The sequence below is a fragment of the Brachybacterium saurashtrense genome (genome assembly GCF_003355475.1).
In the GTDB taxonomy this organism is placed as follows: domain Bacteria; phylum Actinomycetota; class Actinomycetes; order Actinomycetales; family Dermabacteraceae; genus Brachybacterium; species Brachybacterium saurashtrense.
Window position 1 is genome coordinate 170,602 of record NZ_CP031356.1, and the last position, 224,331, is coordinate 394,932.

The window sequence follows — 224,331 nt, forward strand, 5'->3', positions numbered from 1 at the left end:
CGGCCGCGCCGCCGTGTGCTCGCCGCTGGCCGCGCGGCACTTCGGCCTCGAGATCCTCGCCGAGGGCATCGAGGACTTCGACGGCGCGATCACCCGCTTCGTGCTCGTGACCCGGGAGGGCCGGATCCCCGCCCGCACGGGGGCGGACAAGACCACGATCGCGATCCAGCTGCCGCACAACCGCTCCGGCGCCCTGCTCGAGGCGCTCGAGATCCTGGGCTCCAACGGGGTGAACATGTCCCGCATCGAGTCCCGCCCCATCGGCGACTTCCTGGGCCGGTACTCCTTCTCCCTCGACCTCGAGGGCCACCTCGAGGACCGGCGGGTCGCCGCCGCGCTGCGCTCCCTGCACCGGCTGTGCCCGGTGGTGCAGTACCTGGGCTCCTACCCGCGTGCGGACGGGCAGCGCCCCGAGGTGCGCGAGGACTTCGCCGACCACGCCTACGACGACGCCCGGGAGTGGCTGGAGCACCTGGGCACCATGATCACCCCGACGGTCCACGCCCCCACCCCGGCGACTGCCGCCCCGACCGCCCCGAGCACGGAGAGCTGAGATGAGCCCGACGACGAGCGCCACGATCACCGGCCGCGCCGCGGTGCGCGCGATCGACGAGCGGCTGCTGGTGCCGCTGCCGGAGGAGGCCAGCGCCCAGCTGCCCTCCCGGGGACAGGTCGCGGCGCAGGCCGTCCTGAACGGTCACGAGCTGCGCACCGTCATCGAGCCCGACGGCCGCAAGGGGCACTGGCTGCGCATCGACGACGCGCTGCAGCAGGCCCTCGATCTCCAGGAGGGCAGCGCCGTGGAGTTCGCCCTCACCCCCACGAAGGCCTGGCCGGAGCCGGAGATCCCCGCCGACCTCGGCGCCGCGCTCGCCGAGGCCGACGACCTCGACGAGACCTGGGCGTCGATCACGCCGATGGCTCGCTGGGAGTGGGTGCGCTGGGTGGGCGCCACCCGCAGCGAGACCACCCGCGCCCGCCGCGTGGAGGTCTCGATCGACAAACTCCGCCACGGCTCGCGCCGCCCCTGCTGCTTCGACCTCTCCTCCTGCACCGATCCGGAGCTGGCGCGCAGCGGCAAGCTGCGGGAGTGAGGGCAGCGGCGGTCAGGCCGTCGGCTCCTCGAGCACCTCGCCCACGTCGTACCGGAGCCACACGCTGTCGTCCTCGAGCACGTCCACGCTCCTCAGCGAGAAGGCCACGGGGGCCGGCGGCGCGAACCTCTCGTTCGCCTCGAACAGCGAGTAGGTGTGGTTCTCCGCGTCCGCGGTGGGCATGAGCACCAGACTGATCTCGTCGCACAGGCCCGCGCGGAGCATCGACCAGTTCACGGTCCCGCCGCCGCCGAGGATCAGCTCGTCCACGCCGAAGATCTCGCCGATCTTCCGCACCGCCTCGTCCATGTCCAGCTCGTCGTCCCCGGCCAGCAGGTAGGAGACGCCGGTGGCGCGCAGGTGCGCCTTCAGGGCATCGCTCGCCGACCTCGGCAGCAGCTCCACGATGTGGGCGGTGACGTCGAAGTACTCGAAGGAGCTGCGGTCCCAGGCCAGCCGTGCCGAGCCGTCGACCGCGAAGTAGAACATCTCCGCCTCGGGCTCGGCGAGGTGGTCACCCGGAGGGACCGGTGCGGAGGGGCGGGGGAGCTCCACGTCCCGCCTGCCGCCCATGATCGCGTCGCTGGTGCCGCTGCCCGAGAGCCAGCCGCGATGACCGGTGAAGGCGCGCTCCTTCCCCAGGAACAGGTCGAAGTACAGCTTCTGGGAGCGCATCCCCACCGCGGTGGGGTTCGCGATCCCGTCGATCTTCCCGTTGAGCAGGGTGTGCATGTGGCAGATGATGCGAGGTCGGGTCATGGCCGGCACCGTAGGCGCGACCTGCGCGCCGAGGGAGTCCCTGGCAGGGCACCCCGGCCCTTTGGTCCCTGGGGTCGGGGCGCTGGGCGGCGTAGTCTCGAGGGTGACGAGGACGCACTGCACCGCGGGGCGGCGCCCTCGGCACCGACGGCAGCCCCGCACAGGAGGAGCCATGACCACCCAGGCACACACCGCACAGCGGGAGCTCGGCGTCGTCGCCGGCTTCGACGGATCGCCGCACTCCGAGGGCGCGCTGCGGCGCGCCGCCGAGATCGCCGCCCGTCGGGACCTGCCCCTGACCGTCGTCACCGCCTACCGGGCACGCACCCAGTTCTACGCCACCTACGCCGCGCTGCCGGCGGAGCCGGAGGCGGAGGTGAAGCGGCGCCAGGCCGAGGAGCTGGTGCACAGCGCCTCCACCCTGCTGGACGAGCTGCCCCACGGGCCGGGCACGCTCACCGTCGTCGAGGGCGACTCCGTGGGAGCGCTCGCGGAGATGTCCCGCCGGGCCGAGCTGATGGTGCTCGGCTCCCGGGGCGTCGGTGGCTTCCTGGGCCGGATCATCGGCTCGGTGGCCGACGCCCTGCCCGCCCACGCGCACTGCCCCACCCTGGTGGTGCCCAGCCGGGAGGTCCCGGCCGACGGGCCGGTGGTGGTGGGCACGGACTTCTCGCCCACGGGCCGGCGCGCGGTGGAGATCGCCGCGCAGGAGGCCGTGGAGCGCGGCGTCCCCCTGAAGATCGTGGTGGCGCTTCCCCGCCCGGACAGCGGGGAGTACTGGTACCCGACGCTCTCCGAGGGCGCGGCCGAGCTGATCCGGCTGCGGCGCGGCGAGCTGGAGCAGGAGCTCGACGAGAAGCTGGTCGCCCTGCGCGAGAGCGTCCCCGGCCTCGAGGTCACCGGCGAGGTGACCGTGGGCGTCCCGGCGCTGGTGCTCAAGCAGGCCGCACGGGATGCGCAGCTCACCGTGGTGGGCTCCCGAGGCCGCGGCGCGGTGGCCAGCGCCCTGCTCGGCTCGGTCTCCCGCGCGGTGCTGCACGGCGCCGACGGGCCGGTGCTGGTGGTTCCGGCCGAGGAGGCCGAGGACACCGGAGAGGAGCAGGCGGGCGAGGCCTGACCGGCGGGCCCTCCGGCTCAGCGCGTCCCGGCGCGCGTGCCGGAGGGCACTCTCAGGCGCAGCACGCCGGGATCCACGGTGGCCACGAGATGGGTGGCCTCGACGTCGGTGTCGCCGTCGAGCTGCACCGGCTGCGGCTTCGTGGTCGTCACCCGGATCCCGGTGGTGAGGTAGCGCTCCATGGTGGAGAGCTTCGCGCCGATCCGGGGCCGCAGGCGCGGATTCACCACCTGCGCCGCAACCTGGCTGAACCCGGCCGCGCCGCGCCACCCGGCCACCACCACCTCGAGCTGGCCGTTGTCGATCGTGGCATCCGGCATCAGCACCAGGCCGCCGGGCAGGCGGCCCACGTTGCCCAGCAGCACGGTGCGGGCCTTGAGCGCGTACCGGCTCTCGTCCGGCAGCTGCACCACCACGTCCACCGAACGGCCCAGCACGGTGCGGATCCCGCCGAACACGTACGCGATCCAGCCGATGCGCTTCTTCATCCGCGGGTCGGTGTAGCCGATCATCTCCGCGTCGGCGCCGAACCCGGCGATCACCAGGAAGATCTGTCGCTCCGCGGCGCGGACGGCCCGCACCGAGTCGCCCACCCGCAGCCAGCCCACGTCCACCCACCGGTCCTCGCCGGTCAGCGCCGCGACCACCGCGGCCGACGGGTCCTCCAGCGGCACGTCCACGTTGCGGGCCAGCAGGTTCCCGGTGCCGGCGGGGATGATGCCCATCCGGGTGTCGGTGCCGGCGAGCACCGAGGCGACCATGCGCACCGTCCCGTCGCCGCCCGCGGCGAGCACCAGATCCGCGCCCTCGGCCACCGCCTGCTCCGTCTGCCCCCGGCCCGGATCGTCGATCGAGGTCTCGTAGAACACCGTCTCGGCGTCCTCGAGACGCTCCACCGCCTCGGTGACGGTGCGGCGGAACGCGTCGGTGCGGGCGAACTTCGAGGGGTTCAGCACCACCGCGACCCGGCCGATGGCGTCCGAGGTGCCGGCCTCCGCGACGTCCCCGTCGGGCCCGGCGGCGTCGGCCGTGGACGCGCCGCCGCCCGCGGCGTCGCCCGAGGCGGCGGGACCCGGGCGGCCGTCGAGCCGCTCGGTGGTGGCCTTCAGGGCGGCGAGCTCGCGGCGGTGGCGGCCCAGGTGCCGCAGCACCACCACCAGCAGTGCGGCGGTGACCGCGGCGATGACCACCGAGGCGATGCTCAGCAGCAGCAGGGTGAGGTCCATGGCGAAAGGGTACTGGCACCTCGCGGTCGGGCCGTGGGGGTGCGGGTGCGGCCCGGCCGCGGGGGCGCGGGTACCCTGGGGCAATGATCGATCTGCGGCACCTGCGCGAGAACCCCGAAGCCGTCCGCGACGCCCAGCGGGCGCGTCGCCGAGACCCCGCCACCGTCGACGCCGTGCTCAGCGCGGACGTGCGCTGGCGGGAGACCACCGCGGCCTTCGAGTCCGCGCGCGCGGAGCAGAAGTCCTTCGGCAAGAAGGTGGCGCAGGCCGCGGGGGAGGAGAAGCAGGCGCTGCTGGCCGAGGTCAAGCAGCTCGCCGCGGACGTGAAGCGGCTCGAGGCCGAGGCCGGCGAGGCGCTCACCGCGCGCGACGCCGCGCTGCGGGAGATCCCGAACCTCGCCGAGGGCGCCCCCGAGGGCCTTGAGGAGGACTTCGTCGTCCGCGAGACGATCGGGGAGATCCCCTCCTTCGACCACCAGGTCAAGGACCATCTCGAGATCGCCGAGGGCTTGAAGGCGATCGACATGGCCCGCGGTGCGAAGGTCTCCGGCGCCCGCTTCTACTTCCTGCGCGGCATCGGCGCGCAGCTGGAGCTCGCGATCCTGAACTCCGCGATCGACCAGGCCACGCGGGCCGGGTTCACCCCGATGATCACCCCCACCCTGGTGCTGCCCGAGTCGATGGAGGGCACCGGCTTCCTCGGCGAGCACGCCGACGAGGTGTACCACCTGGACAAGGGGGACGATCTCTACCTGGTGGGCACCAGCGAGGTGGCGCTGGCCGGGTACCACAAGGACGAGGTCATCGACCTCTCGGACGGTCCGCTGCGCTACGCGGGATGGAGCGCCTGCTACCGCCGCGAGGCCGGCAGCTACGGCAAGGACACCCGCGGCATCATCCGCGTGCACCAGTTCCACAAGGTCGAGATGTTCTCCTACTGCCGGATCGAGGACTCCTACGAGGAGCACGAGCGGCTGCTGGACTGGGAGCGGCAGATGATGGCCCGGATCGACGTGCCCTACCGCATCATCGACACCGCGGCCGGGGACCTGGGAACCTCCGCCGCCCGCAAGTTCGACTGCGAGGCCTGGATGCCCAGCCAGAACACCTACCGCGAGCTCACCTCCACCTCGAACACCACCCAGTTCCAGGCGCGCCGGCTCAACATCCGCGAGCGCACGGAGGACGGCCTCCGCCCCGTCGCCACGCTGAACGGCACCCTGGGCACCACCCGCTTCCTCGCCGCGATCCTCGAGAACCACCAGCTCCCCGACGGCTCGGTGGTGGTGCCCGAGGGGTTGCGCCCGTACCTGGGCGGGCGCGAGGTCTTCGAGCCCGTGGCCTGAGATGCCGCTGCCCCGCCCCCTGCGCCGCCTGCGCGAGCGCCGTCGTCACCGCCGGTTCACCCGTTCGTCGGGTGGCGATGCCACACTGCCCGGCATGACCGCCGCCGCCACCGCCACCACCCGCGAGCGCCTCGAGGCGCACCTCTCCGCGCTCTCCGGCACCCCGCTGCTGATCGGCCTCGACGTGGACGGCACGCTCGTCGACCACGACGGCGTGATGTCCCCGCCCATGCATCGGGCGCTGCAGCGCGCCGCGGAGGAGCACACGGTGGTGATCGCCACCGGTCGCTCCCTCGGCGCGACCCTGCCGATCGTCGCCGCCGCCGGCATCACCCGCGGCTACGCGGTGTGCTCCAACGGTGCGGTCACCATCGAGATGGACCCGGAGGCCGAGGGCGGGCACCGCCTCGTCGACACCCGCGCCTTCCAGCCGGGCCGCGCCCTGCGCAGCCTGCGCGAGGTGGCCCCCGACGCGCACTACGCGGTGGAGATGTCCGACGGGACGTTCCGCTCCACCGCCGGCTTCCAGGACGCCAGCTTCGGGGTGGAGGCGATCGAGAGCGATCTGGACGAGCTCATGGATCTCGAGGCCGTGCGCGTGGTGGTGCACGTCCCGGACCTCTCCCCGCAGGAGTTCTCCCGCGTGGTCGCCGAGTCCGGGGTGCACGGGGTGGAGTACTCGATCGGGTGGACGGCGTGGCTGGACATGGCCGCGCCCGGCATCTCCAAGGCCAGCGCCCTGGAGACGCTGCGCGAGCAGCTCGGGATCGATCCCGCGCACACGGTCGCCGTGGGCGACGGCTTCAACGACCTGGAGATGCTCACCTGGGCCGGGGTGGGCGTGGCGATGGGGCAGGCCCCGCAGGGGGTCAAGGACGTCGCCGACGTGGTCACCGACACGATCTACGAGGACGGGACCGTGCTGGTGCTGGAGCGCATTCAGCGCTGATCAGCCCGCGTGCTCCGGGGCCGCGACCTCCAGGATCACCTTGCCCAGGTGGCCGCCGGTGCGCAGGATCTCGTGCGCGCGGGCGGCCTCCGCGAGCGGGAGGCGGTCGTGGATCGGGACCCGCAGCTCCCCGGAGGCCAGCAGCGGCCAGGCCAGCTCCCGGGCGGCCGCGAGGATCTCCCGCTTGCCCTCGGCGGGCCGTGAGCGCAGCGTCGTGCCGATCACCCGGGCCCGCTTGCCCATCAGCATCCCGATCGGCAGCTCGCCGCTCGCCCCGCCGAGGGTCCCGATGATCACCAGTCGCCCGTGCTCGCGCAGCATCCGCACGTGATCCCCGAGGGCGGAGCCGCCCACCACGTCGAGGATCACGTCCGCCCCGCCGGCCTCGCGCACCGCGGCGAGCAGATCGGTGGTGTGCCGGTTCCAGGCGTCGTCGGCGCCCAGCGCACGCGCCGTCTCGCAGGCGCCGTCGGAGCCGACGGTGGTGAGCACCCGGGCGCCCAGGTGCCTCGCGAGCTGGAGCGCGACGGTGCCGATCCCGCCGGTGCCGCCCTCGATGAGCACCGTCTCGGCCTCCGCCAGGCGCGCCTCGAGCACCAGGTTGGAGACCACGGTGGCGACCACCTCGACCACCCCGGCCGCGTCGACCAGGTCGAGACCGGCGGGGACGGGCAGCAGCTGGCCCTCGGGGACGGCGACCACCTCGGCGTAGCCGCCGCCCGCGAGCAGGGCCACCACCTCCTCGCCGGTGTCGCGCCGACGCCCGGAGACCTCCAGCCCCGGGAGCGCGGAGGCGCCGGGCGGCGGCGGGTATCGGCCTGCGGCCTGGGCGAGATCGGCGCGGTTCACGCCCGCGGCGACCACGTCGACCAGCACCTCGCCCGGGGCGGGCACGGGCTCGGGCACCTCGGCGAGCTCGAGCCGGTGCTCCTCGGTGATCGTGATCGCGCGCATGGTCACTGGTCCACCTCGACGACGGTGCGGCCCCGCACCTGCCCGGCCAGCAGCGGTGCGGCGTGGTCGATCACCTCCGACAGGCCGATGCCCGTGGTCATCGAGTCCAGCAGGTCCAGGTCCAGCTCGCGGGCCAGGGCGTCCCATGCCCGCTCCCGCAGAGGCAGCGGGCACTCGACCGAGTTGATGCCCGCCAGGGTCACGCCGCGCAGGATGAACGGCAGCACGGTGGTGGGCAGGTCCGGCCCCTGCGCCAGCCCGTAGGCGGCGACCGTCCCGCCCCAGACCGTCTGCGCGAGGACGTTCGCGAGCGTCGTCGAACCCACCCCGTCGATCGCGGCGGCGAAGCGCTGGGACTGCAGGGGCCGGCCCGGCTCCTCCGAGAGCTCACGACGGTCCAGCACCCCCGCCGCGCCCAGGTCCCGCAGGTACTCGCCGTGGGCCTCGACCCGGCCCGTGGAGGCCAGCACCCGGTGGCCGCGCCCGGCCAGCAGCGCGATCGCGATCGATCCCGCACCGCCCGAGGCGCCGGTGACGAGCACGTCGCCGTCGTCCGGGGTGAGCCCCGCGTCCTCCAGCCGCTGCACGGCGAGCATCGCGGTGAACCCGGCGGTGCCGATCGCGGCGGCGCGATCGGGGGAGAGGCTCGCGGGCAGGCGCACAAGGGCGTCGGGGCGCACCCGGGCGCGGGTCGCGAAGCCGCCGTGACGGGACTCGCCGATCCCGTCGCCGTTGAGGATCACCAGGTCTCCGGCGGAGAAGCGGTCATCGCCCGACTCGGTGACGCGCCCCACCAGGTCGATGCCGGGGATCAGCGGATGGGTGCGGGGGATGCCCTTGCCGGCCAGGGCCATCGCGTCCTTGTAGTTCAGTCCGGAGGCCAGGACGTCGAGGCCGATCTCCCCCTCCAGCAGGGACTCGTCGGCATCGGGCAGCAGGCGCGGGGCGGCGCCCTCGGAGTCGATCAGCACGGCACGCATGGGGTGCTCCTCTCGGTCGGGGCGGTCGTGACCAGCGTAGGCCCGGAGAGCGGTGAGGTGCTGCGGGAGCGATGTCCTTCCGCCCCTCTTGACGCCCCGCGGGTTCTATGGTTCATTAGTGGAGTAACGAACCAATGAGCCGCGGTCGCGGCGCCGACACCGGAGGTCCTCGTGCTCGATGAGTCGAAGCCGCTCTTCCTCGCCGTGGCGGATCAGATCGAGGACGGCGTCCTCGACGGCACCTACCCGGAGGAGACCCCCGTGCCCTCGACCAACGAGCTCGCCGCGTTCCTGCGGATCAACCCCGCCACCGCGGGCAAGGGCCTGAACCGCCTCGCCGACGCCGGCGTGCTGGTCAAGCGGCGCGGGGTGGGGATGTTCGTGGCCCCCGGCGCCACCGACCTGGTGCGGCGCCGCCGGCGCGAGGACTTCCTCCAGGGCTACATCGCCCCGCTGCTGCGCGAGGCGGACCACCTGGGGCTCACCACCCAGGAGCTCATCACCATGCTCACCGAGGAGGACGCCCGATGACCGCCGTCGAGACCCGATCCCTGTCCAAGCGCTTCCGCGACGTCACCGCCGTCGACGGGATCGACCTCGCCCTCGACGAGGGCCGCATCCACGGCCTGCTGGGCCGCAACGGCGCCGGCAAGACCACGCTGATGAAGCTCCTCACCGGCCAGGTCTTCGCCACCGGCGGGCAGATGCGGGTGCTGGGCGAGAACCCGGTGGAGAACCCCGCGGTGCTGGCACGGACCTGCTTCATCCAGGAGAGCCAGAAGTACCCCGACGGCTTCCGGGCGAAGGACGTGCTGCGGATCGCCGAAGGGCTCTACCCCGAGTGGGACCAGGTCTTCGCCCGCGAGCTGGTCGGCGAGTTCCGACTGCCCGAGACGCGGGCGATCTCCAAGCTCTCCCGGGGCCAGCTCTCCGCCGTCGGCATCATCCTGGGCCTCGCCTCCCGCGCACCGCTGACCTTCTTCGACGAGCCCTACCTGGGGCTCGACGCGGTCGCGCGGCGGATGTTCTTCGACCGGCTGCTGGCCGACTTCACCGAGCACCCCCGCACCGTCGTCCTGTCCACGCACCACATCGACGAGGTCTCCACCCTCCTCGAGCACGTGGTGCTGCTGGACGAGGGGCGGATCGCGATCGACGAGGAGGCCGAAACGCTGCAGACCGCGGCGATCGAGGTGTCCGGTCGCGCCCAGGAGGTCCGCGAGTTCGTCGGCGACGCCGACCTGCTGCACTTCCAGGAGCTCGGCGCTCTCGCCAGCGCCGCCGTCCATGCGGACAGGGGCCGCGCCGAGCGGGCCCGCGCCGCCGGGCTGCAGGTCGCCCCGGTGTCCCTGCAGAACTACATCGTCCATCGCACCACCTCCGCCGTGCTGGGCGCGGCGGTCTCCTGAAAGGATCCGCCGTGCGTCTTCGCAGCGTCATCGCCATGCACACCGTCCATCGCATGCAGGCCTTCGGATGGCCGCTCATCGTCGGCGCGCTCTCCCTCGCCGTGGTGCTCGCCGTCGGGGCCATCGTCGGCAGCCAGGGGCCGCAGGCCCAGGCCGGCCTGCGCGAGGGGATGGTCTGGAGCGGGGCGATCTTCGCCCTGATCGGCCCGATGATCGGGTACGGCTTCACCTCGATGGGCCAGTACTTCCCCCTCGCCCTCGGCCTGGGCCTGACCCGTCGCGAGTTCGGGGCGGGCGTCACGGTGGTGTTCCTGGCCAACGCGGCCTTCTACGCCGTGCTGATCACCCTCGGCAAGATCATCGAGGTCGCCACCGACGGCTTCGGGCTGCACATCCGCTTCTTCGACGTCGTCTACACCGGCACCGGACCGGCCTGGCAGACCCTCGTCCAGACCTTCCTGCTGATCCTGGCGGTGCTGTTCCTGGGAGCGGCGATCACCGCCGCCCACCTGCGGTTCGGACAGTCGTTCCTGTGGAGCGCCGGCGCGCTGCTCGCCGTGCTCGGCGTGGCGATCCTCGCCGGGGTGATCTACGTGGACGGCTTCGGGAGCGCGCTGCTGGAGCTGCTGACCATGGGCTGGGGCGCGTGGATGGTGGTGGTCGCCGCGATCGGTGCCGCCGCCGCCTCGGCCTGGCTGGTGCTGGTGCGCCGCACCCAGGTGCGCTGATCCCCGGTACACTCCCGGGGTGCCTCCGGGCACCGGGAGGGTTGTCAGAGCGGCCGAATGAGATGGTCTTGAAAACCATTGTGCAGTGACCCTGTACCGCGGGTTCGAATCCCGCACCCTCCGCCGATCGTCGTGGTCAGTCCCGCGCCCGCGTGACCTCCTCCCGAGCCCAGTCCGTGACCTCCCGCGCCAGGTCGCGGTCCAGCGCCGCCTCGGAGCGGCGCAGGAGGGTGGGGCGGCCGCGGAGGGCGCCGCGTCCGTCGGGCCCGATGTACGAGCCGGGCGGCAGCGGCTGCGTCGCCGCCAGCAGCACCGGGGCGGCGCCCTGCACGGTCGGCATCGCCAGCGGGCGCGAGGCCGCGGTGACCATCGCATCCAGCCGGGCGGAGCCCGTCGCGTTCTGCAGGTTCGTCAGCACCCAGCCGGGATGGACGAGCTGCAGGTCCACCCCGGTGCCGGACTCGTGCAGCTGCGCGGCGAGCTCGCGCCCCCACAGCATCGTCACCAGCTTCGAGCGGCCGTAGCCGGCGCGCAGCGACCAGCCGCCGCGGCGGAAGTGCGGATCGTCACGGACGAACCGGCCGAAGGTGTGGGCGTGCGAGGTGACCACCACCACCCGCTCCCGCACCGCGGGCAGCAGCAGATCCGTGAGCAGCAGCGGCGCCAGGGCGTTCACCCCCAGCATCCGCTCGAAGCCGTCGGCCGTCTCCTCGCGGCGCCGCGTGACCAGGCCCGCCCCGTGGAGCAGCAGGTCGATCCCCGTGGGCGCGCAGCGGCGCAGGATCTCCTCGGCCCCGGCGCGCACGGAGGAGAGGTCGTCGAGGTCCAGGTCCACCAGCTGGGCGGCGTCCTCCCGCCCGGTCTCCGCGACCAGGCGTGCACGCACCGTCTCGCCCTTGGTGCGGGTGCGCACGGCCAGCACCAGCTCGGCGCCCCAGCGGGCCAGCTGCAGGGCCGCCTCCCGGCCCAGGCCGTCGCTCGCCCCCGTCATCACGATCCGCCGCCCGCGCAGATCCGGCGCGGGCAGGTGCTCCCAGCCCAGCGGAGGCGCCGCTGCGGGCGCCGCCGCGGGCGTGCGGGGTCCGTGCCGTGCGCGGGGTCGGTCCATGAGCTCTCCGCCTTCCACCGGGGGCCTCGGCACGGACGCTACCCGATCCGCCGGTCGCCCCCGGAGGCGGGGACGTGCGGCCGTCCGCCCCGACCAGGGGCCGCGTAGCATGTTCGCGACCAGGAGCACCCGGCCGAACCGAGGAGATGACGACGATGGCGCAGTACACAGGTGTGGCAGTGAGCCCCGGACGGGTGATCGGCAGGATCCGGTCGATGGCGCCGCCGGTCGCCGAGCCCGCCGCCGACGAGCTGCTCCCGGAGGGTGCCGACCGCACCGCCGAGTCCGAGCGGATCCCCGCCGCGGCCGCCGCGGTGCAGGCCGCCCTCACCCGTCTCGCCGAGCGCGCCACCGGCGACGGGAAGAAGATCCTCGAGGCCACCGCGCAGATGGCGGCCGATCCCTCCCTCACCCAGACCGCGCAGGGCTTCGTGGTCTCCGGCGGGAAGAGCCCCGCCCGCGCCGTCTGGGAGGCCGGCGACCAGGTGGCCACCATGCTCGAGGGGCTCGGCGGCTACATGGCCGAGCGCGCCACCGATGTGCGCGACGTGCGCGCCCGCATCGTCGCGGAGCTGCGCGGCGAGCAGGCTCCCGGCATCCCCGACGCGGAGGAGCCGTTCGTGCTCACGGCGATCGACCTCGCCCCCGCCGATACCGCCACCCTCGACCCCACCCGGGTGATCGCGCTGATCACCTCCGACGGCGGCCCGCAGTCCCACACCGCGATCCTCGCCCGCCAGCTGGGCCTGCCCGCGATCGTGGCCGCCAAGAGCATCCACGAGTTCGGCGACGGCACCGAGGTGTTCGTCGACGCCGGCCTGGGCACGATCACCGACGAGGTCACCGAGGAGCACCACCGCTTCGCGGCGGCGTGGGCCGAGCTGCAGGCGAACCCGCTCACCTACGAGGGCGGGGGAGGGGTGCTGGCCGACGGCACCCGCGTGCAGCTGCTGGCCAACATCGGCGGCGCCAAGGATGCCGAGAAGGCGGCGGCCGCGCACGCCGACGGGGTGGGCCTGTTCCGCACCGAGTTCCTGTTCCTGGACCGCGAGGACGAGCCGACGGTCGAGGAGCAGACCGCCGCCTACCGGGAGGTGTTCGCCCACTTCCCCGGCAAGAAGGTGGTGGTGCGCACGATCGACGCAGGCGCCGACAAGCCGCTGCCCTTCCTCACCGACGCCGACGAGCCGAACCCGGCGCTGGGCGTGCGCGCCTACCGCACCTCCTGGGAGAAGCGCTCGGTGCTCACCAACCAGCTCGACGCGATCGCCGCCGCCGCGACGGACTCCGAGGCGACGCCCTGGGTGATGGCGCCGATGATCGCCACCGTCACGGAGACCGAGGACTTCGCCGCCCTGTGCCGCGAGCGGGGACTGGAGCCCGCCGGCATCATGGTGGAGACCCCGGCCGCCGCGCTCACCGCGGACCGCCACCTGGCCGCCTGCGACTTCGCCTCGATCGGCACCAACGACCTCACCCAGTACACGATGGCCGCGGACCGCCAGCTCGGCTCCCTCGCCCATCTCAACAACCCCTGGCAGCCTTCCGTGCTCGCCCTGGTGGGGGCGACCTGCACCGGTGCCCGCGCCGCGGGCGGCGACCCCGAGGCCTTCGGGGAGCGCGCGAACCGGCCGGTGGGCGTGTGCGGCGAGGCCGCCGGCGATCCGGGCCTGGCCGTGGTGCTGGTGGGCCTGGGCGTGAACAGCCTGTCGATGACCCCGCGCTCCCTGCCGGCGGTCGCGAAGGTGCTCTCCACGGTCACCCTCGAGCAGGCGAAGGACCTCGCGGCGAAGGCGGTCGCCGCCCGCACCGCCGAGGACGCCATCAGCGCCGTGCGCGCCGAGCTGCCGATCCTGGGGGAGCTGGGCCTGTGACCGCGCGGCGCCGAGCCCGCCGGCGCCACGGACGCGAAGGGCGCCCCACTGCTCGGTGGGGCGCCCCTCGCGCGTCGGTGCCGGGGGCTCACTCCTCGGCGTCGAGATCCTTCTCCAGGAGGGTGGCCAGTGCAGCCACCGACTCCTCGGCGCCCTCGCCCTCGGCGCGCAGGGTGACCTCGTCGCCGTGCCCGGCGCCGAGGGTCATCAGCATCAGCATGCTAGAGGCCTGCACCGCGTTGCCGCCGGCCTTCTCGATGGTGACGGTCGCGGGCTGCTCGGCCGCGGCCTGGGCGAAGATCCCTGCCGGGCGGGCGTGGAGCCCGGAGGCGCTGGCGATCGTGACGGTGCGCTCTGCCATGGTGTGTGCCTTTCGATCAGTCTCGGGGTGTGCCCGGAATATACCGTGCGTCGCTGGACGCCCGGGCGCCTGCTCAGGCGGCGGTGCGGGCGGCGATCAGCGCCCGCACCTCCGCGTACAGCGGATGGGAGGCGTCCAGCCCGGTGATCTCCGCGGTCGCGGCGTCGGCGTCGGCCGTGCGCAGCAGCTCCTGCAGGCGGTCCACCTCCTCGTCGCCCGCAGGGGTGAAGGCGAGCGCCGCGCCCAGCGCGGTGAGCAGGCCGTCGTGCCCCAGGCCCCGCTCGGCGAGCGCGGCGGCGGGGCCGATGATCCGGTCGTGGCGCGAGAGCTTGCGCAGCGGCGAGCGTCCCACCCGCTCCACCGGATCCGGCAGGGCCGTGTTCGCGAAGCGGCCCAGCACCTTCGCCCGGTAGGAGGCCATCTCCTCCGCGTCGAAGCCGTACTCGGCGATCAGCAGGGCGGAGGTCTCCCCGAGCACGGTCTCCACCTCGACGGCGACGGCGGGGTCGCGGATCGCCTCGGCGATGGTGGCGTGCCCGGCCGCCCAGCCGTGCCACGCGGTGGTGGCGTGGCCGGTGTTGACCGTGAACAGCTTCCGCTCGATGTACGGGCCGAGGTCGTCCACCCAGGTGATCCCCGGGACGCCCGGCTCGTGGCCGTCGAAGGGGCCGCGCTCCACGGCCCATTCGTGGAAGTCCTCGACGGTGACGTCCAGCCCCGCGCCCTCGGCCTGGACGGGCACGATCCGATCCACCGCGGTGTTGGCGAACAGGGCCTTCTCGTCGAGATCCTCGCCCTGGTACGCGGCGCGGATCTCCTGCTCCAGCAGATCCGTCGCGTTGATGGCGTTCTCGCAGGCCAGCACCGCCAGCGGCGGGGCGCCGGCGGGGCGGGCCGCGATCCCGGCGGCGATGTTCGGCGCCACGAAGCGCAGGATGTGCGCGCCCACGGCCGTGGTGACCATCTCCGCCGAGGCGATCTCCTCGGTGAGCGCCTCCGGCTGCTGCGCGGAGTTCAGCGCCCGGAAGCCGTCCACCACCGTGGTGGTGGGGTGCTGGCCGACGGTGGAGACGGTGTACGACTCCGCCTGCTGCAGCGACTCGACCAGCGGCGCGGCGACGTCGGAGAACACCACCTCGTAGCCGGCCTCGTGGAGCAGCAGCCCCACGAAGCCGCGGCCGATGTTCCCGGCGCCGAAGTGCACTGCCTTCATCGTGCTCATTCCTCCTCGTCCCCGAGGATCTCGAGGATCTCGTCGGTGGTGGTGGCCTGCTCGAGCCGCGCCACCTGGGCGGGGTCGGAGAAGGTCATGGCGACCTTCTGCAGCAGGGCGAGGTGCTCGTTCCCCACGCCGGCGATGCCGATCACGAAGGTGGTCGGGTTGCCGTTCCAGTCGATCCCGCCGGGGTAGCGCACGAAGGACATCGCCGAGCGGGAGATCGAGGACTTCGCCTCGTTGGTGCCGTGCGGGATCGCCAGGCCGTTGCCCATGAAGGTGGACACCGTCGCCTCGCGGTCGTGCATGGCCCGCACGTAGCCCTCGTCCACCGCGCCGGCGGCGACCAGCAGGGCGCCGGCCTCGTCGATGCCGGAGGCGGCGTCCCTCGCGGTGCCGTCCAGGACGATGCTGGAGGGGGCGAGGATCGGGGTCGACCCTGCGGCGTCGGCGGGACGGTCGGCGGCGTGGCGACCGCGCGGTGCGCCGTCGGGCGCGGCGGCGGCATTCGCCCCGGCGGTCGCGGCCGCACCGGCGCCGACGGCCGCAGCGGCCCCGTCTGCCTCCGGTGCGGGGGCGCCGCTGTTGCGCTGCTGCACCAGCTCCACCACCTCGTCGTAGCGGGGCGAGTTCATGAACTGGTCCACGCTGACGTGCACGGCCGAGCCGGTGCGCTGGCGCGCCCGGTCGGTGAGCTCCTTCTGGGTGACCACCAGGTCCCACTCGTCGTTCAGGGACGAGATGGCCTTGTTGGTGACCTCGACGTCCTCGAAGCCGGCGGCGCGCACCTTCTTGCGCAGCACCGTCGCGCCCATCGCGGAGGAGCCCATGCCCGCGTCGCAGGCGAACACGATCTTCTGGATGGGGCCGGTGTGGGCGGAGGCGTCGGCCGCGGCGGCCGCCCCGGCGCCCGCGGCACTTGCGCCGGTGAGGGCGCCCGCCACGGAGGATTTCTTGCCCTTCATCTGCTCCATCTTGGCGGTGGCGGCGGCGATGTCGCCGTCGTCCTGCTTGCCGATCTTCAGGAACAGTGCGGAGAGCAGGAAGCTGACCGTCGCGGCGCCGAGCACAGAGAGCGCGATGCCCAGGTAGGAGTCACGGGCGGCGACGCCGAAGATCGCGAAGATCGAGCCGGGGGAGGCTGGGGCGATCAGGCCCGTGTCGAAGGCGACGTTGATCGCCACGCCTGTCATGCCGCCGCCGATCGCGGCGAGGATGAGGATCGGCTTCATCAGCACGTAGGGGAAGTAGATCTCGTGGATGCCGCCGAAGAACTGGATGATCGCGGCACCGGGCGCGGAGGCCCGCGCCGCGCCGCGGCCGAAGAAGGTGTACGCCAGCAGGATGCCCACGCCGGGGCCGGGGTTGGCCTCGAGCAGGAACAGGACGGACTTGCCGTTCTCGGCGGCCTCGGAGATGCCCAGCGGAGTGAGCACGCCGTGGTTGATGGCGTTGTTGAGGAAGAACACCTTCGCCGGCTCGATGAGGATCGAGACCAGCGGCAGCAGGCCCGCGTTGACCAGCGCCGCCACCCCGTTGGACAGCAGCGTCATCAGGCCGTTCACCAGCGGGGCGAGGCCGAAGAAGCCCGCCGCCAGGGCGATGAAGCCGAAGATGCCGGCGGAGAACATGTTCACGAGCATCTCGAAGCCGGCCGGGATGTGGTCCTGCCACAGCCGGTCCAGCTTCTTCATGACCCAGGCCGCCAGCGGCGCCATGATCATCGCGCCGATGAACATGTGCACCTGGCCCAGGGCGGAGAAGTCCGCCTCGGCGTTGCCGCCGGCGAGCCACTCCTCGAGCAGGCGCGCGTTCTCCTGGGCGATCAGCCAGTCGGAGCCGGCGATCACGCCCATGGTGGCGATCACGCCCACCACGGCGCCGCGCGCCTCGTAGACCATGCGACCGCCGGTGTTCGCGATGAGCAGCGGCAGCAGGTAGTGGATCATCGGGCCCACCACGCTCGCCAGCGGCTCGTTCGGGGTCCAGCCGTCCGGGATGAAGAACGCGGTGAGCAGGCCCCACGCGATGAGCGCGGGGATGTTCGGCATCACCATGTTGGACAGGGAGGTGCCGACCTTCTGCAGGACGACTCGCGGGCTGACCCCGCTCTTGGTCTCGGTGGTGGTGGTCATGGGCCATCCTCACGGGAGTGCGGGACCACGGGCCTGGTCCTCGGTGGGCGACGGCACGGGCCGGGCGGCCCGCTGCGGCCGGTCGGGGCTGCGCCCTCTCGAGGAACTGCGGTGGGCCTGCTCCGTCGGCGTGCCCGCAGTCTAGTCCTGCACGGGTGCGTGGAGAGGGGTCTCCTCTCCGGCCGCGCGCGATGAGCCTCCGGGACGGAGAGCACTCAGGCCTCGACCGGGGCCGACGAGGCGCGGCGCGTGACCCGCCAGCGCCGGTAGGACACGACCGTCAGCACGATCACCACGAGCCAGGAGACGCCCACCAGCGCGCCATAGGGCACGCCGGGCTCCGCGAGGAAGGCGCCGATCGCGATCAGGGAGACCTGGCCGGGCAGCGCGGCGAGCACTGTCGCCAGCAGGTATTCGCGCGAGCGGATCCCGAGAGCGCCGCTGCCGTAGTTCACCGGCCAGTAGGGGATCCCCGGCATCAGGCGCAGCGTGCACACCGCGTAGAACCCGCCGCCCTCCAGCCGCTCCTCGATCACGCCGCGGTGGGAGCCCAGTGCACGCAGCACCGTCTCGCGTCCCAGGGCGCGGGCCAGCCAGTACGCGCCCAGGCATCCGGCCGTCACCCCCAGCATCGCCAGGATCGTGCCGAGCCCCGGCCCGAACAGCATCCCGCCCGCGACCGCCATGATCGTCACCGGGATCGGGGTCAGCGCCACGACGGCGTAGAGCGCGATGAACGCCAGCGGCCCCCACGCACCGAGCCCGTCGATGTCCGTGCGCACCTCACCCGGTGCGGGCAGGCGCACGTGCAGCGCGAGCCACACCATCACCAGCACCATCGCCACGAGCGCGACGTTGCGCGCGATCGAGCCCCAGGGCGTGCGGTCCCGCTCCGCCCCGGGGCTCGCGTGCTCGACCCTGCTCAGAGCGCGCCCTGGGACTCCGTGCCGGCGGGGATCGGGGTCATGCGGGTGACGGTCGCCGGGCCCTCGATGAGATCGGCGATGTCCGCGCGGAGGATCTTCACCTGGTCGCTGTCGCCGTGGACGTCGAGGTCCTCCACCGTCGTCCACTTCTCGATCATGGTCACGGTGCCGTCCTCGGCGTCATGGATCGCGTAGAGCTCGCAGCCCTTCTCGGTGTGCACGGCCTCGATCCCGCGGCGCATCGCCTCCGCGAGCTCCTTCTGCTTGCCGGGCTTGGGCTGGAAGACGGCGGTGACGACGACGGTCATGGGGGACTCCTCGGAACGGGGTGACGGGTCGGTGGTCCATCCTGCCTGCGCCCGTGGCCGCGGCGCCACCACGTCCCACGCGGTCGCGTAGTCGCGCCGTTCAGTCGCGCCGCATCGAGACGTCCCCGGAGCTCTCGAGGAAGGTCGCCAGCAGTGCGGCGAGCTCGCCCTGCTGGGTGCGGGTGAGGTGGGCATCGAGCAGGTCCTGCTCCGTACGCATGTGCTCGACCACGACCTCGTCCACCCGTGCGCGGCCATCGTCGGTCAGTCGCACATGCACACGGCGCCGGTTCTCCGGATCGGTCGCGCGCACGAGCAGACCCTTGTCCTCGAGCCGCTGGAGGCGGTTCGTCATCGCGGCGCCCGTGACCATCGAGGAGGCGGCGAGCTCACCCGGTGTGAGGGTGAACGGCGAGCCGGCACGGCGGAGCGTGGCGAGGGTGTCGAACTCCCCGGAGGTCAGTCCGTGCGCGGTGAAGGTGCGGCTCAGCGCGCGTCCCGTGATCTCCGAGACGCGGGAGAGCCTCCCGATCACACCCATAGGGCTCACGTCGAGATCGGGACGCTCCCGCTCCCACTGGGCCAGGAAGTCGCTGACGCGATCGGCCACGACCGCCTCCTTTCGACGTCGAACTGTTTGACGCCACGGTAGCGCATGCATAGGCTGTTCGACATGAAACAGTTAGATATCGAAGTGCCACCGACGGTCGCGCCGTCCGTCGACGGCGCCCCGTCGCCGCTTCTCACCCCGTTGCTCACCGCTGTCGCCCCGTTGGCCTGGGGCACCACCTATGTCGTCACCACCGAACTGCTCCCGGCCGGCCATCCTCTGTGGTCCGCCGTGTTGCGTGCCCTGCCGGCCGGACTGATCGCGCTCGCTCTCACCCGGCGGCTCCCGTGCGGGCACTGGTGGTGGCGCGCCCTGCTGCTCGGCGTGCTCAACATCGGGGCGTTCTTCCCGCTGCTCTTCCTCGCGGCCTACCTGCTGCCCGGCGGTGTCGCCGGAATCTTCGGTGCCGCCGGGCCGCTGCTGGTCGCGGTGCTCGCGGCCCTGTTCCTCGGCGAGCGTCCCGCGGCGCATCGGATCCTCTGGGGGATCCTCGCGCTGCTCGGTGTCGCCGGGATGATCCTCGGGCCAGAGCACTCGCTCGCTCCGCTCGGCGTGCTCGCGGGGCTCGGCGGCGCCACGTCGATGGCGCTCGGGACGGTGTTCGCCAAGCGCTGGCAACCGTCCGTCGGCCCCCTCGCGTACGCGGGATGGCAGCTCACCGCCGGTGGTGCAGCGCTCCTCCCGCTCGCGCTGATGGTGGAGGGAGCGCCGCCCGCGCTCGACGAACGCGCAGTGCTGGGCTACCTCTGGCTCGCGCTGATCGGGACGCTGCTCGCCTACACCCTCTGGTTCCGCGGACTCGGACGAATGCCGGCAGGGGTCGCCGCGTTCCTGCCCGTGCTCTCGCCTCTGGTCGCCGTCCTCCTCGGGCTCCTCGTGCTCGGCGAGACGCTCACCGTCGTGCAGGCCGTCGGCTTCGCGCTCGCGCTGACCGCGGTCGTCGCCGCGCAGCGGCCGGGTCGTGCGGTCCGAGGAGGGGGAGCAGCATGAGGGTCCTCGTCGTCGGCGGCACCGGTGCGGCCGGATCCAGGATCGTCGGGGAGGCGCTGCGGCGCGGCCACGACGTCATCAGCGCCGCGCGGACGCCACGGTCGCACCCGTCCGGGCCCGCCGAGGTCAGGGGGTGCGAGGAGCTCGCACGACTGGAGGCGAGCGACCCCGCTGCGATTGCGGCGCTCGCCGCGCACGTCGACGTCCTCATCTGCGCCACCCGCCCGCCGCACGGAGTAGATGCGGCAGCACGGGTCGAGGCCGTCGCCGGAGCGATGGCCGCGGCGGCCCGGTCCGTCGGGCGGCGCCTGCTCGTCGTCGGCGGTGCCGCCCCGCTGCGCGTCCCCGGATCCGGCCGCCCCGCGCTGGAGGATCCGCGGTGGGTGCCGCCGGAGATCCGCCCGATCGCCGCGGCCAGCCTGCGCCAGCTCGAGGCGCTCGCCGCGGCCGATCCGCCGTCCGGGTGGACGTATCTGGCCCCCGCCGCGGACTTCGCCCCGGGTCTCTCGCGGGGGAGCTATCGACGGGCGGAGGGTGTCGGTGCTCAAGGGGTGCCCGAGCTCGTCGTCTCCGCCGACGGCGCTTCCCGGATCTCCATGGAGGACTTCGCGCTCGCCGTGTGTGACGAGGCGGAGCGGCCGCCGGGCCGCAGTCGTGTGGTGGCCATCGGCTGGTGACCCGCACCGTCCGATGGGTCACACCGGTCGCGGTCAGCTCCTGCGATGCCGTAGGCTCGACCACGTCGCTCGCACGACGGCGCCTCCCGGCGCGGACGGCGAGGACATGCACGGCGCAGGATGCCTCCTCGGAGGCGACCGACGACGGTCGCGCAGACACTCCGAGAAGACAAGGCCCCCATCACCTCCTCCGCCCCGGCCGCGCAGGCCCCCACAGTCCGATCGCACCGGCGACGTCCCGTCGTCGGCCGCGGTCCGTGCCGCCCTCGGGCGGCACACCTGAACGGGTCACGGACAGTGACTCACGACAACGAAGGAAACACCGCCATGGCTACTGGCATCGTCAGCTGGTTCAACTCCGACAAGGGCTACGGCTTCATCGCCCCCGAGGACGGCTCCGCCGATGTGTTCGCGCACTTCAGCGCGATCGTCGGCACCGGTCGTCGCGACCTGGTCGAGAACCAGCGCGTGGAGTTCGACGTCGAGCAGGGCCCCAAGGGTCTGCAGGCGACGAACATCCGCGGCATCTGAGCTTCCGCACCACGCGGCGCCCGTCGTCCCGGCTTTTGCCGGGGCGGCGGGCGCCGTCGTTCCCGGGGGGGCGCCCTGCTCGAGCGCCGCGCTCGGGCGCCGCGCGGCCATCCTGCGACCCCGCTTGCCAGATCTATCGAAGAACGAGAGAATTCTGTCGTCGATCGAGAGATAGGGGCGTCATGAGCGCTGTCAGCATCCAGATACTGCGGGTGATCATCGTGATCGCCCTGCTCGGGTCCCTCATGGTCCAGGTGCTCCTCGTGCCCTCGGGCTGGCGGGAGCTGACCGGGCCCGGCGGGGGAGGGCCGCTCTCCTACGCCCTCGCCGTGATCGCCGTGCTCGGCGTGGCCGCGCTGCAGGTGATCGGCGTGAGCATCCTGCGCCTGCTGGTGCTGGTGCGCCGCGGGCGGGTGTTCTCCCCGCGCGCCTTCCGCTGGGTGGACCTCATCATCGGCGCGGTCGCCGCCGAGGCCGTGCTCGTGTTCGCCGTCGCCGTCACCGCGGCGATCGCCAACCGCACCCATCCCGGGGACGAGCTCGCCCCCGGCGCGATCGGGATGATCTGCGGCCTCGCCCTGGTGGTCGCCGGGGTGGCCCTGGTGATCACCGTGCAGCGCCAGCTGCTGGTCCAGGCCGTCGAGGCCCGCGACCGGGCGGCGACCCTGCAGTCCGAGCTGGACGAGGTGATCTGAGTGCCGATCGTGGTGGACATCGACGTGATGCTCGCGCGGCGCCGGATGGGCGTGGGCGAGCTCGCCGAGAAGGTGGGCATCACCCCTGCGAATCTCGCGGTGCTGAAGAACGGGCGCGCCCGCGCCGTGCGCTTCACGACCCTCGAGGCGCTGTGCGAGGTGCTCGAGTGCCAGGTGGGGGACCTGCTGCGCTGGGAGCCGGGCGACGGGTCCGGCGACGGTCCCGGCGGCGAGGACGCCCGCGGTGGGAGCGGTCGCGCCGGCTGAGCCGCGGCGTGCGCCACCGGTGACGCCCTCGACACGCGCGGCGGCCACCGCACGCTCCCAGGGCGCTCCGGGATCCGGGTGCCACGATGGCCCGATGGACATCGGCGAGATTCTCGACGCGCTCGTGCGGCGCCTCGCGCCCGGCCCCGTCCCCGCCGACGGGCCCTGGCTCTGGCTCGCCCTGGGCCTGGCCGCGCTCGCCGTGGTGCTCCCGCCCCTGTGGCACCTGCTGCGCCCGGCGGTGACGATCGTGCACGAGCTGGGCCACGCACTGGTGGGGATCCTGATGGGTCGCCGCTTCACCGGCTTCGTGGTCAGCGCGGACATGTCCGGCCACGCCGTCACCGTCGGCCCGCGCCGCGGGATCGGCCGGATCCTCTCCACCTGGGCCGGGTACCCGGCCCCTGCCGTCGTCGGTGCCGTCCTGGTGCAGATCGCCCTGCACGGCTGGGCCCGCGCCGCCCTGTTCACGGCACTGTGCGTGCTGGTGGTCTCTCTGGTGTTCACCCGCTCCGGGCACACCGTCCTCGCCGTGCTCGCCAGCGCCGCCGCCGTGGGCGCGCTGTGGTGGTGGGGGAGCGCGGCGCTCACCGCCCTGCTCACCCTCGCCGCCGGGATCTTCCTGCTGCTGGGTGCCTGGCGCCACCTGCTCACCGTCGCGCTGAGCGGCGGGCGGCAGGACGACCCCGGCCAGCTCGCCCGCCTCACCCCGGTGCCGTCCGCCCTGTGGACCGCGAGCTTCGCGCTCGTGATCGCGCTCGGCACCTGGTGGGCGGGTGCGACGCTGTGGCCGCTGCTGCGGTGAGGATCAGCGCCCGGCCGAGAAATCCCTCGCCCGAGGCGCCCGCCCCCGCTACGGTGGCGCCCATGGGCATCATGACCATGTCGATCTTCGTCCGGATCCGCCGTCGCTGACGGCGCGGATCCGCACCTCGACCCCTTCCAGGCTCCGCGTCGCCCCCGGTCCACCGCCGGGCGGCGCTCCGTGCTGCCCGGCTCCCGCACGCCCGAGGAGCCCCCATGCCCCGCACCCTGCACCATCCCCGTCCCGGCGCCCATGAGCTGGGCCAGAACTACCTGCGCGACCCCCGCATGGTCCGTCGCGTCGTCGAGCTCGCCGGCCGCACCTGCGGCCCTCTCGTCGAGTGGGGCGCCGGCGACGGCTCCCTGACCCTCCCGCTCGCCGCCCTCGGCCGTCCGCTGGAGGCCGTCGAGATCGACGAGCGCAACGTCGCCCGGCTGTCCCGCCGGGTCCCCGCACACGTCACCGTGCGCTGCGCGGACATCCTCCGCCACGCCCCGTCCGCGGGCTCGACGCTCGTGGCGAACCTGCCCTTCCATCTCACCACCCCGGCCGTCAAGCACCTGCTGCGCTCGCGCGGCTGGGTCGACGCGCTGCTGATCACCCAGTGGGAGGTGGCGCGCAAGCGGTCCGGCGTCGGCGGTGCGACGATGCTCACCGCGCAGTGGGCGCCGTGGTTCGAGTCCCGCCTCGAGGGACGGATCCCGGCGGACTCGTTCCGGCCCCGGCCCACCGTCGATGCCGGGCTGCTCGTGCTGCACCGGCGCGAGCACCCCCTGCTGCCCGCTCGTCGCCGCCCCGTGCACCACGACCTCGTGCGGCGGGTGTTCACCGGCCCCGGACGAGGCCTCGAGCAGATCCTCCGTCGCGCCGAGGTCCCGGCCCCGGTCATCTCCTCGTTCCTCGACCGTCACGGCTACGACCGTCGCGCACTCCCGCGCGACGTGGACCCCGCGCACTGGACGGAGCTGCTCGCCCCGGAACGGGGCCGGGCCGATGGCGCGCGCAGGCGGCGGGGGTGAGAATCGGAGGGCACCCGAGCCGCGGAGGTGACGCGCATGGACTGGACGAGCTGGCTGCCCCTGCTGGACGCCCCGGACTCGTGGGTCGCGCGCGAGATCGTGCAGCGCGGCGTCGCGGCGGTGTTCGTGCTCGCCTTCCTCTCGTCGTTCCACCAGTTCCCGGTGCTGCTCGGAGAGCGGGGGCTGCTGCCCGTGCCCGCCTACCTCGCGCGCGCCGGCGGCCGGGCCGGGCCCACCCTGTTCCGTCGCGTCCCCTACAGCGACCGCCTGCTGCGCGGCATGTGCCTGCTGGGGATGGGGCTCGGCCTCGCGGTGGTGCTCGGACTGCCGCAGCAGGGCCCGGCCTGGACCGTGCTCGCCGTGTTCGGGGTGATGTGGGGGATGTACCTCTCGATCGTCTCGGTGGGCCAGGTCTTCTACGGCTTCGGCTGGGAGTCGATGCTGCTGGAGTGCGGGGCGCTGGTGGGGCTGCTGGGCTCCCATGCGGTCCCGCCGCCGCAGCTGATGATCGTGTTCCTGTGGTGGCTGCTGATCCGCCTCGAGTTCGGCGCAGGGATGATCAAGATGCGCGGCGACCGCTCCTGGCGCGACCTCACCGCGATGGACCATCACCACCAGACCCAGCCGATGCCCGGCCCGCTCAGCCGCGCCGCCCACCTCATGCCGCGGTGGTGGCACCGGCTCGAGGTGCTCGGCAGCCATGCGGTGCAGCTCGGGCTGGTCTGGCTCGTGCTCGCCCCGCAGCCGCTCGCCTCCGTCGCCGCCTTCGCGGTGATCGCCACCCAGCTGTTCCTGGTCGTGACGGGGAACTACGCCTGGCTGAACTGGCTGACGATCCTCGTGGCCTGCGCCGCGATCTCCGATCCGGTCTGGCGCTGGCTCGCCGGAGGGCCGTTGCCGGGCTGGAGCTGGCTGGGGATCCCGCTCGGGGCAGACGGCGGCGGCGCGGCCCCCGGCGCCACCTCGCCCCTGTGGTGGACGGTGCTGGTCCTCGCCGCGTTCGCGGGACTCGCCGTGCGCTCCCGCAGACCGCTGGTGAACCTGTTCTCCCCGCACCAGCTGATGAACGCGAGCTTCGACCGCTTCCACCTCGTCAACGCCTACGGGGCGTTCGGCACGATGACGCAGCGGCGGTACGAGGTGCTCATCGAGGGGACGGAAGATCCTGCCGGCCCTGACGCCGAGGAGAGCTCCTGGCGGCCCTACGAGTTCCGCGGCAAGCCCGGTGACGTGCACCGTCGTGGGCGACAGGTCGCGCCGTACCACCTGCGACTGGACTGGCAGATGTGGTTCCTGGCGCTGCGTCCCGGGGCCGAGCCCTGGTTCGTGGCCCTCCTGGAGCGGCTGCGCGAGGGTGATCCGGGGGTGCGGCGCCTGCTGCGCACCGACCCCTTCGACGGCCGGGCGCCGACGGGTCTGCGTGTGCGGTACCTCGAGTACCGGTTCACCGACCGGCGCGAACGGCGGCAGACGGGGGCGTGGTGGCATCGGGAGGACCTGGGCGTGATCGCGCGGCGGTGAGCGGACCCGGTCCGCGCGGCCCGTAGGCTGTGCCCCGTCGTATCCCCGCCCCCCGAGGAGTCCCATGTCCGCGCTCGCCGTCCCGGCCCGCCGCCCCGTCCTGGCCGACGTCCTGGCCCCGCATCGCACCCTGGCGCAGAACATCGCGCTGGTAGGTGCCGGAGCCGGCGTCGTCGCCCTCCTCGCCCAGGCCACGATCCCGCTGCCGCTGGTGCCGATCACCGGGCAGACCCTCGGCGTGCTGCTGGTGGGCGCCGCGCTGGGCTCCCGCCGCGGCGCCGCGGCACTGCTCACCTACCTGCTGGTGGGCCTCGCCGGCGCGCCGGTGTTCGCCGAGTTCACCGGCGGCCCCGCGTCGGTGCTCTCGCCCAGCTTCGGCTTCATCCTGGGCTTCGTGCCCGCCGCCTTCGTGGCCGGCTGGTGCGCCGAGCGCGCCTGGGACCGCCGCCCCGTGCGCGCCATGGCCGGCTTCGCCCTCGCGAGCGCGGTGCCCTTCCTCGTCGGCGTGCCCTACCTGGCCATGATCCTCAACGCCGTGATGGGCGCCGAGATGGGCCTCGGCGGCGTCCTCGCCGCGGGCCTGTGGCCCTTCATCCCCGGCGGCCTGGTCAAGGCCGCGCTCGCCGCGCTGCTGATCCCCGCCGCCTGGCGCGCCGTGCGCGCCCTCGACGAGCGCGAGCGCGACTGAGCGATCCCGGGGCGGCGGCGCGGCGCCGCCCCGGCATCCCGGCTGCCCCTCGAACGGTCGGTGCGCCGTGTCGCGCCGGTGCCGGTTCCTACACTGGACCCATGAGCACCGACGACGGCGCAGCGCACCGCGCGGAGCAGGACTCCGCCGGGGGCGACCGTGCGGGCGATCATGGCGCGGCGCGCTACGACCGCGGGGACGAGTCCGCGGCCGAGCGGCTAGACCGCAACTGGAACGAGCTGCTCCAGGAGATCCGCGTGCTGCAGACCGGTTCGCAGATCCTCGCCGGGTTCCTGGTGGTGTTGCCCTTCCAGTCTCGTTTCGAGGACCTGGACCGGCTGCAGATCGGCTGGTACCTGGGCCTGCTGCTGCTCGCCCTGGTGATCGTCGCGCTGCTGCTCACCCCGGTGGGCATGCACCGGCGGCTGTTCCGCCAGCGCGTGAAGGACGAGATGGTGGTCGTGGCCAACACCCTGCTGCGCGCCGCGATCCTGCTGCTCGGCCTGCTGCTCACCGGGGTCGCGGGCTTCGTGGTGGACGTGGTGCTGACCCGCCCTGCGGCAGCCGTGACGCTCCTGGTGATGCTCGCGATGATGGCGCTGCTCCTGGTCACGCTCCCTGCGAGGATCGCGCGCCGGGCCGATCGCTGACGCGGGAGCGGCCGACGGGGCGGGCGGCCCCGGCCCGCCGGTGCCGTGCCCGTCGGCCCCTCCCGCGCCGTCGGCCCCGCGGCGTCAGATCCTCGCCGGGGCGGCCGCGAAGGGGGCGAGGTGCCGGCCGATGTGGGCGGCCACGATGTCGCTGTGCTCGGCCTGGTGCCCGGCGACGGTCGCGAGGAAGCGGTCGTGGATCGAGGCGCCCGAGGCGTCCGTGCCGTTCAGGGAGTCGCCGTAGCCCACGTGCAGGATCTGACGGGCATCGGCCGAGCGGATCAGCTCGCGCAGGTCCACGCCTTCCAGGGAGGTGGGGGTGCGGTCCTCATGGGCGGAGACCTGGTAGCTCGCACGCGCCTTCACGTAGGAGGCGCGGGAGATGTCCCAGATCGTGGCGAACAGCTCCGGATCATGGGCGGCCACCACCTCCACCCCGCACAGGTAGCTGGTGCCGGAGGTCTTCAGGTGCACCAGCCCCTCGGTGGCCTCCACGCACAGCGGGTAGATCGAGAACTTGTCCGAGCCGGAGTGCAGCGAGATCTTGTAGCCGCCGAACTGCTCGGCGATCGCGTGGTGCGCCTCGAGGTTGGTGCGCAGCTCCTCCGCGTCGCCCAGGAAGTCCAGGCCCTTCTCGAAGCCGTCCACGTAGCGCGGGGCGAAGCTGAACCAGGAGGCGCCCAGGCGGGTGAGCTCCGAGGCCAGGTAGTGGTGCTCGAAGAAGCTGGTCTGCCAGGCGGTCTCGTCCACGGCGAACTCGATCTCCACCTCGTGCTGCGCGGCGTCGATCAGATGGCGGTACAGGCGCATCGCGTCCACCACCGCGCGGCCGTACTTCACCGCGGCGGTGAGCACGTCCTGCTCGGTGACGCGGATCTGCGAGTGCCCCACGTCCAGGGTGGTGCCCGCGTAGCGCCGGAGCAGATCCGGCAGGGTGTCCTCGAGCCGGTCCCAGGGCAGGGCCTCGGCATCGGCCCGCGTGACACCGGAGGTGACGTCGGCGACGTGGTCCCCGGGATCCAGGGTGAACATCACGAAGCCGGCCTCGAGCCCGCGGTCGATGCCCTCGGTGGTCTTGATGTGGTCGCAGTCCGCGCCGAAGCCGCCCTCCCAGCCCGCCTCGACCAGGCCGAAGACGGCCTCGTCCATGACGGTGCGGGCGCTGCGGCCCAGGCGGTCCATCTCGCGGATCGACTGCTGGGCGAGCACGGGCATCACGGCGCCGCCCTCGGCGGCGAAGGCGCGGGCCTGCCCGGGGGTGGCCAGGCCGATCCGGTCGCCGGTGCCCACGGAGGTGCGGTGCCCGCCGATCCGTGCCGGGCGCAGGGCGGGGAAGGCCGCCTGCAGCGCCGTGGCGTTCGCGGTGGACAGCGGGCCGGTGAGCACATGGCCGTCGCCGGCGGCGGAGGCGGTCCCCTCGAAGGCGGCGAGGGCCTGGGCCGTGGGCGCGTCCAGCCGCAGGGCTCGGGCGGAGCCCTCGTAGGTGATGCTCGCCGCGAGGGTGTCGGTGCGCAGGGTCATCGTGGTCTCCGTTCCGGACAAGGGGGAGGGCGCGGGCGGTCCCGGACGCCGCTCCTGAGGCTTGCGGTAAACGATTGCACAGATTCAGCCTGCGGGGAAGCGTTTCCCCGGGAGATGTTTGCTAGAGTGCATGCAACATTTGCAGATCGTGCGGGGAGGGACCTGCGCGGACCGGCCCGAGGGAGGGCGCGATGGCGGTGACGCTCAAGGACGTGGCGCGGCGGGCAGGGGTGTCGGTGGCGACGGCCTCCCGCGCGTTCCAGCGGCCCGAGATGCTGGGGGAGGCCACCCTTCAGACCGTGCGCACCGCCGCGGAGGAGCTCGGCTACGTCCCCAATCGCACCGCCCGCGCGCTCATCACCGGCCGCAGCGGCGTGTACGGCGTGATCGTGCCCGATCTGGAGAACCCGTTCTTCCCCGCCGTGCTCAAAGGGGCGCAGGCGCGCGCCCAGCAGCTCGGCGCCCAGCTGCTGATCACCGACGCGGGGGAGTCGCCGGAGGGCGAGCTGCCGCTGGTGCGCACCCTCGCGCCCCAGGTGGACGGGATCCTGCTGTGCTCGAGCCGCATGGACGAGGACTCGCTGCGCGAGGCCGCCTCGCTCACGCCGCTGAGCCTGGTCAACCGTGTCTCCCCGGACCTGCCCGGCGTGTTCGCCGATCCCGAGCCCGGCATCCCCTCCGCCCTCCGCCACCTGCGCCGGATGGGCCATCGCCGGATCGGCTACGTGGGCGGCCCCCGGATCAGCCGCTCCGACAAGGTGCGTCGGCGCGTCATCGCCCGCCTCTGCGAGGAGTCCGGGCTCGAGTGGATCGAGATCGGCGCCTTCGCCCCCACGGCCGAGGGTGGCCACGACGGGGCCGAGGCCGTGCTGCAGACCGACGCCACCGCCGTGCTGGTCTACAACGACCTCATGGCGCTCGCCCTCATGGAGCGGCTGCGCAGCTACGGCATCGACGTCCCCGGCCAGGTCAGCCTGGTGGGATGGGACGACATCGCCTTCGCCACGATGGCCGCCCCGGGCCTGGCCACCGTGCAGGTGCCGCGGTACGACATGGGCGTCACCGGCATCTCGCTGCTGCACGAGAGGGTCTTCGGCCTCTCCCGGGAGCCGGGTCGCAGCGCCCGCATCGGCCTGCCCACCCGTTTCCTCCCCCGTGGATCGATCGCCCGCGTCGCCGGGGAGGAGACGGTCCCGGCGGGCTCCGGTACCCTCCGGGCATGAGCGATCTCACCGCCGGGATCGGGGAGGTCCCCGGGGTCGGCGCCCCCGCCGCCCGCGCCCTCGCCGCGGAGGGCCTCCACCGTGTGGGCGACCTCGCGGGGCGGGACTGGGCGCAGCTGCGATCCCTGCACGGCGTGGGCCCCGCCGCCGGGCGCCGCCTGCAGGCCGTGCTCGCGGCGCACGGCGAGTCGCTCCGGAACCCGCCCGCCCCACGGGATCACGGCGCCGTCCTCACCCGGGGCGCCACCGGCACCGGCGCGAAGGACCTGCGCACCCACGCGACCGACGTCGACCCCGCCCGCTACGTGGACGGGCTCGCGGGCCGCCGCCGCGGGGAGGGCGCCGCGCTGCTGGAGCTGTTCAGGGAGGCCACCGGGGAGCGGCCCGTCATGTGGGGGCCCAGCATGATCGGCTACGGCGCCGTGCACTACCGGTACGCCACCGGCCGCGAGGGGGACACCTTCCAGCTGGGCTTCAGCCCGCGGACGGCCGATCTCGCTCTCTACGGGCTGCAGGGCTTCCCCCGCAGCGACGAGCTGCTGGAGCGCATGGGCCCGCACCGGCGCGGCGCCGGCTGCGTGTGGGTGCGCTCGCTGGCCGCGATCGACACCGCCGTGCTCGCCGAGCTGGTGGCCCACGCCTGGGCCCACGGGCCGTCGACCACCTGCTGAGGGGAGCGGCCGGGTGACTCTCCGCTCACGTGGTGGTGTCGCCGGTGCCCGCACCGCGATAGCGTCCTACTCTGCAGCGGGCGCACCGGTTCCGGACTCCGGGGCGCAGGTCTCGGACGGAGAGGACGGCGATGGGCCACACGGCAGGTGAGCGCCGGCTCGCGGACAAGCTCCCGCTGGCCGGTCGTCGCTCCAAGGCGGGCGTGGTGATCCTCGGCGTGGGCGCCGTGATGGTCGCGCTCTACTCGGTGATCTTCTCCCTGCTGATGGCGCATGAAGGGGCCGATCACTCCTGGGCCGCCTCCATCTACTGGACCATCACCACCATGTCCACCCTCGGCTACGGCGACATCACCTTCGAGTCGGACCTGGGCCGCCTGTTCTCGCTGTGGGTGCTGCTCAGCGGCGTGGTGTACATGCTGGTGCTGCTGCCCTTCTTCGTGATCCAGTACGTGGTCACCCCCTGGCTGGACCGCCGCCGCGCCGCGCGCACCCCGCGGAAGGTGCCGCCCACGCTGCGCGACCACGTGCTGCTGGTCGGCTCCGACGCCGTCACCCAGGCCTTCGCCGCCCGCGCCGAGCGCTCCCGGGTGCCCGCCGTGGTGGTCCTCGAGGACGTGGTGCGCGCGGGCGAGCTCCACGACCAGGGCCGCCAGGTGGTCGTCGGCCCGCTCGACTCCGCCGCCACCTACCGCAACGCCGGCGCCTCCCGGGCCCGCCTGGTGGTCTCGACCCTCTCCGACACCGCCAACACCAACGTCGCCTTCACCGCCCGCCAGGCGGCGGCCCGGGTGCCGGTGGCGGTCACCGCCTCCAAGCCCGTCTCCGTGGACGTGCTGGACCTCGCCGGTGCGGACCACGTGCTCGAGCTGGGCCAGGTGCTGGGGCGGGAGATGGCCTCGCGCGTGCTCGGCTCCACCGGCCGCTACCACGCGATCGGCAGCTTCGGCGACACGCTCATCGCCGAGGCCGCGGCGCGCGGCACCTGCCTGGTGGGCCTCACCCTCGGCGAGGCGCTCCAGAGCCTCCGCTCGCGGGTGCGGGTGCTCGCGATCATGCGCAAGGGCCGGCTGCGGAAGATGACTCCCGATCTGCGGATCACCGACGCCACCGTGCTGGTGCTCGCCGGCACCGCGGAGGACCTCGACGAGTACGACGCGCAGTTCCAGACCATCGGCTGCTCCGAGGACCCGGTGGTGATCCTCGGCGGCGGCCGGGTGGGTCGCGCCGCCTCCCGCGCCCTGAGCGACGAGGGCGTGCCCAACACCATCGTGGAGCTCGAGCCCGGCCGGGTCGAGAACTCCTACTCGGTGCTGGAGGGGACGGCGAGCTACGCCGTGGTGCACGGCGACGCCGCCGATCAGCGCATCCTGCGCCGTGCCGGCCTCGAGCACGCCTCGGGGGTGCTCGTGACCCCGCGCGACGACGACCTCAACGTCTACCTCACCCTGTTCTGCCGCAGGCTCCGGCCCGAGCTGCAGATCGTCTCCCGCGCCACCTACGAGCGCAACGTCGCCACGCTCTACCGCGCCGGCGCCGACGGCGTGCTCTCCTACGCCACCATCGGCGCCACCGAGCTGTGGAACCACGCCGGGCTCAGCCACCGCGTGCTGGTGGCGGAGGGCAACGAGCTGTTCCTGGTGCCGCGCCCCGCCTCCCTCGCCCGCCGCTCGGTGCGCGACGACGCGGTGCGCCGCCGCACCGGCTGCCACATCGTCGCCGTGCTCGACGAGGACGGCACCCTCGCCTACGACACCGAGTCGATCCCCTCTGCCCCCGGCCAGCTGCTGCTGCTGGGCGATCGGCACGCCGAGCGCCGCTTCCGGGAGACCTACCTGGGGCGCCGCCGGCGACTTCGCCGCTCGGGGCCGACAGACCTCGGCGCGCGCGGATAGGCTGGTCGGGCCCCGTTCCCGCTCTCAGGAGTCCCATGTCCCCCGCGCCCGTCAAGCTCGCCGTCGGCGACCCCGCCCCCGCGTTCGACCTCCCCATCGCCGGTGGCGGTCGGGTGGACCTCGCCGCCCTGCGCGGCACCCCGGTGCTGCTGTGGTTCTACCCGGCGGCGAACACCTCGCTGTGCACGAAGCAGGCCTGCGACCTGCGCGACAACCATCAGATGTTCCTCGACGCCGGGTACCGGGTGATCGGCGTCTCGCCGGATCCTCTGCCCGAGCTGGAGCGATTCGTCGCCGAGCAGGAGCTGCCCTACGACCTCGCCTCCGACGAGTCCCACCAGGTCATGGAGGCGTACGGCGCCTGGGGCGAGAAGAACATGTACGGCAGGCTCGTGGAGGGCACGATCCGCTCCACGTTCGCGATCGACGCCGAGGGCCGGCTGAGCTTCGTGAAGTACCGCGTGGGCACGCCGAAGCACATCGCCCTGCTGCAGGAGAAGCTGGGGCTGTGACCCCGCGGGCGGGGAGCCGGCCGCAGATGTGACGTGATCTGCTCTCCCTCGCTTTGGCGCACTCCGCCCGCTCCCGTATGCTGTATCGGCGTGCCGGGTGCAGCCCGGCGCCAGGAGACGTGGCAGAGCGGCCGAATGCGCTCCCCTGCTAAGGGAGTAGGCGACTACAATCGCCTCGGAGGTTCAAATCCTCTCGTCTCCGCCGCACGGACGGGCCGTCGACCAGGTGAAGAACCTGGTCGGCGGCCCGTTCCGCGTGCGGGTCACTCCTCGCCGAGGGTGGTCCACTCGGGGCCGTCGGACTCCAGCAGGTCCGGGTCGCGCACCAGCTCCTGATGGGTCTCGCCGCTGCGCAGTCGGCCGGCGAGCTCCTTGAGGGTCTCGCGCAGCACCGCGCGGGCACGGGAGTCGTCCCCGGCGTCCAGCGCATCCAGCAGGCGTGCGTTCGCCTCGGTGAGATCCGCGCGCACGCCGTAGCCCAGCGGATCCGAGAAGCTGCCCATCCGGGTGAGGATCACGATGGTGTTCATCGAGGAGATCAGGAAGCGGTTGCGGGTGATCTCGGCGATCTGCAGGTGCAGGTCGAGATCCGCGTTGCCGGCCTCGATCACCTCTTCGGCCTCCAGGGCCCGACGGGTGCGCTCGAGCGTCTCGCGCAGCGGTGCCAGGAGCGCCGCCACGCCTGCGTCGTCGCCCCCGGCGCGCAGGCCCGCGACCCGATCGGCGACGATCGAGGCGGACTGCATCTCGATGCCCAGGCGGTAGTCGATGAAGTCCGACATCGTGCGGGCGTCCATCGTGGTGACGAACAGGCCGCGCCCGGGGATCTGCGTGAGCAGGCCGTCGCGCACCAGGCGCTGGCACGCCTCGCGCAGCGAGGAGCGGGAGATCCCCATCTGCTTGGAGACCTGCACCTCGGGGATCGTGTCCCCGGGGCGCAGGTCGCCCACGTAGATCGCGTTGCGCAGCTCCAGCTCGGCCTGGTCGATGATCGAGGGCCGGCGCAGAGGCTGCATCATCGGCAGCCGGACCGCTTCCTGGCGGGGGCTCATGGGGATCCTCCTGGGCTCGGGCGCGCACGCGCGGGGCGACGACCCATCATCCCTTGTCGCGGGGCCGATGCCGGGGGTCGTCGGGAGTCATCGCGCTCACATTCTGCCCCCGCGGGGCGTCGGAGGCGAGGCCCGGCCGTGCCGTAAAGGGCCGCGCGCGGGCCCGTCGCAGGTGGCCCGGGCGGATCACGACCCCATCACGAACTGCCTGCGAACCCGTCACCGCGGGGGCGGAGTCGCTAGCGTGGGCCGTGATCAGATCCGCAGATCGTCGGATTGTCCGACACGTGTAGTGTCATGGGGCACGTTCGCGATTGCAGACACCGACGCCAAGGGAGCATCTTCCATGCAGAACCGCCGCAGCTTCATCCGAGGAAGCGGACTCGTCCTCTCGGCCGCCGCGCTGGGCGGCCTCGCCGCCTGCAGCCGCACGAGCACCGGCGGTGGTGACGGCGGCTCCGGCGGCAGCGACGGCGGCGGCGGGGGCGATCTCCTCAGCCAGCTGCAGGAGGCCGGCACCATCACCGTCGGCTTCGCCGGCGAGGCGCCCTACAGCTTCGAGGACGGCGGTGAGCTCACCGGCGCCACCGTCGCCATGCACCGCGAGATCTTCGGCGAGCTGGGCATCGACACCGTCGAGGGCATGCTCACCGACTGGGGCTCGCTGATCCCGGGCCTGAACGCGGGCCAGTTCGATGCGATCAGCGCCGGCATGTCGATCCTCCCGGATCGCTGCGCCCAGGCCGCGTTCAGCAATCCCGAGTTCCAGTACACGACCGCGCTGATGGTGCCCGAGGGCAACCCGGAGGGCCTGGAGAACATGCAGTCCTTCGTGGACTCCGGGCTCACCGTCGCCACCATGTCCGGCGCGGTCGAGGCCGGCTACGTCGAGTCCCTGGGCCTGGACGGCATCGAGGTGGGCGGCCCGCAGGACGGTGTGGACGCCCTGAAGGCCGGCAACGCCGACGCCTTCGCCCTCACCGCCATCTCGCTGAACTGGCTCGCGGACAACACCGTCGACGGCGTCGAGGTGACCGAGAGCTTCGTCGCGGACATCGACGGCGTGAAGCAGTACGGCGCCGGCGGCACCGTGTTCCGCCAGGAGGACACCTCCCTCCTGGACGCCTACAACGAGAAGCTCGACGAGATCATCGCCGATCCCGACCGCTACCTCTCCATCGTCGGCGACTTCGGCTTCACCGAGGGCGAGCTGCCCCCGGCGGAGATGACCACCGAGATCCTCTGCTCCGGTGATCTCTCCTCCCTGCAGTGACCCTCGCTCCCATCGATAATGCTCCGGCGCACCCCGTCACGGGGTGCGCCGGAGTGCCGAGCGCTCGAGAGGTGATGTCCCGATGGACGGAGTGATCGGCTTCGTCGAGGATCTGGGCCCGAACCTCCAGCTGGTGCTGGAGCGGATGCCGATGATCGTCGACGGCGTGATCACCACGATGCAGGCCACCGTGCTCGGTGCGCTGCTGGCGCTGGTGATCGCCTTCGTGTTCGGCCTCGCCCAGATCTCGAAACTCCTGGTGGTGCGGGTCGTCGCCCGCGTGTTCGTGGAGTTCTTCCGCGGCACGTCCCTGGTGGTGCAGCTGTTCTGGCTCGCCTTCGTGATGCCGCAGCTGCCCTACCCGCTCGGCTTCCAGCTGGAGCCGATGCTGGTGGCCGTGCTGGCGCTCGGCCTGAACTACGGCGCCTACGCCGCCGAGGTGGTGCGCGGCTCGATCGGCTCGGTGCCCAAGGGCCAGTACGAGGCGATCAGCGCCCTCAGCCTCAGCCCGGCCCGCGGCATGTTCCGCATCGTGATCCCGCAGGCCTGGGCGCTGATGATCCCCTCGCTGTCCAATCTGTGGATCCAGCTGCTCAAGGGGAGCGCGATCGTGAACACGGTGCTGCTGTACGACCTGTTCTTCCAGGTAGAGCAGCTGCGTGATCGCACCGGCACCTGGTTCGCGTACATCTTCGCGCTGCTGGCCTACTACCTGCTCGCCTGGCTGATCGTGATCCTGATGAACGGCCTGGAGATCCGTGCCAAGCACCGCATCGGGCGCGGCCCGGGCCTCACGGAGAACTGGCGCGCCCTGTTCCAGGCCCCCGGCACCACCCCGTCCGGCAAGCGCTCGCTGCGTGCGGTGAAGGACAAGGCGTCGGCCCGCGTGGCCACCACGAGTGCAGGAGGTGTCACGCCATGAACCAGAACCCGTCCTGGTGGGACTGGAGCCATGCGGCCGCCGCCCTGCCCACGCTGCTCGACGGCTTCCGGTACACGTTGCTCGCGACGGTGCTCGGCACCCTCATCGCGCTGGTGCTGGGCCTACTGGTGGCGATGATCCGTCGCAGCGCGCCGAGGATCATCGCCACGCCCTTCACCTGGGTGGTGGAGTTCGTGCGGATGACCCCTCTGGTCGTGCAGCTGGTGTTCGCGAACCTCGTGCTCTCGCCGTACTTCGACTCGACCCTGATGATCGGCATCTGGGTGCTGGGCATCCACTACACCACCTACATGGCCGAGGTGTACCGCGCCGGCATCGACTCGGTGCCCACGGGGCAGTGGGAGGCCGCGACCGCGCTCTCCCTGCCGCGGGCTCGCACCTGGCGTGCCGTGGTGGTGCCGCAGGCGATCCGCAACACGCTCCCGGCCCTGGGCAACTACGCGATCTCCATGTTCAAGGAGACCCCCTTCCTCGTGGTGATCTACGTGGGGGAGATGGTGCGCAACGCCCAGACCTACGGCGCGGGCACCTTCCGCTACACCGAGGCGATCACCCTGGCCGGCCTGATCTTCCTGGCCGCCAGCTATCCGACCTCCGTCCTGATCCGACGACTGGAGAAGAAACTTGCCTGAGAACACCGAGAGCACCGCCGGCAGCGGCGGGCAGCCCCACATCGAGTTCCGCGACGTGGTCAAGAGCTTCGGCAGCAACACCGTGCTGGACGATCTCAACTTCACCGTCGGCAAGGGCGAGCGGGTCACCCTGATCGGCCCCTCCGGCTCCGGCAAGACCACGATCCTGCGCCTGGTGATGACCCTCGAGGAGCTCACCGGCGGGTACATCCACGTGGGTGGCGTGCCGCTGCAGTACGAGGAGCAGGGCGGGCGCCGGGTGCGGATCTCCGACAAGCGCCGCCGGCGCACCACCCAGCAGATCGGGATGGTGTTCCAGCACTTCAACCTGTTCCCCAACATGACGGTGATGGAGAACATCATCGAGGCGCCCGTGCACGTGATGGGGCTCGGCAAGGACGAGGCGGCCGAGCGGGCCGAGGCGCTGCTGGACAAGGTGGGCATGGCGTGGAAGAAGGACGCCCGCCCGTCCCAGCTCTCCGGCGGCCAGCAGCAGCGCGTGGCGATCGCCCGCGCGCTCGCGATGGACCCGGAGGTGCTGCTGCTGGACGAGGTCACCTCCGCGCTGGACCCCGAGCTGGTGGGGGAGGTGCTCGGCGTGCTCAAGGACATCGCCGCCGAGACCGACATCTCCATGCTCATCGTCACCCACGAGATGCAGTTCGCCCGTGACGTCTCCGATCGCGTGATGATGTTCGACCAGGGCTCCGTGGTGGAGCAGGGGGTGCCGGACAAGATCTTCAGCGCACCGGAGCATCAGCGGACCCAGGACTTCCTGCGCGCCGTGCTCTGAGCTGTCCACGGCAGTCCGCGGACTGTCGACCCGAGGGCGCCGACGCCCACCCGCTGTAGTCTGTGCCCGTTCGTTCCGCGCCGACGCGGTCGCCCTGCATGCTGTCGGCGGCCGCCTCCGGCGTGCCGACCCCAGGAGGCCCCGTGCCAGATCCCGACGCCATCGCCGTTCCGACCCTGACGAGCGAGTTCCCCGTCGTCGGCGACGATCCCCACATCGACGCCCCGCTGCGGGCGACGGTCCGTCGTCTCTCGACCCTGCTCGGCGGCACCCTCGCCGACCAGCACGGACAGGAGCTGCTCGACCTGGTCGAGCAGGTGCGCAAGCTGACCAAGGAGGCGAAGTCCGCCGACTCGGAGGCGAGCGCCCACGACGTCCAGGCGCGCCTGGCCGAGCTCCCCATCGAGCAGGCCACCGCCCTCACCCGCGCCTTCACCCAGTACTTCCTGCTGGCCAACGCCGCGGAGCAGGTGTACCGGGTGCGTGCCCTCGACGAGCGCCCCTCCGCCGAGTCCTGGGTGCCGCGCACGGTGCGCGCCGTCCACGAGGTGCTCGGCGCCGAGGGCCTGCAGCAGGCGGTCGACTCCCTCGACGTGCGCCTGGTGTTCACCGCGCATCCCACCGAGGCCTCGCGCCGCGCGGTGCTCACCAAGCTGCGCCGCATCTCGGACATCCTCGGCGTGGAGACCGAGGAGGGCACCGTGGAGCGGCGCCGCCAGGACCGCGACCTCGCCGAGCTGATCGAGACGCTCTGGCAGACCGACGAGCTGCGCCGCCAGCGCCCCACCCCGCAGGACGAGGCGCGCAACGCCCTCTACTACCTGCGCCAGATCTTCCGCCAGACCATGCCCGGCATGCTCGACGACCTCCGCGAGGAGCTGCGCGAGCACGGGGCGGACCTCGGCGACGGCCAGGTGCCGCTGCGCTTCGGCTCCTGGATCGGCGGCGACCGCGACGGCAACCCGTTCGTCACCGCCCAGGTCACCCGCGAGGTGCTCCAGCTGCAGGCCGAGACCGCCCTGGACTTCGCGATCGAGGTGGTGGAGGACCTCATCCTCGAGCTGTCCGTCTCCAGCGAGCTCGCCGGCGACGACGAGGAGCTGCGCGCCGGCATCGCCGAGGACCTCTCCCACAACCCCGAGGTGGACGCGCTGCAGCAGGAGCTGTACAACGAGGAGCCCTATCGCCTCAAGCTCGGTGCGATGCGGTCGAAGCTGCGCGCCACCCAGGAGCGCATCCGCAGCGGTGCGGCGCACGAGCACGGCCGCGACTACGGCGACAGCGACGAGCTGCAGGACGACTTCCGCGCCATGCGGGACGCGCTGCGCCGCCACGGCGGGGAGCGTGCCGCCGACGGCGCCCTTGCGATCGCCCAGCAGGTGCTCGCCGCCTCCGGGCTGAACCTCGCCACCCTCGACGTGCGCGAGCACTCCGAGAAGCACCACGACGTGCTGGCGCGGCTGTTCGACCGCGTGGGCGAGCTGGACCGCCCCTACACGGAGCTGGACCGGACCGAGCGCACCACGGTGCTGGGCCGCGAGCTGGGCAGCCGTCGGCCGCTGGTGGGCTCGGCGATCACCGAGGACGAGTCGATCCTCGACGACGCCACCCGCACCACCTACAACGTGTTCCGCGAGATCCGCGACGCGCACCGCCTGTACGGCACCTCCGTGATCGAGACCTACATCATCTCGATGACCCACGGCGCCGACGACGTGCTGGCGGCGGCGCTGCTGGCGCGCGAGGCCGGGCTGCTCTCCCTCGCCGGCAGCGAGGAGAGCCGGGCGGACATCAGCTTCGTGCCGCTGCTGGAGGAGGTCTCCGAGCTGCGCCACGCCGGCGAGATCCTCGACGAGCTGCTCTCCGATCCCTCCTACCGGGAGCTGGTGCGACTGCGCGGCGATCGCCAGGAGGTGATGCTGGGCTACTCCGACGGCAACAAGGACGCCGGCGTGATCACCAGCCAGTGGGAGATCCACCAGGCCCAGCGCTCGCTGCGCGATGCAGCGGCCCGCCACGGCGTGACGCTTCGTCTGTTCCACGGTCGCGGCGGCTCCGTGGGGCGCGGCGGCGGCCCCACCTACGATGCGATCCTCGCGCAGCCGTACGGGGTGCTCGAGGGCGAGATCAAGTTCACCGAGCAGGGCGAGGTCATCTCCGACAAGTACATGCTGCCCTCGCTGGCGCGGGAGAACCTGGACCTGTCGCTGGCGGCGGTGCTCGAGGGCTCGGCCCTGCACACCACGCCCCGGTCCACCCCCGAGCAGCTGGAGCGCTTCGGCGAGGTGATGCAGTCCGTCTCCGACGCGTCCTTCGCGCGCTACCGCACCCTGGTGGACGACGAGAACCTGCCGGAGTACTTCGTCTCCGCCACGCCGGTGGAGCAGCTGGGCGACCTGAACATCGGCTCCCGCCCCTCCAAGCGCACCACCTCGGAGAAGGGCCTGGACGGCCTGCGGGCGATCCCCTGGGTGTTCGGCTGGACGCAGTCGCGCCAGATCGTGCCCGGGTGGTTCGGCGCCGGCTCCGGCCTGAAGGCCGCGCGGGAGGCCGGCCTCGAGCCGGACCTGCACGAGATGTACCGCAGCTGGCACTTCTTCCGCACCGTGATCAGCAACGTCGAGATGACCCTCGCCAAGACGGACATGCAGATCGCCGCCCACTACGTGCACTCGCTGGTGCCGGAGCGGCTGTGGTACCTGTTCGATCTGATCCGCGAGGAGTACGAGCTGTCCGTGGCGGAGATCGAGCGCCTCACCGGGGTGCTGGGACTGCTGGACAACCAGCCGATCCTCAAGCGCACCCTCGCCGTGCGCGACCGCTACCTCGACCCGATCTCCTACATGCAGGTCGCGATGCTGCAGCGGGCGCGGGCGGCCGCCGAGCAGGGCGAGGAGCTCTCCCCGGAGCTGCAGCGCGCGCTGTTGACCACCATCAACGGCGTCGCCGCAGGGCTGAAGAACACCGGCTGACCCCCGCGGCGGCGCACCTGCACCGGTGCGCCGTGCCGGCGAGATCGACGTGCGGGCCACTTTCCCTGGGGGACAGTGGTCCGTTCGTCGTCCTCGGTCCACGCGGAGGGAGCGCTCCAGGGCCTCCGCGGCGCGGGAACCGCCTGCCCCGCCGGCGCCGGGCCCGCAGCCCCGGTCAGTCGCGGGCGGGGTGCAGCTCCCGCTCCATGACGTCCATCCCGAGCCCTGCCACCTTCAGCTCCGCCGGGTTCCCGGGGAAGGGCACCGAGCGTCCCACGGGGACGAACCCGCGCCGCAGGTACCAGGCGTGCAGCTCGGGCCGGGACTGCAGCACGCGGATCATCAGCACGTCCACCCCGTCGGCACGCAGCGCGGCGGCCTGGGCCTCCAGCAGGCGGCCGCCGAGCCCTCGGCCCTGCGCGGACGGGGCCACGGCGAAGAGTCCGAGCTCCGCGCGCACGATCCCGTGCTCGTCGGCGGGCTCCCGGTGGGTGTAGCAGCAGCCGTGGAGCGTCGCGCCCTCCTCGGCGACGATCAGGGAGATCGACGGGTCCTCGAGCATCGCCCGGACCTCGTCGCCGTCGGTGCGCGCCCCGCCGACCAGGTGGGCCTCCGTGGTCCAGCCGCCCTCCCCGCGGTAGGCGGCCTGCGTGAGGGCGACCAGCTGCTCGACGTCGTCCGCCCGGGCACGACGCAGCAGCGGGGCGTCGCAGGAGGTGCCTGCGACCGAGGCGGGTGCCGCGCCGGCGTCGCGGGGCGGGGGAGGAGTCAGGCGGTCGCCCGGAGCCGGGTCAGGCGACACGCCGACCCGCCTCGTCGGCCTCCTGCGGTCCGCGGCCGATGCGGCCCAGGCGCTGCAGCGCGAACAGCAGGCCGTGGCCGTCGGGCGCCGTGACGGTGGAGGGCCCGCCGGGGCCGTGCGGGAAGGTCGCCAGCGGCCGACGGGAGCCGTGGGCGAGCAGCTGCTCGGGCTCGGTGAGGCGCCGGATCAGCACGGTGTCCACCCGATCGGGGTGCTGCCGCGCGAACTCGTCGTAGATCGAGGGATCGTGCTGGCCGTCGTCCCCCACCAGGATCCAGCGGATCCCGGGGAAGGCCTCGGCCAGGTAGGCGAGGGCGCGGTGCTTGTGGTCCGGGCCGGAGCGGAAGAACCCGGTGTGGGTGGGGCCCCAGTCGGTGAGCAGCAGGGGGCCGTCGGGGTAGCCGTTGCGGTACAGGAAGCGCTTGAGCACCGGGAACACGTTCCACGCGCCGGTGGAGAGGTACACGACGGGCATCGCGGGATGCTCCCGCGCGAGGCGCTGGTACAGCATCGGCATGCCGGGCACCACCTGGCGGGAGGACTGGTGCACCACGAAGGCGTTCCAGAACGCGAGCAGCGGGCGGGGGAGCCAGGTGACCATCACGGTGTCATCGATGTCGCTGACCAGGCCCACGGCGGTGCCGTCCGGGACGACCGTGATGTCCGCGGTGACCTCGTTGCCGGGGTCCGTCCACAGCACGGCCTGATGGGTGCCCGGGGGCAGCGCGACCTCGAGCTCGGCGTCGACGATGCCGGCGCGGTCGGCGGGCACCGTGAACTGCTCATCGCCCAGCAGCACCTGCACGGGGCGGTGGGGCACCACCTGGCCGGCGAAGTTCCGCCAGCCGCGCACCGCCATCGTGCGCATGTCGTGGACGGGCTGGTCGTGGAAGTCCGCGGGAGTGCCCGGCGAGGCGTACAGGACCCGTGCCAGCACGCGCACCCGGTGGCCGGAGCCCAGCCCGTGGAAGGGCTGCAGGCGCGGCTCCCAGTGCATCCGGCGCAGGGCGCGGCCCACCACCGCGTTCTTGACGTCCTCGATCCGCGCCGCCCAATGCGGACGGTCCGAGGGGCGCGAGGGCGCGACCGCGCGCAGCGCCCCGCGGGCGGAGGAGAGGCGGGAGGAGATCCCCACCGTGCTCAGACGCCGCGCGACATCTTCAGCCAGGCGCCCTCGGGATCGTCCTCGACGACCTCCCAGCGATCGCCCGTATCCGTGAAGCCGAGGGCCTCGTAGAGGGCGCGTGCGCCCTCGTTACCGGGGCCGACGTACAGCGTGACGGTGTCCGCGCCGTCCTCGTGCGCCCAGGCGAACACTGCCTCGGCGAGCTTGCCGGCGATGCCGGAGTGACGGGACTTCGGGGTGACCCACATGGCCTGCAGCTCCCGCTCGTTCGCGGGGGAGTCCTGCTCATGACGCACCGCGACGACGGCGACGGGCTGACCGTCGTCGATCGCCAGGAACCAGGCGGCATCGCGCACCCGCTGCTCCCACACGCCGTCCTCGTAGGTGGATTCGGTCTCCCAGCTCTGTCCGAAGGCGCTCGGGTCCGTGCTGAGGGACCGGAGACGGATCTCGCGCACGAGCGACCAGTCGTCGTCGTGGGCGCGGATGATGTCGGCCATGGGTGTCCTCCTGAGCCGTCGTTGCGTGGGAACGGGCCGCAGGCCCGTGGCGGTCATGCTCGCGCGTTGCCGCAGGCACCGCATGCACTCACGATCCAGTGTACGTTCCCGAGCGGTTCGGTGCTCACACCCGGCCGGACGTTGACACAATGGCGGGATGGACCCTGTGCGAGTGCTGACCGTGTGCACCGGCAATGTGTGCCGCTCCCCGGCGGCGGCCGTGATGCTGCGCGCCGCGCTCGAGGAAGAGGGCCTCGGCGCACGCGTCGAGGTGGGCTCCGCGGGAACCAGCTGGGAGGCCGAGGGCATGCCGATGGACGACCGCACGGAGCTGGCGCTCGAGTGCGCCGGCTACGCGCGCCCCTTCGTGCACACCGCACGCACCACTCACCTCACCGATCTGCTCACCTGGGACCTGGTGCTGCCGATGACGGCCGATCACGCCCAGCGCCTGGCCAGGATGGTGGACCAGGCGCCCGACGGGGCCGCGGTGCCGGAGATCCGCATGTGGCGGCGCTTCGAGCCCGGCGTCCCGGCGGATGCCAAGCCCACGGAGATCTCCGTGGAGGACCCGTGGTACGAGGGGCAGAACGCCTTCGACCGGACCATCCGGCGGATGCGTCGCAGCGTCCCGGGGATCGTGGTGCGGGTGCGCGAGCTGCTCGACGAGCGCTGACGACGCCGGCTGCCCGTGCCGGGGCAGGTCAGTCGGGGCGGCCGCCGGTGCGGCGGCTGTGCAGTGTGGCGCCGACGAATCCCGCCGCGGTGAGGAAGCCGATGCCGAGCACGGCGAGCAGCACCTGACGCATCGTCCCGACCCCGGTGTCCGAGGTGTCGGAGATGGCGTCGAACAGGCGCACCACGGGGCCGCTCTCCTGGGCTGCGGCGGCGGGCTGTGCCGCGGGGAGCGAGGGGGCGGAGCTCCCGCCGCCGGCGGCGGCGTCCTGGTCGGACTTCTCGGTCTCCTGCGAGGGCGCCTCGACAGGGGCGGCGGGGCGGGAGCCCTCGGCGGAGCGGGAAGCGGTCTGCGTCGCCGTGGAGGACGTGCGCGAGGGGAGCGTCTCGGGCTCCGGCGCCTCGGTGGCGGTGGGCTCCTCGACGGGCTGGGTCGGTGCTGAGGTCTCCGCCGGCCCGGGCTCCGCCTCGGGCTCGCTCGTCGGCGTGGGAGCAGGCTCGGTCTCGGTCTCGGTCTCGGTCTCGGTCTCGGTCTCGGTCTCGGTCTCGGGGGCGGAGGGCTCCGGAGCCTCGGTGTCCGCTTCCTCGGAGGCGGTCTCGCGGTCCGGGGTGGGGGTCGCCGGCTCCTCTTCCTGGTCCTCTTCGGTCGCCGAGTCGTCGTCCTGGTTCTCTTCGGTCGCCAAGTCGTCGTCCTGGTTATCTTCGGTCGCCGAGTCGTCGTCCTGCTCCTGCTCGCCGCCTGAGCCGGACTCCGGGGTGAGCCCGCCGGTCTGGTCACCCCCGGACTCCTCCTCGAGGTCGGTCTCGCCCGACCCCTCGTCGGTGTCGTCATCCCCCGAGTCAGTCCCGTCGGCCCCGCCGGCCTCTTCGGTCGGGTCGGTCTCACCGGTCCCGCCGGACCCGCTGGTGGAGTCGCCGTCGTCGGGCTCTTCGGTGGTTCCGCCGTCATCAGGCTCTTCGGTGGTCTCCTCGTTGGACCCGTCGCCGTCGGGGTCTTCGGTCGTCCCCTCGCCGGACCCGTCGCCATCGGGGTCTTCGACAGGCCGATCCCCGTCGCCCTCGTTGCCCTCCTGCTGTTCTCCGCACGTCCCGAGTGCGGGATCTCCCTGGGCGCCGGCACCGGCCGCCTCGACGCCCTGGCAGGGGTCGGCGGGGTGCGGGGACTTCTCGGAGGGATCGCCTTGGGCCTGATCGCTCCTCGAGGAGTCGCTCGCGGTCGCCGCGGTGGAGGGCAGGGCGTCCTCGCTCGGGGGTGCGGCGAGGGCGGGCGCGGCTGCCACGGAGACGGCGAGAGCGGCGGCGGCGGAGCAGGCGCAGAGACGGGCACGAACACGCATGGGCGTGGCCCCCTCTCCTCTTCACGCGCTCGCGAGCCGTGGTCGGTGGCAGATCCGTCGGGTCCGGCGGAGCACGATACCCTACCGGCTCTTTACTGACGACCCCATGGTTCCGCCCTCCCGGCGTGCTCTGCAAGGGGGTGTGGACGACGCCACCCCCTGTGGCATGGGCCTCCCTTGGGGAGGGCTTGACCATTTGTTGACAGTCCGGGAGGGCCTCCGTGCGGGGCGCGTGGTCGATCCCTGCAGGTCGGCAAGGGGTTTCCGGCCTGCGGGCGTGCCGGCGTCCCGAAGCCCGCATCGTGGCGGAGCCCGCGGCACGCTCCCGGGCTCGAGCACGCAGCACGACGCCGCCGTCCCGCGGAGGGGCGGCGGCGTCGTGGGGAGGGCGAGTGCGCGGGGACGTCTCGGCGCGAGGAGCGCGGGTGGTCGGGCCGGGGCCCCGTGGGCGGGGTCAGTCCGTCAGCGCCTCGGCGACCAGGGCCTTGGCGGCGTCCTGCACCTGGCCCAGATGCTCCTCGCCCCGGAACGACTCGGCGTAGATCTTGTAGATGTCCTCGGTGCCCGAGGGGCGGGCCGCGAACCAGGCGGAGTCGGTGGAGACCTTGAGCCCGCCGATCGCCCCGCCGGCCGGGGCCTCGGTGATCGCCGAGACGATCGGCTCGCCGGCCAGCTCGGTCGCGGTGACCTGCTCCGGGCTGAGCGCCTTGAGCTTCGCCTTCTGCGCGCGGTCCGCCGGGGCGTCCGTGCGGGCGTAGGCGCTGGCGCCGAACTCCTCGACCAGCTCCGCGTGCAGGGTGCTGGGGGAGCGGCCCGTCACCGCGAGGATCTCCGAGGCCAGCAGCGAGAGGATGATGCCGTCCTTGTCGGTGGTCCACACCGAGCCGTCGCGCCGCAGGAACGAGGCCCCGGCGCTCTCCTCGCCGCCGAAGCCCACCGAGGAGTCGATCAGCCCCGGCACGAACCACTTGAAGCCCACCGGCACCTCGTACAGCTCCCGACCCAGCGACGCCACCACGCGGTCGATCAGGCCCGAGGAGACCACCGTCTTGCCCACCCGGGCGGTCGCGGGCCAGTCCGGGCGGTGCGTGAAGAGGTAGCGGATGGCGGTGGCGAGGTAGTGGTTGGGATTCATCAGCCCGCCGTCGGGGGTGACGATCCCGTGGCGGTCCGCGTCCGCGTCGTTGCCGGTGGCGATGTCGAACTCGTCGCGCTTCTCCAGCAGGGAGGCCATCGCCCACGGGCTCGAGCAGTCCATGCGGATCTTGCCGTCGCGGTCCAGGGTCATGAAGCTCCAGCGCGGATCCACCTCGGGGTTGACCACGGTGAGGTCGAGGTCGTGCATCTCCCCGATCTCCGCCCAGTAGTCCACGGCGGCGCCGCCCAGGGGGTCCGCGCCGATCCGCACTCCGGCGCGGCGGATCGCCTCGAGATCCACCACGGAGGCGAGGTCCTGCACATAGGTGTGCAGGTAGTCGTACCGCTCGGCGTCCTGCAACGCCTTCTGCCGGCCGTGACGACGCACCTCGCGCAGGCCGCCCGCGAGCAGCGCGTTGGCGCGCTCGGCGATCCACGAGGTGGCGTCGGTGTCCGCCGGGCCGCCGTGGGGCGGGTTGTACTTGAAGCCGCCGTCGCGGGGCGGGTTGTGGCTGGGGGTGACCACGATGCCGTCGGCCCGGCCGGGGTCCCCGGCCGCACGGCCGCGGTTGTGCACCAGGATCGCGTGGGAGACGGCCGGGGTGGGGGTGTAGCCGTCCTGGGCATCCACCCGGGTGGCGACGTCGTTCGCGGCCAGCACCTCGAGCGCGGTGTCGAAGGCGGGGCGGGAGAGGGCATGGGTGTCCCGGCCCAGGAACAGCGGGCCGCGGATCCCCTGCGCGGCCCGGTACTCCACGATCGCCTGCGTGGTCGCGGCGATGTGGTCCTCGTTGAAGGCGGTGTCGAGCGAGGAGCCGCGGTGCCCGGAGGTGCCGAAGGAGACGGCCTGATCCGGATCCGACGGATCGGGGTGGCGGTCGTAGTACGCGTCGAGGAGCGCGTCGACGTCGACGAGGTCCTCCTCCAGAGCTCTCTGTCCTGCACGCGGGTGCATGATCACCACTCCATCCTCGGGTCGGGGCGTCTGCGGCCACTGTAGGCCAGGGAGGCTGCGCGGGCGGGGCACCTGCCTGCGGGATGAGACGCCGCGCCCGCGCCCGTGCTCAGGAGCGCCGCGAGCGCAGCAGCAGCACGATGCCCACGATCGTGAGAACCAGCCCGGTCAGCCCCGCGACCACGGAGACGATCGCGCCGATCAGGGCCGGGGCGATCATCCCCAGGGCGTCGAACGGCCCCATGTAGACGGGGGCGTCGGTGCCCGTGCAGGAGAGGGTGGCGGTGGTGTCCTCGATCGCGACCGCGCCCAGCACCTGCACGTACTGCGAGCCGTCCGGGAAGGTGATCTCGGTGGAGCTCGGCACCGTCGTGATCGCGCCGCCGCTGCTGCCCTCGACGGTGCAGGTGGCCTCCGCGAGATCCTCCTGCGGCACGTAGACGATGAGCATCTGATTGCCCTCGACCTCCACCTGGGCCGTGCCGCCCTCCATCGCCTGCGGGCCCGCGGTGATGTCGGCCGAGAGCGAGGACACCGTCCACACGATGCCGACGATCAGGGCGAGCGGTGCGATCACCAGCAGCAGCACCAGGCCGCTGACCAGCGGCCACAGCCCCCGGCGGCGCCGAGGTCGCGGCGTCGGGGCGCCGGAGGCGGGGAGCGGACCGGTCTGCGGGCCGAACGGATCGTGCGCGGCCTGCGGGGAGCCGTCAGGGAGGGTGGGATCGCCCCAGCCGCCGCCCCGGGCGCTGCCGTCGGAGGCATGGGCCGCGGGCGCGCCGGCCGACGGGGCCGCACCCCACGGGGCATCCTGCGCGGGCGCACCGTACGAAGGGCGCGCGTGCCCCGGCGCGGGCTCGGGCGCGGCGCCGGTGGGCCCCGGGAGCCCATAGCTGGGTCGCGGGCGCGGGGCGGGAGTCGTGGACTCGCCGTCGGACATCGGCTCTCCTTCGAAGATGGGCTTGGCCCAGGGTAATCGGCCCGCCCGGGAGGTTCCCGGGACCGCGCCGCTGGGGGTGCGCCCTGCCCTCCTCCACAGAACGGTATTGCCCGCTGGGCTTCCGTTCTTGGAAGCGAGGCGGGCAAAGCTGTGGGGGTCAGGCCGGGGTCACGGCCAGGCTCAGCCCTCGACGAGGCTGAGGCCCGTGCCCAGCAGCGCCGCCCCGAGCACGGCGGTGGCCAGGGGCGTGCTCAGCCACACCAGGGCGATCTGCAGCGCCACCGGCCAGCGCACGGTGCGCAGCCCCTTCGCGGCACCGGCGCCCACCACGCTCGAGGCCAGGGCATGGGAGGTGGAGATGGGGGAGTCCAGGCCGAACAGGCTCAGTGCCATGGTCGAGGCCGCGGAGACCTCGGCGGAGAGCCCCTGGGCGACGCTGAGATCGGTGAGCCGGCGGCCGAGGGTGCGGATGATCCGGTGCCCGCCCATCAGGGTGCCCGCGCCCACCGCGACGGCGACGCCCACCATGATCGCGGCCTCCGGCACCGGCGAGGCGGGGACCGTGGCCGCCGCGATCACGATCATCGCCAGCGGCAGGCGGGAGTCGTTGATCCCGTGCCCGGTGGCGACCGCCCCCGCGGAGAGGGTCTGCGCGAAGCGGAGATGGCCGCGCCGCAGGCGCTCGTCGCGGCCGATCCGCAGCAGGGCGTGCATCAGCACGAAGGCGAGAGAGGCGGAGAGCGGCGGCCCCACCAGGGAGACCACCAGCAGCGCGCCCAGCTCCTCCCACGGCGCGGTGGCGCCGAGCACCAGCGAGGCCCCCAGCGTCGCCCCGAAGAACGCGTGCCAGGTGGAGGCGGGCATCCCGAACCACCAGGTGAGCAGGTCCCAGAGGATGGTGGTGAGCATGATCGCCAGCATCGCCGCGCCCAGCCGGTCCGGGGCGCCGCCGGTCGCCTCCAAGAGGGGCGCCAGCCCCAGCAGGTCGATCGCCCACTGGGCGGTGACCATGATCAGCATCATCCCCAGCAGCGCCCCGAGCAGGTTCAGCACCGCCGCCATCATGAGAGCGGCGGATTCGCGCAGGGTGCGGGTGGCGATCGTGGTGGAGACGGCGTTGGAGGCGTCGTGGAAGCCGTTCATGTACGCCATCCCCAGCGCCGTGACGACCACCAGGGCGAACAGGACCGGAGTCACTCAGGCGTCCTTGACCCGCAGCAGATCGGCGATCCGCGCCAGCTTCTCCAGCAGGACGATGGTGTCGCGGAGGGAGTGGGCGACGTCGTGCAGCGGCAGCAGCTCGCCGGTCGAGCCCCCGCGGGAGGAGATCTCCGCCAGGGCGCGGCGCACCAGGCGGTCGCCCTGGCGCTTGAGCTTGCGCACCTGAGCGTAGTACTCCCCGAGATCCCGCACCCCGGCGAGCTTCCAGGTGGCGGCGACGGTGAGCTCGGAGGCCCGTTCGATCCCCTTCGCCGCCTCCATCAGCGGCGTGGGCAGGGCGCCGGTGGAGGTGAGCACCAGCAGCTCCGCCGTGTGCTCCATCGCATCGACCGCATCGGCCATGGTCAGCGCGAAGTCGTACAGCAGCTCCGCCTCGTAGGGCGTGATCAGCGAGTGCGCCAGCCGCTCCGCGATGCGGCGGCACAGCTCCTCGGCCACGGTGGCCTGCTCGTGCAGCCGCGGCGCGATCCGGGTGCGTTCGCGGATCCCGTGGCCCAGCAGCTTCGAGTGGGTGTCCGCCGCCTGGACCAGCAGCTCGGCGAGTTCGGTGAACAGGCCGTAGAGGGGGCGCTCGGTGCGCTGAGGGAACAGCCGGGAGAGGAACTGCATCACCTGGGGTCGCCTCCTCGCGCCACGTGGCGCCTGACACCGCGGGCCCCGCAGCGCGGGCGCGGACCGGATGTGATGCTGAGGCGCCGGACCGGGATGCGCCTGTCGGCGCGAAGGCCGCTCGAAGCGGCAAATGTTGGAGCCCGGGGCAACCGCGGCCCGGCGCGCATCCATCGTAGGGCACGACGGGGAGAGCGGGGCAAACCGGGGCGGGCCCGGCATGGCATGGGCCTCACTCCAGCAGGCCGGCCTCCGCATGGCGGCCGGCCGCCGTGAGCGCCTCGCCGGTGCTCAGCAGGCGCTCGGCCTGCCGGGTGCGCTCGTCGTCGCGGTCCTCGTCGGCCAGATGGGCGGTGCCGTGGGCCACGATCGTCGCCACCGCGCCGGCGCGGCGCAGCGCGAGCCCCAGATCGCCGGTGAAGGCGCCGCGCAGGATGTCGTCCATCGTGCGGTGCACCTCGTGGACGTCCGGCGGCTCGGCGAGGCCGGAGAGGTAGCGCAGGCCCGGCACGGTGCGGGAGCCCGCCCGGTAGCGGTGCACCACGTCCTCCCCGTGGCGCTGCGACCACGTGTGCAGCACGTACAGGCGCCACAGGGCGCCCGGGAGGGTGGTGGCCGGCGCACCGGACCACAGCGCGGCCAGATCCGTCAGGCCGTCGTCCGCCGCCAGGGACACCACGCGCTCCACGACCTCCGGGTCGGAGCTGTGGAACACCCCGTCCAGCAGGGCGCGGGCCGAATCGTGCGCGAGGTCCGAGGAGGTCGAGGGATCCGGCGCGCCCGGGATCGACTCGGCGACCGAGGGGAACAGCGCGGCGGGCCGACGGAAGCGGCGTGCGGAGGAGTCGTGCGGGGGCATGGGGCGCACACTACGCGCCGCCCCCGCACCGCCGCACTACGCTGGGAGCATGACGATCCCCCGGCAGATCGGCCCGGAGACGGGGCCGCGCACCGCCCTGCCCGACTACCGCCGCAGCAGCGCCACGGTGGAGCGGATGGTCTCCGCGCTGCAGCAGGGGCGCCATCGCGCCGAGGCGGCCTCAGGACCCGTGCGGGCCCTGGTGCCGGCCGCCGCCCTCCGCGACACCGTGCTGCGGGCCGTGGCGGCGGCGGTGCTGCTGGGCGGCGCGCTGCTGTGCGTGCCGGTGGGAGTGCTGCTGCTGAGCGGCCTCGAGGACGGGCGCGCGCCGGGGGCCGGGCTGCTGGTGGTGCTGCTCGCGCTGGGCGCCCTCGCCCTGGCCCTGACCCTGCTGGGCCTCCGCTTCGGGATCGTCGCGCTGGGCACGGCGCGCTCCCGGGTGGAGGTCTCCGCCCCGGGGCTGCGCGTGGTGGGGCCGCTGCGCTCCCGGGACGTGCCGTGGCACGAGATCGCGCAGATCGAGTCGCGCGTGGTGCACCCGGTGCACTGGCACACCGCGGCGCTGCGCCTGCGCGACGGGGAGCGGGTGCTGATGCCCGCCTTCGACCGGCACATCTGGACCTACGGCCAGCCCTCCGGCCAGGACGTGCGCGACCTGCGCACCGAGCTGCACCGGCGCGAACGGGCGGCGCGGCGCACCTCCTAGCGGACCCCGGCCGCGGAGCTCCTGCTCAGGCGGCCGCGCCGGGGGCGCGGCTGGCCCCCTCCTCCCACAGCGCACGCACGGCCTCGACCACCTCGTCGGGCCCGATGTCGGAGACGGCGAGCACGCCCTCCGCGTCCAGCGGGAGGTGCCCGATCCGCCAGGAGCCGTCGGCCTCCGCGTGGAACATCAGCGGCGTGGGGTCCTGAGGGGTCTCGATCGCGGTGCGGCGCAGCGAGACCGTGCGCTCCGCGCCCCCGGCGAGGAACGCCGTGACGATGTCGCCCACCGAGGCCGGCACCTGCTCCGGCCCGGGCAGCGCGGTGACCACGAAGGAGTCCAGCTCGTCCTGGGTGAGCATGAGGATCGCGTCCTCGGCCTTGACGAGGAACGCCATGCGCATCGCCTCGCCCTCGGCGAGTGCGAGGCCCAGCCACCGGTCCGCGGCGGTGAGCGCACTGGCGACCACCTGCCCCTCCTCGCCCAGCAGCCACTGGCCGTCCTCGGAACGCTCCACCTTCCCGCGGGCGCGCAATCCGGAGGTCACCGCGGCGGTGACGAACTCCCGCGCGGACTCGGGGGCGCTGCGCAGCCCCACCTGCTCGCGGGTGATCCGCGCGCTCTCGGTGTCCCGCAGGCCCAGCATGAAGTCGATCTCGTAGGCGGTGTAGATCGTCACCGGCTCCTGGGCCTGCTCGTGCGCATAGGCCGGTGCGGTCGTGGTCTCGCTCAAGGGTCCCCCTGGAAGGCGCGGTCCGGGCGTCGGGGAGCGACGGCCGGCGGTCGTGTCACGGGAAGCATGGCAGATGCCGAGCCGGCGCTCCACCGGCCCGCGACCCCACCTCGCGCCCCCGGCGCACCCCCGCGGCGGGACCCGTCGGCCCGGGAACCGGCGCGGCGGCGGGAGGGCCCTCCCTGCCGCTAGGCTCGCAGGATGCAGGGGCATGACACCGCACACCACGACGCCGTCGCGGCGACCGCGCTGGGGAGCGACAGCACGCGCTCCGTCTACCGCGATCTGCTGCGGTTCGGTCCCCGCTCCCGCAGCGAGCTCTCCCAGCGCCTCGCGCTCTCCGCCCCCACCGTCACCCGCGTGACGAGGGACCTGCTCGAGCGGGACCTGCTGCACGCCCTGGCCGCCGTGCCCCTCGCGAAGGGACGCCCCCAGGAGCCGCTGGACATCGAGGAGAACCGCGGCCCGCGCTTCGTGGGCGTGAAGGTCACGGCCGACGAGATCCACGCGGTGGTCACCACGGTGCGCGCCGTGGTGCTCGAGGAGCTCGTGCTCACGCTCGAGGACCCCTCCCCGGCCCGCGTGACCGCCACGATGCTGCTCGCCGTGGAGGCGCTGGTGGACGCGCACCCGCACGTGGTGGGGGTGGGGGTGGGCCTGGGCGGCCTGGTGGCCGGGCGCCGCACCGTGCTCGCCTCGCACCTGCTGGGCTGGGACGAGCCGGTGGAGCTCGCCGCCGCGCTCGAGGAGCGGATCGCGCTGCCCGTGGTGGTGGAGAACGATCTGATCGCGATGGTCGAGGGCCTGCACTGGTTCGGGATGGGGCGCGGCTACCGCTCCTTCGCCGTGCTCACCGTGGGTGCCGGCGCCGGCATCGCCACCGTGATCGACGGGCACGTGGTGCGCGGCCACCACCACATGGCCGGGCTCACGGGGCGCCTGCCCGTGGGCGTGGACGCCCGGGGGGAGCCGCTCGCGCTCCGCGACGTGGCCAGCACCTCCGCCGTGCTCGCCCGCGCCCGCGCCCTCGGCGTGCTGGGGGAGGCCGACGGGCTGGCCGCCCTCCGCGCCCGCCTCGCCGCCGGCGATCCCGGCGCCCTCGAGGTGGTGCAGGGGATGGCGCGGGCGCTCGCCGTCGCCGCCTCCGCCGTGCTCGCCGTCACGGACCCGGAGGCGATCGTGCTGGGCGGCGAGACCGTGGACCTGCTGCACGCCGCCGACCCGGTCTTCGCCGACGCCCTGCACCGGGGCGCTGCGGGGCGTCAGCAGGACGTGGTGGTGCGCACCCTCACCGGTGACTTCGACGACTGGGCCCGTGGGGTCGCCGTGATCGCGGTGCAGGCGTACGCCGGGGCCATGCCCTGAGGCACGTCCCCGGCGCACGTCTCACGGTCCCTCACTCGAACAGGGCGTTGACCCGGTCGTTGTAGGAGGCGAAGTCCGCGCCGTCGATCTGGCGCATCCAGCACTGGTCGAAGGCCGCCTGCATGATCGAGGCGATCGACGCGGAGTTCTCCACCAGCGGGTACAGGCCCGTCTCCCCACGGGCCACCCGGTCCGTGAACGGGGTGACGTCCAGGCCGCGCGCCGAGTACGCCTCGATCGCCGCCTCGGTGCCCACGTCGGTGGCGGGGAAGAACGGGGCCCGTTCGCCGATCACCTGCTGGGCCTCGTCGGAGGCGAGGAACGCGATCAGTCGCGCCGCCTCCTCCTTGTGCGTCGACTGCGCGGAGATCGAGTCGCCGAGCCCGTTGAACATCGACACCGGCGTGCCCGCCGGTCCGGTGGGCAGCGGGGCGATGCCCAGCTCCATGCCCTCCATGTTCGCGAAGGTGCTGATCATCCAGGAGCCCACCGTCACCAGCGCCGCGGAGCCGGACTGCAGCTGGCTCTGGGTGGGGGAGGAGTCGCCGAAGGTGCCGAAGGGCGGGAAGAACCCCTTGTCGACCAGCCCGAAGTACCAGTCCATGGTGGCGGCGAAGCGCTCGTCGTCGTAGTTGAAGCGAGTGCCCCAGGTCGGCTCGTCCGTGAACGTCCAGCCGGTCGAGAGCGCGAACGGGGACCAGCTGGTCTGCCCGGTGTAGTCCGTCCCGGCGTCCGCGCCCAGCCCGTAGCGGGCGATCGAGGTGGGGTCGAAGCCCTCCTCGTCGCCGCGCACCCCGTTCGTGTCGACGGTCAGCCGCGCCAGCATCCGCTCGAAGCTGCCGCCGTCCTCCGGGTTCCAGTCGAGGTTCTCGAGGTCCTCGGGGGCCAGGCCTTCCTCGGCCAGCATGTTCTGGTCGTACAGCACCGCGATGGTGTCGTAGTCCTTGGGGATGCCGTACCGGGTGCCGGACTGGTCGCTCCACAGCTCCTGCAGGCCGTCCTGGAACTGCTCCGCGGCGACGTCCTCGAGGGCGGCCAGCCCGTCCAGCGGGGCGATCACCCCGAGGTTCACGAACTCCGGGAAGCGGGCCAGGTGGTCGGTGAACGCGTCCGGGCCGGCCTCGGCGACGAAGCTCGCCGTGAGCTTGGTCCAGTAGTCGTCCCAGCCCATCTGCGTGATCCGCACCACGATGTCCGGGTTCTGCTCCATGAACAGATCGATCGCGGCGGAGTAGGCGGGCAGCTGGTTCGCGTCCCACAGCCAGTAGTCGATCTGGGTCGCGCCCGACGGGGCGGAGCTGTCGGCGCCGCACGCGGCGAGCGCCCCCGCTCCGGCCGCCCCGGCGGCCAGCGCCGCCGAGCCCTGGAGCAGGCGCCGACGGGACAGGCCGGGTCGGGTGGGCAGGGGACGACGCGACAGCGCGCTGTCAGGGTGGTTCTGAGAAGTCATCGGGGGCACCTCACTTGATCCCGCTGAAGCCGATGGAGTTGACGATCTTCTTCGCGAACAGGGCGAAGAGGAGCAGCATGGGCGCCGCGGCGACGAGCGTCGCCGCCATCAGGCCGGACCAGTCCGGCCCGGTGCCGGGCGCCTGCGCCCGGAACACGCCCAGCGCCACGGTGAGCACCCGGGACTGGTCGGTGTAGGAGACCATCAGCGACCAGAAGTACTCGTTCCAGGCGGTCATGTAGGTGAGCAGGGCCAGTGTGGCCAGCGGTGCGCTGGCCATCGGCAGGATGAGGGTGAAGAACACCCGGGCCTTGCTCGCCCCGTCGATGAGCGCCGCCTCCTCCACCTCGCGGGAGATGTTGTTGAAGAACTGCCGCAGGAAGAAGATCGCGAAGCTCGAGATGAACAGCGTGGGCAGCATGATCCCCAGCAGCGTGTCCACCAGGCCCAGGTTCTTGATCAGGATGAAGTTGGGCAGCAACGTGAAGATCTGCGGGATCATCAGCGAGCCCAGGAAGATCAGGAACACCGTGTCCCGGCCCCGCCAGCGCAGCCGGGAGAAGGCATAGGCGGCCATCGCGCAGGAGAAGGTCTGGATGATCGTGACCGTGGTCGCGACGATCACCGAGTTCAGCAGGTAGCGCCAGAAGTTGATCGACGCCCCGGAGCCTCCCTGGGAGATGGCGGTCTCGACGTCCTGCAGCCCGAAGACGCGCTCGAAGCCGCCGGTGTTCAGCCCCACCGGCAGCAGGCTCGCCGGATCGGTGGCCAGGGCGTTGTTGCTGGACAGTGCCGTGCGCAGCATCCAGTAGAAGGGGAACAGGGTGATCAGCAGGAAGATCACCATCACGGCCCAGGCCGCGATCTTCCCCCAGGGGACGCTGCGGCGGGGACGGAGGGCGGTGCGGCCCTCCGCCGTGGTGCGGGGCCGGTCGATGTGCGGTGCGGTCGTGGTCATCGCTGTCTCCTCTCAGTCCAGGTCCGACTGGCCGGCGCGGCTCATCCAGTACTGCGCGAAGGTGATCACCATGAGGATCACCAGCAGCGCGACCGAGAGCGCCGAGGCGTAGCCGAACTCGTACTGCGCGAAGGCGTTCTCGTAGATGTACATCTGGAGCACCTTGGAGGCGTCGGCGGGACCGCCCTGGGTGGTCACCGAGACGGTGTCGAACACCTGGAACGAGCCGATGATCGTCATGATCAGCACCAGCGCGAGGATCGGGCGCAGCAGGGGCAGCGTGATGCGACGGAACATCGTGATCTCGCCGGCACCCTCCGTGCGTGCCGCCTCGTAGAGGAACGCGGGGATCGACTGCAGCCCGGCGAACAGCAGCAGCGCCGTGTAGCCCATGTGCCTCCACACGTTGACCAGTGCGACCGTGGGGATCACCCAGGTCTCGGAGGCCCAGAACGCGATCGGGTCGAAGCCGATCCACTGCAGGAAGATGTTGAACACGCCCATCTGGGTGTCCAGGATCCACAGGAACACGATCGCGGCGACCACGTTGGAGACCAGGTACGGGGCCAGCACCAGCGAGCGCAGCACCGTGGACTGGGTGAGCCGCTGCATGAGCACGGCGATCACCAGCGCCACGACCGTCTGCACGCCGATGTTGATGGCCACGTACAGCACCGTCACCCGCAGCGAGGTCCAGAAGATCGGGTCCGCGAGCAGCCGGGAGTAGTTCTCCAGGCCCACCCACTGCGGCGGGGTGAGGGTGGTGTATTCCGTGAAGGAGTAGTAGATGCCGGTCAGCAGCGGCCAGACGAGGAACACCAGCAGGCCGACGGAAGCGGGCGCGATGAACAGCAGCGCGAGCTTCGTGTCGTCCTTCCGGCGGCGCCTCGTCGGGACCGACCGCGTCGACGTCGTCGCGGTGGACATGGGGGCCTTCTTTCGGTGGGGTGGGGGTGGGTGGTCGGATCGGGGAGCGGACGCGGGGCCGGCGGCCCCGCGGCTCACTCGCGGGTCAGGGAGAGCAGCAGGCCCTGCTCCGGGTCGAGGAGCGGGGCGGAGAGTCCTGCCCGCCCCAGCACGGTGCCGGGCAGGGAGACACCGTCCTCCGCGAGCGCGGTGCGCATCCACGGGGGAAGGGTGAGGCGTGCATGCTGGTCGGCGGGGAGCAGCGCGCGCACGCGGTAGGTCGCCGCGGGATCCAGGCCGGGCAGTCGCAGGCGGGGCTCCTGGGCGGTGTCGGCGCGGCCCACGGCGGTGACCTGGAACAGGGCCTCCTCGCGCTCGGGTGCGACCACCCCCTGCACCCACACCCGGCTCTCGCCGCGGTCGGCACGCACCAGCTCGCCGCGGAACAGCAGGTCGCGGTGCTGCGTGTACAGGGCGATCCACGCCGTCAGCTCCTCGAGCTCCGCGGCGCTCGCCTCGGAGAGGTCCCACTCGATGCCGAGGTGGCCGAACAGCGCCGAATGGGCGCGGAAGCCGAGGGTGTGCAGCCGCCCGGTGGTGTGGGAGCGACCCGAGGCGATGTGGCTGCCCATCAGCTCCAGCGGGATCAGCTGCGAGGTCCAGCGGTGCATCTGCTGGCGCTCCAGCGGGTCGATGCAGTCCGAGACCCACACCCGATCGGTGTGCTCGAGCACCTCGAGGTCCACGCGCGCCCCGCCGGAGGAGCAGGACTCGATCTCCAGGCCGGGATGGGCGGCCTTCAGCTCGTCCATCAGGCGATAGGCGGCGAGGGTCTGCTCGTGGACCGCCGCGCGGCCGGTGGCGCGGGTGGCGGCCTCGAGCAGGTCGCGGTTGTGGTCCCACTTGAGGTACCCGATGTCGTACCGGTCCAGCACGGCGAGCATCTGGTCGCGCACGTGCTGGTAGGCGGCGGGAATCGACAGGTTCAGCACCTGCTGGTGGCGGGACTCGAGCGGGAGAGCGTCCAGGGTGGGCCCGAGGATCCACTCCGGGTGCGCCCGGGCGAGGTCGGAGTCCTCGTTGACCATCTCCGGCTCGAACCAGAGGCCGAACTCCATGCCGAGCCCGGTGACGTGGTCCACCAGGGGCCCGAGCCCCTCGGGCCAGACCTCCGCGGAGACCTCCCAGTCGCCGAGGCCGGAGAAGTCGTCGCGGCGGGAGCCGAACCAGCCGTCGTCGAGCACGTACCGCTCCACGCCGAGCGCGGCGGCGCGGTCGGCGAGGTCCGTGAGCCGGGCGAGGTCGTGGTCGAAGTACACCGCCTCCCACACGTTCAGCGTGACCGGACGGGCGGTGTCCACGTGGTGCGGGCGGGCCCGCAGGTGGCGGTGGAAGCGGCGGGCGACGGCGTCGAGCCCCTCGCCGTAGGAGGCGTACAGCCACGGCCCGGTGTACTGCGCGCCGGGGTCGAGGCGCATCTCGCCCGGCAGCAGCAGCTCGCCGCCGCCCAGCACCCGCCTGCCGGTGCTGGTCTGCTCGGCGAGGTGGCGGTGGTTCCCGGAGAAGGCGGTGTGCACGCCCCACACCTCGCCGGCGCGGAAGCCGAAGCCGGCGCGGCCGGCGTGGAGCACGTGCGCGGCATCGGCGCCGGTGCGGCCGCGGCGGTTCTCCCGCAGATGGGTGCCGACGGTGAAGTCGCGGCGCTGCGGCGTGCGCTCCTTCGTCCACCGGCCGGCGAAGTCGAGCAGCTCCTCGGCCTCGTCGGGGACGGGCAGGGCGAGGGTGAGCTCGTCCAGGGCGTAGGGGCTCCCGCCGGTGTTGGTGAGCGTGGCCCGCAGTCGCAGCAGGCCGGTGGGCAGGAGCTCGAGCGTGAGGGCGACGGCCAGGCCCTGGGCGGGGTCGGCGAGGTCCAGGCGCACCGCGGCGGCCCCGGTCTCCGCATGCGACGCGGTCAGCGGCGCGCCGTCGAGCACGATGCCCTCGGTGACCAGGCGGGAGGTCCACCCGGAGCCGTCGGGCCGCGCCCCGCTGAGGCCGGGCCGACCGATCCATCCGTCGGAGACCTGGGGGAGGAGCCCGATCCGCACCGGGACGTCCACCGCGTTCTGGGGGACCGCGTCGATCCCGGCCTCGCACAGGGCGTCGATCCCGGCGGGGCCGAGCGGGCCGAGGTCGGCGCCCCAGTGGGCCACCGCGGGGATCCGTCCGTCGGTGACGTCCAGGACCACGGAGACCCCGGCGGCGCGCAGGTGCAGGCGCTGCGTGGCGCCGGGACGGGGTGCGGTGACGGTGGTGTCGAGGGGGATCCGACGAGGGGACAACGGTGGCCTCCGATGCTGCGGGACGGGGGTGGAGGGCGGCTCCGCCCTCGCTTTACTAAAACTATGAAAGTAAACCCCGTCTCGTCAAGGGGTGACCGTGCACGGATGTCGCGGCGGCCCCGCTACCCTGTCCCCACCCCCGAGAAGGCCAGGAGTTCCGCATGATCCTCACCCAGTCCTCGAAGCTGCGCGACGTGTGCTACGAGATCCGAGGACCGGTGCCGGCCGAGGCTGCACGGATGGAGGCCGAGGGGCACAAGATCCTCAAGCTCAACATCGGCAACCCGGCACCCTTCGGCTTCGAGGCGCCGGACGAGATCCTCGTGGACATGATCCGGAACCTGCCCACCGCGCAGGGGTACTCGGACTCCAAGGGCATCCCCTCGGCACGGCGCGCGGTCGCGCAGTACTACCAGACCCGGGGCATGCCCGGCATGGAGCTGGACGACATCTACCTGGGCAACGGCGTCTCCGAGCTCATCCAGATGACCTGCCAGGCGCTCGTGGACGACGGCGACGAGGTGCTGGTCCCCGCCCCGGACTACCCGCTGTGGACCGCCTCCGTCGCGCTCGCCGGCGGCCGCGCCGTGCACTACCGCTGCGACGAGGAGCAGCACTGGTGGCCGGACGTCACGGACATCGCCGACAGGGTCACCCCGCGCACCAAGGCGATCGTGGTGATCAACCCCAACAACCCCACCGGGTCGGTCTACCCCGAGCACGTGCTCCGCCAGATCGTGGAGGTGGCGCGGAAGCACGACCTGCTGATCCTGGCCGACGAGATCTACGACAAGATCCTCTACGACGACGCCGTGCACACCCCGATCGCGTCGCTGGCCCCCGATCTGCTCTCGATCACCTTCAACGGGCTCTCGAAGGCGTACCGCGTGGCCGGGTTCCGGGCGGGATGGATGGCGCTGTACGGGCCGAAGGACCATGCGGCGAGCTTCATCGAGGGCCTCGACGTGCTCTCGAACATGCGCCTGTGCCCGAACGTGCCGGCCCAGCACGTGGTCGCCACGGCGCTGGGCGGCTACCAGAGCGTGAACGAGCTGCTGCTGCCCGGGGGGCGGCTGCGCGAGCAGCGCGACGTCGCCTACGAGGGGCTCAGCGCGATCGACGGCGTGGACGTGGTGCGGGCCTCCGGGGCGCTGTACATGTTCCCCCGGCTGGACCCGGAGATGTACCCGATCGAGGACGACGAGCAGTTCGCCTTCGACCTGCTGCGCTCCAAGAAGATCCTGGTCACCCAGGGCACCGGCTTCAATCTCGCCACCTCGGACCACTTCCGCCTGGTGACGCTCCCGTCCGTGGACGTGCTCGCCGACGCCGTGGACCGCATCGCCGACCACCTCGCCGCGATCCGCCGCTGAGCGCGGCGCGGGCCCCGGCGGCCCGGCGCCTCGGCGCGCCCTGCCCCCGAGGCCGGGGTGCGCCCCGTCCCGGGGCGTCGCGACGTGCCCGGGCGACTCAGAGCGCCAGGCCCACCACCAGGGCGAGGACGGCGAGCAGCGGGAGGGTGCCCTGCCGGATCGCCGCCGAGCGGTGCGCGGGGGAGGACAGCAGCAGCACCGTCGCGGCCGCCAGCATGCTGCCGGTGCCGGCCAGTGCCAGCGCCGCCCCCACGGCCGTCGTGCCCGCGAGCAGCAGCACGGCGCCCAGCGCCGCGAGCACGGCCAGGAAGAGGTTGTAGAACCCCTGGTTGAAGGCCAGGGCGCGGGTGGCCGCGACCTCCTGGGCGCTCTGCCGGCCGAACACGGCCTGCGCGCGCGGGGTGCCCCACAGCAGCGACTCCAGCGCGAAGATCAGCACGTGCAGGGCGGCCGCGGCCAGGGCGAGGGCGGAGCCGAGGATGATCACGGGGACCTCCGGTCGGTGGGCTGGTTGTGAAGTGACCGTTCCAGTATAGTGGTGGGCGGGTCGCCGCGCCATCCTCCCGCCCCGCCGGGGTCCGGGGGCGGCGCAGACGGCACCGACAGCGACGAGCCCACCGGGAGGGACCATGGGGCGACCGGCCGCCTTCGATCGCGCCGAGGCGGTGCGCGCGGCGCGCGACGTGTTCTGGAGCGAGGGGTACGAGACGGCCTCCATGGCTGCGCTCCAGCAGGCCACCGGCCTCAGCGCCAGCAGCGTGTACCACTCCTTCGGCTCCAAGCGGGGCCTGTTCGACGCCGCCGTCGAGGACTACCTCGACCAGGTGGTGCGTCCCGGCCTCGCCCCGCTGACGGGGCCCGAGGTCGCCCCCGAGGCGCTCCTCGCCTATTTCCGTGCGGCCCGCGAGCGCTTCGCGGACCCGTCCGGCCGCACCGTCGTCGACGGCTGCCTGCTGGTGAACACCGCCTGTGTCGGGGTCGCCAGGGACAGCGGGGTCGCCGAGGTGGTGCGTGCCTACCGCGCCGAGCTGCACGCCGCGTTCACCCGCGGCGCGCGTGCCCGGAGCCCCCGGCAGGCGCCCGCGGAGCGCGAGCGCCTGGTGGAGACCTGCGTCTCGCTGCTGATCAGCGCGCTGGTCATGACCCGGGTGGACACCGGGGCGGCGCTCGCCGCCCTCGACACCGCCCTCTCCTACCTGCAGAACGAGGACACCCCATGAAGCCCCTCTACACCACCGAGGCCCTCGCCACCGGCGGCGGCCGTGACGGCCACGTCGACGTCGCGGGCTCCTCCCTCTCCCTGGATCTCGCGATCCCGGCGGCGATGGGCGGCAGCGGTGCCGGCGCGAACCCCGAGCAGCTCTTCGCCGCCGGGTACGCGGCATGCTTCCACTCCGCGCTGCTGTCCGTCGCGCGCTCGCAGAAGGTCGCGATCGAGGGCTCGAGCGTCGGCGCCCGCGTGAGCATCGGCTCCGAGGACGCCGGCGGCTTCTCGCTCGCCGTCGAGCTCGAGGTCGTGCTGCCCGAGCTCGACCACGACACCGCCCAGGCGCTCGCCGACGCCGCCCATCAGGTGTGCCCCTACTCCCACGCCACCCGGGGCAACATCCCGGTGACCGTCACCGTCTCCGACGACTGAGCTCGTCCCCGAGCACGAGGGCCCCGACGGGATCGCTCCCGTCGGGGCCCTCGTGCGGGGACCGCGCTCAGGGGCGCAGCAGGACCTTTCCCTGGCGGCCGTCCGTGAGGGTGGCGTCCACCGCATCGACGACCTCGTCGAGGCCGAAGGTGCCGGCGGCCGGCAGGGTGACCTCGCCGGAGAGCAGGCGGGCGAGGATCTCGCCGATCAGGCGCCCACGGGTCTCGGCGCTCATCGCGGCCGAGACCTGGGCGCCCCAGAAGCCCTCGACCTTCAGGTCGCGGAAGATGATCGGTCCGGAGGGGAGCGCCATCGTGGCGCCGCCCATCGCGCCGAACACGACCAGGCGCCCACCCCGGCCCAGCAGCGAGAGCACCTGGGCGGCGGCCTCGCCGCCCACGGAGTCCAGGCCGGCGGCGACCTGCGCGTCGCCGATGAGGGCGCGGGCCTGCTCCTCCCAGTCGTCCTGGTCGGTGGCGACCACGTCGCCGATGCCCTGCGCCGCGAGCTCCTCGATGCCGCTGCTGCGGCGCACCAGGCTGATCACGCGCAGGTCGCGGGCGCGGGCGAACTGGGCGACCAGGCGGCCGACGGCGCCGGTCGCCGCGTTCTGCACGAGCACCTGGCCGGGGGCGAGGTCGAGGTGCTCCAGCAGGGACAGGGCGCTGAAGGGCATGGCGACCAGCTGGGCCGCGGCCTCGTCGGGCAGCTCCGCCGGGAGCGGGAGCAGCGAGGCGGCGGGCGCGAGGAACAGCTCGGACCAGGTGCCCGGTGTCGCGGCGACGGCCACGCGATCGCCGACGGCGACGGAGTCGACGCCCTCGCCGAGCTGCTCGACGACGGCCACGGCCTCGCTGCCCGGGACGGCGGGCAGCTCGGGGCGCACGCCGTAGGTGCCGCGGATGGACCACAGGTCGTGGTGGTGGATCGGGCTGAGCACGAGGCGCAGCAGCACCTCGCCGGCGTCGGGCGCGGGGGTGTCGGCCTCGAGGGTCGACAGGACGTCGGCGGGCTCGCCGAACCGGGTGTAGGACACGCTGCGCATGAGAGGACCTCCCTGTAGTGGAATGCTCGCTCCACAATAGGGGCTCCGCACGATTGCGCCCGAACGGCTGTGAGCAGGACGACGACGAGCGGGGACCGCGCCGACATGCGGCGCGGTCCCCGCTCGTGGGGTGCTGAGGTCCAGTCTCAGGCGTTCGAGGGGACGGTCATCCCGTCGCGGGAGACCCGCACCATCTCTTCGCGCTCGACCACCTTCACGCGGGCGCGCGGCTCGCCGTCGGCATCCACCGCGGCGGCGCCCAGCGCCTTCTCGTGCTCGTCCAGCGCCGTCCAGCCGTCCCACGTCGTGTACTCCACGCCGCGCTCGTCCAGCAGGCGCAGGATCGCGTCCTCGTCGCGCTCGGGCGCCCGGGCCAGCGTGCCCGCCTCGACGTCCTCGAGCAGGCTGGTGATGGTCTCGATCGCGTCGGACTTCGTCGCGCCGATCAGGCCCACCGGGCCGCGCTTGATCCAGCCGTTGGCGTAGACGCCGGGCAGCACGGTGCCGTCCGCCTCGGTGACGCGGCCGGCGACGTTGTGGATCACGCCGCGCCGTGCGTCGTAGGGGATGCCGGGCAGCTCGGAGCCGTGGTAGCCGACGGCGCGGTACACGGCGCCGAGCTCGTAGTCGACCATCTCGCCGGTGCCCTCCAGGCCGCCCTCGGCGTTCAGGCGGGTGCGCTCGAACCGCATGCCGGTGACCGTGCCGTCCTCGCCGAGCACCTCGACGGGGCGGTGCCAGAAGTGCATGTGCAGGCGGCGCCGCACCGGTCCGCCCTCGCGGTCGGTGGGCTCCTCGCCGGCGGCCTCGCGGCGCTGCTGCTCCTCGAGCCAGCCCACGAACGTCTGCACCACCTGGTCGGTGCGCTTGTCCGCCCGGATGGCCTCCCACTCGGCGTCGGTGATCTGGTCGAGGTCGCGCGGGTCCATGACCACCTGCAGGCCGCGGGGGTGGGCGAGCTCGCGCGCCTCGAGCGGCGAGAACTTGGTCTGGGCGGGGCCGCGCCGGCCGAACACGTGCACGTCCGTGGTCTCGGCGGCCTGCAGGCCCTCGTACACGTTCTGCGGGATCTCCGTCCGCAGCAGCTCGTCGGCGCTCTTGGAGAGCACGCGCGCGACGTCGAGCGCCACGTTGCCGTTGCCGATCACCGCGACCTGCTGGGCCTCCAGGCCCCAGGTGCGCGGGTAGTCCGGGTTGCCGTCGTACCAGGCCACGAAGTCCGCGGCGCCGTGGGAGCCCTCCAGCTCGATGCCGGGGATCGCGAGGTCCGCGTCCTTCAGCGCACCGGTCGCGAAGATCACCGCGTCGTAGTGGCGGCGGAGGTCCTCGGCGGTGAGATCGGTGCCGAACTCGACGTCGCCCAGGAAGCGGATGTCGCCCCGGCCCAGGATCCGGTGCAGCGCGGTGATGATCCCCTTGATGCGCGGGTGATCGGGGGCGACGCCGTACCGGATCAGCCCGAAGGGCGCCGGGAAGCGATCGAACAGATCGATGGAGACCTCGAGCTCCCCGTTCTTGACCTGCGCGCTGCGCAGCAGGGTCTCCGCCGCATAGACGCCGGCGGGGCCGGAGCCGATCACGGCCAGGCGGAAGGGCTGCTGGGAGGAGGACATCTCACCTCGGTCTCGTGGCGCGCGGGCGCCGGGTCGGATGCGGTGCGGAGCGTGCGCGTCCCACACGACGCAGCCTGCTCCCCACAGATTTCCGCATCACTCTATACGCGAAAATCGGGCCTGCCATGTGGACTGTGAGCTGGCCGACGCCGTCACTCCGGGCTGCTCCCGGAAGGCGGCTCGGGCACCACCCCGACGGACACGTCCAGCGTGCTGGTGGCCCCGGGAGGCCCCACCACGATGCCCTTGAGCGGCGGGACGTCGGCGTAGTCCCGGCCCCAGGCCGTGGTGACGAAGCGCTGGTCCACGAAGGTGCGGTTGGTGGGATCGATGTCCACCCAGCCGGTGCCGGGCACCAGAACGCTCAGCCAGGCGTGGGAGGCGGCGGAGCCGATCATCTCCCCGACCGGCGCGGTGCCCAGCGCCCCGCCGGCCGACGGGGCCGTGCGGAGGTAGCCGGAGACGTACCGCGCCGCGAGCCCGGCGGCCCGCACCGCCGCGACGCCCACGTGGGAGAAGTCCTGGCACACCCCGTGCCGGGCGGCGAGCACCTCCTCCAGCGTCGAGGAGACGGTGGTGGCGGCGGAGTCGTAGGTGAAATCGGTGTGGATCAGGGCCGTGAGGTCCGCGAGGCACTCGCCGATGGCGCGGCCCGGGGTGAACACCTCCGCGGAGATCTCCCGCGCCGCGGTGCCCGCGGGGATGCGGGGGGAGGGGTGGACGAAGTCCAGCCCGGAGTCCGGCAGCAGGGAGCCCCAGTGCTCGGGGGTGCACTGCTCCCAGGGGCGGGACATCGGCTCGATCGGGTAGCGGCGGTCCGCGACGGTGACGCGCGCGTGCGAGTGGACGTCCAGCTGCGAGTGCGGCTCGTCCACCAGCAGGTAGGTGGAGGAGTTGCCGTAGAAGTCGGTGTGCGCGGTGAGCCGGGCGGGCGCCGGCTCGACCACCACCTCGTGCGAGAGCACCCGCTGGTGCGGGGTGGCGCGCGGCTCGATGTGCGCGCGGCCGAAGTTGCGCGAGACCGGCTTCGCGTAGCGGTAGGAGGTGAGGTGGTGCACCCGGTAGTGGATCGGCTCCACCGGGGTCTGCTCCTCCTCGCGCAGCGGCAGCAGGGGCCGCCGTCGCGTGCTCGCGGGCGTGCCGTCGGCGGTGCGGGCGGGTGTGCTCGAGGCGTTCTCAGACATCGTCGATCCCCCATCTCGAGGTGGACTCCGAGGGGCGGAAGTACCGGTTCTCCAGGGCGGTGGCGAGCTCGCGCAGCGAGTCCATTGCCGCATCGACCTCCTCCAGGAGGGCGGTGGGGGCGCCGCCGGCCACCGCGGCCCCAGCTCCTGTCGCGCCGCCGACGGGGCCCTCCTCGGCCGCGAGCGGCCGGAGCATCTCCTGCGGGTCCCAGGCGCCGAGCCGGGAGCGCAGCGCCGTCAGCGGGGCGCGCAGCTCGGGGGTGGGCTCCACCTCCGGCAGGCGGTCCAGGGCCAGGCCCAGGCGGTCCATCTGGAAGGCGATCGAGCGCGGCAGGGTGGTGTCCGCCAGCAGCAGCTCCAGCAGCAGCTCCGGCTGCACCGCCGCGTGGTAGGCGCGACGGTAGGAGGCCCCGGCCTCGGTGATCAGCGCCACCGCGGCAGAGGTGCGGGCCTCGACGGCGTGGCTGCGGCGGCGGCCCAGCACGGCCCGCAGCAGGGCCAGCAGGCTGCTGGCCCGTTCGATCTTCCGCCCCACCTCGGTGAGGTCCCAGGCGAGGTTGCGCGGCATCGAGTCCGCGACCGCGCCGGAGAGGGTGAGGCAGCCGTCGACGATCTCGGTGAGCCCCTGCTCGAGCGGGGCGGCGTCGTGCCCGGCCAGGGCGCGCAGGCGCTGGTTCATCCGGGCGATCACGGGCCAGACGTCGTCCGAGATCAGATCGCGCAGCGTACGGGTGGTGTGGGCGAGCGCGGCGTAGGACTGCGCCAGCGAGCCGGGTCGTCCTCGATCGGTGAGCAGGCTCTCGATCTCCGTGCGCACGGTCTCGCGGTCGTGGAGGTCCACGGCCGGGAACCCGGGATAGGTGGTGGTGACCTCGGTGACCGCGCCCAGCAGCACCGCCTGCGCGGTGCGCGCGGTGGGGCCGCCCTCGGAGTCGAGGTCGTTGACCGAGTCCAGCATCGTGCGCAGCAGGCGGGCGGTGGAGTCCACCCGCTCGAGGTAGCGGCCGAACCAGAACAGGTCCGAGCCCACCGAGCGGGTCATCGCCGGGTACGCGGCCAGCGCGCCGAAGGGCGTCGTGGGCGCCTCGGCGCTCTGCGCGGCGTCCGCCGCGGCGCTGCGCGGCACCGCGACCCACACGTCCTTGAGCGCCTCCGGGCCGTCGTCGGCGGTGACCGCGACCCCGCCCGGCAGCACGTCGAAGCCGTCCTCGGTGCTCGTCACCAGCAGGCGCAGGCGCGCGGGCCGCTCCACCAGGGCGTCCCCGCCGGCGGGGTCCAGGCCCAGCCAGCCCGCCTCCACGGCGCCGGGGGCGGCGGGGCGCAGCAGCAGGTCCTCGTGCAGCAGCTGGCGGCACAGGTCCGGCAGGGCGTCGCGCAGGTGCGGGTTCTCCAGCAGCCCCGCGCCGAGCGGATTGAACACCTCCACGTCGCCGCATCGTGCGGCCTCGACCAGCCCGGTCACGCCGCCCAGCGGCGTCGGCCCGAGGTCCAGGGGGTCCACCAGCTGCGAGGGCACCAGCCGCACCAGGGCGTCCACCGCGTCCCCGGGATCGGAGTCCCGGCCGGGCAGGCGCAGGGTGAGCGCGCCGGAGCCGGTGCGCAGGTCCCCGGCGGAGACGATCGGCGCGCCCAGCAGGTTCGCCAGCCAGCTGTGGTCGAAGGCGCGCAGCGGGTCCTCGGTGTCCTCGGTGAGCACCACCGTGCGCCCGGCCCGGCCGTCGGAGCGGGTGCGCTGGTGGAGCGCGGTGCGCAGCGTGTCGAAGTAGGGGTGCAGGCGGCGCAGCGCCGTCGAACGGTACAGCGTGGGCGCGCAGCGCGAGAGCACGCGCCGCAGCTCGAGGGTGGTGCCGGCCCCGTCGGGCACGTCCACCGAGTCCTCGAGCACCACCCAGGTCCCCTCGGCGGTGCGGGCCACGGTGCTGCTGATCGCGAAGAGGTGGTGGCTGCCCCGCGAGGGGATCCCCACGGCGGTGCGCAGATAGGCGGGATCCTGCAGCAGCTCCTCCACCGGGGCGACGTCGGCGGAGAGCACGGTGCGCGGGCCGTAGAGGTCCGCGTACAGGGCGTCGAGCAGGCGCATCCGCTGCTCGAGGCCCGCCGAGAGCTGGGCCCACGACTCCGCGTCCAGGACCACCGGGACCGGATCGATCACGGGCGCGGTGGCGGAGACGTCGCCGGCGAACATCGCCGCGGCCGACGCCGCCGCCCGTCGACGGCCCCGGGGGCCGAGAGCGTCGAGCTCGTCGACCAGGGCCTGCGGTGGTGTGGAAGTCACCGGGTCATCGTAGACGCGAGCGCCGCGCACGGGGGCTCAGGAGGTGCTGACCACCGGCGTCCCCTCGGAGGGCTGGACCACCACGAAGCCCGGGCCGTGGAAGCCCAGCTGGAAAGACTCCCCGGAGCCGCGCCCGATCAGCGAGCCCATCTTGAAGTCGTTCTTGATCTGCGGCTGCAGGTTCGCGGACCAGCACACCGCCGCCTGCGGGTCCACGAAGGTGGGCTGCTGGGAGCAGTCCAGCAGCATCGGCGGGCCGTCCGAGGTGAGGGCCACCATGCCCTGTCCCTGCAGGACCAGGTTGAACAGGCCGCCGGCCATGAAGCCCGCCCCGCCCAGGGAACGGATGTCCCACTGGATCGAGCTGTCGAAGGCGAGCATGTTGCGGGTGTTGAGGGTGAGCGCCTCGCCCTCGAGCTGGATCAGGAAGATCTCGTTGTTCTGCCGGGCGTAGAAGACCTCGCCCTGCCCGCGGGTGCGCATCAGGCTCGCGCCCTCGCCGGTGGCCATCTTCTTCAGCAGCTTCATCCCACCGCCGGACCCCTGGTACGAGAAGTCCATCTGCCCCTGGTAGGCGACCATCGCGCCGGCGGAGGAGATGATCTCCGGCGCCTGCGGCGTGAGGGCGCAGCGCAGCATCTTCTGCGACTGCAGGGTCCACCGGTCGGTGGTCTGCCGCTCGTGGTGGGAGGCGTCGAAGAGAGGAGATCGCATGAGGAGAGGTGCCTTCCGGTGCGCGAGGGGCCGGGCTGCTCGCGGCCCCGACCCCGCGGCGCCCGCCGCGCCGCAGGGCGATCGTCTCACGGCCGCGCTGCGGCGGGGAGGGGCGGGGTCCGTGAGGGTGCGGTGAAGCGGGCGCCGCTCACGGCGGCGCCTCGTAGCATGTCGGGCATGGCCACCCCCCGCACGCCCCGCCGCGCCGCACAGGATCCGCTGCTGCGCGATCCTCGGCTGCGCGCGCTCGCCGAGGACTCCGGCTACGAGGTGCTGGGCCGGATCGGGGCCGGGGGCATGGGGATCGTGTACCGCGCCCGGGACGCGGACGGCAACGACGTGGCGATCAAGCTGCTGCGCCACGAGATCGCCGACGACGCCCGCGCCCGCGAGCGCCTGGCCCGCGAGGTCGCGGCACAGAAGCTGGTGCGCAACGACAGCATCGTGCGGATCCTCGACGCCGAGCTGGACTCCGCCGACGCCTTCGTGGTGACCGAGTTCGTGCCCGGGCCCACGCTCGAGGACGCCGTGCGTGCCCACGACGGCCTGCACCCCGAGGCTGTGCGCGAGATCGGCCTGGCGCTGGGGGAGACCCTGCGGCAGATCCACGCCGCCGGGGTGATCCACCGCGACCTCAAGCCCAGCAACGTGCTGCTGCGCGGCGCGAGCGAGGGCGATCTGATCGGCTTCGACCCCGACGGCGACCGCCTGGACCCGGTGATCATCGACTTCGGCATCGCGATCGCCGCCGAGGAGTCCCGCCTGACCTCGACCGGGCTGGTGATGGGCACCGCCGCGTACCTCGACCCGGCGGTGATCCGCACCGACCGCGCCGGGGAGGCGGGGGACTGGTGGGCCTGGGCGGCGCTGCTCGCCTTCGCCGCGACCGGCCGCGAGCCCTACGGGACGGGCCGTGCGGACCTGGTGTTCCTGCGCGCCGAGCGCGGGGAGATCGACGTCGAGGGCGTGCCGACGGAGCTGGATGCGTGGCTGCGGGCCGCGCTGACCGCGGAGCCCGCGCAGCGTCCCGCGCCGGAGGTGCTGCTGGAGCGGCTCGCGGCGCTGGATCTGGACGGCTACGACGACCCCGGGGCCACCGAGCTGCTGGACGCCGCGGGCCGCACCGCCGTGCTGCCGCTGGCCGGCGCCGCCGCGGCGGAGCCCGAGCAGGGCGCGAGTGCGGACGAGCCCGCGCCGGGCGGGGACGCGCGCCGCGCCGAGGAGCATCCCACCCGGGCGCTGCCGGTGGTGACCTCCCCGGCGCAGGCTCCCGACGCCGACGCGCAGCGCACCGAGGCGCTGCCCGCGATGAACACCCCCTCCGAGCCGCCCACCGAGGCCCTGCCCCGGCACACCGAGCGACCGGAACCGGCGACGGAGGCGCTGCCGGTGACGGGCCCGCCCACCCGGGCGCTGCCCGTCGTGCCCCCGCAGGCCGGGCCCGCCGGGACCGCGCCGGTGCCCGGACAGCCTGCGTACGGCCAGCCCCCGTACGCGCCCGGGCGGTCCGCGCCGCAGCCGGTCGCCGCCCCGGCGCCGTACGGGCGGCCCCACCCTGCGCCGCAGACCATGCCTCAGCAGGCCCTGCCGCCGCAGACCATGCCTCAGCAGGCCGGGACGCCGCCGTTCGCCCCGCCGCAGTTCGCCCCGCAGCACCCGTCGGCGCTGCCCCCGGGCGCACCGGGTGCCTGGCCGGTCCCGCCGCCGCGGCGTCCGCTGCTGGTGTGGATGGGGCACCTGCTGCTGGTGGCCCTCGCCGGCGTCGCCCCGTACGTCTCCCTCGCCCTGCTGCTGGTGCTGGGCGCGATGGCCCGCACCTGGGAGCGCTCGCACCGCACGCTCAGCACGCAGCGGATGCGCGGCGCCCACGGCGCCGGCCCGGCCTGGCGGGCGGGGCTCGCCGCCCCGTTCCGCGGCGTGCTGGGCCTGCTCGAGATCGCGCTGCAGGCGCTGCTCCCGCTGATCCTGGGCCTGCTGGTGGGCATCGCGGTGGACGCCGCCTGGACCCTGCTGCAGGGAAACCCCCCGCCCGACGGGCTCGCCTTCGTGCTCGCGATGTCGATCACGGTGCTGCTCACCTGGGTGGGTCTGGGCAGCGCGACCACCCGAAACGGTGCGCACCGGATGCTGGACGCCGCCGCCCCGGACCGCCTCTGGGGCGCGGTGATGCTGGTGCTGCTGCTGATCCTGCTGGGCGCCGTGGTGGTCACGCTGCTGGCCCGGGAGGGGATGGTGGACTACTTCCCCTTCCCGGACGGGCCGCGGCTGGACCAGATCGCCCTCTGGCGGCTCTGACACCCGCCGGCGGGCCCGGACGAAGACCCCACAGTCCCGCGGGCGTCCAGGGACGGACGGTTAAACTCTGCACGATCCATCATCCACTGCACCCCTTCGGGGGCGAGGAGAGTCCATGGCCGCGTCCGGTCGTCCCTCACAGTCCGCCCAGGAGCGCCGCGAGTCCCAGCGCGAGGCGCTGCGCCGACAGCGCCAGGCAGAGCTCTCGCGCCAGCGCACCGTGCGCACCGTCGTGATCGCCGCCATCACGGTGGTGGCCCTGGTGATCGCCGCCGGGCTGGGCGTGCTCATCTACCGCGCGATGCAACCCGCCGGCCCGGTCGCCGTGCCGGAGGGCATGAGCGAGGACCAGCCCTACCTGGCGCTCGGCGCCCCCGAGGACTCCGGCGCGCCCGTGCTCGAGCTGCACCTGGACTTCATGTGCCCCTTCTGCGGCCAGTTCGAGGAGATCAACGGCGAGGACGTCACCGCGATGGTCGAGAACGAGGAGGTGACGCTGCACCTGGTGCCGCGCCGCTTCCTCGACACCGCCTCCACCACCGGCGACTACTCCTCCCGCGCCGCGAACGCCCTGGTGTGCGTGTACGAGGAAGATCCGGCCAACGCCATGGCCTTCCAGCAGCTGATGTTCGCCAACCAGCCCGCCGAGGGCAGCGCGGGTCTCACCGACGAGGAGATCTGGGGCTACGCCCAGGAGGCCGGCGCCTCCGATGCCGTCCAGGAGTGCATGAGCGCGGGCACCTACGAGCCGTGGGTCAAGCAGGTCGCGGATCCGTACGGCGAGGAGAACGGCGGCGGCACCCCGTACGTCGAGGTCGACGGCACCGTCTTCGAGGGCTGGAACGAGCCGGGCGCCCTGCGCGAGACCGTGCTCGCGGCCGGCGGCGAGTCAGCCGCCTCCGACGGCGGCGAGGGCTGAGCGCGCCGGGGACCCTGCCCCGGCCCCTACACTGAGGTGCCGGTCGATCCGTCGGCCGGCACCGCCCGCTGGAGTGGCGCAACGGTAGCGCACCTGTCTTGTAAACAGGTGGTTGCGGGTTCGATTCCCGTCTCCAGCTCTCGACCGACGGCGCAGCCCCTCACCGGGGAGCACTCCTGAGGGAGGCTCACGGGTGAGGGGCTGCGCTGGTCCCGGGGCCGGCGGCCGGCCCTCGGTGCGGACCGGCCGGGGCTCAGAACGTCTCGTACGTGGCCCGGTTGACCATGAACCCCTTGCCGGTGAGGGTGTTCCAGCAGGTCATGCCGTCGAAACGGCTGGTGCAGGCCATGTTGCCGTAGGTGGCGGAGTCGTCGTACTCGAGCGTGGGCCCGGAGTCGGTGAGGAACGAGCTGCCGCAGGCGCGCTCGGCCTCGCCGTCGGCCACCTGGATCGAGAACGGGCCGTCGGAGCAGTCCTCGAGCCCGGCCTCGCTGAAGTCGCGGTCCACCAGGGAGCAGGCCACCGAGTCCTCCTCCAGCAGGCAGGAGATGTTGCCGGTGGGGGAGCGCAGCGAGGTCATCTCGCGCGCGCCCTCGGGAGCGGGCGAGACCGGGTCGGGGCTCGGTGTCTCCTCCTCGCTCGGCTCCTCGGAGGGCTCCTCGGACGGGGACTCCTCCGCGGCGGTGGTGGAGCTGTCGCGCTGGTACTCCTCGTCGTCGCCGCCCCACCAGGCACGGCCCGCCAGCGCGAGCACGACCACCAGCAGCAGCGCCAGCAGCAGGCAGCCGCCGCAGGCGAACCAGGTGCGACGCCGGGAGCCGGAGTCGCCCTCGTCCTCGGATCCGGGCGCGGCGGCCCCGGCAGGCGCGGCCGGGAACACGGCGGTGGGCGTGGGCGTCGCGCTGGCCCCGGCGGCGTCGGTCCCTGCGGCGCCCAGCGGCACCACGGGCGCGTTCTGCGCGATCCGCACCGAGGAGGAGCTCTCCGCCGCGTCGTCGCGGGCGAGGTCGCCCCACACGGAGACCGCGGCGTCGTCCTCGTGGCCGCCGTCCTCGCCCGTGGGGGCCGGGGCATGCCCGGCCCCGGCGATCGTGGCCTGCTGCGCGGGGCGGGCAGGCGGCGCCTGCGCGGCGTCGGCCGCGGCGGAGCCGTCGGCCTCGCCCTCCTGCGCGACGGGCGTGTGCGGCGCCGTGTCCTCGAGCTCCACCGGTGCGTGGGGAGCGGTCTTGTCAAGCTCCACCGGCGCGTGCGGCGCGGTCTCCTCGAGCGTCACCGGGCTGTGCGGTGCCGTCTCCTCGAGCGCGGCGTCGCCCTCACCGCCCGGCTCGACGGGCTCGCTCGGCTCGCTCGAGCCGGACGAGTCGCCCGCACCGCCCGCTTCGCTCGCTTCGTAGGCCGCCTTCGCCCAGGGGTCGGTGGCCAGGATCCACTGGCGCGCCACCTCGGGCGTGGACGGGTTGAGCACGATCAGCCGGTGCAGCTGAGGGTGCTTCTCGGTGAGCTCGAGCAGGCGGTCCGCTGAAGTGCTCGGATCGCCGGCCTCCTGCGCCGCTGTGCGGGGCTGCGTCACCGTGATCTCCCTTCGTCACGCGTCGTCGGCCGGCACCGGGGATCGGTGACCGGGCGCCCGTGCGCGGTGCGCGAGCGCCATGCCGACCCCCGAGAATGGCACAGCGGCGTCCGCTCGGGTCCCGGACCGCCCGTCCATCGGACGCAGATCACGCCTCCCGCGCGCCCCGGGGCGGGGGAGTTCTCCCCATGTCGCACGGGCGCGGCGCGCCGTAGCCTCGGAGCGATCAGGGCAGCGATCGCGCCGCCACCAGCACCGGGGCGCGGAGGGAGCGGGGCACGATGGCACAGCCGTACCTCACCGGCGCGCAGCCCGTGCCGCACCGCCCCCGCCGCGGGCTCTGGATCGCGCTGGGCTGCGCCGTGATGCTGGTGGTGCTGCTGTTCCTCGCGGCCACCGGCGGCGTGGTGTACCTGGTGGCGCGCGGCGGCGACTCGCCGGAGCCGCCCCCGACCTCCCCACCCGTGGAGACCGCGGAGTTCTCCCACGACTACTTCCGCTTCACCTACCCGGCCGACTGGTACGACCTCAGCGGCCGTGCCGGACTCTCCGACGCCGGCGGCGTGGTGGAGCTGGCCGACGAGCAGATCGACACCGAGGACTACGACGCCCTCGCGCACGCCGGCATCGTGGTCTACGTCTTCGACTCCGACTACCGCGCCGCCGGGACCTGCCGCACGCAGGCGACCTGGACCGGCTTCGCCTGGGACAGCGCCGAGGAGCCCCAGGAGCTCGACCCGGTGACCATCGGCGGCCGCGAGCTTCCCGCGTACCGCACGCTCGGCAGCCACGGCGGCGAGGACGTCATCGGGGAGATGTACTGCGCGGACGTGGGCGAGAACGTGGTCCAGATCGTGGTGGAGACCCGCGGCGCGACCGCCGTGGACCCGGAGCTGCAGGCGATCCTGGACAGCTGGGAGTGGACGGCCCGCGGCTGAGTCCCGACGGGGCGGGCCTCAGGCCGCCAGCGGCAGGCGCCAGTCGATCGGCGCCGCACCCTGCTGCTCCAGCAGCGCGTTGACGCGGGAGAACGGCCGGGAGCCGAAGAACCCGCGGGAGGCCGACAGCGGGCTGGGGTGCGCGCTGGCGACGTGCGGCACCTCGCCCAGCAACGGGATCAGGGACTGCGCGTCGCGGCCCCACAGGATCGCGACCAGCGGCCCGCCCCGCGCCACCAGCGCCCGCAGGGCGTGCTCGGTGATCTCCTCCCAGCCCCGCCGGCGGTGCGAGGCCGGAGCGCCCGGCTGCACGGTGAGCACCCGGTTCAGCAGCAGCACTCCCTGGTCCTGCCAGGCGCTGAGGTCCCCGTGCGCGGCGCGCGGGATCCCCAGATCGCTCTCCAGCTCGGTGTAGATGTTGCCCAGCGAGCGCGGCAGCGGGCGCACGTCCTGCTCCACCGCGAAGGAGAGTCCGATCGGGTGCCCGGGGGTGGGGTAGGGGTCCTGCCCCACGATCAGCACCCGCACCTCGGACAGCGGCCGGGCGAAGGCGCGCAGCACCCGGTCCCCGGCGGGGAGGTATCCGCGCCCGGCGGCCGTCTCCTCGCGCAGGAACTCGCCGAGCGCCTGCAGGCGGTCCTCGACGGGGCGGAGGGCCTCGGCCCAGTCCGGGGCCACGAGCTCGGGGAGGGGAGTGCGCATGCGGCCAGTCTCCCATCCGCGGCGCCCCCTCCCGCGTGATCCCGCTCGCCCCGCGGCCCCGTCGGCGGCGCGCCGCCCGGGCCGGACGGCCGCACGCTCGTACGCTCGTCGCATGTCCTCCGCCCGCCACGACCGTGCCGCCGACGCCGCGCCCGCCGCGTCGCCCGCGGAGATGTCGCCGTCCTCACAGCCGGTCGAGCCCGCCGCCCCGGGCGGCCTCGGCGAGCGGGATCGGCTGATCCTCGCGCTCGAGGGGCGCACCTTCCGGTACGTGGGTGCCAAGGAGCGGGCGATCCGCGAGGAGATCGGGATCTCCAAGGTGGCCTATTACGTGCGGCTGAACGCCCTGCTCGACGAGCCGGAGGCGCTGCGCGCCGCCCCCGCGGTGGTGCACCGCCTGCGCGCCCGCCGCACCTCCGGCGACGGCCCCGCGGCGGCCGACGGCGGCACCCGCGTGGCCTGAGCGACGCCCCGCAGGGCGTGTGCTCCCCACCCGGATCCGGGGGAGCAGGTTTAATGGGGCCGTGGCTGATTCCCAGTATCCGTACCCCCCGGACCGATTCGACGATGAGGCGGACGCCGTGTCCTTCCACGGCGCCCACCGCGCCGAGCTGCCGTTCTGGCGGGAGAACCTGCTGTACATCATCATCATCGGTGCGGCCGCCGTGCTGCTGGTGGTGCTCCTGTTCTTCATCGGGAGCATGGGGGGCGACGGCGACGAGCGCGCCGAGGACCCGACCACCGCCGCCGAGTCCACGACGGAGGGGGAGACCTCCGCCGAGGAGGAGGGCGAGGCCAGCGAGGAGCCTGCTCCCGAGGCGGACATGTCCACCCCCGTGCTGGTGGTCAACGCCGGCGGCATCAACGGCCTGGCGGGCAGCTGGCGCGACACCCTCGAGGGCGACGGCTGGGAGGACGTGAGCGTCGCCACCGCGGACAGCACCCAGCAGGAGCCGGCGGTGTTCTACCGCGCCGAGGAGGACGCCGAGACCGCGCAGGCGCTCGCCGCGGAGGTCGGCGCCGCCGAGGCGCAGCAGAGCGACGAGTACGACGCCGCGGTCACCTTCGTGGCCGTCACAGAGCCCGGCGCCGGCGGCGAGGACTCCGAGGGCTGAGTCCCCGTCGGCCCGCAGGGGCCGAGCCATCGCCGCGACAGCGACCGGCGGAGGCTCGGCCCCTGCGCCGTTCCCGGCGCCCGGGCCGCGATGTCCGGACGGTTCGCCCGGAGCGCAGAGTTAGCACTCTCCGCCCCGGAGTGCTTATGATGAGCTGGCACTCGCAGAGCGAGAGTGACAGCGCCGACGGCGCCCAGCTCCCGCCCCGCGCACGCTCGATCGGCCGGCGGTCCGCCGCCTGGCCGACCACGAACATTCCGGCCCCGTGAGGGTGCCGTCGCCGTGGGACATGAACACGGCGGCGACGCTCGTCCGTCGCGGGCACTGGGTCGGGTGGACACCACACCACACGGGAGAGATTCCACAATGGCCAAGCTCATCTCTTACGACGAGGAGGCCCGGCGCGGCCTCGAGCGGGGAATGAACCAGCTCGCCGACGCCGTCAAGGTCACCCTCGGCCCCAAGGGCCGCAACGTCGTGCTCGAGAAGTCCTGGGGCGCCCCCACCATCACCAACGACGGCGTGTCGATCGCCAAGGAGATCGAACTCGACGATCCCTACGAGAAGATCGGCGCCGAGCTGGTGAAGGAGGTCGCCAAGAAGACCGACGACATCGCGGGCGACGGCACCACCACCGCCACCGTCCTCGCCCAGGCCCTGGTCAAGGAGGGCCTGCGCAACGTCGCCGCCGGCGCCAACCCGATCGCGCTCAAGCGCGGCATCGACAAGGCCGTGGCCGCGGTCTCCGAGACCCTGCTCGCGCAGGCCAAGGAGATCGAGACCAAGGAGCAGATCGCCTCCACCGCCGCCATCTCCGCGGCCGATCCGGCCATCGGCGAGCTCATCGCCGAGGCCCTCGACAAGGTCGGCAAGGAGGGCGTGATCACGGTCGAGGAGTCCAACACCATGGGCCTCGAGCTGGAGCTCACCGAGGGCATGCGGTTCGACAAGGGCTACATCTCGCCCTACTTCGTCACCGACGCCGACCGCCAGGAGACCGTGCTCGAGGATCCCTACATCCTCCTGCTCTCCTCCAAGGTCTCCTCCGTGAAGGACCTGCTCCCGCTGCTGGAGAAGGTCATCCAGTCCGGCAAGCCGCTGGCGATCATCGCCGAGGACATCGAGGGCGAGGCCCTCGCGGTGCTGGTGGTCAACAAGCTCAAGGGCTCCTTCAAGTCCGTGGCCGTCAAGGCCCCCGGCTTCGGCGACCGCCGCAAGGCGATGCTCGAGGACATGGCCATCCTCACCGGCGGCCAGGTCATCGCCGAGGAGGTGGGCCTCAAGCTCGAGACCACCGGCCTCGAGCAGCTGGGCCAGGCGCGCAAGATCGTGGTCACCAAGGACGAGACCACCATCGTCGAGGGCTCCGGCGACGCCGACCGCATCGCCGGCCGCGTCTCCCAGATCCGCAACGAGATCGAGAACTCGGATTCGGACTACGACCGCGAGAAGCTCCAGGAGCGCCTCGCGAAGCTGGCCGGCGGCGTGGCCGTCATCAAGGCCGGCGCCGCCACCGAGGTGGAGCTCAAGGAGCGCAAGCACCGCATCGAGGATGCCGTGCGCAACGCCAAGGCCGCCGTGGACGAGGGCGTCGTCGCCGGTGGCGGCGTCGCGCTGCTGCAGGCCGGCGCGGACACCTTCGGCTCCCTCGCCCTCGAGGGTGAGGAGTCCACCGGTGGCAACATCGTCAAGGTCGCCGTGGAGGCCCCGCTCAAGCAGATCGCGTTCAACGCCGGTCTCGAGGCGGGCGTCGTGGCGGAGAAGGTCAAGTCGCTGCCCGTCGGTCACGGCCTGAACGCCGCGACCGGTGAGTACGAGGACCTCCTCGCCGCCGGCATCATCGACCCGGTCAAGGTGACCCGCTCCGCGCTGCAGAACGCGGCGTCCATCGCGGGCCTGTTCCTCACCACCGAGGCCGTCGTGGCCGACAAGCCGGAGCCTGCTCCGGCCGGCGGCGGCGACGACATGGGCGGCATGGGCGGCATGGGGGGCATGGGCGGCATGATGTGATCCCGCCGGTCGACGTACCGGCGCGCGCAGCGCGCCGGTAGGAGACCAGCAGATCGCGAGATCGCACGCCGCGCCACCCGCGCGCTCGACGAGCCCCGATCCTCTGCGGAGGGTCGGGGCTCGTCGCGTCCGGGCGGGGCGATCCCCGAGATGACGGAGCCGGCCGCTCCGGAGGGCTATGTGTGGGCGCGAGGGGTGACCTTCTCCGCGCCGACGGACCGGGTGGAGGTCTGGCTCGAGGAGTCCTTCGGCTCCGCGGACGTCGTCCAGAACGTCCACATGCTGACTCCCGCGCTCTCCGAGGCGTTCGACGTGGACGAGGTGCCGGAGACGTGGCGCGCGATGAAGCGCTCGGTCGAGGGCACCTCGAAGGAGCTGATGCTGCTCCTCGACGACGCCGATCCGACCGCCGTCCGGCTGCACCTCCGGCGGCGAGCCGACTGACCGCCTCCGCCGTGGGGAGGACGAGTCCTCGGAGCGGGGTGCCCCGGCGGGTGGCACCATGACGGCATGACCTATGAGCTGCAGGACTCGATCACCGTCCCCGCCACGCCGACGGAGGTGTACGCGCTTCTCAGCGACGTCACCCGCACGGGGGAGTGGAGCGTGCAGTGCCGCCGGTGCGAGTGGGAGGGCCCCGAGCGCGGCGTGGGCGCACGATTCACCGGGTACAACCGCACCGCCGAGCGGGAGTGGGAGACCGTCTCCGAGGTGATCGCGGCCGTGCCCGGGGAGCACTTCGCCTGGTCCGTGGGGCCCGGCCGCGCCGAGTGGGGGTACCGGATGCGGCCGCTCGCTGAGGGCGGCACCGAGCTCACGGAGTACACGCGCACCACCCCGGGGCTCGAGGAGGCGTTCGCGCAGCGCTACGGGGAGCGCGCCGAGGAGGAGATCGCGGTGCGCCAGCAGGCGGCCCGCGTCGGCATCCCCGCCACCCTCGAGGCGATCCGCCGGATGCTCGCCGCCTGATCACACCAGGAAGATCCCGATCACCCCCGGATGGCGGGCGTGCACGATCGCCAGGAACACCACCACGTCGAACAGCAGGTGCACGATCAGCACGTACAGCAGCGACCCGGTGCGGGAGAACAGCCAGCCCTGCAGCAGCGCGAAGGGGGCGGTGAGCAGAGGCCCCCAGGCCTGGTAGCCGAGCTCCCACAGGAACGACACGAAGATCGCCGCCTGCAGCAGGTTCGCCGTCCACACCCCGAAGTGCCGGCGCAGCAGGGCGAAGCAGGTGCAGATGAAGAACAGCTCGTCCCAGGTGCCCACGAAGTTCACCCCGACGAAGAAGCGCGCCACCTCGGCGCCGTCGACGAGAGGCGGCCAGTTGCGGTACACCCCCGAGGTGACGAAGTAGAACGGCAGGATCAGCCAGCCCAGGAATGGCACGGCCAGGATGTAGGCCTTCTCGATCCGGTTCCAGGGGTCACCGGTGCGCAGGGGGAATCGGATCGCACGGCGCCGCAGCAGCAGCCGGTCCACGAGCACGGGCACGGCCACGGCCAGCAGCAGCACCGTGCCGATCGTGAGGAAGCGGTCCCAGTCCACCGAGGCCACCACCGAGGTGGTGGAGACGATCGCGATGCCGATCCCGATCAGGGTGAGATCCTTGGCGAGTTCGCGGGAGACGAGCAGCGCGCCGAGCAGGCTCAGCACCAGCAGTCCGTGCCCCCAGCCGGGCAGCTGCAGCGCGAACAGGCAGAACGCGGAGGCGGAGACCCCGGCGGCCGGCAGCAGGGCGAGTCGCGGTGCGGGGGCGGGAGCGGTCTCCGCGGAATCCGGGGAGCCCGCGGGCACGGCGGCCGACAGTGGCGTCATGGCACCAGCATGGCAGGTGCGGTGCGGTGAGGCCTGCTGCTCCCGCCCCGCCGCCCGTCATCCGACGTCATCGACGCTCCTGCGCGAGGATGGAGCGATGGACTCCACCGCCGCACCGTCTGCCTCCTCAGCACTGCCCGCCCTCACGGACCCGCCCGCCCTCACCGTCCTCACCCAGAACATCCGCTGCGAGGTGCCCGGCACCCGGCCTGGTCAGGCGGATCACTGGCCGGAGCGGGCACCGGTGCTGCGCCGCCTGCTGCGGGCGGCGGAGGCGGACGTGGTGGGCACCCAGGAGGTGCTCCCTGCGCAGCTGCCCGTGCTCGACGAGGCGCTGGGGGCGACCCACCTGCGGCTGGGCACGGGCCGGGAGGAGGGCGGCGGCGGCGAGCACAACCTGCTGTTCCTGCGCCGCGAACGGTTCGAGGTGCTCGCGCAGCAGCAGTTCTGGCTCTCCGAGCGGCCGGAGCGTGCGGGGTCGCTCGGCTGGGACGGGCACTGCCCGCGGATCGCGGTCCTGGCACGGGTGCGGGATCGGGCGAGCGCGCAGGAGATGGTGCTCGCCGTGACCCACCTGGACCACGCGGGGGAGGTGGCGCGCGCACGGGGCGCGGCGCTGCTCGCGGCGCGGCTGACGGACGCGGCGGGGGAGGCGCCCGTGGTGCTGATGGGGGACTTCAACGCCGCCGCCGGCGAGTCCGCGCCGTGGCGCACCCTGCGCGAGGCGGGCTTCGAGGACGCGCACGCCGCCGCCGTGCACCGCGGGGAGGACATCGGCACCTTCCCCGACTACGGGCCGCCGCAGGCGGGCGGGACGCGGATCGACTGGATCCTCACCCGCGGTCTCGCCGTCGAGGAGTACGCCGCGACGGTGCCGCAGCACGGGGGCCGGGCGGCGAGCGACCACGCCACGGTCATGGCCCGGGTGCTGCTGCCGTCCACCTGAGCGACGTCCCGGCAGGGCCGGGGCCGGCTCACAGCCCCCAGGCCTCCGCGAGCAGCTCGATGCCGCGCACCCGGTGCTCGGGGTCGAAGTAGTTGGCGGTGACGATGAGCTCGTCGGCCCCTGTGGCCTCCACGATCTCCTCGAGCTGGGAGACGACGCTCGCGGGGGAGCCGACGGCGCGGATCGAGAGCGTCTGCTCGACCTGCTGCATGAGGTGGTCCGGAGCGAGGCCCTCGAGGTCCCGCGGCGGCTGCGTCTTCGTCCGCTGCCCGGTGATCACGCCGAGGAACTGCTGGATGTTCGTGGTGAACAGGTGCTGGGCCTCCGCGTCGGTGGGCGCGACGACCACGTTCACCCCCACCATCGTGCGGGGCTGCGAGATCTGTGCGGCCGCGCTCTGGGTGGCGCTGAACGAGTCCCGGTACACCTGCAGCGCCTGGAGGTACTGGAACGGCGCGAAGTGGGAGGCGACCGAGAACGGCATCCCCAGCTGGGCGGCGAGGCGTGCCCCGTTGGTGGTCGAGCCCAGGATCCACATCGGCACCTCGGTGCCCTCGGCCACGGCGGCGCGGATGGGCAGCTGACCGCTGGGCACGGCGTGGGACCAGTCCCGCATCTGCTCCACGGCGGCGATGAACGCACCGGGCTCCGCGGAGGTGCGCGCGAGCAGCTGCGCCGTGTACTGGTCGGTGCCGGGGGCGCGGCCCAGGCCCAGGTCGATCCGGTCGCCGTGGAACTGCACCAGGGTGCCGAACTGCTCGATCACCGCCAGCGGGGAGTGGTTCGGCAGCATGATCCCGCCGGAGCCCACGCGGATCCGCTTCGTGAGGGACGCGGCCCGGTCGATCAGCAGGCTGGTCGCGTTCGAGGCGAGGGACTCGGTGTTGTGGTGCTCCGCGTACCAGTAGCGGTGGTAGCCGGCGGCGTCCGCGGCCTGTGCCGCGTGCATCGAGGTCTCGATCCCGTCGCGGGCGTCCTGGCCCTCGCTGAGCGGGACCAGATCGAGGATCGACAGGGGAACGTGGGGAGTGCTCATGGAGCGACCCTAGCCATGTGCGCGGCCGCCCGGTCGGTCCGCGGGGAGGGGGAAGGATCACCCGACGGAGCGGGAAGATCCGGGAGGTCCGCGGCGTTGCGGCAACGATGAGGTTCTCCCTGCTCGACCGCTCCCGCACCCGCGCCGGCCGCCCCGAGCAGCAGGCGCTGCCGGACAGCGTGGAGCGGGCCGTCGCCGCCGAGCGCCTGGGCTATCACCGGTTCTGGGTGGCCGAGCATCACACGGTGCCCGGCATCGCCAGCGGTGCCCCGGCAGTGCTGCTCGCCGCGATCGGCCAGCGCACGGACCGGATCCGGCTCGGCTCCGGCGGGGTGATGCTGCCCAACCACCGTCCCCTCGTCGTCGCCGAGCAGTTCCTGATGCTCGAGGCGCTCACGCCCGGGCGGGTGGACCTCGGGCTCGGCCGCTCGCTCGGCTTCACCGCGCCGGTGCGGGAGGCGCTGGGCCGGGTCGAGGCGAGCACGGAGCAGTTCGCGACGGAGGTGCGGGAGCTGCGGGCCCTCCTCGAGGGCACCGCCCCGCTCACCGCCCGCCCGGTCGCGCCGGAGCCGCCGCCGATGTTCCTGCTCGCCACCGGCGCCGGCCTCGACCTCGCCGCCCGGCTGGGTCTCGGGGTGGTGCTCGGCGGGTCGGTGCTGCATGCGGCCGACGTGGCCGAGCGCGTCGCCGCCTACCGCCGGGCCTTCCGCCCGCACCGCGGCAGCGCACCGCACGTCACGCTCTCGATGGACCTGCTGGTGGCGGACACCGACGCCGAGGCGCGCGAGCTCGCGCTGAGCGAGGTGTGGGCGATGGTCCGCTCCCGCGAGACGGGCGCCTTCCCAGCGCTCGAGGACCCGGCCCGGCTGCGCGAGCGCGACCTCACCGCCCGTGAGCGCGACCGGGTCGAGAAGGGGCTCGCGAGCGCCTGGGCGGGCACCCCGGCGACGCTGCGCCCGCGTGTGGAGCGGGTGCTCGAGGCGACCGGGGCCGACGAGCTCCTCGCCGCGGGCGCGACCTTCGACCGCTCGGCGCTCGCCGACTCCGACGCCCGCGTCATGGAGCTGCTGGGATGAGCGCGGCGTTTCCGCGACGTGCGCTCACCCGATGGCGAACCCGCCGCTGAGGGCGATGGTGCCGGCGATCATCGCCGCGAGCACCGTGAGGCCGAGGACCGGCACCGCGCGCAGGCGCAGCGGCTCGGGATGCACCTCGCGGACGCGGCGGGCTCAGGGGCGGGGTGTCAGCGCCTTTCGGAAGCACACGCTGATCCCGTCGGCCGGGTCGTAGGGGGCGAACACGTCGATCCGGGCCCAGCCCTCGCGCTCGTAGAGCGCGATCGCCTCGGGCTGACGGTTCCCGGTCTGGAGGAACAGCTCGCTCGCGCCGCGCTCGCGGGCCGCCTCCTCGAGCCGGGCGAGGACGCGGCGGGCGAGCCCGAACCGGCGATGGTCGGCGTCGATGAACAGGCGCTTGACCTCCCAGCGGTCCGCGAGGCGGCGCAGCGTGCCGGTCGCCGCGACCGTGGCGGGCGCGCCCACGAGCGCGAGCACCACCACGGCGACGTCCTCCGTGGTGGGCTGGGCGGGCCGGGGCGCGCTGCCGCGCAGCGCCGCGTAGCGCGGCCCGATCTCCGCATCCATCGCCGCGCGCAGCTCCTGCGCCCGCGGATCGTCCCAGCCGGTGTGCTCCCAGAGCAGGCTGCGCCCGTCCGGCAGGGTGGTGGGCTGCGCGGTGGCGGTCATGCCCTCGCCCCCACGTCCTCGCGGGCGGGGATCGAGGCGATGAGCCGCCGCGTGTACTCCTCGCGCGGGGCGGCGAAGACCTCCTCCACCGGCCCGGACTCGACCGCCTCGCCGCGGCGCAGCACGGTGAGGGTGTCCGCGAACTGCCGCACCACACCGAGGTCGTGCGAGATGAACAGGTAGGTCAGCCCCAGGTCCCTCTGCAGGGTCTGGAGGACCTCCAGGATCCCGGCCTGGACCGTGACGTCCAGGGCGCTGGTGGGCTCGTCCAGCACGAGCACCTCGGGCCGCAGCGCGAGGGCACGCGCGATCGCGACCCGCTGGCGCTGCCCGCCGGAGAGGGCGCCCGGCCGGCGCCTCCGCAGCGAGGCGGGCAGGCGCACGGCCTCGAGCGCCCAGGCCGTGGTCTCCGCGCGGGCGGCGCGCTCGCCCACCCGGTAGCGGTCCAGCGGCTCCTGCACGATCCGCTCCACGCCCAGCCGGGGATCCAGGGAGGTAAAGGGGTTCTGGTGGACGAGCTGCAGGTTGCGCCGCAGCGCGCGCAGCGCCGCGGGATCCCCGGGATCGACCTCCCTGCCGCCCACCGTCAGGGTGCCGGCGTCCAGCGTCTCGAGCCCCAGCAGGGCCCGGGCCGCCGTGGACTTCCCCGAGCCGGACTCGCCGACCAGCGCATGGGTGCGCCCGCGGGGGATCGTGAAGGAGACGTCCGAGAGCGCGCGCACCTCGCGGTCCCGGGTGCGGAAGGTGCGGGAGATCGCGTCGGCCGCGACCTGCGCGCCGCCGAGCGGAGGGCGTGCATCCCGCGCGGCGCGCAGGGAGGCGAAGCGATCCGGGTTCAGCCCCGGCACGTCCGCCTGCAGCGCGCGGGTGTACTCCGTGCGGGGCGCCGCGAACACGGAGTCCGTCGGCCCCGCCTCCTGGACCGTGCCCTCCTGCAGCACCACCACCTCGTCCGCCCGGGAGGCGGCGAGGGCGAGATCGTGGGTGATCAGCAGGACGCCGATGCCCAGCTCGGCCCGCAGCTGATCCAGCAGGTCGAGGATCTGCTCCTGGACCGTCACGTCGAGGGCGCTGGTGGGCTCGTCGGCCACCAGCAGCCGGGGGCCGGGCAGGATCGCGAGCGCGATCAGCACCCGCTGCAGCTGCCCGCCGGAGAGCTGATGGGGGAAGGAGTCCAGGAGGCGCCGCGGCTCGGGCAGCCCCACCCGCTCGAACGCCGTGAGCACGAGGGCCTCGCGCTCCGCGCCTCGGCGGGCGCCGGGCACGAGCGCCGCCGCCTCCAGCGCCTGGGAGCCGATCGTGCGCACCGGGTTCAGGGACGAGCCCGGATCCTGCGGCACGAAGCCCAGCACCCGCCCGCGCAGCGGCAGGAAGTCCTTCTCCCGCAGCCCCGACACCTCCCTGCCCTCGAGCCGGATCGACCCGTCCACCCGGGCGCGCCGCGACCCGAGCAGGCGCAGCACGGCCCGCGCGATCGTGGACTTCCCCGAGCCGGACTCGCCGATCAGGGCGAGCGCGCGGCCCGCGCCCAGGGCGAAGGAGACCCCGTGCACCACCTCGGCGGGGCCGTAGGCGATGCGCAGGTTCTCGACCTGGAGCAGTGCAGAGCTGGGGTTCATCGGTTCCTCCCCTGATCGAGCCAGCGGGACAGCCGGCTCACGGACAGCACGACGACGGCGATGACGAGGCCCGGGGCGATCACGAGCCACGGGGCGTGCAGGAGGTGCTCGCGGCCGTCGGAGACGAGCAGACCCCAGTCGGAGGCGGGCGGCGGATCCCCGTAGCCCAGGAAGGCGAGCCCGGCGATGACGAGGATCGCGATGCCGAACTGCAGGATCGCGAGCGAGAGCACGGGCCGCAGCGCATTGGGCAGCACGTGCCGGGCCAGCACGTACCCCGCCGAGGCGCCGCTGAGCCGCGCCGCCTCGATGAACACGCTGGTGCGCACCCGCAGCACCTCCGAGCGCATCAGGCGGGCGAAGACCGCCACCGCGGAGACGCCGGTGGCGATCGCCGCATTGCGGGTGTCGTACCCCAGCGCCGTCACCACCACCACGGCCAGCAGGAAGCCGGGGATCGCCAGCAGCACGTCGACCACCCGGCCGATCACCGCGTCGATCCAGCCGCCCAGGTAGCCGCCCAGCAGGCCCAGCGCCCCGCCGGCCGCCACCCCGATCGCCACCGCGATCAGGGCGCTGGTGATCGAGGAGGCGGAGCCGTGCACGATGCGGGTGAACAGGTCGCGGCCCAGATGGTCGGTGCCGGCCCAGTATCGCAGGCCCGGCGCGGTGAACTTGTCCTCCGGCAGCCCGAGCGCCGGGTCGTGACCGGTGACCAGCCCCGGCGCGAGCGACCAGAGCAGCACCACCGCGATCACCGCGAGGGAGAGCAGCACGGTCAGCGGCGGCCGGGCACGCCCGGCGGCGAGGGCGGCGGACCGCGGGACGAGCGCGGGTGAGGCCGTGGGGGCGGTGGCGGTCATCGGGTCTCCTCGGGCGCCCGCAGGCGCGGGTCCAGCAGCGGGTAGAGCAGGTCGATCACCAGGTTCACGACCACGAACACGGCGGCGGAGAGCACCACGGCCGCCAGCAACACCGGCACGTCCTGGCTGGTCACCGCCTTCTGCACGACGGTGCCGACGCCCGAGCGGCCGAAGATCGTCTCGGTGATGAGGGAGCCTCCCAGCACTTCGCCGAGCACCAGGCCCACGATCGTCACGGTGGGCAGCAGGGAGGGGCGCAGCAGGTGCCGCACCACCACCCGCGCCGGCGGCAGGCCGCGCGCGAGCGCGACCTCGGCGAAGTCCTGCCCGGCGCTCTCGTCCAGCGCCGTGATGAACACCTGGGCGATCTGCGCGGAGACCGGGATCGCGAGGGTCAGCGCCGCGGCGAGCGTGGACAGCGGGCTCTCCGGCTCCACCAGGCTGAACAGGCCCAGCTGCACGGCCAGCACCTGGATCAGCACCAGGCCGATGAGGAAGTTCGGGGTGGAGAGGAACACCGCCGGCAGGGCCCGCACCAGCGAGTTCGCCGGCCCCTCCGGCAGCAGGCGGGACAGCAGGCCCAGCACGGCCGCGAGCAGGATCGCGAGCACCAGCGCGGTGGCGGCGAGCGCGAGGGTGGAGGGGATCGCCGCCCCCAGCAGCGCGGTGACCGGCTGGGAGGTGGACAGCGAGGTCCCCAGATCGCCCTGCAGCGCGGCGCCGACGGAGACCAGCAGCTGCACCGGCACCGGGCGGTCCAGGCCGTGGAAGGCGCGGATCTGCGCCTTCTCCGCCTCCGAGTAGCCGTTCTGCGGGTTGTCCAGCTGCGCGGAGATCGGATCGCCGGGGATCGCGGCGAGCACCAGGAACACCAGCGCGTAGGCACCGGCGATCACCAGCAGGGCCTGGCCCGAGCGGCGCAGGGCGAACGCCCCGTAGCGACGGGCGGCGAGGCCCCGGCGCGCCGCCGCCGCGGGACGGGGGAGGGCGAGGGGCGGGGCGGTCATGACGGCTCCTTCACGGCGGCGTGGTACGAGGGGATCGCGACGGCGTTGAAGGTGATGCCCGACAGCCGCGGGGACTGCACGTAGATGCGCTGCACGTTCTGCTCCAACGGGACGAAGTACGCCTGCTCGAGCACGTGGCGGGACAGCTCCTCGACCAGGCCCGCGCGCTCCTGGCGCGAGGCGGCGCCCGCGACCTCGTCGCGCAGGCGCACCAGCTCGGCGTCGGTGGAGCCCACCTGGAACCAGTCCTCGCCCTCGTCGGTCACCACTCCCGCCACGGTGCCGACGTCCACGAAGCTGCGGGTCACCTCGGCGACCCCCTGCGTGGGGTCGTTGGTGACCCGCTCGGCCCAGGTGGGGATGTCGACCTTCTGGATGCCCACCCGGAACCCGAGCCGGCCCAGGTGCTGGCTGATCAGCTCCGCCTCTGGCACCGAGCCGGTGAGATACGGGGTGGGGTAGATCGTGAAGCCGAGCTCCACCCCGTCCCGGGTGCGGATCCCGTCGGCCGTGCGCCCCGTCCAGCCGGCCTCGTCCAGCAGGGACGCGGCGAGCTCCGGCGCGTACTCGAAGGTGTCCCGCAGATCGGTGGTCTCGGGGATGCCGGCCTGCAGCCAGCTGGTGGCCGGCTCCCAGGCGTCGGTGAACACGGTGCGGAGGATCTCCGCCCGATCGATGCCGCGGGTGACGGCCTGGCGCACGCGCACGTCGTCGAAGGGCGCGGCGGAGGTGCGGAGGCTGTAGCCGTGCACGAACCCCAGGTAGCGGGGCACCTCGATGACGAATCCGGCCTCGGTGAACGAGTCCAGCACCTGCGGGTTCACGTTGTAGGCGATGTCGGTCTGGCCGGCGCGCGCGGCGGAGGCGCGCAGCGTGTCGTCCGGCAGCACCGTGTAGGTGATCGCGGCGAGGCGTGCGGGACCGCTCGCGCCGAGCACCTCCGGCGCCCAGTCGTAGTCCTCCCGCCGCACCAGCCGCACCCGCTCCCGCGCCGACCAGCTCTCCAGCACGAACGGTCCCGACCCGATCTGGGCGGAGAGATCGGACTGCTCCTCGAGGGAGAGGGCGATGCTGGAGGGCGCCATCAGCTGGCAGCCGTGGTAGCCGAGGGTGGGGAGGAAGGAGAGCGTGGGGGCGGTGAAGGAGACCCGTACCGTGAGCGCGTCGAGCGCCTCCGCCCCCGCGTAGGTGCTGCCGGGGAACAGGCCCACCCGGGCGATGCCCTCCTCGGGCCGGCCCACCGCCCACGAGTCGAGGTTCGCCACCACGGCCGCGGCGTCCAGCGGGGTGCCGTCGGAGAAGGTGACGCCCTCGCGCAGGTGCAGCACGTACTCTCTCGCCTCGGCGTCCTGCTCCCAGTCCGCGGCGATCCAGGGGGAGACGACCCCGTCGGCGCTGGTGTGCACGAGCTTGTCCGTGAGCTGCTGCCACACGTTGGCCTCGTAGCTGGAGATGGAGCTCTGGGAGGGCACCCAGCCGCCGTCGAGGTTCGAGATCAGGAAGCTGAGCTCGGACTCGTCGGCGGTGTCGGCGGTGCCGGCGGTGCCCGGGGCCCCGCCGTCGGCGCGGGCGCCGTCCGCGGAGCAGCCGGCCAGCGGCAGGGCGGCGAGCCCGAGCGCGCCCGCGCCCAGCCCCTGCAGCACCCCGCGACGGCTCGGGGCGGCGGGACGCCGGCTCATCGCCGGGCCTCCGGTGCGCTGAGCGCCGCGATCAGCCGCTCGGCGGCGAGGGTCAGCGCGTCCTCGTCGAGATGGCTGATGCCCAGGCGCAGACGCCCGCGGTCGTCCTCGGACGGAGCGAGGAAGAAGTACCGGCCCAGCACCGCGTCGGTGCCCAGGCGCTCCCGGGCCAGGCGCTGGGCGGCGGCGAGATCGATCCCCGGATCGAGCACCCGCGCCCACAGGAAGATCCCTCCCTCGCGGTGCTCGGCCCGCACCCCGCCGGGAACGCCCTCGTCGAGCAGGCGCAGCAGCAGCTCCGCACGGCGCGCGTAGAGGGTGCGGGCGCGGTCGGCGATGACGTCGAGCCCGCCGCCCCGCGGTGCATGGTCCCCGGCGCCGACGACGCGCCCGACGATCTCCTGCACGAGCACGGAGGAGTGCTGGTCCTGGTTGGCGCGCAGGCGGGTCACCGGGCCCACCAGCCAGCTCGGCAGCACCAGGTAGCCCAGGCGCAGGCCCGGTCCGAGGACCTTCGAGAAGGTGCGCACCCGCACCACCAGCTCCGAGCTGGTCGGGTAGTCCTCCGGCACCTGCACGCCGGGGGCGGCGAGGCCCGCGTAGGCGTTGTCGGAGACGATCACGAACCCGTAGTGCTCGGCGAGGGCCACCAGCCGCTCGCGCTGGAGGGCGGGGGTGACGAGGCCGGTGGGGTTGTGGAAGTCGGGGACCGTGTACAGCAGCGTCGGCCGGGCCCCGGCCCGCAGGCGGTCCTCGAGGGAGTCGAGGTCCGGGCCCTGGTCCGTCAGCGGCAGGGGCAGCACCTCGACCTCGTGATGCTGCAGGTCGCGGAAGATCAGGGGATACGTCGGATCTTCGACCACGATCCGGTCGCCGCGGTCCAGCAGCGCGTCGAACAGCAGCGAGAGGCCGTGGAACGCGCCGTTGGTGAGCAGCACCCGGGAGGGGTCCACGCCCTCGCGGCGCGCGATCCACTCCCGCAGCGGCGTGATCCCTGCCGGGGTGCTGTACTGCAGGGCGCCGACGAGCGCGGCGGGATCGCCGGTGAGGTCCGCGGCCGCCTGGTGCAGCGCCTGCAACGGCAGCGCGTCGGCGCTGGGGGCGCCGCCGAGCAGCGGGATCGCGCCGGGCAGGGGTGCGGCGGTGGAGTGGCCGAAGCCGCGTGAGAGGTCCTTGCGCGCGCCGAGCCGCGAGAGCAGTCCGGCGGAGAGGCTCTCAGGCGTGAGACGGGCGGGATCGAGGGCGGTCGTGCTCATCACAGGGCCTTCCCGGGGTTGAGGAGCTGGTGGGGGTCGAAGGCGGCCTTGAGCCGCTGTTGGAGGCCGCGGGAGGTGGGGGAGAGCTCGAGGTCGAGCCACTCGCGCTTCGCGGTGCCGATGCCGTGCTCGCCGCTGACGGTGCCGCCGAGGTCGAGCGCGGTGCGGACCAGCTCGTCGGCCGCCGCCAGGATCGCCGGCGGCAGCGGGCCGGGGGCCTCGCCCTCCGCGGAGGGCAGGGCGAGGGAGGGGTGGAGGTTCCCGTCCCCGGCGTGGGCCACGGCGGAGGTCGCCACCCCGTGCCGGTCCCCGATCTCGGACAGCGCGGTGAAGATCTCCGCCAGGCGGGACTTCGGCACGGCGATGTCCTCGCCCAGGCGGTGGCCGCCCGCCCCGGAGCCGCGCCCCGAGCGGCGCAGCTCCCAGAGGTGCTCGGCCTCCGCCTCGTCGGGCACCAGGCGCATCTCGGCGCCCGCGGCGGTGAGCACGGCGACGAGATCGGCGCTCTGCTCCTCGATGCCGTAGCCGTCCAGCTCGATGAGCAGCAGCGCGCTGTCGCCGTCGGCCAGGGCCGAGCCGGTGTGCGCCTCGATGTCGGCGAGAGTCGCGCCGTCCAGCAGCTCCGTCGCCGCGGGGCGGACGGGGCTGCGCGAGATCGCATTGACGCCCGCGGCCGCGGAGCCGGCGGAGTCGAAGCGGGCCACGACCGTGCGCCGGGCCACGGGCAGGGGCCGGATCCGCACCGTCGCCGCGGTGATCACGGCGAGGGTGCCCTCGGAGCCGATCAGCAGCTGGGTGAGGTCGAGACCGGTGACGCCCTTGAGGGAGCGGTGGCCGGTGGTGAGCAGCGTGCCGTCGGCCAGCACCGCCTCCAGGGCGAGCACGGATTCGCGCGTCACGCCGTACTTCGCGCAGTGCAGCCCGCCCGCATTGGTCGCGATGTTCCCGCCGATCGTGGACAGCCGCGCGCTCGCGGGGTCCGGGGCGTAGAAGAAGCCGAGCGGGGCGAGCGCCGTCGAGAGATCCGCGGTGACCACCCCGGCCTCGACCACGGCGACCTCGTCGAGCACGTCGATCTCGCGGATCGCGGTGAGCCGCTCCAGCCCCAGCACGAGTGCGCCGTCGGTGGGGACCGCGCCGCCGGAGAGGCCGGAGCCGGCGCCGCGGGGCACCACGGGGGTCCCGGTCTCGTGGGCCAGGCGCAGCGTCGTCTGCACCCCCGCGGTGTCGCGGGGGAGGGCGAGGACGAAGCCGGTGCCCTCCGCGGCGCGGACGGCCCGGTCCCCCGCGTACTGCGGGGCCGGCGTCTCGGACACGGCCTCCTCGCCGATCTCCTCGCGCAGGCGGGCGGCGAGGTCGGCCAGGGAGGGGACAGGGTGGGGCGGGGCGGTCGTGCTCACGGCGGGACTCCAGGTGGCGAGGGGATGTGGTCAGCGTGCGACACCTACAACCATAAGCAAAAGTAGTGACCGCTATAAGTCTTGATGTGAATGGCGTGATCCCCGCCACTCCGTCCGACGCCCCTCCGTCGGACGCCCCTCCGCCGGCGACGGCGCGAGGGCGGCGCCTCCGGGCATGACAACGCCCCGCCGCCCCGTGCGGTTCTGCCCGCTGTGCTTCCGTGTCTGGAAGCACAGCGGGCAGAACCGCACGGGGAAGGGCTGCGGGGCGGGAGGGGCGTGGGGCGGGAGGGTCGGTCCGCGCTGCCTGCGGGGTGGTCGGGTCAGTGCCGCGGCGGGCGCAGCGCCGTCTCGTCCTCCCCGTGGATCGGCACGTGCGCCTCGGGGATGTCCTCGTAGCTGGCCGGATCGGAGATCGGCTCGAGGTGTGTGAGCACGATCAGGCCGGGCAGCGCCTCCATGAGCTCCTGCTCCAGGTGCTCGATGTAGTCGTGGCCGCGCTTGACGGTCCACTCGTCGGGCACCAGCACGTGCACGTTCATGTGCTTCTCCTGCCCGGCCTCGCGGGTCTGCAGGCCGTGGAAGGTGACGGTGTCGTCGGTGCGGCGGCGCAGGATCTCGGTGATGACCTCGTGCTCCTCGTCCGGCAGCGCCTTGTCCAGCAGGCCGGAGACGGACTCGGTGATCAGGCCGATGCCGGTGATGATGATGTTGATGCCCACCGCGAAGGCGACGAGCGGATCGAGGCGCTCCCAGCCGGTGAGGACCACCAGCGCCACGCCCACCAGCACGCCGGCGCTGGTGACCACGTCGGTCATCAGGTGCTTGCCGTCCGCGCGCAGGGTGATGGAGTTGTGCTGCTTCCCGGCGCGCAGCAGCACCAGGGCCACGCCGCCGTTGACCAGCGAGGCGATGACGCTGATCCCGAGGCCCCAGCCCACGTTCTCCAGCTCCCGCGGGTTCAGGAAGCGCTCCACGGCGGTGACCAGGATGACCGCGGCGGCCACGAAGATCATCACGCCCTCCACGGCCGCGGAGAAGTACTCCGCCTTCGCCCGGCCGTAGAGGAAGCGGTCGGTGGCCGGGCGGATCGCGACGCGCAGCGCGATCAGCGCGACGACCGCGGCGACCAGGTTGACCACCGATTCGGCGGCGTCGGAGAGCAGGCCCACCGAGCCGGTCATCACCCAGGCACCGGCCTTGAGGGTGATGGTGAGGATCGCGGCGACGATCGAGAGCCAGGCGAACTTCGTGAGGTCCACCTTGTCGCGCGTGCGACGGGCGGGGGCGGGGGAGTCGTGCGCGGTCACGGGAGGTCCTTGCGGGGCGGGTCGGGGGCGAGGGAGCCGTCGGGGGCGATGTGCTCGAAGATCTGCTCCACGAGCTGGACCACGTGCGGGTCCTCGACGGTGTAGTAGCTGTGGCGGCCCTCGCGGGTCGCCGAGACGATGCCGGTGAGGCGCAGCTTGCGCAGGTGCTGGCTGGTGGTGGGCAGGCTCAGGCCCACCCGCCGCGCGAGCTCGCCCACGTCGTAGCGGCCGGTGCTCATCAGCTGGACCAGGTGCAGGCGCGCGGGGCTGGCGAGCATCGAGAAGGTGTCGGCCGCGGCGGCGAGCTGCGGCTCGGTGGGGAAGGGGTCCCCGGGGGCGGTATTCATGGACCTGATCCTCGCGACATTTCGTCACTCGCGCAACTGACGAAGTGGGCGTGTGGTGCGCCCCACGCGCTGCGGCCGCGTACGGTGTGACCCACGTGACAGCGACGTCGACGAAGGAGAACCGGATGTACAACCTCTCCGTGGTGCTCGAGGACAGCGCCCGCCAGGCCCCCGAGACCGCCGCCCTGGTGCTCGGCGAGACCACCCTCACCTACGCGCAGGTCGACGCCGCCGCGAACCGGGTCGCGCAACTGCTGGTCTCCCTCGGCGTGGAGCCCGGGGACAGGGTGGCGCTGAGCTGCCCGAACCTGCCGCAGTTCCCGATCGCCTACTACGGGATCCTCAAGGCGGGTGCCGTGGTGGTGCCGCTGAACGTGCTGAACAAGCCGCGCGAGGTCACCTACTTCCTCGACGACACCGACGCCCGCGTGGCGCTGTGCTTCGAGGGCAGCGAGGAGCTGCCCATCGGTCGCTTCGTGGTCGAGGGCGCGCGCGAGGCCGCGCACCCGCCGCAGGTCGTGCTCATGACCGCGGACCCGTCGGCCGAGAGCCCCTACGACGGCGTGCCCACCCTCGCCGGCGCCACCGCCGAGCTGCCGGCCGCCTTCGAGACCGTGCAGCGGCGCGAGACCGACACCGCCGTGGTGCTGTACACCTCCGGCACCACGGGCCGGCCCAAGGGCGCCGAGCTCAGTCACTCCAACCAGCTGATGAACGCCCTGACCTGCCACCGGCTGTTCGGGGCGCGGCCGGGGGAGGACGTGCACCTGGTGGCCCTGCCGCTGTTCCACACCTTCGGCGCCACCGTGAACATGAACGCCGGATTCGCGATGCAGTCCACGCTGGTGCTGCTGCCCCGCTTCGAGCCGCAGCAGGCGCTGGACCTGCTGCTGCGCCACCGGGTGACCCTCTTCGCCGGGGTGCCCACCATGTGGTGGGCGCTGCTGCGCCTGCTCACCGGCGGGGCCGCGGCCGACGGGCTCGCCGACCACCTGCGCCTGGGCGTCTCCGGCGGCTCCGCCCTGCCGGTGGAGATCCTGCGCGGGGTGAAGGAGCATCTGGGGATCTCCATCATGGAGGGCTACGGGCTCTCGGAGACCTCGCCGGTGGCGTCCTTCTCGCTCGCCGACCGGCCCCGGCCGGGCTCCATCGGACTGCCCGTGTGGGGCGTGGAGATGGACCTCATCGACCCCGCCGACCCGGACTGGGGCCGGGTGCGCGAGCCCGACGGGGTCGGCGAGATCGTGGTGCGCGGGCACAACATCATGACCGGCTACCTGGGGCGGCCCGAGGACACCGCCGCGGTGCTGCGAGACGGCTGGTTCCGCACCGGCGACCTGGGCCGGCGTGACGAGGAGGGCTTCTACTACGTGGTGGACCGCGCGAAGGACATGATCCTGCGCGGCGGCTACAACGTATACCCGCGCGAGGTGGAGGAGGTGCTGATGACCCACGAGCAGGTCTCCCTCGCCGCCGTGGTGGGCGTGGCCCAGGAGGGCCTGGGGGAGGAGGTCGTGGCGCACGTGATCCTCGCCGAGGGCGCGACCCTCACCGCCGAGCAGCTGCGGGACTGGGCCAAGGAGCAGATGGCGGACTACAAGTACCCGCGCGAGATCCACCTCGCCGAGCAGCTTCCCATGACCTCCACCGGCAAGATCCTCAAGCGCGAGCTGCGCTGAGCGCACCGCCCCGGCTCCCGGGGTGCGTGCTCAGTCCACGTGGCGGGAGGGCTCCGTCGCGACCGGGAGGCCCGCCGCGCGGTAGGCGCGGAAGCCGCCCACCAGGTCGGTGGCGCGGTGGAATCCGAGGTCGCGCAGGTCGCGGGCGGCCAGGGAGGAGGAGTAGCCCTCGTTGCACACGAGGACCACGAGGTCGTCGTGACCGGGCCCGCCCTCCATGCGGTGCGCGCTGCCCGGGTCCATCCTCCACTCGAGCACGAGGCGCTCCACCACGGTCGCGCCGGGGATGTGCCCCTCGGGCTCGCGCGTGACGGCCGAGCGGATGTCGATCACGTGCGCACCCGCCTCCTGTGCGGCGGCGAGCTCGGCGGGCTCGAGGCGGTCCACGCCCCGGCGTGCGGCGGCGAGGAGCTCCTCGACCCCGCGGCCGGCGGGCGTCTCGGCGCGACGCCGGCCGTGGGCCGCCGCGGGTCCCTGCTCGCCCGGCGCGTCCGTCATCGGCGACGCCCGGAGGAGAAGGCCGCGAGGCCGCCGCCCACGCTGTTGCCGGTGCCTGCGCCCTCGGAGCTGGTCGAGTAGGTCGTCGGGGCGGAGCGGCCCTGGCGGCGACCGCCGCCCGAGCCCTGCCCGCCGCGACCGCCCTGAGCGCTGCGACCGCCCTGGCCGCCCTGGCCTCCGCGACCACCCTGGCCGCCGCGACCGCGGCCCTGACCGCGACCGCCCTGGCCCCGGCCCTCCTGGCCGCTGTGGCCGTCGGCCTGTCCGCGACCGCCGCCCTGGCTGCCGCGCGCGCCGCCCTGGCCGCCGCCCTGGCCGCGACCGCCCTGGCCGCCCTGCCCGCGGCCACCCTGGCCGCGACCGCCCTGGCCCCCGCGGCCGCCGCCGCGTCCGCCACGGCGCTCGCCGTTCAGGCGCGCCTCGTCCAGCGGTGCCTCCGGCTGGCGCGGCTCGTGGGTCTCCACCCGCTCGCCGGGGGCGAGCGAGGTGAGCACCGGGCTGGTGGCGAGCACCTGCGGGTGATAGGTGGGCGTGATCCCCGCCTTGCGCATCAGGTCCTGCACGTCCCGCTTCTGGTCCGGGGTCTGCACCGTGATCACGGTGCCGGACTCGCCCGCGCGGGCGGTGCGGCCCGAGCGGTGCAGGTAGGCCTTGTGCTCCACGGGCGGATCGGCGTGCACCACCAGGGCGACCTCGTCCACGTGGATGCCGCGCGCGGCGATGTCCGTGCACACCATCGTCGTGGCGGTGCCGGCGCCGAAGGCTTCGAGGTTCCGCGTGCGGGCGTTCTGGGAGAGGTTGCCGTGCAGATCCACCGCGTCCACGCCGCGGGCGGAGAGCTTGCGGGCGAGGTTCTTCGCGCCGTACTTGGTGCGGGTGAACATGATGGTGCGGCCCGGCGCGGCGGCGAGGTCGCGCAGCACGTCGAAGCGCGTCTCCTTGTCGACCTCGAGCACGTGGTGCTCCATGGTGCCCACGGGGCTGGTGGCCGGATCCGCCGAGTGCGTGACCGGGTCGTGGAGGAACTCCTTGACCAGCTTGTTCACGCCCGAGTCGAGGGTCGCGGAGAACAGCATCCGCTGGCCCTTGCGCGGGGTCGCCTCGAGGATGCGGCGCACCATGGGCAGGAAGCCCATGTCGGCCATGTGGTCGGCCTCGTCGATCACGGTGATCTCCACGGCGCCGAGGTCGGCGTGCCCCTGGCCCATCAGGTCCAGCAGGCGGCCCGGGCAGGCGATGAGCACGTCGACGCCGCGTGCGAGAGCGTTCACCTGCGGGTTCTGGCCCACGCCGCCGAACACGACGGTGCTGCGCAGGCCGGCGGCGGACTCGAGCGGCGCCAGCGACTCGGCGATCTGCGAGGCCAGCTCGCGGGTGGGGGCGAGCACCAGGGAGCGCGGCCGACGGGACACGCGCTTGCGCGGCTGCTCGAGCAGGCGCGCCACCAGCGGGAGCAGGAAGGCGTAGGTCTTGCCCGAGCCGGTGCGGCCCCGGCCCAGCACATCACGGCCGGAGAGGGAGTCCGGGAGCGTGGCGGCCTGGATCGGGGTGGGCTCGGTGATGCCCATCGGCGCGAGGGCGCCGGTGAGGGCGGACGGCACGCCGAGGCGCGCGAAGTCGGGGGTGGTCACGTGAGGTGATCCGTTCTGTGCGGTGCATCCCGCCCGGGTCGTGGCCGTGCGGCGCCGCAGGGGCGACGCTCCTCGGCCGACGCTGTCTCCGATGGGCGGACGAGGGTCGGCGCGGCCGTGGGGCCTGCGCGGTCGTCCGATCGGGACCTGTGCCGCGGCGGGAGGAACGGCACTGCGGCTCACAGTACGCGCCCGGGGGTCGACCCACCCGCACGGCGCGCGTCGGTGTGAGAAACCACCGGGCCGACGGCCGGTCGGGCGCGGAGGTTCTGGATTTACGACGTTGCAAACCCGCGCGGGGTGCGATTGACTGGGTCCGACCGATCAGCGCCGATCCGCTCCAGGAGCCGCACCGTGACCGCACCTTCCGCTCGCCCCGCATCGCTGCCCACCCCGCTCGAGGCGCTCATCGCCCGGGCGGACGAGCTCGCCGCGCTGCTGGACGCCCCGCTCTCGTCGGCCGGGGACGTGCCGCGCCCCGAGCACCCGCGCCCGCAGCTGCAGCGCCCCACCTGGCTCTCGCTGAACGGCACCTGGCAGTTCGAGATCGACCAGGGCGACTCCGGCCGGGAGCGCGGCCTGCTCGAGCGCGAGCTGACGGGCAGCATCACCGTGCCCTTCGCGCCGGAGACCGAGGCCTCCGGGGTGGGCGACCGCGACTTCCTCGAGGCCGTCTGGTACCGCCGCACCATCACGGTCCCCGGCGACTGGGACGGGCTGCGGCCGATCCTCCGCTTCGAGGCGGTCGATCACGACGCGACCGTGTGGGCGAACGGGGTGGAGGTGGCCCGGCACCGCGGCGGCTTCACCCCCTTCGCCGCGGATCTCTCCGCCGTCCCGGGCGTGGGCGCCGGCGCCGAGGTGGAGATCGTGGTGCGCGCCCGGGACCCGCACGACGTCCCCCAGGCCCGCGGCAAGCAGTCCAGCTGGTTCCGCCCCACCCACGCGAACTACCACCGCACCACCGGCATCTGGCAGAGCGTCTGGCTGGAGGGCGTGCCGTCGGACGCGATCCGCGAGCTGCGCATCGTGCCGTCCCTGGCCGGCGGCTCCTTCGCCGTCACGGCGCCGCTGGCGCGCAGCACCCGCGGCACCCGCCTGGAGGTGATCGCCTCCGTGCCGGGCGGCGAGGAGGTGGCCCGCGCCGAGGTGCCCGCCGATCTCGACCTCGCCCCCGCGCTGCAGCTGGTGATCCCCGAGGACGCGGTGCGGATCTGGGGGCCGGGCGCCCCCGAGCTGTACGCGCTCACCGCCCGCCTGCGTGGCGAGGACGGGGCGGTGCTCGACGAGGTCCGCTCCTACGCGGGGCTGCGCGGCGCGACCCTGCGCGATCACGAGTTCCGGCTCAACGGCCAGAAGGTGTTCCAGCGCCTGGTGCTCGACCAGGGCTACTGGGAGGAGTCCTTCATGACCTCCCCGAGCGATGCGGCGATGACCACGGACATCCGCCTCGCCCTGGAGGCCGGGTTCAACGGGGCGCGACTGCACCAGAAGGTGTTCGAGCAGCGGATGCTGTTCTGGGCGGACCTGCACGGCTACCTGGTGTGGGGCGAGTTCGGGGACTGGGGTGTCTCCGGCTTCGGTCCGATGGGGGACAACCAGCAGCCGCCCGCCTCCTTCGTGGGCGAGTGGATCGAGGCGGTGCAGCGGGACCTCAGCCACCCCAGCATCATCGGCTGGTGCCCGCTGAACGAGACCCACCAGGTGCTCCACGACCGCCGCACCCAGCTGGACGACATCACCCAGGCGATGTACGACGCGACCAAGCTCGCCGACCCCTCCCGCCCGGTGCTCGACGCCTCCGGCTACTCCCACCGGGTGCGGGGCGCGGATGTCTACGACTCCCACTCCTACGAGCAGGATCCGGAGCGGTTCCGGGCCGAGCAGTCCGGTCTCGCCGACGGCACCCCCTTCGCCAACGGCCGCGACCTCGCGCCCGATGAGATGCCGTTCGCCGACGGGGCGTTCTCCCTGCCCTTCGCCGGCCAGCCCTACTTCGTCTCCGAGTACGGCGGTATCTGGTGGAACGAGGAGGAGGCGCGCCGCGCCGCCGAGGCCGAGCGGGCCGGCAACAACGCCGCCGAGTCGTGGGGCTACGGGCAGCGCATCACCTCCGAGGAGGAGCTGTACACCCGCTTCGAGGGCCTCACCCGGGTGCTGCTGGAGGATCCGCTGATGTTCGGGTACTGCTACACGCAGATGACCGACGTGTTCCAGGAGAAGAACGGCATCGTCGACTTCCAGCGCGGCCGCAAGCTGGACCTCGCCCGACTGCGGGAGGTGCAGCAGCGGCCCGCCGCCTACGAGCAGGAGGGCTGAGCGCCCTCCTCGTTCCCGGGCCGGCTCCTAGACTGGCTCGGTGACCACCACCGATGCCACGACCACCCGCACCCCGCTCACCCTCGAGGACGTCCCGGCGCTGACCGCGCTGCTGAACCGCATCGACCGCGCCGAGGAGCTCGACGATCCGGCGGAGGAGCTGAGCATCCGCGAGTGGCTCACCATGCCCGGGCTGGATCTGGCGCGCGACTCGCTCGCGGTGCGGCGCGGCGGGGAGCTGATCGGCGCGGCGATCGTGGACGTGCACACCAGTGTCGACCGCGACGGTCGGGTGCGCTGCCAGCTGATGGGCGGCGTCGATCCCGCGCATCGGCGACAGGGCCTGGGCACCGAGCTGCTCGCCTGGTCCGAGGAGCGGGCCGCGGCGCTCGCCGCACAGCGGCACCCGCAGTGCGGCGAGGCCGTGTTCCGCACCTCCGGCGGGCGCGATCCGCGGCCCGGCACGCCGGCGGGAGCGCGGGTCACCGGCGGCGCCGGCGTGCGGCCGCTGCTGGACCGACGCGGCTACCGCCGGGCGCGCAGCTGGCTGGTGATGGTGCGCGAGCTGCCGGGTGCCGCGGTGGACCTCCCCGTCCCCGACGGCGCCCGGATCCTCGCTCCGTCGGACGCCCAGCGCGACCCCACCCGCGAGGCGCACCTGGCCGCCTTCGCCGACCACTGGGGCTCCGCCCCGATCTCGCAGGAGCGCTGGAGCACCCTCTGGTCCTCCCACACGGCCCGCCGTGAGCTCTCCACCGTCGCGCTCGACGCGGACGGCACGGTGCTGGCCTACGCCGTCACCTCCGAGGACCGCCCCGGAGTGCTCCACATCGCGCTGGTGGGGACCCGGCCCGACGCCCGCGGCCGCGGCCTGGCCCGCGCCGTCCTCGCCCGAACCCTCGCCGCCGGGGCGGAGGCCGGGTACGGGCGCGCCGAGCTCGAGGTCGACGCCGAGTCCCTCACCGGCGCCACCCGCCTCTACGACGCCCTCGGGTTCGTCACGGAGCACGTGGACGCGACCTACGAGAAGCCGGTGGCGCCGGTGGAGCCGGCGCGGTGAGAGCCGTCCGCTTCGAGAGCTTCCGCACCCCGCCCGCCCTGGTCGAGGTGCCGGACCCCGCCTGCCCGCCCCGCGGCGCCGTGATCACGGTGCAAGCCACCGGGGTGTGCCGCAGCGACTGGCATGCGTGGCAGGGGCACGACGACTCCGTGCGCCTGCCGCACGTGCCCGGCCACGAGTTCGCGGGCGTGGTGCGGGAGGTCGGCGAGGAGGTCTCGCGCGTCGCCGTGGGCGACCGGGTCACCGCCCCGTTCATCCTCTCCTGCGGGCGCTGCCCGCAGTGCCTGGCCGGTGCGCCCCAGGTGTGCCCCGCGCAGCAGCAGCCCGGTTTCGACCTGCAGGGCTCCTGGGCCGAGCAGGTCGTGGTCCTCGAGGCGGACCACAACCTCGTCGCCCTGCCCGACGGGATCGACATGACCCTCGCCGCCGGGCTCGGCTGCCGGGTGGGCACGGCGTGGCACGCGGTGCGGGCCCAGGCCGCGGTCCGGCCGGGGGAGACGGTGGCGGTGTTCGGCTGCGGCGGGCTCGGGCTCGCCTGCGTGATGATCGCCCTCGCCGCGGGGGCCGAGGTGATCGCGGTCGACGTCTCCCCGGCCGCCCTCGCCGCCGCCGAGTCGCTGGGGGCGACCGCCCTCGCCGCGGGGCCCGACGTCGTCGACCACGTGCGGGAGCGGACCGGCGGCGGTGCCCACGTGACCCTCGACGCCCTCGGCGCGGCCGCCACGGCGCACTCCGCGCTCGAGGTGCTGCGCCCCCGTGGCCGGCACGTGCAGGTGGGGCTGCTGCTCGGGGACGACGCCGACCCGGCCCTGCCGATGGGACGCGTGATCTCCCAGGAGCTGCAGATCCTCGGCAGCCACGGCCTGGCGGTCGCGGAGTACTCGGAGCTCCTCGCCGATGTCGCGGCCGGTCGGCTGGACCTGGCGGGCACCGTCGGCCGCGTGCTCGAGGCGACCGAGCTGCCCGCCGCGATGCTCGCGATGGACCGTCCGCCCACCAGCGCCGGGATGACGGTGGCGCGCTGGCTCTGAGCCCGGCGTGAGGAACCCCGCGGTCGGGGGCGCGGCGCGTGGCCGCGCCGACCGGCTGTGGAAGCATTGCGCGCATGACGATCACCGCTGCGGCCGACGGCTCCGCCCTCGGCAATCCCGGACCCGCCGGCTGGGCCTGGTACATCGACGACGACTGCTGGCGTGCGGGCGGGTGGCCCCACGGCACCAACAACATGGGCGAGCTGAAGGCGGTGCTGGACCTGCTCGAGGCCACCGCCGTCGACGCCGACCAGCACCTGCTGATCCTCTGCGACAGCCAGTACGTCATCAACTCGGTGACGAAGTGGATGCCGGGCTGGAAGCGCAAGGGCTGGCGCAAGAAGGACGGCAAGCCGGTGCTGAACGTCGAGCTGCTCAAGGACATCGACCGTGCCCTGGCCGGGCGCAGCGTCGAGTTCGAGTGGGTCAAGGGCCATTCCGGGCACGCGATGAACGAGGCGGCGGATCGGCGTGCGAACGCCGCCGCGACGGCGTTCTCGAAGAAGCAGGATCCGGACGTGGGACCCGGATACCGGGGCGGGGCGACGGCGGCCGGCACGGTGGACGGCCCCGCGGCGGGCGCAACGGGTGCTGGCTCTGCTGGCGCTGCGGGCGCTGGCTCCGCGGGCGCTGGCTCTGCGGGCGCGGGCGGGGTGCGCGTGGGCGCGGGCTCCGGGGGAGCGGCGACCGATGGGAATGGCCCGGCCGGGTCCACGGCGCCGGCCGACGACCTGTTCAGCCTGTTCGAGCAGGCCCCGGACCAGACCCCGGACCAGGCCCCGGCCGCTCCGGGCGCGAGCTGCTCCACCGCTGTCGAGGACACGGTGCTGGTCGCCGACGCGCCGGGCTCGACGGACTTCGAGCAGATCACGGCGCGGGAGCAGGCGCTGCACAGCGATGCGCTGCGTGCGGATGCGCCGAGCGCCGCGGAGCTGTTGCATCGGGGGTTCACCGAGGTGGGGGCGAGCGGGCGACGCTACGACCGGGAGGAGATCCTGGCCGCCCTCGCGCCGATGCCCGGCGTCGAGGCGGAGGAGTTCGTGGCCGACGAGGTCGCGCCCGGCGTGGTGCTGCTGCAGTACACGACCCAGGAGCCGCGCGGCACCGTGCACCGCAGCTCGCTGTGGGTGCGGGAGAAGGGCCGGTGGCTGCTGCGCCACCATCAGGGCACGCCGGTCGCCGGGCGATAGCGCAGCGGGCGGAGCGAAAGGCTGCCGCCGGGCCTGCCGACGGGCCCGCCGCCGGGCCCGCCGCGCGGGGACCGTGGGCGCCGTGGGTATCGTTCCGGTCCGCCCCTGTCCGCCCCGGTCTGCCCCTGTCCGTCGGTGGCGAGGTCCGAGCTACCTGGACGGCGGTGCCTCCGGCGGCTCGTCGGGCGGTTCCTCGGGCGGCTCGTCGTCTGACCCCGCGGGCCGGTCACCGGGCTGCGTCTCGGTCGGCCCCTCGGGTGGGGGATCGGGCCACGGTGTGATCAGCGGCGGTGTGCTCGACGTGCCGTGCGCCCCGTGCGGGCTCGCCCAGATCCACGCCCTCGGAGGCGCCGACGGGTCGGAGCGGGGTCGTGTCCCGGACCCTGCGCCGGGCCGATCGTCGAGCGGAGCGTCGGACTGTGCATCGGGCTTTGCGCCGGACGGTGCGTCAGGGTCTGAAACGCTCGTCGTGCGGCGCTCGTGAGGCGTCAGCACCCACAGTCCGTGTTCCTTGAGCAGGTTGCAGCGAGCGCACAGCCCCTGGCCGTTCGCGTAGCTGGTGGCCCCGCCGCGATGGTGGGGGACGGCGTGGTCGCTGTGGCGGATCCGCGCGTTGCACCACGGGGCGCGGCAGGTGGTGTCGCGCCAGCGGATCATCCGGGCCAGCCCCGCGGGGAAGGCGCGGGCGCGCGATTCCATCCCGATCAGCTCGCTGGTGCGCGGGCTGCGGTACAGGCGGCGGTAGAACGCGGTGACGGTCTCGTCGGGATGGGGCTCCTCCACGTCCCGCAGCTGCCCCGGCGGGCGCCCGAGCAGGGTGTCGCGCAGGATGTGGGCGGGGATGGTGCCGTAGCCCTCGAGCTCGGCGGTCTGGGCGTCGTCATCGCGACCCAGGAGCGCCGTGTCGGTGATGACGATGCCCACGTCGAGACCGGGCCGCAGGCGCGGCGGCTCCACGATCGCCGCCCCGGTGGCGGCATCCTCGGACTCGGACTCGGACTCGGACTCGGAGGCGGCGTCGGGGGCGTCGGCGGAGCCGGGCTCGGAGCCGGCGGGGTCGGCGCGGTGCCGCGCGGGAGCCTGCTGCGTCGCGGGCGCGGCGCGCAGGGCGTCGTCCACCAGGAGATCGGCTTCCAGCGCGGGCACGGGCGTCCGCTCACCCGCGGCGCGCAGCGACTCGGCGCGCGTGCGCAGCGACTGCATCACGCCGACCGCATCGACCGCGCGCATCACGGCGGAGATCCGTGCCATCCCGTCGGCCAGCGGGGCCATCCGCACGTGCCGGGAGCGTGCCGCCCGTTCAGCCCGCTCGCGCGAGGTCTCCGGCTCGAGCTTCTGCACCATGGCCCGGATCTCCGCCTGCAGGCGCCGGTGCCCCTTGCCGTGCAGGAACTCGGGATGCTCGCGGAGATGGTCGTCGATCCGGCGACAGGTCTCCGGCGAGGCGCCGTCCAGCGCGCCGGAGAGCGCGGAGGCCTGCGAATCGGTCATGCCACCGGACCAGAGATGATCCACCGAGGCCGGCATGTGCTGCACCAGGCGGCGTGCCTTCGCCCGCGAGAACGAGGCGGCGGCGGGGGAGACCCGCCGCGCCAGAGCGATCTCCTGACCGGCGCCGCGACCCTGCGCCGACGAGGGCACCCCATGGGCGGCGTCGTCGCGCCGGATCCTCTCCTCGGCGGCGACCTGCCAGGTCGCATCCACCGCGGCAAGAGCGCCGCGCAGGTGGTCGATCCCGCCGAGCACGGCCAGCGCCTCCGCGGCGCTCTCGGGGGCCGTGTCCGGCAGCGAATCCCGCACCGACGCGGTGCGGGTGAAGGCCATCAGCGTCGCGGCGAGGACCTGTGCGATCAGCGCGCGGGCCGCGGGCGCGGCCTCGAGCTCCGCGAAGCGCCCCAGGACGTCCTCGAGGACATCGCCCGACGGTGCGGAGACGTCCCGGCGAGGGGTGTCCTCGTCGGGGTCGTCCCCACTGCCCATCGGCGTCGAATTCATGCCTCGAGAATAGTCGGCACAGAATCACCTCACCACCACCGCAGGAAATCTGTGGATAAATCTGCCCTGTGGACGACAGTGTGGACGAAAATGTGGGTGAGAATGTGGAGAGATGGGGTGTGTGGAGGACGAGTGGGCTGGTGCTCCGCCCTGGTCGACAGTTCTCCGGAGTCGTCGGTGCGGTGATGAAGCATGCAGAGAAAAACTGCCTCCTGACGATCGGGCTGTGGGCGTGGAATTATCACCCCTCCGTACGCGGTCGCCCGTTCTCCCGGCATCAGGGACTGATCGGATCCGAGGGATCAGAGCGGCCTGACTGTTCCGGATTCGAGCAGGCTCCGGGCGATCTGGCGGGTGAGGTGGTCGGCGCCGAGGGCGGGGCTGCGGAGGGGCTGTGCCGACCGTCGATCGCTGCGGCTGGATGCCTCGCCGACACTCGACCAGCCGGTCGTCGGCGCCGTCCGTGAGCGCATCTCGCGGCGCCCGCCCTGTTGACGTCCCGTCTCCGGTACTGTCTATGCTGTCTATAGACAGTAGAACCACGTCGACGAGGGCAGTGAGGGGGCGCGAACCCGATGCACATCCCGATCGACCCCTCCGCCTCCGCACCCTTCTACGAGCAGATCCGCGAGGGCATCGCTGCGGCCATCCTCCGCGGGGACCTCGCGCCGGGGGAAGCCCTTCCCTCGATCCGCGCTCTCGCCCGTGACCTGCGGGTCAGCGTCATCACCACCACGCGTGCGTACAACGAGCTGGTCGCCGACGGGCTGGTCGACGCGGTGCGCGGCAAAGGCGTGTTCGTGCGCGCCCAGGACGCCGACCAGCTGCGCGAACGGGCACTGCTGCAGATCGACGAGGCGTTCGACGCGGCGGTGCGCGCCGCCCGCACCGCAGGGATCCAGGACCACGAGCTGAGCCGTCGCTTCACCCAGCGGCTCGAGGAGGAGCGATGAGCGAGAACCGATCGCACGCTGTCATCGTGCGCGGGCTGGAGGTGCGCGTCCCCTCCGCCGCGAAACCCTTTGCCGGGCCGCTCCCGGTGGTGCGGGGCCTGGACCTCACGGTCCCCACCGGCCAGGTCACTGTGATGGTCGGTGCCAACGGCGCCGGGAAGACCACCACCCTGCGAGCCGTCACCGGTGCGCACCCCTTCTCGGCGGGATCCATCGAGGTGCTCGGCACGGCGCTGGGCCCCGCCCGCGTCCGGCCCCCGCAGGGTGTGGCGAGTCTCCCGGGGATCTCCGCCCATCCGCGCCGCTGGACCTCGCGGCACATAGCGCGCATGCGGAAGGACGCGGTCCCCGGCTTCGACGTCACCTGGTTCGAGGAGCTCCTGACCGCCTTCGGGATCCCGCGCGAGCAGGAGGTGAACCGGCTGTCCCAGGGGCAGGCCACCCAGCTCGGACTGGCCTCGGCCCTCGCGCAGGATCCGCGGCTGCTGATCCTCGATGAGCCCTTCGCGCATCTCGACCCGCTCGCGCGCACCGAGCTCGTCGACGTCCTGCGGTGCTTCATGGCGGGGGAGGACCGCACGCTGCTGATCGCCACCCATGACCTCGAGGGCATGGAGCGCTTCGCCGACCAGCTCGTGATGGTCTCCCGGGGCGTCGACGTGGTCAGCGGCGACGTCGAGTCACTGCGCGACGAGTTCCTGCTGTGCGCGATCGACTCCGAGGTGACGACGGAGCTCGAGGCCTCTCTGGTGGGGCCGACGACCACGGGCGCGGGGACCTCTGCACTGGTCGCCGTCGATGACGCCGTCGGCCTGCCCACCACCGCCACGCTGCGCCGTCCGGACGTGAGCGAGATCGTCACCCACCTGCTGCGCGCCGCGCGCGACGACGCCGCAGCTGAGAGGAGGACTGCACGATGACCCCGACTCGCACCCACCACCCGACCGCGTCGCCCACCGAGGTGTCACCCGCCGAGGAGAGGCGCGTGGGGCTCGCGGTGCGTACCGAGCTGCGGCTGAATGCGGGCCGCGTGGCCACCACACTCATCGCCTGCGCCGCTGTGCTGCTCTGGGCGTCGATCTCCACCGACCGGTTCGCGGGGGTGCTCACCCTGTGGGCTGCGCTCGCCTGGTACCGCTACGGACGTGCCGACACCATCGAGCGCGACGAGCTGCGGGCGAGCCTCGGCCTCAGCCGGGCGGACAGGGTGCGCGGCCGCGTGGTGGTGGTCCTCGCCGAGCAGGCCGCGGTGATCCTCACCGTCGCCGCGAGCGCCGCTGTCTCCGTCCTGCTGGGAAGGGAGACGGCCGGCGGTGCGGCGCCGTTCTCCTTCAGCGGTGACCCCTCCGGCTCCCAGCTCTGGATCGTGCTCGCCGGGACGCTGTTCTCGACGGTGGTCCTGCTGGCCACCGGCATGGCGGTGGGCGGGGACTGCACGAGGCGCCGACCCGGTCGCAGTGTTGCCGTGCTGAGCGTCCTGACGTACTTCGTGGCAGGAGTGCTGCTCTCGATACCCCTTCTGCTCATGATGATCGTGCTGAACGTCGACCCCTGGGACGGCACCCTCGGGACCCCGGTGACGGCGGCCGTCCTCGTCGTGGCAGCGCTCCTGCTCCTGCTCGGACTGCGTGCACGGACCCGCCGCTGGATCCGCGAGCTCGACTCCACATCCCGGGCGGTGACCCGATGAGCACGCTCCAGAGCACGCCCGCGGCGGTCTCGGTGCGCGGGCTCGACGTCCACCTCCCGGACCCGCGGCGTCGGACCCGTCCGTCGTGCCGGGTGCTGCGGGACGACTCCTTCGAGGTGCCTCGCGGCCAGGTCACCGCACTGGTCGGAACCAACGGTGCTGGGAAGACCACGCTGCTGCGCACCCTCAGCGGCGCCTACGCACCGAGCACAGGGGACATCGCGGTCGAAGGTGTTCCGCTCGGCGGGGCCGAGGATGCCCTCCCCGCCGGCGTCGGCGTCGTGCCCGACTCCCCGTTCCAGCCCGCGCACTGGACCGCCGACGATCTCGTGCTCGCCCAGTGCGCCGTCGAGCCCGAGTACGACGCGCGCCTCGTCGGCAGGCTCCTGCGCCGCGCGGGCATCGCTCCGTCGGCGCCGCTGCGCCGCCTCTCCGCCGGACAGCGCAGCCGCCTGCTGGTCGCCGTCGCCCTCGGCATGCATCCCACCCTGCTGCTGCTCGACGAGCCCTTCGCCCATCTCGATCCCCTGGCCCGCACCGAGGTGGTCGAGGAGCTGCGCGAGCATCTCGCTGACGGCGCGGATCGCACGATCCTGCTGTCCACCCACGACCTCGGCGGGATGGACCGATTCGTCGACCACATCGTGCTGCTCCATGACGGCCGCGTGGTGCTCGAGGGTGGCGCGCTCGACCTGATCGAGGACCACCTGATGGCCACCGTGGAGGCCGCTGCCTCGCACACCGCCGAGCTGCGGGGAGCCCGACGCAGCGGCGACCGACTCGAGGGCCTGATGCGCGCCGAGGACGCCGTAGGGCTGCCGAGCATCGTGGACCTGCGTCGTCCCACGCTCCAGGACGTCCTCACCTTCACCCTCCGGGAGGCCTCCCGATGACCGGCAGTGCCCTGACCGCCACCCGGAAGCGCCCCTCGACCCCGGCGCGACGGGCGCTCGGACTCGAATGGATCCACCACCGTGACAGGATCCTGCTCTACGCACTCCTCGCCGTGGCGATCGCCGTGATCGCCGCGGTCACCGACATCCGCCTCGGCTGGATCGCGATTCTCCTCGCGGCCTGGATGCCGGCCACGCTCGCCGAGGACGGCACGGACGACGGCCGTCTTCAGCGCAGCGCCCTCGGCATCTCCCGTGCCGACGCGGTGCGTGCGCGCACGCTGATGGTCTGCGTCTCCCAGCTCGTGCTCGCGCTCGGAGCGGCCGCCGTGATCCTCCTTGCGCAGTGGCCGCCGGAGGAACGGCACTGGGCGAGCGTCGACGGCCGACCGTTCTCGTTCTCCGCGCCGACGGCGATGGGCCTGATGGACCATCTCGTGGACATCGGGCTCTGGAGCGGGGCGCTGCTGTGGGCGCATGCGCTCGTGGGAGGCAGCGCCTTCCGCGTCGGTGAGCGCGTCGGGAAGCTCCGCGCCATGGCCACGTTCCTCGGGGTCTGCCTCGTGGCGACCGTCCTGTTCGGCGTGTCCGTCGCCGTCGCCTCGGCGGCGCATGGACTGCCCGTGCTCGACGACGCCGACGCGCTGAGCGGCACCGGGCTCCTGCTCGAGGCCCGCCTGGGCCAGATCCTGACCCTGCTCGTCACCCTCGGAGGGGGAGCGCTCGCCCTCGTGCTCGCGCATCGCCGCTGGGTGCGCCGCGCCTGACCGGCACGCTGTGGGAGCATGTCACGTATGACCACCTGCCCCCTCGGTCGCGAAGAGCATCCCCGCACGCTGCGGGCACGGGCATGACCTCCCTCCCGCTCGCCCGGCGCGCCGCCGGCCCCGACCTCGCCCGCGGGCTCTCGCTGCTGGGCATCGCGCTGGCGAACATGGTGGGCTGGCTGCACGGACGGGAGTGGACCGTGCTGTGCAAGCAGCAGGACGGCACCGGGGCGGACCGGCTGGTCGACGTGCTCCTCGCGCTGCTGGTCGACAACCGCGGCTTCCCCCTGTTCGCGCTGCTGTTCGGCTACGGGATCGGGATCCTGCACCGCCGCTCCCGCGCCCGCGGCGAGCCCGCGCGGCGCTTCCTCGCCCGGATGGGCCGGCGCCATCTGGTGCTGCTCGGCATCGGCCTGCTCCACACGATCCTGCTGTTCAGCGGGGACATCCTGGTGGCGTACGCGATCATGGGCATGCTGCTGGTGCTGCTGATCCCCCGGGGCCGGATCGCGCTGCCGCTGGCCGGAGTCGTCACCCTGCCGGCGCTCGGAGTGTGGGGCTGGGTGGACGGCACCATCGGCCTGACCGGTCGCGACGGCTACGCGGCGGCGTCGGCCCCCACCTACCTCGACTCGCTCGCGCTGCGCGCCGACGGCGCTCTCACCGACACCGCTCTCGTGCTGCTCTCCGACATCGGGCTGCTCGCGCCGATGGCGATGGGTGCGGTCGCCGCCCGGATCCACCTGCTGGAGCGGGTGGAGGAGAACCGCGACCTGCTGGTGCCGCTGTGCCGCTGGGGTCTGCTCATGGGTCTGCTCGGTGCGCTCCCCCTGGCCGCGGTGCTGCTGCTGGACCCCGCGCACCAGCACCTGGACAACACCGTCGCCCTCGGGGTGATGGGGGTGCTGCACCAGTACTCGGGCCTCGCCGGGGCGCTGGGCCTCGCGGCGGGTGCCGCGCTGCTGGCGGAGTGGACGCGGGCGGAACGGGCGGTGACCGGGGGAGGAGAGCGGCGCCCCTCCCCGCGGACCGCGGCGCTCCGCACCGCCCTCGACGGCATCGAGGCGCTCGGCGCGGTCTCGCTCACCGCGTACCTGGCCCAGTCCCTGCTCTACCTGGCGCTGTTCCCGCCGTACACCCTCGACCTCGGCGCGCACCTGGGCAGCGCCGGCACGGCCGGGATCATGGTGCTGGGCTGGCTGGCGATGATCCCCGCGGCCGTCTGGCTGCGCCGCCGCGGCCGACGGGGCCCGGGCGAGGCGCTGCTGCGCGGGCTCGGGGGCTCCCTGCCGGCCCGCGCCGCGCCGTCCCAGGCCACACCGCCCCGGGCCACCACGGGAAGTGCACAGCGCCGATGACCGTCTACGCCGACACCCCGCGCTGGCCCCGGCACGGCATGCTGTGGGGCCACCTGATCTCCGACACCTCGCTCGAGGAGCTGCACGAGCTCGCCTCGCGCGCCGGTCTCCCGCCGCGCGCCTTCGACCTCGACCACTACGACTGGCCCGACTCCGCCCGGGAGTCGCTCGCCGAGGCCGGGGCGCGATTCGTCGCCGACGGCGAGCTCACGCGGATCCTCCTCGCCTCGGGGCTGAGGGTGAAGCTGCGCGACCGGCCCGCCGCCCGGGCCGCCCGCACCGCCGCCCACGCCGCCGCGCTCGGCCTGCACCCGGTGCCGCGCGATCTGGTGGTGGGTCCGCTCGGTCACGCCGAGCCCCTGCCCGACGAGCCCGGCGCCTTCCGCCTCACCCGCGAGCACCCGGAGCGACCGCCGCGCCTGGAGGCGCACGATGCGGCGGGCAGACGGGCCGCCGCGGTGATGCTGGAGAGGCTCGACGCGCTCAGCCGCGCGGCGACCGGCGCCGGCTTCACCGGTCAGGTGATGGACGCACCGGCCGACGGGCCCTCCGGCCCGCCGCCCTCCGGCCCGCCGCCCTCCGGCTCGCCGCTCTCCGGCCCACCGCCTTACGGGCCCTCCGGCGCGGTCGGGGGCTCGTCGGCCCCGCCGCCCAGCGGACGGAACTGATCCGGCTCCACCTCCAGCTCGGGCGCGAGCTCGGTGCCCTGCAGCTCCACCCAGAAGGTGGCGCCGCCGCCAGCGGTCTCCGTCACCCCGATCGCGCCGCGATGCTGCTCCACGATGGAGGCCGCGATCGAGAGCCCGAGGCCCGCGCCGCCGCCCTGACCGGCGGAGCGCACGCGCGAGGAGTCCGTGCGGTAGAAGCGCTCGAACACCTTCTCGCGCTGGTCGTCGTCGATCCCCTCGCCGTGGTCGCGCACCTCGATCCGCACCCTGTCCGGCGCCGTGTAGCCCACCGCGAGCTCGACGGGGGAGCCCTTGGGGGTGTGGCGGCTGGCGTTGCCCACCAGGTTGAGGATCACCTGGCGCAGCGAGGCCTCGTCGCCCATCACCCCGATCGCCACGTGCGGCTGCACCGACAGCGGCGTGCCGGACAGCGAGGTCACCATCACCTGGCGGCCGGGGTCCAGGGCGCGCAGATCCTGCGCGGCGTCGAACAGGGCGTCGGTGAAGTCCACCGGCGCCAGGTCCAGCTCCGGCTTCTCGTCCAGCCGCGCCAAGCGCAGCAGGTTCTCCACCAGGGAGCCCATGCGGCGCGCCTCGTCCTCGATGCGCCGCATCGCCGAGGAGACGTCCTCGTCCGAGCGCAGCGCACCCATGCGGTACAGCTCGCCGAAGCCGCGGATCGCCGCCAGCGGCGTGCGCAGCTCGTGCGAGGCGTCGCCCACGAAGCGCCGCATCTTCGCCTCGGAGCGGGTGGCGCGCTCCTCGGAGGCGGACTGCGCGGCGAAGGACTGCTCGATGCGCACCAGCATCTCGTTCAGCGACAGCGCCAGATCGTGCACCTCGAGGCTGGTGTCCGTGACGGGGACGCGGCGCGAGAGATCGCCGCCGGCGATCTGCGAGGCGGTGGACTCCACGTCCCGCAGCGGCTCCAGCGCCCGATGGGTCACGTAGCCGCCCAGGCCCATGCCCACCAGCACCACCAGCGTGCCCACCAGCACGATGATCAGCGCCATCTCGTGCATGGTGCGGTCCACGCCGGTGAGCGGGAGCGCCACGTACACGCTGCCGCCCTCCGGGCCGGCGTTCACCATCGCGATCACGCGCCAGCGGTTCTCCGCCGAGTCCAGCACAGTGAACGGCCGCCCGCCGCGCTGCAGGATCTGCTCGTCGCTGAGGTCGGGGAAGTCGAGGGAGACCTCGCCGGGCCCGTAGTGGATCAGCGCCTGCTCGATCGGGCGGCCCGCGTCGTCGCGGATCTCCACCGCGTACTCCACCGGCGTGTACGTGCTCTTCTGGACGGCGTCGTCGTCACCGGCCAGCTCGTGCCGGGCCAGGGTGAGCATCTCGCCCATGCCGGACTTCAGGTTCGTGTCCACCGCCTGGATGAGGGTGCGGTTCAGCAGGAACAGCGACAGGCTCCCGGTGACCACGGTGCCGAGCACCAGCAGCAGGGAGATGAGCGCGACGATCCGCGTCCACAGGGACACGGGCCGTTCTGTGCGCAGGCTCGGCAGCGCCAACCTCAGGAGCCTTCGGGGGCCCGCAGCACGTAGCCGATGCCGCGCTTCGTGTGGATCATCGGCTCACCGATCACGTCGATCTTGCGACGCAGGTAGGAGATGTAGGACTCCACGATCCCCACCTCGCCGGACCAGTCGTAGTCCCACACGTGGTCGAGAATCTGGGTCTTGGAGACCACCCGGCCCGCATTGAGCATCAGGTAGCGCAGCAGCTTGAACTCGGTGGGGGACAGCTCGATGTTCACGTCCCCGCGATGGACCTCGTGGGAGTCCTCGTCCAGGCGGAGGTCCGCCACCACCAGGGAGCTGTCCACCTCGGTCTCGGCGCCGCCGTGGGTGCGGCGCAGCACCGCCCGGATGCGTGCCACGACCTCCTCCAGGCTGAACGGCTTGGTGACGTAGTCGTCGCCGCCCACGGTGAGCCCGGCGACCTTGTCCTGCGTCTCGTCCTTCGCGGTGAGGAACAGGATCGGGTACTTCTCCCCGCGGTCGCGCAGGCGCCGGGTCACGGTGAAGCCGTCCATGTCCGGCAGCATCACGTCGAGCACCACCAGGTCCGGCTGGTTCTCGGTGGCCTCGCGGATCGCCTCGTTGCCGGTGGAGGCGGTGAACACCTCGAAGCCGGCGAAGCGCAGGGAGGTCGCGAGCAGGTCGCGGATGTTGGGCTCGTCGTCGACCACGAGCAGTCGCGCTTCGTAGTCCTGGTCCACATGCGAAGTCATGGGGTCACCGTGCTCCTCGGAGGTGGGAATCGGCTGGACGTCATCTGGGCGCGCTCAGCGGGAGGCGCGCCGCACCTTCTCCTGCTGCTTGCGCAGCTTGCGGATGGTCCAGCGCATGCGGATCATCGCCACCGAGCCCACCAGCGCCATGACCAGCGCACCGGCGATCGCCGCGAACAGCATCGCGACGCCGAGCGGCAGATCGAACTCCGCGGAGAAGTACCGGAACCCGGCGGTGACGTTGTTCTGGATCACGAAGATCAGCAGCAGCACCAGCACGATCGCACCGAGGATCAGCGAGATCCACAGCCCGGCGGAGCGGCTTGCTCCGGCCTCGACGGGGTCGAGCTCGGAGGAGTCCGCGGGCGGGGCGGGGTCCGTGCGCGTCGGCTCCGCCCCCGACCTGCGCCCCGCGGGCGTGCCGGAACCCGGCGCCGACGGCCGCTGCGCGGCGGGCTCGTCGGCGTGCTGCGCGGCGCCGGCGGGACGCTCCGTGCGCTCCCCGTCGGCGGGGCGGGTGGGATCGTTCGATGAGGTCATGGCGATCTCCTCGGGAAGAGCGGCCGACGGGGCGGCGACGGGTGGGATGCGCGGTCCACTCTAGTCAGCCGGCCTGGCCCGGGTCAGCAGCGCGGCCCGAGGGGAGCAGATCCTCCGCGTCCACGATCGAGTAGGCGTAGCCCTGCTCGGCGAGGAAGCGCTGCCGGTGGGCGGCGTAGTCCTGGTCCTGGGTGTCGCGCATGACCACCGTGTAGAAGTGCGCGGAGCGCCCGTCGGCCTTGGGGCGCAGCAGGCGGCCCAGGCGCTGCGCCTCCTCCTGCCGGGAGCCGAAGGCGCCGGAGACCTGCACCGCCACCGAGGCCTCCGGCAGGTCGATCGAGAAGTTCGCGACCTTCGAGACCACCAGGCGGTCGATCCGTCCCTCCCGGAACGCGGCGAACAGCTCCTGCCGGCGGCGCACCGGGGTCCTCCCGGTGAGCAGCTCCGCGTCCAGGCGCTCGGCGATCTCCTCCAGCTGGTCGAGGTACTGGCCGATCACCAGCATCGGCTCGCCCCGGTGCCGTGCGGCGAGGGCCTCCACCACGTCCACCTTCGCCGGGTGGGCGGCACCCAGCCGCGGCCGGTCCGCGTTCTCGGCCATCGCGTAGGCCATCCTGTCCGCGGCGGGCATGGTGGTGCGCACCTCGGTGCACACCGCTGGCGCGATGTAGCCCTGGGCCTGGATGTCCTTCCACGGGGCGTCGTAGCGCTTGGGGCCGATCAGCGAGAACACCTCGCCCTCGCGGCCGTCCTCGCGCACCAGCGTGGCCGTCAGCCCCAGCCGACGCCGGGCCTGGAGGTCCGCCGTCATGCGGAACACGGGGGCGGGCAGCAGGTGCACCTCGTCGTAGACGATCAGGCCCCAGTCGCGGGCGCTCATCAGCTCCAGGTGCGGGTGCACGCCCTTCCGCTTCATCGTGAGCACCTGGTAGGTCGCGATCGTCACCGGCCGCACCTCCTTGGTGGTGCCGGAGTACTCGCCGATCTCGTCCTCGGTGAGGGTGGTGCGGGCCAGCAGCTCGTCGCGCCACTGCCGGGCCGAGACGGTGCTGGTGACGAGGATGAGCGTGGTGCGCCCCATCGCCGCCATCGCCCCAGCGCCCACGAGCGTCTTGCCCGCCCCGCAGGGCAGCACCACCACGCCGCTGCCGCCGTGGCGGAAGCCGTCCACCGCCTCGGCCTGGTAGGGGCGCAGGGACCAGCCGTCCTCCGCGAGCGCGATCGGGTGCGCCTCGCCGTCCACGTACCCGGCGTGGTCCTCCGCGGGCCAGCCCAGCTTCAGCAGCGCCTGCTTGAGGGCGCCGCGCTGCGAGGGGTGGACGGCCACCGTGACCTCGTCGATCCGTGCGCCGAGCATGCCCTGGATGCGCTTCGAGCGGGTCACCTCCTCGAGCACCGGGCGGTCCACGGCGTGCAGCACCAGCCCGTGCGTGGGATCGGCGAGCAGCCGCAGGCGGCCGTAGCGGTCCATCGTGTCCGCCACGTCGATCAGCAGCGCGTGGGGGACGGGGTAGCGGGAGTGGTCCACCAGCGCGGCGACCACGGTCTCCGCGTCGTACCCGGCGGCGCGGGCGTTCCACAGGCCCAGATCGGTGATCCGGTAGGTGTGCACGTGCTCCGGGGCGCGCTCGAGCTCCGCGAAGGCGGCGATCGCGATCCGAGCCGCCTGCGCCGAGGGGTGGTCCACCTCGAGCAGCAGGGACTTGTCGCTCTGGACGATCAGGGGGCCGTCGGTCATCGCTCCAGGCTACGCCCAGGGGGCGGTGGGCTCCGGGGTCGGGACGGGGAGGTGTGCTTCGGGCTCAGGCCCGGGCAGTGGGCTCGGGGAGCTCGCGGCCGCTGAGGCGCTCGAACATCCCGATCTCGAACAGGAGCAGGAACGGGATCAGCGCGATCACCGTGATCAGCAGGAATCCTGCCAGCGAGCCGATCACGCTGATCACCAGGTAGGTGACGATCGCGGTGGCGAGGTTCGCGCGCACCAGGGCGACGCTCTGCCTCAGCGCCTCGAGCGGCGAGGCGCCGCGGGCCGCCGCCGGGATCGCGAACATCAGCAGCACACCGGCGATCAGGCCCGGGATGTACAGCAGCATGAGGCCCACGACGGTGATCGCGCCCACCAGCAGCGCGGTGAGGATAACCCGGAACGGACCCACGAGCGCCTGCCGGAGGGTGGGCCGGCCGCCGTCCAGGATCACCTCGGCGGCGCGCGCGGAGCCGGACTGCCACAGCAGCATGAAGGGCACCATCAGCACGATCGCCAGGGTGACGATCCCGTAGAACACCAGGATCGCCTGCGGCGGGACGTCGTCGCCCGGAGAGGCGCTCTCCGCCATCGGGAGCATGGCGGCGATCCCGGCGGCGATCCCGCCCACGACGAGCACGGTCGCGATCGCCGAGTAGAGCAGGCCGACGACGAGGAAGGGCAGCCAGTTCCGCAGCAGGGCCCGGCCCGCGAAGGTCAGCGCCGCGCCGAGATCCGCGCCCAGGTCCGTGCCGGGGGCGGGGCGTGCGGGATGCCCGGGTGCGGCCGGGGGATCCTGCGGGGCCTGCGGGGTCTGCGGCGCCTGCCAGGCCTGCGGGGCCTGCTGCGGGGGCTCGGGGAAGGTCATGGGGTGATGCTCTCCGTCGGGATGCAGGGTGCTGTCGGGGCCACGATAGGGGGGCCGACGGGGCGGCGGTATCCGACCTCCGTCGGCATCCGTGGTGGTTGTTCGGAGGGCGGCGTCGCGCCCGGCGGGCCCGCCGGTGACGGGCCCGCCCGGCAAGCCCTGGCACGGTCGGACGCTCGAGTGGCCACTTCATTAGGATGGTCCGCGATGGACCGGGCCCCGCCCCTGCGCCGACTGGCCTCGGCGAGGCGGTCCGGCCCGGCTCGACAGTCACCTGATCTGAGGAGAACCCATGGCCAACTTCGCTCCGTCCCCCGCCGATGTCGCGGACATCGGCGTCACCGGTATGGCGGTGATGGGCTCCAACCTGGCCCGCAACCTCGCCCGCAACGGCTTCAAGGTCGCCATCCACAACCGCAGCGTGGGCAAGACCGAGACGGTCATCGCCGAGCACGGCGAGGACGGCGAGTTCTACCCCTCCGAGTCCATGGCGGACTTCGTCGCCTCGCTGCAGAAGCCGCGCGTCGCGATCATCATGGTCAAGGCCGGCGGCCCCACCGACGCCGTGATCGACGAGCTCGCCGGCCTCATGGAGGAGGGCGACATCATCGTCGACGCCGGCAACGCGCTGTTCGGCGACACCCGCCGCCGCGAGGCCGCGCTGCGCGAGAAGGGCCTGCACTTCGTGGGCACCGGCGTCTCCGGCGGTGAGGAGGGCGCCCTGAACGGCCCCTCGATCATGCCCGGCGGCACCAAGGAGTCCTACGACCGCCTCGGCCCGATGTTCGAGAAGATCTCCGCGCACGTGGACGGCGTGCCCTGCTGCACCCACGTGGGCGCGGACGGTGCGGGTCACTTCGTGAAGATGGTCCACAACGGCATCGAGTACGCCGACATGCAGGTCATCTCCGAGGCTTACGACCTCATGTCCAAGGCCCTGGGCAAGGGCGCTTCCGAGATCGGGGACGTCTTCGCCGAGTGGAACAAGGGGGACCTGGAGTCCTTCCTCATCGAGATCACCGCCGAGGTGCTCCACCACACCGACGCCACCTCCGGCAAGCCGTTCGTGGACGTCATCCTCGACCAGGCCGCGCAGAAGGGCACCGGCGCCTGGACCGTGCAGACCGCGCTCGACCTGGGCGTGCCGGTGACCGGCATCGCCGAGGCCACCTTCGCCCGCTCCACCTCCGGTTCCGTGCCGCAGCGCGAGGCCGGGAAGAAGGTGCTGCCGGCCGAGGCGCAGACCCTCGAGATCGCCGATCCGGCTCAGTTCGTCGACGACCTGCAGAAGGCGCTGTACGCCGCGAAGCTGGTCTCCTACTCGCAGGGCTTCGACGAGATCGCCGCCGGGGCGAATGAGTTCGGCTGGGACATCGACCTCGGCGCGATGGCGCGGATCTGGCGCGGCGGCTGCATCATCCGGGCCCGCTTCCTCAACCGCATCACCGAGGCGTACGAGCGCGACGCGACGCTGCCGCTGCTGCTGGCCGACGAGTACTTCACTACCGAGATCGCCAAGTGCATCCCCGCCTGGCGCCGCATCGTGGCCTTCGCCGCCGCGAGCGGCTACCCGGTGCCGGTGTTCTCCTCGACCCTGTCCTACTACGACGCCGTCCGTGCGGAGCGCCTCCCGGCCGCCCTGGTCCAGGCTCAGCGCGACTACTTCGGCGCGCACACCTACAAGCGCGTCGACGCCGAGGGCACCTTCCACGTGGAGTGGTCCGAGGACCGCCGCGAGTCGAAGCAGGACTGATCAGCTCCTGACCTCCTCCTGACCGAGGAACGCGGAAGGCCCCGGACCATCAGGTCCGGGGCCTTCCATCGTGTGAGGTGCTGCTCAGTATCCCGAGGCCGCGCCGAGGGCGCCGAGCACGATGCTGCCGATGATCAGAAGCACGTAGAGGGCCGCGACGATGATCGTGACGATCATGGCCCACTTCGTGAACTTCTGGGCGGTCTCCGGCTCCTGGTCGGCCTTGAGGTAGCCGAGCAGGCCGAGCACGCCGGCGATGATGCCGCCGCACAGGAACCCTGCGATGGTCCAGATGAGGGCCTTCTTCTTGATGGCCTCGATGTCGTAGCCCGAGGTGGGAGCGGTCATGGGAATCCCCTTCTTCCTGATGATCGTTCACCGCGGCGTGGGTTCGCCGCGGCCCCAGGCCGGTTGGTGATCCGCGTGTCCTGGCGTCGGGAATCCTATCGTGATCGGGGGGCTCGGTCCCATGGGGAGCTCTCCCCATCGCGGCGCGCCGCGTCCGCGTGCTCCGGCGCGCGTCGGCGTGCTCCGCCGCGTGCGCGGCGGCGTGCTCAGCCCAGCGTCACCCGGTGCACCAGCACGGTGAGCTCCTCGTCCTTACCCGTCTCCCGGGCGCGCAGGCGCCCGCCCTCCAGCGAGAGGGGGAGCACCCGCTTGCGCACCACCCCGCCGCGACCGTCGACGATGCCCAGCTCGATCTCCGCCTCCTGGGCGATCGCCTCCAGCAGGCGGTCGGTGAGGGAGAGCTCCGTCTGCCCGGCGTCGGCCGCACGGAGCCGGGTCACGGCCTCCGCCGCGGGAAGTCGCAGCTCCGGCCCCTCGATCGTCACCAGATCCGGGTCGACGGGGCCGCCCCGCAGCGAGTGGGAGAGCTGGTCGTCGGCCGGGCGGCCGTCGGCCCCCACCGCCTGCGGGGACAGCCCCGCCCGACGGGCCACCTGCAGGGCGAAGCCCGGGTCCGAGAGCGTCACCGCCACCGTGGGAGCGAGGCGGTGCAGGGTGAGGGCGGAGGCCTCGGGGGCGCTCTGCAGCAGGTCGAGCACCTCGGGCTCCGCGGTGAGCACCGTCGTGGCGCGGGAGACCTGCACCCGCCCGTGGCGGCGCTGCTCGTCCCGCAGCAGATACGTCAGCGCCTGCGGGACCGGGGCGCGGGAGCTGTTCTCGAGCAGGGCCAGCAGCGCCTCCCCGTCGCGGCCGTCGGCCAGCGCCCGGCGCACGGAGGCCGCGGTGAACCGCACGGTGAGCGCACCGCCGCGGGAGACGGGCTCGGTCCAGTCCAGCAGCGGCAGCAGGGATTCGTCGGGCCGCCCGGGGATCACGGCGGTGAGGTCCGCGTCCAGCAGCACCTCGGTGACCGGGGGCGGCGCGGCTTGGGCGAGCGCGTCGGCGAGGCGCGCATCGGCGCTGGTGATCTCCTCGTCCAGGGCGGGCACCAGCTCCTGGCCGAGCACCGTGAGGGCGCCCGCGGCGAGCACGCCCAGCACCTCGCCCTCCGTGCACAGCGCGGCGACCTCCTCCCGGATCACCTCGGCTGGGACCAGCGGGAACGCCCAGGCCAGAGAGGCGCACAGCGAGTCCTCGCTCGCCTGGACCCCGGGGGCGGTGCGCAGCGCGCGCAGCAGGCTGCCGCGCCGCGTGCGCACCCCGTCACGGCGAGTCTGGTCCGAGAGCAGGGAGCGCGGGCTGCCCGAGGAGTCCGGAGTGCCCACCACGGCGGCGAGGTGATGGCCGCGGGCCCAGGCGAGCACCAGCTCGGCCCAGCGCCGCTCCGCGGGCAGCAGGCGATGGGTGTCCCAGTCCTCGGTGGGGTGCCATTCCTGCCCGTCATGGCCCAGCAGCCCGGCCTGCCAGCCGGACTGCAGCGCCGTCGCCATCGCCGGCACCGTGGCGCCGGCTCGTTCGGCCAGGCGGCGCAGGTCCCGCTGGGGCAGGCCGCCGCGGCGCAGCACCCCGGGCGGGTCCTCGTCGAAGCTCCGCACGGTGCCCAGCAGGCGCAGCGCCTCGAAGGCGCGCTCCACCGCCTGGGCGTCGCGGGAGCCGGGGATCCGCTCGCTCACCGCCGGGCCCTCGGGGGCGGGGCGCCGGGCCACGTGGGTGCGGCGCACCCGGCCGCCGCGCAGGGCGAGCTGGATCGGGCGGGGGAGGTGCAGCGACTCCCCGTCGGTCACCACGATCCCGGCGGCCCGGAGGTCCGCGGCGAGCCGGCCGCTGCCGGTGACGGTGCTGGGTCCCCAGGCGAGGGCGTCGAGCACCTCGCCGTGGGCGGCCCGGGCGTGCTCCACCCGCCGACGGGCCTGCGCGGCGGGTGGGTCGTCGTCGGCCGGAGCGGCGAGCCCCGCGGGGGTGCGCAGCCCCTCCTTGAGGGGACGGATCAGCACCAGCTCGTCCTCGCCCCACACCACCGCGAGCGTGATCAGCCGTTCGAGCGCCGGAGCGATGGTGGCCGGGTCCGAGGAGACGGCCGCGGCGAGCTCGGCGGGGGAGCAGCCGTCCTCGAGGACGGCGAGCGCCTCCACCAGGTGCAGCTCGGGCAGGGTCAGCGCCTCGAGAGCGCGACGGGCGGACGTGGCGCCGGCCGCCCGCGCGGCGAGCGGGCCGATGCCGCGGGGGAGGGGCGAGGCGAGATCCGGTCGGGCGACGAGCAGGGCCTCGAGCCGGTCGTCGCCGAACCGTCGCAGGGAGTCCGCGAGGGACCGGATCACAGCGGTCATGATGCGATCCAGCATAGGGTGACCTGGCCGTCCCGCGCACCGCGGGCCGCGCCCCCATAGCCCAATCGGCAGAGGCGGCCGCCTTAAAAGCGGCACAGTGCGGGTTCGAGTCCCGCTGGGGGCACCGGCAGTGCTGTCGCCCGGATCGGCCACATCCCGGATCGGCCACAATGGAGCCATGACTGCTCCCGACGAGACCCCTCTGCCCGCTGAGCACCGTGCGCGGCTCGCCGCGCGCCTCGACGACGTCCTGGCGCGCATCGACACCGCCGCGGAGCGGGCGGGCCGCGACGGCCGGGAGATCACGGTGCTGCTGGCCACCAAGACCCGCACCCCCGCGGAGATCGCCGCGGCGGTGGAGCTGCTGCAGGCGCGGGAGCGGCGCCTGGCCGTCGGCGAGAACCGTGCCCAGGAGATCGCCAAGCACTCCCACCCGCTGCTCGCGGACGACGGCGTGCCGCGCCACTTCATCGGCCGCCTGCAGACGAACAAGGCCCGCGACGTGGTCGCCTTCGCCGAGACGATCCACAGCGTGGACCGGGAGGGGATCGCCGACGCGCTCGAGCGCCGCGCGGAGATGGCCGGCGTGACGCGCCAGGTGCTGGTGCAGGTCAACACCTCCGGCGAGGAGTCCAAGGGCGGGTTCGCCCCCACGCTCGAGGCGCTGGGGCCGATCGTGGAGCGGCTGCGCCGGAGCCCGGTGCTGCATCCCGTGGGTCTCATGACGATCGGAGCGAACACCGCCGACGCCGACGCCGTGCGCGCCTCGCTGCGCTCCCTGCGCACCCTGCGGGACGCCCTGCGCACCGAGCACGGCGCCCAGGAGCTGGTGGAGCTGTCGATGGGGATGAGCGGCGACCTCGAGATCGCGGTCGAGGAGGGCGCGACCATCGTCCGGGTGGGCTCGGCGATCTTCGGCGCCCGGCCCGCCTGAGCCCGGCCCGTCCCAGTTCCGCGCGAGCCTCGCGCCTGCTCAGCCTGCGCCGGGCCCCACCAGCGCCGTGGGCAGGCCGTACTCGTGCTCGAGCACCTCGCAGGCGGCACCGGCGGCGATGAGATCCACGCCGCGGGTGGACAGCAGCACCTCGACGTGCACCCGCGCCCCGGCGCGCAGACCCTCCTCGAGCGCCGCGCGGATCGTGTCCATCATCACCGCGTGGTGGGTGTAGAGTGAGCGCCCGCCCAGCACCACCCGGTCCACATCCACCAGGCGCACCAGGTTCAGCACCACGGTGGCGAGCACCTCCGCGGCGGCCGCGTCGTCGCCTTCCGCCAGCGCCCCCAGGAACTCGGCCTCCGCGCAGCCGCGTCGCCCGCACGGGCAGGGGCGCCCGCCCATCCGCACCACGGTGTGGCCCACCTCGCCGGCGCGCGCATGGGCTCCGTGCACGATCGCGGCGCCCAGGCGCAGGGCGGCGCCCAGGCCGTCCTCCGCCAGCACCAGCGCCGCGTCGTCGAGCAGCCCGGGCTGCGACCAGCTCTCGCCCACCAGCGCCGCCCGGGAGTCGTGGTCCACCAGCACCGGCATGTCCAGCGCGGCCAGCAGCAGGTCCCGGATCCCGGCGCCGCTCCAGACGTCGGCGGGGGAGGAGCCGTGCAGCACGCCCTCGACCGGGTCCACCGGGCCGGGCGTGCCCACGCCGAGGCCCAGCAGCTCGCCCTCGCCGTGGCCGGCCAGCTCCCGGGCGGAGGCGGCGAGGGCGTCGACGAGCGCGGGCACGGGCAGGCCGGGATCGATCTCGTCGGTGCGGCGCTCGAGCACCTCTCCCGTGAGGTCGGTGACCACCCCGTGCACGCGCGACCGGGTGAGGTGCAGCCCGAGCGCCCGCCGGGACCCCGGCACGATCCGGTACAGGGTGGTGGGCTTGCCGGGACCCGCGGAGTAGGACCCCGCCTCGGCCATCAGGCCGCGCTCCATCAGCCGCGCGAGGATCTTCGAGATCGCCTGGGGCGTGACCTGCAGTTCCTCCGCCAGGCCGGTGCGCGCCACGGGCTCCCCGCGGCGGGCGACGGCGAGGACCGCGGCGTCATGGGCGCCCGCCACGCGGTCCAGCGGTCCGGTCTCTCTCACCTGGTCGTGCTCCTCACCGGCTCGTCCTCCTCGCCTGCTCATCCTCGCACGCACGGAGTGTGACGAGGCTCCGGTCCGCGACCCCCTTGACGTATCGCAACAGCGTTGGCTTATTCTTGCCGCTCGGTCGACGACGCCCTCCGCACCCGCCCCCCGAACCGCCGAGGATCCGCCATGACGCACACCGCCCCCGACCAGACCGTGCCGCCCGACGGCGCCGCTCCCGCCGCGCCCCACGAGCTGCCCGCCCGCCGCCGCACCCTCGCCCTGCTCGCCCTCGCCCTCGGCGGGGTGGGCATCGGCGCCTCCGAGTTCGCCACCATGGGCCTCCTGCCCGGCATCGCCGAGGGCCTGCTGGGCCACCAGATGGCCACCGACCCGGACGCCGGCATCGCGAAGGCCGGCCACCTGATCACCGCCTACGCGCTCGGCGTGGTGGTCGGCGCGCCGGTGCTGGCCCTGCTCTCGGTGCGCTGGAGCCGCACCAGCATGATCACCGCGCTCGCCGCGGCGCTCGCCGTGGGCACCGTGCTCTCCGCGCTCATGCCCACCTTCGAGCTCACGGTCGCCGCCCGCTTCCTCGCCGGGCTGCCGCACGGCGCCTACTTCGGCGTCGCCTCGCTGCTGGCCGCCTCCCTGATGGGGCCCGGCAGCCAGGGCAAGGGCGTGGCCGTGGCGCTGTCCGGCCTCACCGTCGCCAACCTCGTCGGGGTGCCGCTCATGACCGCGCTCGGGCAGGCAGCCGGCTGGCGCACCGTGTACCTCGTGATCACCGCGATCTTCGTCGCGACCGTGCTCGCCCTGCGCTGGGCCGTGCCGCCGCAGGAGGCCGTGCCCGGCCGGCGCGCGGTCGACGAGATCCTCGCGCTGCGTCGCCTCCAGCTGTGGATCGTGATGGGCATCGCCGCGGTGGGCTTCGCGGGCGGCTTCGCGGTGTTCAGCTACGTCGCCGACATCACCACCCGCGTGGCCGGCGGCTCGGCGGGCTTCGTGCCGTGGGTGCTGGCCGCGGCCGGCCTGGGCATGACCCTGGGCAACGTGCTGGGCGGCATCACCACCGACCGCTCCCTGCGCGGCACCCTGCTGGTGGGCTTCCCGCTGTACATCGCCGCGCTGGTGGGTCTGTACCTCGCGGCGCCCGGCTCGCCCGTCGCGCTGCTGATCGGCTTCTTCGCCGTCAACGTCGTCAACTCCGCCCTCGGGCCGGCGCTGCAGACCTGGCTGATCCGCGTGGCCCACCGCTCCGAGGTGCTCGGCGCCTCGCTGAACCACGCCGCCTTCAACGTCGCCAACGCGCTCGGCGCGGCCCTCGGCGGCGCCGTGATCGCCGGCGGCCTGGGGTACCGGGCGCCGATGGTGGTCGCGATCGTGCTGGCGAGCACGGGACTGGTGATGGTCGCTGCGACGCTGATCGCCCTGGAGGTGCGCTCCCGCCGCACCCTGGCCGTGCTCACCGAGCACGAGGACACCTTCACGGGCTCCCTGCCCGTCATCGACCCGGAGGACGTCCCCGCCGAGGCCGCGCCGGAGCGGGCGACCACCGGTGCCTGAGCCGACACACTCGGTCACGGAGCATCCGCGATGCGCGATCGCGGCTCTACGGTGGACGGCGCCGGCCCCGCACGGGGTCGGCGCCGTCCGCATGAGGAGCGAGGAGCCGCCGTGCACATCCAGACCGCCGCCGTGCACACCCTGAGGGACTTCGAGCACGGGGCCGTGGTGCCGCCGGTGCACCTGGCCTCGACCTTCGAGCTGGACCGCGCGAGCGAGGAGGGCGAGTACGCCTACCAGCGGGGCGCTAACCCCACCCGGGCCCAGCTCGAGACGGTGCTGGCCGCTCTCGAGGGCGCCGCGCACGGCTTCGCCTTCGCCTCGGGGATGGCCGCCACCGCGGCGGCGCTGTCCACGCTGCAGGTCGGCGACGAGGTGCTGCTGCCCGCCAGCGTGTACGGCGGCACCTACCGCTTCGTGGACCTGGTGCTGCCGGGCCGCGGCGTGACCGGCCGCTTCGTGGACGACCTCGGCGCGCTCACCGACGAGGACTTCACCCCCGCCACCCGGGCCGTGTTCGTCGAGACCCCGGCCAACCCCACCCTGCGCATCACCGATCTGCGACGGATCGTGGAGCTCGCCCACCGGCACGGCGCCCTGGTGATCGTGGACAACACCTTCATGACCCCCGTGCTGCAGCGACCGCTCGAGCTGGGAGCCGACCTGGTGGTGCAGTCCGCCACCAAGTACCTCGCCGGCCACTCCGACCTGCTGGCCGGTGCGGTCACCACGGACGACGACGAGCTCGCGGCCGCGCTCGCCCTCGCCCAGAAGGCGCAGGGCGGGGTGCTCGCCCCGCAGGACTCCTTCCGCCTGATTCAGTCGCTGAAGACCCTCCCCCTGCGACTCGAGCGGCAGCAGGCGAACGCCGAGGAGATCGTCGCCCACCTGCGCGAGCGCGAGGACGTGCGCCAGGTGTGGTACCCCGGCTCCCACAGCGCGGAGGAGGCGCGGATCCACGCCTCGCAGGCCACCGGCCGCGGTGCCGTGCTCTCCTTCGAGCTGGCGCCGGCGCTGGACCGCACACGGTTCCTGCAGGCGCTGCGCTACCCGGCCTACGCCGTGAGCCTGGGCGGCGTCGAGTCGCTGATCTGCCGTCCCGCCACCATGACCCACGAGGCGATGACGCCCGAGGCCCGCGCGCACGCGGGCATCTCCGAGGAGCTGCTGCGGCTGAGCGTGGGGATCGAGGACGCCCGCGATCTGCTGGCAGATCTCGACCAGGCGCTCGAGGCCGCCGCCCGCTGACGCCCGCCCCCCGCTGACGCCCGCCGCCCTGCGCTTCGCCGAGGGCGGAGCGCGTGCCCAGCGGATTCCCGGACTCGCTCGGTATCATGGCCGGGTAGGTCCGACGGGTGCACCACGGCGTCCGGAGGATCCCCCTGATCCCACGTGAGGAGCACCATGGCACGCCACAACATCGTGTTCGGCCGAGACCAGGCCGTCCAGGGTGGCGCGAACACCACCGCCCCCCGCTTCGGCCAGTCCGCCCCGGCCCCCAGCTCGAGCACCCAGTGGTCCTCGGGCTTCGAGCAGCAGGGCTACGGCCAGCAGTACGGTCAGCAGGGCGCGGACCCGCTCGAGGCGATGTACGCCCGCCCCGCCGCGACCGGTCACGACACCGGCCGCATGACCATGAAGGACGCGCTGAACGCGATCACCGCGACCCTCGGCATCGTCGTGGTGGTCGGCTTCGCGGTCGCGATGCTGCCCTACGCGGCGCTGCTGCTGGCCGGCGAGCAGGCCGCCTCGGCGGCCCTCGGTCTCACCGGCATCGCCACCCTGGTCGGCGTGATCGGCGGGCTCGTCACGGCGCTGATCAACATCTTCAAGAAGCAGCCCTCCCCGGCGCTGGTGATGGCCTACGCCGGCTTCGAGGGTCTGTTCCTCGGCGGCCTCAGCGGCACCCTGGAGTACTTCTACCCCGGCATTGCGCTGCAGGCCGTGGTGGGCACCCTCGCCGTGGCGGGCACCGTGCTGGTGCTGTTCCGCATGGGCATCCTGCGCACCTCCCCGCGCCTGAACAAGATCTTCATGGTCGCGATCATCGCCTACATGCTGTTCGGGCTGGTGAACATCGGCACCATGCTGCTGCTGGGCGAGAACCTGCGTGACGGGATGCTGGGCCTGGCGATCGGCGGCATCGCCGTGGTGCTCGCCTCCTACTCGCTGGTGATGGACTTCGAGGACGTCCAGCACGCGGCCGAGGCCGGAATGCCCCGCAAGTACGCCTGGCGCCTCGCCTTCGGCGTCACGGTCACCATGGTGTGGCTGTACGTCGAGATCCTGCGGATCCTGGCGATCCTGCGCGGCGACTGAGCACGCACGACGGGAGGCGAGCCCTCCTGCGTATCCTGGACGGCGGGTCCCCTCGGGGGCCCGCCGTTCCGCATACGGGCAGAGAGGGCTGAGGATGAGCGATCTGTGGCAGTGGGTGCTGGACCACGGGGTCCTGCTGCTCACCTACGCCTTCTGGGCGGTGGACATCCTGCTGCGACTCATCGCCCTGGTGGTGGTGCCGCGGAACCGACGCCCCGGTTCCGCGATCGCCTGGCTGCTCGCGATCATGGTGTTCCCGCTGGTGGGCTTCCCGCTCTATCTGCTGCTGGGGAAGTCCCAGCTTCCGCGCCGGCGCCGGGAGAAGCAGCAGGTGGTGAACCGGCTGATGCGGGTGCGCTCGCAGAGCATCCCCGACAGCGATCTCGACGAGGACGTGCCCAGCTGGCTGCAGTCCGCGGTGCGGCTGAACCGGCAGCTGGGAGCCTTCCCCCTCACCGGCAACAACTCCGCTGACCTGGAGATCGGCTACGAGGCCTCGATCGCGGCGATGGCGGCCGACGTGCGCACCGCGCAGCACACGGTGCACGTGCTCTTCTACATCATGGGTCTCGACGAGGCCACGGAGGACTTCGTCGCCGCCCTCGCCGAGCGCGCCGACGCGGGCGTGACGGTGCGGGTGCTGTACGACCACTGGGGCGGGGCCAGCCACCGCGCCCAGTACCGGGCGCTGCGGCGCCGGCTGGACGCGCACGGCATCGAGCACTACCCCATGATGCCGATCCGGCCCTTCCGCGACGGCGCCTTCCAGCGGCCCGACCTGCGCAACCACCGCAAGATGGTGATCGTGGACGGCGAGATCGGGTGGATGGGCAGCCAGAACATGATCGCCTCCCACTACGACAAGCCGGCGAACATCCGCCGCGGCCTGCACTGGCAGGAGACGATGGTGCGCCTGCGCGGCCCGATCGTCTCCGAGCTCAACCTGCTGTTCGCCACCGACTGGTTCTACGAGTCCGCGCAGATGCTCCCGCAGGAGACGGTGGTGCGCCCCTCGCCGGACACCTCCGGCAGCTACGAGTGCCAGGTGGTGCCCAGCGGTCCGGGCTTCGTGGCGGAGAACAACCTCGCGCTGTTCAACCAGCTGTTCTACTCGGCCACCCGGCGGATCGTGGCCGTCTCTCCCTACTTCGTGCCGGACGAGTCGATGCTCGCGGCCCTCATCACCGCGGCGCGGCGTGGGGTCGAGGTCGAGCTGTTCGTCTCCGAGATCGGCGACCAGTTCCTCGTCTTCCACGCCCAGCGCTCCTACTACTCGGTGCTGCTGGAGGCGGGGGTGACGATCTGGCTGTACCGGGCGCCCACGATCCTCCACGCCAAGCACGTGACCATCGACGATTCGGTGACGGTGATCGGCTCCTCCAACATGGACATCCGCTCGTTCCTGCTGCAGATGGAGTGCTCGCTGATGGTCGGCGGCACCGACTTCATGGTGAAGATGCGCGAGGTGGAGGCGAGCTATCGGGCCAGCAGTCGGCGGCTGGAGCTCGAGGAGTGGAAGCGCCGGCCCCGCCTGAAGCAGGCCGTGGACAACCTCTGCCGGCTGGCCTCCGCGGTGGTGTGAGGCCCGGTGGGACGGGACGTGGTCACACGATCCCGGTGAGCGAGTCGTAGGCGGCGTCCGCGGCCTCCTCGTGCTTCGTGACGCCCACGGCGGTCTCGGTGCCGAACACGCTCGGGCCCTGGTCCGTCTCGAGCACCACCACGACCAGCTCGGTGGCGTCGGTGCGCTCCAGATCGTCCTCGGCGAAGGTGATCACGGCGGTGGTCCGATAGCCGGGGAGCCCGGCGATGGTCACCGGCTCGGTGACCTCGTCCTCGAGGGAGCGGCCCGAGGTGTCGCCCCAGATGTTCGCGGAGTAGAAGCAGGAGACGATCGCCTGGGAGGCGGCCTCCGCGCCGGGGTACTCCACCCCGGGCTGCCACTCGATCGTCCCCACGAACATGGTCGAGTACCAGGAGTCCTCCACCCGGGCCTGGGCGCCCTGCAGATCATTGGCGAAGGAGACGCCGCTGGGGGCGGCGCGCTGGTCGTACACGGCCGGCGGGATGAACTGCAGACCGCCGCCGCGCAGCTTGCCCGAGGGGTTCTGGGAGGTGCGCTCGGTGGTCGACGGCGACCAGCAGCGCTCCGCCTCCACCTCCGTGGGCGTGGCGGACTCGGACCCGGTGGCGGTCTCGGAGCCGTCCGCGGTGGGCTCCGTGGAGGTCGCGGAGGTGCTCGAGGCGGTGGCACCGCCGTCGCCCCCGCCGCCCCGGCTCGGCCGCAGCACCAGGTACCCCACCGTGACGCTCACGATCAGCAGGAACACCACGGCGAAGGAGAGCGCGCCGATCAGCAGGGCGCTCCCGCGCGCTCCCGCGGGCCGCTGCGGGGTCGGGGTGTACTGCGGTCCGGTGTGCACGGGGGCTCCTTCGTGGGGTCGGGTCACTCGACCACGTCGAGGCTCGCGATGATCTCCTCGAGCCCCTCCACGTGGTCCGGCTGGTCGGCGGCGACGTCGCTGGCGAGCGCGCTGGGGCCGTTCGGGGTCTCGACCACGATCGAGGTGACCACCGAAGCGCTGGAGGTCTCCAGGATCTCGGGATCCTCGAAGTGGTACGTGGCCTGCACGATCCAGGCGGCCTCGCCGTCCACGGTGGTCGCCTCGGAGCGGTAGTCGGTCACCTCGGGGTGCTCGCCGAAGTGGGAGACCACGCCGGAGGTGGTCGCGTAGCACTGGAAGATCGCCACGGCCGCGTTCTCGAGGCCCGGGTACCCGCCCTCCTCCTCGGTGAAGCTCACGCGGCCCAGGTTCACCACGCTGTACCAGTTGCCCTCGACCCGGCGGGCGTCGGCCCCGATCTCGGTGAGGTACGGCGTGGACTGCACCGACCATCCCGCGCCCCACCCCTCGGGCGAGGAGAACTGGAGGTCGCCGCCGCGCACCGCTCCCTCGGCCGTGGCGGGGGCCGGCTCCTGGTACTCCGGCAGGGTGCAGTCGGTGGTGGGGCGCTGGGTGAAGATCGGCGGGGGAGGAGCGATCTCGGGCTCCTCCGGGTCCGGCACGTACTCGGACTGCCCCTCGGCCGTGCGCTGACCGGTCTCGTACGCGGAGGGGGCCGGGTCCTCGAGCACCGAGCGGAACACCGTCTGCGACAGGATCAGCGCGAGCACCAGCAGCACCACCGCCGAGCCGCCGATCACCGCGAGCATCGTGGCCCGGGAGCGGCGCACCGCCCGCTCGCTCGGCGCGCCGAGCACGGCCGGACCGGCGGACTCCGCGAACGCGGGCAGGCCCGCGGAGGTGGACTGCGCCGAGAAATCGGGCAGCTCGGATCGGTGCGGCTGCTCCCCGCCCGTCTGCTGGCTCATCGACACCTCCCTGACGCCCGCGGCGCCGTTCCCCCGGCGCGCCCGCGAGCTCGCGCCCGGGGTGATTCTCGCACGCCGGGTGCGCGCATCGGGGACCAGGATAGAGATGCCAGGCACGATTGGTACCCTCCGCTCACGCCCCGACGCCGTGCCGCGCCGGGACCCTCGAGAGATGGAGACCGCATGCGCCCGCCCCTCGTCCTGACCATCGCCGCCTCGGAGTCCGACGGGGCCGGGGGCCTCCAGGCGGATCTGAAGACGTTCACCGCCCTCGGCGTGTACGGCGCCGGCGCGGTCAGCATGGTCACCACGATCACCGCCCAGCGGGTCCTGGACACCCATCCGCTGCCCGCCGCGGTGGTGCGCGGTCAGATCGACGCCGTCGTCGAGGACCTCCGCCTGGACGCCACGAAGATCGGCGCCCTGGGCAGCGCGGCCGTGGTCGAGGCGGTCGCCGCGTCGGTGCGGGCGCAGCGCGGCCGGCTGGGCCGGATCGTGCTGGACCCCGTGATGGTCAGCGCCCACGGCACGCCGCTGATCACCGCCGAGGGCGCGCGGGCGCTGCGCGACTCCCTGCTGCCGTTGGTGGACGTGCTCACCCCCACGATGGCGGAGGCGGCGCAGCTGCTGGGGCGGCCGCTCGCCACCACGATCGAGGAGATCCGCGAACAGGCGCTCGCGCTGCAGGCGACGGGCCCGGGCACGGTGCTGATCACCGGCCGACTGCTCGAAGGGGACGATGTCGTGGACGTGCTGGTCCACGAGGGCGGCACGGACCTGCTGCGGGCGGAGCGGGTCCCCGGCCGCCGCGTGCGGGGCGCCGGCGCCACGCTCTCGGCCGCGATCGCCGCGCAGCTCGCCCGGATCGCGGAGTTCGACCGCGCCGGCGAGCTGGGAGAGATCGGCGAGGCCGGCAGCGACGACGACATGGTCACGATCGTCGCCTCCGCCCGCGAGTTCGTCGCCAGCGCCACGGAGAACGCCCACGACTGGCGCCTCTCGCGCACCGCGGGCGGGTACGGGCCGCTGAACCACCTGATCACGCTGGGCTCCTGAGCGCCTCCCGTCACCGCGCCTGCTCGCGCCCGCCCCGCCGTATGGTGGCCCCATGCACACTGCGACCGACCCCGCGGAGCACCCGCACGCCGCCCGCATCGAGGCCGCGACCGGCACGCCGTTGGCGGTCTGGACCGCACGGATCGACGAGGCCGGCGGCCGCGAGCTCGACCACGCCGCGATCGCGCGCCTGCTTCCCGAGCGGTGGGAGATCACCGAGTGGTGGGCGCAGGGCGTCACCGTCGCCTACGAGCAGATCATCGGCCGCCGCGTGGCGGGGCAGAGCTGCGACGGGGACTTCTCCGCTTCCGCCTCCCGCACCGTGCCCGGAGCGCCCGGCGCGGTGAGGGATCGCTGGGACGCCTTCATGACCGCCGCCCGGCGCGAGGAGCTGGGCCTGGGCCGGCCCCGCCTGAGCGAGACCGCCACCTGGTGCTACTGGCGCGCCGAGGTCGAGGACGGCTCGCGCGTCTCGGTGAACGTCACCGCCAAGGACGCGACCCGCAGCACTCTCGCCGTCGAGCACAAGGGCCTCGAGACCGCCCAGGCCCGGGAGGTCTGGAAGGCCGCCTGGAAGCGCACGCTGACCGACTACACCGCCACCGAGCAGGAGACCCGATGACCGACACCGCCCCGCAGCTCCCCGCCGCCGACGGCAGCACCGACCCGCACCAGTGGCTCGAGGACGTCACCGGCACCGAGGCGCTGGACCGGGTGCGGCAGTGCAACGCCGCGGCGGAGGACGAGCTCGACGCGGTCGCGGACCCGGCCCACCCGGACGGCGCCCCGCTCACCGAGACGCTGCAGGCCGAGATCCGCGAGATCCTCGACGCGAAGGACCGCATCCCCGCCGTCACCGTGCGCGGCGAGTTCCTCTACAACGTGTGGACCGACGCCGAGCACGAGCGCGGTCTGTGGCGTCGCACCACGCTGGAGTCCTACCGCACCGACGAGCCCGAGTGGGAGATCCTGCTCGACGTGGACGCGCTCAACGAGGCCGAGGGCGAGGACTGGGTGTGGCACGGTGCCCGCCTGCTACGCCCGGCCGAGGGGGAGCCCTACCGCCACGCCCTGATCGACCTCTCCCACGGCGGCTCCGACGCGGACGTCACCCGGGAGTTCGACCTCTCCACGCTCGCCTTCGTGCCCGCGTCGGAGGGAGGCTTCGTGCGCCCGGAGGCCAAGGGGTCGCTGAGCTGGATCGACCGCGACACCGTGTGGGCTGTGACGGACTTCGGCGAGGGCACCATGACCGACTCCGGCTACGCCCGCCAGGCCCGGATCTGGCGCCGCGGCACCCCGCTGGAGGAGGCGCAGCCGGTCCACGAGGTCGCCGCGACGGACATGGCCGTGTTCGCCGCCCACGACTCGACGCCCGGCTGGGAGCGGGACTGGGTGATCGAGGCCCACGCCTTCTACGACTCCACCGTCCACGTGGTGGACCGGTCCCAGGAGCCGCCGGTGCTCACCCGGGTGGAGGTGCCCTCCGACCTCGAGGCCACCGCCCATCGGGATCTGGGCATCTTCAGCCCGCGCAGCGACTGGGAGGTGGGCGAGGGCGTGTACCCGGCCGGCTCCCTGGTGGTGGGGGACTTCGCCCGCTTCCAGGACGGGGAGCCGGAGCTGCACATGCTGTTCGAGCCCACCGCCTCCACCTCGCTGGCGGACATGACCATCACCCGCACCGCGGTGGTGCTCTCCGTACTCGAGGACGTGGTGCACCGCCTGGAGGTCCACACCCGGGACGAGCACGGGCAGTGGGTGCGCCGCGACCTCTACCCCGAGCTGCGCGGAGCGCTCGGCGTCTCCGCCGTGGATGCGGACGTCAGCGACGAGGTGTGGGTGAGCGTCACCGGCTTCGTGGAGCCGGCGCAGCTGCTGCTGGGCGACCTGTCCGAGGTGGCCGGCGGCGGCGAGCCCGGGGAGCTCGAGCTGATCAAGTCCGCCCCGGCGCGCTTCGACGCGGAGGGGCTGGACGTCAGCCAGCACTTCGCGATCAGCGACGACGGCACCCGCGTCCCCTACTTCGAGATCTCCCGCCCGGACCGGGTGGAGGCGGGGGAGGTCCAGCCCACCCTGCTGTACGGGTACGGCGGCTTCGAGATCTCCCTGACCCCCTCCTACCTGGGCGCCATCGGCAAGGCGTGGCTGGAGCGGGGCGGCACCTACGTGCTGGCGAACATCCGCGGCGGCGGCGAGTACGGGCCCGCCTGGCACCAGGCCGCGCTGCGCGAGAACCGCCACCGCGCCTACGAGGACTTCTCCTCGGTGGCGAAGGACCTGCTGGAGCGGGGCGTCACCGACACCGCGCACCTCGCCGTGCGCGGCGGCTCCAACGGCGGGCTGCTCACCGGGAACATGCTCACCACCTACCCGGAGCTGTTCGGCGCCGTGGTGATCCAGGTGCCGCTGCTGGACATGAAGCGGTACAGCCACCTGCTCGCCGGCGCCTCCTGGATGGCCGAGTACGGCGATCCGGACACCGAGGACTGGGAGTTCCTGCGCACGTTCAGCCCGTACCACCTGCTGGCCGAGGGCGTGGACTATCCGCCCACCTTCGTGCTCACCTCCACCCGGGACGACCGGGTCCATCCCGGGCACGCCCGGAAGTTCGCGGCGGCGCTGGAGTCCCTCGGGGCGGACGTGCGCTCCTGGGAGAACATCGAGGGCGGTCACGGCGGGGCGGCCACCAACGAGCAGGCGGCGCGGATGAACGCGCTGCTGTACGCGTTCCTGTGGAACACCATCGGCAGGACGCGGTGAGCAGCCTCGCCGCACGGCACGGGCGGAGGGGACGATGAGGGTGCGACGCGCCTCGCGGCCCACCGCCCGCTCGCTCACCTCGGAGCTGTTCGACCGCGCCGCCCAGGACGATCTTCTGCAGCTGCGCAACGACGTGATGACGGTGTACCGGGAGTTCTCCGCCGAGGATCCGCGGCTGTTCCCGCTGCGCTACGCCCGCACCGTGCCCCGTCGCCTGCGCCCGCCCCGCCCGGCGGGGAGCGGGACACGGGGCCGACGCGCCGGCCGGGTGCGGCCGCCGACGGGCGCGGCGCAGCCGCGGGTGCCGGTGCTGCTGATCCCGGACGGTCCGGCCCGCGCCTCCGTGCTGCCCTACGACGTGCTGCGCCGCAGCCTGGCCTCCCGCGGTCTGGACGTGCTGATGATGGAGCATCGCGGGGTGGGCCTGTCCCGGCTGGACGCCGAGGGGGAGGAGCTGCCGGCCGCCGCGATGTCCCTGCCCGAGGTGGTCGGCGACCTCGTGGCCGTGCTGGATCATGCCCGGGTGGAGCAGGCGGCCGTGGTGGGCAGCGGCTACGGTGCGCACCTGGCGATGCTGCTCGCGCTCGAGCATCCGCAGCGGGTGCACTCGCTCGTGCTCGACTCCCCGCTGACCGGCCCCGAGGACGAGGCCGTCGCGCAGCAGGCGCTGCGCGACCGGTACTGGGAGGGCACGGAGCCCGCGACCGTGGCCACCGCCCGCACGCTGCGCCGCCTGGCCGAGGAGGGCCGGCTGGACGCTCGCCGGGCGGGGCCCGTGGTGCTGGCCGTGCACGAGCACGGGGGTCCCGATGCGGTGCGGGAGCTGGCCGAGCTGCTGGCCGTGGGCCGCGGCAGCCTCACCTGGACCAGCGTGCGCCAGGTGCTCGCGCAGGCGTGGCTGCAGTCCACCCCGTACGTGGTGGAGCACGACCTCACCGCCCGGATCGCGCACACCGAGCTGGGCGGCGGCCATCACGCCGACGGCGGCCCGATGGACCCGCTCCTGCTCGCGGCCGAGCAGGCCCGGGCCGTGCCGCCGTTCCGCGCCGCGCCCGCCGACCTCCGCCGGCGTGCCGCGGGGATCACCGCGCCCACCCTGGTGCTCGCCGGCACCCAGGATCTCGTCTCCCCGCCCACGATCGCCCGCGACCTCGCGGCGACGATCCCCTCCGCGCGTCTGCTCGAGGTGCCCGGGGCCCGCCACTCCCTGCTCGACACCCGCAGCCGGGTCCTGCAGGTCGCGGCGCGCTGGAGCGCCTGCGGCACGGCGCACCGCCTGCCCGAGCGGGCCGAGGAGCTGGCCGCTCTGCCGGTCTCCGCCGCGGATCTCGCGCTCTCGCGCGGTCTCCAGCTCGCGCTCGCCGCCGAGCGGCTCTCGCCCTGGCGCCTGCGGTGGGAGTCCGCGCGGGCGCAGCGGGAGCGGACCCTGAGGGAGAGGGCCCGGACCGATCCCCGCCCGCGGCGTGCGCGCCGCCCCGGGATCGACCGCGCCGATCCCGTCTGATCCCGCCTGGCCCCGGACGCGTCGTCCCGGGCGGGCCGCGCACCGCTACGCTGGTCAGGGAGCTCCGCTGGGGCCCGCTACGGGGAGACGGGGGAGAGGACGCCATGATCTCGAGCAGGCGATCGGGCGCGGGGAAGCGGCGCGCCACCGGCATCCGCTCCGCCGTGCCGCTGGCCACCCGTCAGCGCGCCCTGCGGGCGCTCGCCGTGGCGAGCATCGTGGGCGTCGGCGCGGTCACGGGCCTGGGAGCCGCCGGCATGGGCCCGCTCGCCGCCCTCGCCGGGGATGCCGACGGCTCCACCTCCCCGGAGACGCTCGAGCGCCCCGACGCCGGGGTGCCCAGCGACGGCGGCGGCGCCATGGCCACCCCCGCCGCGCCCACCGTCGAGGCGGACGAGGGCGCGGAGTCCGAGGAGGAGACCGCGCCCGAGGAGTCGCCGACGCCGGAGGACTCGACCTCGGAGGGTGCGGACCCGGAGGACACGACGTCGCAGGACGCGCAGCCCGCGACCGGCGCCGACGGCGGGAGCACGAGCACGCGCGGCGGCAGCACCGGCGGCTCGGGCGGCAGCGGCGGTGGCGGCACCAGCGGCGGGAGCACCAGCGGCGGCGGCTGGACCCCGCCCTCGGGAGGCTCCACCGCGCCGAGCGAGTCGGCCACGTCGACGCCGGACGGCGAGGACCCCTCCTCGCCGGTCGAGTCCCCGAGCGAGGAGACCACCGACGAGCTCGGTGACGGGACCGGGGAGTCGGGCGACGGGTCCGGCGGGCCCGGCGACGGGACCCAGGGGCCCGGTGACGGGACCGACGGGTCGGGCACCCCCACGGAGGGCGGCGCCCCATCCGACCCGGAGACCACACCGTCGCAGACCACCTCGCCGGAGCCCACGTCGTCCCCGGGCGCGTCGACGGCGCCGTCGTCCCCGACGCCCACCACCTCTCCGTCGTCGGGCACGACCCAGGACGGCGCCGCGCACTGACCGGTCGTGCCCGGTGCGCGTCCTGCCGTCGAGGCGTCTCGTGGAGCGGGCGCGGAGCACTAGGATCTGCCCATGACCTCCAGCTCCATCGCGCTCCCGTTCCGTTCCGCCGCTGCCGCGGCCGTGGTCGGCGGGCTCAGCCTCATCGAACCCCGAGCACTGGGTCCCTGGTCGCGCGCCGCCTACCGGACCGGGGTGGCCGGGGCGAGCGGACTGCTCCTCGCCGACTCCACGCGGGATCAGGACGCGATCCTCTCGCCCGGTCTGGACGGTGCTCTGCTCGGCGCCGCGACCCTGGGACTGATGGACCTCTCCGAGCACCTCGATGCGCAGATCGTCGACGCGATGAGACGCCGCGGGATCTCCCGGCCGCGCCTGGTGCTCGCGGCGCTCGGAGCGGCCGGCACCGTCGCGATGTACGCCCTCGAGGCGCGTCGCGCCCCGCAGGATCCGGGCGTCGAGCCCGCGGACGACGACGAGGAGCGCGAGCTGCCCGCTCCGGTGCGGGAGCTCGTGGCGCTGCTGCTGGCGGCTCCGGAGGAGGGCGCGGACCTGCCCGGAGCCCCGGCGCTGCGCGCCCAGCTGTCGCGGGCCCGCGACCACGGGCCTGCCGAGCAGACGGGGGAGGTGTGGTTCTCGGTGCCCGACACCTACGAGCGTGCCGTGCCCCGGTACCAGACCTGGCCCGTGCGCGGCGTCTTCACCCAGCGGGGCCACCGCCTGCAGGCCGAGCTGCAGATCGACGACGGGCAGCTGAGCATGTTCAGCATCCTCCCCGCGGACGGGGTGGAGGGGGACGCGGTGGACGCGGCGCTCGAGCACCTCGCCGGCCCGGAGTTCTCGCTGCCCGCGCCGGAGGAGATCGAGATCGTCCACGAGAACGCTGCCCCCTGACAGGGGCCCGGAGCGGCGCGCCACGGAGCTCCGCCGCGCCGCCTCCGGGACGGCGCGGTCACGGCCGGCAGGCCACCGTGAACCCGCCGTCCTCGCTCACCGTGCGGAACGTCGTCCCCCAGGTCTCCTCGGCCCAGAGGCGCGGATCCTCCGGAGGGGTCCCGCCCCAGGAGAAGGCGTAGCGGTCCACCAGCACGCAGTCCGGCACCCGCCGGTTCGGGCCGTGCAGCCACTGCACGTCATGGTCCGGGACCGCCTGGGCCATGAGGGTGATGTCGGTGGCGAGCACCGCCCCGTCGGGCACCGCGGCGAGCGCCGTGGCGGCCGGTCCCGCCCGCCAGGTGGGCTCCCAGGTGTGCGGGCGCAGCAGCGCGGCCAGCGGCATCGTCGGCCCCAGCGCGAGCGTCACCGCGGCGGCGAGGGCCAACGCCGTGGCCCGCACCCGGCGGCCGGGGCGCGGCGCGTCCGTACGCAGCCAGGCCGTGGCCCGGCCGCTGCGCCGGTCCCCGAGCGCGTCCAGCAGGGCGGCCGTCGCGATCGGCATCAGCACCGCCCCGTAGTGCCACTGCCAGCCCCAGTAGAACTCCACCGTGCCCGTGAACCGCCACGCCAGCGTGGGCAGCATGAGCGCGATCAGCGGCGAGCGGGCGCCGATCAGCCCGGCGGCGAGCAGCAGCATCAGCACCGTCAGCCACTTCACCGGCGGCCACAGCACCTCCAGCGGCGAGCCGAGGTTGTCAGTGTAGTCGTACTGCGAGGCCGTGTTCAGCAGCGGCAGGATGACCGCCGTGGAGAGCACCAGCCACACGCCGCCCCACAGCGCCAGCGCCCCGCCCAGCAGCCGGTGCGCACGCCGCCGGTGGTGGCGCAGCACGATCAGCACCCCCAGCAGCGCGACCGTGGCCCCCAGATCCTCCTTCACCAGCACCAGCGGCGCCGCCCAGAGCACCGAGACCGTCACCCGGCCGCGCAGCAGCGCCGTGAGCGAGAGCGCCAGCAGCGGCACCGCGAACGCGATCTCGTGGAACTGCGCCGCCGCCGCGGCCTGCAGGCCGAAGGAGAACACGTACCCGGCGCCGGCGAGCGTGCCGAGCCCCGGCCCCAGGCGGTCGATCGCCAGGCGCGTGAGCGGGATCGCGGAGACGCCGAACAGCAGCGCCTGGGTCCACAGCAGCGCCTCCCCGGAGGGCCACACCCACCACACCGGCGCCAGCAGCACCAGCAGCGGATGGAAGTGATCCCCCAGCAGGTTCACCGCATCGCCCTTGATCGGCACGATCGGTGCCCGCAGCTCCCCGTACGCCCGGGCCAGCTGGGTGAAGATCCCCAGGTCCCAGGAGCTCGTGACGAGGGTGCGGAACTGCCGTGTGCCCAGCATCCCGTAGGCGAGGGTCGCGGCCAGGGCGAGCAGCAGGGGCACCGCCGTCCGCGCGCGCGAGGGGCCGCCCCCGGGCGCGGCGGGGTCCTGCGAGCTGTCCATACCTGAGGGTAACGGTCTCGCAACGGTCGGTCCTCGAGTCGTCGTTCCGCCCACGGACAGGGTGGACTCGTGATGAACTCCACAGCGGTGTGCACCGGTTGAGTCCGGGCGCGACGCTGCGCAGCTCACCACCCATCCCACCCTCGGAGGAATGCACCCATGCACTTCAACCGTTCAGAACTCCCCAGACCCCGCGGCGCGCTCGCGGCCGGTGCGGGCGCCGCTCTCGTGGCCGGTCTGCTGGCCGGCTCGCCCGCGCTCGCCGACGGTCAGGACTACGAGTCCCTCGGCTCCGCCTCGGACCTCGGCGTCGACGTCCCCACGCCCGACGAGGCCCTGGACGCGGCCGAGGCCGCGATCCCGGGCCGCTGGCTGGTCGAGGTCGAGGGCGCTCCCGTCCAGCGCGGCGGCAGCGCGAACGCCAACTCCCGCGCCCAGGAGCGCGTGCAGCAGCGTGCCGCCTCCGCGGAGATCTCCCTGGACGTCGAGGAGAGCTTCGTCGCGGGCTGGAACGGCATGTCGGTCTCGATGGACGACGCCGACGTCGCCAAGCTCCGCGGGGTCTCCGGCGTCACCGCCGTGTACCCGGTGCTCGAGGTCGATCTGCCCGAGCCCGTCTATGCCTCCCCGGAGGACGTCTACGGCAACGCCATGACCGGCGTGGACCAGGTGCAGGAGGTGGACGGCCTCACCGGCGAGGGCGTCACCGTGGGCGTGATCGACTCCGGCATCGACTACAACCACCCCGACTTCGGCGGCTCCGGCACCGAGGACGAAACCGCCGACTTCCCCGGCGACCGCGTGGTGGGCGGCTACGACTTCGTGGGCGACGACTACGACGCCGGCAGCGGCACCTCCCCGAAGCCCGACGAGTACCCGGACGACTGCGGCGGGCACGGCTCGCACGTGGCCGGCATCATCGGCGCGGACGGCGAGGTGCTGGGCGTGGCCCCCGAGGTGGACCTGATGTCCTACCGCGTCTTCGGCTGCGACGGCTCCAGCAGCACCGACGTGATCCTCGCCGCGATGGAGCAGGCCATGGAGGACGAGGTGGACGTGGTGAACATGTCCCTCGGCGCCAGCTTCATGACCTGGCAGGACTACCCGACCGCGCAGATGTCCGACACGATGAGCGACAACGGCATCACCATGGTGATCTCCGCCGGCAACTCCGGCCGCTCCGGCACCTTCTCCAGCGGCGCCCCCGGCGTCTCCTCCTCGGCGATCACCGTCGCCTCGGTGGACAGCACGCACATACGCTCGACCTACGCCACCGCGGCGGGCCGGGAGATCGGCTACACCTCCGCCACCGGCGCCCCGGAGGCACCCACCTCCGGCGAGCTCACGCTGATCTCCGCCGGCGCACCGGGCACCGAGGCCGCCCAGGCCTGTGACTCCTCCGTGGTGCCGCAGGCCACCGGCGAGGGCCAGGCACTGCTCATCGAGCGCGGCGAATGCAGCTTCCACCTCAAGGCCCTCGCGGGCCAGGAGGCCGGCTACGACGCCGTGATCATGTACAACAACGCGCCCGGCGCCCTGAACCCCACGGTCGAGGGCGACACCGAGATCACCATCCCCGTGGTGATGGCCAGCCAGGAGGACGGTCTCGCCCTCCAGGAGGCGCTCGCCGCCGGCGAGGTGACCTGGGCCTGGCAGGAGGGTACGATCGTGCTCGAGAACGACACCGCCGGCCTCGTCTCCGAGTTCTCCTCCTACGGCCTCACCGCCGAGCTGGAGCTCACGCCCGACGTCGCCGCTCCCGGCGGCTCGATCTGGTCCACCATCCCGCTCGAGCAGGGCGGGCACGGCGCGAAGTCCGGCACCTCGATGGCGGCGCCCCACGTCGCCGGCGCCGCGGCCCTGCTGCTGGAGTCCGCCCCGGAGCTCGAGCCCGGTGACGTGAAGACCGCGATGATGAACACCGCGGACCCGCTCACCTGGTCGCTGATCCCCGATGCGGGCTACCTCGAGCCGGTGCACCGCCAGGGCGCGGGCCTGCTCGACATGGTCGCCGCGGTGCACACCGCCACCCGGGTGGACGAGCCCTCGCTCTCCCTCGGCGAGGGCGAGGACGGACCCCGCACCGTCACGCTCACCGTCCACAACGACTCCGACGTGGAGCAGAGCTACACGGTGGGCGTGCGCCACGGCATCGCCACCGGCCACCCCACCTACAACCCGGAGTTCTACGACGCCCAGGCCACCACGGAGCTCGGCGCCGATACCGTCACCGTGCCCGCGGGCTCCAGCACGGAGCTGACCGTCACCCTCGGCGAGGACTTCGGCGCGGACGGGATCGTCTACGGCGGCTGGATCACCCTCACCGGCGCGGAGGACGACATCGTGGTCCCCTTCGCCGGCCTCTCCGGCGACTACCAGGCCCTGCCGATGTTCTCCGACCAGGGGATCGGCCTGCCGTTCCTGGGGGCCTCCGACGGCGAGGGCTCCATCCTCGGCATCGGTGAGGACGGCCACGAGTTCACCATGCAGGACGGCGACGTCCCGTACCTGGCGTACTACCTGAACTACCCGGCCGAGCGCGTGGAGTTCAGCGCCTACGAGATCCGCTCGAAGGGTCGCCAGAAGGTGGTCAACCCCTCCGTCGGCCTGATCGACGCCTCCGACCACGTGGGACGCTCCGGCGAGCCCGAGGTCTACGGCTGGGACGGCAGCTACTCGCTGAAGAACCAGAAGTCCAAGACCGTGAAGAACGGGGACTACGTGCTCGAGATGCGGGTGCTCAAGCCCCTCGGCGATCCGGAGAACCCGGACCACTGGGAGACCTTCACCTCCCCGCAGTTCACGATCGACAACCCCAGCCCGGGCAAGCCCGGGGCGCGCTGAGCCCCCGGCCCACCGCGGCATGACAGGAGGGCGGCGGCACCATCACGGTGCCGCCGCCCTTCGTCATGTCCGGGTCGCCGGGGAAGACCCGGACCCGGGGCCGCTCAGGCGTCGCCGAGCGTCCCCGGCGCGATCCGCGCCACCCGGATCTCGCGGGCCTCCACCTCCCACAGCACCACGATCGCGCCGTCCTCGAGGCCCTGCACCGCGGAGTAGTCCAGCGGGCCGGGCTCGAACACCAGCAGCTCCCGCCAGGTCGCGCCGTCGTCGTCCGAGGCGCTCAGCGTGCCCCGCACCCGGGCGAAGCGGTCCCAGGCATTGGTGAACAGCAGCTGCCGAGCGCGCGGATCGCCCGCGGGCGCCCCGGGATGCCGGGCGGCGAGCTGGGCGTTGTTGCCCGGGTCCACGAACTGCGGGTCCACGCCGCGGTCCTCCCAGGTGGCGCCGCCGTCCGCGGAGACGGCGATCCGGCGGTGACCGCCGCGCACGTGATCGCGCGAGTTCAGCAGCACCCGCCCGTCGGAGAGCTCCACCACCGTGGTCTCGTCCATGTCCTCGCCCACGGGCTCGCCCCGCTGCCAGGTCTCGCCGTGGTCGTCGGAGAACAGCACGTAGGAGCGCACCACCTCGTCCTCGCGCGGGCCCCGGCCGCCGGCGGCGGCGCCCTCGGCACGGAACCAGCCGCAGTACGGCTGCACCAGGCGCCCGGCGTAGAGGCCGCGCTGCAGCACGATGCCGCTGCCGGAGGTGGGGAACGCGGTGCGCAGCAGCGCCGGCGGGGCGGCGACCTCGGTGACGGAGCGGAAGGCCCAGCTGCGCCCGCCGTCCTCGGAGACGCCCACGGCGGAGCCCATGACGTCGCGGTCCGCATCGTCGGTGCCGGCCAGCGCATCCCAGACCCCGCGGTCCTTGGCGTGGGTGTGGAACACGAACAGCCGCCCGGCGGCGGGGTCGTGGAGGAAGCTCGGGTCGCAGTACCACTGCCTCCCCTTGCGATCCGCGTCCCGCAGCGTCTCCAGCGGGCCCCAGGTGCGGCCCCCGTCCAGGGAGCGGCACTGCACCAGACCCGTCGGGTCCGGCACGTCCTGGCCGGTCTCGCGGCCGTCGAAGGCGGCCAGCAGGTGCCCGCCGCCCAGGGAGATCAGGCCCACGATGCGGTACCGGGGCCACGGCCCCTCCCCGGCCCGGGCCAGCACCGTGTGCGGCACCGGGGCGTCGGGGACGGGGGCCGGGGAGGAGCCGAGGTGGATCATCGCGACAGGATCCAGTCCATGTCCAGGCGCGCGAAGGTGATCGTCTCCTGCGCGGCCTCGTAGAGCAGGCCGAACTCGTCCCCGCCCAGCGGGATGATCACCGAGTACTGGCACGCACCGGGGGCGAACACCCGCTTGCGCGCCCAGGTGGCGCCGTCGTCGGTGGAGATCTCGATGGTGCCGTTCTCCCGCGTGTGCGGCACGTGATCGGCGTGCGAGAACAGCAGCACCTTCGCCTTCGCCGAGCCCTTCGGCGCGTCCGGGTAGGCGCGGGAGAGCTGCGCGTTGTTGCCGGGGTCCACGAGGGAGGGATCGCGGTGGAGATCCTCCCAGGTCTCGCCGCCGTCGTGGCTGTAGGCCACCCAGCGCCGGCCCGTGCGGACGTGCTCGCGCGAGTTCATCATGAGGGTGCCGTCGGAGAGCTCGGCGACCTTGTTCTCGTCCATCTCGGTGCCGACGGGCGTGCCCATGGTCCAGGTCTCGCCGTGATCGTCGGAGTAGACCGAGTACGCGGAGACGTCCTCGCCCCCGGAGCCGTTGCGGAACCAGCCTGCGTACTGCTGGATCAGGCGGCCCTTGTGCGCGCCGTAGCGCAGCTGGATGCCGGCCCCGGAGGAGGCGAACATCGCGCGGCAGTCCTCGGGCTTGACCACTTCGGTGAGGGAGCGGTGCTCCCAGGTGAGCCCGGAGTCGTGGCTGACGGAGAGGTTCGCGCTCATGATGCGGCGATCCTCGTCGTCGTTGCCGTACTCGCCATCCCACACGCCCACGTCCTTGGAGAAGACGCAGAACAGGAAGATCGTGCCGGTCTCGACGTCCACCACGTAGGAGGGGTCGGAGTAGCCGAGCTTCTCCCCGGGCACGGACGACTCGTTGCCGGCGCGCACCACCTCGGGCTCGCCCCAGGTGCGGCCGCCGTCCGTGGACCGACGCTGCCAGATGGAGTTGGGGGAGGGGGAGTCCCCGTGCACGGGGCGCTTGTCGAAGGCGGCCAGCAGATCGCCGTTCGGCGCGACGGCCAGCGCGGGGATGCGGAAGTTCTGCACTCCCCAGTCGCCCGGGGCGGCGAGCACCTGCTCCACGTAGGTGCCGCGACGGCTGCCGTGCTCCTTCACCGGTGGGAGGGCGGCGGTACCGGCGTGCTCGGGCCGCTCCGCGGAGGCGGCAGCGGCGCCGCCTCCCAGCGCAGCGAGGGCGGCGGCGGTGCCCAGCAGGCCGCGGCGGGTCATCGGGATATCCATCGGGTGTTCTCCTTCATCGGGGTTTCCTTCAGGGTCTCGTCCCATGAGGATCACGGGGCGGGGGCTCGGGGCACGCCGTCGAAGGGCTCGAGGCGTGGGGGTGCGCGGCGGGGCCGGTGACAGGTCCGGGCGCACTCGAGTGCACCCGGGGGACGGGGTCAGGCGTCGGTGACGGCGGTGCGGAACCAGGTGGTGAGGGTGGTGGGGTGGGTGATGGCGGTGCCGACGACGACGGCGTGGGCGCCTGCGGTGCGGGCGGCGGCGGCCTGGTCGGGGGTGTGGACGCGGCCTTCGGCCACGAGCGCGGAGGTGGTGGGGAGGCGGCCTGCGAGCTGGTGGAGGAGGTCGAGGTCGGGGCCGGTGGTCTTCTCGCGGGCGGGGGTGTAGCCGGCGAGGGTGGTGCCGATGATGTCGATGCCGAGGTCGGCGGCTGCCAGGGCGGCGTCGAGGCTGTCGCAGTCGGCCATGAGGGGGCCGTCGAAGCGGGTGCGGATCTGCTCGACGGTCTGGGCGAGGGTGCGTCCGTCGGGGCGGGGGCGGGTGGTGCCGTCGAGGGCGAGGATGTCGGCGCCGGCGTCGAGGACGGCGAGGGCGTGGTCGAGGGTGGGGGTGATGAACACGCCGTCGGTGCCGTCCTTCCAGATCCCGATCACGGGGATGTCCACCGCGGCCTTGACGGCGCGGATGTCCTCGAGGCCCTGGGCGCGGACGGCGGAGGCGCCGCCGGTCTCGACGGCGGCGGCGACCTGGGCCATGGTGCGCGGGTCGCGCATCGGCTCGCCGGGGTAGGCCTGGCAGGAGACGATCAGGGTGCCTTCGAGGGCGGAGACCAGAGGATGCACGGCGGTCCTTTCGGGACGGCGGGTCAGCGGCAGGGCAGGTCGGGGAGCGGCGGGATCAGGGGGCGAGCTCGTCGAGCGCGCGAGCGGCGGCGCCCAGCAGCGCGGCGTGGGAGCCCGCACTCGCCGGCAGCACCGGCAGTGTCGCGACCACGTCCATCGCCTCGAGGGCGAGCCCCTCGGCGACGGCCTCGTGCCACAACGGGCCGGCCTCGGCCACCCCGCCGGTGAGCGCGACCGCCTCGGGGTCCAGCACGTTCGCGAGCGCGCCCACGGCCCGGCCGGTGGCGCGCCCGGCGATCCGGCAGGCCCGACGGGCGGGGCCGTCGGCACGGGCGGCCTCGGCCACCAGCGCGCGGCCGTCGGCGAGGGAGCCGTCGGCGCCGAGCCGGTGCGCCAGGTGCACGATCCCGGGCCCGGAGGCGAGCCCCTCCAGGTGCCCGGTGCGGCCGCAGGGGCAGGGCACGCCCTCCGCCTCGGGCACCGGCAGGTGGCCCACGTGGCCCGCCGCGCCGCGGGCACCGGCGAGGATCTGCCCGTCCACGACCAGCGCGCCGCCGATGCCGGTGCCCACGGCGACCAGCAGCAGCGAGGAGCGGCCTCGTCCGGTCCCGAAGCGGGCCTCGCCCAGACCGTGGGCGTGGACGTCGTTGAGCACGGCCACGGGCACCGCGAAGCGCTCTGCGAACGGGGTGCGCACATCGGTGCCCGCCCAGCCGTTGAGGGAGGAGGTGGCATGGGTGACGGTGCCGGCCGCGCCGTCGATCACGCCGGCGCTGGAGAGCCCCACGGCCCGCAGGCCCAGTCCGCCGCGCACACGCTCGGCGAGGTCCAGCGCCGCCCCGAGGATCGCCGTCGCGCCGGCGGCTGCAGGGGTGGGCACCTCCGCCACGCCCTCGAGGCGCGGGCCCGCACCCGCGGCGCCCGGGGCGGCGTCGTGCACCAGGGCGGCACGGATCTTCGTGCCGCCCAGGTCGAGGGCGAGGACCGGCTCAGGCACGGGCGCTCTCGAGCAGCCCCGTGCTCTGCAGGATCCCGCGGATCCGCTGCACGGCCTCGCCCTCGATCGGGGACATCGGGGTCGCCATCGTGTTGGTGGAGACGACGCCCAGCTCCCGCAGCGCCGTCTTGAACGCGCCGACGCCCGCGGCCGGGCCCACCTTGCCGGTGGGCTGGAACACGATCTCGAACAGCGCCGCGAGACGATCCTGCTCGGTGCGCACCTGCTCCCAATCGCCGGCCTGCGCGGCGCGGTGCATCCGCGCGTACCCGGCCGGGTCCACGTTCCCCAGCCCCGGCACGGAGCCGTCGGCGCCGGCGAGGTAGGCGCCGTCCACCACCACCTCGTGGCCGGTGAGCAGCGTGAGCGGGGAGCCGGCCGCCCGGTTCCCGGCGGCCAGGCGGCGGAAGCCCACGTCATCCCCGCTGGAGTCCTTCACCCCGGCGATCACGCCGTCCGATCCCAGGCGCAGCAGCTGCGCGGCGGAGAGCTTGGTGTGCACGCACACGGGGAGGTCGTACGCCCACAACGGGCGGTCGGTCGCAGCAGCGATCGCGCGGAAGTGCGCGTCGATCTCCTCCGGGCCGGTGATCGCGTAGAACGGGGCGGTGGCCACGTAGCCGGCCAGGTCGAAGCGCTCGGCGGCGCGGACGTGCTGGAGCACGCGATCGGTCTGCATGTCGATCACGCCCGCGATCACCGGCACCTGGCCGGCCACGATCCCGGTGACGGCCTCGAGCACCGCCTCGCGGCGGGCATCGTCCCAGAAGGCCACCTCGCCGCTCGAGCCGAGGGCGAAGATGCCGTCCACCCCGCCGTCGAGCAGGTGGGCGACGAGGCGCTCCAGCGAGGGCAGGTCCAGCTCGCCCTCGGCGGTGAGCGGGGTGAGCAGCGGGGGGACCACTCCGGAGAGCGGGGCGGGGGCAGTGGTCATGGCGGTGGAGCTCCTTCGTTCGGCGATGGGGTGCGGGGGAGGCGGTGCGGTCACAGCAGCGACGGCGCCGCGGCCAGCAGCGAGCGGGTGTAGTCGTCCTTCGCCTCGGAGAAGATCTGCGCGGTCGTGCCGTGCTCGACCACCTTCCCGCGGTGCATGACGATCAGGGAGTCGGAGATGAACCGGACCGTGCTCATGTCGTGCGTGATGAACACCAGGCCCAGGCCCAGCTCCCGCTTGAGGTCGGTGAGGAGGTTCAGCACCTGCGCCCGGACGGAGACGTCCAGCGCGCTGGTGGGCTCGTCGGCGACGATGATCTGCGGCTCGAGGGCCAGTGCGCGGGCGATCGCCACGCGCTGGCGCTGGCCGCCGGAGATCTGCCGCGGCAGCACCTCGACGGCCGACTGCGGCAGGCCCACCAGGTGCAGCAGCTCCTTCACCCGGGCCAGGCGCTGGGGCTCGGTGCCGATGCCGTGCACCCGCAGCGGATCCATCAGCGTCTCCCGCACCGGCAGGCGCGGGTTCAGCGCGGTGGAGGGGTCCTGGAACACCACCGAGACCTTCCGGCCCAGCTCCCGGCGGGAGGCGCGGTCGCGGGACAGCGGCAGTCCGTCGAAGGTGACCCGCCCCGCGGTGACCGGCTGCAGGCCGGTCATCACGCGCGCCAGGGTGGACTTGCCGGAGCCGGATTCGCCCACCACGCCGAGCACCTCCCCGCGACGCACCGACAGGCTCACCCCGTCGACGGCGCGGATGGTGTCCGGGCGGAACAGCCCGCCGCTGCGCAGGCGGTGCACCACGTGGACGTCCTGCAGCTCGATCGCGGGGGCGTCCGCCGGGCGCGGGGCGGAGGAGGACTGCGGTGCGGAGTGTGCGGTCATCGCGGATCTCCTGCGAGCGGTGCGGGGACGGTGGAGGTGCTCGCGACGCGGTGGCCCGGGGCACCCACCTCGAGCAGTCGCGGGCGGGTGGTGGGATCGGCCGCGGGGTCGAGCGAGCGCGGGGCGAAGCGGTCCCCGGGGGCGAAGTCCCGCGGGGAGGGCACGGTGCCCGCCACCTGGTGCAGCCGCTCGGCGCCCGCCTCGATCGAGAGCACCGAGCCCAGCAGGCCGCGGGTGTACTCGTGGCGCGGGTCGATGAGCAGCTCGTGGGTGGTGGCCTGCTCGATCACCTGCCCGGCGTACATCACGGTGATGCGGTCGGCGAGCTGGGAGACCAGCGCCAGATCGTGGCTGACGAAGATCATCGCGAAGCCGAGCTCCTCCCGGAGCCGGTTGAGCAGATCCACCACCTGTTTCTGCACGGTGACGTCGAGCGCCGTGGTGGGCTCGTCCGCGATCACCAGCTTCGGGTCGCGGGTGAGGGCCATCGCGATGAGTACCCGCTGGCGCTGACCGCCGGAGAGCTCGTGCGGGTAGGCGGCCAGGGTGCGCTTCGGCTCCAGGCCCACCAGCTCCAGCAGCTCCTCGGCGCTGCGGGTGCCGCCGCGGCGGGTGAGCTGTGCCATCTGGGAGCGGATCAGCATCGAGGGGTTCAGCGAGCTCAGCGCGTCCTGGTAGATCATCGCGATCTCGTGGCCGCGCAGGGCGTTCAGGCGCGTGCCCGGCAGGTCCAGCAGCTCCGTGCCGCCCAGCCGCACCGAGCCGCTGATCCGCGCGGTGCGGGGCAGCAGGCCCATGATCGCCAGGCTCGCCACGGACTTGCCGGAGCCGGATTCGCCCACCAGGCCCATCGTCTCCCCGGGGCGCACCTGGAAGGAGATCCCGTCGAGGATGTCCACGGCGCCGTGCGCCTCGGGGAAGGAGACCCGCAGGTCCTCCACCTCGAGCAGCGGGGCGGCGGTGTCGTCGGCCTCGAGGCGCTCGGGGCGGGCCGTCTCCGCGGCGCGCAGGGCGGCCAGGGAGCGGTGCAGCAGCCGGGTGGCGGTCTCGTGGTCGGTGGCGCCGAGCACGTGGTGCTCGTGCGCCGCGGCGTCCGAGGCCTCGGGGCCCGTCGCGCCCTCGGCGCGGGCGGCTTCGGCCTCGACCTCCGCCTCGGTCATCGACTGCTCGTCGGCCTCGACGTCCACGTCCACCCGCACCCGCGGGCTGGCCATCGCATCGGTGAGGCCCTCGGAGAGGATGTTCAGCGCGAGCGTGGTGAGCAGGATCGCCAGGCCCGGGAAGAAGGTGGGCCACCAGTAGCCCGCCAGCAGCAGCTGCTTGCCGTCGGCGAGGATGTTGCCCCAGGACGGGTTCGGCGGCTGCACGCCGGCGTTGATGAAGGAGAGCGACGCCTCGAGCACGATCGCATCGGCCACCAGCACGGTGGCGAACACCATGATCGGGGCGATGCAGTTGCGGGCCACGTGCTTGACCAGGATCCAGGCGGTGGAGGCGCCCATCACCTGGGAGGCGGCCACGTAGTCCTCGCCGAACTGGGCGAGCACGTTGGCGCGCACCACACGGGCCAGCTGCGGCACGTAGAGGAAGCCGATCGCGAAGATCAGCACCGGCAGCGAGGTGCCGAACACGGCCACGAACACGGCGGCCAGGGCGATGCCGGGGAAGGACATCACCACGTCCAGCACGCGCATGACGACCTCGGAGACCCACTTCCCGGCGGTCGCCGCGATCGAGCCGATCACGGCGGCGGCCACCAGGGCCGCGGCGGTCGCGGCGAGGCCGATCGCGAGGGAGGAGCGGGCGCCGTGGGCGACCCGGGCGAAGATGTCGCGCCCGATCGCGTCGGTGCCCATCCAGTGGTCCCCGCCGGGCGGCTGCACCGGGGTGCCGGTGGCGAGCGGCCCGTGCGGGCTGATCAGCGGGGCGAACACGGCGAGCACGCCCAGCAGCAGCAGGAACACCACCGCGATGCGGCTCGCCCAGGGCAGGGAGGTGACGGGGGCCAGCGGGCTGCCGCTGACGGCCTGGAGGCGGGATCCGAGCTTCGGTCGCATGTCAGATGCTCCTGATCCGAGGATTGACGATGACGTAGAGGAGGTCCACGGCGATGTTCACGACGATGAAGGCGATCGCGACCACCAGGGTCACGCCCTGCACCAGGAACACGTCGTTCCGGGTGACGCCGTCGAGGATGAGCTGGCCCATCGCCTGGATGTTGAAGATGATCTCGATGATCACGGCGCCGCCCATCAGGTAGCCCACCCGCAGGCCCAGCACGGTGATCGGGGTGATCAGGGCGTTGCGCAGCACGTTGCGGCTCACCACCACCGGGTACGGGATGCCGGCGCCCACGGCGGTGCGCACGTAGTCGCGGTCCAGCTCTTCCACCATCGCGGTGCGCACCACACGGATGAGGGAGCCCGCCACGGGGATGCCCAGCGCGAGGGCGGGCAGGGCGATGTTGCGCAGATAGGTGGCGGGATCGTCGAAGAGTCCCACCCAGCGCGTGACCAGGGCGGGGAAGGCACCCCAGCCGCCCGGCACCTCGCCGAGCCACTGGATCAGCAGGATCGCGAGCCAGAAGGAGGGGGTGGCCAGCGAGGCGATGGAGAGCACGCGGATCGCCTGGTCGAGCCAGCGGTCGCGGAACAGCGCCGCGAGCACGCCCAGCACCGTGGCCAGCACGATCGCGATGGCCAGGCCCAGTAAGGTGAGCTGCAGGGTGATCGGGAACGCCTTCGCGACCAGCTCCGTGACGGGGACGTCCCCGCTGCTGGTGCCGAGGTCGCCGTGGAGCAGGCCCCCGAGGAACCGGAAGTACCGCTCCCAGACGGGATCGTTCAGGCCGTTGGCCTCGCGGTAGTTCTCCAGCGCCTCGGTGGAGGCGGATTCGCCGAGGGCGAGGCGCGCGGGATCGGCGGGCGAGAACGACATGATGACGAACACCAGCAGGGTGACGCCGAGGATCATCAGCGGCAGCGCGAGCAGGCGCCGCCCGATCAGTCGGACGAAGTGGGACACGAGGTCCTCCGTGACGTGACGGGGATGGGCAGGAGCGAAGGGAGCGTCAGGACCGGCCGGGCACCAGGGCCCGACGGGTCGGCGGGGGCCGGCCGGTCCCGACGCCGCGGCTCAGGAGGCCTGGGTGGTGCCGACGCCGACGAAGCTCAGGCCCGTCAGCGAGATCGGCGCGAAGTCGACCAGGGTGGTCGGGTCCCAGGCGGTGGGCGCCTTGCGGTGGAAGAGCGGGTACAGCGGCACCTCGTCGGAGAGCAGGTCGAACAGCTCCCCCCAGGTGGACTCCTGCTCCGCCGGATCCGCGGCCTCCAGGCCCTGGGCCAGCAGCTCCTGGACCTTCTCGTAGGAGTCCTGGCCCTTCCAGTGCATGCGGGTGTCGGTCCAGATGTCGCCGCCGTACCACCAGCGCATCAGCAGGTCCGGGTCATTGCCGAACACCGAGGGGTCACCGGGGGCGATGACCACGTCGAAGGCGTCGTCCCCGCCGTCGATCGTGGTGTACACGTCCGAGGACTGCTTCTGCTCGAACTGCACGTCGACCCCGGCCGCGGTGAGGGACTCCTGGATGATCGGGGTGCACTGCGCCACCCAGTCGTGATCCGTGCACAGCAGGCGGAAGCTGGTCAGCCCGGTCTCGGCGAACAGCTCCTTCGCCTTCTCGAGGTCGAGCGAGTAGACGGTGGAGGCCTCCTTGTAGTTCGGGTGCTCCGTCTGCACGAAGCAGCTGGCGGCCTCGGCCTGGCCGGACAGGCCCGTCTCGATCACCTTGTCCATGTCGATCGCGTAGAGGAACGCCTGACGGTTCCGCACGTCGTTGAACGGGTTGTCCTCGCCGTTGTTGAACATCGCGAACAGCAGACCGAAGCCGCCCACGGACTCGACCTCGCCGGTGCCCTGGAGCTGATCGATCGAGAGGTAGGGGACGGAGTCGATGGCCTGGACCGTCTTCGACTGCAGCGCGTTGGTGCGAGTGGACGGATCAGGGATCACCTGCCAGGACATCGTCCTCGCCGCCGCCGGCATCGGGCCGGTGTAGTCGTCGAAGCGCTCGAACTCCACGATCTTCGAGGCGGCGGAGTTGTCGGTCATCTGCCAGGGGCCGGTGCCCACGGGGTTCGCGTCGAAGGCGTCGGGATCGGCCTCGACCGCGGCCCGGGGCACGATCTTCACCGTGGAGAGCCGCTCGGCGAACACGCCGGTGGGGTGCTTCAGGGAGAAGGTGACGGTGGTGTCGTCCTTCGCCTCGACCGCTTCGATGAACGGGATGAACTGCGCGTACAGCGAGGTGTTGGCCGGGTCGAGCACGCGCTCGAAGGAGAACACCACGTCCTCGGCGGTCACCGGCGAGCCGTCGTGGAACACGGCGCCCTCGCGCAGGGTCACGTCCACGCTGTCGCCCTCGGCGCTGGGGGTCTCGGTGGCCAGGGCCGCGTACACCTCGCGGGTGACGGGGTGCAGCTCGGTGAGGCCCTCGAGGGTGTGCCAGTTGACGGCGACGGTGAGCGCCGACGTGGTGGTCATGGGGTCGTACCCGTTGGTGCCCAGCTCGTAGCTGATCGCGGCGGTGAGGTGGCCGTCCGGGTCCGCCTCGCCGGCGGCCGTGCCGCCGCCCTCGGAGCCGCCGCCGCCGGAGCCGCTGTCGCGGGGGGCGCAGGCGCCGATGCCGGCGACGATGCCGGCCGCGCTCGCGATGAGGGCGCTGCCGCGGAGGAATCCGCGCCTGCCGATGGGGCCTGTGGTGCTGTCGATCACCGTTGATCCGTCCCTTCTGGGTGGTCCCGGCGCGCGCCGCGCCGGGGTGGTGGGACGTCCGTCCTCGTCATCCGGCGGATGCCCCGCCACCATGCGAAGATCAGACGTATGATGTCTGATGACTCGAGACAGTACATCACGGATCCGGTGATCGCCACCACCGAGGGCGGCGGTCGTGACCGATCGGTGACCAACGCGGCAGAGCGCCGCGCCGTGAGTCCGCGACGGCCGCCCGGCGGTCGTGGTCACGGCAGAATGGACCGTGCCGCACACCGCGGCGCCGGTCCGGGAGGGGAGAGAGCATGATGCGCAGCAAGGGGACCGGGAACGTGGCCGTCGAGCGCATCCAGGACCTGATCCTGGCCGAGAAGCTGGTGCCGGGGGACCCGATGCCCACCGAGAGCGCGCTGTGCGAGCGCCTGGAGATCTCGCGCTCCTCGGTGCGGGAGGCGATGCGCACCCTCGCCTCGCTGGACATCGTGGAGGTGCGCCACGGCCACGGCACCTTCGTGGGCCAGCTCTCGCTCTCCCCGCTGGTGGACGGGCTGCTGTTCCGGGCCCGCATGAACGACGGCAACGACCTGCGCGCCCTGCGCGAGGTGGTGGAGCTGCGGATCGCGATCGACCTCTCCGTGGCCGAGCAGCTGGTGGAGATCTACCGCGACTCCCACAATCCCGAGCTGGAGGGCCTGGTGGAGCAGATGCGGGAGCTGGCCGGGGACGGCCGCCCGTTCCCGGAGGCCGACGCCGCCTTCCACTCCGCCCTGTTCGAGCGGCTGGACAACGGGCTGCTGCGGCAGTTGGCGCAGGCCTTCTGGGAGATCCACACCGTGGCGGTGCCGCTGCTGCAGGTGCCGCCCGCCGAGGACATCCTCGACACCGTCGAGGCGCACCGGGCGATGCTCAGCGCGCTCGAGGCCGGCGACGCCGCCGCCTACCGGGAGGCCGTGATCGCCCACTACCGGCCGCTGGGGCGGGTGCTGGACGCCGCGGCGACCGCCGCGGACCGCGGGGAGGCGGGCGCCGACGCGGTGGAGGCGGGCGTCCGCTGAGCCGGGGGACTACCGTGGCTCCATGAGCGATCCGCACGAGAGCGCGCCGCTGGCCGCGCTGGACATCTTCCTCCCTTCGCCCCCGGCGGACCGGGACGCGCAGGAGGCCTTCCTCGACGAGGCCGCCGTGCTCGCGGAAGCCGGCCACCCGATCACCGTGTACCTGCAGGACGAGGACGCCTGGGCCTTCGCGCAGTGCGAGCCGGTGGCGGAGCTGCTGGCCTCCGCCGGGGACGCGGTGCTGCCGGTGACTCTGCTGGGCGCGGACATCGTGGTGAGCTCGGTCTATCCCACGGCCGCGCAGATGGAGCGGTTCACGCGCTCCGGCGGCGCGCCCCGCGAGCGGCCCTCCGCCGCGGCGGCCGCCTGCGGGCCGGGCGGGGCACCGGGCGGGGCCGCCCCGATGCCGCGCGAGGCCGGCGGCTTCGCCGCGCAGCTGCTGGGCGTCGCCCCCGCGCGTCCGCGCCCCGAGGGCGGGCCGGACATCGGCGGCCGACGCAACCTCATGGGCGGCGACGTCGGGGACGGGCTTCCTGAGCGCTGACGCGCCGGCCCAGAACGGGACGGCGCCGACGAGCGCCCCGCCGGCCGGTTCCGTGCGGGCCCGTCCCGTGCCGAGCGGCCGGTCCCGTGCCGATCCGTCGGGTCAGAGCGCGCAGGCCACCCCGTTGAACCCGTGGTTGCAGTAGCCGCCGGGGTTCGCCGCCAGGTACTGCTGGTGCACGGGCTCGGCGGTGTAGTACACGCCGTCGCCGGCCTCGGCCAGCGGGGACAGCTCGGTGGTGATGGCGCCGCGCCCGGCCGCGTCCAGCGCCTCCTGGTAGCGCACGGCGGAGTCCCGCACCACCTCGCCCTGCGCGGGCGTGGTCCAGTACACGGCGCTGCGGTACTCGGTGCCCACGTCGTTGCCCTGCCGGTTCGCGGTGGTGGGATCGTGCTGCTGCCAGAACTGGGTGAGCAGCGCCCGCAGCGTCTCCTCGCCGCCGGAGTAGATCACCCGCACCGCCTCGGTGTGGCCGGTGCGGGCGGAGAACACCTCCTCGTAGGTGGGGTGCGGCGTGAAGCCGCCCGCGTAGCCGCAGGAGGTGGTGTGCACGCCCGGCACCTGCCAGGCGATCCGCTCGATGCCCCAGAAGCAGCCTCCCGCCAGGAGGATCTCCTCGGTGCCCGCGGGCCAGGGGCGCGGGTCCGTGGGGGCGTCGGGGCCCAGCATGTCCGTGCCCAGCACCGCGTGCTCGCGCGCGAGCGGGTAGGGGTACCGGTCACGACCGGGCAGGGCCTCCTCCCGCGAGACCCGCTCCTTCTTGTGCCCGTACAGGAGATCCATCATCTGCCACATGGGGTCCACCGTAGACCTCCGCGCCCCCGGGGGTCACCGCTGCCGGGGCAGCACCGTGAGGAACAGGACGATCGCGGCGAGCACCCCGATCACCATCATCCAGGCGCCCAGGTGCACTCCGGAGAGCAGCACCACCAGCCCGGCGGCGACGGCGCTCAGCGCCAGCACGGGCACCAGGCCCCTCGCGGCCAGCCGCCACGCGGAGGGGGCGAGCTCCCCGTGCACCGGGATCGTCGCGGCGAGGGCGAAGGCGGCATGGCCCAGCAGCAGCGCCAGGCCGATCCCCCCGGCCCGCAGCATCGGGGTGTCCCCCTGCGCCACCAGCGCGATCAGCAGGGCCACGGGGGGCACGAGGCCCAGGTCGGTGTCCGGTCGCAGGCACTGCGCCAGCAGGCCGACGCCCACCACCAGCGCCAGCAGCACGGCGCCGGAGTGCGCGAGCAGCGCCGTCGGGCCCACGGTGAGCACCAGGGCGAGCAGGGTCGCTCCGGTGCCCAGGCCGCGCAGCAGCCATTGGCTGCGGCCCACCGTGCGCAGGGCGAGCAGGCGCCGCGCGATCGGGTCCAGCAGGTCGGGGGTGCGCATCAGGACCTCCTCCGCCGGGGCGCGGTGCGGGCCACGGAGAGGGACAGCAGCACCGGGGCGAGCGAGCTCGGGCCCTCCCAGGCGGTCACCGGCACCCCGGCCTCGCGCAGCTCCCGCACCGTCCGCTCGCGCTGCATCCGGCGCATCGCCCAGGCCTCCGGCCAGAACCTGTCCGAGACCTGCCCGTCCACGCGCAGCGGCCGGCCGGCGAGCACGGAGGCGTCCCCCACGCTGGGCGGAAGGGTGTCTACCACGATCACGTCCGCGCCGTGGGCCACCAGCACCCCGATCTGTGCGATCGCGTCCCGGCTGAGCAGCGGGGAGCACACCGCCGTGAGCGTCCCCGGGCGCACCGTGTGCAGGCGACGGGCCGGCCGGCCGGCGCCGTCGTCCCGGCCCGCGCGGGACAGCGCCGTGGTGAGCACCCGCAGCTGCCGGGGGCCGGAGCCCGGCGCGACCGGGCCGATCAGGTGACCGATGTCGAACAGGGAGACCCTGTCCCCGGCGGCGAGGTAGTGCCGGGCGATCGCCGAGGTGGCGCGCACGGTCATGTCGAGGCTGCTGGGGGCGTCCGGGGCGGCCCAGGGGGCGGGGCCCACGTCCGCGAGGGTGTCGGTGACCACCAGCACGTCCGTGTCCTGCTCGGTGAACGTGGCGTTGGTGTGCAGCTCGCCGGTGCGGCTGGTCACGCGCCAGTTGATGCGGTGCAGGCGGTCCCCGGGGCGGAAGGCGCGCACCTCGGACAGCGCCGTGCCGTCGCCGCGGCGCCGGGACAGGTGCACCCCGCTCACCCCGATCGGCGTGGGCACCGACACCGGCGCGTCCAGCACCGTGGAGGCCGGCACCACCTGCACGTCCGCGGGCGGGAGAGTGCGCTGGGCGCGGTACGCCCCCAGCGCGTCGGCCACCAGCACGTGCACCGGGCCCACGCGGAGCCGCCCCCAGCGGTGGGAGGTGACGTGCAGACGCACCGCACCGTCCCCGCCGAGAGCACCGTGCCGGGGTGCGAGAGCGGCGCGCGGGATCCGGGGGAGGGTGGCGGCGACGAGGGTGCCGGGCGCGCTCCGCACCGACAGGGCCACGCTGCCGCCCTCCTCGATGCTGCGACGGTTCACGCGCCGCACCGGGTCCACGACTGTGCGCTCCTCCCCGCGGGCGATCCGTCGCGCCAGCGCCATGAGCGCCCAGAGCAGCAGCGGCAGGCCCACCAGCACCAGCTCGGGGCGGCCCAGCACCAGGGCGAGCGCGCTCGCGGCGCCGCCCGCCACGGCGGCCCGGACCAGCGCCGCCGTGGGCCGGGTGCGCAGCTCGTCGAGCTGCGCGGAGGGCGAGGTCACGCCGAGGCCCCGACGGGCGCCTCGCTCGCGGCGGGCACCGGCACCTGCTGGAGCACGGCCTCGACCACCCCGGCGCCGGTCGCGTTCTGGAGCCACAGCTCGGGCTTGACGGTGACGCGGTGGTCCAGCGCCGCGTGCGCGAGCTCCTTGACGTCCTCCGGGATCACGTAGGAGCGGCCCCGGATCAGGGCGAGCGCCCGTGCGCAGACGATCAGGGCGAGGGTGCCGCGGGGGGAGGCGCCCACCAGGGCGTGCTGATGGTCGCGGGTCGCGGCGACCAGCTCCACCGCGTAGCGGCCCACGGCGTCCTCGACGTGCACGTCCTCCACGGCCTGCTGCACCGCGAGCAGCCCGTCGGCGTCCAGCACCGTCGCGACGCTCTGCTCCTCGCGACGGCGGTCGAGGCGGCGCGAGACCACCTCCCACTCCTCCGCGGCGGTGGGGTAGCCGAAGGAGAGTCGCAGCAGGAAGCGGTCCAGCTGCGCCTCCGGCAGCGGGTAGGTGCCCTCGTGCTCCACGGGGTTCGCGGTGGCCAGCACGTGGAACGGCCGCGGCAGCGGGCGGGTGGTGCCCTCCACCGAGACCTGCCGCTCCTGCATCGCCTCCAGCAGCGCGGACTGGGTCTTGGGCGGGGTGCGGTTGATCTCGTCGGCCAGCAGCAGCCCGGTGAACACGGGCCCCGGCCGGAACACGAACTCTCCGGTGCGCTGGTCGAACACCTCGGCGCCGGTGAGATCGGCGGGCAGGAGGTCCGGGGTGAACTGGGCCCGGGTGAACTCCAGGCCCAGGGCCTGCGCGAAGGAGCGTGCCGCGAGCGTCTTGCCCAGGCCCGGCAGATCTTCGAGCAGCACGTGACCGCCGGCGAGGATGCCGGCGAGCACCAGCTCGAGGGAGGAGCGCTTGCCCACCACGGCGGTCTCGACCGCGTCGAGCACGGACGCGGCGGCGGCCGACGCCTCGGCGCCGGTCAGCGGCGCCCGGTCCGCGGGCGGGGCGGGCGTCGGCGCAGAGGCGTCGGGGGCGGGGGCGTGCGGGTCGGTCATGGGGTCCTCTCCTCGCGCGGGGCGAGCTCTCTCAGGAAGCGGTGCAGGCGGGCACGGTCGAGGGCGGGCACGGGATGCGCCTCGGCGTCGGGCTGCCGGGCGGTCTCGAGCAGCGCCGTCAGCTCGGGGCTCAGCGGCGGGGCGTCCGGGTCGTGGGCGCGCTCGTCGGCGATCTCGCCGAGCACGCGGGCGAGGCCGCGGGCGGTCATGCGGCGCCGCGGCTGGGCGCTGTAGGCGAGGTCCTCCAGCCGCCGCACCCGGCCGTCCTGCGCATGCGGCAGGGCGTAGTCGACGTCGAGGTCCAGGGCGGGGGCGTGGAGCCGGTCGGCGCGGTCCGCGCCCTGGTCCACGATCCACGCGATCGCCCCGCCGGCCAGGCCCAGGGACAGCAGCACCGGCACGGGCAGGAACAGGCCCACCAGGGCGGCCACCGCCCACACCACCAGGGCGAGCGCGGTGCCGAGCGCGAGCCGCACCAGCAGCGGCACCCAGGGGCGGCTCATCGCCGGCCCTCCTGTGCAGGGGCGGCGGCGAGCTCGTCGGAGAGGCGCTCGAGGTGGCCCAGCGCCTCGTCGCGGGCGTCCTCGTCCAGCGGGGCGGGATCGAACAGGGCCCGGCGGTAGAGGTGGGAGAGGCGCTCCAGGGCGGTGCGGTCCACCGGCTGCGCCCCGAGCACCGTCACCACGTACTCCAGGGTGGTCTGGGCCGGGTCACGGCGCACGCCGGCGGCGGCGACGGCCCGCTCCAGGGCGAGCCAGGCCGCGATCACCGCGTCGTGCGGGTCCCCGAGGGCGGCCAGGCGTGCGCGCGCCTCCTGCACCGCGGCTCGCGCCTGCACCACCGTGAGCTCCTCCTCCGCGAGGTCGGCGAGGGCCGGGGCGGGCCGGGCCAGCTGCCGCATCCGCAGCGCCACCCAGACCACCGCGATCAGCAGCACCACGCCGAGGGCGATCAGGGCCACGATCACCCCGGTGTGGGTGCCGTCCGGGTCCGGGGGCCGGGTGGTGACGTCCGCCGTGGACCAGTCCGGCTCGGAGTACGGCTCCCTCTGCGGGAGCCACCGGTACTCGCCCTCGGTGTCGCCGCGGTAGACGGCGCCGGGCCCGCGGTCGGCGGCGGCGCCCAGGGTGACCAGGCCGATCGCCGCCAGCGACACCACCACCAGCATCGCCGCCACCAGGCGCCGGTGCCCGGCCCGGGCCGGGCCCGACGCGGCGGGAGAGGCGGTGGTGCTCGCGGCGGACGGGCCCGCGGCGGAGTGGCCCGCGGCGGAGGGGCCGGAGGCGGTGCTGCCCGGGGCGGGCGGGAGGGCGCTCATCGAGAGCCTCCGTCCCCGCCCGGCGCGGCGCCGTCGGGGGACTGCGCCGCGTGCGGGGAGGCCACGATCACGGACTGCTCGCCGTCGATGCGGGTGAGGATCAGGGTGGCGGAGCCGTCGCCGAAGCGACGCGGTCGCAGCTTCCGGCGCAGCTCCTCCGGCTCCACGGCGGTGCCCCGCTTCTTGATCTCGAGCACCCCGAGCCGGTGCTCGCGCAGGTAGGAGGTGAGGCGCTTGAGGGAGAAGGGCATCACGTCCCGCACCGCGTAGCCGCGGGCGAAGGGAGTGGAGAGCCGCCGGTCGCCGGTGAGGTAGGCGATGGTGGGGTCGAGGGTGCGGGCCCCGAGCCGGTCCGCGAGCGTGCCGATCAGCCCCGCCCGGATCACCGCCCCGTCGGGCTCGTACAGGTGCGCGCCCGGCGGCCCGGGCAGCGGATCGGCGGGGGCGTCGGCCCCGCGATCCAGCCGGTGGGTGCCGCTGCGGTCCAGCACCAGGGCGGAGGAGCGCACCCCCTCGCGCGCCAGCGGGCCGAACCACGCCGTCGCCTCCAGCACCTGGCCGTGGAAGGAGAGCCACTGCACCTCGACGTCCTCGTCCAGCGCCTCGCGGTCCACGGCCGGCCCGAGCTTGGCGCCCACCGGCCCCGCCGCGCCGTCGCGGCCCCTCCGGGCGGCGAGCTCCGCGACGGCGGAGAGCGGCGGCTCGTACTCCTCGGGGTCGTGCAGGCGGCGGGTGCGGCCCCGGGCCGATGCCCGACGGGCCGGGTCCAGCCAGATCCCCTCCGTGGCGTGCGGGTCGTGATCCTCCACCCGGCCCAGCTGCGCGCGGGCGTGGGGGAAGGGCCGCAGGTTCACGGTCGCGACCGCGACGGTGGCCGGGTCGCGGTCCACCGCGAGCACGTCCAGGCCCAGGCCGGCCAGCGCCATCGAGTCCCCGCCGATGCCGCAGCCGAGGTCCGCCACGCTCGCCACGCCCGCGCGGTGGAAGCGGTCGGCATGGAGGGCGGCGACCGGGAGGCGCGTGGCCTGTTCGAGGCCGTGCGGGGTGAACAGCATCGAGGCGGCGAACTCGCCGAACTTGTCCGCGGCGCGGGTGCGCAGGCGGGACTGGGTGAGCACCGCGGAGACCAGCTCCGGGGGATGGCCGGCCTCGCGCAGCCGCGCGGCCTGGCGCAGCGCCTCCTCCTCCCGGTAGGGAGGCAGCGAGTCCAGCACCGCCCAGCCCTCGGGCCGCAGCACGGGCTCCAGGGCCTGGAGGGCGGACTCGGCGTCGTCGGCGGGAGGGACCATTGCCCGAGCCTATCGTCCGGACAGGCGTCCGGGACCGCACCCGCCGCCGGGCGCGGCGGCTCAGGCCCGCAGGTCGAGAACCAGCTTGCCGCGGGTGTGGCCCTCCTCGAGGCGGCGATGCGCCTCCGCGATCTCCGCGACGGGCAGCACCTCGGAGACCTCCAGCGGGTAGCGACCCGCGCGGATGCCCTGGGCGAGACGGTCCAGCCGGTCCCGCCCGGGCACGATCGCCGGGATCCGCGCCTCGAGGCCGCGCTCGAGCGCGGGGGAGAGGTCCGCCAAGGTGGGCAGGGCGACGATCCGGCCGCCGTCGGCGAGCTGGTCGAGGCTGGGCAGGAAGGTGGAGTGGTAGTGGGTGTCCAGCACCACGTCCACCCCGCGACCCTCGGTGAGGCGCTGCAGCTCGGCCTCCCAGTCCAGGGCGTCGTAGGCCAGCGGCACGGCGCCCAGCTCACGGATCCGCTCGGCGTTCGCCGCGCGCCCGGTGGCGTACACGGCGGAGGCGCCCGCCTCCTGCACCATCGGGATCAGCAGCTGGCCCACCCCGCCGGCGCCGCCGTGCACCAGCACGCTCTCGCCCTTCGCCACACGGGCGGTGTCCTGCACGGTCGCGATCGCGGTGAGACCCACCAGCGCCAGGCCCGCCCAGCGGGGGAGGTCCTCCTCGGGGATCTCCCCGGGGATCGGGGCGAGATCGTCCGCGGAGATCGCGATCACCTCGGCGGCCACGCCGCGCGGATCCTCCGGGCCGCGCATGCCGAACACGCGGGTGCCCACGGTGAGCCCGCGCGAGCCGAGCTCGGCCTCGTCCAGCTCCGAGCCCGCCCCGATCACGGTCCCGGCCATCTCCCGGCCGGTGCCGGCGGGCAGCGCCAGATCCTTCGCCCGCCCGGAGGAGCCGTCGCGGATCTTGAAGTCCAGCGGGTTCAGGCCCGCGAAGGCCACCTGCACCAGCACCTCGCCCGGGGCGGGCTCCGGTGTGGGCGCATCGGTGTGGAGGGTCAGGACCTCGGGGCCGCCGAAGCGGTCGAATCGGATCTCGCGCATACCCCCATCATGCACCCCCGGACCCACCCGCGGCACGGCCCGGACGGCCCGGCCCCGCCGTGCTCCGTGAGGGATGATGACAGGACGAGACTCGACACGACCGCCCCGTCGGCTCGAGCGCGCCGCCCACCCCCTCCGGAGGACCATGAGCACCCGCCGACCCACGCCCGTGCAGTGGCGCGAGGAGCTCCTCGCCGCGATCTCGCTCGACCGCTCGGCGGAGCGGCTCCCGCTCGAGAAGGCGCGCGGGATGGTGCTCGCCGCGCCGGTGCGCAGCCCCGAGGCGCTCCCGCCCGTCCCCCTGGCCGCGATGGACGGCTTCGCGGTGCGGCGAGCGGAGCTCACCGCCCCCGGCACCACCACGCTGCCTGTCCTCGCCGAGCTGCCCGCCCGGCCCGGCGCCGTCGGCCCCCTGCCCCCGGGCGCCGCCGCCCGGATCATGACCGGCGCCCCCGTGCCCCGCGGCGCCGACGCCGTGATCGAGGTCGAGGCGACCGACGCCGACCCCTTCGGCCCCGTCCCCGCCGAGGTGGCTCTCACGCTCCCGGACCTGCCCGTCCCCGGCCGGCACGTGCGCGCACCGGGGGAGGAGATCGCGGCCGGTGCCGTGCTCGCCGAGTCCGGGGACCGGGTGGGCGCCGGCCTGCTGGGCCTGGCCCGCACCCTCGGGATCGCCCACCTGGACGTGCAGCGCCGCGTGAGGGTGGCCGTCGTGGTCACCGGGGACGAGCTCGCCCCCGCCGCGGGCACCGGGGCCGGGCCGGCTCCGGCCGTGGGCGCGGTGCGCGAGTCCAACGGCGCCATGCTCACCACGGCGCTCGCCGTCGACGGCGCGGCGCCGCTGCCCGCCCGGCGCTGCGGGGACCGGCACGAGGAGCTGCGCCGCACGCTCGCCGACGCCGCCGCCGAGGCGGACCTCGTGCTCACCACCGGAGGCATCGGCCACGGGGCCTTCGACGTGGTCAAGACGCTGCTGGGGTCGCGGGGGAGCGGCACCTCCCGCTTCGCCCACCTGGCCCTGCGCCCCGGCGGGCCCCAGGGGCACGGCACCCTGCCCGGCGGCGTGCCCGTGGTGCATCTGCCGGGCACCCCCGTGGGTGCCTTCGTGGGCTACCACCTCTTCGTGCGCCCGCTGCTCCTGGGCGGGGCCGCCGCACCGCGACGGGTGCGCTGGGCCGACGTCCCGGGCGGCACCGCCCCCCGGGAGCCCTCCCGTGCAGGGCGCTCCGGCGGCGTGCACGCACAGCCCGGCCGGCTGGGACGTGCCGCCGACGGCGCCGAGACCGTCGCCCTGCTGCCCGGCAGCCGTCTGGCCCCCTACGGGCGGGCCGACGCGATCGTGCTGTGCGAGGCCGCCGGCGGAGGGGCGCACGCCGGGAACGACGACGGCACCGTGCTGGTGCTCCCTCTGACCGCCTGACCGCCCGACCGGCTGACCATCCGTCGCCCGCGGCCCGGCCCGATTCGGGAGGTGGGGCCGGCTTCGCTACCGTGGGCGCATGCCGCACGATGAGCCCTCGAGCCCCCCGGAACATGACGATGCCATCGCGCTGCGCCCCCGCAGCGCGACGGTGATCTCCCTCCTCGTCTGGGTGCTCGGCGCCGGTCTCGCGATCGATGCCGTGCTGCGCGCCGGCTGGCAGGGCGTGGCCGTGCTGCCGGTGCCGGTGCTGATCATGGCGCTGGTGTGGGCGGTGCTCTGGCTGCCGCGGGTGGTGGTGCACCGCGACCGCGTCGAGGTGCGCAACATCGTCGTCACCCATCACGTGCCCTTCGCCGCCCTGGAGAAGGTGCGGCTGGGCGCGATGCTGCGACTCGACGTCGCCGGCCCGTCCGGGGTGCGCACCCTCACCGCGTGGAACGCCCCCGCGCTGGGCCGGGAGAACCCGCTGCGCCGCGAGGCCGTGATCCACGAGCAGAACCTGCGCGGACGCGGCCTCACCCGCTCCGAGAAGCTCGCCCACGACCAGCAGCGCTCCCGCTCGGCGGTGCTCGAGGAACGATTCGTGGCGTGGATGGCGCAGCAGCGCGGCGCGCAGGGCGCACCCGGCGGCGACGCCCGCGTCTCCACCCGCCCCAACCTGCTGCCCCTCGCGGTGCTCGCCGTCTGCGTGCTGCTGGTGCTCGCCCGCACGATGCTCTGAGCACGCCCCGCACGCACGGAGGAGGGGCCGGACCGCCGCAGCGGTCCGGCCCCTCCTCACAGCACGTCGATCAGGCGGGTCAGGCGGAAATTCCCACCTGGGTCCAGTCGGTGCTCTCGAACTGCGAGGCACCGGTGTTCACGACGCCCTGCTTGATCGCGACGATGTTCGGCGTCGCGTAGAAGGGGATCACGGTCCAGGTCTCCGCGACGATGGTCGACAGCTCGTTGGCGAGCTGGTGGCGCTCGTCGATGTCGAACGCGCCCTTGAGCTGCTCGTTCACCGGGCCGATGCGGTCATCGGCGTAGCCGGTGAAGTTCTGGCCGGACTCGAGCGGGTACACCAGGTTCGCGGAGGAGGACTCCGGGTACGGGGTGCCCACCCACGAGAAGGTGACCATGTCGAAGGAGCCCGGCATCACGTAGTCGGGGAAGTAGCCGTCGGAGGGGACCGTCTGCAGCTCGCAGTTGAAGCCCACCGCGTTGAGGTTGGTCTGCACCTGGCGGGCGCGGTCGGAGTTCGACTTGGTGTCCGCCGGGATGATGACGCTGAGATCCAGGGACTTGCCGTCCTTGGAGCGCGTCTCGCCCTCGAGCACCCAGCCGGCCTCGTCCAGCAGCGCACCGGCCGCCTCCGGGTCGAAGGTGAGGCTGCCCATCGGCTCGTAGGAGTCCTGGTAGCCGTCCTGGCCGGGCATGTACACGAAGTTGTTCACCAGCACGATGGGCGCCTCCAGCGGACCCACCACGGCGCGGCCGATCGCATCGCGGTCGATCGCGCGGGCGATCGCCTCGCGCACCGCGACGTCCTCGAGCACGCCGTCGCCGCCGTTGACGTTCATGGTCAGGTGCGTCCAGGTGAGACCGTTGGTGGTCTGGATGTTCGCATCGGAGCGGGTCTTCGCCTGCGAGAGCACGTCACCGGTGCCCACGTCCAGCCAGTCGATCTCGCCGTTGGCGAAGGACTGCGGCTGCGTGGTCTGGTCCACCACCTGGAAGATGATGGACTCCAGCTTCGGGGCGCGGCCCCACCAGTGCTCGTTGCGCTCGAGGGTGACCACACCGCCGGACTGGTCCAGGTTGCCCACGGTGAACGGGCCCTTGCCCGGGGTGGGACCGTCGGCGTAGCCGCTGTTGAAGTTCTCCGCATCCTCGAACACGGAGGCGGGCGCCTCCGGGTGGAGCACGGTGATCCAGTCGATGTACGGGCTGGAGAAGACGATCTCGGCGGAGTACTCGTCATCGGTCTGCGTGATCGACTCGATCTGGTCCCAGCCCACGGTCGAGACGACGAGGAAGTCCTCGTCGGAGCCGTTGAGCGCCTCCCACTGGGCGATGAGGTCCGCCACCACGATCGGGGAGCCGTCGTCCCACACGGCGTCCGGGTTGTACTTCACGACGACCGTCTGCGGATCCTCGGAGGTCATCTCCGCGGACTCGATGTAGTCGGGGTTGAGCTCCTTCTCACCGGTCTCGGAGACGATGATCTCCGCGCCGGCGCCGCAGGGCTCGGCGATCTCGGTGGTGTCGGCGTTGTTGCCGTCCACCTGCGAGCGGTTCCAGTTCGCGGGGAAGGTGAGGATCGCCTTGCGCAGGGTGCCGCCGTCCGGGACGTCGTCATAGTCCATGCGCTCCCAGTCGGTCGAGGGCAGCTCGGAGGTCGCCTCCGCCGCCTCCTCGTTCTCCTGGGCGGCCTGGGACTGCTGCTCCTCCTCGGACTGCTGGCCGCCGCAGGCGGCCAGCGCGGCCGCCGACCCGACGACGCCGGTGCCGGCGAGGAAAAGACGACGAGTGCTCGTGATCTTCATGGGGTTCTCTCTTCCTGAGTGAGGTGTGCAGTCCTGCACGGGGGTCTTGGGGTGATGCGGGGTACTGCGGTCGAGGGCGGCCGAGCAGGGCTCAGTCGCCGGGAACGGGGGACAGGGCGGAGATGTCGGCGTCGTCGAGACGACCGATCTCCTCGACGTGATGGCAGGCCACACGCGAGGCGCCGTGTGCGGTCTGCGCCGGGTCGGTTCCCAGGCACTGGGCCTGGCGGTCCTCGTCGAGCATCCGGAACAGGGGGCAGCGGGAGGCGAAGTTGCATCCCGGGATGTCCTCGGTGGGGCTCGGCATGTCGCCGGTGAGCAGGATGCGTCGCCGCTCCCGCTCGATCGCCGGATCCGGCACCGGCACCGCGCTCATCAGCGCGCGGGTGTAGGGGTGGCGGGGGGACTCGAAGACCTCCTGCACCGGCCCGTACTCGACGATCCTGCCCAGGTACATCACCGCGATCGTGTCCGCGATCTCGCGGACGATCGCGAGGTCGTGGGCGACGAACAGGTAGGACAGGCCCAGCTGGTCGCGCAGATCCTCGAGCAGATTGATCACGCCCGCCTGCACGGAGACGTCCAGCGCGGAGACCGGCTCGTCCAGCACCAGCACCTTGGGATTGGTGATCAGGGCGCGGGCGATGCCGATGCGCTGGCGCTGGCCGCCGGAGAACTCGTGCGGGTAGCGGTCGGTCATCTCCGGGGCGAGCCCCACCAGGTCCAGCATCTCCAGCACCCGACGGTTCCGCTCGGCGCGGGGCACGCGGTGCACCGTGAGCGGCTCGGCGATGATGTCGCCCACCGGCATGCGCGGATCCACCGCCGCCATCGGGTCCTGGAACACGATCTGCACGTCCTGGCGCATCCTCAGGCGATCCGCCTTCGAGAGCGAGGAGACGTCCTTGCCGGTGACCTCGAGGCTGCCGCGCTGGGGAGCGGTGAGCTCCATGATCTCCAGCGCCGTGGTGGACTTGCCCGAGCCGGACTCGCCCACCAGACCGAGGGTCTCCCCGGGCCTGACCTCGAAGTCCACGCCGTCCACCGCCTTGACCGTGCCGACGGCGCGGCGGAACACCGAGCCCTTGTACAGCGGGAAGTGGCGCACCAGGTCCTGCGCCCGGACCACGGGGGCCTGGGACTCGGACTGCGACAGCTCGCGCTCCTCGTGCGCGGGGCGCGGGAAGATGTCCGAGGGCTGCAGGGTGCCGGCGGCGATCTCGTCGGCCCGGTGGCAGGCCACCTCGCGGCCGTCGCCGAACTCGGCCACCAGCTCCGGCTCGGTGGTGCGGCAGCGATCCTGCGCGGCCGGGCAGCGATCCGCGAAGGGGCACCCGGCGGGCAGCTTCGCGAGGTTCGGCGGGCGCCCCTCGAGGGGCACCAGGCGCTCCGTACCGGCGGTGAGCATGTTCGGCACCGAGCGCAGCAGGCCCATGGTGTACGGCATGCGGGGGGCGGCGAACACCTGGTCCACCGGCCCCTTCTCCACCAGCTTGCCCGCGTACATCACGGCTACACGGTCCACGTTGCCGGCCACGACGCCGAGATCGTGCGTGATCAGCACCACCGCGGCCCCCGTGACCTCCTTGGCCTTCTGCAGCACCTCGAGGATCTGGGCCTGGATGGTGACGTCCAGCGCGGTGGTGGGCTCGTCGGCGATGATCAGCGTCGGATCGTTCGCCATCGCGATCGCGATCATGGCGCGCTGGCGCATGCCGCCGGAGAACTCGTGCGGGAACGCCTTCACGCGCCGCTCCGGCGCCGGGATCCCCACGATCTTCAGCAGCTCGACCGCGCGCTTCTCGGCGCTGCGCGCCGAGAGCGACTTGTCGTGGAGAGTGAGCGCCTCCTCGATCTGCTGGCCCACCGTGTACACGGGGGTGAGCGCGGAGAGCGGATCCTGGAAGATCATCGCCATGTCGCGGCCGCGCAGCCGGGAGAGCTCGCGGTCGCGCATCCCCAGCAGCGACTCGCCGCGGAAGGTGATGTCGCCGGTGATCTGCGCGGAGGAGGGCAGCAGGCCCATCACCGCGAGGGACGAGACGGACTTGCCCGAGCCGGACTCGCCGACGATCCCGAGGAATTCGCCCTCGTCGACGGTGTAGTCCACGCCGCGCACGGCGCGCACGCCGCCGTCGGCGTTGGGGAATGTGACGGTCAGGTCGCTGACCTTCAGCAGAGGTTCAGGCACGGTTCACCTCACTGGTGGGGTCGATGGCGTCGCGCAGGGCGTCGCCGACGAGGGCGACACCGGTGAGCAGCGCGACGAGGAAGCCGGCGGGGATCACGAACAGCCAGGGGCGGGAGACCGCCGCACCGGTGCCGTCCTGGAGCAGGGTGCCCAGGGAGACGTCCGGGGCCTGGATCCCCAGGCCGAAGAAGGACAGCGAGGTCTCGGCCAGGATCGCCATCGCCACGCCCAGGGCGCCGTCGATGATCAGCAGCGAGGCCACGTTGGGGACGATGTGCCGGCTCAGGATGGTGGGCGTGCTCACGCCCATGAAGCGGGCGGCCTTGACGTACTCGCGCTCCTTGAGGGACTTGGTCTGGTTCTTCACGATCTGGGCCATGATCATCCAGCTGAACAGGCCGATCGCGATCACCAGCAGGCCCCAGGAGGGAAGGAAGCCCAGCCACTGCAGCGCCGCGGGGAGGTTCCCCGGATCCGCGATGGCGGGGGAGACGATCATCAGCACGTAGAACACCGGCAGCACCAGCAGCAGGTTGATCAGCCAGTTGGTGAACATCTCGAACACGCCGCCGAGATACCCGGCCAGCGATCCCATGATCGCCGCGATGAGCGTGGCGGTGGGTGCGGCGAGGAAGCCGATCAGCAGCGACTTGCGCAGCGCCGAGGTCATCGAGGCGTAGAGGTCCACGCCGATGGCATCGGTGCCGAAGTAGTGCTGGGCGCTGGGCGGGGAGTTGAAGTTGAAGGTGTCCTGCTGGCCCTGCTCGTAGATGTTGAACAGATCGCCGAACAGCGCGAAGGCCACGATGAGCGCCACGATCGTGCCGCCGATGTAGAAGTTCGGCTTGCGCTTCAGGCGGCGCCACACCAGGCGGCTGCGGGAGATGGGGCGGTGCGCCTTCTCCTTCTCGGACTCGGTGCGGTCCCGGCGCTCCGCGATGAGGGAGGCGGTGGGCTCGATGTCCTCGGCCAGGTCGGTGCCGTGATCGGCGGGAGGCTGTGCGTTCATCGACATGTCAGACCCTCACTCTCGGGTCGAGTGCCGCATACAGCACTTCGGACAGGGTGGAGCTGAACAGCAGCAGGATGGCGGTGAAGCACACGTTGCCGGCCAGCGCGTTGACGTCGGAGGTCTGCACGGCGACGATGCCGTACTGCCCCATGCCCGACCAGGAGAAGACGATCTCGAGGAAGGCGGAGCCGGCCACCAGCGTGCCGAAGTTGTAGGCGAAGTACGTGGACATCGGGATCAGCGCGACGCGCACGCCGTGCTTGACCAGCGCGTGGTTGCGGGTGGCGCCCTTCGCCCGCGCGGTGCGGATGAAGTCGCTGCCCAGCACGTCCAGCATCAGCGAGCGCTGGTAGCGCGAGTACCCGGCGGCGCCGAACAGCGCCAGCGCGATCGTGGGCAGCAACAGGTGCACCAGGGCGTCCCACAGCTGGGGGAAGAAGCCCGTGATGCCCGCGGTGTAGGCGCCGGTGAAGCGGATCGCCTGGAAGCCCAGCAGCTCGTTGAAGTTCGTCGCGACGATCATCAGGATCACGCCGCCCACGAAGGTGGGCGTGGAGATCAGCACGAAGGAGGCGTAGGTGACCACCTGATCGGAGGCCTTGTACTGCCGCACCGCGCCCCACACGCCCAGGGTCACACCGAGGACCGCGCCCAGCAGCGCGCCCAGCAGCAGCAGTCGGAGGCTGATGCCCGCGCGGCTCATGATCTCGGGGATCACCCAGTTGCCCTGGAGGTCCTGGCCCAGCTTCTGGGAGAGGGGCTCGAAGAGGATCCGCTCGATCCACCACCAGGTGCGCAGCAGCACCGGGTCCTTGTCGTTGACGCCGTAGGCGCTGAGGATGCCGTCGATCGACTCCTCCGGGATCGGAGGGTTGATGCCGAGGTAGCGGCGGCGCGGGAAGAAGAACAGGCTCGCCGCGATGTAGGAGAAGACCGTCGCCACACCCGTGAGGATCAGGTAGTTGACGAACCGCCGAAGGATGTACTTGATCATTCACGAGCCCCCGGGAGGGAGGTGGGGACCTTCGCACGGTGTACCGGCAACAGGCTGTCACTGCGAAGAATCCGCAGGTGACTCCGGACGGGCGAGCGAGATCGCATCGACTGTTCCTCACGTGGTTCGGTGCTCGCCCCGCGGCGGTGCGGGGGTGTGAGCGATTTCCAGCACTGTAGGTCATGTGGGGACGCGTCCTCGCGCCCTCGGAATCTCCATGACCGAATCGTTATGCAGGGCCGCCGCGATGGCGGACCGCCTGGCCGTGGGGGACACTACCTCACATGGTGGAAGCAGATGGAGTTTTCGGGCCGAATGTGCGTGCTGCGGTTACCGATCAGTTGTCTCGGGAGGGTCACGACCCGCAGGTCGGGGACCTCCAGGGCGCCCCGAGGCCCCGTACCGCACCGGATCTCCGGGAGCGGGCCGTGCCGCTGCCCGCCGTGCCCGCCCCCGTCCCCTCGGCGCGGTACCGCCGCCAGATGCGCCTGCCCCAGCTGGGAGAGACCGGGCAGCGCCGTCTGGCCGCCGCCCGGGTGGCGGTGATCGGCGCGGGCGGGCTGGGCGCCCCGGTCCTCGCCTATCTGGCCGCCGCCGGCATCGGCGAGATCACGGTGCTGGACCCGGACGTCGTCGAACCCTCGAACCTCCACCGGCAGGTGCTGTTCACCGAGGCGGACACCGGTCGCGCCAAGGCGGTCGCGGCGGCGGAGCACCTGCGCGCCCAGAACCCGGAGATCTCGGTGCGGGCCGTGGTCGGCGCGCTCACCCCCGAGAACGCGCTCGAGGAGCTCGCGGGCCACCACCTGGTGCTGGACGGCACCGACAACTTCCCCACCCGATACCTCGCCTCCGACGCCTGCGAGCTGCTCGACCTGCCCCTGGTGTGGGGGTCGATCCTGGCCTTCGCCGGGCAGGTGAGCGTGTTCTGGGGGGCGCAGGGCCGCGGCGTCACCTACCGCGACGTGCACGCCGTCCCGCCCCGTCCCGGCGAGGTGCCCAGCTGCGCCGAGGCCGGGGTGCTGGGCATGCTGTGCGGCGTGATCGGCTCCACCATGGCGATGGAGGCGGTGAAGGTGCTCACCGGCAGCGGGGACGCGCTGTACGGGCGGCTCGCGCTCTACGACGCCCTCCGTGCCCGCTGGGACGAGGTGCCGCTGGCGCGGGACCCCGGCCGCCCGCCGGTGACGCACCTCGAGGACGTCGCGCTCACCTGCGGACTGCCCGGCCCCGGAGGGCCGGTGGAGGGCGAGGTGACCCTCGCGCAGCTGCCGGCGCTGCGCGAGGCCGGGGCACGGCTGCTCGACATCCGCGAGGCGGAGGAGCTCGCCGCCGGGATGCTGCGGGGCGCGGAGCACCTGCCGATGGGCGAGCTGCTGGCCCGGGCCGAGGCGGACCCGGCCGGCGCGCGGCGCGAGCTCTCCGACGCCGTGCTCTACTGCGCCGCGGGCTCCCGCTCGGCGAACGCGCTGCAGGCGCTGGCGGCACACGGGATCGCGGTGCGGTCCCTGCGCGGCGGCTTCGACGACGCCGCCGCGGCCGGGGCGGATCTCGTCCCGCCGGCCTGAGGGACCCCGTCGTCCCGCCGGCCGGGTCGTCCCGTCGGCCCGCCGGGCGGTCCCGCTGCGGGCCGCAGGGCCCCGGCCGCTCAGCCGCCCGCGAAGGGCGGCAGCACGTCCACCCGGTCCCCGTCGGCGAGCACCCGGTCCCGGTCGGTGCAGGCCACGGCGTTGACCAGGAGGCTGGAGCGGTCGATCACCTGCACCGCCTCCGCGGCGGCGCCGTCCTGCAGTGCGGCGACGGCCTCGGCGAGCGTGCGCGCCCGCACGCGGGCGTCGTCGGCCCCGAAGGCCGCGGCGGCGCCCGCGAACAGGCGCACCTCGATCAGCGGCGCCGCGGCGGGCCCGCCCTGCGCCGGGGTGTCGGTCTCGGCGGTGGTCATCGCATCCTCCCTCAGCCGCCGATCGCGCTCATCGGGCGCTCCGGCGGCACGAAATCCTCCCGGTCCATGCCGTGACCGGCCTTCTTCCCCCACTGCGCGGCGCGCCAGATCTGCGCGATCGCCTCGTCGTCGGCGCCGGAGCGCAGCGCATCGCGCAGATCCGTCTCCTCGCGGGAGAACAGGCAGGTGCGCACGCGGCCCTCGGCGGTGAGCCGGGTGCGGCGGCAGTCCGCGCAGAACGGACGGGTCACCGAGGCGATGATTCCCACCCGGCCGCGGTGGTGCCCGGTGGCGCGATCGGCCACCTCGAACAGCTCCGCGGGCGCGCCGTCGCGCGCCTCGGCCACGGGGCTGAGCGCAAAGCGGGGCGCGAGCATCGTGTGCACGTCCCCGGCGGTGACCATCGCCCCGCGGTCCCAGAGGTGGTCCGCATCCAGCGGCATCTGCTCGATCACCCGCAGCTGCAGGCCGCGCGTCAGGCACCAGTCCAGCAGGTCCGGCAGCTCGTGGTCGTTGACACCCGGCAGCAGCACGGCGTTGACCTTGATCGGGTCGAGCCCGGCCGCCCGGGCCCCGTCGATGCCGGCCAGCACCCGGTGCAGCAGCGGGCGGCGGGTGAGACGCTCGAAGGTCTCCGTGACCACCGAGTCCAGCGAGACGTTGATCCGGTCCAGCCCGGCCGCGCGCAGCGCGCCCGCCCGATGGTCGAGCCCGATCGCGTTCGTGGTCAGCGAGATGTCCGGCCGGGGATCCAGCGCCGCCACCCCGGCGATGATCTCCTCGAGGTCCGGGCGGGTCAGCGGCTCGCCGCCGGTGAAGCGCACCTGCGCGATCCCCAGGCGCTCCACGCCGATCCGCACCAGGCGGACGATCTCCTCGACGCCCAGCAGCTGGTCCTTCTTCAGGAACACCATCCCGGATTCGGGCATGCAGTACGTGCAGCGCAGGTTGCAGAAGTCCGTGAGGGAGATCCGCAGATCCGTGGCCTCCCGGCCGAAGCGGTCGGCGAGGGCCGAGGTGGCGGGACGATCGGTCGTGTCCGGAAGCGCGGCGGCCGTCTCGTCGGTGCGGCGCGGCACGGGCATCCCCAGGGCGATGCGTCGCGAGGCCATCTGCTCACCTCCAGGGCCGGGATCGGGGCGGACGGGGAACCTCCAGGATAGGTGCCCGCATGCGCCGGTGGTCGGGACCGGGGACCCGATGCCCGCGACGCACCCGTCGTGCGCGCCATACTGGGCGGGGGCCGATCCGCCGGCCCGGCCGCGACCGGCTTCGACGAGGACGAGGAGAGTGCACGTGACCTCGCAGACGCGCAGGGTCCCGCTCGAGGACCACGTGGCGGACGCCGTCGCCCTGCTGGGCGCCGTCCGCGGCACCGAGGTGATTGCGCTGGCCGGCCGCGCCGTCGGCCGGGTGGCGGCCTCACCGCTGCGCGCCCTCGTGGACGTCCCCGGCGTGGACAACTCCCAGATGGACGGCTTCGCCGTGGCGAGCACCGATCTCGCGGACCTCGGCGCCGAGAGCGTCCTCGACCTCCCGCTGGGGCCGACGATCGCCGCGGGGGACGCCCCCTCCGCCCTCGCCGGCGGCACCGCCCGGCCGATCATGACCGGCGCCCCGCTGCCCGACGGGGCGGACCTGGTGATCCCGGTCGAGGAGAGCGCCGACGGCCGCTTCCCCGGCCCGGGCGCCGCGGCCGTGCGCCTGGCGCCCGGCGCCGTGACCCCCGGCCGCTTCGTGCGACGGCGCGGCTCCGACACCCGGCGCGGGGACAGCATCCTGCGCGAGGGGCGGGTGCTCACCCCGCCCCGGATCGCGCACCTGGCCGCCTGCGGGCTGCGGGAGGCGGAGGTGCTCGCCCGCCCGCGCACCCTGGTGCTCTCCACCGGCTCCGAGGTGCTGCCGGCCGCGACCGGCGCGACCGCGGAGCCCGCCCCCGGCACCCTGTTCGACGCCAACGGGCCCGGCCTCGCCGCCGCCCTCGCCGAGGCCGGCGCCGAGGTGGTGCACACCGCCGCGGTGCCCGACGACGCCGCGGCCCTCCACGCGCACCTGCAGCAGATGGTCCGCGCCGAGGACGCGGAGCTCGTGGTCACCAGCGGCGGCGTGAGCCGGGGCGCCTTCGAGGTGGTGCGCCAGGCCGCCGAGCTCCCGGGCGTCGAGCTGTCCTTCCCCTCCCTCGCCCTGCAGCCGGGAGGCCCGCAGGGCATCGGCACCCTCACCGTCGACGGCCGCCGCGTGCCCTGGCTCGCGTTCCCCGGCAACCCCGTCTCCGCCCTGCTGAGCTGCGAGCTCCTCGCCCGCCCGGCGCTCGGCGCCCCGCCCCGCCGGCGCCTGCGCCTCCCGCTGCGGCTCGAGGGCGAGGAGAGCTCGCCCGAGCACCTGGACCAGTACCGGCGCGCGCACGTGCTCCCCTCGGGGGCGGTGCGCCTGGCCGGAGGCGCGTCCTCCCACCTGATCGGCGGCTACGCGGCCGCCGACGCGCTCGTGCTGGTCCCGCGGGGCACCGCGGTGCTCCGCGACGGCGACCTGCTCGAGACCCTGCTTCTGCCCGGAGGTGACGCATGAACGCCCTGCCCGCCCAGAACGCCGCGGAGAACGCCGCCCAGAACGCCCTGTCCCACGTGCGGGACGACGGCTCCGCCCACATGGTCGACGTGACCGACAAGGCGGTGACCTCGCGCCGCGCCCGTGCCCGCGCCGTGCTGCGCACCCGCGAGGACGTGGTGGACCGGATCGCGAGCGGGGACCTGCCCAAGGGCGAGGCGCTCGCCACCGCCCGGATCGCCGGGATCATGGGCGCCAAGCGCACCCCGGACTTGATCCCGCTGTGCCACCCGCTGCCGCTGTCCGGCGTGGAGCTCGACCTCACCCCGCACGGGGACCGGGTGGAGATCCTCGCCGAGGTGCGCACCCGCGGTGTCACCGGGGTGGAGATGGAGGCGCTCACCGCCGCCTCCGTGGCCGCCCTGACCCTGTACGACATGATCAAGGCCGTGGACCACCTGGCCCGGATCGAGGGGATCGAGGTGCTCGCGAAGTCCGGCGGCAAGAGCGGCGACTGGGAGCGGGATGCGGGGTCGCGGCCGGGGGAGGGGACGCCATGAGGCACGTGCCCGCCCGGCGCACCGCCGCCGACTGCCGCCTTCGCGAGGAGGGGCAGGACCCGCCGGCCCTGCGCGGCTCGGCCCGCGTGCTCATCGCCTCCACCCGCGCGGCCGACGGCACCTACGAGGACCGCACCGGCCCGCTGCTGGTGCAGTGGCTCGCCGGCCGCGGCCTCCACCCTGTGGATCGGCAGGTGGTGGCCGACGGCCCCGAGGTGGGCCGCGCCCTCGCCGCCGCGATCGACGAGGGGATCGACGTGGTGATCACCTCCGGCGGCACCGGGATCAGCCCCACCGACGCCACCCCGGAGCAGACCGCCCCGCTGCTGGATCGCGAGCTGCCCGGGATCCCCGAGGAGGTGCGCCGCCTGGGCGCGCGCACCGTGCCCACGGCGCTTCTCAGCCGGGGGCTGGCCGGCATCGCCCGCCGCAGCCTGGTGGTGAACCTGCCCGGCTCCCGCGGCGGGGTGCGGGACGGCATCGAGGTGCTGGACCCGCTGCTCGACCACCTGCTGGACCAGCGCGACGGAGGCGACCACCGATGAGCACGGAGCACCACCCCGATCCCGCCCGCGGCCGCACCCCCTTCGGCGCGGACCCGTCGGCCCTCCGTCTCGCCGGGGACCCCGCCCCGGATCCCGCGGCCGCGCGGGTGCGCGGCGCGGAGATCGCCGCGCAGGAGGTCACCGTGACGGCGATGGCCGCGGCCGTCGCCGATGCCCGCTGCGGTGCGGTGGTCACCTTCGACGGCGTGGTGCGCGATCACGACGGGGGTCGCGGGGTGCACCGCCTGGAGTACACCGCGCACCCCACCGCGGGGGAGGAGCTCGCCGCCGTGGCACGGGAGATCGCCGAGCGGTACCCGGACTGCCGGGTGGCCGTGGCGCACCGCCACGGCCCGCTCGCGATCGGGGACTCCGCCCTGGTGTGCGCCGTGGCCGCCCCCCATCGCAAGCAGGCCTTCGCCGCCTGCGACGACCTCGTGGACACCGTGAAGCAGCGGGTGCCGATCTGGAAGCACCAGGTGTTCGCCGACGGCACCTCCGAGTGGGTGGGCGCGCTGGGCTGAGCGCGCCGGGGCAGGCCCCTGTGCTCGTCACCTCCCGGCCACCTGCGCTGGCTACGGTGAGGCCATGCGCATCCTGCACCTCACGGACACCCACCTGTACGGCGACCCCGACGCCCGCCACTACGACCGCATCGACCCCGCCGCCGCCCTGCGCGGCCTGCTGGCCCGCCTGGACGGGCTGGCGGACATCGACGCCGTGGTCCACACGGGGGACGCCTCGGAGGACGGCACACCCGGGAGCTACCGCCTGCTCCACGAGATCCTCGACCCCGTCGCCGCCGCGCTCGAGGCACCGCTGGCGGTGGTGATGGGCAACCACGACGTCTCCGCCGTGTACGGGGAGACCATCGCCGCCGGGCAGCGCCTGCAGGAGCGGCAGGACAGGGTGGTGCCGCTCGCCGGCGGCGGCAGGATCGTGCTGCTGGACACCAGCGTGCCCGGCGCCGGGTACGGCCACCTCGAGACGGCGCAGCTGGACTGGCTGCGGGACGTGCTCGCGGAGCCGGCCGCGCAGAGCACCGTGCTGGCCCTCCACCACCCTCCCCTGGAGGGGGCCACCGCGCTGCTGCGCGCCCTGGACCTCGACGGCCTCGACGCGCTCGCCGAGGTGCTGGCCGGCACCGACGTGCGGATCGTGCTCGCCGGGCACTACCACCACGCGATGGACGGGGCGATCGCCGGGATCCCCGTGCACGTGGCGCCGGGGGTCACCAACGTGGTCGATCCGCTCGCACCGGGCCGGCACGAGCAGGCGCTGGCGCTGTCCGGGGCGAGCCTCATCGAGCTCGGCGAGGGCGCCCCGCGCGTGATCACCGCGGTCCACCCCAGCAGCGGTGACGTGCTCGGGGACGCGGAGCAGCCCGTCTACCGCTTCGACCCGGAGCAGGTGGGGAGGATCATCGCCGCGGCGGGCCGCTGAGCGCCACGGCCGCGCGCGCCCCGGAACGCACCGAGCCCCCGCGGACGTGGTCCGCGGGGGCTCGGCGCATGCTCGTGGGGGCGGGTCAGCGCCCCAGGCCGATGGAGCTGATGCCCTGGCTGGAGCGGGCCTTGACGACGGCGGCGTAGTTCGCGCCGAGGCGGTGGTCCGACACCAGGTCGCCGCGCTCGACGTCCTGGCCCTGCATGCGCTCGGACATGCGGCCCAGGGCGGAGCTGAGGGAGCGGAGGAAGGTCATGGTCTGGGTCCCCTTCGGTTCGGAGCGGTGGTGCCTCCCGGGCCCTGGATCGCAGGTGCTCCGGTCGGCGTGATACCTCAGTGATATCGCGCTCCACGAGGAGGTGTCACGACCTTTCCGAGCGCAAGTTATCGGGTTCACAAAAAGCACGTGACCTGGTGCTCCGGAGGGTGATCGGCGGCACTGTCGGGGGTCTCCCGCGCGGCTCGTATGCCGCCCTGCGCGACGGGGCGGCGAGGCCTCCGGGCGCCGGATTGGCACTCGCCTTGCATGAGTGCCAGCCGACGTCCTAGAGTTGCCGCGTTGGCAGTCGACGGCCGAGAGTGCCAGAGGCTGCCGCGAGGGATCACCGCCGGTCGGCACCGCGACGACGATCGGCACCGGATCCCGTCCACGAACTCACACAGAGTCAATCTCTTCATGAAGGAGTGAGCCGCATGTCGGTCTCCATCAAGCCCCTCGAGGATCGCGTCGTCGTCAAGCCGCTCGAGGCCGAGCAGACCACCGCCTCCGGCCTGGTCATCCCGGACACCGCGAAGGAGAAGCCCCAGGAGGGCGAGGTCGTCGCCGTGGGCGCCGGTCGCTTCGACGACAAGGGCGAGCGCATCCCCATGGACGTCAAGGTCGGCGACAAGGTCGTCTTCTCCAAGTACGGCGGCACCGAGCTGAAGTACGGCGCGGACGAGTTCCTCGTGCTCGGTTCCCGCGACATCCTCGCGATCATCGAGGCCTGATCCATGGCCAAGGAGATCCTGTACAACGAGGACGCGCGCCGCGCTCTCGAGCGCGGAGTCGACCGACTCGCCAATACCGTCAAGGTCACGCTGGGCCCCAAGGGCCGCAACGTGGTGCTCGACAAGAAGTGGGGCGCCCCCACGATCACCAACGACGGCGTGACCATCGCCCGTGAGATCGAGCTCGAGGATCCGTACGAGAACCTCGGCGCGCAGCTCACCAAGGAGGTCGCGACCAAGACCAACGACGTGGCCGGCGACGGCACCACCACCGCCACCGTCCTCGCCCAGGCCATCGTCCACGAGGGCCTGCGCAACGTCGCCTCCGGCGCGGCGCCGGCCGCGCTCAAGCGCGGCATCGAGAAGGCCGTGGACGCGCTCTCCGAGAAGCTCGGCGAGATCGCGATCCCGGTGGACGGCAAGGAGCAGATCGCCTCCGTCGCCTCCGTCTCGAGCCAGGACCGCGAGATCGGCGAGCTGCTCGCCGAGGCGTTCGACAAGGTCGGCAAGGACGGCGTCATCACGGTGGAGGAGTCGTCCACCACCGCGATGGAGCTGGACTTCACCGAGGGCATGCAGTTCGACAAGGGCTACATCTCCCCGCACTTCGTCACCGACGCGGACCGCCAGGAGACCGTCCTCGAGGACGCGCAGGTGCTGCTGCACCAGGGCAAGATCTCGGCCGTGGCCGACATCCTGCCGCTGCTGGAGAAGGTGGTGGAGGGCGGCAAGCCGCTGTTCATCATCGCCGAGGACGTCGACGGCGAGGCCCTGTCCACGCTGGTCGTCAACAAGCTCCGCGGCACCTTCAAGGGCGCGGCCGTCAAGGCACCCGCCTTCGGCGACCGCCGCAAGGCCATGCTCCAGGACATCGCGGTGCTCACCGGCGCCCAGGTGGTCACCTCGGATCTCGGCCTCGACCTCAAGACCGTCGGCCCCGAGGTGCTCGGCCACGCCGGTCGCGTGGTGGTCACCAAGGACTCCACCACCATCGTGGGCGGCGCCGGCGACGACCAGGCCGTCGCCGACCGCGTCGCGCAGATCCGCGCCGAGATCGAGAACACCGACTCCGACTGGGATCGCGAGAAGCTCCAGGAGCGCCTCGCGAAGCTGGCCGGCGGCGTCTCCGTGATCAAGGTCGGGGCTCACACCGAGGTGGAGCTCAAGGAGAAGAAGATGCGCATCGAGGACGCGGTCTCCGCGACCCGCGCTGCCATCGAGGAGGGCATCGTGGCCGGTGGCGGCAGCGCCATCGTCCAGGCGTCCTCCGTGCTCGAGGGCGGGCTCTCGCTCTCCGAGGACGAGGCCGTGGGCGTGCGCGCCGTGGCCCGCGCCGTCGTCGAGCCGCTGCGCTGGATCGCCGAGAACGCCGGTCTCGAGGGCTACGTCGTGGTCGAGAAGGTCAAGGAGGCCCCCACGGGCACCGGCCTGAACGCCGCGACCGGCGAGTACATCGACCTCGTCGGCGCCGGCATCATCGACCCGGTCAAGGTCACCCGTTCCGCGCTGCGGAACGCGGCCTCGATCGCGGGCATGGTGCTCACCACCGAGACCCTCGTCATCGAGAAGAAGGATTCCGAGGACGAGTGAGGTCATGAGCGGCGATCCGACGTGACGTCGGGTCGGCTCGCGCCACGAGGGCGGGCGGACCGGGGAGACCCGGGCCGCCCGCCCTCGTCGTCGCTGTCGCCGTGCCACTGAGGAGGCAGGGTGTCGCCGCTGGTCGGGCCGCCCTCCCGAGCGGTCCGGTCTGCGGCGAGTCGTCCCGGAGAGGTCGCCGGGAGTCCTAAGATGGGCTCGGTCACATCAGGTCGACGGGCGGAGGAGCAGTGGTGATCAGCATCCCGGACACCGCGTCCTCCGGTCAGGACGACTCCCTCCCCACCCGCACCTTCGGCCCTCCCGCGCCCGTGGTGATCGGCACCCTGGTGGTGGGTGTCGTGTTCGTGGTGATCCTCGAGTTCCTCGTGATCATCAGCTTCGTGGGCCAGAGGCTGTGGCGCGATCCGGCGCTGCTGCACGACCCGCTGTTCACGCTGCCGCTGCTGATCTGGGTGCTGATCGCCGTCGCCGTCACGGTGACCTGCCTGCGCGTGCTCACCTCCTGGCTGCACATCGACGGCGAGCGCTTCGTGCTGCGCAGCCTCTTCCGCCGCCCCCGCGGCGCGCGCTGGGACGAGGTGGGCACGGTCATCGCCGTGCGGGACATCGCACGCGGCGCCACCCCCGCCGAGGCGCTGGACGCTCCGGAGACGGCCTATGACGGGGTGTACGTGATGGACACGGAGGGCCGTCGGCTGCTGGCCGTCTCCAGCCGCTTCTTCGGCCCGCGCGCCCAGCAGATGATGCTGCGCCGGGCGCGGGAGGCGGGCGTGCGGATCGAGCACATCGACGCGATCACCCCGGCCGAGCTGCGCCGCCAGGCGCCGCAGGCGATGAGCTTCGTGGACCGTCACCCGAACCCCCTGATCGTGGCGCTGCTGCTGTTCTACGTGGGGCACAACGTGCTCACCTTCATCGTGTGGGGGCTGTGAGCCCGGGGCCCGACGGCCCCGGGGCGGACGGCGCGCACACGCCGCCGAGCGCTCGCGACGAGGGCCCCGCCGCGCCCCGACCCGGTCGGGCCGCGCGCCGCCGCGCTCGTCGGCGGCCGCCGCCGCTGCCGCAGCGGGAGGGGCTGGATCCCGTGCGCTGGCTGGTGCCGCGCGAGCACGAGGCGCCGCGCCCCGCCCTCGAGGCCCTGCGCGCGCGGTTCCCGGCGCTGGTCGATCCCGCCGCCACCCCGCTCCCGCGGCGCTTCGCCGACGGGGAGATCGTGGACCCCCTGGGCAGGCCCTGGCGCGCCGAGGACGCGGTGGGCGCCGGCGACGAGCTGTGGTTCCACCGGGAGCTGCGGGAGGAGACGGTGCCGCCGGTGCCGCTCACGATCCTGCACCGCGATGCCCACCTGCTGGTGCTCGACAAGCCCCACGACATGGCGACGATGCCCCGCGGCGCGCACGTGCTCGCCAGCGCCCTGGTGCGGCTGCGGCGCGCCACCGGGATCACCGACCTGGTGCCCCTGCACCGCCTGGACCGCCGCACCGCCGGGGTGCTCGCCTTCGGGATCCGCCCCGCGGAGCGCGCCGCCTATCAGCAGCTGTTCGCCCGCCGCGAGGTGCACAAGCAGTACGAGGCCCGTGTGCGCCCCGGCCCGTCCTCGCCGCTGCCGCGCACGCCGGGGGAGCGCCTGCTGCTGCAGGACCGGCTGGAGCGCCCCCGCGGCGCGCTCACGGTGCGCGCCGTGGCCGGGCCGCCGAACGCCCAGACCCTGCTCGAGGTGGTCGCCGCCGAGGTGGACGGCACCCTCCGCCTCCGGCTCCACCCCCGCACCGGCCGCACCCATCAGCTGCGGGCCCAGCTCTCCGCCCGGGACGCCCCGATCCTGGGGGAGGACCTCTACCCGCAGCCCGGCCCCGAGCCCCCGCTGCCGCTGCAGCTGCTGGCGCGCCGCCTCGCCTTCGAGGACCCGGTCACGGGGGAGGCGCGGGCGTTCCTCAGCGCGCAGGAGCTCGCGGCCGGCCCTCGTACGCTGGACCCGTGACCGCCCCCCGCGCCGACGACAGCGCCCACCGAGCGCCCGCACCCCGCCGTACCCGGGAGGGCGCCGTGGTGGTGGGCCCCACGATCTGGGCCCGCTACCGCCCCGGACTGCTGTACGGCCTGCCGCTGCTCTCCGTGCTGCTGAGCCCCTTCGGCGGCATCGCGATCCAGACCTGGCGCTCCGCCCGCCTGCACGCCGGCCACGACGGCCTGGTCGAGCAGCTCCTCGCCGCCACCGGGGTGCAGCTGCTGCTGGGTGCCGTCGGGCTGTGGATCCTGTGCGGACTGTGGGCGGTGGTGCCGCTGGTGCTCACGCACCGCGCGGTGCTCTTCGACGAGCGCACGGGCACCCTGACCCTGCGCCGCGGCCTGCGCGCAGCGGACCGCGCCGACCTCGCCCAGGTGCGCTACGCCACCGGCGATGCGGAGCGCGGGGGCCTGGGACTGATCGGTCTCACCTCCGAGCCCGGGGCCGCGGAGAGCGCGGAGCGGCAGTGGGTGGTGCCCGAGACGGGCTGGGACGACGCAGGCTTCGACGGGCTGCGTGTGCTCCAGGCGGCGGCCGGGCTGCGCCCCGCCCCGCCGCGTTCCGCGCTGGTGGCCGAGGCGCGCCGGGCCCGACGCGAACGCGGGAACCGGGAGCTGGCCGCGCGGCTGGGCATGCCGTGGCGGGCGGAGTACGCGCACGACGAGGCCGCGTTCCAGGCGGAGTTCGACCGCGTGCGCCGGGTGCTCGGCGGGCGCGCGCCGCGGCGGGACGGCGACCCCGCGCCCTGACCCGAGCCCTGAGCGACCCGCGTGGGGTCGCGATGCCGGGCGGCGGTGCGGGCAGGCCGTGCGAGCCGGTGCGGGTGGCTCAGAGCAGACCTGCGCGGGCAGCTCAGAAGAGCGCGCGCAGCACCAGCACCACCACGGCGCCGATCCCCGCGGCGGCGGGCAGGGTGATGATCCAGGCCAGGAAGATCGGCCGCATCAGCCGCCAGTTCGCCGCCCGGTTGACGATGCCCACGCCGAGCACGGCCCCGATGAGGATGTGCGTGGAGGAGACGGGCAGCCCCAGCACCGAGGCGAGCAGCACGATCGCGGCGGCCGCGAGCTCGGCGGCGAAGCCGGAGGAGGGGTGCATCGAGGTGAGCCCGGTGCCGACGGTGTGGATCACCTTCCGGCCCACGAACCACAGGCCGGAGACCAGGGCGATGCCGAAGGCGACCAGCACGGCGGTGGGGACGGCGGCCTCCTCGGAGACCACGCCGGTGCGCAGCACGTCCAGCACCGCGGCGAAGGGACCCACCGCGTTGGCGATGTCGTTGGCGCCGTGGCTGAAGGCGAAGGCGCAGGCGGTGAACACCTGCATCCAGCTGAACATGAGGAAGGTGGCGCGGGAGATCGACTGCTTCTTCAGGGCCCGTGCGAACACCGTGGTGGCCATCCACACGGCGAGGGCCAGCATCGTCAGCAGCAGCACCCCGCCGCCGAGGGAGAAGGTGATCCCGGTGTTTCCCAGGCCCTTGAACACCAGCATCGCGGCCAGCAGCACCGAGGCCAGCGCCGCCAGCGGCGGGACCCGCTTCTCCAGCGCGTGGTACGCCGCCTTGCGCTCCACCTTGCGGGCGGCCTTGCGCTCCTTCTTGCTCAGGTGCGCGGCCTGCTCGGCGAGCTCCGCGCCCGGGGTGCCGGGGGTGAGGTCCAGGGCGGCGGACTCCGCGAAGGCGGACTGCTGCAGCTCGGTGACGCGCTCGTAGCCGGCCACGTGGCGGTTCTGCTCGTCGGGATCCTCCGCGTCCTCGGCGTCGTCGTCGTCCTCGTCGTCCTCGTCGTCCTCGGCGTCGTCGAAGCCGCGGGAGCCCAGCGCGATCGCGCGTGCGGCCGGTGCCAGGATGTGCTGCTTGATCAGCCGGAACACGAGGTACGCGGTGATCCCGCCCAGCAGCGGGGAGAGGATCCAGGAGATCGCGATCTTCCCGATCTCGCCCCAGTGGACCATCTCGAACCCGCCGGACCCGGTGGCGAAGCCGGTCGTCACCGCGGCGCCCACGATGCCGCCGATGATCGCGTGCGTGGTGGAGACCGGCCAGCCCATCCGGGTGGCCAGCAGCAGCCACACCGCCGCGCCCAGCAGCGCCGCCATCATGATGTAGGCGAAGGACATCGCGTCCACCGCCACCCCGTCGAGGTCCACGATCCCCTTGCGCACCGTCTCGGTGACGGAGCCGCCGGCGAGGACCGCGCCGGAGACCTCGAACACCGCGGCCACCACCAGCGCCTGCTTCATGGTGAGCGTCCCCGCGCCCACGCTGGTGCCGAACGAGTTCGCGACATCGTTGCCGCCGATGTTGAAGGCCATGAACAGGCCGAAGGCGATCGCCAGCAGCATCAGCGCGATGCTGGTGTCGGTGCCGGTGTGGGAGAAGGCCCAGATCGTGAACGTGACGGCCATCACGACCGTCATCAGTCCGGCGCCGAGGTGCCAGGAGCGGTCGGGGCCGTGCAGGCCAGCGCGGATCGGGGCGGCGGGGGTGGTCTGGGTGCGCGAACCAGGCATCGTCGTGTTCCCGGGTGGTGAGGAGGGTGGGGACCGTGGCGGCGCGACGACCGCCGGCTCCCCGACAGGGCCGCCGCCACTCTAGGCCGTCAAGGGTCCGATCGGTGAACGTCGGGCGAACATCGCACGGCATCACATCGGAGCGGCGCGGGGCGCCGCGGCACGGCCCACCGCCCCGACCTCGTCGCCCTCCTGCCGCGGTCGCTCCGCGTGATCCCGCCCACGCTGTGCATCTGCGCTGGTCAGGAGGGGGAGGGGAGGGTGTCCGCTGTGGCGGCCCCGACAGCATGGCGAGGCCCTCCCCGGTACCATCGGGCCATGACGAGCGCGGATCCCTTCGGTTTCATCGGACTGACCTACGACGACGTGCTGCTGCTGCCGGGGGAGACGGACGTGATCCCCTCCGACGCGGACACCACCAGCCGCCTCACCCGGGAGATCTCCCTGAAGATCCCCCTGGCGAGCGCCGCGATGGACACCGTGACGGAGTCGCGGATGGCGATCGCGATGGCCCGCCACGGCGGCATCGGCATCCTTCACCGCAACCTCTCCATCGAGGACCAGGCCCACCAGGTGGACCTGGTCAAGCGCACCCAGACCGGCCGCATCACCAACCCGGTCACCATCGGCCCCGAGGCGACCCTCGAGGACTTCGACGCCCTGTGCGGGCAGTTCCGCGTCTCCGGCCTGCCGGTGGTCGATGCGCAGCAGCGCCTGATCGGCATCTGCACCAACCGCGACCTGCGCTTCATCCCGGTGGCGGAGTGGAGCGGCACCAAGGTCGCCGAGGTGATGACCACCGAGCTGTTCACGGCCCCGGAGGACGTCACCCCCGAGGAGGCCACCGCCCTGCTGCGCAGGAACAAGCGCGAGCGGCTCCCGCTGATCGACGCCGAGGGCCGGCTCACCGGCCTCATCACCGTCAAGGACTTCGTGAAGTCCGAGCAGTTCCCGGACGCCTCCAAGGACGGCCAGGGCCGCCTGCTGGTGGGCGCCGGGGTGGGCTTCTTCGGCGACTCCCTGGAGCGCGCCGGCGCGCTGCGCGACGCCGGCGTGGACGTGCTGGTGGTGGACACCGCGAACGGTCACGCCCGCCTCGCCCTCGAGATGATCCGCACCATCAAGACCGATCCCGCCTTCCGCGACGTCCAGGTGATCGGCGGCAACGTCGCCACCCGGGCGGGTGCCCAGGCGCTGGTCGACGCAGGCGCCGACGCGGTCAAGGTGGGCGTGGGCCCGGGCTCCATCTGCACCACCCGTGTGGTCGCGGGCGTGGGGGTCCCGCAGGTCACCGCGATCCACGAGGCCTCGAAGGCCTGCGGCCCCGCCGGGGTGCCGCTGATCGGCGACGGCGGCCTGCAGTACTCCGGCGACATCGCCAAGGCGCTGGTCGCCGGCGCGGACACCGTGATGGTGGGCTCGCTCCTGGCCGGCACCGAGGAGTCGCCGGGCGAGGTGGTGCTGGTGGGCGGCAAGCAGTACAAGGCCTACCGCGGCATGGGCTCGCTCGGGGCGATGTCCTCGCGCGGCAAGAAGTCGTTCTCCAAGGACCGCTACTTCCAGGCGGACGTGCCCAGCGACGACAAGATCGTGCCCGAGGGCATCGAGGGCCGCGTCTCCTACAAGGGCCAGCTCGGCTCCGTGGTGCACCAGCTCACCGGTGGTCTGCACCAGTCGATGTTCTACGTCGGCGCCAACGACGTCTCCGAGCTGAAGGAGAAGGGGCAGTTCGTGCGCATCACCGCGGCCGGTCTCAAGGAGTCCCACCCGCATGACATGGCCGCGATCATGGAGGCGCCGAACTACTCCTCGCACTGAGCCTTCGGGGCGGGACCTCGCCGTCCGGGCCGGTGCCCGGCGGCGGGGTCCCGTCGCGGTGTGCGGTCAGGGCTCGACGGTCACTGCCTGCTCGGCGGGCTCGGTGCCGTGCTCGTAGCCGATCAGCCACAGCACCCCGTAGCGGTCGCGCAGCTGGCCGTCGGAGGCGCCCCAGGGGCGCCGCTGGAGCTCGTCCACCACTTCGCCGCCCTCGGCGAGGGCCGCGAACCAGGTGCGCAGGGTGGTGGGCTCGGCGGTGCCCAGCAGCGCCACCATCAGGCCGCGGGCCGAGAACGGCTCGTCGTGCTCGCCGGCGTCGGCCACGAACAGGTCCACCGCACCGCGCACCATGCCGTGGGCGATCGCGGAGGCGGGGCCGTCGGTGCGTTCGAACTCCGCGAACGTGGCCCGCGAGGTCTCCCCGCCGAACACCCCCTGATAGAACTCGAGCGCCTCGGCGGCGGTGCCGGGCAGGTGCAGGTACAGGGCGGGTGCGGGCATCAGGTCTCCTCGGGCGCGGGACGGAACGCGTGCCCCGTGATCATTCCTCCCCACAGCGCTCGCGTCCACAGCGTCCGTCCCGCGGGGCGGGAGGTGGGGGAGGGGCCCTAGTCTGGGGGCATGAGCATTCCCACCTGGACCGACGCCCCGCTGCTCGGCTTCGACACCGAGACCACCGGCACGAACGTGGAGAAGGATCGGATCGTCACGGTCGCGCTCGTCCACTCCGTCGGCCCGGGCAGGGAGCACGAGACGGTCGCGACCTGGCTGATCGATCCGGGGGTGGAGATCCCCGAGCCCGCCCAGCGCGTGCACGGCATCTCCACCGAGCACGCCCGCGAGCACGGCATGCAGCCCGCGGCCGCGCTCGAGGAGGTCGCGACGATGATCGTCGAGGCGCTCGGGAAGGACGTGCCCCTGGTCGCCTTCAACATCGGCTTCGACCTCGCGATCCTCGAGAACGAGCTGACCCGTCTGGGCCTGCCCACCCTCGTCCAGCGGCTCGGCCACGACATCGCCCCCGTGATCGACGGCCTCGTAATCGATCGCGGCGTGGACCGCTACCGCAAGGGCAAGCGCACCCTCACCGACGTGCTCGCCCACTACGGCCTCGAGCAGGACGGCCGGCTCCACACCGCCGACGTCGACGTCTCCGCGACCCTCGACGTGGTCCGCGCGATCGCCGCGAAGTACCCCCAGGTCGCCTCCTCCAGCCTCGAGGAGCTCCACCGCGAGCAGGTGGGCTGGCACCGACGCTGGGCCGAGGGCATGAACGAGTGGCTGACGAAGAAGGGCAAGACCCCGGACGTGAACACCGCCTGGCCGCTGTGACCTGCGCCCGGGCGGTCCCGCCGCGCCACGGGGTGGGCACGGACCGGCAGGGCGGGACCCGACGGTAGACTCGCGGGCGTGATGAGCGAGATCGAGATCGGCCGCAACAAGCGGGGACGGCGCAGCTACAGCCTGGACGACGTGGCGGTGGTCCCCTCCCGCCGCACCCGGGACCCGGAGGACGTCTCCACCGCCTGGCAGGTGGACGCCTACCACTTCGACATCCCGATCTTCGCCGCCCCGATGGACTCCCTGATGTCGCCGGAGACGGCGATCGAGCTGGGCCGGCTCGGCGGCCTCGGCGTGCTGGACCTCGAGGGGCTGTGGACCCGCTACGAGGACCCGTCCGCACAGTTCGCCCGCATCGCCGACGCCTCGGACGACGAGGTGGTCGCCGTGATGCGCGAGATCTACGACGAGCCGGTCAAGGCCGAGCTGATCCGTGACCGGATCCAGCAGCTGCGCGACGCCGGCGTGACCGCGGCCGGCGCCCTCTCCCCGCAGCGCACCCAGGAGCACTGGCGCACCGTGGTGGATGCGGGCGTGGACCTCTTCTTCATCCGCGGCACCACCGTCTCCGCCGAGCACGTCTCCAGCGGCCGCGAGCCGCTGAACCTCAAGAGGTTCATCTACGAGCTGGACGTGCCGGTGATCGTGGGCGGCTGCGCCACCTACACCGCCGCCCTGCACCTGATGCGCACCGGCGCCGCGGGCGTGCTGGTGGGCTTCGGCGGCGGCGCCTCCCAGACCACCGAGGAGACGCTGGGCATCTCGGTGCCGCTGGCCAGCGCGGTGGCCGACGTCGCCGCCGCGCGCCGCGACTACATGGACGAATCCGGTGGCCGCTACGTGCACGTCATCGCCGACGGCGGCCTGGGCCGCTCCGGGGACCTGGTCAAGGCGATCGCCTGCGGCGCCGACGGACTCATGGTCGGCGCCGCGCTCGCCCGCGCCGAGGAGGCGCCGGGCCGTGGCCACCACTGGGGCAGCGAGGCGCACCACCCCACCCTCACCCGCGGTCACCGGGTGAGCGTGGGCACCGCCGCGCCGCTCGAGCAGATCCTCTTCGGCCCCTCCCGGGCGGCCGACGGCACCACCAACCTCGTGGGCGCGCTGCGGCACGCCATGGCCACCACCGGCTACCTGGACCTCAAGGAGTTCCAGCGGATCGAGGTCGTGACCACCGCCTGAGCGGTCGCGTCGCGGGGACGGTCGCAGGGATGAGCGCACACGGCACGGCTCGACGCGCCGCGGGGCTGTCCCCGGTCGGGGTGCTGCTGTGCGGGATCGCGGCCGCCGCCGCGTGCATGCTGCTGCTGTACGCGCCGTGGTACCCGACGTATGCGCCGGGCCAGGTGCTGGAGCACGCGCTGTACGGTCTGCTCGCGGACCATCTGCCGTACGCGCTGTTCGCGCTGCTGCTGGGAAGGTTTCCGCTCACGGTCGCCGTGGTGCTGCTCCTGGTCCTGGTGCTGCTGCCGGTGGGCCTGGCCACGAACCTGCGGGAGGATCATCGGCCCCGCCGCGGCACGCCGTCGGACAGTGCCGACCCGGTGCTCGTGCGCTCCCTCGCCCACCTGCGCGCCCGCGCCGAGGAGGAGGGCATCCCCTGGAGCCCGGGCTTCGAGACCGAGGGCGGGGCGCGCGGAGTGCTGGAGATCCTCCACGCGATCGAGACGCAGCCCGCAGAGGGTCGGCGCCCCGTGTCGGGCGGCGCGCAGGCGTCGGCCGCCTCGCCGGAGTCGGCGCCGGCCGGTGAGCCGGCAGCCGCACAGCACGGATCCCCGGCGCCGGGACCCTCCCTGGCGGAGTCCTCCCCGGAGCCGTGCCCCGTCCCCTCCGACCCCATCCCCTCGGAGTCCTTCCCGGCGAAGTCCTCGCCGGCGGAGTCCTCTCAGACGGTGGCCGCGAGCGGACGGTCCGACCTCACGACGGCCGCGCCCCCGCACCGCCGCACGGCCGAGGACATCGGTGAGGCGGGCGACGCCCGCTCGTTCTCGCGGGCCTCGTGGAGTCCGGGCTCCAGCGGGTCCGTGTACACCTCGACCTCGGTGTACACCTCCTCGCGGCTCACCGGGGAGGACCCCGCCGATGCCCGCCACGGCGACGAGCGGGACGGCGAGGAGCGGGACGGCGAGGACCCGAGGGGCGACGGCGGGATCGGCGACGTCGGGCGCGGGGCCCAGGACGGCGAGGAGGGGCGATGAGCCGCGCCGACACCGCCCGGACGCGGAGGATCTCCGCGCGGTTCCTGCTGGTCATCGCGCTCGTCGCGGTGGTGCTCGCGCTGCTCGTGATGCGACCCTTCTCGCACTGGGTGTACGAGCCGCGGATGATCCCGTACCTGGTGCCGTGGCTGCTCGATCCCCGCACCGGTTTCCTCTCCCTGACCCTCGTGCTCTGGGCCCTGGTCGCCGTCCCGTACCTGCTGCGGGCGATGGCCGCGCGCGGGATCGCCCGCCGCTCGCTGCGCGAGGCCCGCTCCGCCCTGTCATCGCCCACCCGCCGCGGTACCTCTGCCGCGGAGGACGGTGTCGAGGGCGCCCAGGACCAGGTGTCGATCCCGGCCGTGTCGCTGGAGGAGATGGGGCCCGTGCACCGGGTCGAGATGGCCGAGGCGCTGGGCATCCCCTGGGACGACTCACTGGTGCTGGACGACGGCGCATGGGCGCGCGCCTGCCGCGACGCCGCCCGGGAGCGTGCCGCCGCCCGCCGTCGCTGAGGCGGGACGACCCTGTCGCTGAGGCGGACGATGCTGTCCCTGCGGCCCCCGACGCCGCCGCCGGAACGGCACGACCCCGCCGCGCGAGGCGCGGCGGGGTCGTGCTCGTGGGTCTCGTGCCCGGGGTCAGGAGCGCACGCGCGCGATGATCCCCCAGATCAGCAGGGCGATCGCGACCAGGCCCAGCAGGACGGGGATCGCGATGCCGATCGCGCCTCCCACCAGGGTCCCGAGGAAGCCGACGTCGGAGACGGCCACGTCCTCGGCGCCCTCGCAGGTCACCGTCACCTCCTGCGCGGTGGAGACCTGGAAGGTGCCGACGTCGGAGTACTCCGTGCCGTCGACGGCGGTCGGCAGCTGTCCCGCGTCCGCGGTGTCCCAGGTCACGGTGCCGCCGTCCACGGTGCAGGTGGCCGAGCCGGCGTCCGCCGTCGGCACATACACGTAGTACAGGGACGTCTCCGTGGCGTCGACCGTGCCCGAGGAGCCGCCCAGCGACACCGGAGTGGCCGTCAGCACCGCGAAGATGGCGACGGCGAACGCGGCGACGAACGGCATCACGATCAGGCCGATCCCGTTGGCGACGATGCCCAGGACGCCGAAGATGATCCTCTTCATGCCGCGCTTCTTCCGCGGCGGCGGCTGCTGGGCGTACGTGCCGTAGGGCGCCGGGTATGTCATCTGTTCCCCCTGAGTGCGGTGACTGTCACGCTCAGGATAGGGCCTGGGAGCTCAGCCCAGGTCGCGGGCCACCGCTGCGGCCTGCTGCGCGATCGAGAGCTCCTCGTCGGTGGGGACGATGAGCACGGTCACGGCGGAGCCCGGGGTGGAGATCACCCGGATCCCCTTCTCGCGGCGCGCGTTCGCCTCGCGGTCCAGCTCCAGGCCGAACCCCTCCAGGCCCGTGAGCAGCCGCTCGCGCACCATCGGCACGTTCTCCCCGATGCCGGCGGTGAAGGCGACCACGTCCAGACCGCCCAGGGTGAAGGCGTAGGAGCCGAGGTACTTGCGCAGCCGGTGCACGTAGACGTCCATCGCGAGCGTGGCGGAGGCATCGCCCGCCTCGACCGCCGCGGTGATGTCGCGGAAGTCGCTCTTCCCGCACAGGCCGATCATGCCCGAGCGGCGGTTGAGGATCGAGTCGATCTCCTCGGGGCTGAGCCCGGCCTGCCGGTGCAGGTGGATGTAGATCGAGGGGTCGATGTCCCCGGTGCGGGTGCCCATCACCAGGCCCTCGAGCGGGGTGAGCCCCATCGACGTCTCCACCGCGCGCCCGCCGCGCACCGCGGAGGCGGAGGCGCCGTTGCCCAGGTGCAGCACCACCTGCCGCAGATCCGAGACGTCGCGGCCCTGCGCGGCCAGGTGCGAGGACACGGCCTCGGAGACGAAGCGGTGGCTGGTGCCGTGCGCCCCGTAGCGGCGCACCCGGTAGCGCTCGGCGAAGTCCCGGTCCAGGGCATAGGTCGCCGCGGCCTCCGGCAGATCGGTGAAGAAGGCGGTGTCGAACACGGCCACGTGCGGCACGTGGGGCAGCAGCGCCTGGGCCCCGTCGATGCCGTGCACCGCCGCGTAGTTGTGCAGCGGGGCCAGCTTGCCCAGGTCGTTGATGTCCCAGCGCACCTGCTCGTCCACCAGCACGGGGGCGGAGTAGCGTGCGCCGCCCTGCACCACGCGGTGGCCCACGGCGCGGATCCGCTCGTCGGTCAGCGACAGGCCCACGTCCTCGAAGAGCTGCTCGACGACCGCCATCGCCTCCTGGTGGTCCGGGACCGGTCCCTCGAAGGTCGCCGAGCGCTCGCCCGCGGTGATCGTCGCGGTGCCGCTGTCCTGCCCCACGCGCTCCACGATCCCGACCGCGTCGACGGTGCCTTCGGCGGGGGCGAGCAGCTGGAACTTCAGCGAGGACGAGCCGGAGTTGATGACGAGGACGCGCGGATCGGTGGGATCGGCCATGGGGGAGCTCCTGAGAACGGGGGAGGGGTCAGACGGCGACGGAGGGCGACTGCGCCTGCGCCTGGATCGCGGTGATGACCACGGTGTTGATGATGTCGTCCACCAGGGCGCCGCGCGAGAGGTCGTTGACCGGCTTGTTCAGGCCCTGCAGGACGGGGCCGATCGCGATCGCCCCGGCGGAGCGCTGCACGGCCTTGTAGGTGTTGTTGCCGGTGTTGAGATCCGGGAAGACGAACACCGTCGCCCGGCCCGCCACCGAGGAGTCCGGCAGCTTCGTCTTCGCGACCGAGGCATCCACGGCCGCGTCGTACTGGATCGGCCCTTCCACGTCGAGCTCCGGGGCGCCGGCGCGCACCAGCTCGGTGGCCTCGCGCACCTTGTCGACGTCCGCGCCGCTGCCGGAGGTGCCGGTGGAGTAGGAGAGCATCGCGATCCGCGGTGCGATCCCGAACTGCTGCGCGGTCGCGGCGGACTGCGCGGCGATGTCCGCGAGCTGCTCGGCCGTGGGATCGGGGTTCACGGCGCAGTCGCCGTACACCAGCACCCGGTCCTCGAGCGCCATGAGGAACACCGAGGAGACGATCTTCGCGCCGGGGCGCGTCTTGATGATCTCGAAGGAGGGGCGGATGGTGTGGGCGGTGGAGTGGACCGCCCCGGAGACCATCCCGTCGGCCTCGCCCATCTGCACCATCATGGTGCCGAAGTAGGAGACGTCCTGCACGGTCTCCCGCGCCTGCTCGAGGGTGACGCCCTTCTTCGCCCGCAGCCGGGCGTACTCGGCGGCGAAGCGCTCCACCCGCTCCTCGTCGTGCGGGGAGACCACGCGCGCCTCGGAGATGTCGTGGCCGAGCTGGGCGGCGCGGGCACGCACCGTGCTCTCCTCGCCCAGCAGGACCAGATCGGCGACGCCGCGGGCGAGGATCGCCTCCGCGGCGGCGAGGATGCGCGGCTCCTCGCCCTCGGGCAGCACGATGGTCTTCTTCTCCCCGCGGGCCCGGGCCAGCAGCTCGAACTCGAACATCATGGGGGTGACCACCTCGGCACGGGTCATCTCCAGCGCCGCCAGCAGCTCCGGGATCGGGAGGTGCTCGGCCACGGCGCGCCGGGCCGCGTCCATCTTCTGGGGGCTGGCCACCTCCAGGCGTCCCCGCGACTTCGCCACCCGCAGCGCCGTGTCGAAGGTGGACAGCTCCGTGGTGAGGATCGGCAGGTCCTGCCGCACGCCGGAGATCAGGCGCCCCACCTCCGCCGGCACGTCGTAGCCGCCGGTGAGCAGGATCGAGGACAGCGCGGGGAAGGTGCCGGACTGCTGCGCCATGACCAGGCCGGGCAGCAGGTCGTAGCGGTCGCCGGGCGCGATCACCGTGCAGTTCTCGGTGAGCCGACTGAGCACGTTGGGCAGGCTCATCGCCGCGATGACGGTGCCCACGGCCACGCGGTCCAGCCACTCGGGGTTGCCGTGCAGCAGCGTGCCGCCCACCGCGTCCTTCAGGCCCTGCACGGTGGGCGCGAGGATCACGGGGTTCTCGGGGATCGCGGCCACCAGGGGGCCGCGCACCTTCTGGGAGACGGCGGCGCGGACCGCGTCGAGGCTGTCGGCGTCGGCACGGTTGACCACCAGTGCGATCGGCAGGGCGTGGTGGCCGCCGAACTCGCCGACGGAGACGGCCGCCAGCGCGGCGATCTGGTCCGGGCTGCGGTCCAGGCCGGAGAGCACCACCACCACCGGCGCGCCGATGTTCGCGGCCACCTCGGCGTTGAAGGCCAGCTCGGTGGGGTTGGCGAGGTCGTCGTAGTCCGAGCCGAGCACCACCAGCACCGAGTAGCGCTCGGCGAGGTCGCGGTGGCGGGCGAGGATCCGTTCGTGCGCGGCCTCGGGGTCGGAGAGCACCAGCTGGTGGTCCACGCCGATCGCGTCCTCGTACTCCTGATCCACGGCGGGATGGCTGGTGAGGAGGTTGACGGCGTAGTCGCGGGTGCGGGCGGACTTCACGACGGGGCGATACACCCCGACGCGCTCCGACCGGGAGGCGAGGGCTTCGAGGAGACCGAACGCCACCATCGACTTTCCGGTCATGCCCTCCGGGCTGGCGATGTACACACTCTGGGTCACATCGCCCAGCATAGGTGCGCCGGGACGGGGTGAGGGGGACGTCCGTCACCGCCGCGGCCGCTTCGCGGTGCTGTCCCAGGTGCGGCTCGTAGCATGGCGGCATGCTCCGCGTCGCCCTCCGCCCCCGCTTCCTGGGCCTGCTCGCCCTGATGGTGGCGGCCACCCTGGTGTGCGGACTGCTGGCGAGCTGGCAGTGGGATCGCGCGCACCGTGCGATGACCGACCGGGCCGCGGAGCCCGTCCACCTCGGGGACATCCGCGACGTGGTGGGCGTGGGCGATGCGGTGACCAACGAGATCGTGGGGGAGACCGTCTCCGCGACCGGAAGCTACGTGCCCGGCGAGCAGGTGCTGGTCACCGACAGGAACATCGACGGCACCCCGGCCGTGCTGGTGGTCTCCGCCCTCCTGGTCGAGCTCGAGGACGGCACCCGGGCCCGGCTGCCCGTGGCCCGCGGCTGGCTCCCCGAGGCGGAGGTGACCGGCGCCGACGGCGCGCTCGATCCGTCCCTCGCCCCCGCCCCGCCGGACGGGGAGGTGGAGATCACCGGCCGGCTCGAGGCCAGCGAGGCCGCCGCCGAGGGCGTCCACGATCACCTCGTGAGCATGATCGCCACGCCGCTGCTGGTCAACGAGTGGGGTTCGCCCATGTTCGCCGGCTACGTCTCCCTCGACGACCCCGGCGGCGGCCTGCAGCCCCTTCCCGCGGCGGAGTCCGAGTTCTCGCGCAACCTCGACTGGCAGAACATCGGTTACTCCCTGCAGTGGGTGCTGTTCGGCGGCTTCTTCCTCTACCTGTGGTGGCGCTCCGTGCGCGCCACCCATCTCGACGAGGTCGCCGCGCGCCGCGAGGCGATGGAGGAGGCGCTCGCCGAGGCTCCTTCGTCCTCGTCCTCGTCCTCGTCCTCGTCCGCGCCCGACGCACCGGCCCCGGCCGGTGTCGCCGCCCGGCCCGCCCCGTCCGCCGCCGCGGCGGCCCCCACCGACTCCGACCCCCTCCCCGACAAGGACGTGTGACCCGTGCCCGCACCCCGCCCCCTCGACGACGTCGCCTGCAGGACCTCCTTCGCCCGCTTCCGCGTGGCCTCCATCGTGGAGGGCATCGCGCTGCTGGTGCTGGTGGGGATCATGACGATGCGCTACCTCGTGTTCGGCGGCGACGCCTGGTTCACCTCCACCTCCCACTTCTGGGAGCAGGTCTCCTCGGTGTGGTCCCCGATCCACGGGCTGATCTACATGGTGTACGTGGTCCTCGGCTTCGACCTGTGGATGAAGATGCGCTGGGGCCTGCCGCGGATGCTGCTGCTGATGTTCTTCGGCGTGGTGCCGGTGCTGTCCTTCTTCGGCGAGCGCTGGACCCACCAGAAGGTCGAGTCCGACCTCGCGCTGCGCCCCACCCTCGAGGACGAGGCCCGCGGGGCCTGACCCCGTCGCGCCGCACGGCGGGCGCCCGCCCCGGAGGGTGGCGGATGCCGGCGCGCGGCAAGGGTGACGAGGATCGTGCGCGCCCCGCGCGGATCGCGGCGCCGCACCCCGAGGCACCCACGTAGACTCCCCGGTGTGAACGACACCGACCAGCGCCCCGTCCTCGTCGTCGACTTCGGCGCCCAGTACGCACAGCTCATCGCCCGCCGCGTGCGGGAGGCCCGGGTCTACTCCGAGGTGGTCCCGCACTCCATGCCGGCCGCGGAGATCCTCGCCAGGCGGCCTCGAGCGCTCATCCTCTCCGGCGGGCCCAGCTCCGTCTACGCCGAGGGCGCCCCGCGCCTGGACCCCGCCCTGCTCGAGGCGGGCGTGCCCGTGCTCGGCCTCTGCTACGGCTTCCAGTCCATGGCCGCGGCGCTGGACGGCACCGTCGCCCCCACCGGCGTGCGGGAGTACGGCGCCACCCGCCTAGAGAGCCTCGACGACTCCTCGGCCCTGCTCGCCGCGCAGGATCTGGCGCAGAACGTGTGGATGAGCCACGGGGACTCCGTCACCGCCGCCCCGAGCGGCTTCTCCGTGGTGGCGACCTCCGCCGGCAGCCCCGTCGCCGCTTTCGAGAACACCGAGAAGTGCCTGTTCGGCGTGCAGTGGCACCCGGAGGTGGGCCACTCGGATCGCGGCCAGGAGGTGCTGGAGAACTTCCTGTACCGCGGTGCGGGCATCGAGCCCACCTGGACCACCGGCAACGTCATCGAGGAGCAGGTGGAGCGGATCCGCGCCCAGGTGGGCGAGGGCACCGCGATCTGCGGCCTCTCCGGCGGCGTGGACTCCGCCGTGGCCGCCGCCCTTGTGCAGCGCGCCATCGGAGATCGGCTCACCTGCGTGTACGTCAATCACGGCCTCATGCGCCAGGACGAGTCCGCGCAGATCGAGAAGGCCTTCGGGGAGTCCACCGGCGGCGCGAAGCTGGTGATGGTCGATGCCGAGCAGCAGTTCCTCACCGCGCTCGCCGGGGTCACCGATCCCGAGCAGAAGCGCAAGATCATCGGCCACGAGTTCATCCGCACCTTCGAGCAGGCGCAGGCCGACATCCTGCGCGAGCAGGGCGTCGTGGAGGGCGACCACGCCGAGGCGACAGCGTTCCTGGTGCAGGGCACCCTGTACCCGGACGTCGTCGAGTCCGGCGGCGGCGAGGGCGCGGCGAACATCAAGAGCCACCACAACGTGGGCGGACTGCCGGAGGATCTCTCCTTCGAGCTGGTCGAGCCGCTGCGGGCCCTGTTCAAGGACGAGGTCCGCGCCGTCGGCTCCCAGCTGGGCCTGCCCGACGAGATCGTGTGGCGCCAGCCCTTCCCGGGCCCCGGCCTGGGCATCCGCATCATCGGCGAGGTCACCAAGGAGCGCCTGGACCTCCTCCGCGCCGCGGACGCGATCGCGCGCGAGGAGCTCACCGCCGCGGGCCTGGACCGCACCATCTGGCAGTGCCCCGTGGTGCTGCTGGCGGACGTGCGCTCCGTGGGCGTGCAGGGCGACGGCCGCACCTACGGCCACCCTGTGGTGCTGCGCCCCGTGACCAGCGACGACGCGATGACCGCGGACTGGGCCAAGGTGCCCTACGACGTGCTCTCACGCATCTCCACCCGGATCACCAACGAGGTCAGCGAGATCAACCGCGTCACGCTCGACATCACCTCCAAGCCCCCGGGGACGATCGAGTGGGAGTGACCGCCCGCTGAGCGGTCCCTCTCGCGCAGACGGCGCGGCGGACGGCGGACGACCTCACCGGTCCTCCCCGTCCGCCGCGCCGCGTTCGTGCCCGCCCGCGGCGGGCACGACCTCACGGACGAGCGGCGGGCTGCGCCGGCTGGTGGGGCGAGGACGCACTGCTGGTCGCCGACGCGTGCTCACGCGGCGCCCGGGGCTGCACCCCGTGCCGAATGGCGTTGCCCGTGTCGATCGCCCTCGCGAGCTCCATGACGCCGCGCCCGATGCTCCTGAACATGCTGCTGCACCTCTCCTCCGGCCCGGGTCCGCTCCCGGGCGACGGCAGAACGGCCCGGCCCCGACTCCGCTGCCGGGGCCACCGCTGACCTGATCTGATGCGGCCATTCTGGGATGCGGACGAGGTCTTGCGCAAGGTGACGAATCACCCTCTCACCTGGCAGTTCTCCGGTCATCGGGGTGTCGGACAATCCGGTGGCCGGGAGTGCGGCCGCGGGCGGCCCCAGCAGGGCGGGCGGGGCCGCACCCGGTGCCGGAGGCTCAGCCCTCCGGCGGCGGCTCGAGCAGCCGCGAGGGGTGCATCGCCGCCGAGGAGCACCAGGTCTCGGTGCGCTCGAACGTCTCCCAGCCCATCGCCGCGTAGAGTCCGTCGGCGCCGGTGGGGGAGTCGGCGTCGACCTCGAGGTCCACGTGGGCGCGGCCGCGCTCGGCGGCGTCGGCGATCGCGGTGCGCAGCAGGGCCTTCGCGATCCCGTGCCCGCGGGCGCTGCGGTGCACGCCCAAGTACTCCAGGTACGTGCCCTCGCCCAGGGAGGCCGTGGCGACGGTGGGCACGGCCACCAGGCCGCCAGCGGGGAGCCAGCGGTCGCCGCGCAGGATCTCCGCGACCCACCACTGGTCCCAGCCCGCCTCCTCGGGGCGCTCGATGAGGCGCTGGGCGAACTCGGCGAAGGATTCGCGGTAGGAGCCCCAGTGATCCGCGAAGGACTCCTCGAGCATCCGGTGCACGGTGCGCACGTCCTGGGACACGGGGAGCCCGGACTCGTGCCGGTGCACCGGGCGCACCCGGGTCCCCTCGCGCGGGGCGGGCAGGGAGCGGGCCTCCTCGGGCGCGACCGGGCGGCGCATGTGCAGCCAGGTGCGCACCTTCTCGTAGCCGGAGGCCGCCAGCAGGCGCGCGCGGTCGGTGTCGCGGTCCTCGATGTCGATGTCCAGCTGTGTGACCTCCACCCCGCGTGCGCGGGCGAAGGAGCCGCCCACCTCCACGGCCCAGTCCAGCAGCGCCGCGGCGAGGGCGTCGCGCTCGGGGAGGTCGGGGGCGAGCACGAACTGCACGTTGGTGCGGCCGGTGGCGCGGTCCTCGAGAGCGATCCAGCCCACCGGCGCCCGGTCCCGGCCGGCGCTGCCGTCGGCCTCGGCGGGCACCACCACCACCTGGCGCCGCGCCCAGGACTTCAGCCCCACCATGCGGGAGCGCAGCGTCTCCTCGTCGGTCACCGCATCGGGCGTGTGCTGCCGCGCCTCGGCGCCGAGCAGGGCGGCGATCGCGGGGACGTCCCCCTCGATCGGCACCCGGGTGGTCAAGCGCCCTTCCAGGGCGTCGGGCATCCGCGGCGGCACATGATCGGTGAGCAGCATGGCCCCATCTTTCCACGAGCGCCCTGCGCCGCTCCGGGGACGGAGGCGGCCCCCGCCCCTCCGCGGGGGAGGTGCGGGGGCCGTGACCCGGCGGCGGGGCGGCTCAGCGCCGGGGCTCGGACTCCGGCGGGAGCGCCGGGATCGGCCCGGTGCGCGGGTGCAGCTCCTCCGGCTCGGTCCCGGTCCCGGCGAGCTCCGCGGCGGCGTCCGCCCCGGGCTGTGCGCCGGGCTCCGCCGCCTCGAGCGTGTCCCGCAGCGGGATCTGCTCGACGAAGGCGGAGAGCACCAGGGCGGCCAGCACGAACGGCACCGCGGTGAGGAAGACGACGTGCATCGCCTCACCCATCCCGGCGCGGATCGGGTCGATGAGGAACTCCGGCAGCTGCGCGAGCGCCTCGGGGTCCAGCACCGAGGCCTCGAGGTCCGCGGCCTCGCCGCCGCCGGACTGCAGGGCGGCCAGCTGCTCCGGCGGCAGGGCGGCGATCCGCTCGCTGATCGCGGAGCTCATCTGCGCGCTCATGACGGTCCCCAGCACGGCGGTGCCGATGGTGGAGCCGATGTTGCGGAAGAACTGCACGGCGGCGGTGGCCACGCCCAGCTCGCTGCGGGGCACCACGTTCTGCACCACCAGCGTGTACACCTGCATGCACAGTCCCAGGCCCAGGCCGATCACCACCATCGCGGCCGTCAGATGCCAGGCGGAGTCGCCGTACTCGATGCCGGCGAGCATCAGGTAGCCGGCCGTCAGCACGGCGCCGCCCAACAGCAGGAACACCTTGTAGTTGCCGAAGCGGGTGATCAGCAGGCCCACCACGATCGAGGTGAGGATCATCGCCACCGAGAGCGGGATCAGGATCGCCCCCGAGTTGGTGGCGGAGACGCCCATGACGCCCTGCGCGTAGACGGGGATGTAGATGATCGCGCCGAACATCGCCACCGCGATCGCGAAGGACGCGGCGATGGACAGGGCGATCACGGGGCGGGTGAGCAGGTGCATCGGCAGCAGCGGCTCCTCGACCCGGGTCTCGACCACCACGAAGGCCGCCAGCAGCACTGCGGCGACGGCGTACATGCCGATGATCACCGGGGAGTCCCAGGCGTAGTCGTTGCCGCCCCAGGTGGTGGCCAGCAGGCCGATCACCAGGCCCGGGGTGAGGGTGAGGATGCCGGCCAGGTCCACGCGGCCGTGCTGGGCGGCGCGGGGCAGGTGCAGGTACCGCAGGATGAAGGCGAAGGCGGCCACGCCGATCGGCAGGGTGAGGTAGAACAGCCAGCGCCAGCCCAGGTGGTCCGTGACGGTGCCGCCCACCAGGGGGCCCACCACGGAGGTGACGCCGAAGACGGCGCCCATGATGCCCTGGTACCTGCCGCGCTGCCGCGGCGGAATGATGTCGCCGATGATGGTCTGGCTGAGCGGCATCAGGGTGCCCATGCCCAGGCCCTGCACGGCGCGTGCGGCGACCAGGAACCAGAAGTTCGTGGCCATGCCGGCGAGGATCGAGCCGAGCATGAACACGGCCAGGCCCGCGAGGTAGAACCAGCGGCGGCCGTAGAGGTCGGAGAGCTTGCCGACGATCGGCACCGCCACGGCGGAGACCAGCATCGCGGCGGTCGCGACCCAGCTGTAGTACTCGACGCCGCCGAGCTCGGCGACGATGCGGGGCAGGGCGGGGCCCACGATGGTCTGCGACAGCGAGGCGACGAACATGCCGAGCATGAGTCCCACGAAGACCAGCCTGCCCTGGCGGTCGAGGCCCGTGAACGCGGCGGGAGCGGAGGTGGGTGCGGCGGTGGTGGGGACGGAGGGCGGTGCTGAGCTCACGGGACTCCTCAGGGGAGAGATCTGCGGACGGAACGGGACGAGGCGGGAGCGCCGTGGTGCTCCCCGGCCGCAGCACGACGGCGGGCTTCGACCCGGACATGCTAGCGAACTGTTGCATTCACTGCACTATTGCAGTGGATGCATGTTCTGTGATCTGTCGGACCTACCATGGGGGGCGTGACCGAAGAGACCGCCGAGTCCGATCAGACCCTGGGGCTGCGCGAACGCAAGAAGCGCCAGTCCCGCCTCGCGATGCACCGCGCCGCCCTCGAGCTCGTCAACGAGCACGGGCTGAGCGGCGTCACCGTCGAGGCCATCGCGCAGCGCGCCGGGGTCTCCACCCGCACCTTCTTCAACCACTGGACCACCAAGGAGTCCGCGATCATCGGGGTGCACAGCACGCGCGACGGCGAGATCGCCGAGTCGCTGCGGCGCCGCGCCGAGGAGGAGGGGCCGCGGCAGGCGCTGCGCAGCGTGCTGCGCGAGGCGATCGCCCTCGCCCCCGCGGACGTGGGCCTGCGGGAGCTGAAGAAGGAGATCATGGCCAAGGAGCCGCGGCTCCACTCGCTCTCCACCGGCACCCTGCTCACGGTGCAGACCGAGATGGTGGAGGTGCTGACGGAGCTGCTCGACGGGGAGGAAGCGAAGGAGCGGGCCATGCTCGCGGTGCAGCTCGGCTTCGCCGTGACCCGCACCGCGTTCGCGGTCTCGATGGCTCGCGGTCTCGACCTGCCCGCCGCCTACGATGAGGTGCTCGACCGGTACGACGAGGGCGATCTGCCCTTCTGAGCAGTCCCCGCGGGGAGGTCAGCGCACCAGGCGCCCGGTGCCGGTGCTCCAGCCGCGCCCGTCGGCCAGCCGCTCGGCGAGGGCCGTCTCCAGGCGGGTGCGCCGCGGCAGCGTCGCGGGGTCCACGGGCGGGCGCAGGCCGAACACGAAGAACAGCGCCCCGTCGGCGCCGTCCTGATCGCTCGCCAGCAGCTCCCAGCGCGCCGCGAAGCGGGCCAGGTTCGACTCCGGGCCCGTGATCTCGGCGAAGGCGTCGTTCAGCAGCCAGGAATCGCAGGTGAACTCGTGCCCGAAGGCGGGGTCGCGTGCGTCGCGCCCCTCCCCGAGGTCGGCGTAGTGCGCGGTGAAGTAGGCGGTCGCCGCCTCGAGGGACTGCTCCACGGCGGTCGGGTCGAGCGGTCCGCTGGCGGGGATGTGGGTGCCGATCACCCAGCGCTGCGGCGCGGCCTCCGGGGCGGGGTGCTCGCCCCGCTCCAGCAGGGGCACGGGGCGCCGACCGAGGTCGAACTGCAGCCTCCCCAGGTGCACCAGGCGGCCGGCCCAGTTGCCGCTCACCCAGTTCAGCTGGTGCAGGCCCAGTCGCCCCGTGGCGCGGCGGTGCACCCGCATCTGCTGGCCCAGATCGGCGAGCACGTGCCAGGAGAGCTCCTCGTCGAGTCCGCGCGCGGCGTGCCAGGCGCGCACCGTCGAGGTGGAGACCGTGAAGGCGAGGATCGCCAGCAGCCCCTCCCCGGGAGCGAGCCGCTGCTGCAGGGCGTTCAGGTGCTCCGCGCGCGCGGCGAGGTCGAGAGCCTCCGTCTCGAGTCCCGCCTCGCGCCGCAGGGCATCCGCGATCGCGGTGACCTCGCCCCGCAGGGCGTCGTCGGCGGCGACCGCGCTGGCGAGCGGCGCGAGCTCGTCGGCGTCCTCCCCGGTGATCCCGAGCCGCTCCAGCAGCCCGGGGAACGACGGGGCGGTGAGCATCACCCGCACCTGGTCGGCGGTGAGCGGGGCGGTGGCGCGCACGGCCCGGGGCGGGGCGCCGAGGGTCTCGTGCGGCGGGCGGCGACGATCGGTCATGGCTGCACGCTACTGCCTCGCCCGCGCGGCACCGGCCCACCCCGCCGGACGGCTCCCGCGCCGCTCGGCACGGCCTCGGCCCGCGCGGCGGGGCCGCTACGATTCCAGGGTCGAGATCCCGCACCTGTAGGCCTGCGCCGACGCAGGAGGAGTCAGAGCATGAGCACCACGGACCAGAGCGCCGCCGGCACCGGCGGCGGGGAGATCAGCGCGGAGGTCGCCGCGATCTCGGAGGCCTACGCGTTCGAAGGCGCACGCATCCACCTGGGCGCCCTGCTCGAGGGGGAGGAGCCGAACCCCGCGGTGGCGGTGAACCTCGCGGTGGGCATGCTGAACCGTCACGGTCTCATCGCGGGCGCCACCGGCACCGGTAAGACCCGCACCCTGCAGGTGATCGCCGAGCAGGCCGCGCACGCCGGCGCCGCCGTGTTCGTCGCGGACATGAAGGGCGATCTCTCCGGCATCGCCGTGCCCGGCCCGGCCTCGTCGACGCTCACCGCCCGTGCCGCCACCCGCGGCCAGGAGTGGGTCTCCCGCGCCGCCCCCACGGAGTTCTTCACCCTGGGCGGGCAGGGCGAGGGCGTGCCGATCCGCACCACCGTGAGCGACTTCGGCCCGGTGCTGCTGTCCAAGGTGCTCGAGCTCAACGAGACCCAGGAGTCGTCCCTGGGCCTGATCTTCCACTACGCGGACTCCCACGGCCTGGCGCTGCTGGACCTCAAGGACCTCCGCGCCCTGATCCAGTTCCTCACCTCCGAGGAGGGCAGGAGCGAGCTGAAGGGCATCGGCGGCATCTCCACCGCCACCGCGGGCGTGATCCTGCGCAGCCTCACCGCCTTCGAGGCCTCCGGGGCGGACGTCTTCTTCGGCGAGCCCGCCTTCGACCCCGCGCAGCTGCTGCGCCGGGCGGAGGACGGCACCGGCATCATCTCCTGCCTCGAGCTGCCGGGGGTCGCCACCCGGCCCGCACTGTTCTCCACCTTCATGATGTGGATGCTGGCGGAGCTCTACCAGGACCTTCCCGAGGTGGGCGACGCCGAGGTGCCGAAGCTGGTGTTCTTCCTCGACGAGGCGCACCTGCTGTTCAAGGACGCCTCGGACGCGTTCCTGGACCAGGTGGTGCAGACGGTGCGCCTGATCCGCTCCAAGGGCGTGGGGGTCTTCTTCATCACCCAGACCCCGAAGGACATCCCTGGGGACGTCCTCGCCCAGCTGGGCAACCGGGTCCAGCACGCCCTGCGCGCCTTCACCCCGGACGACGCCAAGGCCCTGCGGGCCACCGCCTCCACCTTCCCCACCTCCGAGCACGACCTGGTGGAGGTGATCCCGGCGCTGGGCACGGGCGAGGCGATCGTCACCGTGATGAGCGAGGACGGCGCCCCCACCCCGGTGGCGGTCACCGCGGTGCGCGCCCCGGAGAGCTCGATGGAGCCCGCCGGGGAGCAGGTGATCAAGGACGCCGCGGCCGCGTCGCCGCTGATGGCCGAGTACGGCACCGCGGTGGACAACGAGTCCGCCTACGAGATCCTCGCCGCGCGCGCCGAGAAGGACGCGCAGGCCGTGGAGGAGGCGGAGAAGGCGGAGAAGCGCAGGGCCGCGGCGACCTCCGGCGGCGCCGGGAGCACCTCGCATTCCTCCCGCTCCGCGAAGGACGAGGAGGGCTTCTTCGACAATCCGGCCGTGAAGAGCTTCCTGCGCTCGGCCGGCACGGTGCTCGGCCGCGAGATCACCCGCTCGCTGTTCGGCACCCGCCGGCGCCGCTGAGCCCGAGGGACGCGCGCCCCGGGCGACGAGGCCCCACATGACGACGGCGTCCCCACCGTGCGGTGGGGACGCCGTCGGCGCGCGGGGCGCTCAGCTCACTTCGTGCCCTGCTTGGCGACCGCCTCGGCGGCGGCCTTCGCGGCGACCGGGTCGAGGTAGCGGCCGCCCTTCTCGACGGGCTGGAAGTCCTCGTCCAGCTCATACACGAGCGGCTGGCCGGTGGGGATGTTCAGCCCGGAGATCTCCTCGTCGGAGATGCCGTCGAGGTACTTCACCAGCGCCCGCAGCGAGTTGCCGTGGGCGGCGATGAGCACGGTCTTCCCGGCGGCGAGGTCGGGCTTGATGCCCTCCTCCCAGTACGGCAGGAAGCGCTCCACCACGTCCTTGAGGCACTCGGACTTCGGCAGCTGGTCGCCGAGGTCCGCGTACTGCGGATCCTGGTCCTGCGAGAACTCGGAGCCGAACTCGATCTCCGGCGGCGGGGTGTCGTAGGAGCGGCGCCAGGCCATGAACTGCTCCTCGCCGTACGTCGAGCGGATCTCCGCCTTGTCCATGCCCTGCAGGGCGCCGTAGTGGCGCTCGTTGAGGCGCCAGTCGCGCTTCACCGGGATCCAGTGGCGGTCGGCGGCGTCCAGGGCGAGGTTCGCGGTCATGATGGCGCGGCGCTGCAGCGAGGTGTGGACCACGTCGGGCAGGATCCCCGCCTCCTTGAGCAGGTCGCCGCCCTCGACGGCCTCCTGGCGGCCCTTCTCGGTGAGGTGCACGTCCACCCAGCCGGTGAACAGGTTCTTCGCGTTCCAGTCGCTCTCGCCGTGGCGGAGCAGCACGAGTGTGTAGGTCATGGGGCCAGCGTACGCGGGCCGCTCCCGGCGTGCATGTCCTGCTCACCGCCGCGCGGGCGGCCCGGCGGCGCGGAGCCCGCCGCCGCTACGCTCCGGGGGATGACCTCCCTCGCCGACGGCGCTCTCGCGCACGCCCCCGTGATCCTGCTCGACCTCGACGGCACCGTGGTGGAGTCCGCGCCCGGGATCCTCGCCGCCCTCGACCACGCCTTCGCCGCCACCGGGGAGGAGCATCCCGGGCGCGAGCGCCTGCAGTCCTTCATCGGTCCGCCGCTGGTGGACTCCTTCCGCACCGAGCTGGGGATGAGCGAGGAGCGCGCGGAGGCGATGCGCCTGGCTTACACCGAGCACTACCTCGCCCACGGCTACCGGCTCAGCGTCCCCTACGAGGGGATGACCGCGCTCATCGCCGCTCTGCGCGCCGAGGGCCGCACCGTAGCGGTCGCCACGAACAAGCCCGAGACCACGGCGGTGAGCGTGCTCGAGCACCAGGGCCTGATCGCCTCCCTCGATCTGGTGGGCGGCACCGACGCGAGCACCGGCCGCACCCACAAGGCCCAGGTGATCGGCTCCGTGCTGGAGCGCCTGGGCGTCACCGCGGCAGGCGGCGCGGTGATGGTGGGGGACCGCCTGCACGACGCCGACGGGGCGGCGGCCCACGGCCTCGAGGCGGTGCTGGTGGGCTGGGGCTACGGCGGGGAGGCCGAGCGGCGGGCCGGGCTGCCGTTCGTGGCGACCGTCCCGCAGCTGGACCGCCTGCTGCGCCGCTGAGCCGCCGTCGCGGGAGGGCGTGGACGGGCGAGGAGCGCCCGGCGCTGCGCGGCGCCCCACGCGGCGCCTCGCGGGGCCGGCGGCGCGGAGCGCGGGGATCAGGCCTCGAGCAGGATCGTCACCGGGCCGTCCCCGGTCATCCCCACCCGCATGTGCGCACCGAAGCGGCCGGTGCCTACGGTGACCCCGCGCTCCCGGAGCGCCTCCACCACCTGCTCCACCAGGGGCTCGGCGACGGGCCCCGGCGCGGCGGCGCTCCATGAGGGGCGGCGGCCCTTCCTGGCGTCGCCGTAGAGCGTGAACTGGGAGACCACCAGCACCTGCGCCCCGGTCTCCAGCACCGAGCGCTCACCCTCCAGGATCCGCAGCTCGCAGATCTTGCGGGCGATCACGGCGACCTGCTCCGGGCCGTCCTCGTGGGTCACGCCCACCAGGGCCAGCAGGCCCTCGCCCTCGACGGCGCCCACCACCTCGCCGTCCACCTCGACCTGAGCACCGTCGACCCGCTGGAGCACTGCACGCATGCCCCCGATGGTGGCACACCGGCGGTGGGCGCTCCTGCGCGCGGGGACCTCTCACTCGGGGCGGATCGTGGGGATCGCCCGCTCCTGGGTGGGGGAGTCGTCGCCATGCTCGCCGCGGCCCCCGTCCGACGCCGGCGGTGCCGTGTGCTCCGGCGGTGCGGTGTGCTGCGGGGGTGCCGTGTGCTGCGGCGGTGCGGTCTGCTCCTGGGGCGCGGTGTGCTGCGGCGGCGCCTGCGACGGGGCGGAGCGCTGCGGCGGCGCGGACTGCTGCACCGGCGCGGCCGACCCCGGGGCGGGGGCGATGGATCCTCGGCCCGCGGGCGGTGCGGGCGCCGACGGTCCGGACGGCCGATGCCCGCCCGACGGCGCCGACGGGCCGGGGGCCGCGGGCGGTGCGGGGGCCGGCCCGCCGTGCCCGGACCCCGCCTGCGCGTGGCGGCGGCGCTCCGCGTGCCGGGCCGCGGTGGCCCATTCCTCCGCCACCCGCACGATCGCCTCGGTGGCGGCCTCCCAGGCGGCCTCCTGCTGGCGATGCGGCCCGGTGGCCAGGGAGAGCACCACCCCGGCGGCGCGCAGAGCGAGCTCGGTGGGGTCCACGCGGTGCTCGAAGGTGACGAGCCAGGTGCGGATCGCCTCCTCCACCCGCGCCTGCATCGCGCGGTCGATGCGGCCGGCGTTGCCGTAGTCGGCGAGCACGCTGAGATGGGCCAGCAGGCAGGCGAGGTCGTCGGCCCGGCGGCCGGGGCCCACGGTGTCGATGTCGAGCAGGCCCACCACCTTGCCGTCCTGCACGAACACCTGCGCCTCGTAGAAGTCGCCGTGCACCACGTCGTGCGGGCGCATGTCCATGCGCTGCTCCAGGGCGGTCAGTCCGTCGCGGATCGAGGCCACCAGGGCGTCCAGCCGGGGGCCCAGCGAGGGGACGGAAGAGGCCACGATCCCGGCGTAGAACTCCACGGAGTCCGTCCAGGGCGGGCGCAGCGGCAGCGAGTACATCGAGGCGGGCAGGCGGTCCAGCAGCGCCACCAGATCCTCCGCCCGGCAGGAGTCCACGCCCTCGTCGATCACCGCGCGGGCCAGCGGACGGCCCGGCAGCTCCGCGAGCACCACCAGGCCGTCGTGGTGGGCGATCACCTGCGGCACCGGCACCCCGGCGGCCAGCAGGCGCTCGTGGCGGTCCACGATCTCGCCGCTGCGGTGGGGCTGCATCACCTTGAGGTACACCGCCCCCTCGCCCTGCGCGGCGCGCAGCACGGCGCGGCGGCCGGGCCGGTACGAGACCACGTCGATCGAGATCGGCTGCGTCGGGTCGGCGCCGATGTGCACGCCCAGGTCATGGAGGGTGCGGCCCACGATGTCCGGGTAGCACACCTGCGGCAGCATCGGCAGCCACGGGTCATGGGGGTAGCGCCACACGCGCACGTTGATGTCGCCGTCGGTCATCACCAGGGTCTGCTCGGCCACGTGGAGATTCTTCTCGCGCTCCCCGATGTGGGCGCTGGCCCCGAACAGCTCCTCGCGGGCGGGCGCCTGAGGGCCGTCCAGCTCCGGCCAGGAGACCTGGGTGCGGTACAGCGCCTTCGTGCTGCGTCCCGGGCGGTGGTCGACGTGATCCAGCTGCCAGCTGTGCAGCACCCCGCCCGAGTTGCCGACGGCCGAGCGGAGCAGTCCGCCCGCGCCGGGCCCGGTGAGGAGCTCGGAGCCGTCCTGGGTCTGTGACATGAAGGAATCAATCTGGTCATGGGGTCATCGGGCGACACCGCCTACGATGCTGTCATGGCTGATCGTACCGATAACCTCACCAGCGGGAATCTCCTGGGCATTCCCGAGACCCGCCTGCCGGACGACTTCGTGGACGTGCAGGTCGCCGAGGAGCTCGAGGACGGGGACCCGCGCGAGGTCGCCTCCCGCCACCTCGACTCGCCGCTCGCCTGGGCCACGCTGGCGCAGGACGCGCTCAGCGACGGCGACGCGATCGCCGCCTACGCCTTCGCCCGCACCGGCTACCACCGCGGGCTGGACGCGCTGCGGCGCGCGGGCTGGCGCGGTCAGGGGCCGATCCCCGCCGCCCACGCCCCCAACCGCGGCTTCCTGCGGGCGCTGGCGATGCTGGGTGAGACCTCCCGCCGCCTGGGCGACGAGGCCGAGGCCGACCGGGTCACCGACTTCCTGCGCGAGGCCGATCCGACCCTGCTGGGCTGAGCGGCGCCCGGGCGCCGTCGCCGTGCAGAAGGCGCCCGGCCCCGCTTGGTAGGATCCTCGCGGCCGGTCGCACCGCACCCGGCCATGTGTCAGGAAGTCCCGCCCCGCCCCCAGGAGTCGCCATGCCCGCCGTCGTGATCGTCGGAGCCCAGTGGGGCGACGAGGGGAAGGGCAAGGCCACCGATCTGCTCGGCGAGCGGGTCGACTACGTCGTCAAGCCCAACGGCGGCAACAACGCCGGGCACACGGTGGTGGTGGACGGCGAGAAGTTCGAGCTCAAGCTCCTTCCCGCCGGGATCCTCTCCCCGCAGGTCACCCCGGTGATCGGCAACGGCGTGGTGGTCAACCTGGAGGCGCTGTTCGAGGAGATCGAGATGCTCTCCTCCCGCGGCGTGGACACCTCGCGCCTGCGGATCAGCGCCAACGCCCACGTGGTGGCCCCCTACCACCAGACCCTCGACAAGGTCACCGAGCGCTTCCTCGGCAAGCGCGCGATCGGCACCACCGGTCGCGGCATCGGCCCCGCCTACATGGACAAGATCGGGCGCCTGGGCATCCGGGTGCAGGACCTCTTCGACGCCTCGATCCTGCGCCAGAAGATCGAGGGGGCGCTGCGGCAGAAGAACGAGCTGCTGGTCAAGCTCTACAACCGTCGCGCCGTCGAGGTCGAGGAGATCGTCGAGGAGCTGCTCTCCTACGCGGAGCGGCTGCGCCCGATGGTGGTGGACACCACCCTGCTGCTGAACACCGCCCTGGACCGGGACGAGGTGGTGCTGATGGAGGGCGGCCAGGCCACCTTCCTGGACGTGGACCACGGCACCTACCCGTTCGTCACCAGCTCCAACCCCACCGCGGGCGGCGCCTGCACCGGCACCGGCATCGGCCCCACCCGGATCGACCGCGTGATCGGGATCGTGAAGGCTTACACCACCCGCGTGGGCGCCGGGCCGTTCCCCACCGAGCTCGAGGACAAGTGGGGCGAGTACCTGCAGACCACCGGCGGCGAGGTGGGCGTGAACACCGGCCGCCCCCGCCGCTGCGGCTGGTACGACGCGCTGATGATCCGCCACGCGGTGCGCATCAACGGCTTCACCGACATCGTGCTCACCAAGCTCGACGTGCTCACCGGCATCGACGAGGTGCCGATCTGCACCGGCTACGACGTGGACGGCGTGCTCCACCGCGAGATGCCGATGACCCAGACGGAGTTCCACCACGCCACCCCGGTCTATGAGACCCTGCCCGGCTGGAGCGAGGACCTCTCGCAGGCGCGGACCTTCGAGGAGCTCCCCGAGAACGCGCGCGCCTACGTGAAGCGCCTCGAGGAGCTCGCCGAGTGCCGGATCAGCGCGATCGGCGTGGGCCCCGATCGGGCGGACACCATCGCCGTCCACGACCTGCTGCCCGAGGCGTCCGCCTGACGTGACGACCCGCCGCACCGATCCCGAGGCGGGCCGCCGAGCGCTCTCCGCCTGGGCCGTCGCCCCCGAGGCGGCCCGGCGCGCCGTGCTCGCCCCCGCCGTCCGCCACACCCTGGAGATGTTCGCCGAGGAGCACCCCGGCGGCGCCGTGGAGCTGCGCGTCCCGCCGTACGCCGCCGTCCAGGCGATCGCCGGCACCCGGCACACCCGCGGCACCCCGCCCGCGGTGGTCGAGACCGACGCCGCCACCTGGCTCGCGCTGGTCGCCGGCGACCTGACCTGGGAGGCCGCTGCCTCCGAGGGCCGGGTGCACGCCAGCGGGGAGCGCAGCGACCTCGCCGCGCTGCTGCCGCTGCCGGGACCGCGCCGCGTGTGCCGCACCGCACGGGAGCAGGAGACGCGATGAGCATCGCCGTGGAGATCGCCGTGGAGGACCTCGCCGGCCTCGAGGTCGCCGCCCGCGCCGGCGCGGACCGCGTGGAGCTGTGCACCGACCTCGACCGCGGGGGACTCACCCCGCCCCCGGCCCTGGTGGAGGCCTGCACAGACCGCGCCGCGGCCCTCGTCGCCGCGCAGGAGGCGAGGCCACACTTCGACGTGCACGTGCTGATCCGCTGCCGCGCCGAGCACGGCGACTTCCTGGACCGGCCCGCGGAGTTCGCCTACCGCGCCGACGAGATCGCGCTGATGGCCCGCCAGGCGGAGGAGTCCGTGACGGCCGGCGCCGCCGGGGTGGTGATCGGCGCGCTGGACGAGGACGGCCTGCTGGACGTGCCCGCGCTGGAGACGATCCGCGACGGCGCCCTCACCGCCGGCAGCGCCGTGATGCGCGGCGTCACCCTCACCCTGCACCGCGCCGTGGACGCCCTCCCGGACCGTGCCCGTCGGGCGGAGGCGGTGCAGACCGCGCTCCGCCTCGGCATGCACCGGGTGCTCAGCTCCGGGGGCGCCGCCCGCTCGCTCGACGGCGCCGAGGACCTCGCCGCGATGGTCGAGGCCGCCGAGGACCTGCTCGAGATCTGCGCCGGGGGAGGGGTGCGCCCCGTCGACGTCGGCGAGCTGGCGCGCCGCGGCGGGGTCGGCGCCGTCCACCTGTCCGCCCGCCGCCGCCCCGGAGCCCCGGTGGAGGACGGCGCCCCCGCCACCCGCACCGATCCGGCGATCGTCGCCGCGACGGTCGACGCCGCTGGAGAACTGTGAGCACCGTGAACGACACCGAGAACCCCGACACCCCCGAGAACCTCGACACCGCCGAGAACCCCGACACCGCCGAGAGCCCCGACAGCCCCGACAGCCCCGACGGCGCCGAGCGCCCCGACGGTGCTGACGGCACCTCCGCCGAGGCGCCGGAGGACACCGGCACCACCGTCTACGTGCGCCGCGGACGCACCCCCACGTTGGGCCTCTGGGTCGTGCTCGCGCTCGCGGTGCCCGCCGTGGCGGCGCTGCTCGTCGCGCCGCTGTTCGACTTCACCGATCTCGGCGGCGTGGTGAGCTTCGCCCTCGTCGCCGCCGTGGTGGTGGGCCTGCCGCTGGCGGCGCTCGCCGCCCTGGTGGACGCGCTGCGGCACCGCGACCGCGGCCCCCGGCGCTGAGCCCGCGCCGCCCGCCGTCCGCCCCCGGACCGCGCGCCGTGATCGCCGCGGGCTGTGGCACTATGGTGCGGTGGCACGCGGCGACGGAAAACTCTCCCATGACCTGCTCCCCGGGGAGAAGGGGCCGCAGGACTCCTGCGGCGTCTTCGGCGTCTTCGCGCCCGGCGAGGATGTCGCGAAGCTGACCTATTACGGGCTCTACGCCCTGCAGCACCGCGGGCAGGAGTCCGCGGGCATCGCCGCGAGCGACGGCTCCCAGATCATGGTCTACAAGGACATGGGCCTGGTCTCCCAGGTGTTCGACGAGGCCTCCCTGGGCGCGCTCCACGGCCACATCGCCATCGGCCACACCCGCTACGCGACCACCGGCGGATCCGTCTGGTCCAACGCGCAGCCCACCCTGGGGCCCCGCCCCGAGGGCACCGTGGCGCTGGCCCACAACGGCAACCTGGTCAATACCGAGGAGCTCCAGGCGCTGATCGCCGAGCGCCACGGCACCCCCCGCTCCGGGGAGCTCGCCCGCGGCAACACCACCGACACCGCCCTGGTGACGGCGCTGCTGAACACCGAGGGGTCGCTCGAGGACGGTCTGCGCGACCTGATGCCGCGTCTGCGCGGCGCTTACTGCTTCACCCTGATGGACGAGACCACGCTGTACGCGGCACGGGACCCGCAGGGGATCCGGCCGCTGGTGCTGGGCCGGCTGGAGCGCGGCTGGGTGGTCGCCTCCGAGACCGCCGCGCTGGACATCTGCGGCGCCAGCTTCGTGCGCGAGGTCGCTCCCGGCGAGATGATCATCGTCGACGAGCAGGGCCTGCACAGCGAGCAGGTGCTCCCGCCGCAGCCCAAGGGCTGCGTGTTCGAGTACGTGTACCTCGCCCGCCCCGACACCCGCATCGCCGGGCGCAGCGTGAACGAGTCCCGCGCCGAGATGGGCCGCCAGCTGGCCCGCGAGCACCCCGTCGACGCGGATCTGGTGATCCCCACCCCCGAGTCCGGCACGCCCGCGGCGATCGGCTACGCCCAGGAGTCCGGCATCCCCTACGGCCAGGGGATGGTGAAGAACGCCTATGTGGGCCGCACCTTCATCCAGCCCAGCCAGACCATCCGCCAGCTCGGCATCCGCCTCAAGCTCAACCCGCTGCGCGAGGTGATCGCCGGCAAGCGCCTGGTGGTGATCGACGACTCGATCGTGCGCGGCAACACCCAGCGCGCCGTGGTGCGGATGCTGCGCGAGGCCGGCGCGGCGGAGGTGCACGTGCGGATCTCCTCGCCGCCGGTGCGCTGGCCCTGCTTCTACGGCATCGACTTCGCCTCCCGCGCCGAGCTGATCGCCAACGGTCTGGGCATCGAGGAGATCGCCCGCTCCGTGGGCGCGGACTCGCTGGGCTACATCTCCGAGGAGGGCATGATCGCGGCGAGCGGTCAGCCCGAGGAGCGGCTGTGCACCGCCTGCTTCTCCGGGAAGTACCCCGTCACCCTGCCCGAGCCCGTCGCCCGCCAGCAGGGCATCGTCCAGGCTCGCGAGCCCGAGCCCGCCACCGCCGAGAAGGACTCATGAACAGCACCTCCCCCCGCCCCGACGCGCTCACCTACGCCGAGTCCGGCGTGGACACCGCCGCCGGAGACCGCGCCGTCGAGCTGATGAAGGAGGCGGTCGCCGCCACGCACGGCCCGCAGGTGCTCGGCGGGATCGGCGCCTTCGCCGGCCTCGTCGACGTCAGCGCCCTGAAGGAGTACCGGCGCCCGCTGCTGGCCTCCTCGACCGACGGCGTCGGCACCAAGATCGCGATCGCCCGCGCGCTCGACATCCACGACACCATCGGGCGCGACCTGGTGGGCATGGTGGTCGACGACATCATCGTCGTCGGCGCCCGGCCGCTGGCGATGACCGACTACATCGCCTGCGGCGCCGTGGTGCCCGAGCGCATCGCGGACATCGTGCGCGGCATCGCCGAGGGCTGCCGGATGGCGGAGTGCGCCCTGGTGGGCGGCGAGACGGCCGAGCATCCCGGCCTGATGGCGCCGGAGGACTACGACGTGGCGGGCGCCGCCGTGGGCGTGGTCGAGGCCGACCGCCTGCTGGGGCCCGAGCGGGTCGCCGCCGGGGACGTGGTGATCGGGATGGACTCCTCCGGTCTGCACTCCAACGGGTACTCGCTGGTGCGCGCTGTGATCGCGGCGGCCAGCGTCTCCCTCGACACGCATGTCGAGGACTTCGGCCGCAGCCTGGGCGAGGAGATCCTCGAGCCCACCCGGATCTACACCGCGGATCTGCTCGCCGTGCTGGAGGACCGGCGCACCGACGGGGCGGTGCACGCCCTCAGCCATGTCACCGGCGGCGGGCTCGCCGCGAACCTGGCCCGGGTGATGCCGCGCGGCCTCGCCGCCCGCTTGGACCGCTCCCGGTGGGAGCCGGGCGCCGTGTTCTCGCAGGTGGCCCGCTGGGGCTCGGTGCCGCAGCTGGACCTCGAGGGCACGCTGAACATGGGCATCGGGATGGTGGCCGTGGTCGCCGCCGAGCAGGCGGACGCCGTGCTCGCCGTGCTCGCCGAGCGCGGACTCGGCGCACGGGCGATCGGCGAGGTGGTCCCCGAGGAGTCCCTGCCCGAGCCCGGTGCGCCCCTCGAGCAGGTGATCACGGGAGCCAAGGGCGTCGACGGCGGCGCGGTGCTGCTCGCCGGTCAGCACCCCGGCTGGGCCTGAGCGGATGCCCCGCACACACCACGAGGGCCGACCCATCGGGTCGGCCCTCGTGCGGTGGTGCGGTGGTCGCCGGCGCGTGCCGGTACGGCCTCAGCGGCGATGCGCGGACGGAGCGTCCTCGTCGGCCCAGTCGTCGCTGTCCTCGGCCCAGTCGTCCCCGTCGGCGGAGGAGGTCTCGCTCCGCTGGGACTGCAGTTCGCGCTGCAGTGCCGTGAGGTCGGTCGGCGGGCTGTAGTACTTGAGGTCCCGAGCCACCTTGGTGTGCTTGGCTTTCTGTCGGCCGCGACCCATGGATCTGACCCCCTGTGCGTCGGCTGCCGGGCATTCTTGTGGGCCCGGAAGATGGCATTAGTTTCGTGTGCTCAGGGTACATGAGCGCCCCGCGGTCCGGCGAACTCCGAGGGGTGAGACGTGCCGGACATCCCGTCCGGGCGCGGTGCGCCCGCGGTCGGCACCCGCCCCACCAGCACGATCCTCCGACCGATCGGGTGCGTCGATTGCCGGGCCGAGTGAGTTACCCGCTAGTGTGTAGCTCGGTGCCCGATGCTCCCCTGGGAGAGGCGGGCCCGACGATGCCAGCAGTGAAAGGTCCACCACCCCATGAACGCATCCACGGAGGGCTCCTCCGCGGGCGACGATGACGCCGCCGAGCTGCTGACGCCCGCCGAGGTCGCGCGGATGTTCCACGTCGACCCCAAGACGGTGACGCGGTGGGCGCAGGCGGGCAAGCTCTCCTACATGCGCACCCTGGGCGGACACCGGCGATACCGGCGCGACGAGGTGGTCGACCTGCTCCGGGACAGCACCCAGGACGGGTGAGCGCGGACCGGCTGCTCGGCGAGGGGTACGAGGCCCACCAGATCGCCCTGGGCTCCGACGCCGAGGGCCCGCTGGTCGCCACGCTCGTGCACCGGGTCGCCGCGCCCGCCCCGATGGACCACCGGCCCCCGATCCTGCTGATGCACGGCTGGTCGGACTACGTGCTGGACCGTGGGCTGATGGAGCACCTGGGAGGCCGCGGACACGACGTGTGGGGCCTGGACCTGCGCAAGTACGGGCGCAGCCTGCTTCCGGGCCAGACCGCCACGGAGATCGACCACCTCAGCCGCTACGACGCGGAGATCGACGCCGCGCTGCACCGCATCGGCCGCGACCGGCCGCCCGTGCTGCTGGCGCACTCCACCGGCGGCCTCACCGCCGCGCTGTGGGCGCAGCGCCGGCCCGGGACGGTGCGCGGGCTGGCCCTGAACTCGCCGTGGCTCGAGATGCACCTCGGGCCGGTGGCCCGCATGCTCGCCGAGGTGCCGGTGCGGCTGCTCGCCCAGCAGCTGCGGGAACGGCCGATCCTCCCGTCCGGGAGCACGCACCACGCCCGCTCCACCCATCGCGACTTCGGCGGCGACTACGACTACGACCTCACCCTGAAGCCGCCCACCGGGCATCCGTTCCCCGCGGTGACGCTGAGCGCGATCCTCGACGGGCAGCGGCGTCTGGCCGCCGCCGGCCCGCTCCCGCTGCCCGTGCTGGTGCTGCACTCCGACCGCAGCCGGATCGGCGCCCGCTTCGACGACCGGATGCGTCGTGCCGACACGGTGCTGGACGTGCGCTCCCTGGTCGCCGCCGCGGAGCGGTTGGGGCCGCAGGTGAGGATCGAGGCGGTCCCCGGCGCCCGGCACGACGTCTTCCTCTCCGATGCGGATGCCCGCGACCGGGCGCTGCGAGCGCTCGACGACTGGCTGGACGACTCGTTCCCGGCGCCGCCTAGTATGGAGGAGCCGGGACACCGCGGGACGTGACCCGGGCATCCACCGGCACCAGGAGGGAAGGGGCGTGCCGATGACCTCCGACCCCCGGGCGATGCGCGAGCAGGCGGCACGGATGCGCCGCGGCGCGGATCGCCTCACCCTGCTCCGTCTGCGCCTCGCCCGCGGACTCGTGGACCTCTCGGGCGCGGAGGACTCCGCCGTCCGGCATGCGGGGGAGACGCTCCGGGCCCGGTGGAACGGTGCGGAGTACCCCGAGCTGGGACGGATCGCGAAGGGGCTGCGCACCGGGGCCCGGCAGATCGACGCGGCCGCGGTCGCCGCGGAGCGCAGCGTGGGTCGCCGCCTGGGCGGCTACGCCGGAGCCGGGTTCCTGGGCAGGGGCGACGAGGCCCACCGCCATGTGGAGGACGTCGCCGCCTTCGTGGGCACGGTGCAGGGCGCCAGCATCGGCGGCTATCCGCTGCGGCCGGCGGCTGCGGAGGGGCTCCTCGCCCATCCCTCGCACACCCTGGGTGTGGACACCCCCGCCTACGACGAGGCCGACTGACGCGGCGCGAGCGTGAACGCGGCGACGCTCGCGAGCGCCCCCGCCAGCAGAGGGACCAGCAGCATCGCCACCAGCAGGAGCAGCATCGCGGCCGCGGCCTCCGCGGCGGCGACGCCCAGCGCCACCAATGCCGCGGCGCCGACGGTCTCGGCGATCCCGGCGCCGCCGGGCGTCAGCGGCACCAGGGAGAGCAGCCGGCCCAGGGCGAAGACCGCGACCGTGAGCAGCAGCGGCACCTGCGCGCCCACCGCCTGCGCGGCGAGCACCAGGGCGCCCCACTGCAGGAGCCGCGCCGCCGCGGTCGGGGCGATGAGCGCCAGGTGGCGGGAGCGGAGCATCGCCACCAGCGCGTCCCGTTGGGCGAGGATCGTGTCGGCGACGTGCTCGGGGAGCGAGCTCCCGGCCTGGCGCAGCAGGGCCGCCAGCACCGGACGTCGCAGCAGCACCGCGGTGAGCGCGAGGGCGAGCACGGCGCCGAGCACGGTGGCCAGTGCCGCCCACAGCGTGCCCGGCAGCGTGAGGGAGGCGGGGGACAGCACCGGGCTCAGCGCGTAGGAGGCCAGACCCACCAGGGGGATCAGCACCGAGGTGAGCACCATCTCGACCAGGGACGCCGCGATGATGCCGGTGAGGATCACCGGGACAGCGAGGCCGCCGCGGCGCAGGATCCACCCCATCAGCCCCAGGCCCAGGGTGGTGCCGCCGGGCACGGCGAGAGCGGTGCCGGAGGCCGCGGCATGGCTCATCAGGGCGCGGCCGTAGGAGGCGCCCGGCAGGGCGGCGCGCACCGTCAACGCCTCGAGCGCCAGCGCACCGGCCCCCAGCAGCACCATCGCCGGCACCGCCCACACCGGCAGCGCGCGCAGAGCGTCCAGGATCTCCGCCCAGCTCGCGCCGGTCGCCCAGGGCAGGGCCACGGCCAGCAGCACGATCACCAGCGCGGCGGAGAGCAGCCCGGTCACCAGGCGACGGGCGCCGAGGCGGGGAGGGCGCTCGGCCTCCAGCTCCTCCTGCAGCTCGGCCAGCGCCCCGACGGGGAGCCCGGGCGCCCCGGACCCCGCCAGCGCGGCGGCATCGCCCTCGCGGGCGGACGCGCTGTGCGGGGAGGGGGCGCTGTGCGTGGACGGGGGGCTGTGCGGGGACTCGGGGGTGTCGTCGGGTGCCGCTGACATGCGGCGATTGTGTCACGCAGGGGGGCGGATCCTCCCAGCGAGGCCACGTAGCATCGGAGGCATGAGCGTCCTGATCTCCGTCCTCGTCGCGCTGCATCTGATCTGCTGGGCCGTGGCCCTCGGGACCTGGGTGGCCGCCGCCCGTACGCGCCGGCCCAACCCCGGCATGGCCCACGCCCTCGCCGGTGCGGTCGTGCTCGGCGTCGTCCTCGCGGCGCTGGTCTCCATCGCGGGCGATGCGAACCACATGAAGCTGGGCCTCAAGCTCGTGGTGGGCCTGGTGGCGCTGGTGCTGGGCTACCTCGCGCAGAAGAAGGGCCCCGAGACCCCCTCGGCCGTGTGGTTCGGCGTGCCCGCCGCGATCGTGGTGAACGTCTTCGTGGCCGTGCTCGTCTGAGGCGTCCCCCACCTCTCCCGCGCCTGTTCTCCGCGGCGCCGTCCCCACCCGGACCCGACAGCCTGCGGGCTGTCGGGTCCCTGCCTATCCTGGAACCCTCATGAGCTCACTCTTCGACGACCTCTCGCTGCCCGACGCCTTCCGCCGCCTTGACGGGGTGTCGGTGACCCCTGCACCGCCCCAGGGCGCGTCCCTCCGGGACGAGGACGTACCGCCCCGCGAGGACGAGGCCCCGCCCCGGGACGAGGACGTGCCGCCCGGCGAGGACGAGGCGCCGGACCCCGAGGCCGCGGGAGACCTCCTCGAGGCGGAGGCCGCCATCGCGCCGCCCCCGCCGGCCCCCGTGGCGGAGCCCTGGGCACCGGCCGGTGCGCACCCCGTCGCCGCCGCACCCGGCCTCGTCGAGCTCACCGACGGCCTCAACCCCGCCCAGCGCGAGGCGGTGGAGCATCGGGGCAGCCCGCTGCTGATCGTCGCGGGCGCCGGGTCCGGCAAGACCCGCGTTCTCACCCGTCGCATCGCGCACCTGCTGCGCAGCGGGGAGGCGATGCCCGGCGAGATCCTCGCGATCACCTTCACCAACAAGGCCGCCGCCGAGATGCGCGAGCGGGTGGGCGAGCTGGTGGGGCCCGTGGCGCGGAGCATGTGGGTCTCCACCTTCCACAGCGCGTGCGTGCGGATCCTGCGCCGCGACGCCGCCGCGGCCGGGCTCAAGAGCTCCTTCACCATCTACGACAGCCAGGACTCCCTGCGCCTGCTCACCACGATCTGCAAGGACCTCCAGCTCGACACCAAGAAGCACGCGCCCCGCGCCCTCGCCTCGCGGATCTCCACCCTGAAGAACGACCTGGTGGACCCGGTCGACTTCGCCGACCAGGCCGAGAGCGCGAAGAACCCCTTCGAGCGCACGCTCGCGACGATCTACACGAACTACACCGAGCGGCTCCGCCAGGCCAACGCGGTGGACTTCGACGACCTCATCGGCCTCACCGTCACGCTGCTGCGGGAGAACCCGGCGCTGCGCGAGGGGTATCGGCGCCGCTTCCGCCACCTGCTGGTGGACGAGTACCAGGACACCAACACCGCCCAGTACCAGCTGGTCCGCGAGCTGGTGGGGGACGACCCCCACGCCTCCCTCACCGTGGTGGGCGACTCCGACCAGTCGATCTACGCCTTCCGCGGCGCCACCATCCGCAACATCATCGAGTTCGAGCAGGACTTCCCCTCCGCCCGCACCATCGTGCTGGAGCAGAACTACCGCTCCACCCAGAACATCCTCACCGCCGCGAACGCCGTGATCGAGGAGAACGAGGGGCGGCGCAAGAAGAATCTGTGGACCGACCAGGGCGCCGGCGAGCGGATCACCCTGTACGTGGCGGACGACGAGCGGGAGGAGGCCCGCTACATCGGCCGGCAGATCGACGCGCTGGTCGACGACGGCCGCCGCGCCGGCGACATCGCGATCTTCTACCGCGCCAACGCCCAGTCCCGCGCGCTGGAGGACCAGCTGATCCGGGTGGGCCTGCCCTACCGGGTGGTGGGCGGCACGCGCTTCTACGAGCGGCGGGAGATCAAGGACGCGATCGCGTACCTGCAGGTGCTCACCAACCCTGCGGACGAGATCAACCTCCGCCGCATCCTCAACGTCCCCAAGCGCGGCATCGGCGACCGGGCCGAGGCCGTGATCGCGATGCTCGCCGAGCGTGAGCGGATCGGCTTCGGCGAGGCGCTGCGCCGTGCGGAGGAGGCGCCCGGCATCGCCACCCGCTCGCTGAACGCGGTGCGCACCTTCGTGGCGATGCTCGAGGACCTGCAGGAGCTCGCCGCCCAGGGCACCGGCCCGGCGGACCTTTTGGAGGCGATCCTGCAGCGCTCCGGCTACTACGCCGAGCTGCAGGGCAGCGACGACCCGCAGGACGAGTCCCGCCTGGAGAACCTCGCCGAGCTGATCAGCGTGGCCGCCGAGTTCGAGGCCCAGGTGGAGGAGGCGGACGCCGTGGCGAGCGAGGCCGAGGAGGACGAGCCCGCCGGGGCCGAGGTGGAACCCGCGGAGGCCGAGGGGACGCCCGACAGCGCCGCCGAGCCCGGCGAGGACATCGCCCCGGACGCCGCGCTCACCGCACCGGACGATCCGGAGGCCTCCCTGGTGGACCGCTTCCTGGAGAAGGTCTCGCTGGTGGCCGACGCGGACCAGATCCCGGGGGAGGAGGACCAGTTCGTCACTCTCATGACGCTGCACACCGCCAAGGGGCTCGAGTTCCCGGTGGTGTTCCTCACCGGCATGGAGGACGGCACCTTCCCCCACAACCGCACCCTCAGCGACCCCGAGGAGCTCGAGGAGGAGCGGCGCCTGGCCTACGTGGGCATCACCCGCGCGCGCGAGAAGCTGTACCTCACCCGGGCGCAGATGCGGGCGATGTGGGGTCAGACCCAGTACATGCCCGCCAGCCGCTTCCTCGACGAGGTGCCCGAGCCCGTGCTCGACGTGGCGCGCGCCGGCTCCACGCTCAGCGGCGCGGGATTCGGCGGGACCGGGGGCGGTGCCGGGGGCGGCGGCTACGGCGGGGGATCCGGCGGCGGCCGGGGCCCCTCCTTCAGCGGGGGCATCGGCGGTGGGCGCAGCGACGTCAAGCGCCCCAGCATGGGCTCCGGCCGACGTGCCACACCGGTGGAGAAGCTGCCGCAGCTGGCGGTGGGGGACCGGATCACCCACGACTCCTTCGGCATGGGCACCGTCACCGAGGTGGCCGGGCAGGGGGAGAAGACACAGATCGAGGTGCAGTTCAAGGCGCCGCACGGCACCAAGCGACTGGTGCTGCGCTACGCCGCGATCACGAAGCTCTGAGCGCCCCGGCCAGGACGTTCTGCGCGCCGGTCAGCCCGTGACCACCAGCTCTACCTCGATGCCCTCGGGGTCCTCGCCGTACCAGGCGGTGTGGTCCTCGCCGCCGGCGTGCGGGTAGCGCTCGGCGAACAGCTCTCGCCAGCCGTGGGCCGGGCCGTGCGCGCGGATCTCGTCGAGCAGCGCGCGGTCGCGGACGCGCAGGGCCAGGTGGTTCATGCCGGGGCCGCACCGCTGCGCCCGTGTGCCGCGCACGTCCGCGGACTGCTCGAGCACCAGGTAGGAGTCGTCGCGGTGGCGCCAGATCCGCCCCAGGTCCCAGCCGTCGACCCGTTCCGCCGTCCACCCCAGAGCGGTCATCAGCCAGTGCCAGGCCGGCTCGGAGACGGCGAGGTCCGCCGTCCACAGCTCGAGGTGGTGCAGGCCGGAGGAGGGCGCGGGGGAGCTCATGCGGCGACGGTACCGCGAGGACGGGGCCGCGGGGCGCGCGGAGACGCGGCCCCGGCGGCGGGTCCGCTCAGGCGGTCACCCGGATCAGCGCCCGAGCGCCCCGCTCCATCTCCACGAAGGAGTGGTTCACGGCCGTGTAGGTGCCCGGCTCGTCGAACTCGAGCTCCACGAACCCGCCCTGCGCGGCGGCGAGGTCGAGCGACTGGGCACCGCCGGCGGTGTCGTTCTCGGGCCGCAGCAGATACTCGCCCTCCTTGAAGACCGTGTCGAACACCCCGCCCACCACGTGGAAGGAGATCCCGCGGGAGGGTCCCGCGGCGAGCACCCACAGGCGCACCCGCTCGCCCACCCTCGCCTCGAGCGGGGCGTGGACGTACTGGGTGGCGTGCCCGTTGAAGACCGTGACGTCGGGGCGCTCGGTCGCGATCTTCGCCGTGCTCACCGGGTGGGCGCCCTCGTGCACGGCGTCCTCGTGCCCGGGCGCGCCCTCGGGGATCAGATAGTGCTCGGACTGGACCAGCACGTACTCCCTGTCCGCCGGGGCGAGCCCGGCCGGCGTCACCACCAGCGCGCCGATCATCCCTGCGGAGAGGTGCACCGTCATCGGCATCGTCGAGCAGTGGTAGAGCCAGATCCCTGCGTGCTCGGTGGTGATCGCGTAGGTGAGGCTCTCCCCGGGCGGGATCGTGCGCATCACCTCGTCGGGGGCGGCCCGGCCCGCGTGCAGGTCCAGGGAGTGGCCCATCATGCCGTGGTTGACGAGGTCGACGGTGAGCCGCGCCCCGATCTCCGAGCGAAGCACCGGTCCCACGACGGTGCCCCCGTAGGTCATCGCCTCCATCGTCACACCGGGCGCGATCTCCACGGGCAGGTCCTGCACCTCGAGGGTGAGGCGCTGCTCGGCGCCCGCTGGCTCCGGCAGGCGCGCGTCCCTCACCGTGTGCGTGTCGCCGGGGGCCGCCTGGAGGTCGGCGCGCACGGGGGCGAGCTCGTCGGCGGCCGGTGCGGCGTCCCCGCTGCCCGCGGGCGCGGCGGCCGCGCCGACGGCGACGACGGTGAGCACCATGCCCATCGCGCGATGGCCGACGATCGAGCACCAGCCCTCGACGTCCTCGGTGATCACGCCGGCCTCGACCGTCATCGCGTCCCCCGGCTGCAGGCGGCCGGAGGTGGCGCCCGTGGCGAGGACGAGGTCGTGCACCTCGTGGGGATCGTCGTTGCGCAGCTCCACCACCAGCGCGTTCCCGGCGGGGACCTCGAGCCGGTCCGGGGTGAAGCGCATGTCCGCCATGCTCACCGCGAGGGTGGTGGTCTCCCCGGTGGATGCGACCGTGCCCGCGCTCCCCGTGCCCGCGGTGCCGCCGTCGGCGGTGCGCGCGGCGGCGACGGCGCCGCCTGCACGATCGAGGGCGCCGCCCAGCGCCGTGACGCCGAGCACGGACCCGGCGCCGAGCAGCACCCCCGTGAGGGAGCGCCGGTCCATGCGCCGCTCCTCCGCGGCGACCCGCGCCCGCACCCGGGCGGGGGAGCTCTCCGCGGCGGGGGAGCGGGCGCCCGGCGGGGCACCGGCCGACCCGCCGGCCGGGGACCCCGCGGCAGCGCCCGACGGGGCACCGGGAAGCCCATCAGCCGGGGCGCCGGGGAGTCCGTCGGCCGGAGTGCCGGGGCCGGGCGTCCCGGACGGGGCGGGCAGGGCGACGCCGCGGTGACGGATCCCGGCCCGCACCCCCAGGACCATCAGCACCACGAAGCTCACCAGCACCGCGACGGCGAGCAGGGAGACGAGCACGCGGGAGAGGGAGCCGAAGCCGGCCACCTCCGCGGTGCCGAGCGTGAGCGCGGAGAACACCGCGTCGGCCCAGGTCGTCCCGACCCCGGCCAGCACGAACAGCGCTAGGGCGAGGTTGTAGCCGACCACGCGCACCACCGCTCCGCGGCTCATCATCTCCAGCGCCGCCTTCGTGGAGCGGGGCCCGCCGCGGAGGCTCACCGGCAGCAGATGGCTCATCGCCCCGAACAGCACCTGCAGCAGGAACCCGGCGACGAACGGCACGGTGAGCCGCTGCGCCTCGGCGGCGGCCAGCGAGGAGGCGAGCTGTGCATCGGCCGAGCCCCACCACAGGACCAGCAGCGCGATCACGGCGAGCACGAACCAGCCCGCGCCCGCGGCGATCGAGAGGACCGGGAACAGCGACAGCGGTGTGCTGCGCTCCTGCCGGGCGGAGCGCAGCGCGAGCCGCACCAGCGTCACGGCGAGCCAGGCGAAGCAGCCGAGGTAGATCAGCACGAGCACCGCACCGAGCAGGGCGGAGCCGATCAGCGCGGCGACCGTCGCGCCCAGCACCGCCAGGAACATGCCCTGCAGGCCCTTCGCGGCCCGCTGCGCGGCGACCAGCTCGATCTTCGTGCGCAGCACGGTGGGCCAGAGCGTCAGCAGAGTGCCGCTCACCGTGATCCCCACGAAGCCGAGCAGGTTCACCACCTGGTGGGCGAGCAGCAGCCGCCCCTGCCACGGCTCGCCCGGCCCGAACGCCATGAGCGCACCGAGCGTCGCGCCGACGGGGAGCAGGGACGCCGCCGCGATGTAGGCGGTGACCGTGAACCGGAAACGGGCGGCGATCGCGGCCCGCAGCTGCGCGCCGAGCGCCGCCGCGTACCAGACCAGCGCCGACGAGACCATCAGCGCGCCGAGCACCACCAGCCACGGCCAGGAGGGGAGCATCCCCGCGATCGTGACGACGATGCCCGCGGTGAGCAGGCGGATCCGCTGCAGCTGGCGTGTCCGCGCCTCCTCCCCGAGACGGACCTTCAGCAGCGCCTCGGTGACGTGC

General features: G+C 73.6%; 206 protein-coding genes and 4 tRNA genes (2 of these 210 cut by a window edge). 111 read left to right on the top strand and 99 right to left on the bottom strand.

Annotated features, from left to right (window positions below):
* Nucleotides 1-553, top strand: the 3' portion of a protein-coding gene (pheA, locus tag DWV08_RS00750; RefSeq protein WP_115412049.1) for a prephenate dehydratase. 461 nt of this gene lie to the left of the window's left edge; only the last 553 of its 1,014 coding nucleotides appear in the window; its start codon lies beyond the left edge, outside the window; it ends in the stop codon at nt 551-553.
* A 1-nt stretch (nt 554) separates the two neighbouring features.
* On the top strand, nt 555-1,094 hold the full coding sequence (locus DWV08_RS00755; protein ID WP_115412050.1) for a YdeI/OmpD-associated family protein: 540 nt from the start codon (nt 555-557) through the stop codon (nt 1,092-1,094).
* A 12-nt stretch (nt 1,095-1,106) separates the two neighbouring features.
* Here the strand turns inward: DWV08_RS00755 and DWV08_RS00760 are convergent, their stop codons facing one another.
* Nucleotides 1,107-1,853: a dihydrofolate reductase family protein gene (locus DWV08_RS00760; RefSeq protein WP_115412051.1), complete on the bottom strand. Its 747-nt coding sequence runs from the start codon at nt 1,851-1,853 to the stop codon at nt 1,107-1,109.
* A 172-nt stretch (nt 1,854-2,025) separates the two neighbouring features.
* Between DWV08_RS00760 and DWV08_RS00765 the strand changes: the two genes are divergently transcribed.
* Nucleotides 2,026-2,970, top strand: coding sequence for a universal stress protein (locus tag DWV08_RS00765; RefSeq protein WP_115412052.1), 945 nt, complete (start codon nt 2,026-2,028; stop codon nt 2,968-2,970).
* 17 nt (nt 2,971-2,987) lie between these two features.
* Here the strand turns inward: DWV08_RS00765 and DWV08_RS00770 are convergent, their stop codons facing one another.
* Nucleotides 2,988-4,196, bottom strand: a complete 1,209-nt coding sequence (locus DWV08_RS00770) for a diacylglycerol/lipid kinase family protein (protein WP_115412053.1) — start codon at nt 4,194-4,196, stop codon at nt 2,988-2,990.
* Nucleotides 4,197-4,279: 83 nt separating this feature from the next.
* Between DWV08_RS00770 and serS the strand changes: the two genes are divergently transcribed.
* Both serS and DWV08_RS00780 read left to right on the top strand, forming a co-directional pair.
* Nucleotides 4,280-5,542, top strand: a complete 1,263-nt coding sequence (gene serS, locus DWV08_RS00775) for a serine--tRNA ligase (protein WP_115412054.1) — start codon at nt 4,280-4,282, stop codon at nt 5,540-5,542.
* A 94-nt stretch (nt 5,543-5,636) separates the two neighbouring features.
* Complete coding sequence (locus tag DWV08_RS00780) at nt 5,637-6,491, top strand: HAD family hydrolase (protein ID WP_115414848.1); 855 nt, start codon at nt 5,637-5,639, stop codon at nt 6,489-6,491.
* On the opposite strand, the gene DWV08_RS00785 is transcribed toward DWV08_RS00780, so the two are convergent.
* The gene (locus DWV08_RS00785; RefSeq protein ID WP_162801462.1) at nt 6,492-7,445 is read right to left on the bottom strand and encodes an NAD(P)H-quinone oxidoreductase; all 954 of its coding nucleotides are present in this window, start codon (nt 7,443-7,445) and stop codon (nt 6,492-6,494) included.
* A 2-nt stretch (nt 7,446-7,447) separates the two neighbouring features.
* Nucleotides 7,448-8,425, bottom strand: coding sequence for an MDR family oxidoreductase (locus tag DWV08_RS00790; RefSeq protein ID WP_115412056.1), 978 nt, complete (start codon nt 8,423-8,425; stop codon nt 7,448-7,450).
* Between the two features lie 171 nt (nt 8,426-8,596).
* Between DWV08_RS00790 and DWV08_RS00795 the strand changes: the two genes are divergently transcribed.
* The 4 genes from DWV08_RS00795 (at nt 8,597) to DWV08_RS00810 (ending at nt 10,685) form a co-directional block, all read left to right on the top strand.
* Nucleotides 8,597-8,956 carry a GntR family transcriptional regulator gene (locus DWV08_RS00795; protein ID WP_115412057.1) on the top strand — a complete coding sequence of 120 codons (360 nt, stop codon included), beginning with the start codon at nt 8,597-8,599 and terminating at the stop codon, nt 8,954-8,956.
* Complete coding sequence (locus DWV08_RS00800; protein WP_115412058.1) at nt 8,953-9,834, top strand: ABC transporter ATP-binding protein; 882 nt, start codon at nt 8,953-8,955, stop codon at nt 9,832-9,834. The genes DWV08_RS00795 and DWV08_RS00800 overlap by 4 nt, the downstream gene beginning before the upstream one ends.
* 11 nt (nt 9,835-9,845) lie before the next feature.
* Nucleotides 9,846-10,562, top strand: coding sequence for a hypothetical protein (locus DWV08_RS00805; protein ID WP_115412059.1), 717 nt, complete (start codon nt 9,846-9,848; stop codon nt 10,560-10,562).
* Nucleotides 10,563-10,597: 35 nt separating this feature from the next.
* Nucleotides 10,598-10,685 (top strand) — tRNA-Ser (locus tag DWV08_RS00810).
* Between the two features lie 13 nt (nt 10,686-10,698).
* Here DWV08_RS00810 and DWV08_RS00815 read toward each other — a convergent pair.
* Nucleotides 10,699-11,670, bottom strand: coding sequence for an SDR family NAD(P)-dependent oxidoreductase (locus DWV08_RS00815; RefSeq protein WP_115412060.1), 972 nt, complete (start codon nt 11,668-11,670; stop codon nt 10,699-10,701).
* A gap of 155 nt (nt 11,671-11,825) precedes the next feature.
* On the opposite strand from DWV08_RS00815, the gene ptsP reads away from it, so the two are divergent.
* Complete coding sequence (ptsP, locus tag DWV08_RS00820; protein WP_115412061.1) at nt 11,826-13,544, top strand: phosphoenolpyruvate--protein phosphotransferase; 1,719 nt, start codon at nt 11,826-11,828, stop codon at nt 13,542-13,544.
* 88 nt (nt 13,545-13,632) lie between these two features.
* On the opposite strand, the gene DWV08_RS00825 is transcribed toward ptsP, so the two are convergent.
* The 6 genes from DWV08_RS00825 to DWV08_RS00850 all read right to left on the bottom strand — a co-directional run bounded on the left by DWV08_RS00825 (nt 13,633) and on the right by DWV08_RS00850 (nt 19,100).
* Nucleotides 13,633-13,905 (bottom strand): HPr family phosphocarrier protein, encoded by a 273-nt coding sequence (locus DWV08_RS00825; RefSeq protein ID WP_115412062.1) that lies wholly within the window; start codon nt 13,903-13,905, stop codon nt 13,633-13,635.
* Between the two features lie 73 nt (nt 13,906-13,978).
* Nucleotides 13,979-15,118: a mannitol-1-phosphate 5-dehydrogenase gene (locus DWV08_RS00830; RefSeq protein WP_115414849.1), complete on the bottom strand. Its 1,140-nt coding sequence runs from the start codon at nt 15,116-15,118 to the stop codon at nt 13,979-13,981.
* A gap of 5 nt (nt 15,119-15,123) precedes the next feature.
* A complete protein-coding gene (locus DWV08_RS00835; RefSeq protein WP_115412063.1) occupies nt 15,124-17,256 on the bottom strand; it encodes a PTS sugar transporter subunit IIA in 2,133 nt (710 codons plus the stop codon).
* 215 nt (nt 17,257-17,471) lie between these two features.
* Nucleotides 17,472-18,095 carry a TVP38/TMEM64 family protein gene (locus DWV08_RS00840; RefSeq protein WP_241237313.1) on the bottom strand — a complete coding sequence of 208 codons (624 nt, stop codon included), beginning with the start codon at nt 18,093-18,095 and terminating at the stop codon, nt 17,472-17,474.
* An 83-nt stretch (nt 18,096-18,178) separates the two neighbouring features.
* Nucleotides 18,179-18,490, bottom strand: coding sequence for a putative quinol monooxygenase (locus DWV08_RS00845; protein WP_115412064.1), 312 nt, complete (start codon nt 18,488-18,490; stop codon nt 18,179-18,181).
* Between the two features lie 100 nt (nt 18,491-18,590).
* Entirely contained in the window at nt 18,591-19,100 is a 510-nt protein-coding gene (locus DWV08_RS00850) for a MarR family winged helix-turn-helix transcriptional regulator (protein ID WP_241237272.1), read from the bottom strand.
* Nucleotides 19,101-19,163: 63 nt separating this feature from the next.
* Between DWV08_RS00850 and DWV08_RS00855 the strand changes: the two genes are divergently transcribed.
* The 10 genes from DWV08_RS00855 (at nt 19,164) to DWV08_RS00900 (ending at nt 26,943) form a co-directional block, all read left to right on the top strand.
* Nucleotides 19,164-20,090 carry an EamA family transporter gene (locus DWV08_RS00855; RefSeq protein WP_115414851.1) on the top strand — a complete coding sequence of 309 codons (927 nt, stop codon included), beginning with the start codon at nt 19,164-19,166 and terminating at the stop codon, nt 20,088-20,090.
* Nucleotides 20,087-20,767, top strand: a complete 681-nt coding sequence (locus DWV08_RS00860) for an NAD(P)-dependent oxidoreductase (RefSeq protein ID WP_115412066.1) — start codon at nt 20,087-20,089, stop codon at nt 20,765-20,767. Before DWV08_RS00855 ends, DWV08_RS00860 begins: the two co-directional genes overlap by 4 nt.
* A 327-nt stretch (nt 20,768-21,094) precedes the next feature.
* Entirely contained in the window at nt 21,095-21,298 is a 204-nt protein-coding gene (locus DWV08_RS00865) for a cold-shock protein (RefSeq protein ID WP_115412067.1), read from the top strand.
* A gap of 182 nt (nt 21,299-21,480) precedes the next feature.
* Nucleotides 21,481-21,993: a DUF2975 domain-containing protein gene (locus tag DWV08_RS00870; protein ID WP_115412068.1), complete on the top strand. Its 513-nt coding sequence runs from the start codon at nt 21,481-21,483 to the stop codon at nt 21,991-21,993.
* Nucleotides 21,994-22,260: a helix-turn-helix domain-containing protein gene (locus DWV08_RS00875; protein WP_115412069.1), complete on the top strand. Its 267-nt coding sequence runs from the start codon at nt 21,994-21,996 to the stop codon at nt 22,258-22,260.
* A 94-nt stretch (nt 22,261-22,354) separates the two neighbouring features.
* On the top strand, nt 22,355-23,065 hold the full coding sequence (locus DWV08_RS00880; RefSeq protein ID WP_115412070.1) for a M50 family metallopeptidase: 711 nt from the start codon (nt 22,355-22,357) through the stop codon (nt 23,063-23,065).
* A gap of 215 nt (nt 23,066-23,280) precedes the next feature.
* A complete protein-coding gene (locus DWV08_RS00885; RefSeq protein WP_115412071.1) occupies nt 23,281-24,084 on the top strand; it encodes a ribosomal RNA small subunit methyltransferase A in 804 nt (267 codons plus the stop codon).
* A gap of 36 nt (nt 24,085-24,120) precedes the next feature.
* Nucleotides 24,121-25,605 carry a lipase maturation factor family protein gene (locus tag DWV08_RS00890; protein ID WP_115412072.1) on the top strand — a complete coding sequence of 495 codons (1,485 nt, stop codon included), beginning with the start codon at nt 24,121-24,123 and terminating at the stop codon, nt 25,603-25,605.
* Between the two features lie 64 nt (nt 25,606-25,669).
* Nucleotides 25,670-26,293, top strand: coding sequence for a biotin transporter BioY (locus DWV08_RS00895; protein ID WP_115412073.1), 624 nt, complete (start codon nt 25,670-25,672; stop codon nt 26,291-26,293).
* A gap of 101 nt (nt 26,294-26,394) precedes the next feature.
* Nucleotides 26,395-26,943 carry a DUF6328 family protein gene (locus DWV08_RS00900; protein ID WP_241237273.1) on the top strand — a complete coding sequence of 183 codons (549 nt, stop codon included), beginning with the start codon at nt 26,395-26,397 and terminating at the stop codon, nt 26,941-26,943.
* A gap of 84 nt (nt 26,944-27,027) precedes the next feature.
* Here the strand turns inward: DWV08_RS00900 and DWV08_RS00905 are convergent, their stop codons facing one another.
* Nucleotides 27,028-28,464 (bottom strand): tagaturonate epimerase family protein, encoded by a 1,437-nt coding sequence (locus DWV08_RS00905; protein ID WP_115412074.1) that lies wholly within the window; start codon nt 28,462-28,464, stop codon nt 27,028-27,030.
* Between the two features lie 191 nt (nt 28,465-28,655).
* On the opposite strand from DWV08_RS00905, the gene DWV08_RS00910 reads away from it, so the two are divergent.
* The 5 genes from DWV08_RS00910 to DWV08_RS00930 all read left to right on the top strand — a co-directional run bounded on the left by DWV08_RS00910 (nt 28,656) and on the right by DWV08_RS00930 (nt 32,967).
* Nucleotides 28,656-29,687, top strand: coding sequence for a LacI family DNA-binding transcriptional regulator (locus DWV08_RS00910; RefSeq protein WP_115412075.1), 1,032 nt, complete (start codon nt 28,656-28,658; stop codon nt 29,685-29,687).
* Nucleotides 29,684-30,358: a DUF1801 domain-containing protein gene (locus tag DWV08_RS00915; RefSeq protein WP_115412076.1), complete on the top strand. Its 675-nt coding sequence runs from the start codon at nt 29,684-29,686 to the stop codon at nt 30,356-30,358. The genes DWV08_RS00910 and DWV08_RS00915 overlap by 4 nt, the downstream gene beginning before the upstream one ends.
* A gap of 131 nt (nt 30,359-30,489) precedes the next feature.
* Nucleotides 30,490-32,253 carry a potassium channel family protein gene (locus DWV08_RS00920; protein WP_115412077.1) on the top strand — a complete coding sequence of 588 codons (1,764 nt, stop codon included), beginning with the start codon at nt 30,490-30,492 and terminating at the stop codon, nt 32,251-32,253.
* 35 nt (nt 32,254-32,288) lie between these two features.
* Nucleotides 32,289-32,765 (top strand): peroxiredoxin, encoded by a 477-nt coding sequence (locus DWV08_RS00925; RefSeq protein WP_115412078.1) that lies wholly within the window; start codon nt 32,289-32,291, stop codon nt 32,763-32,765.
* A gap of 113 nt (nt 32,766-32,878) precedes the next feature.
* Nucleotides 32,879-32,967 (top strand) — tRNA-Ser (locus tag DWV08_RS00930).
* Between the two features lie 61 nt (nt 32,968-33,028).
* Here the strand turns inward: DWV08_RS00930 and DWV08_RS00935 are convergent.
* Entirely contained in the window at nt 33,029-33,817 is a 789-nt protein-coding gene (locus tag DWV08_RS00935; RefSeq protein WP_115412079.1) for a GntR family transcriptional regulator, read from the bottom strand.
* A 346-nt stretch (nt 33,818-34,163) separates the two neighbouring features.
* On the opposite strand from DWV08_RS00935, the gene DWV08_RS00940 reads away from it, so the two are divergent.
* From DWV08_RS00940 to ppc, 5 genes are all read left to right on the top strand, one after another.
* The gene (locus DWV08_RS00940; RefSeq protein ID WP_115412080.1) at nt 34,164-35,090 is read left to right on the top strand and encodes a transporter substrate-binding domain-containing protein; all 927 of its coding nucleotides are present in this window, start codon (nt 34,164-34,166) and stop codon (nt 35,088-35,090) included.
* Nucleotides 35,091-35,172: 82 nt separating this feature from the next.
* Nucleotides 35,173-36,012, top strand: coding sequence for an ectoine/hydroxyectoine ABC transporter permease subunit EhuC (ehuC, locus tag DWV08_RS00945; protein ID WP_115412081.1), 840 nt, complete (start codon nt 35,173-35,175; stop codon nt 36,010-36,012).
* Nucleotides 36,009-36,665, top strand: a complete 657-nt coding sequence (gene ehuD / locus DWV08_RS00950) for an ectoine/hydroxyectoine ABC transporter permease subunit EhuD (RefSeq protein WP_115412082.1) — start codon at nt 36,009-36,011, stop codon at nt 36,663-36,665. The genes ehuC and ehuD overlap by 4 nt, the downstream gene beginning before the upstream one ends.
* Nucleotides 36,658-37,458: an ectoine/hydroxyectoine ABC transporter ATP-binding protein EhuA gene (gene ehuA / locus DWV08_RS00955; protein WP_277601771.1), complete on the top strand. Its 801-nt coding sequence runs from the start codon at nt 36,658-36,660 to the stop codon at nt 37,456-37,458. Before ehuD ends, ehuA begins: the two co-directional genes overlap by 8 nt.
* A gap of 143 nt (nt 37,459-37,601) precedes the next feature.
* On the top strand, nt 37,602-40,430 hold the full coding sequence (gene ppc, locus DWV08_RS00960; RefSeq protein ID WP_115412083.1) for a phosphoenolpyruvate carboxylase: 2,829 nt from the start codon (nt 37,602-37,604) through the stop codon (nt 40,428-40,430).
* A gap of 175 nt (nt 40,431-40,605) precedes the next feature.
* Here ppc and DWV08_RS00965 read toward each other — a convergent pair whose 3' ends face one another.
* Genes DWV08_RS00965 through DWV08_RS00975 form a run of 3 tightly spaced genes read right to left on the bottom strand, consistent with a single transcriptional unit; the run spans nt 40,606 to nt 42,858 of the window.
* Nucleotides 40,606-41,232 carry a GNAT family N-acetyltransferase gene (locus DWV08_RS00965; protein WP_241237274.1) on the bottom strand — a complete coding sequence of 209 codons (627 nt, stop codon included), beginning with the start codon at nt 41,230-41,232 and terminating at the stop codon, nt 40,606-40,608.
* A complete protein-coding gene (locus DWV08_RS00970; protein WP_115412084.1) occupies nt 41,222-42,367 on the bottom strand; it encodes an App1 family protein phosphatidate phosphatase in 1,146 nt (381 codons plus the stop codon). The genes DWV08_RS00965 and DWV08_RS00970 overlap by 11 nt, the downstream gene beginning before the upstream one ends.
* A 5-nt stretch (nt 42,368-42,372) precedes the next feature.
* The gene (locus tag DWV08_RS00975) at nt 42,373-42,858 is read right to left on the bottom strand and encodes a GNAT family N-acetyltransferase (RefSeq protein ID WP_115412085.1); all 486 of its coding nucleotides are present in this window, start codon (nt 42,856-42,858) and stop codon (nt 42,373-42,375) included.
* Nucleotides 42,859-43,015: 157 nt separating this feature from the next.
* Here DWV08_RS00975 and DWV08_RS00980 point away from each other — a divergent pair, with 157 nt between their 5' ends.
* Nucleotides 43,016-43,534: an arsenate reductase/protein-tyrosine-phosphatase family protein gene (locus DWV08_RS00980; RefSeq protein ID WP_115412086.1), complete on the top strand. Its 519-nt coding sequence runs from the start codon at nt 43,016-43,018 to the stop codon at nt 43,532-43,534.
* 28 nt (nt 43,535-43,562) lie between these two features.
* Here the strand turns inward: DWV08_RS00980 and DWV08_RS16680 are convergent, their stop codons facing one another.
* From DWV08_RS16680 to DWV08_RS01010, 6 genes are all read right to left on the bottom strand, one after another.
* Nucleotides 43,563-44,870: a hypothetical protein gene (locus DWV08_RS16680; RefSeq protein WP_162801464.1), complete on the bottom strand. Its 1,308-nt coding sequence runs from the start codon at nt 44,868-44,870 to the stop codon at nt 43,563-43,565.
* Nucleotides 44,871-45,324: 454 nt separating this feature from the next.
* Nucleotides 45,325-46,962, bottom strand: a complete 1,638-nt coding sequence (gene pgm, locus DWV08_RS00990) for a phosphoglucomutase (alpha-D-glucose-1,6-bisphosphate-dependent) (protein ID WP_206516745.1) — start codon at nt 46,960-46,962, stop codon at nt 45,325-45,327.
* 109 nt (nt 46,963-47,071) lie between these two features.
* Nucleotides 47,072-47,902 (bottom strand): hypothetical protein, encoded by an 831-nt coding sequence (locus tag DWV08_RS00995; RefSeq protein ID WP_115412087.1) that lies wholly within the window; start codon nt 47,900-47,902, stop codon nt 47,072-47,074.
* A gap of 180 nt (nt 47,903-48,082) precedes the next feature.
* The gene (locus DWV08_RS01000) at nt 48,083-49,099 is read right to left on the bottom strand and encodes an inorganic phosphate transporter (RefSeq protein WP_115412088.1); all 1,017 of its coding nucleotides are present in this window, start codon (nt 49,097-49,099) and stop codon (nt 48,083-48,085) included.
* Nucleotides 49,100-49,732, bottom strand: a complete 633-nt coding sequence (locus DWV08_RS01005; protein ID WP_241237275.1) for a hypothetical protein — start codon at nt 49,730-49,732, stop codon at nt 49,100-49,102. It abuts the gene before it with no gap.
* A 232-nt stretch (nt 49,733-49,964) separates the two neighbouring features.
* Complete coding sequence (locus DWV08_RS01010) at nt 49,965-50,591, bottom strand: hypothetical protein (protein WP_115412090.1); 627 nt, start codon at nt 50,589-50,591, stop codon at nt 49,965-49,967.
* 49 nt (nt 50,592-50,640) lie between these two features.
* Between DWV08_RS01010 and DWV08_RS01015 the strand changes: the two genes are divergently transcribed.
* Complete coding sequence (locus DWV08_RS01015; RefSeq protein ID WP_115412091.1) at nt 50,641-51,297, top strand: PH domain-containing protein; 657 nt, start codon at nt 50,641-50,643, stop codon at nt 51,295-51,297.
* 25 nt (nt 51,298-51,322) lie between these two features.
* Here DWV08_RS01015 and DWV08_RS01020 read toward each other — a convergent pair whose 3' ends face one another.
* Nucleotides 51,323-52,027, bottom strand: coding sequence for a hypothetical protein (locus DWV08_RS01020; RefSeq protein WP_162801465.1), 705 nt, complete (start codon nt 52,025-52,027; stop codon nt 51,323-51,325).
* 201 nt (nt 52,028-52,228) lie between these two features.
* Here DWV08_RS01020 and DWV08_RS01025 point away from each other — a divergent pair, with 201 nt between their 5' ends.
* Entirely contained in the window at nt 52,229-53,392 is a 1,164-nt protein-coding gene (locus tag DWV08_RS01025; RefSeq protein WP_115412093.1) for an ROK family protein, read from the top strand.
* A gap of 31 nt (nt 53,393-53,423) precedes the next feature.
* Here the strand turns inward: DWV08_RS01025 and DWV08_RS01030 are convergent, their stop codons facing one another.
* The 4 genes from DWV08_RS01030 to DWV08_RS01045 form a co-directional block, all read right to left on the bottom strand.
* Nucleotides 53,424-54,842, bottom strand: a complete 1,419-nt coding sequence (locus DWV08_RS01030) for an ABC transporter substrate-binding protein (RefSeq protein ID WP_115412094.1) — start codon at nt 54,840-54,842, stop codon at nt 53,424-53,426.
* A 10-nt stretch (nt 54,843-54,852) separates the two neighbouring features.
* Nucleotides 54,853-55,800: a carbohydrate ABC transporter permease gene (locus DWV08_RS01035; RefSeq protein WP_241237277.1), complete on the bottom strand. Its 948-nt coding sequence runs from the start codon at nt 55,798-55,800 to the stop codon at nt 54,853-54,855.
* Between the two features lie 12 nt (nt 55,801-55,812).
* Complete coding sequence (locus DWV08_RS01040) at nt 55,813-56,727, bottom strand: carbohydrate ABC transporter permease (RefSeq protein WP_115412095.1); 915 nt, start codon at nt 56,725-56,727, stop codon at nt 55,813-55,815.
* Between the two features lie 74 nt (nt 56,728-56,801).
* Nucleotides 56,802-59,027, bottom strand: coding sequence for an alpha-galactosidase (locus DWV08_RS01045; protein WP_115412096.1), 2,226 nt, complete (start codon nt 59,025-59,027; stop codon nt 56,802-56,804).
* A 161-nt stretch (nt 59,028-59,188) separates the two neighbouring features.
* Here DWV08_RS01045 and DWV08_RS01050 point away from each other — a divergent pair, with 161 nt between their 5' ends.
* Nucleotides 59,189-60,400 carry a pyridoxal phosphate-dependent aminotransferase gene (locus DWV08_RS01050; protein WP_115412097.1) on the top strand — a complete coding sequence of 404 codons (1,212 nt, stop codon included), beginning with the start codon at nt 59,189-59,191 and terminating at the stop codon, nt 60,398-60,400.
* A 97-nt stretch (nt 60,401-60,497) separates the two neighbouring features.
* Here the strand turns inward: DWV08_RS01050 and DWV08_RS01055 are convergent, their stop codons facing one another.
* Complete coding sequence (locus DWV08_RS01055) at nt 60,498-60,887, bottom strand: DUF1304 family protein (protein ID WP_206516743.1); 390 nt, start codon at nt 60,885-60,887, stop codon at nt 60,498-60,500.
* Nucleotides 60,888-61,029: 142 nt separating this feature from the next.
* On the opposite strand from DWV08_RS01055, the gene DWV08_RS01060 reads away from it, so the two are divergent.
* Both DWV08_RS01060 and DWV08_RS01065 read left to right on the top strand, forming a co-directional pair.
* Nucleotides 61,030-61,620, top strand: a complete 591-nt coding sequence (locus DWV08_RS01060) for a TetR/AcrR family transcriptional regulator (protein ID WP_115412099.1) — start codon at nt 61,030-61,032, stop codon at nt 61,618-61,620.
* Nucleotides 61,617-62,039 carry an organic hydroperoxide resistance protein gene (locus DWV08_RS01065; RefSeq protein ID WP_115412100.1) on the top strand — a complete coding sequence of 141 codons (423 nt, stop codon included), beginning with the start codon at nt 61,617-61,619 and terminating at the stop codon, nt 62,037-62,039. Before DWV08_RS01060 ends, DWV08_RS01065 begins: the two co-directional genes overlap by 4 nt.
* Before the next feature lie 67 nt (nt 62,040-62,106).
* Here DWV08_RS01065 and DWV08_RS01070 read toward each other — a convergent pair whose 3' ends face one another.
* The 5 genes from DWV08_RS01070 to DWV08_RS01090 form a co-directional block, all read right to left on the bottom strand.
* Nucleotides 62,107-63,084, bottom strand: a complete 978-nt coding sequence (locus DWV08_RS01070; RefSeq protein ID WP_115412101.1) for a zinc-binding dehydrogenase — start codon at nt 63,082-63,084, stop codon at nt 62,107-62,109.
* A gap of 146 nt (nt 63,085-63,230) precedes the next feature.
* A complete protein-coding gene (locus DWV08_RS01075) occupies nt 63,231-64,697 on the bottom strand; it encodes an FAD-dependent oxidoreductase (RefSeq protein WP_115412102.1) in 1,467 nt (488 codons plus the stop codon).
* A gap of 152 nt (nt 64,698-64,849) precedes the next feature.
* Entirely contained in the window at nt 64,850-65,881 is a 1,032-nt protein-coding gene (locus DWV08_RS01080) for a transglutaminase family protein (RefSeq protein WP_115412103.1), read from the bottom strand.
* Nucleotides 65,874-68,156 carry a circularly permuted type 2 ATP-grasp protein gene (locus DWV08_RS01085; protein WP_164740383.1) on the bottom strand — a complete coding sequence of 761 codons (2,283 nt, stop codon included), beginning with the start codon at nt 68,154-68,156 and terminating at the stop codon, nt 65,874-65,876. Before DWV08_RS01085 ends, DWV08_RS01080 begins: the two co-directional genes overlap by 8 nt.
* A 36-nt stretch (nt 68,157-68,192) precedes the next feature.
* Nucleotides 68,193-68,870: an AIM24 family protein gene (locus DWV08_RS01090; protein ID WP_115412105.1), complete on the bottom strand. Its 678-nt coding sequence runs from the start codon at nt 68,868-68,870 to the stop codon at nt 68,193-68,195.
* A 177-nt stretch (nt 68,871-69,047) separates the two neighbouring features.
* Here DWV08_RS01090 and DWV08_RS01095 point away from each other — a divergent pair, with 177 nt between their 5' ends.
* From DWV08_RS01095 to DWV08_RS01105, 3 genes are all read left to right on the top strand, one after another.
* The gene (locus tag DWV08_RS01095) at nt 69,048-71,165 is read left to right on the top strand and encodes a serine/threonine-protein kinase (RefSeq protein ID WP_115412106.1); all 2,118 of its coding nucleotides are present in this window, start codon (nt 69,048-69,050) and stop codon (nt 71,163-71,165) included.
* 115 nt (nt 71,166-71,280) lie between these two features.
* The gene (locus DWV08_RS01100) at nt 71,281-72,084 is read left to right on the top strand and encodes a DsbA family protein (protein WP_115412107.1); all 804 of its coding nucleotides are present in this window, start codon (nt 71,281-71,283) and stop codon (nt 72,082-72,084) included.
* Between the two features lie 67 nt (nt 72,085-72,151).
* Nucleotides 72,152-72,223, top strand: a tRNA-Thr gene (locus DWV08_RS01105).
* Between the two features lie 114 nt (nt 72,224-72,337).
* On the opposite strand, the gene DWV08_RS01110 is transcribed toward DWV08_RS01105, so the two are convergent.
* Nucleotides 72,338-73,654 (bottom strand): variant leucine-rich repeat-containing protein, encoded by a 1,317-nt coding sequence (locus DWV08_RS01110; RefSeq protein WP_115412108.1) that lies wholly within the window; start codon nt 73,652-73,654, stop codon nt 72,338-72,340.
* 281 nt (nt 73,655-73,935) lie between these two features.
* Here DWV08_RS01110 and DWV08_RS01115 point away from each other — a divergent pair, with 281 nt between their 5' ends.
* Entirely contained in the window at nt 73,936-74,592 is a 657-nt protein-coding gene (locus DWV08_RS01115; protein ID WP_115412109.1) for a hypothetical protein, read from the top strand.
* A gap of 18 nt (nt 74,593-74,610) precedes the next feature.
* Here DWV08_RS01115 and DWV08_RS01120 read toward each other — a convergent pair whose 3' ends face one another.
* Complete coding sequence (locus DWV08_RS01120) at nt 74,611-75,294, bottom strand: uracil-DNA glycosylase (RefSeq protein ID WP_115412110.1); 684 nt, start codon at nt 75,292-75,294, stop codon at nt 74,611-74,613.
* A 112-nt stretch (nt 75,295-75,406) separates the two neighbouring features.
* Between DWV08_RS01120 and DWV08_RS01125 the strand changes: the two genes are divergently transcribed.
* The 5 genes from DWV08_RS01125 (at nt 75,407) to DWV08_RS01145 (ending at nt 79,388) form a co-directional block, all read left to right on the top strand.
* Nucleotides 75,407-75,757, top strand: a complete 351-nt coding sequence (locus tag DWV08_RS01125) for a DUF3263 domain-containing protein (RefSeq protein WP_162801466.1) — start codon at nt 75,407-75,409, stop codon at nt 75,755-75,757.
* Nucleotides 75,758-75,818: 61 nt separating this feature from the next.
* Nucleotides 75,819-76,409: a LytR C-terminal domain-containing protein gene (locus DWV08_RS01130; protein WP_115412111.1), complete on the top strand. Its 591-nt coding sequence runs from the start codon at nt 75,819-75,821 to the stop codon at nt 76,407-76,409.
* Between the two features lie 366 nt (nt 76,410-76,775).
* Nucleotides 76,776-78,419, top strand: coding sequence for a chaperonin GroEL (gene groL / locus DWV08_RS01135; RefSeq protein ID WP_115412112.1), 1,644 nt, complete (start codon nt 76,776-76,778; stop codon nt 78,417-78,419).
* A 150-nt stretch (nt 78,420-78,569) separates the two neighbouring features.
* Nucleotides 78,570-78,863 (top strand): hypothetical protein, encoded by a 294-nt coding sequence (locus tag DWV08_RS01140; RefSeq protein ID WP_127097488.1) that lies wholly within the window; start codon nt 78,570-78,572, stop codon nt 78,861-78,863.
* 66 nt (nt 78,864-78,929) lie between these two features.
* The gene (locus DWV08_RS01145; RefSeq protein WP_115412114.1) at nt 78,930-79,388 is read left to right on the top strand and encodes an SRPBCC family protein; all 459 of its coding nucleotides are present in this window, start codon (nt 78,930-78,932) and stop codon (nt 79,386-79,388) included.
* Here the strand turns inward: DWV08_RS01145 and DWV08_RS01150 are convergent, their stop codons facing one another.
* Nucleotides 79,389-80,240 (bottom strand): CPBP family intramembrane glutamic endopeptidase, encoded by an 852-nt coding sequence (locus tag DWV08_RS01150; RefSeq protein ID WP_115412115.1) that lies wholly within the window; start codon nt 80,238-80,240, stop codon nt 79,389-79,391.
* Between the two features lie 97 nt (nt 80,241-80,337).
* On the opposite strand from DWV08_RS01150, the gene DWV08_RS01155 reads away from it, so the two are divergent.
* Nucleotides 80,338-81,186 (top strand): endonuclease/exonuclease/phosphatase family protein, encoded by an 849-nt coding sequence (locus DWV08_RS01155; protein ID WP_115412116.1) that lies wholly within the window; start codon nt 80,338-80,340, stop codon nt 81,184-81,186.
* Nucleotides 81,187-81,214: 28 nt separating this feature from the next.
* Here DWV08_RS01155 and DWV08_RS01160 read toward each other — a convergent pair whose 3' ends face one another.
* Nucleotides 81,215-82,222, bottom strand: coding sequence for an LLM class flavin-dependent oxidoreductase (locus DWV08_RS01160; protein ID WP_115412117.1), 1,008 nt, complete (start codon nt 82,220-82,222; stop codon nt 81,215-81,217).
* Between the two features lie 107 nt (nt 82,223-82,329).
* Between DWV08_RS01160 and DWV08_RS01165 the strand changes: the two genes are divergently transcribed.
* Nucleotides 82,330-83,298 (top strand): MsnO8 family LLM class oxidoreductase, encoded by a 969-nt coding sequence (locus tag DWV08_RS01165; RefSeq protein WP_115412118.1) that lies wholly within the window; start codon nt 82,330-82,332, stop codon nt 83,296-83,298.
* 153 nt (nt 83,299-83,451) lie between these two features.
* Here DWV08_RS01165 and DWV08_RS01170 read toward each other — a convergent pair whose 3' ends face one another.
* The 9 genes from DWV08_RS01170 to DWV08_RS01210 all read right to left on the bottom strand — a co-directional run bounded on the left by DWV08_RS01170 (nt 83,452) and on the right by DWV08_RS01210 (nt 93,448).
* Entirely contained in the window at nt 83,452-83,967 is a 516-nt protein-coding gene (locus DWV08_RS01170; RefSeq protein WP_115412119.1) for a GNAT family N-acetyltransferase, read from the bottom strand.
* Entirely contained in the window at nt 83,964-85,586 is a 1,623-nt protein-coding gene (locus DWV08_RS01175; RefSeq protein ID WP_115412120.1) for a dipeptide ABC transporter ATP-binding protein, read from the bottom strand. Before DWV08_RS01175 ends, DWV08_RS01170 begins: the two co-directional genes overlap by 4 nt.
* Nucleotides 85,583-86,449 (bottom strand): ABC transporter permease, encoded by an 867-nt coding sequence (locus DWV08_RS01180; RefSeq protein WP_115412121.1) that lies wholly within the window; start codon nt 86,447-86,449, stop codon nt 85,583-85,585. The genes DWV08_RS01175 and DWV08_RS01180 overlap by 4 nt, the downstream gene beginning before the upstream one ends.
* The gene (locus DWV08_RS01185; RefSeq protein ID WP_115412122.1) at nt 86,446-87,456 is read right to left on the bottom strand and encodes an ABC transporter permease; all 1,011 of its coding nucleotides are present in this window, start codon (nt 87,454-87,456) and stop codon (nt 86,446-86,448) included. The genes DWV08_RS01180 and DWV08_RS01185 overlap by 4 nt, the downstream gene beginning before the upstream one ends.
* Nucleotides 87,453-89,135 (bottom strand): ABC transporter substrate-binding protein, encoded by a 1,683-nt coding sequence (locus DWV08_RS01190; RefSeq protein ID WP_115412123.1) that lies wholly within the window; start codon nt 89,133-89,135, stop codon nt 87,453-87,455. The genes DWV08_RS01185 and DWV08_RS01190 overlap by 4 nt, the downstream gene beginning before the upstream one ends.
* The gene (locus DWV08_RS01195) at nt 89,132-90,391 is read right to left on the bottom strand and encodes an aminotransferase-like domain-containing protein (RefSeq protein ID WP_115412124.1); all 1,260 of its coding nucleotides are present in this window, start codon (nt 90,389-90,391) and stop codon (nt 89,132-89,134) included. The genes DWV08_RS01190 and DWV08_RS01195 overlap by 4 nt, the downstream gene beginning before the upstream one ends.
* Complete coding sequence (locus DWV08_RS01200; RefSeq protein WP_115412125.1) at nt 90,391-91,791, bottom strand: FAD-binding oxidoreductase; 1,401 nt, start codon at nt 91,789-91,791, stop codon at nt 90,391-90,393. Before DWV08_RS01200 ends, DWV08_RS01195 begins: the two co-directional genes overlap by 1 nt.
* A gap of 323 nt (nt 91,792-92,114) precedes the next feature.
* The gene (locus tag DWV08_RS01205; RefSeq protein ID WP_115412126.1) at nt 92,115-93,101 is read right to left on the bottom strand and encodes a cation diffusion facilitator family transporter; all 987 of its coding nucleotides are present in this window, start codon (nt 93,099-93,101) and stop codon (nt 92,115-92,117) included.
* The gene (locus tag DWV08_RS01210; protein ID WP_115412127.1) at nt 93,098-93,448 is read right to left on the bottom strand and encodes an ArsR/SmtB family transcription factor; all 351 of its coding nucleotides are present in this window, start codon (nt 93,446-93,448) and stop codon (nt 93,098-93,100) included. The genes DWV08_RS01205 and DWV08_RS01210 overlap by 4 nt, the downstream gene beginning before the upstream one ends.
* 125 nt (nt 93,449-93,573) lie before the next feature.
* Between DWV08_RS01210 and DWV08_RS01215 the strand changes: the two genes are divergently transcribed.
* Nucleotides 93,574-95,127 (top strand): long-chain-fatty-acid--CoA ligase, encoded by a 1,554-nt coding sequence (locus tag DWV08_RS01215; RefSeq protein ID WP_115412128.1) that lies wholly within the window; start codon nt 93,574-93,576, stop codon nt 95,125-95,127.
* A gap of 30 nt (nt 95,128-95,157) precedes the next feature.
* Here DWV08_RS01215 and DWV08_RS01220 read toward each other — a convergent pair whose 3' ends face one another.
* On the bottom strand, nt 95,158-95,625 hold the full coding sequence (locus DWV08_RS01220) for a rhodanese-like domain-containing protein (protein ID WP_115412129.1): 468 nt from the start codon (nt 95,623-95,625) through the stop codon (nt 95,158-95,160).
* Entirely contained in the window at nt 95,622-97,256 is a 1,635-nt protein-coding gene (locus DWV08_RS01225; protein ID WP_115412130.1) for a DEAD/DEAH box helicase, read from the bottom strand. Before DWV08_RS01225 ends, DWV08_RS01220 begins: the two co-directional genes overlap by 4 nt.
* Nucleotides 97,257-97,610: 354 nt before the next feature.
* Between DWV08_RS01225 and DWV08_RS01230 the strand changes: the two genes are divergently transcribed.
* The 4 genes from DWV08_RS01230 (at nt 97,611) to DWV08_RS01245 (ending at nt 102,856) form a co-directional block, all read left to right on the top strand.
* Entirely contained in the window at nt 97,611-99,575 is a 1,965-nt protein-coding gene (locus DWV08_RS01230; RefSeq protein ID WP_115412131.1) for a glycoside hydrolase family 2 protein, read from the top strand.
* Nucleotides 99,576-99,615: 40 nt separating this feature from the next.
* Nucleotides 99,616-100,635: a GNAT family N-acetyltransferase gene (locus DWV08_RS01235; RefSeq protein ID WP_115412132.1), complete on the top strand. Its 1,020-nt coding sequence runs from the start codon at nt 99,616-99,618 to the stop codon at nt 100,633-100,635.
* A complete protein-coding gene (locus DWV08_RS01240) occupies nt 100,632-101,666 on the top strand; it encodes a zinc-dependent alcohol dehydrogenase family protein (RefSeq protein ID WP_115412133.1) in 1,035 nt (344 codons plus the stop codon). The genes DWV08_RS01235 and DWV08_RS01240 overlap by 4 nt, the downstream gene beginning before the upstream one ends.
* Before the next feature lie 74 nt (nt 101,667-101,740).
* The gene (locus DWV08_RS01245; protein ID WP_115412134.1) at nt 101,741-102,856 is read left to right on the top strand and encodes a ribonuclease HI family protein; all 1,116 of its coding nucleotides are present in this window, start codon (nt 101,741-101,743) and stop codon (nt 102,854-102,856) included.
* Nucleotides 102,857-103,006: 150 nt separating this feature from the next.
* Here DWV08_RS01245 and DWV08_RS01250 read toward each other — a convergent pair whose 3' ends face one another.
* Complete coding sequence (locus tag DWV08_RS01250) at nt 103,007-104,851, bottom strand: HNH endonuclease (RefSeq protein WP_115412135.1); 1,845 nt, start codon at nt 104,849-104,851, stop codon at nt 103,007-103,009.
* 575 nt (nt 104,852-105,426) lie between these two features.
* Between DWV08_RS01250 and DWV08_RS01255 the strand changes: the two genes are divergently transcribed.
* From DWV08_RS01255 to DWV08_RS01285, 7 genes are all read left to right on the top strand, one after another.
* Entirely contained in the window at nt 105,427-105,804 is a 378-nt protein-coding gene (locus tag DWV08_RS01255; protein ID WP_115412136.1) for a GntR family transcriptional regulator, read from the top strand.
* Nucleotides 105,801-106,724: an ATP-binding cassette domain-containing protein gene (locus tag DWV08_RS01260; protein ID WP_115412137.1), complete on the top strand. Its 924-nt coding sequence runs from the start codon at nt 105,801-105,803 to the stop codon at nt 106,722-106,724. The genes DWV08_RS01255 and DWV08_RS01260 overlap by 4 nt, the downstream gene beginning before the upstream one ends.
* Nucleotides 106,721-107,494, top strand: coding sequence for a hypothetical protein (locus DWV08_RS01265; RefSeq protein WP_115412138.1), 774 nt, complete (start codon nt 106,721-106,723; stop codon nt 107,492-107,494). The genes DWV08_RS01260 and DWV08_RS01265 overlap by 4 nt, the downstream gene beginning before the upstream one ends.
* Nucleotides 107,491-108,387 (top strand): ATP-binding cassette domain-containing protein, encoded by an 897-nt coding sequence (locus DWV08_RS01270; RefSeq protein WP_115412139.1) that lies wholly within the window; start codon nt 107,491-107,493, stop codon nt 108,385-108,387. Before DWV08_RS01265 ends, DWV08_RS01270 begins: the two co-directional genes overlap by 4 nt.
* Nucleotides 108,384-109,154 (top strand): hypothetical protein, encoded by a 771-nt coding sequence (locus tag DWV08_RS01275; protein ID WP_115412140.1) that lies wholly within the window; start codon nt 108,384-108,386, stop codon nt 109,152-109,154. Before DWV08_RS01270 ends, DWV08_RS01275 begins: the two co-directional genes overlap by 4 nt.
* Before the next feature lie 83 nt (nt 109,155-109,237).
* Nucleotides 109,238-110,512 carry a DUF418 domain-containing protein gene (locus tag DWV08_RS01280; RefSeq protein WP_115412141.1) on the top strand — a complete coding sequence of 425 codons (1,275 nt, stop codon included), beginning with the start codon at nt 109,238-109,240 and terminating at the stop codon, nt 110,510-110,512.
* Nucleotides 110,509-111,180, top strand: coding sequence for a DUF4031 domain-containing protein (locus DWV08_RS01285; protein WP_115412142.1), 672 nt, complete (start codon nt 110,509-110,511; stop codon nt 111,178-111,180). The genes DWV08_RS01280 and DWV08_RS01285 overlap by 4 nt, the downstream gene beginning before the upstream one ends.
* Here the strand turns inward: DWV08_RS01285 and DWV08_RS01290 are convergent.
* The 5 genes from DWV08_RS01290 to DWV08_RS01310 form a co-directional block, all read right to left on the bottom strand.
* Nucleotides 111,120-112,667 carry a sensor histidine kinase gene (locus DWV08_RS01290; protein ID WP_241237278.1) on the bottom strand — a complete coding sequence of 516 codons (1,548 nt, stop codon included), beginning with the start codon at nt 112,665-112,667 and terminating at the stop codon, nt 111,120-111,122. The two genes, DWV08_RS01285 and DWV08_RS01290, sit on opposite strands and share 61 nt — an antisense overlap.
* Before the next feature lie 35 nt (nt 112,668-112,702).
* The gene (locus DWV08_RS01295) at nt 112,703-113,422 is read right to left on the bottom strand and encodes a response regulator transcription factor (RefSeq protein WP_115412144.1); all 720 of its coding nucleotides are present in this window, start codon (nt 113,420-113,422) and stop codon (nt 112,703-112,705) included.
* A 54-nt stretch (nt 113,423-113,476) separates the two neighbouring features.
* Nucleotides 113,477-113,962: a LapA family protein gene (locus DWV08_RS01300; protein ID WP_115412145.1), complete on the bottom strand. Its 486-nt coding sequence runs from the start codon at nt 113,960-113,962 to the stop codon at nt 113,477-113,479.
* A 64-nt stretch (nt 113,963-114,026) separates the two neighbouring features.
* Nucleotides 114,027-115,700, bottom strand: coding sequence for a DNA repair helicase XPB (locus DWV08_RS01305; protein ID WP_115412146.1), 1,674 nt, complete (start codon nt 115,698-115,700; stop codon nt 114,027-114,029).
* Between the two features lie 64 nt (nt 115,701-115,764).
* On the bottom strand, nt 115,765-116,574 hold the full coding sequence (locus DWV08_RS01310; protein WP_162801467.1) for a hypothetical protein: 810 nt from the start codon (nt 116,572-116,574) through the stop codon (nt 115,765-115,767).
* Nucleotides 116,575-116,866: 292 nt separating this feature from the next.
* On the opposite strand from DWV08_RS01310, the gene gndA reads away from it, so the two are divergent.
* Complete coding sequence (gene gndA / locus DWV08_RS01315; protein ID WP_115412147.1) at nt 116,867-118,327, top strand: NADP-dependent phosphogluconate dehydrogenase; 1,461 nt, start codon at nt 116,867-116,869, stop codon at nt 118,325-118,327.
* An 84-nt stretch (nt 118,328-118,411) separates the two neighbouring features.
* Here the strand turns inward: gndA and DWV08_RS01320 are convergent, their stop codons facing one another.
* Nucleotides 118,412-118,675 (bottom strand): hypothetical protein, encoded by a 264-nt coding sequence (locus DWV08_RS01320; protein ID WP_115412148.1) that lies wholly within the window; start codon nt 118,673-118,675, stop codon nt 118,412-118,414.
* A 206-nt stretch (nt 118,676-118,881) separates the two neighbouring features.
* A complete protein-coding gene (locus tag DWV08_RS01325) occupies nt 118,882-121,041 on the bottom strand; it encodes a helicase-associated domain-containing protein (RefSeq protein WP_115414859.1) in 2,160 nt (719 codons plus the stop codon).
* A 50-nt stretch (nt 121,042-121,091) separates the two neighbouring features.
* Here DWV08_RS01325 and DWV08_RS01330 point away from each other — a divergent pair.
* Together DWV08_RS01330 and DWV08_RS01335 are read left to right on the top strand one after the other, a co-directional pair.
* Nucleotides 121,092-121,165, top strand: a tRNA-Leu gene (locus tag DWV08_RS01330).
* Nucleotides 121,166-121,219: 54 nt separating this feature from the next.
* Nucleotides 121,220-121,975 (top strand): YggS family pyridoxal phosphate-dependent enzyme, encoded by a 756-nt coding sequence (locus DWV08_RS01335; RefSeq protein WP_115412149.1) that lies wholly within the window; start codon nt 121,220-121,222, stop codon nt 121,973-121,975.
* Between the two features lie 39 nt (nt 121,976-122,014).
* Here DWV08_RS01335 and DWV08_RS01340 read toward each other — a convergent pair whose 3' ends face one another.
* A complete protein-coding gene (locus DWV08_RS01340) occupies nt 122,015-123,112 on the bottom strand; it encodes an ROK family transcriptional regulator (protein ID WP_241237279.1) in 1,098 nt (365 codons plus the stop codon).
* 174 nt (nt 123,113-123,286) lie between these two features.
* Between DWV08_RS01340 and DWV08_RS01345 the strand changes: the two genes are divergently transcribed.
* The 4 genes from DWV08_RS01345 to cls all read left to right on the top strand — a co-directional run bounded on the left by DWV08_RS01345 (nt 123,287) and on the right by cls (nt 128,564).
* A complete protein-coding gene (locus DWV08_RS01345) occupies nt 123,287-124,663 on the top strand; it encodes an MFS transporter (RefSeq protein ID WP_115412151.1) in 1,377 nt (458 codons plus the stop codon).
* A 111-nt stretch (nt 124,664-124,774) separates the two neighbouring features.
* On the top strand, nt 124,775-125,911 hold the full coding sequence (locus DWV08_RS01350) for a trans-sulfuration enzyme family protein (RefSeq protein ID WP_115412152.1): 1,137 nt from the start codon (nt 124,775-124,777) through the stop codon (nt 125,909-125,911).
* Between the two features lie 156 nt (nt 125,912-126,067).
* Nucleotides 126,068-126,982, top strand: coding sequence for a Bax inhibitor-1/YccA family protein (locus DWV08_RS01355; RefSeq protein ID WP_115412153.1), 915 nt, complete (start codon nt 126,068-126,070; stop codon nt 126,980-126,982).
* A gap of 94 nt (nt 126,983-127,076) precedes the next feature.
* The gene (gene cls, locus DWV08_RS01360) at nt 127,077-128,564 is read left to right on the top strand and encodes a cardiolipin synthase (protein WP_115412154.1); all 1,488 of its coding nucleotides are present in this window, start codon (nt 127,077-127,079) and stop codon (nt 128,562-128,564) included.
* Nucleotides 128,565-128,586: 22 nt separating this feature from the next.
* Here cls and DWV08_RS01365 read toward each other — a convergent pair whose 3' ends face one another.
* The gene (locus tag DWV08_RS01365; RefSeq protein WP_115412155.1) at nt 128,587-129,405 is read right to left on the bottom strand and encodes a hypothetical protein; all 819 of its coding nucleotides are present in this window, start codon (nt 129,403-129,405) and stop codon (nt 128,587-128,589) included.
* 23 nt (nt 129,406-129,428) lie between these two features.
* Nucleotides 129,429-130,355, bottom strand: coding sequence for a hypothetical protein (locus DWV08_RS01370; protein ID WP_115412156.1), 927 nt, complete (start codon nt 130,353-130,355; stop codon nt 129,429-129,431).
* Nucleotides 130,356-130,538: 183 nt separating this feature from the next.
* Here DWV08_RS01370 and thiD point away from each other — a divergent pair, with 183 nt between their 5' ends.
* The 6 genes from thiD to DWV08_RS01400 all read left to right on the top strand — a co-directional run bounded on the left by thiD (nt 130,539) and on the right by DWV08_RS01400 (nt 137,552).
* On the top strand, nt 130,539-131,411 hold the full coding sequence (gene thiD / locus DWV08_RS01375) for a bifunctional hydroxymethylpyrimidine kinase/phosphomethylpyrimidine kinase (RefSeq protein ID WP_115412157.1): 873 nt from the start codon (nt 130,539-130,541) through the stop codon (nt 131,409-131,411).
* A 52-nt stretch (nt 131,412-131,463) separates the two neighbouring features.
* Complete coding sequence (locus DWV08_RS01380; protein WP_115412158.1) at nt 131,464-132,033, top strand: hypothetical protein; 570 nt, start codon at nt 131,464-131,466, stop codon at nt 132,031-132,033.
* On the top strand, nt 132,030-134,174 hold the full coding sequence (locus tag DWV08_RS01385) for a prolyl oligopeptidase family serine peptidase (protein ID WP_115412159.1): 2,145 nt from the start codon (nt 132,030-132,032) through the stop codon (nt 134,172-134,174). Before DWV08_RS01380 ends, DWV08_RS01385 begins: the two co-directional genes overlap by 4 nt.
* A 34-nt stretch (nt 134,175-134,208) precedes the next feature.
* Entirely contained in the window at nt 134,209-135,678 is a 1,470-nt protein-coding gene (locus tag DWV08_RS01390; RefSeq protein ID WP_115412160.1) for an alpha/beta fold hydrolase, read from the top strand.
* A 104-nt stretch (nt 135,679-135,782) separates the two neighbouring features.
* Entirely contained in the window at nt 135,783-136,658 is an 876-nt protein-coding gene (locus tag DWV08_RS01395) for a hypothetical protein (RefSeq protein WP_115412161.1), read from the top strand.
* A 72-nt stretch (nt 136,659-136,730) separates the two neighbouring features.
* Entirely contained in the window at nt 136,731-137,552 is an 822-nt protein-coding gene (locus DWV08_RS01400; protein ID WP_115412162.1) for a hypothetical protein, read from the top strand.
* A gap of 58 nt (nt 137,553-137,610) precedes the next feature.
* On the opposite strand, the gene DWV08_RS01405 is transcribed toward DWV08_RS01400, so the two are convergent.
* Nucleotides 137,611-139,032, bottom strand: coding sequence for a DUF2079 domain-containing protein (locus tag DWV08_RS01405; RefSeq protein WP_162801469.1), 1,422 nt, complete (start codon nt 139,030-139,032; stop codon nt 137,611-137,613).
* 159 nt (nt 139,033-139,191) lie between these two features.
* Between DWV08_RS01405 and DWV08_RS17250 the strand changes: the two genes are divergently transcribed.
* Complete coding sequence (locus tag DWV08_RS17250; protein WP_115412163.1) at nt 139,192-141,876, top strand: S8 family serine peptidase; 2,685 nt, start codon at nt 139,192-139,194, stop codon at nt 141,874-141,876.
* Nucleotides 141,877-141,980: 104 nt separating this feature from the next.
* Here the strand turns inward: DWV08_RS17250 and DWV08_RS01415 are convergent, their stop codons facing one another.
* The 9 genes from DWV08_RS01415 to DWV08_RS01455 form a co-directional block, all read right to left on the bottom strand.
* Entirely contained in the window at nt 141,981-143,129 is a 1,149-nt protein-coding gene (locus tag DWV08_RS01415) for a sialidase family protein (protein ID WP_115412164.1), read from the bottom strand.
* Nucleotides 143,126-144,370, bottom strand: a complete 1,245-nt coding sequence (locus DWV08_RS01420) for a sialidase family protein (RefSeq protein ID WP_115412165.1) — start codon at nt 144,368-144,370, stop codon at nt 143,126-143,128. Before DWV08_RS01420 ends, DWV08_RS01415 begins: the two co-directional genes overlap by 4 nt.
* A 158-nt stretch (nt 144,371-144,528) precedes the next feature.
* Nucleotides 144,529-145,212: an N-acetylmannosamine-6-phosphate 2-epimerase gene (locus tag DWV08_RS01425; RefSeq protein WP_115412166.1), complete on the bottom strand. Its 684-nt coding sequence runs from the start codon at nt 145,210-145,212 to the stop codon at nt 144,529-144,531.
* Between the two features lie 55 nt (nt 145,213-145,267).
* On the bottom strand, nt 145,268-146,209 hold the full coding sequence (locus DWV08_RS01430; RefSeq protein ID WP_115412167.1) for an ROK family protein: 942 nt from the start codon (nt 146,207-146,209) through the stop codon (nt 145,268-145,270).
* The gene (locus DWV08_RS01435; protein WP_115412168.1) at nt 146,202-147,143 is read right to left on the bottom strand and encodes a dihydrodipicolinate synthase family protein; all 942 of its coding nucleotides are present in this window, start codon (nt 147,141-147,143) and stop codon (nt 146,202-146,204) included. Before DWV08_RS01435 ends, DWV08_RS01430 begins: the two co-directional genes overlap by 8 nt.
* Nucleotides 147,144-147,193: 50 nt before the next feature.
* A complete protein-coding gene (locus DWV08_RS01440; protein ID WP_115412169.1) occupies nt 147,194-148,024 on the bottom strand; it encodes an ABC transporter ATP-binding protein in 831 nt (276 codons plus the stop codon).
* Nucleotides 148,021-150,081: a dipeptide/oligopeptide/nickel ABC transporter permease/ATP-binding protein gene (locus DWV08_RS01445; protein ID WP_115412170.1), complete on the bottom strand. Its 2,061-nt coding sequence runs from the start codon at nt 150,079-150,081 to the stop codon at nt 148,021-148,023. The genes DWV08_RS01440 and DWV08_RS01445 overlap by 4 nt, the downstream gene beginning before the upstream one ends.
* A gap of 1 nt (nt 150,082) precedes the next feature.
* Nucleotides 150,083-151,048, bottom strand: a complete 966-nt coding sequence (locus DWV08_RS01450; protein ID WP_115412171.1) for an ABC transporter permease — start codon at nt 151,046-151,048, stop codon at nt 150,083-150,085.
* Between the two features lie 111 nt (nt 151,049-151,159).
* Entirely contained in the window at nt 151,160-152,797 is a 1,638-nt protein-coding gene (locus DWV08_RS01455; RefSeq protein ID WP_115412172.1) for an ABC transporter substrate-binding protein, read from the bottom strand.
* Nucleotides 152,798-153,099: 302 nt separating this feature from the next.
* On the opposite strand from DWV08_RS01455, the gene DWV08_RS01460 reads away from it, so the two are divergent.
* Together DWV08_RS01460 and DWV08_RS01465 are read left to right on the top strand one after the other, a co-directional pair.
* Entirely contained in the window at nt 153,100-153,849 is a 750-nt protein-coding gene (locus DWV08_RS01460) for a FadR/GntR family transcriptional regulator (protein WP_115412173.1), read from the top strand.
* A gap of 22 nt (nt 153,850-153,871) precedes the next feature.
* The gene (locus DWV08_RS01465) at nt 153,872-154,393 is read left to right on the top strand and encodes an arsenic metallochaperone ArsD family protein (RefSeq protein WP_115412174.1); all 522 of its coding nucleotides are present in this window, start codon (nt 153,872-153,874) and stop codon (nt 154,391-154,393) included.
* Nucleotides 154,394-154,495: 102 nt separating this feature from the next.
* On the opposite strand, the gene msrA is transcribed toward DWV08_RS01465, so the two are convergent.
* Genes msrA through DWV08_RS01505 form a run of 8 tightly spaced genes read right to left on the bottom strand, consistent with a single transcriptional unit; the run spans nt 154,496 to nt 161,807 of the window.
* Nucleotides 154,496-155,188: a peptide-methionine (S)-S-oxide reductase MsrA gene (msrA, locus tag DWV08_RS01470; RefSeq protein WP_115414861.1), complete on the bottom strand. Its 693-nt coding sequence runs from the start codon at nt 155,186-155,188 to the stop codon at nt 154,496-154,498.
* A gap of 33 nt (nt 155,189-155,221) precedes the next feature.
* A complete protein-coding gene (locus DWV08_RS17255; protein WP_115412175.1) occupies nt 155,222-155,773 on the bottom strand; it encodes a hypothetical protein in 552 nt (183 codons plus the stop codon).
* The gene (locus tag DWV08_RS01480) at nt 155,773-157,110 is read right to left on the bottom strand and encodes a DUF58 domain-containing protein (RefSeq protein ID WP_115412176.1); all 1,338 of its coding nucleotides are present in this window, start codon (nt 157,108-157,110) and stop codon (nt 155,773-155,775) included. Before DWV08_RS01480 ends, DWV08_RS17255 begins: the two co-directional genes overlap by 1 nt.
* Nucleotides 157,107-158,153 (bottom strand): AAA family ATPase, encoded by a 1,047-nt coding sequence (locus DWV08_RS01485; RefSeq protein WP_115412177.1) that lies wholly within the window; start codon nt 158,151-158,153, stop codon nt 157,107-157,109. Before DWV08_RS01485 ends, DWV08_RS01480 begins: the two co-directional genes overlap by 4 nt.
* A complete protein-coding gene (locus tag DWV08_RS01490; RefSeq protein ID WP_115412178.1) occupies nt 158,150-158,656 on the bottom strand; it encodes a hypothetical protein in 507 nt (168 codons plus the stop codon). The genes DWV08_RS01485 and DWV08_RS01490 overlap by 4 nt, the downstream gene beginning before the upstream one ends.
* Nucleotides 158,653-159,471 (bottom strand): DUF4129 domain-containing protein, encoded by an 819-nt coding sequence (locus DWV08_RS01495; protein ID WP_115412179.1) that lies wholly within the window; start codon nt 159,469-159,471, stop codon nt 158,653-158,655. Before DWV08_RS01495 ends, DWV08_RS01490 begins: the two co-directional genes overlap by 4 nt.
* Complete coding sequence (locus DWV08_RS01500; RefSeq protein ID WP_115412180.1) at nt 159,468-160,760, bottom strand: class I SAM-dependent methyltransferase; 1,293 nt, start codon at nt 160,758-160,760, stop codon at nt 159,468-159,470. The genes DWV08_RS01495 and DWV08_RS01500 overlap by 4 nt, the downstream gene beginning before the upstream one ends.
* 60 nt (nt 160,761-160,820) lie before the next feature.
* Nucleotides 160,821-161,807, bottom strand: a complete 987-nt coding sequence (locus DWV08_RS01505) for an NADP-dependent oxidoreductase (protein WP_115412181.1) — start codon at nt 161,805-161,807, stop codon at nt 160,821-160,823.
* A 145-nt stretch (nt 161,808-161,952) separates the two neighbouring features.
* On the opposite strand from DWV08_RS01505, the gene DWV08_RS01510 reads away from it, so the two are divergent.
* Together DWV08_RS01510 and DWV08_RS01515 are read left to right on the top strand one after the other, a co-directional pair.
* A complete protein-coding gene (locus DWV08_RS01510) occupies nt 161,953-163,227 on the top strand; it encodes a molybdopterin molybdotransferase MoeA (RefSeq protein WP_115412182.1) in 1,275 nt (424 codons plus the stop codon).
* A 79-nt stretch (nt 163,228-163,306) separates the two neighbouring features.
* Nucleotides 163,307-163,951, top strand: coding sequence for a PH domain-containing protein (locus DWV08_RS01515; protein ID WP_115412183.1), 645 nt, complete (start codon nt 163,307-163,309; stop codon nt 163,949-163,951).
* 79 nt (nt 163,952-164,030) lie between these two features.
* Here DWV08_RS01515 and DWV08_RS01520 read toward each other — a convergent pair whose 3' ends face one another.
* The 4 genes from DWV08_RS01520 to DWV08_RS01535 form a co-directional block, all read right to left on the bottom strand.
* On the bottom strand, nt 164,031-165,758 hold the full coding sequence (locus DWV08_RS01520) for an ABC transporter family substrate-binding protein (protein ID WP_115412184.1): 1,728 nt from the start codon (nt 165,756-165,758) through the stop codon (nt 164,031-164,033).
* Between the two features lie 91 nt (nt 165,759-165,849).
* Nucleotides 165,850-167,949: a dipeptide ABC transporter ATP-binding protein gene (locus tag DWV08_RS01525; RefSeq protein ID WP_115412185.1), complete on the bottom strand. Its 2,100-nt coding sequence runs from the start codon at nt 167,947-167,949 to the stop codon at nt 165,850-165,852.
* Complete coding sequence (locus DWV08_RS01530) at nt 167,942-168,958, bottom strand: ABC transporter permease (protein WP_115414862.1); 1,017 nt, start codon at nt 168,956-168,958, stop codon at nt 167,942-167,944. The genes DWV08_RS01525 and DWV08_RS01530 overlap by 8 nt, the downstream gene beginning before the upstream one ends.
* A 7-nt stretch (nt 168,959-168,965) precedes the next feature.
* Entirely contained in the window at nt 168,966-169,955 is a 990-nt protein-coding gene (locus tag DWV08_RS01535; protein WP_115412186.1) for an ABC transporter permease, read from the bottom strand.
* Between the two features lie 482 nt (nt 169,956-170,437).
* On the opposite strand from DWV08_RS01535, the gene DWV08_RS01540 reads away from it, so the two are divergent.
* On the top strand, nt 170,438-171,523 hold the full coding sequence (locus tag DWV08_RS01540) for a ThiF family adenylyltransferase (protein WP_115414863.1): 1,086 nt from the start codon (nt 170,438-170,440) through the stop codon (nt 171,521-171,523).
* Between the two features lie 80 nt (nt 171,524-171,603).
* Here the strand turns inward: DWV08_RS01540 and DWV08_RS01545 are convergent, their stop codons facing one another.
* Both DWV08_RS01545 and moaA read right to left on the bottom strand, forming a co-directional pair.
* Nucleotides 171,604-171,897, bottom strand: a complete 294-nt coding sequence (locus tag DWV08_RS01545; protein WP_115412187.1) for a MoaD/ThiS family protein — start codon at nt 171,895-171,897, stop codon at nt 171,604-171,606.
* A gap of 11 nt (nt 171,898-171,908) precedes the next feature.
* Entirely contained in the window at nt 171,909-173,009 is a 1,101-nt protein-coding gene (gene moaA, locus DWV08_RS01550) for a GTP 3',8-cyclase MoaA (protein ID WP_115412188.1), read from the bottom strand.
* 184 nt (nt 173,010-173,193) lie between these two features.
* On the opposite strand from moaA, the gene DWV08_RS01555 reads away from it, so the two are divergent.
* The 5 genes from DWV08_RS01555 to DWV08_RS01575 all read left to right on the top strand — a co-directional run bounded on the left by DWV08_RS01555 (nt 173,194) and on the right by DWV08_RS01575 (nt 176,992).
* Entirely contained in the window at nt 173,194-174,465 is a 1,272-nt protein-coding gene (locus tag DWV08_RS01555; protein WP_241237281.1) for a molybdopterin molybdotransferase MoeA, read from the top strand.
* Nucleotides 174,462-175,004, top strand: coding sequence for a cyclic pyranopterin monophosphate synthase MoaC (moaC, locus tag DWV08_RS01560; RefSeq protein ID WP_115412189.1), 543 nt, complete (start codon nt 174,462-174,464; stop codon nt 175,002-175,004). The genes DWV08_RS01555 and moaC overlap by 4 nt, the downstream gene beginning before the upstream one ends.
* Entirely contained in the window at nt 175,001-175,549 is a 549-nt protein-coding gene (locus DWV08_RS01565; RefSeq protein ID WP_115412190.1) for a MogA/MoaB family molybdenum cofactor biosynthesis protein, read from the top strand. Before moaC ends, DWV08_RS01565 begins: the two co-directional genes overlap by 4 nt.
* Nucleotides 175,546-176,073 (top strand): molybdenum cofactor biosynthesis protein MoaE, encoded by a 528-nt coding sequence (locus DWV08_RS01570; protein ID WP_115412191.1) that lies wholly within the window; start codon nt 175,546-175,548, stop codon nt 176,071-176,073. Before DWV08_RS01565 ends, DWV08_RS01570 begins: the two co-directional genes overlap by 4 nt.
* Nucleotides 176,074-176,137: 64 nt before the next feature.
* Complete coding sequence (locus DWV08_RS01575) at nt 176,138-176,992, top strand: metallophosphoesterase family protein (RefSeq protein ID WP_115412192.1); 855 nt, start codon at nt 176,138-176,140, stop codon at nt 176,990-176,992.
* Nucleotides 176,993-177,077: 85 nt separating this feature from the next.
* On the opposite strand, the gene DWV08_RS16685 is transcribed toward DWV08_RS01575, so the two are convergent.
* A complete protein-coding gene (locus DWV08_RS16685; RefSeq protein WP_162801471.1) occupies nt 177,078-177,251 on the bottom strand; it encodes a hypothetical protein in 174 nt (57 codons plus the stop codon).
* 437 nt (nt 177,252-177,688) lie between these two features.
* Between DWV08_RS16685 and groES the strand changes: the two genes are divergently transcribed.
* From groES to DWV08_RS01600, 5 genes are all read left to right on the top strand, one after another.
* Nucleotides 177,689-177,985: a co-chaperone GroES gene (gene groES, locus DWV08_RS01580; RefSeq protein ID WP_115412193.1), complete on the top strand. Its 297-nt coding sequence runs from the start codon at nt 177,689-177,691 to the stop codon at nt 177,983-177,985.
* A gap of 3 nt (nt 177,986-177,988) precedes the next feature.
* Entirely contained in the window at nt 177,989-179,575 is a 1,587-nt protein-coding gene (gene groL / locus DWV08_RS01585; RefSeq protein WP_115412194.1) for a chaperonin GroEL, read from the top strand.
* A gap of 242 nt (nt 179,576-179,817) precedes the next feature.
* Entirely contained in the window at nt 179,818-180,519 is a 702-nt protein-coding gene (locus tag DWV08_RS01590) for a hypothetical protein (RefSeq protein ID WP_241237282.1), read from the top strand.
* Nucleotides 180,516-181,568, top strand: coding sequence for a pseudouridine synthase (locus DWV08_RS01595; RefSeq protein ID WP_244923654.1), 1,053 nt, complete (start codon nt 180,516-180,518; stop codon nt 181,566-181,568). Before DWV08_RS01590 ends, DWV08_RS01595 begins: the two co-directional genes overlap by 4 nt.
* Nucleotides 181,565-182,344 carry a hypothetical protein gene (locus tag DWV08_RS01600; protein WP_115412197.1) on the top strand — a complete coding sequence of 260 codons (780 nt, stop codon included), beginning with the start codon at nt 181,565-181,567 and terminating at the stop codon, nt 182,342-182,344. The genes DWV08_RS01595 and DWV08_RS01600 overlap by 4 nt, the downstream gene beginning before the upstream one ends.
* A gap of 103 nt (nt 182,345-182,447) precedes the next feature.
* Here DWV08_RS01600 and DWV08_RS01605 read toward each other — a convergent pair whose 3' ends face one another.
* Nucleotides 182,448-184,109, bottom strand: a complete 1,662-nt coding sequence (locus DWV08_RS01605; RefSeq protein WP_162801472.1) for an inorganic phosphate transporter — start codon at nt 184,107-184,109, stop codon at nt 182,448-182,450.
* Between the two features lie 318 nt (nt 184,110-184,427).
* On the opposite strand from DWV08_RS01605, the gene guaB reads away from it, so the two are divergent.
* Nucleotides 184,428-185,927: an IMP dehydrogenase gene (guaB, locus tag DWV08_RS01610; protein WP_115412198.1), complete on the top strand. Its 1,500-nt coding sequence runs from the start codon at nt 184,428-184,430 to the stop codon at nt 185,925-185,927.
* Between the two features lie 66 nt (nt 185,928-185,993).
* Here guaB and DWV08_RS01615 read toward each other — a convergent pair whose 3' ends face one another.
* Nucleotides 185,994-186,428: a VOC family protein gene (locus DWV08_RS01615; RefSeq protein ID WP_115412199.1), complete on the bottom strand. Its 435-nt coding sequence runs from the start codon at nt 186,426-186,428 to the stop codon at nt 185,994-185,996.
* Between the two features lie 120 nt (nt 186,429-186,548).
* Here DWV08_RS01615 and DWV08_RS01620 point away from each other — a divergent pair, with 120 nt between their 5' ends.
* From DWV08_RS01620 to DWV08_RS01635, 4 genes are all read left to right on the top strand, one after another.
* Nucleotides 186,549-187,259, top strand: a complete 711-nt coding sequence (locus DWV08_RS01620; protein WP_115412200.1) for an exonuclease domain-containing protein — start codon at nt 186,549-186,551, stop codon at nt 187,257-187,259.
* A gap of 81 nt (nt 187,260-187,340) precedes the next feature.
* Nucleotides 187,341-188,450, top strand: a complete 1,110-nt coding sequence (locus tag DWV08_RS01625; RefSeq protein ID WP_115412201.1) for a GuaB3 family IMP dehydrogenase-related protein — start codon at nt 187,341-187,343, stop codon at nt 188,448-188,450.
* Nucleotides 188,451-188,479: 29 nt separating this feature from the next.
* A complete protein-coding gene (locus DWV08_RS01630; protein WP_115412202.1) occupies nt 188,480-189,466 on the top strand; it encodes a hypothetical protein in 987 nt (328 codons plus the stop codon).
* Nucleotides 189,463-189,981: a hypothetical protein gene (locus DWV08_RS01635; protein WP_115412203.1), complete on the top strand. Its 519-nt coding sequence runs from the start codon at nt 189,463-189,465 to the stop codon at nt 189,979-189,981. The genes DWV08_RS01630 and DWV08_RS01635 overlap by 4 nt, the downstream gene beginning before the upstream one ends.
* 126 nt (nt 189,982-190,107) lie before the next feature.
* Here DWV08_RS01635 and DWV08_RS01640 read toward each other — a convergent pair whose 3' ends face one another.
* The 3 genes from DWV08_RS01640 to pta are packed head-to-tail and all read right to left on the bottom strand — an operon-like array spanning nt 190,108 to nt 194,059.
* Nucleotides 190,108-190,662, bottom strand: a complete 555-nt coding sequence (locus DWV08_RS01640) for a hypothetical protein (protein WP_127097490.1) — start codon at nt 190,660-190,662, stop codon at nt 190,108-190,110.
* A 51-nt stretch (nt 190,663-190,713) separates the two neighbouring features.
* Complete coding sequence (locus DWV08_RS01645; protein ID WP_115412205.1) at nt 190,714-191,934, bottom strand: acetate/propionate family kinase; 1,221 nt, start codon at nt 191,932-191,934, stop codon at nt 190,714-190,716.
* A gap of 28 nt (nt 191,935-191,962) precedes the next feature.
* Complete coding sequence (pta, locus tag DWV08_RS01650; protein ID WP_162801473.1) at nt 191,963-194,059, bottom strand: phosphate acetyltransferase; 2,097 nt, start codon at nt 194,057-194,059, stop codon at nt 191,963-191,965.
* Between the two features lie 89 nt (nt 194,060-194,148).
* Between pta and DWV08_RS01655 the strand changes: the two genes are divergently transcribed.
* The 3 genes from DWV08_RS01655 to guaA all read left to right on the top strand — a co-directional run bounded on the left by DWV08_RS01655 (nt 194,149) and on the right by guaA (nt 197,196).
* Nucleotides 194,149-195,063, top strand: a complete 915-nt coding sequence (locus DWV08_RS01655; RefSeq protein ID WP_115412206.1) for an SURF1 family protein — start codon at nt 194,149-194,151, stop codon at nt 195,061-195,063.
* A 3-nt stretch (nt 195,064-195,066) separates the two neighbouring features.
* Complete coding sequence (locus DWV08_RS01660; RefSeq protein ID WP_115412207.1) at nt 195,067-195,471, top strand: DUF3817 domain-containing protein; 405 nt, start codon at nt 195,067-195,069, stop codon at nt 195,469-195,471.
* 135 nt (nt 195,472-195,606) lie between these two features.
* The gene (gene guaA / locus DWV08_RS01665) at nt 195,607-197,196 is read left to right on the top strand and encodes a glutamine-hydrolyzing GMP synthase (protein WP_115412208.1); all 1,590 of its coding nucleotides are present in this window, start codon (nt 195,607-195,609) and stop codon (nt 197,194-197,196) included.
* 537 nt (nt 197,197-197,733) lie between these two features.
* On the opposite strand, the gene DWV08_RS01670 is transcribed toward guaA, so the two are convergent.
* Both DWV08_RS01670 and DWV08_RS01675 read right to left on the bottom strand, forming a co-directional pair.
* Nucleotides 197,734-198,831 (bottom strand): GNAT family N-acetyltransferase, encoded by a 1,098-nt coding sequence (locus DWV08_RS01670; protein WP_115412209.1) that lies wholly within the window; start codon nt 198,829-198,831, stop codon nt 197,734-197,736.
* Between the two features lie 103 nt (nt 198,832-198,934).
* On the bottom strand, nt 198,935-200,653 hold the full coding sequence (locus DWV08_RS01675) for an MDR family MFS transporter (protein ID WP_115412210.1): 1,719 nt from the start codon (nt 200,651-200,653) through the stop codon (nt 198,935-198,937).
* A 177-nt stretch (nt 200,654-200,830) separates the two neighbouring features.
* Here DWV08_RS01675 and DWV08_RS01680 point away from each other — a divergent pair, with 177 nt between their 5' ends.
* Nucleotides 200,831-201,442: a TetR/AcrR family transcriptional regulator gene (locus DWV08_RS01680; RefSeq protein ID WP_241237283.1), complete on the top strand. Its 612-nt coding sequence runs from the start codon at nt 200,831-200,833 to the stop codon at nt 201,440-201,442.
* 18 nt (nt 201,443-201,460) lie between these two features.
* Here DWV08_RS01680 and DWV08_RS01685 read toward each other — a convergent pair whose 3' ends face one another.
* Nucleotides 201,461-202,501 (bottom strand): acyltransferase domain-containing protein, encoded by a 1,041-nt coding sequence (locus DWV08_RS01685; RefSeq protein ID WP_115412211.1) that lies wholly within the window; start codon nt 202,499-202,501, stop codon nt 201,461-201,463.
* Between the two features lie 159 nt (nt 202,502-202,660).
* Between DWV08_RS01685 and DWV08_RS01690 the strand changes: the two genes are divergently transcribed.
* Nucleotides 202,661-204,265 carry a helicase HerA-like domain-containing protein gene (locus DWV08_RS01690; protein WP_115412212.1) on the top strand — a complete coding sequence of 535 codons (1,605 nt, stop codon included), beginning with the start codon at nt 202,661-202,663 and terminating at the stop codon, nt 204,263-204,265.
* 95 nt (nt 204,266-204,360) lie between these two features.
* Here the strand turns inward: DWV08_RS01690 and DWV08_RS01695 are convergent, their stop codons facing one another.
* Nucleotides 204,361-205,107, bottom strand: a complete 747-nt coding sequence (locus DWV08_RS01695; RefSeq protein WP_115412213.1) for a phosphoglyceromutase — start codon at nt 205,105-205,107, stop codon at nt 204,361-204,363.
* Between the two features lie 99 nt (nt 205,108-205,206).
* Between DWV08_RS01695 and DWV08_RS01700 the strand changes: the two genes are divergently transcribed.
* On the top strand, nt 205,207-205,878 hold the full coding sequence (locus tag DWV08_RS01700; RefSeq protein ID WP_115412214.1) for an HAD hydrolase-like protein: 672 nt from the start codon (nt 205,207-205,209) through the stop codon (nt 205,876-205,878).
* A gap of 98 nt (nt 205,879-205,976) precedes the next feature.
* On the opposite strand, the gene dtd is transcribed toward DWV08_RS01700, so the two are convergent.
* On the bottom strand, nt 205,977-206,402 hold the full coding sequence (dtd, locus tag DWV08_RS01705; RefSeq protein ID WP_115412215.1) for a D-aminoacyl-tRNA deacylase: 426 nt from the start codon (nt 206,400-206,402) through the stop codon (nt 205,977-205,979).
* Nucleotides 206,403-206,453: 51 nt separating this feature from the next.
* Nucleotides 206,454-208,124: a phosphotransferase gene (locus DWV08_RS01710; protein WP_115412216.1), complete on the bottom strand. Its 1,671-nt coding sequence runs from the start codon at nt 208,122-208,124 to the stop codon at nt 206,454-206,456.
* Nucleotides 208,125-208,178: 54 nt separating this feature from the next.
* Here DWV08_RS01710 and DWV08_RS01715 point away from each other — a divergent pair, with 54 nt between their 5' ends.
* The 7 genes from DWV08_RS01715 to purM all read left to right on the top strand — a co-directional run bounded on the left by DWV08_RS01715 (nt 208,179) and on the right by purM (nt 214,326).
* A complete protein-coding gene (locus tag DWV08_RS01715) occupies nt 208,179-208,604 on the top strand; it encodes a DUF3151 domain-containing protein (protein ID WP_115412217.1) in 426 nt (141 codons plus the stop codon).
* A 122-nt stretch (nt 208,605-208,726) separates the two neighbouring features.
* Nucleotides 208,727-210,025 (top strand): adenylosuccinate synthase, encoded by a 1,299-nt coding sequence (locus DWV08_RS01720; protein ID WP_115412218.1) that lies wholly within the window; start codon nt 208,727-208,729, stop codon nt 210,023-210,025.
* 1 nt (nt 210,026) lies between these two features.
* Nucleotides 210,027-210,431, top strand: coding sequence for a sterol carrier family protein (locus DWV08_RS01725; protein ID WP_115412219.1), 405 nt, complete (start codon nt 210,027-210,029; stop codon nt 210,429-210,431).
* Nucleotides 210,428-211,225 (top strand): copper homeostasis protein CutC, encoded by a 798-nt coding sequence (locus DWV08_RS01730; RefSeq protein ID WP_115412220.1) that lies wholly within the window; start codon nt 210,428-210,430, stop codon nt 211,223-211,225. The genes DWV08_RS01725 and DWV08_RS01730 overlap by 4 nt, the downstream gene beginning before the upstream one ends.
* Nucleotides 211,222-211,620 carry a hypothetical protein gene (locus DWV08_RS16690; RefSeq protein WP_127097491.1) on the top strand — a complete coding sequence of 133 codons (399 nt, stop codon included), beginning with the start codon at nt 211,222-211,224 and terminating at the stop codon, nt 211,618-211,620. The genes DWV08_RS01730 and DWV08_RS16690 overlap by 4 nt, the downstream gene beginning before the upstream one ends.
* A gap of 70 nt (nt 211,621-211,690) precedes the next feature.
* The gene (gene purF, locus DWV08_RS01735; RefSeq protein WP_115412221.1) at nt 211,691-213,181 is read left to right on the top strand and encodes an amidophosphoribosyltransferase; all 1,491 of its coding nucleotides are present in this window, start codon (nt 211,691-211,693) and stop codon (nt 213,179-213,181) included.
* On the top strand, nt 213,178-214,326 hold the full coding sequence (gene purM / locus DWV08_RS01740) for a phosphoribosylformylglycinamidine cyclo-ligase (RefSeq protein ID WP_115412222.1): 1,149 nt from the start codon (nt 213,178-213,180) through the stop codon (nt 214,324-214,326). Before purF ends, purM begins: the two co-directional genes overlap by 4 nt.
* A 90-nt stretch (nt 214,327-214,416) precedes the next feature.
* Here purM and DWV08_RS01745 read toward each other — a convergent pair whose 3' ends face one another.
* Nucleotides 214,417-214,617 (bottom strand): DUF3073 domain-containing protein, encoded by a 201-nt coding sequence (locus DWV08_RS01745; RefSeq protein WP_115412223.1) that lies wholly within the window; start codon nt 214,615-214,617, stop codon nt 214,417-214,419.
* Nucleotides 214,618-214,926: 309 nt separating this feature from the next.
* On the opposite strand from DWV08_RS01745, the gene DWV08_RS01750 reads away from it, so the two are divergent.
* From DWV08_RS01750 to DWV08_RS01760, 3 genes are read left to right on the top strand one after another with little or no spacing between them, the layout of a single operon-like run.
* Nucleotides 214,927-215,145, top strand: coding sequence for a BldC family transcriptional regulator (locus DWV08_RS01750; RefSeq protein WP_115412224.1), 219 nt, complete (start codon nt 214,927-214,929; stop codon nt 215,143-215,145).
* Nucleotides 215,142-216,122, top strand: a complete 981-nt coding sequence (locus tag DWV08_RS01755) for an alpha/beta hydrolase (protein ID WP_115412225.1) — start codon at nt 215,142-215,144, stop codon at nt 216,120-216,122. The genes DWV08_RS01750 and DWV08_RS01755 overlap by 4 nt, the downstream gene beginning before the upstream one ends.
* Nucleotides 216,123-216,162: 40 nt before the next feature.
* Nucleotides 216,163-216,639, top strand: coding sequence for a hypothetical protein (locus DWV08_RS01760; RefSeq protein WP_115412226.1), 477 nt, complete (start codon nt 216,163-216,165; stop codon nt 216,637-216,639).
* Here the strand turns inward: DWV08_RS01760 and DWV08_RS01765 are convergent.
* Entirely contained in the window at nt 216,621-217,811 is a 1,191-nt protein-coding gene (locus DWV08_RS01765; RefSeq protein WP_164740384.1) for a lysylphosphatidylglycerol synthase domain-containing protein, read from the bottom strand. The genes DWV08_RS01760 and DWV08_RS01765 overlap by 19 nt on opposite strands.
* A gap of 61 nt (nt 217,812-217,872) precedes the next feature.
* Here DWV08_RS01765 and DWV08_RS01775 point away from each other — a divergent pair, with 61 nt between their 5' ends.
* Both DWV08_RS01775 and DWV08_RS01780 read left to right on the top strand, forming a co-directional pair.
* Nucleotides 217,873-218,208 (top strand): hypothetical protein, encoded by a 336-nt coding sequence (locus DWV08_RS01775; RefSeq protein WP_115412228.1) that lies wholly within the window; start codon nt 217,873-217,875, stop codon nt 218,206-218,208.
* Nucleotides 218,209-218,308: 100 nt separating this feature from the next.
* Entirely contained in the window at nt 218,309-221,053 is a 2,745-nt protein-coding gene (locus tag DWV08_RS01780) for a UvrD-helicase domain-containing protein (RefSeq protein ID WP_115412229.1), read from the top strand.
* A gap of 30 nt (nt 221,054-221,083) precedes the next feature.
* On the opposite strand, the gene DWV08_RS01785 is transcribed toward DWV08_RS01780, so the two are convergent.
* Complete coding sequence (locus DWV08_RS01785) at nt 221,084-221,500, bottom strand: VOC family protein (protein ID WP_115412230.1); 417 nt, start codon at nt 221,498-221,500, stop codon at nt 221,084-221,086.
* A gap of 67 nt (nt 221,501-221,567) precedes the next feature.
* Nucleotides 221,568-224,331: the 3' portion of a multicopper oxidase domain-containing protein gene (locus tag DWV08_RS01790; RefSeq protein ID WP_115412231.1), read on the bottom strand. It continues 221 nt past the right edge of the window; only the last 2,764 of its 2,985 coding nucleotides appear in the window; its start codon lies off the right edge, out of view; the stop codon is at nt 221,568-221,570.

Bases quoted from the DNA above. Each gene is read 5' to 3' on its own strand.
- DWV08_RS00910 (WP_115412075.1), top strand. From the start codon at position 28,656: ATGGCGGTGACGCTCAAGGACGTGGCGCGGCGGGCAGGGGTGTCGGTG.
- DWV08_RS01175 (WP_115412120.1), bottom strand. From the start codon at position 85,586: ATGAACCCCAGCTCTGCACTGCTCCAGGTCGAGAACCTGCGCATCGCC.
- DWV08_RS00900 (WP_241237273.1), top strand. From the start codon at position 26,395: ATGAGCACCGACGACGGCGCAGCGCACCGCGCGGAGCAGGACTCCGCC.
- DWV08_RS00840 (WP_241237313.1), bottom strand. From the start codon at position 18,095: ATGGTGCTGGTGATGGTGTGGCTCGCGCTGCACGTGCGCCTGCCCGCA.
- DWV08_RS01605 (WP_162801472.1), bottom strand. From the start codon at position 184,109: ATGCCTGGTTCGCGCACCCAGACCACCCCCGCCGCCCCGATCCGCGCT.
- DWV08_RS01310 (WP_162801467.1), bottom strand. From the start codon at position 116,574: ATGACCTTCCCCGAGCCCCCGCAGCAGGCCCCGCAGGCCTGGCAGGCG.
- DWV08_RS01710 (WP_115412216.1), bottom strand. From the start codon at position 208,124: ATGTCACAGACCCAGGACGGCTCCGAGCTCCTCACCGGGCCCGGCGCG.
- DWV08_RS01630 (WP_115412202.1), top strand. From the start codon at position 188,480: ATGAGCGCACACGGCACGGCTCGACGCGCCGCGGGGCTGTCCCCGGTC.
- DWV08_RS00765 (WP_115412052.1), top strand. From the start codon at position 2,026: ATGACCACCCAGGCACACACCGCACAGCGGGAGCTCGGCGTCGTCGCC.
- DWV08_RS01395 (WP_115412161.1), top strand. From the start codon at position 135,783: ATGATCTCGAGCAGGCGATCGGGCGCGGGGAAGCGGCGCGCCACCGGC.
- DWV08_RS00825 (WP_115412062.1), bottom strand. From the start codon at position 13,905: ATGGCAGAGCGCACCGTCACGATCGCCAGCGCCTCCGGGCTCCACGCC.
- DWV08_RS01640 (WP_127097490.1), bottom strand. From the start codon at position 190,662: ATGACATACCCGGCGCCCTACGGCACGTACGCCCAGCAGCCGCCGCCG.
- DWV08_RS00885 (WP_115412071.1), top strand. From the start codon at position 23,281: ATGCCCCGCACCCTGCACCATCCCCGTCCCGGCGCCCATGAGCTGGGC.
- DWV08_RS01540 (WP_115414863.1), top strand. From the start codon at position 170,438: ATGCGCCTGCCCCAGCTGGGAGAGACCGGGCAGCGCCGTCTGGCCGCC.
- DWV08_RS01775 (WP_115412228.1), top strand. From the start codon at position 217,873: ATGAGCGTCCTGATCTCCGTCCTCGTCGCGCTGCATCTGATCTGCTGG.
- DWV08_RS01400 (WP_115412162.1), top strand. From the start codon at position 136,731: ATGACCTCCAGCTCCATCGCGCTCCCGTTCCGTTCCGCCGCTGCCGCG.
- purM (WP_115412222.1), top strand. From the start codon at position 213,178: ATGAACAGCACCTCCCCCCGCCCCGACGCGCTCACCTACGCCGAGTCC.
- DWV08_RS01065 (WP_115412100.1), top strand. From the start codon at position 61,617: ATGAAGCCCCTCTACACCACCGAGGCCCTCGCCACCGGCGGCGGCCGT.
- msrA (WP_115414861.1), bottom strand. From the start codon at position 155,188: ATGTGGCAGATGATGGATCTCCTGTACGGGCACAAGAAGGAGCGGGTC.
- DWV08_RS01720 (WP_115412218.1), top strand. From the start codon at position 208,727: ATGCCCGCCGTCGTGATCGTCGGAGCCCAGTGGGGCGACGAGGGGAAG.
- DWV08_RS01685 (WP_115412211.1), bottom strand. From the start codon at position 202,501: ATGACCGATCGTCGCCGCCCGCCGCACGAGACCCTCGGCGCCCCGCCC.
- DWV08_RS01115 (WP_115412109.1), top strand. From the start codon at position 73,936: ATGGCACAGCCGTACCTCACCGGCGCGCAGCCCGTGCCGCACCGCCCC.
- DWV08_RS01285 (WP_115412142.1), top strand. From the start codon at position 110,509: ATGACCGTCTACGCCGACACCCCGCGCTGGCCCCGGCACGGCATGCTG.
- DWV08_RS01575 (WP_115412192.1), top strand. From the start codon at position 176,138: ATGCGCATCCTGCACCTCACGGACACCCACCTGTACGGCGACCCCGAC.
- DWV08_RS01280 (WP_115412141.1), top strand. From the start codon at position 109,238: ATGACCTCCCTCCCGCTCGCCCGGCGCGCCGCCGGCCCCGACCTCGCC.
- DWV08_RS01500 (WP_115412180.1), bottom strand. From the start codon at position 160,760: ATGGTCCCTCCCGCCGACGACGCCGAGTCCGCCCTCCAGGCCCTGGAG.
- DWV08_RS01170 (WP_115412119.1), bottom strand. From the start codon at position 83,967: ATGACCGCCACCGCGCAGCCCACCACCCTGCCGGACGGGCGCAGCCTG.
- DWV08_RS01635 (WP_115412203.1), top strand. From the start codon at position 189,463: ATGAGCCGCGCCGACACCGCCCGGACGCGGAGGATCTCCGCGCGGTTC.
- DWV08_RS00865 (WP_115412067.1), top strand. From the start codon at position 21,095: ATGGCTACTGGCATCGTCAGCTGGTTCAACTCCGACAAGGGCTACGGC.
- DWV08_RS01520 (WP_115412184.1), bottom strand. From the start codon at position 165,758: ATGAAGATCACGAGCACTCGTCGTCTTTTCCTCGCCGGCACCGGCGTC.
- DWV08_RS01695 (WP_115412213.1), bottom strand. From the start codon at position 205,107: ATGACCTACACACTCGTGCTGCTCCGCCACGGCGAGAGCGACTGGAAC.
- DWV08_RS01415 (WP_115412164.1), bottom strand. From the start codon at position 143,129: ATGATCCACCTCGGCTCCTCCCCGGCCCCCGTCCCCGACGCCCCGGTG.
- DWV08_RS00890 (WP_115412072.1), top strand. From the start codon at position 24,121: ATGGACTGGACGAGCTGGCTGCCCCTGCTGGACGCCCCGGACTCGTGG.
- pta (WP_162801473.1), bottom strand. From the start codon at position 194,059: ATGCTGGGCGATGTGACCCAGAGTGTGTACATCGCCAGCCCGGAGGGC.
- DWV08_RS00975 (WP_115412085.1), bottom strand. From the start codon at position 42,858: ATGGCCGACATCATCCGCGCCCACGACGACGACTGGTCGCTCGTGCGC.
- DWV08_RS01005 (WP_241237275.1), bottom strand. From the start codon at position 49,732: ATGCAGTTCCTCTCCCGGCTGTTCCCTCAGCGCACCGAGCGCCCCCTC.
- DWV08_RS01140 (WP_127097488.1), top strand. From the start codon at position 78,570: ATGACGGAGCCGGCCGCTCCGGAGGGCTATGTGTGGGCGCGAGGGGTG.
- DWV08_RS01510 (WP_115412182.1), top strand. From the start codon at position 161,953: ATGAGCACCCGCCGACCCACGCCCGTGCAGTGGCGCGAGGAGCTCCTC.
- DWV08_RS00935 (WP_115412079.1), bottom strand. From the start codon at position 33,817: ATGAGCCCCCGCCAGGAAGCGGTCCGGCTGCCGATGATGCAGCCTCTG.
- DWV08_RS01325 (WP_115414859.1), bottom strand. From the start codon at position 121,041: ATGACCGCTGTGATCCGGTCCCTCGCGGACTCCCTGCGACGGTTCGGC.
- DWV08_RS00870 (WP_115412068.1), top strand. From the start codon at position 21,481: ATGAGCGCTGTCAGCATCCAGATACTGCGGGTGATCATCGTGATCGCC.
- DWV08_RS01620 (WP_115412200.1), top strand. From the start codon at position 186,549: ATGAGCATTCCCACCTGGACCGACGCCCCGCTGCTCGGCTTCGACACC.
- DWV08_RS01745 (WP_115412223.1), bottom strand. From the start codon at position 214,617: ATGGGTCGCGGCCGACAGAAAGCCAAGCACACCAAGGTGGCTCGGGAC.
- DWV08_RS01270 (WP_115412139.1), top strand. From the start codon at position 107,491: ATGAGCACGCTCCAGAGCACGCCCGCGGCGGTCTCGGTGCGCGGGCTC.
- DWV08_RS01215 (WP_115412128.1), top strand. From the start codon at position 93,574: ATGTACAACCTCTCCGTGGTGCTCGAGGACAGCGCCCGCCAGGCCCCC.
- DWV08_RS01025 (WP_115412093.1), top strand. From the start codon at position 52,229: ATGCAGGGGCATGACACCGCACACCACGACGCCGTCGCGGCGACCGCG.
- DWV08_RS01190 (WP_115412123.1), bottom strand. From the start codon at position 89,135: ATGAGCCGGCGTCCCGCCGCCCCGAGCCGTCGCGGGGTGCTGCAGGGG.
- DWV08_RS01080 (WP_115412103.1), bottom strand. From the start codon at position 65,881: ATGTCTGAGAACGCCTCGAGCACACCCGCCCGCACCGCCGACGGCACG.
- groES (WP_115412193.1), top strand. From the start codon at position 177,689: ATGTCGGTCTCCATCAAGCCCCTCGAGGATCGCGTCGTCGTCAAGCCG.
- DWV08_RS00770 (WP_115412053.1), bottom strand. From the start codon at position 4,196: ATGGACCTCACCCTGCTGCTGCTGAGCATCGCCTCGGTGGTCATCGCC.
- DWV08_RS01355 (WP_115412153.1), top strand. From the start codon at position 126,068: ATGGCACGCCACAACATCGTGTTCGGCCGAGACCAGGCCGTCCAGGGT.
- DWV08_RS01690 (WP_115412212.1), top strand. From the start codon at position 202,661: ATGAGCACCACGGACCAGAGCGCCGCCGGCACCGGCGGCGGGGAGATC.
- DWV08_RS01010 (WP_115412090.1), bottom strand. From the start codon at position 50,591: ATGCCCCCGCACGACTCCTCCGCACGCCGCTTCCGTCGGCCCGCCGCG.
- DWV08_RS00915 (WP_115412076.1), top strand. From the start codon at position 29,684: ATGAGCGATCTCACCGCCGGGATCGGGGAGGTCCCCGGGGTCGGCGCC.
- gndA (WP_115412147.1), top strand. From the start codon at position 116,867: ATGGCCAACTTCGCTCCGTCCCCCGCCGATGTCGCGGACATCGGCGTC.
- DWV08_RS01785 (WP_115412230.1), bottom strand. From the start codon at position 221,500: ATGAGCTCCCCCGCGCCCTCCTCCGGCCTGCACCACCTCGAGCTGTGG.
- DWV08_RS01150 (WP_115412115.1), bottom strand. From the start codon at position 80,240: ATGACGCCACTGTCGGCCGCCGTGCCCGCGGGCTCCCCGGATTCCGCG.
- DWV08_RS01465 (WP_115412174.1), top strand. From the start codon at position 153,872: ATGAGCGATCCGCACGAGAGCGCGCCGCTGGCCGCGCTGGACATCTTC.
- DWV08_RS01545 (WP_115412187.1), bottom strand. From the start codon at position 171,897: ATGACCACCGCCGAGACCGACACCCCGGCGCAGGGCGGGCCCGCCGCG.
- DWV08_RS01265 (WP_115412138.1), top strand. From the start codon at position 106,721: ATGACCCCGACTCGCACCCACCACCCGACCGCGTCGCCCACCGAGGTG.
- DWV08_RS00845 (WP_115412064.1), bottom strand. From the start codon at position 18,490: ATGACCGTCGTCGTCACCGCCGTCTTCCAGCCCAAGCCCGGCAAGCAG.
- DWV08_RS01120 (WP_115412110.1), bottom strand. From the start codon at position 75,294: ATGCGCACTCCCCTCCCCGAGCTCGTGGCCCCGGACTGGGCCGAGGCC.
- DWV08_RS01125 (WP_162801466.1), top strand. From the start codon at position 75,407: ATGTCCTCCGCCCGCCACGACCGTGCCGCCGACGCCGCGCCCGCCGCG.
- DWV08_RS01780 (WP_115412229.1), top strand. From the start codon at position 218,309: ATGAGCTCACTCTTCGACGACCTCTCGCTGCCCGACGCCTTCCGCCGC.
- DWV08_RS00755 (WP_115412050.1), top strand. From the start codon at position 555: ATGAGCCCGACGACGAGCGCCACGATCACCGGCCGCGCCGCGGTGCGC.
- DWV08_RS01305 (WP_115412146.1), bottom strand. From the start codon at position 115,700: ATGACCGACGGCCCCCTGATCGTCCAGAGCGACAAGTCCCTGCTGCTC.
- DWV08_RS01570 (WP_115412191.1), top strand. From the start codon at position 175,546: ATGAGCACGGAGCACCACCCCGATCCCGCCCGCGGCCGCACCCCCTTC.
- DWV08_RS01260 (WP_115412137.1), top strand. From the start codon at position 105,801: ATGAGCGAGAACCGATCGCACGCTGTCATCGTGCGCGGGCTGGAGGTG.
- DWV08_RS01075 (WP_115412102.1), bottom strand. From the start codon at position 64,697: ATGTCCTCCTCCCAGCAGCCCTTCCGCCTGGCCGTGATCGGCTCCGGC.
- DWV08_RS01220 (WP_115412129.1), bottom strand. From the start codon at position 95,625: ATGACGGACGCGCCGGGCGAGCAGGGACCCGCGGCGGCCCACGGCCGG.
- DWV08_RS01060 (WP_115412099.1), top strand. From the start codon at position 61,030: ATGGGGCGACCGGCCGCCTTCGATCGCGCCGAGGCGGTGCGCGCGGCG.
- DWV08_RS01655 (WP_115412206.1), top strand. From the start codon at position 194,149: ATGCTCCGCGTCGCCCTCCGCCCCCGCTTCCTGGGCCTGCTCGCCCTG.
- DWV08_RS01050 (WP_115412097.1), top strand. From the start codon at position 59,189: ATGATCCTCACCCAGTCCTCGAAGCTGCGCGACGTGTGCTACGAGATC.
- DWV08_RS01565 (WP_115412190.1), top strand. From the start codon at position 175,001: ATGAGGCACGTGCCCGCCCGGCGCACCGCCGCCGACTGCCGCCTTCGC.
- DWV08_RS00940 (WP_115412080.1), top strand. From the start codon at position 34,164: ATGCAGAACCGCCGCAGCTTCATCCGAGGAAGCGGACTCGTCCTCTCG.
- DWV08_RS01275 (WP_115412140.1), top strand. From the start codon at position 108,384: ATGACCGGCAGTGCCCTGACCGCCACCCGGAAGCGCCCCTCGACCCCG.
- DWV08_RS00790 (WP_115412056.1), bottom strand. From the start codon at position 8,425: ATGCGTGCCGTGCTGATCGACTCCGAGGGCGCCGCCCCGCGCCTGCTG.
- DWV08_RS01535 (WP_115412186.1), bottom strand. From the start codon at position 169,955: ATGATCAAGTACATCCTTCGGCGGTTCGTCAACTACCTGATCCTCACG.
- DWV08_RS01255 (WP_115412136.1), top strand. From the start codon at position 105,427: ATGCACATCCCGATCGACCCCTCCGCCTCCGCACCCTTCTACGAGCAG.
- DWV08_RS01165 (WP_115412118.1), top strand. From the start codon at position 82,330: ATGAGGTTCTCCCTGCTCGACCGCTCCCGCACCCGCGCCGGCCGCCCC.
- DWV08_RS00880 (WP_115412070.1), top strand. From the start codon at position 22,355: ATGGACATCGGCGAGATTCTCGACGCGCTCGTGCGGCGCCTCGCGCCC.
- DWV08_RS01320 (WP_115412148.1), bottom strand. From the start codon at position 118,675: ATGACCGCTCCCACCTCGGGCTACGACATCGAGGCCATCAAGAAGAAG.
- DWV08_RS01145 (WP_115412114.1), top strand. From the start codon at position 78,930: ATGACCTATGAGCTGCAGGACTCGATCACCGTCCCCGCCACGCCGACG.
- DWV08_RS01490 (WP_115412178.1), bottom strand. From the start codon at position 158,656: ATGAGCCGCCCCTGGGTGCCGCTGCTGGTGCGGCTCGCGCTCGGCACC.
- DWV08_RS01495 (WP_115412179.1), bottom strand. From the start codon at position 159,471: ATGAGCGCCCTCCCGCCCGCCCCGGGCAGCACCGCCTCCGGCCCCTCC.
- DWV08_RS01615 (WP_115412199.1), bottom strand. From the start codon at position 186,428: ATGCCCGCACCCGCCCTGTACCTGCACCTGCCCGGCACCGCCGCCGAG.
- DWV08_RS01030 (WP_115412094.1), bottom strand. From the start codon at position 54,842: ATGACTTCTCAGAACCACCCTGACAGCGCGCTGTCGCGTCGTCCCCTG.
- DWV08_RS01435 (WP_115412168.1), bottom strand. From the start codon at position 147,143: ATGACCACTGCCCCCGCCCCGCTCTCCGGAGTGGTCCCCCCGCTGCTC.
- DWV08_RS17250 (WP_115412163.1), top strand. From the start codon at position 139,192: ATGCACTTCAACCGTTCAGAACTCCCCAGACCCCGCGGCGCGCTCGCG.
- DWV08_RS01485 (WP_115412177.1), bottom strand. From the start codon at position 158,153: ATGACCGACCCGCACGCCCCCGCCCCCGACGCCTCTGCGCCGACGCCC.
- DWV08_RS00920 (WP_115412077.1), top strand. From the start codon at position 30,490: ATGGGCCACACGGCAGGTGAGCGCCGGCTCGCGGACAAGCTCCCGCTG.
- DWV08_RS16680 (WP_162801464.1), bottom strand. From the start codon at position 44,870: ATGCGTGTTCGTGCCCGTCTCTGCGCCTGCTCCGCCGCCGCCGCTCTC.
- DWV08_RS01295 (WP_115412144.1), bottom strand. From the start codon at position 113,422: ATGACTTCGCATGTGGACCAGGACTACGAAGCGCGACTGCTCGTGGTC.
- DWV08_RS01670 (WP_115412209.1), bottom strand. From the start codon at position 198,831: ATGCTGCTCACCGATCATGTGCCGCCGCGGATGCCCGACGCCCTGGAA.
- DWV08_RS01155 (WP_115412116.1), top strand. From the start codon at position 80,338: ATGGACTCCACCGCCGCACCGTCTGCCTCCTCAGCACTGCCCGCCCTC.
- DWV08_RS01715 (WP_115412217.1), top strand. From the start codon at position 208,179: ATGGCTGATCGTACCGATAACCTCACCAGCGGGAATCTCCTGGGCATT.
- DWV08_RS01390 (WP_115412160.1), top strand. From the start codon at position 134,209: ATGAGGGTGCGACGCGCCTCGCGGCCCACCGCCCGCTCGCTCACCTCG.
- DWV08_RS01440 (WP_115412169.1), bottom strand. From the start codon at position 148,024: ATGACCGCACACTCCGCACCGCAGTCCTCCTCCGCCCCGCGCCCGGCG.
- serS (WP_115412054.1), top strand. From the start codon at position 4,280: ATGATCGATCTGCGGCACCTGCGCGAGAACCCCGAAGCCGTCCGCGAC.
- DWV08_RS01760 (WP_115412226.1), top strand. From the start codon at position 216,163: ATGACCTCCGACCCCCGGGCGATGCGCGAGCAGGCGGCACGGATGCGC.
- DWV08_RS01370 (WP_115412156.1), bottom strand. From the start codon at position 130,355: ATGAGCCAGCAGACGGGCGGGGAGCAGCCGCACCGATCCGAGCTGCCC.
- DWV08_RS01035 (WP_241237277.1), bottom strand. From the start codon at position 55,800: ATGACCACGACCGCACCGCACATCGACCGGCCCCGCACCACGGCGGAG.
- DWV08_RS01420 (WP_115412165.1), bottom strand. From the start codon at position 144,370: ATGGATATCCCGATGACCCGCCGCGGCCTGCTGGGCACCGCCGCCGCC.
- DWV08_RS01250 (WP_115412135.1), bottom strand. From the start codon at position 104,851: ATGAATTCGACGCCGATGGGCAGTGGGGACGACCCCGACGAGGACACC.
- DWV08_RS01090 (WP_115412105.1), bottom strand. From the start codon at position 68,870: ATGCGATCTCCTCTCTTCGACGCCTCCCACCACGAGCGGCAGACCACC.
- moaA (WP_115412188.1), bottom strand. From the start codon at position 173,009: ATGGCCTCGCGACGCATCGCCCTGGGGATGCCCGTGCCGCGCCGCACC.
- DWV08_RS00925 (WP_115412078.1), top strand. From the start codon at position 32,289: ATGTCCCCCGCGCCCGTCAAGCTCGCCGTCGGCGACCCCGCCCCCGCG.
- groL (WP_115412194.1), top strand. From the start codon at position 177,989: ATGGCCAAGGAGATCCTGTACAACGAGGACGCGCGCCGCGCTCTCGAG.
- DWV08_RS00835 (WP_115412063.1), bottom strand. From the start codon at position 17,256: ATGACCACCACCACCGAGACCAAGAGCGGGGTCAGCCCGCGAGTCGTC.
- DWV08_RS01160 (WP_115412117.1), bottom strand. From the start codon at position 82,222: ATGAGCACTCCCCACGTTCCCCTGTCGATCCTCGATCTGGTCCCGCTC.
- moaC (WP_115412189.1), top strand. From the start codon at position 174,462: ATGAACGCCCTGCCCGCCCAGAACGCCGCGGAGAACGCCGCCCAGAAC.
- DWV08_RS01195 (WP_115412124.1), bottom strand. From the start codon at position 90,391: ATGAGCACGACCGCCCTCGATCCCGCCCGTCTCACGCCTGAGAGCCTC.
- DWV08_RS01460 (WP_115412173.1), top strand. From the start codon at position 153,100: ATGATGCGCAGCAAGGGGACCGGGAACGTGGCCGTCGAGCGCATCCAG.
- DWV08_RS01750 (WP_115412224.1), top strand. From the start codon at position 214,927: ATGAACGCATCCACGGAGGGCTCCTCCGCGGGCGACGATGACGCCGCC.
- DWV08_RS01730 (WP_115412220.1), top strand. From the start codon at position 210,428: ATGAGCATCGCCGTGGAGATCGCCGTGGAGGACCTCGCCGGCCTCGAG.
- DWV08_RS17255 (WP_115412175.1), bottom strand. From the start codon at position 155,773: ATGCGCACCCCCGACCTGCTGGACCCGATCGCGCGGCGCCTGCTCGCC.
- DWV08_RS01405 (WP_162801469.1), bottom strand. From the start codon at position 139,032: ATGGACAGCTCGCAGGACCCCGCCGCGCCCGGGGGCGGCCCCTCGCGC.
- thiD (WP_115412157.1), top strand. From the start codon at position 130,539: ATGCGCCCGCCCCTCGTCCTGACCATCGCCGCCTCGGAGTCCGACGGG.
- DWV08_RS00855 (WP_115414851.1), top strand. From the start codon at position 19,164: ATGAAACAGTTAGATATCGAAGTGCCACCGACGGTCGCGCCGTCCGTC.
- DWV08_RS01505 (WP_115412181.1), bottom strand. From the start codon at position 161,807: ATGCGCGAGATCCGATTCGACCGCTTCGGCGGCCCCGAGGTCCTGACC.
- DWV08_RS01070 (WP_115412101.1), bottom strand. From the start codon at position 63,084: ATGCGCAGCGTGTCCTACACCCGGTTCGGCGAGCCCGCCGACGTCCTG.
- DWV08_RS01185 (WP_115412122.1), bottom strand. From the start codon at position 87,456: ATGACCGCCCCGCCCCTCGCCCTCCCCCGTCCCGCGGCGGCGGCGCGC.
- DWV08_RS01100 (WP_115412107.1), top strand. From the start codon at position 71,281: ATGGCCGCGTCCGGTCGTCCCTCACAGTCCGCCCAGGAGCGCCGCGAG.
- DWV08_RS01385 (WP_115412159.1), top strand. From the start codon at position 132,030: ATGACCGACACCGCCCCGCAGCTCCCCGCCGCCGACGGCAGCACCGAC.
- DWV08_RS01210 (WP_115412127.1), bottom strand. From the start codon at position 93,448: ATGAATACCGCCCCCGGGGACCCCTTCCCCACCGAGCCGCAGCTCGCC.
- DWV08_RS01335 (WP_115412149.1), top strand. From the start codon at position 121,220: ATGACTGCTCCCGACGAGACCCCTCTGCCCGCTGAGCACCGTGCGCGG.
- DWV08_RS00995 (WP_115412087.1), bottom strand. From the start codon at position 47,902: ATGTCCGACGGCGAGTCCACGACTCCCGCCCCGCGCCCGCGACCCAGC.
- DWV08_RS01515 (WP_115412183.1), top strand. From the start codon at position 163,307: ATGCCGCACGATGAGCCCTCGAGCCCCCCGGAACATGACGATGCCATC.
- DWV08_RS00780 (WP_115414848.1), top strand. From the start codon at position 5,637: ATGACCGCCGCCGCCACCGCCACCACCCGCGAGCGCCTCGAGGCGCAC.
- DWV08_RS01530 (WP_115414862.1), bottom strand. From the start codon at position 168,958: ATGAACGCACAGCCTCCCGCCGATCACGGCACCGACCTGGCCGAGGAC.
- groL (WP_115412112.1), top strand. From the start codon at position 76,776: ATGGCCAAGCTCATCTCTTACGACGAGGAGGCCCGGCGCGGCCTCGAG.
- DWV08_RS00815 (WP_115412060.1), bottom strand. From the start codon at position 11,670: ATGGACCGACCCCGCGCACGGCACGGACCCCGCACGCCCGCGGCGGCG.
- DWV08_RS00980 (WP_115412086.1), top strand. From the start codon at position 43,016: ATGGACCCTGTGCGAGTGCTGACCGTGTGCACCGGCAATGTGTGCCGC.
- DWV08_RS00905 (WP_115412074.1), bottom strand. From the start codon at position 28,464: ATGACCCTGCGCACCGACACCCTCGCGGCGAGCATCACCTACGAGGGC.
- DWV08_RS01345 (WP_115412151.1), top strand. From the start codon at position 123,287: ATGACGCACACCGCCCCCGACCAGACCGTGCCGCCCGACGGCGCCGCT.
- DWV08_RS01700 (WP_115412214.1), top strand. From the start codon at position 205,207: ATGACCTCCCTCGCCGACGGCGCTCTCGCGCACGCCCCCGTGATCCTG.
- DWV08_RS01645 (WP_115412205.1), bottom strand. From the start codon at position 191,934: ATGGCCGATCCCACCGATCCGCGCGTCCTCGTCATCAACTCCGGCTCG.
- DWV08_RS01300 (WP_115412145.1), bottom strand. From the start codon at position 113,962: ATGACCTCATCGAACGATCCCACCCGCCCCGCCGACGGGGAGCGCACG.
- DWV08_RS01765 (WP_164740384.1), bottom strand. From the start codon at position 217,811: ATGTCAGCGGCACCCGACGACACCCCCGAGTCCCCGCACAGCCCCCCG.
- DWV08_RS01245 (WP_115412134.1), top strand. From the start codon at position 101,741: ATGACGATCACCGCTGCGGCCGACGGCTCCGCCCTCGGCAATCCCGGA.
- DWV08_RS01095 (WP_115412106.1), top strand. From the start codon at position 69,048: ATGGCCACCCCCCGCACGCCCCGCCGCGCCGCACAGGATCCGCTGCTG.
- ptsP (WP_115412061.1), top strand. From the start codon at position 11,826: ATGGCGCAGTACACAGGTGTGGCAGTGAGCCCCGGACGGGTGATCGGC.
- DWV08_RS01040 (WP_115412095.1), bottom strand. From the start codon at position 56,727: ATGTCCACCGCGACGACGTCGACGCGGTCGGTCCCGACGAGGCGCCGC.
- DWV08_RS01445 (WP_115412170.1), bottom strand. From the start codon at position 150,081: ATGCGACCGAAGCTCGGATCCCGCCTCCAGGCCGTCAGCGGCAGCCCG.
- ehuD (WP_115412082.1), top strand. From the start codon at position 36,009: ATGAACCAGAACCCGTCCTGGTGGGACTGGAGCCATGCGGCCGCCGCC.
- dtd (WP_115412215.1), bottom strand. From the start codon at position 206,402: ATGCGTGCAGTGCTCCAGCGGGTCGACGGTGCTCAGGTCGAGGTGGAC.
- pgm (WP_206516745.1), bottom strand. From the start codon at position 46,962: ATGCACCCGCGTGCAGGACAGAGAGCTCTGGAGGAGGACCTCGTCGAC.
- DWV08_RS01625 (WP_115412201.1), top strand. From the start codon at position 187,341: ATGAGCGAGATCGAGATCGGCCGCAACAAGCGGGGACGGCGCAGCTAC.
- DWV08_RS16685 (WP_162801471.1), bottom strand. From the start codon at position 177,251: ATGACCTTCCTCCGCTCCCTCAGCTCCGCCCTGGGCCGCATGTCCGAG.
- DWV08_RS01180 (WP_115412121.1), bottom strand. From the start codon at position 86,449: ATGACCGCCACCGCCCCCACGGCCTCACCCGCGCTCGTCCCGCGGTCC.
- DWV08_RS01015 (WP_115412091.1), top strand. From the start codon at position 50,641: ATGACGATCCCCCGGCAGATCGGCCCGGAGACGGGGCCGCGCACCGCC.
- DWV08_RS00895 (WP_115412073.1), top strand. From the start codon at position 25,670: ATGTCCGCGCTCGCCGTCCCGGCCCGCCGCCCCGTCCTGGCCGACGTC.
- ehuC (WP_115412081.1), top strand. From the start codon at position 35,173: ATGGACGGAGTGATCGGCTTCGTCGAGGATCTGGGCCCGAACCTCCAG.
- cls (WP_115412154.1), top strand. From the start codon at position 127,077: ATGAGCGATCTGTGGCAGTGGGTGCTGGACCACGGGGTCCTGCTGCTC.
- DWV08_RS00860 (WP_115412066.1), top strand. From the start codon at position 20,087: ATGAGGGTCCTCGTCGTCGGCGGCACCGGTGCGGCCGGATCCAGGATC.
- DWV08_RS00785 (WP_162801462.1), bottom strand. From the start codon at position 7,445: ATGCGCGCGATCACGATCACCGAGGAGCACCGGCTCGAGCTCGCCGAG.
- DWV08_RS01380 (WP_115412158.1), top strand. From the start codon at position 131,464: ATGCACACTGCGACCGACCCCGCGGAGCACCCGCACGCCGCCCGCATC.
- DWV08_RS00800 (WP_115412058.1), top strand. From the start codon at position 8,953: ATGACCGCCGTCGAGACCCGATCCCTGTCCAAGCGCTTCCGCGACGTC.
- guaB (WP_115412198.1), top strand. From the start codon at position 184,428: ATGACGAGCGCGGATCCCTTCGGTTTCATCGGACTGACCTACGACGAC.
- DWV08_RS00760 (WP_115412051.1), bottom strand. From the start codon at position 1,853: ATGACCCGACCTCGCATCATCTGCCACATGCACACCCTGCTCAACGGG.
- DWV08_RS00830 (WP_115414849.1), bottom strand. From the start codon at position 15,118: ATGAAGGCAGTGCACTTCGGCGCCGGGAACATCGGCCGCGGCTTCGTG.